The organism is Photobacterium ganghwense (assembly GCF_017329545.1).
Taxonomy (GTDB): domain Bacteria; phylum Pseudomonadota; class Gammaproteobacteria; order Enterobacterales; family Vibrionaceae; genus Photobacterium; species Photobacterium ganghwense.
In genome coordinates, this window is sequence record NZ_CP071325.1 from 2072544 (window position 1) to 2303229 (window position 230686).

Consider the following 230686-nt stretch of genomic DNA (forward strand, 5'->3'; position numbering starts at 1 on the left):
ATAATCATCAGGATTTTGAGCCTGAGAGGATCACTCATCACTTTAAACAGCTCGACCGGTCCCATCGCGGACGTCGATTCCGTGCCGTTTAACATCAAAAACAAGGAAATCCGGGCGATGAGCGCATCCAGCGTGTCACGAAACGGCTTGAGCCCAGGCAGCGGTTTAGGATCTTTAAAGTCCCAGTGTAACAGCGCATCAGAATCAGCAAACAACGCACACTCATCGCTGGCTTTGTCACACAAGGTGATAACGGTATCAAAGTGCTGATCCGCCAGATCCTGAACCGACAAGCTTTCAAGGCCGGAACTGTCGATCCCTTGCTCTGCGAGTGCTTCATAAACCCGTGGGTCAACCCCTTCAGGCCGCATGCCAGCGCTACACACCTCCACGCCATTGCCCGCCAAATGACGCATTGCCGCTTCAGCCAACTGTGAACGGGCGGAGTTACCGGTACAGAGAAAAAGGATTCGTTTCATGCTACTGGCCTGAAGGTTATTATTCTGCCGCTATTATATGCACAGGCTCAGATATATGAAAGATCATATATGCTGCGCTGTGACTTTCAGTCGAGGAGATTAAAACCGTTCTAAACAGATATACACGCCGTCGGGCATCAGCCACTAGGAGTACAAAATGCTGACAGTGGACAAAGAAAAAAGGGAAGGAAAGCCGGCAGAGAAACTGATAAAGGGAAATGAAAACAAGTTAACCGTTCTAAAAAGAAGAAAAAGCCACCCCATGACGACGTGACTCTTTTTGTGATGGTGTTCTGTAGTGAACGCGCTGATAAGTACCGAGACCGTTCAGCAGGGTATCTCGAAAACTAGCGGGAAATATCCATCCGGTCGCCCGTTACCCCATTGGTTCGGAACCAACCAGCAATGCTAAACCGTTCACGCTGTACCGGTAACACTTCATGAGGAAAATTTTCCGACAAAAAGACCACCAGCCGGCCGGCTTTTGGCTCAAGCGTTTTCAGCAAGTTATCTTCCATGTCATACATTTTAAGCTGGCCGCCATCATCTTCATGCCATTGCTCGTTGAGATAAAACACTGTGGTCAGCTTACGGTTGCTCTGGCCTTTGAAAGCGTCCAGGTGTTTCTCATAAAAATCACCGTGCTCGTATTTGGCAAAATGTGATTCATACTCAAACAAACCGAGAAACAGGTGACGATTGACCATCTGACGGATCGTTTCCATTTCGGCCAGATAAGCCTGAACCGGCTGCCCCATGTTGCCGTCCAGCCACTGTATTTTGTCGCGGCGTCGCGATTTTGCCTGCATGTAGTCCTGATTCCGCCCGATTCCGGCTTGCGTCCATTCCTCCGGAATACAGCTGGCTAATGCCCTTACTTTCTCTGTCGAGAGAAAATCGTCCCAAACATACCAACCACAGGTATGCAGTGCATCAATCAGAGAATCGTGATTCATTGTTTATAAGCGCAATACAGTAAAAAGACGCTTATATTTCATTCTGATGACCGCCACAAATCATCTATTTCATCCTGAGCATCAAAAATAATTATCGAGCTTTCACTGTCATATTATGCGCTTCGTCGATGCTGGGTAACACAGAACCAGCGCCTTAGGCAACACACTGTTTTTTAGCGAAAATACCGATTAAGACAAAATCTTAACTTAGCGCCTGACGGAGCAAGTGCCTAAGTTGCATTAATAAATGCTGACAAGATTTCTTACAACGTCATGTCTTACTAGGTCATTCCCTACAAAGTGTGGGTAAGTACCCATTGGCGAATTTGAGCCATCACTGTCGGGTGGCATATCAGGTCAATATGGTGAATGCCGGCCCCAACCCACTTTCCATGGTCAGCATAATTCAGCGCCGGCATCCCCTGTTCGCTCTCACCGAGAGCACTCGGTACAGGCACAAGGCCGTCGCCCAAACGGCGATTTTTTTCATCATGAAGGTTTTTCCCCAGGCAACTTGCCACCGCAAAGCAATGTACTTGGTCAGGTAAACGCGGACGGGTCTGCATCGCATCATGACTTGGTGACTTGTCAGTGTGCAGCCAGTCTTCATGCACAATCAGGCCTCGGCTTAAATCTTTCGTCCCACTACTGCGTATTTCACCCAGTTTCTGCAAAAAACTCAGACTTGGCGTAGTCGCGGCCTGCTCATCAATCCAGGAAGCCAGACGCGCCAGCGGTGCCCCATTGTGTGGTGTACCCAAAGTGACAAATGTTTGCAGTCGGTGCACCCACTGATAGTTGCAATGCTCAGCATAGTAACAAGCACTGCGGGTCACCAGCCCGCCCATGCTGTGGCCGACAATCACAAGCTCAGTCACCTCACATGGCCAGGCTCGGATCAGCGCTTCCAGTGCGGTCGCCAACTCTTCGCCATTCTGGGAAATATGGTGGCCGGTGTTGTAACGAAGAAAAACAGCAGTATATCCCGCAGCAGCCAGCAACTGATCAGGCTTATGCCCTTTACGCTGCCAGCCGGTATCAGCCATACACCAGCCATGTACATAAAGAACAATCCTTGATGAAGCGCCGGGGAGCTGGGATGCCAATAATGCCGGATGAGTACTCAGGATCTGGCGTTGATCAGTAAACACCATCGATAGCGCTAACGGGCTTTGTTTGTGATACAGCTGATCCCCTACCATGCCATTGACTTTGGCGAGAAACGCCAGTTTCTGATCCGGTGGCAATCCTTCTTCGATAAACTGCAAAGCACGCTGTTTAGCAGCAGCAGACTGTTCCACAAAGCGGCTGGAAAAGTCCTGCTTCAGGAGATGGAGCTTATCTCTGAGATTATCGTTTATCGTCATTGGTCAACCTCAGTAATATTTTTTCACTGTTCGATAATAGAATAATCCCCTCCGGCTTAACAGCCTATTTTTCAATACACGAAAAATAATCAGTGCTAACTAATTTAAAATAAAAACCAATAACTCAAATTTTAAACAAAAAATAAAATTGGTAGATTATAGAAAATTAAATTAGAAAAAACATACCAATTTTAAAAATATGGCTATCGATAAAATATCTATAAAAAATGGCGAAGGTAACAATAAGTCACAACTTCGCCATGAAGATGATAAATCACGCTACCTGATGCGTTGAAATAATAGGTGCAGGTGCAACGTCAGATAAATCGTTTAAAATCATATCAGCGGCTTTTTCTGCAATCATGATGGTCGGTGCATTGGTATTCCCCCCAATGAGCGTTGGCATTATCGACGCGTCAATCACACGCAACCCCGACATCCCCCGAACCCGTAATCGCTCATCAACCACTGCCATGCTGTCCTGCCCCATTTTGCAGGTACCGACCGGGTGATAGATCGATTCCGCTTTACGCCGAATAAAAGCGAGCAACGCTTCATCATCTTGTGCGTCACATCCCGGATACACTTCTTTCCCGCGATAACGGTCAAATGCCTGCTGGCTGAGAATTTCACGGGACAATTTCAAGCCCTGCAGCATTACCCGAATATCTTCAGGATGACTGAGATAATTCGGTGTGATTTTGGGAGGATGTGCAGGATCGTGGTTCACCAGCGTCAAACTGCCGCGGCTTTTGGGCCTCAGGTTGCAAGCATGCAACGAGTAGCCGTGACGGACGGTTTGCCACAAATTAAGCCCATGATTATCAAGGAAACAAGGCGAAAAATGGAACTGAATATCCGGCTTATCCAGAGTCGGGTCGGATTTTACAAACCCGCCAGCTTCCGCAATGTTCGTCGTGAAATTGCCTTTCCTGAACAATAGGTAATCGACGATTCCCTTCACAGAACGCAACAGCGCGACGGGGGAAAATCCAACGGAATAAAACGTTCGTTCACGCGTCACAGCCAGTACATCCAGATGATCCTGCAGGTTTTTACCTACCCCAGGTAAATGGAGAACAGGCTCAATGCCCACCGACGAGAGTTCGCTCTGCTCCCCAATCCCCGACAGCATTAAAAGTTGCGGACTATTGATGGCCCCTCCGCTTAGCAGCACCTCTTTGCTGGCCAGCAGTGTCTCCGTTTTGCCTTTTTTCTGATAACTGATCCCAATAGCCTTACCCTGTTCTGTCAGCACTCGGGTAACGAGCGCATCAGTAATCACCGTGAGATTTGTTCGTTGTTCAGCTGGGCGCAGGTAAGCGACGGCACTGCTACAACGCTGCCCGTTACGCTGGGTTACCTGATAAAAACCGATCCCTTCCTGACTGGCACCATTGAAATCGTGATTGATTGGGTGGCCCGCCTGCTGCGCAGCTTGCAGAAAGGCTTCAGATAGCGGGTTTCGGATACGCAGATCCGACACGTTCAGCGGACCATCTGCACCATGGTAGTCGTCTTCGCCCCGCTGCTGGTTCTCCGAGCGCTTAAAATACGGCAGCACATCTGCGAACCCCCAGCCCGCATTACCTTGCGCCGCCCACTCGTCATAGTCATCGGCATGACCGCGTATATAACACATCGCGTTAGATGACGAGCTACCTCCTAAGGTTTTTCCTCGCGGCCAGAACAGTTGGCGAGACTGTAACGTGGGCTCCTGCTCCGTATAATAGCGCCAGTTCATTTTTTTCGAATGCATCATACCGATGAGCCCCAGCGGTACATGCACTATCGGGCTGTCATCTTTTGGTCCGGCTTCTATCAGGCAGACATGGATAGCCGGGTCGGCACTGAGTCGGTTAGCAAGTACACATCCCGCAGAACCCGCACCGACTATGATAAAGTCATACATAGCATCCCCTTTGATAAATATTGTCCATGCCAGCCAAATGTATAACCCAGTCTATTTTCAGTTTTTTAATTTCTATTAATAATAGAAGATGATTGTGGCATTGTAATAATGCTTACACTCATTATTTCTATAAATTAAAAATAAAAAGTGATCGCTTTAAAATTTATTAAATTTCAACATAGATAACTTGTCAGACCAGTGTAAATATAGAATTGAACGTTAAATGGATGCACAGCCGTATCATTTCTATTTGGGTAAGACGCTGGATCATCGTCCATTCATTACTGACACCCGAATGAATTTTATAACCTGATGAGGGATCGACACATGGCAGATTTACATTCACAATTTGAACAGGCTCAGGCCAACATTAAAACGCTGACACAACGCCCAACCAATGATGAGCTGCTGGCTCTATACGCCCTGTTCAAACAAGCGACCGAAGGGGACGTTTCAGGCAAAAGACCCGGGATGTTTGATTTTAAAGGTGCGGCTAAGTACGACGCCTGGGAGCAACTGAAAGGGACAAACGCTGAAAATGCGATGCAGCAGTACATCGACAAGGTAGCAGAGTTGGCCACACAATACGCATAACCGCTTCACACCCACTCCACCCCATCACTCCTTTCGCAAGAAGTGTAATAAAAACAAGAAGTCGATAAGAAAAGGCCGCTGATGCGGCCTTTGTTATTGGTGACAGATACCAGTCTGCTGCGTCGCTACTTTGCTGCGTTGCGGCTTAGCTTCATAGCCACTTAGCGATTCAGCAATACAGCCAGTCAAACATCAGTATCGATTCCAGGTTTCGTGGTAGCTGGTATAGCTGTGATGACGGCTACGATAGATCAACCCATGATTATCATAGGTGTCTCTTTCAACGGTTATCTCAATCAGAGGTTCACCGTAGTAATCCAGCACCGGCTGGCCATCTTTCTGATAGAAACTGACCTCCCGGCGGCGGTTGACTTCACAGGCCGGTATGCTGTCCGTTTCCGAGACTTTGTCCCACTCAAGCACACGACCGGTAAACACTGTGCTGGTCACTTGCTCGAAGCGATGGCGCTCAGGATGATCACCTAGTAGCAACCCTCGAACATAAGACACTTCCGGCAGGAAGTAAGCGCCAGCCACGGCTGACCACGGTGTCATTTTTTCAACATACTGACCCCACACCACGGTATCTCCAGCATTTTTTGTGCCTTCAAAGCCGACCATCTCACCCGCGGCGTTTTTGTAATACACCTCGTTAAAACTGTAAGTCCCGCTGTCAAAATGCCCTCGAACAACGGATTGACTCAGCCCCTCATGTCCACGCCAGCTGGTATTTTCACCGGCCTGAGGAATCATGGTGTACACCCCTAGGCGCCGACTCAAATCGTGCAAATCAAAACGATCAACTAAGTATGATATTTCCTCATCAGGGCTTACTGTATAGCCACTATCCGGCAACCCGGCTAAACATTGCGCCAGGCTGACCGGCTGATCCAGTGGCGAACCCCTTTCTGTGACAGGGTCACGACCAAACGCATTGTTATCGATAATGGCTCCAACCAGATCTTTGGTGTAATCCGTGTATCCCCATGAGATGCTGCCTTCCGCAGCAGGATCATACTCCAGATAACTCACTTCAACTCGCTGTGCCAGATTATCAGTGTCCAGATACTGTTTACGTTGCTCCACCACTTTAGCCACAGGATGATGATTTTCAGCCTGGGAATCCTGATTGTTCATCAACACCATCTCAGAGGATTGCTGAACCACACAGACCTCACGCAGCCCCATGACCGTTTCGATAATATCTTTGCCCAAATACTCGGTTGACAGCTTGTCATGTCGCACAGGCGTCTCGGGAGCGTGCTTATCCAGCCGATCTACCCACCTTGGTGTCACTTTGCCTAACTCTAATTCGACATACGGACTGCTATCTACGTTGATCGACCACCAGTTACGGAAAGTTTCCCGGTTACCCAGGTATTCTCCGGTATGGGCATCGGTATATTCATGCTCGAACGTCGGATGGTAATCATTGTATTCCTCCCCGGGCGTGTACCCTGCGATTTGGGTCACTTTGATTTGCCGATCCGCCAGCTGACCTGTCGGTAGTCCGGTCCAGACATCAACATCGATTTCACTCTGGGTATAGTTCTGAATCTCGCCAGATGTCGCCATTTTTCGCGAAACCTGGTACAGACGGCTGTTTGGTCGGTCGAGGGCACTTTCCCCCTCTCCACCCAGCGCAGGCAGACCGGCAACACAGGCACTCAGAGTCGCAGGTTTATTCAGCGCTTGTAGCGGCGCATTGTCCCGCTCGTCATCGTAGCCATCGTTGTCATCATCGTTATCGGCGTTGTTACCGATGCCATCTTTATCTGTATCCCATTGCTCTGCTTTATCAAGCGGGAAGGCATCTTCCGTGTCTAGGGTGCCATCATTATCATCATCGGTATCACGATTATCGCCAATACCGTCACCGTCAGCATCAGCCGACTCTGTGGCATCCAGTGGGAAAGCATCCAGCTCATCCGGCACCTTGTCATTGTCATCATCAGCATCATACTTATCGCTGAGGCCATCACCATCCGTGTCTACAACATCCTTAGGCATCATTGGATAAGGGTCTGCGGTATCCGGAGAACCATCGTCATCATCATCTTCATCGGCATTATTCCCGATGCCATCGCCATCGGTGTCAAACCATTCAGCATCATCGTGTGGGAAGGCATCCAGATCATCCAACACTCCGTCTTTATCGCTGTCCAGTGTGCTGAGGGTCAACAGATTACCGGTTGCATCCAACAGGACAATTTCGTCACCTGCTGCACTTTTCAAAGCCGCTGCAATTTTCTCAGCATTACTGAGCAGGATTGACAGTTTAGTGATGAAATCGTCGGCGGTTTCAGCCAGAGCATCAGAATAAACCAAGGAAGCAGCAGCCTGACGAAGCTTCTGTGACCGCCCCTCGTCATCCTTGGTATAACTCGCCAGTAACGCTGCGCCACTGCCTTCTGCCAGACCTAGGCTTAACGCCACCGTTTCTGCCACGCCTTCAATCGAAAGCTCTTTCCCTTCTTTCTGAGCCTGCAGCAGGTGTAGCTCAATCACACTGGTCAGTGGGTTAAGTTCAACCTGATGTGAGGCAGTATCAGCCGCTGATTTACCGGCTTGTTCGGCTACCAGTGAAGCAACCAGCGGGGCGGACATCAGGTAGTTGCCGTGTACAGTATTGCGCCCCTGATGGGACGCTTTTCCGGCAACCACTTCGGCCATCAGTACATAGTTATCCAGATCTTTCACCGGCACGCTGTCAAACGTAACGCTGCCATCCTGACCGGTGACAGCACGCAGTTCATCCGCATCCGGCTGGTTATTGCGTTGAGTTTTCTTTTCCAGCCACACTGTTGCATTTTGCAATGCGGCAGTGTCACTTACCGCCACTTGCAGATTTACCTTTGAAACAGCCGTCGGTGTTGTGACATCCGGAGCGGGCTTTTCCAGCTCTTTCTTATCTGATCCGCCGCCACCACAGCCGGACAGAATGAGTACTGTCGATATCGCCAAAGCAACCTTGCTTTTGTTCATAACCTTTTCCTATGAGTTATTAGTATGGACTTACTTTGCGCAGAAAATTTTACCGATTACTCAAGTCAGAAGGATGGGCATCATATTCAACCTTCGGCGCACTTCAAAAAACTGCTCCTACCAGTTGAACTATCTGTGAAGTCAGACACACCTCTCAGCCAATAAAAAAAGGCTCATTCATACAGCTGATGAATGAGCCTTTGCTGGGTATGGGGGCAGAACGTATTAAGTATTACAAATTGAATCAGTTAGTTATGAGCGTTTTCGTGACGAAATTTCATCCTGATTCTGAGCAGGAAGCGATGGATCAATGTCGATAGTTTTATTCAGCATGTCGGTAAGCTGGGCCAGTTGCGCTTCCAGTGCCTCTACCTTACGTTGCTTTTCAAGATACAGCGCTTTGAAATCTTCATCATCCGGATCCAGACCTCGCTGAGCGGCTTCAACCGCAGTTTCAACAGCCAACACATCCTCATCGTGCCCCTGAAGCTGCTCGGCCACTGCCTCGATTGCCATTTGCATCACATCCTGCTCAATGTCGGCAAATGCCTCGCACATGTAGTCCGCTATGACTTCAAAACCGGGCAACGACTGCTTACAGGCCACCAGCGAGAAATACATCATCCCGGCGTTACTGAAAAACGTGATATTCAGGGTTTGTCCCGGCATCAACAGCGATACCGGATACTGCTCTTTCACTTCAGCACCCATAAAGTACAGGGTGTCATCCGTACCGGGCACATTGGATATCAACAAATTACTGGCAGGCGGAATAAAACTGTTCAGGCCAAATTTACCACTGAACAGGGAAACCCCATTAACCAGCAGCGAGTAGTTCACGTACGCATCCGGTGAGATGTTCAGCGCTTCCCGCTTGAGATCAACAGTGGCGTGCTGAATCGCTTCCAACCGTTCCAACGGCGATAAATCCGGCCTGCCCAACTCAACATGGCCAATGGAGATTTTGTTGCCTTTATCACTGGTATCGCCCTGCGCCCGCAGGTTCATGGGCATCATGGCCACCAGCGGCTTGTTCAGGGGGATAGCCCTGTCGTTGAGGTAACGGTTAAGGGCAATATCGCTGACGGTGAACAAGATATCGTTAACCGACGCGCCAGTGATTCGGCTGATATGTTTTAATTCGGCTATCGAAAAATGCCCGATGCTGACCGAACGGGTTCGTTTCGGACTCAAATTAAACGGTGTTTTAGGAGCCGTAAACGGAAGCTTCAAGTCACATTCAGCCATGTTCACCGCTTTCAATGCCAGCTTGCTGCCTAACCGAAACATGGAGGGTAACAAGGAAATTTGCTTTGTGGCGGCCATTGCCGTTTTCACAACCATGTCGGTTAAGTGAGTCTCTTCCCGGCGCTGACTGGCTGTTTTCCTCAAATCACACTGCCAGAGAGGCTGCGTAAAGGAGTCTTCCCGCGTTGTCGCACAACTTTGGGTAAACAGGGTACTGGCACGAATACCATCTGCCATGGAATGGTGAATTTTCATGATCAGTGCCACGCGGTTATGCTCAAGTCCCCCGACGACCCAGACTTCCCACATCGGGCGACTCCGGTCCAGCACCTGGCTATGTAAACGCCCCACCAGCTGTTGCAGCTGTTGATCGTTACCGGGCGAGGGCAACATCGTAATACGTAAATGGTCTTCAAGATTCACTTCGCTGACCGTCGTCCAGCTCGGCCGACCGGTCAGCGACCAGGTCAGCTTCCAGTTAAATGGCGGTACTGTCTCCGGGTGTTGCAGAAAATGCGAATAGAGCTCCTGCGCATACGTGGTCGCCTGCCCTTCCGGCGGCTCCAGAATGACCAGCCCGGTCACATGCATCGGCGTATTGGCCGTCTCGAAAACAATGAAACTTAAATCCAGTAGAGACAAACTTGGCATAAACCAGTCCTTATGTTGCAAGTTGGCGATATGGCCCGCTGAGAAACAGATTCCTTTTGTCAGACTCAACAGACACCGCAGCCTGGGTGATTTTCAGCAGACGGTTTAACCTTGCCTGCCACCGATACGTTTCCTGATATGCCTGAGGGAGTGAGTGTTACTGAGTTCCGACACGAAAATTCCTCACGACATACAACATCGGCGTGCCTTACTGTCCGCGTTTGTCTGCCAGCTTTTCCACTGCCGCCTGCAAACGATCTACTTTGTCTTCAAATTCGGTCAGTCGACGACGGTCAATGCCGCAGGTACGGTTCAGCACTTGGTTAAACTGTGCCTCAGCCTGATTGCGCACCGCCTGACGTGTATCCTGTACCCGATCACGTAGTTCAGATTCAACCGACTCGCCTTGAGCAACCATCGCACTGAATTGCTGGTTGACCCGTGACTGAACGCCATTCACCTGCTCTAGACCGACCCGGCACACACCCAAACCGGCGTACACCAGTTTACGGGTAAGATCCTCCCCGGCCTGACCTGCCACCCTGACATTAGATACTGCTTTAATATTGGTTACTGCTTTGATAGTTGAAAATAGCTGCATTGGACTCATCTTTTCTCCTCCTCTGACACAGTGGGTACAATCAGAGCCAGAAATACCTTTTGATGCATCCAAAGTAGCAACAATTATTAGATCAATCTTTCTAATTCGACGTGGTATCTGCTAGCCGCCTCACATAACAAAGCGGGCTTCCAGACTCGTAAACTCACCGCCAGCAACAGACCTCAGCGCACAATGAAACTGCGAGCCCTTTCCCGTCACGCCATCGCTAAACATGATGCACTTTTGGGGGAAGGCATTTGCTGTGACTCACTTCACCAATCCATAACAAACTGTGTATCCTGCGCATATTTTCCCAAAAATAGAATGAAAGCTCTAAGTCCTGCCGCAACAATTGATCACATAACAACCATAAGCACAGGGTGAATTGAGCAACGCTATCTTGGTGGCCATAGTGACTGCTATTTACGTATCTAGCACATCAGTCGCTAACATTTTCACGGCTAATCACCTCTGCGACTCACAACCCATGCGAATTACAACGTGAACAAGGAATGCGCCATGTCTGTGATACAACTCTTCGATGCGGAACAGCCCACCCCCGCCCTTGTTGCCTCGGTCGTTCATCCGAAACCGCATGCCCGGGTGATCGATCAGGCTGACACTCTGGTTGATGAAATCATTGCATGCGTAGGGAACAAGATCGTTCTGGGGATCCCCCTTGCCGTGGGTAAGCCTGTAGCCTTTGTGAATGCGCTCTATCAGCGCGCCAAACATGATCCCAGCCTCTCGCTCAGGATCGAAACCGGGATCAGCCTGGAGAAACCCGTTGGTAAAAGTGCACTGGAAAAACACTTCCTTGAACCGTTCGTCGCACGAGAATTCGCCAATGTTCCGGATCTCGATTACATGTTGGATCTCCGTCGCGGCTGCGTCCCTGATAACATAGTGATCAGTGAGTTTTTCTTCAAAGCAGGCAGCTTTCTGAATTCCCCCCAACAACGCAATTACACCAGCACCAACTATACCCACGCCGTCAGGGATTTGCTCGACAAAGGGGTGAATGTGATTGCACAGATTGTTGGCAAACGGACTTGCGGCCAAAACCACGAGCAAGTCACGACCTACAGCCTGGGCAGTAATTCGGATCTGGCGTTGGATCTGATTCCTGAAATGGACAAACTCAAAGCAACCGGACATCGCGTGGCTGTTGTCGGGGAAGTGAATACCAACATGCCGTTTATGCGCAACCATGCTGAGGTAGCCGACAGCGAGTTTGATTTTATCCTGGATCTGAATACACAGCCTGACCATCAGGACTATGCCCTTTTTGCCGCGCCCGCCGCCAGCATTTCGCCGGAAGATCATCTGATCGGTCTGTATGCCAGTACCCTGCTCAAGGACGGGGGGACACTGCAAGTCGGGATCGGGTCACTCAGCAGCGCCCTGACCTACAGCACCTTGCTTCGCCATGAAAATAACCGGGTGTACAATAAAGTACTGTCCGATTTGAATGTCTTTAATAAATTCCCCATCAGCCGCGATATCGGCGAACACGGGGCCTTTGAAGAAGGACTGTATGGCTGCAGCGAGCTGATGGTTGATGGTTTTGTCCATTTGTACAAGGCAGGCGTTCTGAAGCGGGAAGTATTTGAAGACCTCACCATTCAGCACTTACTGAATCAGAAAAAGATAAGTAAAACCGTGACTCTGGCTACTCTCAACACCCTGCTGGAATACGGCGCAATCAACAGTACACTGACTCAGGCGGATATCAGTTACCTGAAACGGTACGGGGTTTTCCGGCCGGAAGTCAGTCTGGTACACGGAAAGTTAGTCACGCCCAATGCGACAGCAGGCACCGACATTAGCCAACCGGACATTCAACACTGGATTGAAACCCATGCACTCGGTCCATCGCTAAAAGGCGGTGTGGTAATGCACGGGGCCTTTTTCATCGGTCCGAGAGCCTTCTACGATGACCTGAATCAGTTCAGCGATGATGAACATCAGCAGTTCTGCATGACCAGCGTAAACTACGTCAACGATTTGTACGACCATATGCTCGGCAATCAGCAGCTGAAACAGGCTCAGCGCAAACACGCCCGCTTCATCAACTCCGGCATGATGGTGACGCTGGATGGCTCTGTTGTCTCTGACGCACTGGAAAACGGCCAGGTTGTCAGTGGTGTGGGTGGTCAGTATAACTTTGTTGCCCAGTCTCACCAGCTACGCGATGCGCGCTCTGTCATCAAGATCCGCAGTTGTGCGTACCGCAAAGGCAAACTGACCTCCAACATTCTGTTTAACTATGGCCACAACACGATTCCCCGCCAGCTGCGCGACATTGTGATCACGGAATACGGCATCGCCGATCTTCGTGGTAAACCGGATGAAGTGGTGTACAGCGAGCTCATCAAAATTGCCGACTCCCGGTTTCAGCAACAGCTACTGGCGCAGGCAAAAGCGGCCGGTAAAATCGCCCCCGACTACCAGTTGCCTCCGGAATACGCCAACAATACGCCCGATATGATCAATGCCTTCTACCGTAAGTATCAGGCTCAAGGACTCTTTGCCCCCTTCCCGTTTGGCTGCAGTTTTACGGCACAGGAGCTGAAGCTGGGTAAAGCGCTGAAAGCCCTCAAGTCCAAAACATCAACTCGCACCGGAAAATTGCTCGCAATACTTGGCTCGCTGCATACCCAGAAACCCGATCATGACACCGAGCAACTGATCAAACGTATGAAACTGGAAGCTCCTTCCTCGTTGGAAGAGCGGATAACGCGCCGATTACTGGTCGCCGAGTTACAGAAACAAAGTTAGACACTCAGCAAGCCCCTCGAAAGGGGGGCCGTACAAATAGCAGCAGTGATGACAAGAATAACTTTCGCAATATCAATGCTAACGCAGGGCATTGTTCATCGGCAAAACCAACCGGTCGCCCTGCCCAATAAGGAGGTATTCAATGGCTCCCAAGACCAAAACCAGAAAGAAAGTACTGGCGTTGTGCCCCTACGCAGCGCTGCTCAGTTGCCGTCAGTGTCCGGTCAAACGCATCTGCCCGGGTAAAACCACCATTGGCGATCAGCCGTTAAAACCCGACAATCGCAAGCAATCGTAAAACTACACACGCGGCACGAACTTCCCGTCCGAATTTAACGGCATCAATTGCTGTCGGTTTGGTGTTGTCGGTTTGGTATTGTCGATTTAGTGCTGTAGGCAGTGCAATACTTCTAGCAACAAGATGCAGCCTGGTTGCACTGCCTGCTTCCTCAATGTTCACCCCGCTTTGACCTCACGCACAGGGCGCTCAAACGCCCACCAGTTTACCTGCCCTGCCTTAGTGCGTGTCTTACTTCCTGTAAACAACTAATAAGACGAATTTTTCTACTGGTGCACCACGAGTGATCATGACTATGCTTTAAATAAAACCATAAAAAGTAGTGCGGTGTTCCTGAGTCGTATGGGGGATAAAATGATGGAAGTCATGAAAGCCGTGTTATTTGGATTGATCCTGTCACTAACGGTCGGTCCGATTGCTATTCTGGTGCTGGGAAACGGTATACACCATGGTTATGTCACCGCAATGCGAAGCGCTATCGGTGCAGCGCTGGCGGATTATTGTTACGCCCTGATCAGCTTCATCACCGGGACACTGCTTATCAGCCAGCTCGATGCCTACCATTACCAGATTATCCTGCTGTCTTCGTGGGTTCTGATTTTCATGGGTTTCTACATGATGTACTCCGCGCTGAAAAATACCCGGCTACTGGCTAACGTTCATCACCCGGGAAAAAAGCTGGGATTTCGCTCAACGTTCTTTCTGACGCTGGCCAATCCGGTCGCACTGATTGCGCTGTCTGCCTTTATTGGTCACTCAATTGATCAACTCAACTTGTTGTTCGCGATGCAACTGGCGGGGGCGGTTTTTGTGGGGAGTTTGATTATCCAGTGTATCCTGGCGATATCCGGGGCGGTATCAAGGTCAACACTGATGGACGATGATGAGGTCATTACCTTCCCCTTCTACCTGCAAGTCTTAGGCGGACTGATCATCTGCTTGTTTGGGGTCAGTAATTTTGTCGATCTGGCGGGCTGAAGACGCTAAACGAAAAAAGCCTGACTAACCAGTCAGGCTTTTAAAATATGGAGGCGCGTCCCGGAGTCGAACCGAGGTACACGGATTTGCAATCCGCTGCATAGCCACTCTGCCAACGCGCCATCAATGTTGTTTGCCAGTATTCTGGCTCCACCTGCTCTGCTGCCGGAACTTTCGATATCAGTGAGAGGATGGAGGCGCGTCCCGGAGTCGAACCGAGGTACACGGATTTGCAATCCGCTGCATAGCCACTCTGCCAACGCGCCATCAATATTGTTTGCCAGTACTCTGGCCTCACCTGCTCTGCTGCCGGATCTTTCAGTATCCGAGAGAAGATGGAGGCGCGTCCCGGAGTCGAACCGAGGTACACGGATTTGCAATCCGCTGCATAGCCACTCTGCCAACGCGCCATACCCTGTTGCTTTGGTACACGACTCTTTTCAGAAGTGACCGCTGCGGTACGGGTGGCTAATTTACTGATTTTAGAAAGTGAGTCAACCAGAAATCCAAAGATTCTTACCGACTGACTACTTTCCGACACATCCAATCAAAAAGCAGCCCTTTATTGGTCAGTAGACCACCAGTACAGGCCTGCTGTTTTAGCCCGGCATTGTGCAATGTCGCGAATCCTCTCACCGCTTACATCACCGTTCACCACCCTGAATTTATTTCAGTGACTCAATTTCCTCGTTCAGTCGGTAACTTTTATCCGTCACGATTTTCTCCAGCACTTCGACCCGGGCAGTCAGGGCGCTGACTGACTGGCGTAACTGATCGTTATCTTGCTCTAATTGGGTATGGTTGAGATGCTGCAATTCCAGCTCACGCATCTCTTTGCGGTGGCTGAGCAGGCGTCGTACAACTTCCGCACCAAAAATGATCCCGACAATAATGATGGCAATATCCATATCCGTCCTCATACTCACTGGATTGACTATAAAATCAACTTAATGAAGACTTTATAAATTCGCAACAAGCAAAACACTGCAATGTTCAAATTTGCTGGCGGTGACCTGAAGCCTTGCCAAAAGTGCGACACAGCTAAAATCGGGCGGGAAACAACCAAAAAGAAAGGGAGCTGATTAGCTCCCTTTGACTGGTACTCAAACTGAGAATGTCTGAATAATCAGGATACCGACCACTGTGACAGTGAACGTTTGAAATCGTCGTAGCCAAACTCGTTCAGCTTCTCAATGTCACCGTTAGTGCGCTCACAGTACACTGATGGCATTTTCAAACCGTTGAACCAGTTCAGTTTCACCATGGTGTAACCAGCGCTGTCAATAATGTGCAGCTTCTGGCCAATTTCCAGCGGCTTATCAAAGTTCGCCACACAGAACTGGTCGCCCGCCAGGCACGAGCAAGAGCCAATCACGTACTGATGCTCACCGTTTTCAGAGGCTTCCAGTACCGACGCTGGTTCATTGTAGATCAGTGTATCCAGACGGTGTGCTTCTGTCGCAGAATCAACGATCGCTGTTTTCATGACGTTTTCCACGACATCAACCACAGTCACGACCAGATCAGTGGTCTTCGTGATGATCGCTTCACCCGGCTCCAGGTACATCTGCACGCCGTGTTTTTCTGAGAAGGCTTTCAGCGCCAGACCCAGTTTCTCAACATCGTAGCCAGGCCATGTGAAGAACACACCGCCACCCATGCTAACCCAGTCCAGCTTGTTCAGGTACTCACCGAACTGCTCTGAGATCGCATCCAGTAAGTTAATGAAAGCGTCCACATCTTTGTTCTCACAGTTCATGTGGAACATCACGCCGTTGATGCTATCGAACACTTCCGGATTGAGGTGATCGACTTGTACCCCAAGGCGAGAGAACTTACGTGCCGGGTTAGCCAGATCCTGCCCCGCATAGCTGACGCCTGGGTTCAGACGCAGACCCAGTGAGGCTTTGCCTTCCACCAGGTGACGGTAAGCTGCCAGCTGGCTCTGTGAGTTGAAGATCATCTTGTCGCAGATGTCAGCCACTTCACGCACGTCATCTTCGCTGTAACCCACGCTGTATGCGTGCGTCTCGCCGCCAAACTTCTCGTAGCCCAGTTTCACTTCGAACGGACCTGAGCTGGTTGTGCCGTCAAGGTACGGCTTGATAATGTCAAACACGCCCCAGGTCGAGAAACACTTAAGGGCAAGAACCAGCTTCACCCCAGAAATTTCTTTCAGCTGCTTCGCGATTTCCAGATTACGGATCAACTTTGCTTCATCGATCATGAAGTAAGGTGTTTTTAATTGGTCTTTATTCATTTCTCAATCACTTAAACTAAATAAAGCCGGCGCGATGCACCGGCTCAATTTCATTACTGACGGATAATGTCAATCAATTGCCTGTTACTTCAGGATCTGAATGTCTGGCTGACGTGGTTCCATTTCAACCACACCCCAGTCCAGGCCAAGTTGTGGCATAGTTTCCAGGAATGGATCCGGATTCAGCTGTTCCATGTTGAACACGCCGGCATCCGCCCATTCGCCACGGAAGTACTGCAACGCCGCAGTAATAGCAGGAACACCTGTGGTGTACGCAATCGCCTGGTGTTCTACATCTTTATATGCCACTTCGTGGTCGGCATTGTTGTAGATAAACACGCTGCGTGGTTCACCGCTTTTCTTACCTTGTACCCAGGTACCGATACAGGTTTTACCTGTGTAACCCGGCGCCAGAGACGTTGGGTCAGGCAGCATTGCTTTCAGGACATGCAACGGTTGCACAACAGTGCCGTCATGCAGGGTCAGCGGCTCAGGGCTCAGCAGACCGATGTCGCGCATGCAGTTGAAGTAGTTCAGGTAACGATCGCCGAAGCCCATCCAGAACTCAATACGTTTGGCAGGAATGAACTCTTTCATAGAGCGAACTTCGTCGTGCGCCATAGAGTAAACTTTGTGTTTACCTACCAGCGGGAAGTCGAACTCAAGCATCCGAGAGTGACATGGTACTTGTTTCCATTCACCTTCTTCCCAGTAGAAAGAATCACCCTGGATTTCCAGCATGTTAGTTTCAGGATCGAAGTTTGTCGCAAACTTCTTACCATGGTCACCGGCGTTCACGTCCATCACGTCGATGGTGTCGATTTCATCGAACAGGTGCTTAACAGCGTAAGCAGCAAATACGCTTACTACGCCCGGATCGAAGCCCGCACCCAGGATACCGGTAATGCCAGCTTCTTTGAATTTCTCGCGGTAGCCCCACTGCCAGTCGTAGGCTTGTGGTACTTGCTGACCTTCAGAACACAGGTCAACCGCAACTGATGTGTCGAGGTAAGACACTTTCGCCTGATAGCAGGCTTCCATGATTGGCATATTTACCCATGGTGGTCCAGCGTTGATCACCAGATCAGGCTGCACTTCTTTGATTAGGGCTACCAGTGCTTCAACGTCATCAGCGTTCACTGCACGGGATTCCAGTTTCTTGGAAGGGTCTTTCAGATTATTTTTACCGTTGATTGACTCGATAATCTTGTCACATTTATCAACGGTGCGCGATGCGATGGTGATATCACCCAGCACATCGTTATTCTGAGCCGCTTTATGCGCGACTACCCAACCAACACCACCAGCACCAATCTGTAGAATTGCCATTTCGTCTTTATTCCATCATTTAATGAGTAAGTGTCCAGGCACAGCCAGCCCGACGACCGACTGTGCCCTACGAGTTGTTAGCTTGCAGTCAGCTCAACCTGAGCTGCTACCTGGCTAATCTCTTTAAGTAACGCTTCAAAATGCGACAGCGTCAGACAAGGGTTCAGAATGGTGAACTTCAAGGCCACGTTACCGTTAACCATGGTTTCACCCAGTACTGCTTTACCTTGTACCAGCGCATCCATACGAAGCTGTTTGTTCAGGCTGTCCAGTACTGCGGCGTCAGTGTGGTTGCCGACATAGCGGAACAACACAGTGGACAGAGCAGGATCAGCCAGTAGTTCAAATTCAGAAGACTGATTCACCATGTCCGCAACCAATTGAGTCTGGTTCAGCAGGTGATCATACATTGCGCCCAGCGCCTTCGGTCCAACGCTTTGCATGGTCATCCATACTTTCAGGGCGTCAAAACGTTTGGTTGTCGCAATAGACTTGTCCACCAGGTTTGGCAGCAGGTCATCTTCACGGTTCAGGTAGTCTGCGTGATGAAGCAGATACTTGAAGTTTTCTTTGTCTTTAACCAGTACCGCACCACAGCTGATTGTTTGATAGAACAGCTTGTGGAAGTCAACGCTCACAGAGTCCGCTTTCTCGATACCATGCAGGCGTGTCTTGTGACGGCTCAGAATCAGCGCACCGCCGTAAGCACCGTCTACGTGCAGCCACAGGTTGTGTTGCTGCGCGATATCAGCCAGACCAGCCAGATCGTCGATCGCACCGTTATCGGTTGTACCTGCCGTACCGACCAGAGCAAATGGCAGCAGATCTTCATTTTTCAGCGCTTCAATCGTTTTCACCAGTGAAGCCAGCTGAATTGTACCGTCCGGGTTAGTATCAACAGTCACTACAGCGTTTTCACCCAGCCCCATCAGAGAAGCTGTTTTCTGTACTGTAAAGTGAGACTTCTTCGAACACAGAATACGCATCTTGCCAGCATACTCAGGCAGACCCTGCTTCTGAATGTTGTGGCCGGAAATCGTATCTGCTGCCCAGTCACGCGCCAGTAGCAGACCCATCTGGTTTGACTGCGTACCACCACTGGTGAAGATACCGTCAGCCTGAGTGCCCAGCTCGTACACTTCGCACAGCCAGTCTACCACTTTCTGCTCAACGAAAGTCGCCGAACTTGCCTGATCCCAGGAGTCCATAGACTGGTTAAGCGCCGCGATAAATGCTTCACCGGCAATAGCAGGCAGCAATGGTGGCGTATGCAGGTGCGCAATGCAATGCGGGTGCTGAACCATGATCGAGTTTTTCGCGATCAGATCACCCGTTTCTTCAATTACGCGCTCCAGAGGCAGCTGCTGATTGCTCAGATCAACGTTGTTGATCAGCGTTTTCAGGATCTGCGGGTCCATACCGGAGTAAGGCGTGGACGTTTCTTCAAACACTTGCTTCAGAACTTGCGTAGTCTGATTCAGAACCGCTTCAAATCGGTCCGCGCCGCCTTTACCGGTGTGGATAAAGTGCTGGCTCCAGTCGTCATTCGACGCAGTGTTGTCTTCAACTTTCTCTTTTGCCGGACCCGCTGTTGCCAGAATCGCCTGACGCAGAGTTTCCAGAGCAAAATCAAGTTGCTCGTAGCTGATGATCAGTGGTGGCAGGAAGCGCAGAACAGAGCCCTGGCGGCCGCCTTTTTCAATGATCAGACCACGTTCCAGCGCAGCACGCTGAATAGCGATAGTCAGCGCTGAATCTGCTTCCGGCTCACCGAATTTGTTCTTCGAACCGTCAGGCTTACAGATTTCAACACCCAGCATCAAACCTTTACCGCGAACTTCAGCAATACAGTCAGTTTCACGGGCCAGACGCTCCAGACCTTCACGCAGGTACTGGCCAGCCAGACGAGCGTGCTCGGTCAGGTTGTCACGACGGATGATTTCCAGTGCTTTCGCACCCGTTGCCATTGCCAGCTGGTTACCACGGAACGTACCGGTGTGTTCACCCGGGCGCCAGGTATCGATAGACTTATCGAACACCAGGATAGACATTGGCAGGCCGCCGCCTACAGCTTTAGACAGACACAGAATATCAGGCGTGATGCCAGATTCTTCAAAGGCGAAGTTGCTGCCTGTTTTACCGATACCACACTGGATTTCATCAAAAATCAGCAGGATACCGTGATCTTTAGTAATACGGCGCAGTTCACGCAGCCAGAATGCAGGAGCTGGAATCACACCGCCTTCGCCCTGTACAGGCTCAACGATGATCGCTGCAGGTTTCTGTACGCCGCTTTCGTCGTCGTTCAACATACGCTCAATGTAGCGCAGGGTTTGCTTCGCACCTTCATCACCGTGCATGCCAAACGGGCAGCGCAGGCTGTATGGGAATGGCAGGAAGTGAACATCAGACATCAATCCCTGACGACGGGCCTTCGTATTCAGGTTACCCATCATCGCCATTGTGCCGTTCGTCATACCATGGTACGCGCCGTGGAAGGCCGCCATGGTGTTACGTCCTGTTGTTTGCTTCGCAAGTTTGATCGCAGCTTCCACTGCGTCTGCACCGGAAGGACCACAGAACTGAATACGGGCATTTTTGGCAAACTCATCCGGCAGGAAGTTCATGACTTCCTTGATGAATTTATCTTTCGCTGGTGTTGTCAGATCCAGCGTCTGGTATGGCAAACCAGCTTGCAGATGTTCAATGATTGCCTGGTTGATCTCAGGGTGGTTATAGCCCAGTGCCAGAGTACCGGCACCAGCCAAGCAATCTAGAAACAGTTGGCCACGGCTGTCTTCGACCAGAGCGCCTGAAGCCTTGACGATAGCAAGCGGTAAACGTCGAGGGTAAGAACGCACCTCTGACTCATAATGCTCCTGACTGAGCAGCAACTCATCCGGTGTCAGATCATAGACCCCATGTACCACAGGTACATTTGAAGCAAGTTTTAGCTCATTAAGGTCAAACACATTACTCATGTAGTTTTCCATCTCATCACATAGTACCAATACACATGAAATTTCATTTCTTCAGACTCATCCCTCACCTCGCAGCCGTTATAAACAGGGCGTTGAGATGATAGAGCACTAAGAGCAAGGAAATTGTCACGGTACGGTACAGAATGCATCGTGTTTAGATGCATAGACTTATAATTTGCCGAAAACGATTAAACGTTCGACGTGACCAATTAAATTTCTGACTTGCCAGAAAAAATTATCCTTTGCAAAACAAAGGCTAGGCAATACATTCATCAGAATATTAACAACCAGTGACTGTGATCAGAGAGATCAAGGCTCAGTAATAATACTGCAGTTGGGTAAGACAAAGCTGATAAGGATTGATAAATAAAATAATTTCACAGTTGGGTTCCCTCAATATGCCGCTGCGGGTTCTTTGGCCGGCAGTCAGCGCTATTAATGCCCTTCTATTGGCCACTAGCATGACCAATACCTACAATCGCATAAAAAATGCAATCAGCCCGAATACATTTTTATGCCGTGTGTCTCAGTAAAATGTCCCCCTGAGATTGCGCGGAAAAGTAACATATCAAAGATGCCGAGCCAAGCATTATTTGAACGAAATAACTCGCGCATAACATTTCAATGGTTACCACTACCTTAACACCCCCTCAAAGCATGCATTACATATGCAACAAGCATAAAACAGATAAAAAAACCATAAAAATATCATTTGAAAGTCATAAATAAATAATCATTTTATACGGTTTATCTATAAGATCATGAAAACCCAGAATTATTGAGCAACCAAATAATAAACGTTCATTTTTCACTCAAACCTTTACTCTGAGCAGTGATGGCTGAGTATCAATAAAAATGGTTGAAAACCGTAAGTGACAAGCGAGGAAAGAGAAAAAACAGGGAAAGTCCAAATGCAAAAAGCCCTGACATTACTGTCAGGGCTTCGAATCTGGAGCGACACACGAGGTTCGAACTCGTGACCTCAACCTTGGCAAGGTTGCGCTCTACCAACTGAGCTAGTGTCGCAATATGGAGGCGCGTCCCGGAGTCGAACCGAGGTCCACGGATTTGCAATCCGCTGCATAGCCACTCTGCCAACGCGCCTTTTTGGAGCGACACACGAGGTTCGAACTCGTGACCTCAACCTTGGCAAGGTTGCGCTCTACCAACTGAGCTAGTGTCGCTTCATCTCATCATTCGGGCACAACCCGTGAGAACGAGTTGTACTTTAACGGATTACGCCACAAGGTCAACAATAAATTTCTTCCCTTATCATCAAACGGTCAAAAAGCCGCCTTTGCGGTTTATTTTTTATCCGTGACGCGTAAGTTTCCTGCCAGCCACTGTATGCCCCAAGAATAAATGGACCAAGAGTAAGCACTCTTAAGACTGCGCATCCAACATATCCAGCCAGTCTCTATATAGGGCCTCACAATCTCAGTACCTGTCGGTTTCCCCTCTTTTCTTCATTGTGTTGCCTAAACTAAAATTTTCAGGCCCGAGACGCGGAGGAAGAATGAAGGTTTATCTCGGTAACCTCTGGGAATACTTACGTACCAGTTTCTGGTTTGTACCAACGTTTATGATGTTGCTTTCCACGCTGCTGGCTGTCGGCACCATCTGGTTTGATCTCAGTTTCCATTTTTCTCGTCGCCAACTGCCTTTCTGGTTAATCTCCGCTAATGCCGAAAACGCAGAAGTACTGATATCCACCATTGCCAGTTCAATGATCACCGTCGCTGGTGTGGTCTTTTCCATGACCATGGTGGTACTGTCGCTGGCCTCCAGTCAGCTTGGCCCCCGGCTGCTGCGTAACTTTATCCGTGACCCCGTGACACAGGTTGGCCTGGGGATTTTCACCTCCACCTTCCTGTATTGTCTGCTGGTACTGGCCTGGCTGCTGGCACTGGCGGATACCGGTGTCCATTTGCGACTGTCGCTGACGATGGCCATTCTGCTTGCGTTTGCCAGCCTGCTGATGCTCATTCGCTACATCCACCATGTGTCTGTTTTTATCCAGGCGGACACCCTGATACAAGCCGTGTCAGATGAACTCTGCTCAGCCATCGATCGCCTCTATCCGGATACTTACGATCAAGAGACATCGGCCCCTATTGCTCCACATGACAACGAGCACCCCGGCCAAAGTCTGAAGATACCAGCCCTGACCAGCGGCTATGTTCAGGCCATCGATTTAGAAGGGTTGTTTCATTTTGCCGATGAGCAGGATGCCAGCCTTCAGTTGTACTGCCAGCCAGGCCAGTTTGTGATTGAAAAAGCCCAACTGGCAACGTACTGGCATCAAAAACCGCCTGAAGAGGAGATAGACACTCAGCTCAACCGCTATTTCATCATCGGAGACAAAGCGACCCCGGAGCAGGATATTGTGTTCAGTATTCGCCAGCTTGAAGAAGTTGCCTTGCGGGCACTGTCGCCCGGCATTAATGACCCCGGCACCGCGATTGCCTGTGTCGATCGACTGACGATTGCCCTGGGAATTTTGCTCCACCGCCACTTTACGTCTTCACACCGCTTTAATGATGATGGGCTATTAAGGCTGACCTCCAAGCCGATCTCATTTGAAAACATAGCAGATGCCGCTTTAAACCAGATTCGGCAGCACAGCCAGGCCAACGTGGCCGTCACCGCGTGTATTTTGCGAAATCTTGCCATGCTGGCCAGACAAGCCGTTCGTTCGACAGACAAACAAGCTATCGAGAAGCATGCCATTCTGGCCGCCAATGGGTGCCTCGAGCACATTAATGAACCGGTCGACAGAGAGCGCATTGACCAGTCTCTCAGCGAAGTGAAGTCGGCCTTGCACCAGAGCCACTGGCAGGATTTGCATTCGGGCTGAATACCGGTTTGCTAACGGCAAGTCGCTGATACCTGGGTTGCAGATTCTCGGGGGCGATGTGCGCCGCCCGTAATGACAGGCACTAAAACGAGAGGCAACAAATCGGGGGCTATCCGATACTTATCACAGCGTTCAACGTTTACTGATGACGCCATAACTACAGTAGCCACAGCACGACTGCCCTGTGCTCTGAGACATAGACGCTACACATCTAAGAAAAGAATTCGACTTACCTATCGAATAAGGAGCCAACAATGGATCGCAAAGCACTCATCGATAAACTGCATGCCAGACTGATTGACTGGAACAATGAAATTACCCGACTTGAAGCCAAAGCAGAGCAGGCCTCAGGGGAAGCCAAACGTGACTTGCTTGAAACCATCGAACAGATGAAACAGCGCAAAGAAGAAGCCAGAACCAAAATTGCCGAGTTGCAGCATGCGAGTGACAGTGCCTGGGAAGACATCAAAAAAGGAGCAGATGAGGCCCTCGATGCCATCAAGCGCTCATTTGAATCTGCCAAATCCAAATTCTGACCGCTTATCTGGCTGACAGCATCATACATACCAGCCTTAAGCCGGTATTAACATTCTCTGCCGTTTGTGGCTGGCTGTTGTTTCAGCCACAAATAGCCCAGCGTGCCCGCCAGAAAAGAGGCGAGCAGCACCGCTGTTTTCGCCACCAGTAACGCGTCAGGATCTTCTGAAAACCCCAGGCTGCTAATGAATATCGACATTGTGAACCCGACGCCCCCCAGCATGCCGATGCCGACAACGTGGCGTAATGACAATCCGTCCGGCAGCACACCCAGTTTCAACTGCATCGTCAGCCAGCAAAATAGAGGGATGCCGACAGCTTTTCCTATCACCAGGCCGAAAATCACTCCCGCGCCAAGCGGATGCAACCACACACTGGTCAGCGATTCGGTATCAATGGCAACACCGGCATTGGTCAGCGCAAACAAAGGCAGAATAAACAACGCAACCGGAGTTTCCAGCACCTTTTCCCAACGTCGCAATGGCGTAGAGGTTTTCTCTGCTGCTTTCTGCAGGTACTCGACCACTTCGTGCTGTTCCTGATCTTCCAGGATCTGATTGATCTCTTTATTCTGCCGGTGCAGTCGCTCAAACCGGAATAATAGTTTCCTGCCCTTTTCAACCAGCCATTTGGGATCCCGTTTACCGCGAGCAGGGACGGCAGCCGCCACAATAATACCGGCCAACGTGGAATGCAGCCCGGAACCATGCAAGGCCACCCACAGCACAATGCCGGCCAGCAGATAAGCGCTTGGACGCCGGATTCCTGCCAGATTCATCGCGGTCAGCACCAGCGTCATCGCCGCTGCAACGGCCAGGTACGGCAGGCTGATATCGTCAGAGTAAAACAGCGCAATGACCAAAATGGCGCCCAGATCATCAATAATGGCCAAAGCAGTTAAAAACACGAATGCCGCAGAGGGAATCCCTTTGCCCAACAAAGCCAGAATCCCGACCGCCAGCGCAGTGTCTGTGGCAACCGGGATTCCCCAGCCATGGCCGTATCCTGACGAGAGATTAAGCGCGTAATAAATGGATGCGGGAAAAAGAATTCCACCTAAAGCCGCAAAGGCGATTGGGGCTAAACGCTGCAGCGTTCTGATTTCCCCGACCAGCAGTTCCCGCTTCACTTCCAAGCCCAGCAGGAAGAAAAAGTAGGTCATGAAAGCTTCATTGACCCAAAGCTGCAGGCTCATTTCAAACTTGGCCTCGCCCCAGGAAAGGCCAATAGGGATGGCTTTGAAGGCTTCGTAGTGGTCAGCATAAGGTGAATTGGCCACAACCAGTGCCAGAATCACACAGAAAATCAGCAACACGCTGAGAGTGATTTGATTGCTGATAAATGACTGGAAAGGCTGATACAGCTTTTCAAATCCGTATTCAATTTTTTGGGGAGTCAACGGCATGGTTCCATTTCCCTCCAGTCACACACACTGGTTTATCTCAGAGTGTAAAGCGTGGAAGGGAAATAAAAACGGGTCAAGTTTATGCTGGCGCTGAGCGGCAAAAAGCCAGTGCGGCAAAAGCCAAGACAGTAAAAAGCCGGATAAACCGGCTTTTTACTGATTCCGCTAGCTTTACAGGTTCAGCTAGCAGCACACTTAGCACTGATTACCATCTTAATCTCATATCTGTCTGCCGACTTATGCACATTTAAGCGCAACCTGAAACCCGTTAACGGCACGGCATTTCAGGCTGATCGCTGACCAGCTCGCTCACCGTATCGGCGACGTTCTGCGCGCCCAGACTAATTTCAGCAATCAGTGCCTGAGTCGCCTGAAGCTTTGCGTTACAGTCGTGCACCATGTTCTGAATGTTCGCCATGGTCTGCTCAGCACTGGCCGTCAAAGAAGCATTGTGCTGTACGATGGCCTCAATTTCCCCGGTTGCTCGCATCGTGTTAGAAGCCAGGTTTCTCACTTCATCTGCGACCACGGCAAAACCCCGCCCATACTCACCGGCTCGGGCCGCTTCGATTGCTGCATTCAGGGCCAGCAGGTTGGTCTGATCGGCAATCTTGGAAATGGTCGTGACGATCTGAGTGATATTCTGTGACTGCACGGAAAGCTCGGTCATCAGTTGGTTAGCCTGAGAAACCGACGCAGTGATACTGGCAGCAATTTCAGTGGCGGAATTCAGCGTCGCTGCCCCCTGACCAGCAATCCCCACCGTTTCATCCGATGTTTGCATGGCGACTTCAGACGCTGAGCGAATGGCCTCGGCACGTCGAATTCGCGCCGTCACATCACTGGCAAATTTCACCACCCTGACGACATTCCCCTGCTCATCAAAGACTGGGTTATACGTCGCCTCAAGCCAAATCACGTCCCCGTTTTTCGTTTGTCGTTCAAACAACCCTGACTGATATTGCCCACGGGCCAGCGACTTCCAGAATTCGGAGATATCGGATAAAAAAGCTGGCGTACAGAATATCCGGTGATGCTGTCCAACAATCTCTCGTAGTGAATACCCGACACACCGACAAAAATTGTCATTGGCATGCAACACCGTTCCTTCTGGTGAAAACTCAATGGTTGCTAATGATTTTTGCAACGCCGCAAAAACAGCCCCCTGCGCATCAAGTTGCTGCTTTTGCTGAGTCACATCGGCAGCAATTTTGATGACTTTGACAACACGACCATTGCCGTCGAGCACCGGAATATAGTTAGCTTCAATCCAGACACTGTTACCATCCCTGCCAACCCGCTCAAACGTGCCATGTTGACTGCGCCCCTGCCCTAGCTGGTGCCAGAACTGGCGGTATTCGTGCTGGGCAACCTGTTGTGGCGGACAAAACTGCCGATGATGCTGCCCCACCACGTCTTCCGGCAAGTATCCAAGTGTTTGCGTAAACAAAGCGTTCGCCGTGATGACTGTGCCATCAGGTGTAAATTCTATGTATGGGACACTACGCTGCACCGCCTGCATAAGCTGAGACTGTTCTTTCAACCTCGCAATGACCTGCTCGTTATCCTGCCGTGATGTTGAGCGTCCCAGAAAAAACATAGTAGTTTCCTTATGATTATTATTCGTTATACGTAATGGCAAACTTGTTGTGGCCGATTATGTCTCCATCGCCCAATAGCAATACAGCACTTCCCTCAAATTAACCATTTTCTCAAATGGAAAAAGGTTTCAGCGCCTGCCCATGAGCAAAAGAGCGCGAAGTGTAGTACATCTGATAACGCGATTTAACAACAATTGGGTCAATAAAAGCTCAAACATTATAAAAACGGATAAAAGAAAGCATAACCATCTGATAAAATTATTTATCTTTCATAATGTTACAAAAAGTAACCAAACTATCAGCTGTTATCCCACCCACAGCCCTTCCGTCTACCAGCAGATGGAAAATCAAACCGTTCAAACACTTTGATGAGTGAAACGTTGCTTGAACAATTTACACTGGCGAACAATCTACTCTGGCGAACACTGGATTCTAGTGAACAATGGATTCAGGTGAACCTAGACTCCGGTGAGCATTAGATCCGGATTAGACGTCTCAAAAAGGAGTGTGGACGTTGAAGAAACTTACGCGATGAGGTGGCACGAAAAGAATGAAAATAGAACACGGTTATCAGCTATATCTGAAGACGCACTGAATAACAGAAAATCGATGACAGGTAAAATGCTTAGTGGGAAATGTAGCTGATGTGAAAGTGCTGATGGGATGAATACACAGAAAAATGGAGGCGCGTCCCGGAGTCGAACCGAGGTCCACGGATTTGCAATCCGCTGCATAGCCACTCTGCCAACGCGCCTTTGAATACTCTCTTTATGAATGCCGATGATGAAACCGACCCTACTCGTGGCATGAGTAAGTAACGAGAGTAAAGATGGTGCCCCGGGCCGGACTTGAACCGGCACGCCGCGAACGGCGAGGGATTTTAAATCCCTTGTGTCTACCAATTTCACCACCAGGGCAACGCTTAAAAGCGATACTGCTAACTGAAGAAAGTTAAACACCATCTGTTCTGAGAGTTTCCCCGTAAGAACGAGGTGTACTTTACTGGATTGAAAAAATCCGTCAATAAGAAGTTTTATCTTTTTATTCATATGGTTAAAAAGCATTCCACTTGGGATGCCCAACGCGCAATTAGCGTAAATAATTGACACTGCTTCTCAATGCCCGCCTTGTATGGCTACAAAAAATAGTCTTTGTATAAAAAACCTGTAATCGCAATGTGCGCCACCACGGGAAAAGCAATCAACATAAGCCGTAGCGTGTGAACCAGCGGCCACTTTGCCTTCTCAAACGTTAATGGATAGTCAAAATACACCAGTAAATAAAGCATTTGCTGAATGGGGAAAAAGCCTGCTTTTAACAGAATATTTCTTCCTGATGCAGTGATGATAAACAAAGCATGGGGAATATAAGACGTTCTGACATCACGAGTAGTTGGCCAATAAGACACGACAATGTTTTGAATTTCGGTCCTCGCGACGGTGAGACACTGCGGACCTTGAGGCTCGGGTTCTCTCGGCTCAGGATGTCGGGGCTGGTGCTCCATAGACTCAGAAACATCCACGATATGGCATGCGGGAAGCTCCACTTTCCCATGGCTGATAAGGCATGACAGGCCTGAGGAGACGTGGTAACAACGTTTAATACATAACTTTCGCAGGAGTAAATAACAAGGCACAGTGGCCCCATAGATAATGAGCGCAGGGACAGGCGGCCAAATCTTTGCGTAGATAAACGGCAATATTGCCAGACTAACCAACGAGATAAAAAATAAGCCCTCTAATAAAAAGGGTAATGGATACAGTATTGATACCACTTTCAAGCGAATTGCACTGGTTGGTGAAAGCGTCTTTTTCCCTTTAAAATCTGTGGCACCAAACCAAGTGGAGTCATTTATGGTGATCTTACCCATCTTTTCCATAACAGTATTGTGACCTTTCATTCCTTGAAAATGAGTCTGTAATGGCATCAGAAAGTGCCTCCCTAATACACCTTCAGTGCCCGGTTTCAGATCTGCGCGGCACAATATAAAACATGGCACATAATGAGAAAATGTGAATTTTTCGTATTTCCACCGTGCGATATTTCGCTGCCAGTGACCGTTAACCACCTGAAATAACCTTATTTATTGTCCCCTTGTTTTCAATACATTTTCAGGTCAGCATAGCGTTACTGTCTTGCCACCAGTCAGGAGATACCCGTTGACAGTAAAAAACAAATTGATTCGTTACCTGAGTATCGAGGCTGAAGATCTTTTCGAAAAAGAAGCCGAGCTGCTGCAAATGGTCCAGTCCAATGCCCTTTCTCAGGCACTGCTGCTGTGGCAAGCAAAAAGCCCGACTCTGGTTCTGCCCGCCGGAAAAAAATGGCCTGTCTCTCCGACTCTGATTGCTGAGCTTGACGCATCCGGCTGGAAATTAGTCTCAAGAAAAACCGGCGGCGCTCCTGTACCGCAGCTGCCAGGTGTCATAAACCTCTCCCATATCTATCATTGGCCGGAGGGGCTGCCATACGATATCAAGACGGCGTATTTGCATCTGTGCCAGATTCTCACCCATTTCTTTGACGATCTGGGTGTCTCCGTAAACATCCATGCAACGCCCGGTTCCTATTGTGATGGTGATTACAACCTCAATATCGACAACCGAAAAGTGGTAGGAACGGCTCAGCGAGTATTGCTGAAAAAAGGCGGCGGTCAGGTTGTGCTTTCACAGGCCTGTATCTTGCTCACAGGCAACATGGATGACATTGTAAAGCCTGTACAGCTGTGTAATCGGATCTGTAATAATCCGGTACAAATCCGTGCCGATGTTCATACACCGCTTTTTGAGCACATAGATCATCAGCCGTCGGTGGATACACTGTTTCAGAAATTGACCAGTGCTTTCCTCCGCTCCGGCCCTATCAGCTCAACAGGGTAATCTGTAGGGCAACTGTCAGGCGCACTGTCAGTCATGCCCTCTATACCGTTCCTTGGCTTGGCTTGGCGGTATTCAAAACGTGACAGTTTAAGCAAGCGGTATGTGAATGAACGCCGAATGCATGAGATACATATCATTAAGGCGTGTTGAATCCCTATTGAAGCGAGCCTGATTACATCCCAGTACATCTGCTAGCCATTCACATCCAGAGAGATATGAGACATACTGCAAACCATAACAACTATATTCTGCTGATTGTATAAGACAATCCATCTTTTCCACCTACACACTGGCTATCTGATCACCATGCAAACCGACATTCAACCCAACCTGACGTCAGGTACAAACCTGCACGAGTTCTCGAAAAAAGAAGTCTGGAACGGCTTTACCCAACTGGTACCACTGTCCTTTTTTGTCGTCGTATTTGGCGCGGCTTTTGGCCTGGCGGCCTCACAAACCGGCCTGGATAACACCTCGTCACTCCTGATGAGTACACTGGTGTTCGCCGGCGCATCTCAGTTTGCCGCCCTGGACTTGTGGGGCACAGAAGTGCCTGTTATTCCACTGATGGTCACGGTGTTTGCTATCAATGCCCGTCACCTGTTGATGGGAGCAACGCTGTATCCCTGGTTGCGTCACCTGCCTCCTGCAAAACGGTATGGCGTCATGCTCCTGGCATCAGATGCAAACTGGGCATTGTCACTCAATGCACTCAGTCGTGGCGAACGCGGGATAGGCTTGCTGCTGGGCGGTGGTCTGGCGCTCTGGTCGTTCTGGATTGTCGGCACCTGGCTGGGACTGACCTTTGGTAACGCTATTCACGACCCGGTTTCGCTGGGGCTGGACATGGTGATGGGCTGCTTCCTGCTTTCGATGGTAGCTATCGGACCGAAAAACATTCGTATTCTGGTGATCTGGGCCGTTGCGGCGGGTTCATCATTACTGGCTTACTGGTACTTACCTGAAAACAGCCATGTCGTAGTGGGCGCACTGTCGGGTGGTTTGCTGGGCGCATTCTGGACGGAGAAAAAACATGACCATTGAGACCAGTTTCAACGGTACCCTGCTAATTATTCTTGTGATGGCGCTGGTAACCCTCATCACCCGCTGGGGTGGAGTTTTTGTAATGTCTTTTATTCCAATCAGCCATCGAGTCCAACAGTTTATCAGTGCGATGTCTGGTTCCGTGCTGGTTGCGCTGCTCGCCCCGCTGGCAGTGGAAGGGGATAACGGTGCACGGTTGGCATTACTGGCGACAGCCATTGTGATGGTGATTTGGAAAAAGCCTTTACCGGCAATTGCTGCAGGTATTCTGGCTGCGGCCCTGTTCCGGCACTTAGCATAAAAGAAAAGCCAGAAAGTGATTTCTGGCTTACTTGGCTTACTTGGCTTACTTGGCTTACTGGCTCAGCTTACAGCGGGAAAGTATTGGTCATCACTTTATAAAGCTCAGTCCCCTGATTGACACTGGCAGATGCAAAATGGAGAACCGGGATAGCATCACAATGCAAAGTCAGATCCCGGCGTTCACAAGTCTCACTTGCCAGCGCGTTAAAGTGCCATAAGGTAACCAACGGCGCGCCAGCCGCCAGCGGTTGATTCACCGTGGCATGGTATTCAACTTGCCCGCCGGCCGGGCTGAAAAACGCTTTGTAATCTTTCAGATAACACGCATGCTGTGTCACTGGCTCACACTCAACAACCTGCGTTGCTGACCACAAGCCCTGATGCTGCAGATACTGACAAATGCCAAGCGCATCTTCTCGTGCAGCCTGCACGTTCAGCTTCTCCTGCGAGCCCAGTTCTATCGTGAAAGCATCCACCATCACAGGTAACGGACGCCCAAACTTGGCAAACGCCTCACTCAGTTGCCACCAGGGGCTGAAACTCGCTTCATCCATCGCACCACTGAAATCACTCGGAATCAGAATATTCAGCGGGATATTGAAATAACGCGCACGCTCTCTGGCATATTCCGGCACATACAAATGATGCGCAGAAATCGGCCCGGTATGCAGATCCAGCACAATATCAGCCTCCACTGCCATCAGTTGTAAATTGATGGCAAGATGCTGGCCGCAGGTCAGTCCCCATGGGGAATTCAGCCTCTCATGCAAATGCTGTCTCAACTGACCGCGAAACGCCTCACGAATCACGGTTTCCTCAGCATGGCGGTATTCCTCACAGAACGGAGCAATCAGACTGGCATCAAAATGATACTGACGGTTCCAGTTTACCCCCGTTACAGGGTCAAAACGGCCAAGGGTGAATTCACCACTTTTCTGATTAATGCCCATCGGATTGGCAAGCGGCACCAGCACCACATCCCCTTCTGGCGGATGTTGCCGAAAGAACTCAAGCAGCTGATAAATCACCGCGTTACCCTGAACTTCGGCACCGTGCACATTCGCCTGAATATACACCCGAGGGCCATTGCCGCTGCCCTGAATACGGATAACGGAAATTTCCATCGGATTACCCGTTGGCTGCTCACCCACTTTCATTTTTTCTGTTGCAATCATGTGCCATTCCGAAGATTTCGCTTCGGCTCTCCGTGATCGGGCGCAGGCCTGTCTCAACAAGCCTGCACAATGAGGTTATCGCGTTGCTGATGTTGTTAGCGTATAAAATTGCCGTAGAACGCTGCCGTATTGGGCTCTGTTTTTAGGTGCGAGATTCGTAAATGGCGCCGGCGCGTACATTGGTACCGGCGTAAATCGGTGCTGATACATCACTGTACTGCCCGAGATAAGTAAGAAACCAGTAATCAGGCAACCAGGAGCGGATCGTCAGCCGATACTGCTGGTTTAGCGCTGGCTTGCAGCCACTGATGCACAGCATCGTTGGCTTGCAGCACCGTGGTCAGTTCATTCAGCTCTTCCAGATATAGCGGTGGACGCAATCCGGCATGAGGAATTCGGCCCTGATGCTGCATCAGCGCTTTCACCGGAATCGGGTTTGCCGCACAGAACAGGCTGTCACCTGCTTGTTGCCATAACGCTTTAAAATCCGGAGCTGTCTCTGTCAGGCTGCGCTGGACATAGCGTGCGGTTGCTTCCGGCCAGGCATTGGCAGCCACGGAGACCAGCCCACACGCGCCAACAGCCACGAAATCCACCAGCAATCCGTCATCCCCACAGAAAAACTGCAGTGATGGCGCTGCATCATAATAACGGGTAAAGGCTTCCACACTGCCGCTGGCTTCTTTGACTGACCAGGCATTCGGGTGGACGGCCAGTGATGTCAGGGTATCAGCATTCAGTGACACGCCTGTTCGCGAAGGCACGTTATAGATCATGCACGGCCACTGGCTGGCATCCAGCACACTGAGGAACCACTTAAGCTGACTAACCGGGCCCGGCTTGGCATACAGCGGTACCGGCACCAGCAAGGCGTCAATCGGGTAATCTTTAAGGAAACTCAGCCATTGCAGTTGCTGCTGCAGCTGGAAACCACCCACCCCGACCATCAGCGGGACTGTCAGATCCAGCGCACAGACATGCTGAACCACGGCCTGTTGCTCTTCCTGGGTCATCGCCAGTGCTTCACCGGTACTCCCGAGCACCAGCACACCATTTCCGGCGGCTTCCTGTTCTTTACACAGTCGAGTCAGGGTTGCAAAGTCGATGGATTCGTCGGCATGAAAAGGCGTAATCAATGCCGTCCACAGAGTTGTTTGTTGTAGTTGTTGTTGAACCGCTGTCGCGGTGGAAGAAGTTTGATTTGGCATCTCTAATCCGAATTTTCCATTATCAGTATTAGAGAGCTTGGTTTTGCGAAAAAGCCAATGACAGACAGCCATTTGAAGGCAAAAAAGCACAAATACCAGAAGCTCTCCACCAAAGGTGACAGCCCTGAGGATTCAGCCCCAGTGACCGACAAGTATTGCATCCAAACGCAAACTCATCTCGGCGTTAAGCCCCCTCACCTGCCTTCCCGGGTATTTGGATACCTCAGACAGACTACCTGGTTAACGCACCTCTTCTGCTCCCATACACTGATGGGATGCCTCGATTCAATCATCAATAGCGAAGGTCTGTCAATCATTAGGTGGATTTTTATGTGCTTTAGAAGGAAATTTTTTCATTGATGATATATCGACGTGAAGATAACCCTATTATCTCCTTACTTTAATCATGGTCAAATGTATCTATGCATTAGCGTGATTAAAGATAAAAAAATGCCGGACTTTTGTCCGGCATTGATATCGTTTATGAAAAAATCAGAAATTTTCTGCTGTTTCTTGGTCGTTTATTGCTTGCTCACAACCAGTTTATCCCAGTCGATACTGAAGCGGACTTCCGCTTCGTTGTAATGGTTTTTAGTACCGTAATCAGACCAAGTACACGCACTGCGGGAGAATCCCTCCTGAACCTGCTTCATCCCGGCACGCACGATCATTTCGGTTGTCGTTACCTCGTTGGTATCCGCGTCGGGGGTAAACACATACTGGAACTTCGGTTTAAAGCCGTAAATCAGGCGTGGGAAATTCTCTTCCGGCAGCAGGTTCTCGTTGTAGCAGTCGGTGTAATGGTAAACACCTGCCCATTTGCCGTAGTACTGATAGTCATTGGTATACAACTGATTCAGTGATGTCGTCCATTTCACGCCTGTTCCGCGATAATTCCCGACCTGTGGTTTTACTGCGGTAACATAGTCTTTACTGGAATACCGAGAAGTATAGGCCACACCCAACTGAGTGTTCAGCGATGCCGAAAAACCAGGCATTTCACCCGGTTTGCCGCTCACAGACAAGCCAATAGACGGCGCAACGGTGGTAGTTGAAACCGACACGTCGCTGGCTTCGTTCTGCGGCGAATAGTCTTCACTGAAGATGGGGGTACCGCCAGCCTGATAAATGCTGTAATCGAACTGAACCGGATAATTCTGAGTGAAACGGGCAAGCAGCGGCGCATCATAGATTTGTTTTACGCCTGAGCCACCCGGCACATAACCGTTGCCCAGCGTCACAACCCGCGCGGCTTTCTTGCCGTTGTGGCTATTGTGGAACAGCTCCACCAGCAGCTTCATCTGCACTCGGCTGCCACGAAATTCGCTCGGTGACAATTGCGCTTCACTCTCAAGAATGACTTCATAACTTTTTTTCTGATAGCCATCGAGTGTCACATCATCAATCAGTACACTTTCCACGACCTCATTGGCAAGCACTGACGTCCCATTCAGTGCAGTGAAAACCAGCGCCGCAATCCATCTCTTTTTCATAGGTATTATCTCTCTGGGAACCTTCCCAACGAAAATACCAATTAGTTCTATTATCAACAACGCATTGAAAGCAAATTTATGAAGGCAAGATCAAATTTGTGATCTGTTAAGAAAAGTAGACAGGCTGCACCAGCAAGAATCGAACATACCTGACACAGAATTGAAACATCAGAACGCAGTGAGTAATCGCTGCTTGTAACCCTCTGAACAGCAAGTAAACACCGCCTGCAGCATATCGCACTCTTATTGCATCCATATCACAGCCTGTCGGTGAATGTTTTTTCACCAATAAGATTAATTAGACATACACTTTATGTGGATAAGCGAAGCAGTAAACATAACGCATAACAACGCAGGGATACACTGCAAGCACGTGAGCGAGGTTACTATGAAAATAAAACTGCTGACTCCAGCCAGATGGTCGCAGCATTTATTCGTCCTTCTTACCGCAATACTTCTTTTTTTACCCGCGACATCCTTTGCTGAACCCAAAGCATTGGTCATGAAACCCTTCAAGCAACTCAGTCAGGAAAGTAAGGAGTGTGCTGCCTGCCACAAGGAGAAAAACCCGTCTATCTACGCACAATGGGGTCGCTCAAAACACTACGGCGCCAATGTGGGCTGCTATGAATGTCATCAGGCATCACCGGATGATCCGGATGCAATAAAACATGAAGGCTTCAATATTGCTGTCATTGTGTCACCGAAAGACTGCAGTGCGTGCCACAGTCAGGAAGTGGCCGAATTTTCCGCGAGTCACCATGCCAAAGCCGGTCAAATTCTTGGTTCTTTAGACAACTTTTTAGCCGAAGTGGTGGAAGGCGCCCTCACCTTCCACGGTAAATCCTCTGCGGCGGTAAACGGTTGCTGGCAGTGTCACGGCTCTGAAGTCAAAGTGCTGGAAAATGGCGACCTTGACCCAACCACCTGGCCCAATACCGGGATCGGACGGATCAATCCGGACGGCTCGGTGGGTGCTTGTACCGCCTGCCACCAGCGCCATGAGTTTTCCATGGTGCAGGCTCGCCGCCCTGAAGCCTGCGGCAAGTGCCACTTAGGCCCAGACCATCCGCAGAAAGAGGTTTATGAAGAGTCCAAGCACGGTATCAACTTCTTTGCCCACGTCGATAAAATGAATATGGATTCGGCCAAATGGGTAGTCGGTGAAGACTATGATGCCGCGCCAACCTGTGCAACCTGCCATATGTCAGCAACCCGCGAACTGCCTGTCACCCATGATGTGGGTAACCGGATCTCCTGGACCTTGCGCCCGGCCATTTCGGAGAAAATTGACGCCAAAGACAAGGCATCCGGTAAAGAAACCAAGTCCTGGCAGGACAGACGGACAGACATGAAAAATGTGTGTCAGTCATGCCATACCAAATCCATGATCGACAATTTCTACCAGCAGTTTGACTCACTGGTTGAACTCTACAACGACAAGTTTGCCCGCCCCGGCAAAGCCATGATGGAAGTCCTGCAAAAAGAAAAACTGCTGACTGACACCGAGTTCGACGAAGAAATTGAATGGACCTGGTTCTATCTCTGGCATCACGAAGGCCGCAGAGCGCGCCATGGTGCGGCTATGCAGGCACCGGATTATGTCCAGTGGCACGGCATGTATGAAGTGGCTGAACGGTTTTATATCGAAATGGTTCCGCAGTTTATGGAGATCCTCGAAAAAGCGGAGCACGACGGAAAAACCGACAGCGCCACCCGGGCTCGCGCAGTACTGGATGAAATCCTCAACCGACCTGAGCATGCCTGGTTCACGGGTAATGAACCGGAAAATGTCAAAAAGGCACGAAAAGAAGCACAGGATGCCTTTAAAGACCGCTACCTCAACGACAGCAAATAGTCCGGGATGCCGGGCATGACAACCTCATGCTCGGCAATACCCTAAGGAGGCATTATGGGAGAACCACGTTCCCGGACAAAAAAGTTTTGGCGCTGGCTGAAAAAGCCACTGCTGCTTGGTATCCCGATTGGCATCGTCCTTGTCGTCATCGGGCTGGTCGGTTTCCAGGGTGTCATGGTGGCTTCAAACATGAACGCATTCTGTTTCAGCTGCCACCTGAAAATGGACACCATCGTGCAAGAGTACAAGGCATCGCCCCATTATGTCAGTGACGATAAAGTTCTGGCCACTTGTGCAGACTGTCATGTACCCCACGAGTTTATCGATAAGATGAAAGTGAAAATCGCGGCGACGGCAGATATCTACCACATGATGAAAGGCACGATCACCAAAGAGAACTTTGAGGAGCACAGGCCAAGGCTGGCCCGGATAGTCTGGGAGGATATGAAAGCCAGTGATTCAGGCACCTGCCGCCATTGTCATTCCGGTGAGAACTTTGATCTGTCCAAACAGCCGCAGCGCGCCCGGCTGAACCATGAAATGATTGAACAAAGGGGGGAAACCTGTATCGACTGCCACGCCGGTATTGCCCACAAGCGCATTACCATCGAGTAACCACCAGAAAGCACAAAGCCGCCAGTCAGGCGGCTTTTGTCATTCAGGCGTTCAGCATCCGGTTGCTGCTTTCAAGATTGATGCTTTCAACATTGGTACTTTTAACATTGGCGCTTTCAACGATACTTTCAACATTAATGTCTTCAAGATTGATGCACCCAAAATGTGTGCCAGCCAGGGTTACATATGCTCGGCATTAAACAGGTCGTCTTTAGCAGCACGCAGATAAATGTACATCGACCAGTAAGTCAAAATCATTGCGACATATAAAGCGACATACCCTACCCAGACTATCCACTCGACCGGATGCCACAGCAGCAGCAACAGGGCCAGCATCTGAGAGGCGGTTTTCACCTTACCGACCCAGGAAACAGCCACGCTGGAGCGTTTACCCAACTCGGCCATCCATTCACGCAAAGCCGAAATAATGATTTCACGACCAATCATAGTGATCGCCGGGATGGTCACCCAAATAGAATGATAGTGTTCGACCACCAACACCATCGCGGTTGCAACCATCACCTTATCCGCCACCGGATCAATAAAGGCGCCAAAGCGGGTAGTCTGATTCAGTTTACGGGCGAGGTAGCCATCAAACCAGTCTGTCACACCGGCGACAAAGAAAATCAACGCGGTTGCAAAAGGAGCCCACTGATACGGCAGGTAAAAAGCAATCACGAAAAAAGGGATAAGCGATAGCCGTATGAAGCTTAAAATATTTGGAATCGTTAAACGCATAATCAATTAGTTCTTATTGTGAATTTTTGTATCGCCACACCGCTAGTGTTGCAGTGCGTCATAGATTTTTTCTGCCAGTGCCCTGCTAATCCCTGGAACCTTGGCGATTTCCTCTCTGCTTGCTTTTTTGAGTTCCTGTAAACCACCCATGTATTTGAGCAACGCCTGACGACGCTTCGGACCTATGCCTTCCACATCCTCCAGCACACTGCGTTTTCTTACCTTCGCCCGCTGTGCACGGTGACCACTGATCGCATGATTGTGGCTTTCATCCCTGATGTGCTGAATAAGGTGCAACGCCGGAGAGTCTGAAGGCATGGTAAATTCTTCGCCTGTTGTGAGCAACAGGGTTTCCAGGCCGGGTTTTCGGGTCGTGCCTTTCGCCACGCCCACCAGAATCGGACGGGTCGGCCATTCGGCCATCAAAGGTGCTACTACATCATACGCTCTTGAGAGCTGACCTCTACCCCCATCGATAAAAATAATATCGGGAATTCTGTCAGGATCGATCTGCGAACCATAACGACGTTCCAGTGCCTGAGCCATCGCGGCGTAATCGTCGCCACCGGTGATACCGGAAATATTGTAACGGCGATATTCCTGTTTCAGCGGCCCTTCTTTGTTGAAGACCACGCAGGACGCAACGGTTTTTTCACCCATGGTGTGGCTGATATCGAAACACTCCATACGCTCAAGCGTATTCAGCCCCAATGCTTCACGCAGCGCCACAAAACGCTGGTGAATGGTCAGCTTGTGGTTCAGCTTGCTGATCAGCGCCGTACGGGCATTGGTCTGAGCCAGTTTCTGAAATTTGGCTTTATGCCCGCGCGTATGGGTCTTAATCGTGATTTTTCGCCCGGCCAGATCCGACAGCGTTTCCGCAATCACCGATTGCTCATCGCCTAACGACTCACCCAGCAAAATTTCAGATGGGATGACCCTGCCTTCTGCCTGATTCAGATAAAACTGACAGACAAAGCTGGACAGCACCTCGGTAATGTCAGCTTCTGCCGGCATTTTCGGGAAATAACTGCGGCTGCCCAGAATCTTGCCCTGACGGATATACAGCGCATGAATACAGGCCATGCCATTTTCGTGCGCAATGCCTACGACATCCAGATCGTCATCACTGTCCTGGCTGACAAACTGCTGCTCCTGTACCCGGCGCAGCGCCTGAATTTGATCCCGGTACATCGCGGCTTTCTCGAACGCCAGCTGCTGGCTCGCCTGCTCCATCTTTTCGACCAGGGATGCAATCACCTGACGGTCTTTCCCTTTAAGGAACAAACGGACAAAATTCACCTGCTCCTGATAATCCTCGTCGCTGACCAGCCCTTTCACACAGGGCCCGAGACAACGGCCAATCTGGTACATCAGGCAGGGACGGCTTCGGTTTGCATACACCGAGTCTTCACACTGACGGATAGGGAACACCTTTTGCAACAGGTGCAGGCTTTCGCGTACTGCGCCGCCATCCGGATACGGACCAAAGTATTCCCCTTTGCGCTTTTTCGCGCCGCGGTGAATAGTCAGACGGGGGTGCTGGTTAGCACTCAGGTAGATGTAAGGGTAGGATTTATCGTCGCGGAGCAGGACATTGTATTTGGGCAAATACAACTTGATGTAGTTGTGTTCCAGAATTAACGCTTCGGTTTCGGTATGCGTTACCGTGACATCAACTTTGGCAATGTTTTTGACCAAAGCCCGGGTCTTTTCACCACTGACATTGGTGCGAAAGTAGCTGGACAGGCGTTTCTTTAAATCCTTCGCCTTACCGACATAAATAACCTCACCAGCCTCGTCATACATTCGGTAGACGCCTGGCTGGTGAGTAACGGTTTTTAGAAAACTTTTTGCGTCAAACTGTTCTGACACTACAACGTCTCTGTGTCTAACATTCCGTGGCGAATCGCAAGGTGGGTGAGTTCGACATCACCATTAATGTCCAGCTTACTGAACAGGCGATAGCGGTAACTGTTAACCGTTTTAGGACTCAGATTCAGTTGCTCCGAAATTTCGGTCACTTTCTGCCCTTTCGTAATCATCATCATGATCTGCAGTTCGCGTTCAGAGAGATCTTTGAATGGGTTTTCTGAGCTTGGCGCAAACTGGCTCAGTGCCATTTGTTGCGCTATTTCCGGTGAAATATAACGTTGTCCGCTATTCACTGCGCGAATCGCATTCACCATTTCATCAGGCCCTGCCCCTTTGGTTAAATAACCTGCGGCACCTGCCTGCATCACTTTCGTCGGGAACGGGTTTTCAGTGTGGATGGTCAGAACGATGATTTTGATATCAGGGCTGAAGCGCAAAATTTTACGCGTGGCTTCCAGACCGCCGATACCCGGCATGTTCATATCCATAAGAATAATGTCCGAATGATTATTTCGGCACCATTTTACGGCTTCTTCACCACTGTCGGCTTCCCCTACCACTTTAATACCACGGACATCTTCAAGAAGACGTCGGATCCCTGTGCGAACCAGTTCGTGATCATCTACAAGGAATACATTAATCAAGCTGTATCTCCAATATGATTTGGCTCTGCACCCTGCCGGAATGGCGGGATAGCTGTTACTGATAGTAACCGATTCTACCTCAACTTCCTAACTGAGCCCATGCGGATTCTGTGTATCAGCGCATGTTTTCGAAGCAAGTTAAAGCTTGACAAGAATCGGAATGTTCAAATTTCACGCGCTTTACATTAAAGCGATATGAAACAGCAGTATTTACTAACTAAGTGAAAAAATAAAGTGGAAAATTCATTATTTCCAGCCGTTTAGATAGTTCTCAGCAATATCGGCGGAAAAGCATAACTTTCGTTATCAGCCTGTGTTCTCGCTATTATTGTGAGCAGAACAGAGAAAACAGTGCGCTTTAGCACTAACTGGGACATCCTTGCTAAAACGATAACTTATCATCCTAGAAACAGCCATTTAACGTGTGGCTAAAACCCAATATCAACACCGTTCAAGCTGCCTTGATTAACTTACAGTATTGCCGATGATTGCATACTTTTAAAGGCAACCTGCGTACTTCTTCTCTCTGTACTTCTAAGTTTAGTCGTCGTCAATGCCCGCCGAATAGGAAGAGTAAAAACGAAATCACTGTGTTTTTTCAGGTTACAAGGTATACGCTGATGACAACAAATCGGGCAAGGAATAGACGTCCGGAAGTAAAGATTTCATTTATTTAGCGGCTTCATGTATCATGCGCCGCTTGTGTCTGCCGACCACCCTGCTCTTGCGAAAAAATGGATTTACCTCTCTTCCCGGATATGACATCTGTCTGGCTATGCCAGCGCCCGCCACTTGCAAAGCAGCGTTTTCAAGGCCGGCAAATCAACAGACTCGCCTACGGGCAACGTCCAGTGAATTAGAAAGGTATGTCATGAATTTATCTGCCAAGACAGTTGTACTTATTGCTATTGGTGCAGCGTTATACGGCATAGGCGGTTTGCCTATGTTCGGTATTCCTGTCTTTGCCAACACCACCCTCAAACCGGCCATGGCTGTACTGGCTTTGTTCGGCGTCCTGTTTGGCCCACTGGTTGGCTTTCTGGTCGGCTTCATTGGACACTGGGTCACCGACTTATTTGCCGGCTGGGGCGTTTGGATTACCTGGGTGCTGGGCTCCGGCATCGTCGGCTTACTGATTGGCCTGTATCCGAAACTCACTCGCGAACGCCTTGAGAAAGGCCATTTCTCCAAGCTCGATTTCTGCCTGTTTGTACTGCTGGCCTTTATTGGCAATGTTGTAGGTTATGGCAGTTCCGCCATGCTTGACGCCATCCTCTACGCCGAACCTTTTACCAAGGTAATGGCACAGCTGACCATCATTGCCGCGGGCAACACGATACTGATTGCGGTGGTCGGCCACTTCATCCTGACCGCAGTCGCAAAACGTAAAAAACTCAGTTACAACCTGAAAGAGGCGTACTAACGCATGTCCATCCAGTTTTCAGATTTTTCTTTTAAATATTGGGCGTTAGAGCAGCCAACCCTGAAGAACATCAACCTGACGATTGAAAAAGGCGAAAAGGTCGTGATCGTCGGACCAAGCGGCAGCGGTAAATCCACCCTTGGCCAGTGCCTGAACGGGTTAATTCCTTTTGCCATCAAAGGTGATATCTCCGGCGCACTGACCATTAATGGTCAGAGCACCCAGCACATGGATTTACACCAACTGACCTGCCAGGTCGGAACGGTGCTGCAGGATACCGACGGCCAGTTTGTCGGCCTGAGCATCGGCGAGGATATTGCCTTTGCACTTGAAAACCAGATGGTTGCACCGGGTGCGATGCACCGTGTGGTCGAAGAGACAGCCAAGATGCTGGAGCTGGATGACATGCTGCATCTGTCGCCGTTTGATCTGAGCGGCGGCCAGAAGCAACGTGTATCACTGGCCGGAGTTATGGTAGATGACGTAGATATCCTGCTATTTGACGAACCACTGGCCAGTCTGGATCCCAAAACCGGCAAGGCGACCATTGAGATCATTGACCAGTTGCACCGTGACACCGGCAAAACTGTCGTGATCATTGAGCACCGGCTGGAAGATGTCCTCTACTGCCCGGTTGACCGGATTGTGATGATGGAACGTGGCCAGATTGTTGCCAACATGACACCGGATGAGCTGCTGGCCAGTCCGCTATTGGGTGAACACGGTATCCGAGAGCCATTGTACCTGTCTGCCCTGAAAGCAGCGGGCTGTACTGTCCGTGCATCTGATCAGCCAGCCTCATTACAGACGATGCAGCTGGATGCGTTTAAATCTGACGTCCTTAACTGGCTAACCTTACAGACTCCCCAATCGCAAACCAATGAAGCCACACCTCTTCTGGAAGTCAGTCATCTGGGTTACTCTTACGACGGCCAGAGACAGACACTGGACGACATCAGCTTTACCCTTCACCAAGGCGAATTTGTCTCGGTGCTGGGTAAGAACGGTTCCGGGAAATCGACCCTGACCCGGCTGATTATGGGCGTCATCGACCCGGATCAGGGCACAATGCACTTTGAAGGCAAAGACCTGACCCAGCGTTCTATTTCGGAGCGCAGTCAAGATATCGGGGTTGTTCTGCAAAACCCAAATCACATGATTTCCCATCATATGATCTTTGACGAGGTCGCATCTGGTCTGCGCCACCGCGGTCTGCCGGAATCTGAGGTTGAGCAGAAGGTATTGGCTACCCTGGAACTGTGTGGGCTGGGTCGCTACCGTCACTGGCCAGTAGATGCCCTGAGCTATGGTCAGAAAAAGCGGGTGACCATCGCAACAATGCTGGTACTGGAACCCAAACTGCTGATTCTGGACGAACCTACTGCCGGACAGGATTACCGTCACTATACCGCGATGATGGCGTTTATCCGCGAGCTGAACCAGAAACTGGGACTGACTATCCTGATCATCTCACATGATATGCATCTGGTGCTGGAATACACCGACCGGGCGATTGTGATTGCCGACAGCAAGCTGCTGGCAGATGCACCGGTTAACACCATTTTCAGTCAGCCTTCGTTGCTGGAACAGGCCAACCTGACGGTGACCAGTTTGTACACGCTGGCTCAGAAACTTGGCATTGAACGAATCGATCACTTTATTCGTTGCTTCATTCACCATGAGGCAAGCGCACACGTATGAAAACCAATAAAATCAAATTCGGTATCAGTTACATCAATACCGGCTCACCGCTGCACAAACTGAATGGTATTACCAAGTTTGTCCTGTTCATGGCCTGGGTGACCATGGTGCTGATCACGTTTGATATCCGCATTATCATGGCCATGATCGCCTTAGGTTTTGCTCTGCTGAAGCTGTCGGGCGTGCCGTTCTCCAACTACAAAACGCTGATGACAGGCACCGTAACCGTCCTGCTGCTCAACGCGCTGTTTATGTACCTGATTGCGCCGCAACAGGGAACAGAATACATGGGTAGCGAGACGGTACTGCTGGCCCTGACCAGCCACTATACCCTGACTCAGGAAACCCTGTTTTATCTGCTGACGGTCACCCTGAAATATTTCAGCATGTTCCCTATCGCGCTGGTATTTGTTTTCACCACGCACCCGACTGAGTTTTCGGCCAGTCTGAACCGGCTGGGCGTACCATACCGGATCGCCTATGCCGTCAGCCTGACCCTGCGGTATCTCCCGGAAGTGACCAAAGACTTTATCAATATCATGCATGCCCAGCAGGCTCGTGGCGTTGATATCTCGAAAAATGCCCCTGTTTTCACTCGCCTGAAAAATGTGGCCAAAATACTCGGCCCGTTGATTTTTTCCAGTCTGGACCGGGCCGATGTGATTTCCAACGCCATGACGCTGCGTGGTTTCGGCCGCCACAACAAACGGACATGGTACAGCCTGAAACCAATGCAGGCTGTGGATTATATGGTGTTGACAACCATTGCACTGGTTCTCGCTGGCGGTTTCTGGCTGAGACACCAGTCCGCCCAGTTATTCTGGTATCCGTTCTGATCGTGCTGGTAGCAGGCCAGTAATTGAAAAGCCCGCTTCTGTATCGAAACGAATACTGTAGCGGGCTTTTTAGTTCCAAGGTTCGCTGTGCTCTTGGCGACCGCTAGCGGGAAGAGACGCCATACTGGGTGGCCTGAGCCGGTCGGATGTTTGGCCGACGAATCACCAGGTATACCGCTACCGCCGCCAGGGCAAACCCCATCGCACCATATTTATCAAACGTTTCACCAAATACCAGCCAGGCCTGAAACGCCGTCATTGGTGGTGCCAGATAAAAAGTTGAGGCAACCTTTGACGATTCACCGTGCTTAATCATGTACAGCAGCAACAGAATTGACACCACCGAGAGCACCAGTACCAGCCAGCTCAGCGCAAAGATAAACATTGGCGTCCAATTCACAGCCATGGTTTCCGTCATCAGTGCTACCGGCAAAAACAGAGTGGCAGCCGCCGCATATTGCCAAACCGCTCCGCCAATCATATCGACATTCTGGCAAAACCGTTTCTGATACAAGGTGCCGAAGGTAATCCCCAGCAACGCCAGAATCGTAAACGCATACGCTGCCGTTCGGTTACCATCCTGATGCCAGGACATGTTCCCCTGAAGTACCAGGGCGATCCCGATAAAGCCAAGCACTAATCCAGCCCACTGTGTGGGTCTCATACGTTCACCTGCAGCGGCAAACATCACCAGTGCCGTGACAATCGGCTGCAACCCTACCAGCAGTGAACACAGCCCGGCAGACATGCCAAGGCTAATGCCAATATAGGTTCCCCCCAAGTAGAAGCCATGGATCAGTAACCCGGCGACCAGGCAATGCCCCAGCGCTTTACCTGTCGGCAGACGGGCACGCAAGATCACAACCAGCAACAGAAACACACCGATGTTCGCTAACATGCGCAATAACAGGAAGGTCATCGGCTCGGCATAAGGCAACCCAAGCCGGGCGCCAATGAAACCGGAGCTCCAAAGAACAACAAAAATGAACGGGATAAAGCGTGCCAGCATGACTCTCTCACTTTGCATTTTTTCACAGAGTCTTTACTTTATAGGGGTACAGAAATGTTAACAGGCACAGATAACAGTGATTTTTAGGGTACAGAAGGATGAAAGCAACACCATCACCGGGCATCACCAAATATCAACAGGTACTCAACTGGCTCAATGACCAGATTGATAAACACAGTTATCTTCCGGGTGACAAACTGCCGTCCATTCGTCAGCTAAGTCGCGAACTAAACCTGAGCAAGAACACCGTCATCCGTGCCTACCAACAGTTAGAAGCCGGCGGCAAAATAACGGCTTGTCCCCGCTCAGGTTATCGGGTCGCTGCCGGATTACATAGTGTCCCGACAGTCCCGGTGCCTGAACCGGAGTTTGTGGATCTGATGACCCTCAGCAAAACCATCATGCGGTTACCGGCATCGAGAGAGGTGCTGCCGATGGGCTCAGCGCACCCGGACACGAATTTTCCCGCTATTCGTTCTCTGTATGCTGAAATCGGTCGCCACAGTCGTTATCAAAGCCATATTCCCAGCCATTACCAGTTACCCCCCGGTGATGAAAACCTGCTGAAACAACTGGTGGGAATCAACCGCGGGCTGGGCATCACGACCTCAGCCAGTGAACTGTTGATCACACATGGAGCCCAGCAAGCCATCAGCCTGAGTTTGCAAGCGATCACCCGGCCAGGCGATATTGTGCTGCTTGAATCAGCCAGTTACTTTGGCAACCTGTTGTTGCTTGAATCTCTCGGCCTGCAGGCTATCGAAATTCCGTTTGATGCTCAGTACGGCTGGCATTTCGGTGCGCTGGAAGCCGCCCTTCAAAACTGGCCAGTCAAAGCTATCCTGATCAACCCCAGCTTCAACAACCCGACTGGCCATGTGATGACAATGCAGGAGCGACAGGAATTCCTCTCACTGACTGGCGGCATCCCCATTATTGAAGATGATGTGTTTGGCGGACTGGCTTACCACCAGCGGCCGCTGCCGCTCAAAACACTGGATACCGAAAACCGGGTGATTTACTGTAATTCCCTCTCCAAAACCCTCGATTCCCGATTACGTATTGGCTGGGTGATTGCTGGACAATATCAGCCCGTGATCGAAAAACGCCTGATGACCGACAATATGGGCAGCCCCAATCTGCTGCACTCTGCCGTCGGCGAATTCCTGACGACCGGTAAATACCGCGATCACCTCGGCAAAATACGTCGCAGCTACAGCAAAAAACAAAAACTGTTTTTCCAGGCTCTATCCTGGGCACTGGATCGTTATCCGCATCTGAAAGAACGCTATCACCTGACTCAACCTGAAGGCGGATATTTATGCTGGCTGATCTTACCGGAGCCAGCCGACAGCAATCGTATTTATCAAGAAGCTCTAGCCAGAGGCATCAGCCTGCTGCCAGGTAATATGTTCAGCGCTAAAGATCAGCACAGGCACTGCATACGGTTCAGTTTTGCCAACTACGAGGACACACCGAAGTGGCAGCAGGGACTGGCTACCCTGGCTGGCATTATTGCCCGGCATCTGGTCGAAACCTGATCTTGCACTGTTGCCTACTCACTCTGTTACAAAATTAGCTTGGCGCTAAATCAGTCCTTTGCCTGATCAGACTGCCGTATGCCAAGTGGCGATTCAGGCAAACCCAGGCAATGATGGTTACACTTGTCATCATCGGATACATGAAAAACAGAAAAGGATTGTCTGTATGTTTCAGCAATTAATGAAAGGCATATTGACCGGGGGAATGCTACTAGGATTACCCGGATTGACACTGACTAATGGTGTCTCGGTCGCTCTCTCCTCCGCAAAGAGAATTTCAGCGGCAATCGGCTTTGTGATAACGGTCTCCTCAGCGTTTGCCTCTTCCGTATTTGTCTCTTACGTGTTTTCTTACTCGTTTGTTTCTTACGCCTATGCTTCCGCCGCAACGGATTCAGAAACGCGTAGTACTATCCTCTTCACGGGGAGCAGTCAGGGCATGCCCTACCAGGTCGAGCGCATCGCACAACAACAGGGTACGCCTTGGGGCATGGCTTTTGTTGATGTTCAACATCTCCTGGTTACGTTCCGTGAAGGCAAAGCCATGTTACTGAATCTCGATTCCGGTGACTGGCAACAGCTCAGCGGGGTGCCTCACGTTGCAGTGTATGGTCAGGGAGGTTTATTGGATGTGGCGAAAGAGCCGAAGCCATCCGGCAAGCCCTGGTACTATTTCACCTACAGCCAGTCTGTGACAGGCAAAAGCGGACAGGCTGCCACTGCCCTTGCCCGAGCCAAACTGGAAGGTAACCGCCTGATCCAATGGCAGGAACTGCTCGTCACTCAATCTGCCAGCGACACCTCCCGCCATTTCGGCAGCCGGATCGCCTTTGATCAAAGTGATCACCTGTTTTTTTCTGTGGGTGACCGCGGCCATCGGCCTAACGGTCAGGATATGACGACCCACGCCGGCAAGATACTTCGGCTTAACCTCGATGGCTCTGTGCCTGAGGATAATCCGTTTGTCCGCACACCAAATGCGCTGCACGAAATCTGGAGTCTGGGCCACCGCAATCCACAGGGCATGGCTTATGACTCAACAACTGGTCACCTGTGGTCTATCGAGCACGGCCCGCGTGGCGGCGATGAAATCAACCTGATCCGCAAAGGGGTCAATTACGGCTGGCCTGTCACGTCACACGGCAAAGAGTATTGGGGACCCGTCGATGTCGGGGAAGCAACCGAAAAGGCGGGGATTGAGTCACCGAAAAAAGTCTACATCCCGTCCATCGCCCCCGGCAGTCTGATACTTTACACAGGAAGCAGCTTTCCTGCCTGGCGGGGAAGCCTGTTCAGCGGGGCACTCAAACTGCGCCACCTCAACCGGGTTGAACCTCAGGCTGATGGCAGTATTCGCCATGAAGAACGGTTGCTGGAATCGCTCGATGAGCGGATCCGGGCTCTGGCGCAGAGCCCGGAAGGCTGGATCTATTTCTCAACTGACAGTGGCGGCATCTATCGAATTCGACCGTCGGATCAGTAGTGCTTCCCTTATCTGTTAAGTGAAGCGCTCAGGCCTTGCACGGCACATCAGGCCTGAGCGCTAACCTGACAAATCAGTTCTTCGCAGCAGTCTTGCGTATCACACTTTAAACTGCCCCATCAGGGAATCCAGTTCTGTACTCTGCGCAGCCAGTGCATCACACACTTTTTGTGCACTCTCAATGTGGCTGAGCGTGTCATTACATCCCATCACAATGGCATGAATATTTTCAGTCAAACTTCCCGTCACGGCCGTTTGCTGTTCGGCCGCAGCGGCAACCTGCGTATTCATGTCACTGATCATCACAATAGACTGATTCATCACATCCAGCGCAACATTGGTTTCCTGAGAACGAGCCACCGTGTCTGCACCCGCTTTGGCGTTGCTGCGCATGACCTGTACTGATCGCTCGGCTGTCCCTTTGAGGGTTTCGATCATGCCGTGGATTTCATTGGTACAGTTTTGCGTTTTACTGGCCAGTGCGCGCACTTCATCAGCAACCACAGCAAACCCTCTTCCCTGATCGCCCGCGCGGGCCGCTTCGATGGCAGCATTCAGGGCCAGCAGATTAGTTTGATCAGCAATCCCCCGAATAACCTCCAGAATCGATGATATATCCACTACGTTCTTTTCCAGCTCCTGCATCATCAGGCTGGATTCATTGATTTCCGCCGAAAGCTGTTCCATTGCAGCCACTGAATCAGCCAGAGTAAGTTGCATGGTACCGGATTGCTGATTAAAAGCCTGTGTGGCATTGGCTGCCTCAGCAGCATGATCACTGACGGCATGGCTGGTTGCGCTTAATTCACTGACCGCAGATTCAACCGCCAGACACTCATGTTGCTGCACATGGCAGGACGAAACAATGTTTGCTGTCAGTGAGCTCAAATAGGCCGCCTCACGCTGCAGCAGATCTGAAGAGGCAACCACCTTCGCCAGGGTAGCCTGAATTTTTCCGACAAAGGTATTATAAGCCGTCGCCAGTTGCCCGGTTTCATCCTGACCCATCACCGGTACCCGCGCGGTCAGATCACCATCGCCATCAGAAATAGCTTTCAACGAATCTGTCAGTTGATGCAAGGGATTGACCACCAAACGGGTCATCACAAAGGCAATGGCTAACGACACCACTATCGTTATCCCGGAGCCCGTCAGCAGAATCGTTTGGGCAGCTTCGCTATGCTCCGCCACCTCCTGAATTAATTTTTCACGGGCATCAATAATTTCCCCTCGGATCACTTTAATTAACCCGCGAATTTCTTCGAAGTCTTTTTCTGCTATGTCTTCATGATCCCGATAATAATCCAGAGCCTGCTCAGGATGAGTCACAATAAACTCATATCTTTTCTGCCAGACATCATATTTATCCTCTAGCTGAATAATTTGATTTCTACTGGCTTCTGGCAAAAAACCAATATCAACCAACTGGTGAGGAGATGCGATTCTTGGTGCAGCTTTAGGGGCATTGTCATAGAAATTGAATTTATGAAACTCAATCATTTCTTTGTCATCAGGCAGGGTTAATGCCATCCCCATTCCTGCAGTCATAACCTGATAAATGTCCCGGTACGCATCTTCCATCTCATCCAGCACAGGCTGCACCTGTTCGTTGAGTACCTTGTTCACCTTATGCTGTTCACTGAAAACCACAGACACCTGAAAAATCAGAAATGTAAATGACAGGATAATAACGGTAATAGGAATGGTAAGTTTGTATTTGAAACTGACATTATTCAACCAACGCATAAAGCCTCTTAATACCAAAAGAACTGATAGCCAGTATAAATTTAAAAAATGAGAAAACAGAGGTTATATCAAACAGGATGATATCACTCCAACGGTTAATATCTACATTAAACTTATAAAAACAAAATCATTTATTTACTTTGAGTCAGAACTGGCTGAATTTAATTGTTATTAAAGTGAGAATAAAACGCTTTATTTATATTTGTACTCTATATGAATAACCGAGTACTAAATGATTTAACCAATATATTAATTTTAATGTTCTATGAAGACCAAAAATTACCAGTCTCAGACATCCGACACTATACAGTCAAATAAACGCCTAATTACCCGGTTTCACTCAGACTTTAAGATAAAAAAACCAGCAGAGTCACTCTGCTGGTTTTGTAGATTACAGCGCGCCATTCTTAGGCGCTCACTTAGGCACTCACTTAGGCGCTCAGACGGCCACCAATGTAGACACCCGATATGAGCAGAGACATGGACACCGATATGAACGTAGCTGGGCAGTCGCTAAGAGGTTGTTCTGTTCTCAATCCATAACGATTGCCCATATTGCCGATTACAGGTGTTCACCACGACGAAGCGCGTCAATACGCTTATCCAGTGGTGGGTGCGTCATAAACAGCTCAGACAGAGTCTTTTTACCGTTGATGCCGAATGCCATCATAGAACCTTCCAGCTGGGATTCCTGGCTCATTTTCAGGCGTTCCAGTGCCGCGATCATCTTCTGCTTGCCAACCAGATGGGCTGAACCAGCATCCGCTTTAAATTCACGGTGACGGCTGTACCACATAGTCAGGATGCTCGCCAGGATGCCGAACAGCACTTCCATAATCGACGAAACAATAAAGTAAGTCAGGTAGCTGCCACCTTCACCTTCTTCATCGTTATTGTTCACGCCGCTGATTGCACCGGCAACCAGACGGGATACGAAAATAACAAAGGTGTTCACCACACCCTGCATCAGGGTCATAGTAACCATATCACCATTCGCGATATGGCTGACTTCGTGCGCCAGTACGGCTTCAGCTTCATCACGCGTCATGCTGTGCAGCAGGCCGGTTGAAACCGCAACCAGCGAATCGTCACGCTTGGCACCGGTTGCAAATGCGTTAATGTCCGCAGAATCGTAAATAGCCACTGTTGGCATGCCGATACCAGACTGCTGTGCCTGACGCGCGACAGTTTCCATCAGCCAGTGCTCAGTCTCGTTACGCGGGTGCTCAATCACCATACCGCCAACCGAGCGTAACGCCATTGATTTCGACATGAACAGTGAAATCAACGAGCCACCAAAACCAAACAGTGCTGCCATTACCAGCAAACCAGACAGGCTGCCAGGTTGCATACCGGTTACGGCATAAATAATGTTCAAGACAACACTGAATACCAGCAGTACAGCCAGGTTGGTTGCCAAAAACAATGCAATACGCTTCATGTTATATGTTCTCTCCTGAAAGGATGGTTCCTTCTCACAGCGCGCAGGCATAAATAACAAGAGCCCTGTGAATCAATTTATGTTGGTCTTTATAGTATGGTCGTCGAAACGAAAAACAAGTGAAAGTGATAAATTGTTACCTTTCGTTAGTGTTTTTCTACTCATGGATAACTCTATTTAACTCAATACGTTACTCTGTTTCATTTCGTACCACACTATTTTAGTCCGGCATCCTGTTCTTAACCTGTATCCGGTAAGGGTTAACGACTATACAGCGTACAAAATACGACCTTAGACTTTAGTCTTATTGTATCTGGAGGTCGGTTTGACTATTGTCATCGACAACAAGATTTCATTTTCTTACGTCGTCGAATTATCAAGGAGGACCGATGGCTGATCACGCAAATTACCAGGTCGCAATCGACATTCTGCGTTGTCACCTTGGCATGTCTGTTGAAGAAGCCCATAAAGAACTGGGGCTGGATAACAGCAAAACAGGTCTGAATGACACTCAGGAAGCCCTGCTCGGTTTGACGGGCGAAAACTGATCTTCCCACCTCATTATGATAAAACCTCCTTCGGGAGGTTTTATTTTGCACAAACAAAGCAAAGAAATGTGATCCAGATTCACAATTCAGTCTCTATTCAGTAAAGTGGCCTATAGTGTGTCCGATTTGACATACATATTACAATTGAACACGATACACACACTTTAGGTATTATTAATGCAGTCTATCAACTCTGTAGTTGCTGATGCAGACAAGTCTACGGTTAAAGCTTCCGCAATTTTCTGGCCATTTTGCCTCTCATTTTTATTTGCCAGTTTGCTTGCACTATCAGCCTTCGCTATCCACCTTGATGTACGAATTTTTCAAAACGACATGGGTGAAGCGTCTATTATCGAAGTCGGGCAGGAAGCCTATTTGCTGATTGCCGTGATTCTGTTTGGCCTGGTAGCCATCAAAGACGAATCTCAACGCGGGTTCGCGGTGCTGGTCACCGGCTTCTTTGCGACCATTTTTATTCGTGAAATGGACGGTATCCTGGACGCCATCCGACACGGTATCTGGAAATACCCAGCCTGGCTGGTGTCCGTTTCTGCCATTGGTTACAGTATTTTCCACCTTAAAACAACCACTCAGCCACTGGTACGATTCACTTCGACTCCGGCTTTTGGAATGATAGTTGGTGGTGTTTTTACCCTGCTGGTTTTCTCACGCATTTATGGCATGAACATTCTATGGCAGGCGGCGATGGGGGAACATCTGGACCCTGCTATCAAAGCCTACATTAAAACCATGGCTGAAGAAGGCGTGGAGTTACTGGCATACAGCCTGATTTTATTTGCATCAGCGTGGTACACCCTGCCTTGTCTGTTCAAACGTCGTTGAGATCTTGCCTTCCCATTGAAGAACGGGATATCACCAGAAAGAAAAAAAACCTGCCTCGGCAGGTTTTTTCTTTTCATTATGTTCGGAGGGAATGTCAGACAGAGTGTTATCCGCAACAACCCAAGCCGATTTGTCAGTTCGCGATCAAACCTAAAGGGGCCAAATCGATGTACTGAGAAAGGTCCCGTTTTTTCACTCCCGGCATATACGGTATTTCACCCAGTCGAGGGCAATGCAGGTTCTCATCCAGCATTCGGATAATCTCCGCGTAGTTTTCCGTTCCCGGATTTACACGGTTTGCGACCCATCCCACCAGCTCCAGTCCATCTTGACGAATGGCTTCGGCCGTCAGAATTGCATGGCTCAAACAGCCTAACTTCACCCCGACCACCAGAATGACCGGTAGTTTTTCCTGCTTCACCCACGTGGACAGAAAATCATTGCGCGACACGGGCACACGCCAACCGCCTGCACCTTCAACCAATACCACGTCAGATTTCTGCTTCAGGTGCGCTAGCCCTTGTGACAGAACATCAAACTCAATGACCCGATTTTCCATTTCAGCCGCCAGATGAGGCGAAACGGCCGCTTCAAACGCATAAGGGTTCACTTCGTCGTAGGTCAGTTCAACCACAGAGGCATCCTGCAGATACAGTGCGTCAGAATTCCGCATGCCGTCCTTGGTCGGAGCACTGCCGGAGGCTACCGGCTTATAACCCGCCATCTTGATATTGGCACTCCCCGCCGCATGAAGAATGGCGCGTGAAGCAACAGTTTTACCTACTTCGGTATCTGTTCCCGTGACAAAGAAAGCGTTAGTCATTCAAAATTACTCCAAAACAAACCTGATATGTCGCTGGCAACTGCCCCGTCGGGGTGCGGAACGCTTCATAAGCGCCCTCCAGTGCCTTCAGTCTGGCGCGTCCGGCTAAACCGGCCTGACGGCCTTGCTGTAAATGTGTTGCCCCAATCCCTTTCAGATCTTTCATCAGATCCATCGCGGACGGGTAATACATGGTGACAGGTGAAAATTCTAGGTCAGCCTGTGGCAGCCCCGCTTGCGCCAGCGCAAGTTTTATCTCGTTCGGAGAGAGAAACTGGTTGACGTGTTGATATTGATCAACCTGTTGCCATGCTGCTTTCAGCTCTGCCAGTGACCCATCAGCCAGGGTGGAGAACAAAATCCGTCCTCCGGGCTTCACCACCCGTTTGAGCTCTCGCAGCGGCACTGATAAATCGCGGCACCACTGCAACGCCAGGCTTGAGAAGGCCATATCAAACTGATTCACCTCAAGCGGCAGCTGTTCTGCATCGGCCTGTAGATACTGAACCCGATTGCCGCAGCGGCGCTGAGCCTGTTCGAGCATGCTTACCGACAAATCTGCCGCACAAACCCTGAGCCCTCGCTGCGTCAACTGGTCACTGAAATACCCGGTACCACATCCGAGATCCAGTATCTGACTGCCGGCTACTGAGGCCGCTGGGAGCTGACACAGCAGACGATGACCGACCAGACGCTGAAATTCTGCGGCCTTATCATAATGCTTGGCCGCGCGGCCAAAGGCCGCAGCAATCGCCTGCTTTTCTCCGGCATTCGGGAGAGCCGCATCATCCGACATCATCATTTTCACGTCACTGCGCATGAAAAACCTCGTTGATGGCATTGGCCAGTTGTCTGATATCCGACGGCTCATGATTAGCCGTCAACGTGATTCGCAGGCGGGAGGAATTCACCGGCACCGTCGGTGGACGTATAGCGCTGACCCAAATGCCCCGGTCCCGCAGTTGCTCTGACATTGCAACCGCGCGCTGGCTGTCGCCAACCAGTACCGGCTTAATGGGAGTATCAGTTGCCACCAGCTCTACTGCCGGGTCGAGTGCTTCCGCCAGGATGTGCCCAAGCTCCTGCAATTTTTCACGGCGCCAGTGCTGCTGCTGAATCATACTGCACGCCTGACTGAGTGCATGAGCCTGTGCCGGTGGAATCGCTGTCGAATAGATATAATGCCGTGCAAACTGCACCAGATATTCAGCCAGATCCTCGTTGCAAAGAATCGCAGCCCCCTGCAAACCAAAAGCTTTACCGAACGTCACCACTAAAATATCCGGGCGGATACCAGCCTGATCGCAACTTCCCCGGCCTTCATCGCCAAGCACACCGCAGCCATGAGCATCGTCCACGGCCAGTAAACTCTGATGCGCATGACACAATGTTTGCATGGCAGCCAAAGGCGCACAGTCACCGTCCATACTGAACACCCCTTCGGTCACCACCATTTTCACAGTTTCAGCCGAAGTGACATTTGTCTGCTTAGCCAGTAACTGCGCCAGTGCATCGGTGTCGTTATGCGCAAAACGCCGCATGGTTGCCTCGCTCAGCATGCCCGCCTCCATCAGCGAAGCATGGTTGAGTTTGTCCTGAATCAGCAGATCACCTTTTTGCAACAGTGTAAACAGCAGCGCCTGGTTGGCACCAAAACCGCTACTGAACAGCAGTGCGCGATCATAGCCCAGCCAGTCTGCAAGCTGTTTCTCTAATCGATGATGTGCTGGCTGATACCCCGTTACCAGCGGGGATGCGCCGCTGCCAGCACCATAGCGCGTCAGCCCTTGTTGCCATGCCTCGACCAAGGCCGGAGATTGCGCCAGACCCAAATAGTCATTGCTGGAAAAGTTCAGGCACCGTTTAGCATGGTGGGGAGATGAGGCTTGAGAAAGTGAACCGGTATCCAGCACCTGACAGTCCTGACGCTCAAGGCAGGTGCGTGAGCGATACAACCCTTGCGACTGGCGCGCGGCAAGGGCTGACTGGATGCGTTGATTAAAGGGATGCATCGTAGAACAGATCGTCTTTCCCCGGACGGGCAGCCATCCGCTCTGCCACTTGGTTCAGCAACTCCTGCTCCTGGATTTCATCCGGCTTGGCACTTTGCTCGTCCCGGTTGATACCCAGCTTGGCAAACAACTGCATGTCTTTGTCTTCACCCGGATTTGGGGTAGTCAGCAGTTTACAGCCATAGAAAATGGAATTGGCACCAGCCATGAAACACAGCGCCTGCATCTGCTCGTTCATCTTTTCACGTCCGGCAGACAGTCGTACCGCAGATTGCGGCATAATAATACGGGCAACCGCGATGATACGGATAAAATCAAACGGGTCGGTATCATCCACCGTTTCCAGTGGCGTGCCTTTCACCTTAACCAGCATGTTAATCGGCACACTTTCCGGATGCACCGGCAGATTCGCCAGTTCTACCAGCAGACCCGCACGGTCACGGGCACTTTCTCCCATGCCGATAATGCCGCCTGAACAAATCTTCATACCCGCATCACGCACATGGCTCAGCGTATCCAAGCGATCCTGGTAGGTTCTGGTGGTAATAATATTGCCGTAGAACTCCGGCGAGGTATCCAGGTTGTGGTTGTAATAATCTAGCCCAGCATCCGCCAGCTGATTGGCCTGATCGCCAGTGATCATGCCCAGGGTCATACACGTTTCCAGCCCCATGGCTTTTACGCCGCGTACCATTTCCAGCAGGTAAGGCATGTCACGTTCTTTCGGGTTTTTCCAGGCGGCTCCCATACAAAAACGCGTAGAGCCTGACGCCTTGGCTTTACCTGCCGCATCCAGTACCCGCTCGACTTCCATCAAACGCTCCCGGTCAACGTCGGTGCGATAATGCGCGCTTTGCGGGCAGTATTTACAATCTTCCGGACAGGCACCGGTCTTGATCGACAGCAGCGTACTGACCTGCACTTTGTTCGGTTCATGGTGCTGGCGATGTACTCGCTGTGCTTCGAACAGCAAATCCATAAACGGCTTATTGAAAAGCGCCTGAACTTCCTCGACTGTCCAGTCGTGACGTACTTCCACGTGTAAAACCTCGTTTTTATTGTTCTTGGCATGCCGTTGTTGCCACACCAAAAATTATTGTTATGTGCTTCCTAATACTTGGCTAGTCTACTTCGAGCCAGTAGACTGTCAACCATAAAGAAATAGAAAGGTTTACATCTGTGCAAAATAACAACAAACCGGTGGATTTAGATTTTGACCAGAAACATGTCTGGCATCCCTACACGTCTACCCAGGCTCCTCTTCCCTGCTATCCCGTCACCCATGCTGAAGGCGTTTATCTGACTCTGGAAGACGGTCGGCAGTTGGTTGATGGCATGTCTTCCTGGTGGTCGACCATTCATGGCTACAACCACCCTATGCTGAATGAAGCAGCAAAGTCGCAAATTGATAAGATGGCACACGTTATGTTTGGCGGTATTACCCACCAGCCGGCAGTGGAATTGTGCCGCAAGCTGGTCGCCATCAGTCCGGAGCCATTGCAACATGTTTTTCTGGCCGATTCAGGCTCGGTGGCGGTGGAAGTCTCCCTGAAAATGGCATTGCAGTACTGGCACGCCCGAGGTGAGCAACGCCCTAAGTTTCTGACTGTCCGGCACGGCTATCACGGCGACACCTTTGCCGCCATGTCAGTCACCGACCCGGACAACTCCATGCACAGCCTGTACAAAGGGTTTCTGCCTGAACACATTTTTGCCGACTCCCCGCAGTGCGGTTTTTTTGATGAGTGGGATGAATCAGATGTCGATGATTTTCGCACCAAACTTATCGCCCATCATACCGAGCTGGCCGCAGTGATCCTGGAACCCATCGTACAGGGCGCCGGAGGCATGCGAATTTACCATCCGAACTTCCTGAAACGGGTTCGTGAACTGTGTGATGAATACGGGGTATTGCTGATTGCCGATGAAATTGCCACCGGATTTGGCCGAACCGGAAAATTATTTGCCTGTGAACACGCCGGTATCAGTCCTGATATTATGTGTGTCGGAAAAGCGTTAACCGGCGGTTATATGACCCTTTCGGCGACACTGACGACCACGCATGTCGCAAATACGGTATGTGGTGGCGAGGCGGGCTGCTTCATGCACGGCCCTACCTTTATGGGCAATCCGCTGGCCTGCGCGGTGGCGAATGCCAGCCTGGATCTGCTTGCCAACGGACACTGGCAAAAGCAGGTAAAACAGATTGAAAATCAATTGGCTGAACAGCTTCCGGCGATCGGTCAGCTTCCCGCGGTTAAAGCCGTTCGCTGGCTGGGTGCGATAGGAGTGGTCGAGCTGTATCAACCGGTCGATATGGCCAAGATTCAGAAGACTTTTGTAGACATGGGTGTCTGGATTCGCCCTTTTGGCACACTTGTCTACATAATGCCCCCTTTTATCATTAGTCAACAAGAACTTAGACAACTGACCTCTGCGATAAAAGCCGCTGTTAGCTAGTATCGAAAAGCAGACAGCATCCAAAAGTTGTCTGCTTATACTTTTCCTGAACGTTATAGCAAACCCAACTTTCTGTTGGACCGTACTTAATAAAGAATAACGTCAGTAAAGGCTAGAACTATGCAGTTACCACTATTCCCGTTACAGCTGTATCTGCTCCCTGGTGGGATCAGTAAGTTGAGGATTTTCGAACCCCGCTACACTCGCCTGGTTAAACTGGCTATGGCCTCAGGCGAAGGGTTCGGACTCTGTATGAAAGACGGCGAGACATTGTGTCATTTCGGTACCCGGGCAATCATTACAGATTTTGAGCAACTCCCCGATGGTTTACTGGGTATCACGGTTAAAGGGGTAGAAAAGTATGTGATCAACAAACACTGGCAAGAGGAGGATGCCCTTCGCTTTGGCGATGTCACTCCACTGTCCAACTGGTCACCGACTGAAATAAAATTTGTTGACCGGGATATTTCAAGCAGCCTCAAGGCTCTGTTTGAAGAATACCCTGAGCATGCAGCTAACTACCCCATGCCCGACTATAACGATATGACCTGGGTCTGTCAGCGCTGGTTAGAACTCCTGCCACTGGAAACCAATCAAAAACAGTGGTTTATGAGTCGCAGCGATCATCGTGCGGCACTGTCTTTTCTGCACAGTGTCATCGACGATCAGTTGAAAAAAAACCAGTGAGTGCCACCTATATTGCCATGTCTGTGGATGTGTCATTTAACAAAGACATGAGTTGCTTTTTATAACAAAAATAAAAAATTGGCCTGTCATATTGCCAGTTACAGTCCCCTATGATTTATGCGCGACGATTTATTCATACTGACACCGTATTCTTTCAGGCTTGCGGGTTTGTTATGTTCCGAGCAGCCCATCTGCCACACTCCCAAAAAACATTCTTATCATTAAGCCAACGTGCGCAAATGTGGTGTTCTACAGTAAACACATAAACAGGAGCAGTAACGAATCAGGGAGATGAGACATACACAATTTGGGGATTCGGCATGAACAAGCTTTTACTGATACTGACACTCAACTGTCTGCCATTTGTCTTTATCGCATTTTCTATCTACGCCAGCAGTAACGAACCGGAAGATTCCCGCAAGACCCTTCAGCAATGGCTGCCACTCGATGCCATTTGTGAGTCGATTCAGTCTCCGCCCTCTCCATGACATCAGCTAACCACCGGTAGACATTTTGCCACAAAGCACGGTCACGGATTTCACCGCCAGAGGCAAATTCGTCTAGTCTCATAATAAGAAACTTCCACAAAAAAGGACTCAGCATTGGAATTTCTTTTGGGACCCGTGGGCTACTTTGTTGCCGCAACCGGTTTTGCGGCACTTTTGCTGTTGCTGCTGACAACATACCGGCAGGTGAACCTGCAAAAGAGCCTGCTTCAGCTGGTGTGTGTGTCCGGGGCTGTCTGGGCAGGCACCACCGGCTTGCAGCTAATTTACGGATATCCGTTGCTGTTTTCGCTGGTGACGGAAAGCCTTTTTAACGGCATTCTCAGTTTGCTGTTACTTGGCACAATTATCAGTGCCGAGCGCCTGTCCGAGGTGATCAAGCATAAACTGATGATACTGTGTGGCGTGATCTTTCTGGTCGCTACGCTGGAAATCTGTCGATTGCTGGTGCCTTTCCTGCACCAGAAAGTATTCTTCTTTGCGCATCTCTGCCAGGCCATCATTGGCCTCTGGTTCATCGAAAACCTGTACCGCCGCAGCCATCGTCAGGAATTGCAGGCCATCAAGCCTATCTGCCTCGGGCTCGGGATGATCTATGGTTACAATTTTGCCCTTTACGCCGATGCCTTCCTGACCAATGTCATTGCCCCCTCATTCTGGGATGGTCGGGGATGGATCATCGCAACAGCCATTCCGCTCATTGTCCTGACAACCCGACGCCTGAATCGCTGGGCCAGCCGGGTGTATGTCTCTAGGGATGTCATTTATCACAGCACCTTGATCCTGGTTGCCGGTATCTACCTGCTGGCCATGTCAATCGTCAGCTTTTTTATCAAAGCGGCCGGCGTTTCCTGGGCAGACACCGCGCAGACCATTTTCTTTGCCCTTAGCAGTTTAGTACTGGCCAGTCTGTTTCTGTCCTCTCCGCTGCGCAGGCGGCTCAAGGTTTTTATCGCCAAGCACTTTTTCGCCAATAAGTATGAATATCGCCAGGAATGGATCACTTTCTGCGCCAGTCTGGAACACCACGAACGTTCACCTTATGACAATGCGTTGGCTGCCATGCGGGGACCATTCGGCTGCACCGCAGGACTGCTGGCCAGCATGAAGAATGGCCGGTTACAGGCAGTCTCTCATGACGGCTGTGCGGCGGCGTCACCCGAGGCAACCTATCTGCTGGAACACTTGGGTCTGCCGGCTATCGAACACGACTGGATCATTGATTTCGAGAAACTCAAAGCCGGTTACGAAGTACCGCCGTTTTCTGTTGAACATGACCGGCTTCCCGCCCCTGCACCATTTTCTGTGCTGGTACCGGTGCATTCTGACGGTGGTTTCCAGGGTGTGTTCCTGCTCTCCCGCCCGACGTCAACCGATACCGTCGACTGGGAAGACAGGGATCTGATGCATGCCATCGGCAGTCAACTCGCCGTTTATCTGACGATGTATGAAGCCAACCAGAAGCTGGCTGAAAGCCAGCAGTTCGACACCTTTAACCGCATGTCTTCTTTTCTGGTGCACGACCTGAAAAACGTCGTGGCTCAGCTACAGCTGCTCAGCCGCAATGCTGCCCGTCACAAGCACAATCCGGAATTTATTGATGATGCTTTCGACACCGTCGAGTCTGCGGTCAACAGACTGAATAATGTGCTGAGCCAGCTACGCAGCAAACGTATTGATGCCGACAGCACGCAGCACATCGAAATCGCGCCGGTGATCGCCCAGGTTTGCCAGACCCGCTCCGTGCAGGAGCCGTGCCCTGTTTTTCGTGACCTTACCCACGAGCCAATCCGCCTCGATGCCAATAAAGAGCGCTTTGAAAACATCCTCAACCATCTGATCCAAAACGCACAGGATGCAACCGATGCACAGGGGCAGGTCGACATCACCCTGCAGGTAACCGGTAACCACTGCCAGATTGATATCACCGATAATGGTCATGGGATGAGTCAGGATTTCATTCAGCACCGTTTGTTCAAACCGTTTGATACCACCAAAGGCAACGCCGGAATGGGAATCGGGGCTTACGATGCCAAGAACATGATTGAACAACTCGGCGGGCATGTCACGGTACAGTCCGCCCCTGAACAAGGCACGCGCTTTGTGCTGGCGGTCCCCCTCAGCACCCGTTCACCACAAAAAAATCCAACTATACTCAAAGAATAACCACAAGAGAGGCAACGTATGGAAACACTGCTTGTTATCGAAGATGATCCGGGAATTCAGAAGCAGCTGAAGTGGTGTCTGGCCGATTATGACGTCGTATTTGCGGCCAACCGACAGGAAGCCATCACCGCCCTGCGCCGCTATGAACCCAAAGTGGTTACTCTGGATTTGGGTCTACCGCCAGATCCGACAAACGCCTCTGAAGGGCTGCAGACTCTCAAGGAAATCCTTGACCTGTGTCCGAATACTAAAGTGATAGTGATCACTGGCAATGATGATAAAGATAACGCACTCAAAGCCATTGAATTGGGGGCCCATGACTTTTATCAGAAGCCGATTGATGATGAGATTCTGTCTGTGATCATTGCCCGCGCCTTTGTCATTACGAATCTGGAAAGCGAGAATATCCGCCTGCGCCAGTCCTCGCTCGACAGCCACGGGTTTATCGGTAACAGCCCACAGATTCAGCATGTCTGCCGGATGGTGGATCGTATTGCGGCCTGTGAAATTTCCACCCTGATCCTTGGTGAAAGCGGAACCGGTAAAGAAGTGCTGGCACGGGCGATTCACGATCGCAGCCCGCGTCATGACAAACCTTTTGTGGCCATTAACTGTGCGTCGATTCCAGAGCATCTGCTGGAAAGCGAGCTGTTCGGGTTTGAAAAAGGGGCCTTTACCGGCGCACATAAAACCACAATCGGGAAAATCGAACACGCCAATGGCGGCACCCTGTTTCTGGATGAAATTGGCGACATGCCTTATCCGTTACAGGCAAAAATTCTGCGCTTTTTGCAGGAGAAAGTCATCGAGCGTGTCGGCGGACGCCAGGAAATCCCGGTTGATGTCAAAATCATCTGTGCGACCCACCAGAACCTGCAACAGATGATGACCGAAAAAACCTTTCGCGAAGATTTATTCTTCCGCATCAGTGAAATTACTATCGACAACCCACCCTTACGCGAGCGCGGAGAAGACATCGTACTACTCGCCCGTTTCTTCCTCCATCTTGCCAACCAGCAGACTCAGCACAAAATCAATGGCTTTACCGACGAGGCCATCGCAGCGCTGTGTCAGTATCACTGGCCGGGGAATATTCGTGAGCTGCAGAATAAGATTAAATCAGCCGCCATTATGGCGGACGGCAAGGTCATTTCTGAATTTGATTTGGCTCTGACATCAGTGGACGCCTCAGCACAGGAAAAAATGCCACTTAATCTGCGCCAGATTCGAGATGCAGCGGAAAAGCAAGCAATCAGCAAAGCGTTGACCATGACCGATGGCAATATCTCACGCGCCGCCAATCTGCTGGGCGTTACCCGCCCGACCCTCTACACGCTGATTGAAAAATTCAGCCTGAACGCCGATGCGCCTTCCTCCACGACGCAGTAATAAATGCGCTGAATAAGCGACATGCGTACAGATAAATCGGCCTTCTTATATCGGCCTGTTAAACCCGCCCCACGACAAGTTCGTTGGGGCAAACACTGAAGAAACCACCGGGTCTTAGCAGTAAAACGGCGAGAACCGTAAGCAACAAAAAAACAAGGCAGGTCGTTGACCTGCCTTGTTTTTTGTTTTCGTCCAATTTCATTATTCTTGATGGGCTTTCATCAGGGCCTGAACCCAACGTTTGCTCTCGAGTTTAAGATTATCAGCATCTTCGATTTGAGTGTTCCCATCCATGTCATTGTTGCCCTCACGGGGTTGAGATGACGTGATCTCCCCGCTGTACGACGAGGGAGCCGGAAAGGCATCTTCCCCGAGAACATTTTCTGCGGCATCTGTCTCAGCCCCCTCATTGCCATTGGATACCGCAGAGGAGCCGCCAAGCTGATCGGATAATCGACGCTTTTTCAGGATGAGATTGTCTAGGTAACGAATTGTGGCAACTTTGCGTTCAATGACCTTGTCCAGTACCTCTTTCACTGAATCCAGCGTAGACAGGATTTTATCCATTTCATGATCACTCAGTGCAGAGCGACCTTGTGACAAACTATTCTCCGGATGAAAACCCGCACCCGCCGCGGAATGCAGGGAATCGGAGAGAGGAGCCATGGCGTGCTGAGTACTGATAGAGCCAGAGAATTCTTCGCCCATTTCATCAATCACCTGCTGAACGGCGTCCTCATCGATAATGCGCAATTCTTCAAGGTAAGCATAAAGAAACAAGCGATCCATCAGGATGTTAATCTTGCGGGGAATACCGGCCGTTTGCTCAGCGACTTTGGCAAAAATCGCCTCGTCCAGTTCCGGGTTTCCCTCCCAGCCAACCTGATGTAAGCGGTGCAAAATGTAATCGCGGGTTTGCTCGGTATCAAACGGCTGAAGATGGCAGGATGCAATGACCCGCTGGCGGAACTGCTCCATTTCCGGCAGAGCAATAATGGCTTTGAGCTCCTCCTGCCCCAGCAAAAAGCTCTGAATCAGCGGACGGTCATCAAGCTGGAAATTCGATAACATTCGCAGCTCTTCCACTGTCTCGGCCGGAAGGTTTTGCGCTTCATCCACCAGCAAGAGCGCATGCTTACCCTGCTGATGCAATTTCAGCAAAGCCTGCTCCATGCGTTTCAGAATTGCGGCTTTATCCAGGCCTTCTACCGGTATCCCAAATTTGGCCGCTACCAACCGTACCAACTCTTCTGGCGTGAGCCGGGTTGTGGCGATCTGAATTGCTTCGATGGAATCATCCAGAGAAGCCAGCAGGTTTCGGGCAATCGTAGTTTTTCCGGTACCTATCGGCCCGGTGACCACGATAAACCCCTCGCCCTGTGACAAGCCATATTCAAGGTACGACGCCGCCTTTTCGTGGAACGGGCTGGCATAAAAGAATCTGGGATCCGGGCTGAGTTTGAAGGGTTTGTCCGTCAGCCCAAAATGTGCTTCGTACATAATTAAAATTCCACCCTGACTTCTAGGTAAACGCGGTTCTCGTCATATTCGTTGTCCGTAATTGACGAGGAACGCTGGTTGAACTCATACCCTACTGAGCCAAACATGTTCTTACTCAGCTCATAGTTTGTATCGAACGCCACAGTCCAGTACTCATCCTTTTGCTCGGGTTCCGCCTGGTTCCGAAAACGGTAATCTTCATAAGACAACCCAATACGGGCACTAAGCCGCCGCGACAGTTCATGGGTGATATCCATGCTGATACCGTATCCGTCTTCATCCTTTTCCTCAGAATTGTCATTGAGCGGACGCTGCTGGTTATAGAACAACGTCAGCACATAATCGGTGCGACGGGCTTCCAGCGTTGTTGTCCATTCCAGTTTTCTGCTGAGAATAAACTCCGCGATGTCAGAGCCTGAGGTAAAGGTGTCACGGTCAAAACTGGTGGCTTCTTCGGTATAGCTAATCGCATTGGTCAGGCGACGGGTTTGATGCGAGAAAAACACCTCGTACGCATCCCCGAAGAAACGCTTGTCATAAGAAACAAAAAATTCAGTTCTCGGCGACGGATTCAGGTGTATCGAACCAGCCCAGAAGTCTGAGATCCCGTCGGTTTCGGAGAAGTTATAGCTCAGTTCAAGGTATGACGTTTTTGTCCAGTAATACCGGAGCCCCGGCCCCCAACTCAGCGCGTCCGTACTGTCCGCTTCGGAAACACCGTTGTAATCTTCATAGTTCAGGCGAATAAGCGGCGACCAGTGATGAATAGTCTGCAACCCTATCACTTCGCGTAAAATTTTCAGCTCGGTGTTTGGCGCGCCTTTGTGGCCGTTTTTATAGTCATAACTGCCCTCGATATCCCAGAAGAGATCCCGGACACGCTGACCGTTTTCGAAGTTAAATTCACCGCCGTACCGATCGTAATTACCGATGTCATCTTCATAGTTCGCGACAGCGGTGAAAACCCGTCCATAGAAGTTAATGCTGCTCAGCGGATTAGACTGATAGCTCAAACCGACTTCGGCCGATTTACTCTCTATGGTATCCCCACTGAAAATGTCAGCATTGGCGTTCTCATCGATAGCACGCGCCAGATTGGAAATGGATGCATCAGCATCGACTCGAAAGCCACTGTCCCATAATCCTTTATCCGCATTAAAGGTGAGTTCCTGATAGGCCGAGTTTTCGCTGGAATCATGGCTGTAGAAGAGCTGACTAAGCTCATAATTAAACAGCAGGTTGCCGTCATTACCTGTGATATCAGCACTCAGGCCGGCGTCAATGGTTGAAATCAGGCTGTTACGACGATCTGAAGACGCCTGATCGACGTTATCAGTAAAGACCAGGCTGGTTCCGACAAAAGGGATAAATTCCACCTCTGCCGCGCCGCCGGTTTGTGGTAGCAGCAGTAGCTGTGCCAGAAATGCACTAATCGCTGTTCGTTTGAAGACCATATCCATAGCCATATCCATATCGACTATTTATTCCACGGGTCGCTTTGTTGAGAATAAACCCAATCACCATTTCCCTGTTCAGCTCCGAAATAGCCTGTTCAATATCAGACATCCGGGTTTTTGACTGCTCCACCACAATCATCGCCTGTCCCATAAATTTTGCGATCGTAGTGGTTTCTACCGCGTACAGCAGCGGCGGACAATCGAAGAGCAGAATGCGATCCACATAGCGGGCTGACAACTCTCTGGTCAGCTTCTCCATTTTGTCACTGGCCAGCAACTCATTGCTCAGGTGGTGCGGTCTGCCAGCCGGCAGCAAACGTAAATTCGGAATATTGGTGGTATAAATCACCTCTGAAATATCACTGACTTCACCCAGCAGGTACTCAATCAGGCCCGGCTTTTCATCCAGACCAAGGGTTTTGCTCACGCTGGGTTTCAGCACATCCGCATCGATCAGCAGAATAGTTTTGTCCTTTTCCGAAGAGATACTCAGCGCCAGGTTGACGGAGGTGAAGGTTTTCCCTTCCATCGGATTCGGGCTGCTCACCATCACCATGTTCGGGGACTTGAGGGTCTCAGAAGCGGGACCAAACGCGTTATAGAGCAATTTGTGTTTGATAGAACGAAATTCATTGGTAATTTGCGAGTTCGCCTGCTCATCCGTATGGGAAACCATCCCCATTTTTTTCAGCCGCTCAGTATCTATGTACAGTTCTGCTTCACCGGTAAACGCAAGCACCGATTCCTGCCCTACCGCAGACTGGGAATAACCGGTATGGCTATCCATATCTGCCATAGACCTCTCAGCCATAGACGTGTTTGGTAAGCGACTGCCCGATGCAAGCAGATTCGATGAGGGGCTCTGTTCCCGCTCTTTGGACTTATCCATCGCGCGGGCAATCATCCCCTGCTTACCCGGCTTTTTACCGCCCCCTTTTTTCAGTGCTTTTTGAATAATGCTCATAACATCTCCTTACCCTGCATTATCAATTGATGCACTGAAGGCATGCTATTGATGACCACAAAACAGACGAAAAACACCAGCAGCAAGACACTGACGAACGAGAAACGCAACATTCGCCACCGCTCAATTTTTTTCAGGCCAGAGAGCTCTGTTGCCGACACGACCCCAAATACCGGTAACTGCAATTGCTTATAAATTTGCGTAGGTGAGAATGCCACTGACCAGATTTGGCTGGCAATAAACGCCAGTGCAAACCCTACGCCTACCGCCAGAATCAGCACAACAGTCAGGAATAGCGGACGCATCGGACCAGACGGTTCCCGTGGCAGCAAAGGTGGATCGATAATCCGGAACGAAATCTGATCGGACTTGGCATCCAGGCTTTGCGACAACAAGGCCGACTCCCGACGAGAAAGCAATTCGTCATACTGCCCCTTCGTCACCTCATAGTTACGCATCATGCTGGTCAGTTCTGCTTCGATTTTTGGCAGATACTCCAACTTTTCGTCATTAATCCGAATCTTTTCAATCAGGCTCTCTTCCCTGGCTTTCAGAGAAGCTACCTGATTTTCCATTTGTCCGACCGTCAACTTCATTTCCTGCAATACTGGATTTAATGCCAGTTGCGCGGCATTGCTACCGCTGCTGCTTTGCTGTGTCTTCAGCTCTTCAATCTGACGGCGGGTTTCACGAACATCCGGATGCCTTTCCGTAAAGCGGAACAGCAAACTGTCCAATCGGGTCTGCAGGGCTTCAAGCCGCAGGTCATACTCCGTTTTAAACCCAGAACTCTGTTTAGACGCCAGATTGGTTTCCTGATCCAACTGGCGCCGGGCAGAGATCAGACTGGACTGGGCTTCACGCAACTGCAGCCGCGTTTCCTCCAGTTCGCTTTTCATTTGTTCTGATTTAGCGACAAAGCCTCGCTCAGACCCCGGCAAGTAACCGGCATTCTTTCGCTTAAAATCAGCCAGTTTGGCTTCAGAATCCAGCAATCGAGCTTCATATTCCGCCAGCTGGGTTGATATGAATTCATTGGCACGCCGGGTGTCCATCTTCTTCTGCCCGACGGCATTTTCAACAAACACATCCAGTGATGCCTGAACCACATCCTGCGCATACTGCGCATCTTTACCGGTGAAACTGATAGTAAAGAGGTTTTCTTTACCGGCACTTTGAATGCTGATATCTGATTTCAGGGTATCCAGCAGATCTTCATATTCTTCTGTGGTGCGGGTTTTCACATCAGCATCAGTGTAACGGGCAATGGTTTCCAGGTTGCGCCGACTCAGCAGCGTTTTCACCATCAGGCGAAGTTCCTGTGACGGATCGGCATTGATCGCCAGACCTTGCATCAGGGGTTTTAGGATCGTCTGCGTGTCAGCATAAACCCGCGCTTCAGACGTGTATTGATTTGGCATCAGGGTGACGGCAATCCAACCCAGCGGACAAATAACCCATGCCGTCATCCAGATCCACCGACGATTCAACCAAATACCGTTAAGGTATTGAATCAGGAGATCCAGCTGTTCCTTCATACAGACGCCCCCTTAAAACCAGGACTCAGGAATAATGACAATGTCACCCGGTAAAATATCGATGTTGGCCGTGATGTCACCGTCACGGATCAGATCCCCCATACGCAGCCCATATTGTTGCTGGCGTCCGTTAACAACCCGGATAAGGCGGGCATCATTGCCGTCTGCGTAATCAGTTAAGCCACCGACCTGAACCATAACGTCAAGCAAGGTCATGTTCTCACGGTAGTTAATCGCCTGAGGCTGAGAGGCTTCGCCAATCACCCGCACCTGCTCGCTGTAAGGGCCAATAAAACCGGACACCATAACGGTCACTATGGGGTCGCGAATATACTCGGCCAGTCGTGCCTCAAGGCTGCGGGCCAGGTCTGTCGGGGTACGACCAGAAGCGGGGACATCTTCAACCAACGAAGTAGAAATCATGCCGTCAGGCCGCACGGTGTAACTGCCTGAGATTTCAGGGTTCCCCCAGATAAAAATGCTCAGGCTGTCACCGGGACCGATCAGATATTTGTAATCCCTGACATTTTTGGTAAGTGAAGGCTGGGTGGTGGCGGTTGGTAGTTGCGGAAGGTTACCACTAGAGCATCCTGCTATCGATCCCGACAACATCAAGACTGCGATCCCTGCCTGCTTAGCGCTAAATACTCTTCTTTTCATATCCTTATCCATCCTGGTCTTTCCACATTTCAGCGCAATTGATGCCTGTATTTCCAATGTGTTGCAGCGTGCTAAAAAGAGTTTTGTATAAAACTAACTATATATGATTTTTTTATTGTGTAAGTTTTTTCTACACTACAATTATCCATACCAGCATAACGTTCATATTTAGCTATAAGTCAGGGAAAGCTATGGCAAATACACGTTTTCATGATTTAAATCTGAGTAATACCACACTCATCGTGACTGACATATTTTTGTTAGTCAGTCTTTTTTATTTAAGTTTCCATTACCTTCCGGTTTATTATCCGGAGTACTTTCATGGGTTAAAAAGCCTGCCGCTGATTCTCCATCTGTTCTTTTTTACACTGCCGATTCAGCTCACACTGTTAGCCGTCGGTCTGTACAACGAAAAGTTACGGGAATCTTTCAGCGGTATTACCGTTCGGATTGCTGTGGCTATTGTACTCGCCTATATTTTGACGTTTACACTTTCCATTGTCATTCCCCCGCTGAGTCTGCCTGCCACCAGTAAGCTGGTTCTGTATGCTTCAGCCTTTGCCGTGCTTGTGATTGCCCGCTATATCGCCATCAGTAAACAATACGAACACATTGGCCGACGCCGGGTGCTCTTACTGGGTTGCGGGGAACGCGCCACGCTGATCAATACCTGCATGCGCCGTAAAAAAGACAGGGTCCATTTTGAATTGGTCGGTTATGTCCCTTTTAAAGGCGATAAAGAAACTCAAGATCCGAACATGAATAAAATCGAATTAACCGTTCCTTTAGAACAATATGTGTTTGAAAACGGTATCGATGAAATCGTGATTGCGTTGGATGAACGCCGGAATAATCTTCCGACTGAAAGCCTGTTCCATTGCAAAATGCAAAACATTTTAATTACGGATATTCTTGATTTTGTAGAACGGGAAACCGGTCAAATTGCGGTTAACCATATTTACCCTTCGTTTGTTATTTACAACAACCACAATAAGGAAAATATCTTTTCACGTATTTTCAACTGGTTGTTTAATAGCGCATTAGCGTTAATTATTCTTGCCGTATGCTGGCCGTTAATCCTTCTGACCATCATCGCCATCAAATTGGAAGACGGTCTGAAATCCCCGGTACTGTACTCTCAGCAACGGGTCGGTCTACGGGGGAAAGTCTTCTCCATCTACAAGTTTCGCAGTATGCGTACCGATGCAGAAAAAAACGGGGCACAAATGGCCACCAAAGGTGACAGCCGTGTCACCCGGGTGGGTCGTATCATCCGAAAATACCGCGTCGATGAGCTTCCACAGTTATTTAATGTCTTTCGGGGAGACATGTGTTTTGTCGGCCCAAGACCGGAACGTCCGCAATTTTCTGAGGAATTTGAACACCATATCCCCTATTACTCGCATCGACACCGGGTCAAGCCCGGGCTGACCGGGTGGGCCCAGCTGAAATATCCTTACGGAGATGGCATGGATGATGCAGTAGAGAAATTGAAGTTTGACCTCTATTACATCAAGCACCGCAGCCTGATGCTGGATATTTTAATTCTGATCAGAACCTCTGAAATTGTTCTGTTCGGAAGAGGAAGGTAGCTATGCAAACATTCGATGCCCGTGATATTTCGACCCGAAAAGACGCCACTCCCGCTCAGCCTCGCTGTCATGCCATGACTGTCGATGTGGAAGACTATTTCCAGGTTGCGGCTCTTTCACCTGTGGTAAAACGCCACGAATGGGGAACCACATACCCGCTTCGGGTCGAAGCCAACACGCATCGAATTTTGGAACTGTTCGACCGGTACAACGTAAAAGCCACTTTTTTTATTCTCGGCTGGGTCGCTGATGCCTGTCCGCAGCTGGTGAAAGCCATTCATCGGCAGGGACATGAAGTTGCCAGTCACGGCTTTGCCCACCAGCACGCAAACCGCCAATCGCCGGATGTATTCTGGGACGATGTGGCGCGCAGCAAGCATCTATTGGAAGACCTGACCGGCCAGGCCGTTAATGGCTATCGCGCCCCGAGCTTTTCCATAGACCAGTCAAACCAGTGGGCCTTTGACGTACTGCAAGAGCTGGGCTTTCAGTTTACCAGCAGTACTTACCCGATTAAGCACGATCTGTATGGCGTCCCCGACTGGCCCAGGTTCAAACATGTCCGACAAGAAGGGATTGTTGAAATCCCAATTCCGACCCTCACCCGTTGGGGTCGAAATGTCCCCATCGGCGGCGGCGGATATTTCCGATTTTACCCTTATCGGCTCAGCCGATACCTGATTCAAGCTTACATCAAGGAAACCGGCCAGCCATACAGTTTTTACTTTCACCCCTGGGAGATAGATCCGGCTCAGCCTCGTCCCTCAGGGCTGTCAGCCAAATCGCGCTTTCGTCACTACATCAACTTACATCGAATGGAACGCAAGCTGTCGCGACTGGTTCAGGATTTTGAATGGAACACGATCAGCAATGTTTATCAATTAGACGGGCAGGACGATCATGGAAACGCTATCAATACGGAAGTTAACGCCTACCGAGCACAATGCCTGGGATAAGTACGTCGACACCCATCCGCAAGGCAGCTTTTTTCACCTCTCCGGCTGGCTTGATGTGATTCAGTCTGTGTTTGGCCATCGCCATCACTACATGCTGGCAGAGCAGGATAAACAGGTGGTGGGGGTATTACCCCTTTTTGAGCAGAAAAGCTGGCTGTTTGGGCATTCACTGGTGTCGACCCCTTTCTGCGTCTACGGCGGCGCGCTGGCTGACAGTGATTCCGTGCGTGAGAAGCTGGAAGAAGCGGCCTATGAGCTGGGCTGCAACCTGAATGTAGACTATGTCGAGCTGCGCGATCGCAATCCGGTCGAAAGCAAAGGTCCCTGGGTGACCCATAGCCATCACACCTCCTTCGGATGCACATTACCGGACGATCCGGAGCAAATTCTGACCGCTATCAAGCGCAAGCAGCGTGCAGTGATTCGCCACGCGCAGAAAAATGCGCTGAGCTGGGACAATAGCGATAACCCGGCAGAATGTTTCGACCTGTACTCAGAAAGCGTACGCAATCTCGGCACACCGGTTTTTTCAGACAAATTGTTCACCAGCCTGAAACAGCAATTCGGGGAGCAATGTGAAACACTGATTATCCGGGATCACGCGCAGACACCGGTGTCCGGCGTGCTGAGCTTTTACTACAAAGGCGAAGTGCTGCCCTACTATGGCGGTGGCACTCTTGATGCCCGGGATCTGAAAAGTAACGACTTCATGTATTTCCAGCTGATGCAGCTTGCCCATCAGAAAGGAATTCGTCAGTTTGATTTCGGACGCAGTAAAAATGATTCGGGATCCTACAAATACAAAAAGCACTGGGGCATGGAAGAAACACCACTGAACTATCGGGTGGCCCTGGTCAAAGCTCAGGCTCTGCCGAATCTGTCACCGAACAACCCGAAATACCGTTACTTTATTCAGCTCTGGCAGAAGCTGCCACTGAGCCTGAGCCGTCGCCTTGGCCCGTTGCTGTCAAAATACTTGGGGTAGTTGTTATGAAAGAGCCGTTACTGTATCTCTGTCACCGCATCCCTTTTCCGCCAAACAAAGGGGATAAAATTACCACTTACAATATCCTGAAATTTCTCAGCCGGTATTTTGACATTCATTTAGGCTGTTTTGTGGATGACGCGTTTGACAAACAGTACCAGCAAGATGTGGCGCAGTTTTGCGCCAGCTGTCATATCATGCCGCTGTCGCGCCGATACAGCCAGATAAAGGGGCTCACAGCCCTGCTGACCGGACAACCCATCACGGTTCCCTTTTACGCGCGCGCTCACATGCAGACCTGGGTTGACCAAACCATTGCAAAATACGCTATCCGCAAGGCATTTCTCTACTCAGGGTGCATGGCACAGTATGTGATGAAACATCAGGAAAACCTGCACACCGTGATGCACTTTGCCGATATTGATTCGGATAAGTGGCGCCAGTATGCCGACAAGACTCAGGGGATCATGCAGGCCGTTTATCAGCGGGAGCACCGCACTCTGGCAGCTTACGAACAGGCGGTTGCCGCAGCCTTTCAGGTCAGTTGCTTTGTCACCCAGACCGAAACCGACACATTCAAAGCCATGCTGCCCACAGCGGTACGGAGCAAAATTCATCCACTGGAAAATGGGCTCGACAGTGCCTTTTTTTCGCCCGAGGCGGATTGCCATTTGGGCGAGATCTATTCGCTTGAGAGTGATAACTACATCGTTTTTACCGGTGCAATGGACTACTGGGCCAACGAAGACGCCGTGATTTGGTTTTGCCGTGAGGTCTGGCCCAAAGTCAGAGCCGCCGATCCGAACGCCAAGGTCTATCTGGTTGGCAGTTCGCCGGGCCCGAAAGTGACCGCACTCAATAACCAACCCGGCGTCGTGGTCACTGGTCGGGTGGAAGATGTGCGCCCCTACCTTAAATATGCCAAAGCAGCGATTGCTCCCATGCAAATTGCACGCGGCGTTCAGAATAAAATGCTGGAAGCCATGGCGATGGCGAAACCGGTTGTTGTTTCTTCTCTGACCATTGAGGGCATGGAAGATTACCCGACATCGCAACTGAAGGTTGCTGATTCTCCTGACGTGATTAGCCAATGGCTGCTCAACAAACTCAACCAGCCCCATATTGTGGCCAGTGAATCACGCAACTGGATAGAGCAGCACTTCAGCTGGGAAGCCAAGCTGCGCCCGCTGCTGGATTACCTGGACTCGCCCTCTCTGGCGACCCAGTCTGATCCCGCCACACAGCGCCATGAAGGTTTGAGGGGAGATGATACGAATACCAATCCGCCCGGCTGTGCGGTCAAAGAAGCACAGGAACTGTAGCCAAGGTATTAAGAAGAGGTGACCATGGAACAGAACAAACCCTTGTTAGTGTTACTCCCCATCTTTTGCTGGGGACTGGTGTTCTATGCGCCGCTGATGGACATGGCTACCGTATGGGGGCAATCCAAAACCTATGAGCATGGTTATCTGATTGCGCCCATCAGCCTTTGGGTTGCTTGGCAACATCGCCAGCAAATCAGTCAACTGCCTCGTGATGTCGCCTGGTTACCCATTCTCCTGATGCCGATTCCCGGTATGCTCTGGCTGGTCGGTAAAGCCGGCGGAGTCGCGCTGTTTGAGCACGCAGCCGCCATTTTCAGCCTGCAGCTTCTGCTGTGGGCAATGATCGGCACGCCCCGAGCAAAAGTAATGTGGTTTCCGATTGCTTACCTGACATTTTGCATTCCGTTCGGCGAAGAGCTGATTCCTTCACTGCAAACCGTGACCGCCGATTTAAGCATTGTCTTTCTGCAACTATCGGGGATTCCGGTATACCGGGACGGCTGGTATCTGACCATTCCCAACGGCCAGTTCTTTGTGGCCGAAGCCTGCTCCGGTATTCGTTTTCTGATTTCCAGCGTGGCTCTGGGTACTTTATTTGCCTATCTCCAGTTCACAAAACCCTGGAAGCGGATTTTGTTTGTCGGGTTTTCCTTTATTTTCCCGATCATTGCCAACGGTATCCGTGCCTACGGCATTATTCTCATCGGCTACCTGTCTGACATGAAACACGCTACCGGTGCCGATCATTTGGTGTACGGCTGGGTCTTTTTCAGTCTGGTCATTCTGTGCATTTATTTGACTGCCAGCCTGTTTGCGGACAAACAGCGTGAGCAAGAGACCTTTTCGCCGCAGCCTCACTCCAGCGGCACCTCGCCAATTAAAGCAATCGGGTTGTTATCCGCATTACTATTATGCTTTGCACTTTGGGGGCGCAGCATGACAGCCGTGCCGGATCCGGTGACAGACACGTCACCGTTGCTGGCCGGCAGTGTCGTGACACAATCTGTCAGTCATCTCCCCTCACCTCCGGACACAAAGCCAGCGACATCCCTTGAGATGGAAAAGTTGTGGGGCATTCAATTTCCGCATGCGTCTATAGCCAAACTGGCTGTCAGCACTGACGGCAACGCGCTGCTGTATACCGCCCGTTACGCTCTGTGGCAACCTGAAGGCGAACTTATCAGCAGTGATAATCAATTGTTTGATAAAGAGAAATGGGCGATACAACGTAGCGGACAACTATCACTACAGACTGACACCTCGGCCGCAACCCTGTCACTGACCAATCAGCGGGGTGACACAATGCAGGTGGTTTACTGGTACTGCATCAGTGAGTTCTGCAGCAGCGATCCGCTCACCATCAAATTGTACAAAGCTGGCCAATTGATCCGCGGCGGCAGCGGATATGCCGATGTTTTTGCCATTGCCAGTTCCGATGATCAGCAGGCGGCTCACTTTGCCCGACTCTGGTCGGCGGCAACCAACGCCGAAGCAGACGTTATGGCAAAAAACTTGCAGTAATCCCATGCAGTAACCCCTTGTCGTAACTGCTTGTAGCAAGTTCTGGCAATAAGCTTTTGCAAAAAACCGGCATAAAGCCAACAAGGAAACAGCTCAGCTACCCGTTAATGTCAAAAGGAGAGGACGATATGTGTGGGATTTCAGGGATTTTTAACCTGCGCCAGCCGTTTCCGATCGATGAAGAGTTAGTGAAACGGATCAATCGTCTGCAAAGCCACCGAGGCCCAGATGATGAAGGCTATTTCTTCGACAGCAACACCGCACTGGCCCATCGCCGCTTGTCCATCATCGACCTTTCTGGAGGCCACCAACCGCTGTTTAACGAAGATCACAGCGTGGTGGTGGTTTTTAACGGCGAGATTTATAACTTTCAGTCACTGGCAGACACGCTGATGACCCTAGGCCACCAATTTCGGACTCTCAGTGACACCGAAGTGATTGTGCATGCCTGGGAAGAATGGGGGGAACAATGTGTAGAACGCTTTCGGGGGATGTTCGCCTTCGCCCTATGGGACACTAATCGCCAAACCCTGTTCATGGCAAGAGACCGATTGGGTAAGAAACCGCTGTTTTATACCGTGACCCGTAACGGCCAGTTTCTGTTTGCCTCCGAGTTAAAAGTGCTGCTCGGGCATCCGGACATTGACACAACACTGCGTCCGGAAATGGCCGAAGAGTTTTTCATGTTCGGGTATATTCCTGAACCATTCAGTGCATATCAGCACATTTTTAAACTCAACCCCGGACACACCCTGACGCTGACTCCCGGCAGCCACATTCACCCCCGCCAATACTGGGATTTAGCGGCACCGTCAAACATACTGTCATGGGAACAAACCCAGGAAGCGCTGCTGGAAAAACTGGAAGAAGCCGTGGCCGTTCGTATGATCGCCGATGTGCCTCTCGGCGCTTTCCTGTCCGGCGGCGTCGACTCCAGTGCCATAGTGGCTTTAATGGCACAGCTACAACATGCCCCCGTCAACACCTGCGCCATCGGCTTTGATGAGAAAGCGTATGATGAAAGCGACTATGCCCGTCAAATAGCAGACCGTTACCGCACCCGCCACCATCAACACATCATCAGCCCAAACGATATCAGCCTGGTTGAGCAGATGACGGCGATTTATGACGAGCCGTACGCAGACAGTTCTGCCCTACCCACATACAAGGTGTGCCAGCTTGCCAGCCAGCATGTCAAAGTCGCATTATCCGGGGACGGTGGAGATGAAATTTTTGGTGGTTACAGACGACACCGAATGCACCTTGCGGAGCAGAAACTGCGGGATGCCATCCCTGGTCCGATTCGTAAACCACTGTTTGGCTCTCTCGGACACCTTTACCCCAAGGCAGATTGGGCTCCTCGCCCTCTGCGGGCCAAAACCACGTTTCAGTCACTGGCCATGAGCATGGTGGAAGGCTATGCAAACTCGATTTCCAAACTGCGCGCTGATGAGCGGCGACAACTGTTCAGCGCCTCTTACCGCCAGAAACTCAACGGCTATACCGGACTGGATTTGCTGCAGTCCTACACCCGGCACCTGCCGACCGATGATCCGCTGAAACAGATACAGTATCTGGATATCAAGACATGGCTGGTCGGGGACATTCTGACCAAAGTGGATCGGGCGAGTATGGCCAATGGCCTGGAAGTACGTGCGCCTTTGCTGGATCACGAATTTATTGAATGGGCCTACCAAATAGACAGCCGGGACAATATCCGTGGTACAGAAGGAAAATATGCCTTCAAAAAAGCACTCGAAAACCATGTCAGTCACGACATTCTCTACCGGCCGAAAATGGGATTCAGTATTCCGCTTGCCGAATGGTTCCGAACCAGCCTGAAGCCTATGCTGATTCAGAACGTGTTGTCTGAACAGATGTGCGACAGCGGCTTTTTCAATGTCGATGTTCTGAAGAAAATGATTGCGGATCATCAGTCAGGGTATCGCGATCACGGTGCCTCTCTCTGGTGCCTGCTGATGTTCGCACAGTTTATGGTGAGGCAGCGCTGATGAAACTATTGACCATTACCACTCTTTACCCGAACGCCGAAGATCCTAAGCACGGTGTCTTTATTGAAAACCGGTTACGCCAACTGCGGCTGAGATACCCGGATGTCGAGGCCACCGTCATCGCTCCGGTGCCCTGGTTTCCGTTTCGTCATGCCCGATTCGGTGCATACGGCCGGTATGCCGCGGTACCCGACATGGAAACCCGCTACGGTATTAAGGTGTACCATCCGAGATACCTGGTAATTCCCAAAATCGGCATGAATCTGACCCCCTACACGCTGGCGCACAGCCTGAAAAATCAGGTTGGCCGTTTACAGGCTCAGGGCGAGCAGTTCGATCTCATTGATGGGCACTATTTTTTCCCGGACGGGGTCGCTATTCATGCTCTGGCACAATCGTTACGCCTGCCGTTTACCGTGACGGCTCGGGGAACCGATATCAACCTGATACCCAGCTATCCTCGCCCATTACAGCAAATTCAGCATGTTTTAAAACACTCTCAGCATAACCTGGCCGTGTGTGAAGCACTCCGCCAGGCCATGATAGGTTATGGCGCTGACCCGACGCGAACAACAACAGCACGCAACGGTGTCGACTTAAATGTGTTCCGATGCGTCGACGAAATAGCGCAACCGGCGTTACGTCAGTCGTTACAACTGCCTACAGATCGGCCTGTCATCATTTCCGTGGGATTGCTTGTAGAACGAAAAGGTCATCATCTTGTGATAGAAGCCCTCTCACAGATACCCGATGCGCTGTTGTTAATTGCCGGAACCGGCCCGGATGAACGCAAATTACGCCAGTTGGCAACACAACTGGGCGTGGCTGAACGGGTCACCTTCCTCGGTGGACTTTCCCAAAGCGTACTGGCGGACTATTTTGCAGCCAGCGATATTTCTGTTCTGGCATCCAGCCGGGAAGGCTGGGCCAACGTTCTGCTGGAATCAATGGCGTGTGGCACGCCGGTCGTCGCCACCAACATCTGGGGCACACCGGAAGTGGTAAGCGCGCCGGAAGCTGGCGTCTTGGTAGAACGTGACAGTTCCAGTATCGCCCAAGGTCTGTGCCAACTTCTGGCACACCGTCCGTCCCGTCGGCAAACCCGACAATATGCAGAACAATTTTCCTGGGATGATACGTCTGATTTGCTCTACCACTTATTCACGCAGATTATCTCCGGCCGTAACCCCCCGTTACCGGCGCCTTCAATTCGGCACACCCGATCTGAGACAGAACACGACAAGGAAGCCAGCTTATGAAAATTTTGTACCACCACCGGGTAGCTTCCCGAGACGGACAGTTTGTTCATATTGACGCCATCATCCAGGTCTTAAAGCAGCAAGGGCACGAGATTATTCTGGTTGCCCCGGAAATCAGCGAAAAGACCGATTTTGGAGACAACGGGGGATGGGTCTCCAGACTCAGAAGCACCTTACCGGGGTTCATGGCTGAACTGCTGGAATTTGGCTACAGCTTTCTCGATTTTTACAAACTCCGAAAAGCAATTAAAACCCACCGACCCGATGTGATTTACGAGCGTTATAACCTGTTCTTGCCATCCGGTATTTGGGCCAAAAAACTGTACGGCCTGCCATTGTTGTTGGAGGTCAATTCTCCCCTCTATCAGGAACGCAATGACTATACCGGTATCGCTTTGCCAATGCTGGCGCGCTGGTCAGAATACTATGCCTGGCGCAATGCTGACCACGTCCTGCCTGTCAGCCATGTGCTGGCCGGATACCTAGATGAAGCTGGCGTACGCCAAGAATCTATCACCGTCATACCCAATGGCATTGACGCCGGGCTGTTCGCCGCCGAAAGCCAACCCGCCCGAATGGCCGATTTTGAGGGAAAAACCGTAATAGGCTTTGTCGGCTTCTGCCGTGAGTGGCACCGACTGGATGCCGTGATGGATAAAATTGCCGAACTGAATAACCCCGATTTGCATTTGCTGGTCGTAGGAGACGGGCCGGTCTTGCCTGCACTGCGAGAAAAAGCCAAGGCACTTAACCTGAACCACCAGATTCACCTGCCGGGATTAGTCCCGCGTGACGACATGCCACGCTGGCTGGCGCAGATAGATATTGCGCTTCAGCCTGCGGTGACCCCCTGGTGCTCACCACTCAAACTGATTGAGTATCTGGCCTGCGGCAAGGCCATTGTGGCCCCGGATGCCGACAATATTAAAGAGCTGCTGGTGCATTGTCACAACGCCTTATTGTTTCAGGACGGAAACATGGATGCCATGATCAATGCCATCGAATTTCTGATTCAGCACCCGGAGCAGCAAGCTAGGTTGCGTCTGGCCGCTCGTCAGACAATCAATGACAAACAACTGACCTGGACCGCAAATGGCGAGAAGATTGTGCGTCTATTTGAACAGTACCTGTCCAGCACCGAGCCCACGCTGCTCAGCAGCCAGACTGGCGGATAACGACTAAAAGGCTATAAATATCCCCCAACCCACGATCACAGGCACAGGCACAGGCACAGGCACAGGCAAGGAGCTAAACGATGGTCAGGAAAGTGGTTCACATTGTGTATGGTTTCCACATTGGCGGGCTGGAAAAGCTGATCGTCAACTGCATCAACCAGATGGGCGAAGCTTATCAACACACCATCATCAGTCTGACCACCGTGGGCGATATTGTGGAGCAGCTTGAGCAGGACGTCACCACGATGGCATTAAACAAATCGCCGGGAAACAGCTTAAAACTGTATGGTGAAATGTACCGGTTGCTTACCGACCTGAAGCCGGATGTGGTGCATACCTATAATCTAGCGACAATCGAGTTCCAGCTTGTTGCCGCATTGGCTCGGGTACCGGTGCGTATTCATGCCGAACATGGGCGGGATACGTATGACCCATATGGCAAGGTCAAAAAATATCAGTACCTGCGCAAACTCTGTGCTCTCGGTATCCATCGTCTGGTTGCCGTCTCTGATGATCTGTATCGCTGGCTGAAAAACGATGTAGGCATACGCCCCCGCCAGCTCCAGCTCATCCGTAACGGGATCAACACCCGCTATTTTTCACCAACAGCCTGCCACTTTTCACCAACAGCCAACCACGAGCCGCGGCAGCGGTTCACCTTTGGTCACGTCGCCCGACTGGAGTCGGTGAAAAACCAGCCCCTGTTGATCAAAGCCTATCAGCAGGCCTGCATTGAAAGCCCGGACTTTGCCCAACAAACGCAACTCATCATTGTCGGCGATGGCGACCAGCGCGCTCATCTTGAAGCCATGGTCGCGGAAGGCCCGCTCAATGCTCAGATTGAGTTTGCCGGACGTCAGACTGACATGCGCAGCCAGTATGCCCGCTTTGATGCCTTCGTGCTGACATCCATCGCCGAAGGGATTCCCCTTACACTGCTTGAGTCCATGTCGATGGCTCTGCCACACATTGTGACCACAGTGGGAGGAATTTCTGAGGTCATTTTGCCCGGTGAAACCGGCTGTGGTATTGCGTCAAACGATCAGCCGGCTCTAACCCGCGAGCTCCTGCACTTTTATCACCAGCAACCGGCAGCAATCGCTATGGGCCAGCGGGCCCGTGACCATATAGAGCAACACTTCAGCGAGAAAGCCATGGTGAGTGCCTATGAAGCCATTTATAACGCAGGTTCATAATTAAGGGATTATACAGAACACAGAGTACACATGCCTGCACTTCACTATGCCCACCAGCATCTACTACGGTGTCCATCATCCCCTGCATGTAGTAATAAACGCCAAGCGGCTATCTTCCTCTCAGAAGATAGCCGCGGGTCTGGTGGCATAGTTTGGGGAATGTAAGTGGGTACATGCTATGACACAGAGTTATCCCATGACGCAGAGCTATCCCATGACTCAGCATAACCCCATGACACAGTGTTAACTGAAATGCATCTGGTCATGCTGACTAAAGTACGCGTTCGCGAGCTTATAATCGTCGAAAATGCCGATATCGATAAAATAACTGTCCGAGATTTGGCTCGCCAGGCAGATATGGCGATCTGCTGCCTGCTCCAGATAGGTCTGTTCAAAAGAAAATTTACCTTCCGGTGCCCGACTGAAAATTGATGCTCTGAGCAGGTAAATTCCGGCATTGATATATCCGGAGAAACTCTGTTTTTTCTCCTGAAACCCGGTGACATAACCCCGGTTATCCAACTGAGTCGTGCCGTAACGGCTGGTGTCATAGAGGTATTTTGTCACCATGACAATATCTGCGTCTGTCAGTTGCTTGTACATGCCATTGAGGTCGAACTCACAGTAACTGTCCCCGTTCACAACCAGCAGGGTTTTATTTTCCAGCCCCAGCGAACAGATAGCATGAGCAATCGCGCCCCCCGTTCCCAAGGGCTTATCTTCCACACTGTAGTCAATCGGCACATTGCGATAAGTATCACCAAAATGCGCCTGAATAATTTCCCTCAGGTAGGAGACTGCCAGCACGATCCGACTGACATTTTGTTCCACCAGATTGTCGAGCACCCGCTCGATAAACGGACGCCCGGCGACATCCATCATGGGCTTAGGGGTTTCCTGAGTCAGAGTCCCTAATCGGGTGCCTAAACCGCCGCAAAGCACGACGGCAACCACGTCTCTTTCATCGTCATGGTCGGTCATAGAAATACTCCTTCTCAACGTACCCGCAAATCATGTGACCAATCAAAATGTGGCATTCCTGTATTCTCGGCGTATCACCGGATGGCACACTGATACAGTAATCGCAGCTTTCCTGAATAGCTCCGCCCTGCCCGGCCAAACCCACTGAAATGATGTCATGCTCACGGGCATATTCCATCGCGCGTAAAATATTGGCAGAGTTACCCGATGTAGAAATCCCGATGAACACATCACCCGGCTGACCGTTTGCCTGGAGTTGACGTTCGAACAGCTTTTCGAAACCGTAATCATTGCCGATAGCCGTCAGAATCGAGGTGTCGGTCGTCAGTGCCAGTGATGGCAGACCCGGGCGATCAAAATTAAACCGGCTGACAAATTCGGCAGCAATATGCTGCGCGTCAGCCGCACTCCCGCCGTTACCGGCCAGAATGATTTTGTTTCCCCGGCGATAAGCCGCCAGACACAGTTCGGCCACATCCGCAAGGGTACTCATCACTGCCGGGGATTCCAGCAAGCGCTGTTTAACGGCCATTGAATCAGCAATGCTGTGCGTAAAATAGCTTAAACCTTCCATGACTGTGTTCCTTCCTGGGTAAACTTAAACGGATGAATTGACCCTTCAAGATCGGCCAGCGCTGATTCAACGGCGAGGCGTTTGAGTGGATCGACAAACAGCATCATGAATCCGCCACCACCGGCACCGGAGATTTTGAGAGATTTCGCGCCGGCACTCATGGCTCGGTCTTCGATTTGTTCAATTAATGGCGTGGAAATAGAATTCGACGTCGCTTTCTTTGCCAGCCAGGACGAACGGAACAAATCTGACATACCTGAAATGTCTGAATGCAACAGGCGCTCTTTCATCTCAAATGCCAGTTTTTTCACATCATGCATCGCCTGAAGTGGCTTTTCTGCGTTACTGTTGGTCGTTCTGACCTGATCATCAATAATCTTGGCAGAGGAACGAGACACCCCGGTAAAGTACAGCATCAGCTGTGACTCCAGCTCATTGAGGATAGAACGCCGAATGCGCAGCGGATTGACCAGGACCCGATTATTGTCGTAGAACTCCATAAAGTTAAACCCGCCAAACGTGGTGGCATACTGATCCTGGCGCCCACCGGACAGCTGGCAGTCAATACGTTCAACATCATACGCAAGCTGTGCAATGTCGTATTCACCCAAAGGCAGGTTCAGTAATTTCTGGTAGGCGCTGATCATAGTTACAACCAGTGTGGACGACGAGCCGAGCCCGCTGCCCGGAGGCGCATCGCAATGGGTGTAAACCTTAACAGGAAGCGGTTGTCCCTGATTAAACTGGGTCACCACCCGGTTATACACGGCTTTGTGGAGCATGAGGTCACCCTCAAGCGGTATCGCACCGGTCAGATCAACATCCACCTGTCGGTTAAGATCCTGAGCGATAAATGACGCATAGCTGAATGCCTCATCCATCTCGATGGTACAGTGGGCATACATATCAATTGTTGCATTCAGTACACAGCCGCCATATCGGTCGCAATATGGTGAAAGGTCTGTGCCTCCCCCGGCAAGCCCGAGACGAAGCGGTGAGCGCGATCTGACTATCATGGAACAGGCCTCCTGTCGTCAAATAAGCAGTCGTCCAATAAAGAGCCATTAATAGGGGCCATCGCCAGTTAGCATCAGCCAGCCCGTTACAGACAAACCAGTGATAACAACCACAAATAAATACAACAAAGAAGTACAACAATTTAAGCGTGGTTGAGTACCAGGCTTAACGCAAGAAAAATACCAGTTTTACCGCCTCTAGTTTGCCCGGTTTTCAGGGCAATAGCAGACCAAATTGAAACGCCACAGCAAATATGCATCGTAAATTGCAAACCGCCGCCAGGCGGGCTGCTTCACTTCATATACTGTCTGCCTGCGTTACCCGACATCGCTGGGGCAGGTATGGCTTCCTGGTCAGGTTTCTGGGCTTTTTTCCGTTGCGTTTCGGCTGCAACCGATGCCAGGGCCGAGTTTTTCAGAGCGATAGTCATCGCAATGAACACCCAGATGACCTCGAAATATGGCAGTGATAATGCCGCGCCCCCGACACAGAATGCGATAATGGACAGCTGCATCATCTTTGCTAATTCCGCTTGCCACCTGGCACCTTCAATGTCTTGAACCTTCTTCATGATATTGCGGAGCGAAAAAATCGCCGATGCAATCACGCACAGGAACAGAAACAGCCCCAGAAAACCATGGTCACCCAGCACCTGAAAATAAATACTGTGGGCGGCCCAGCCTTTTTCTCCGGGTTCAGGGGATTTAATAAAGGACAGTTTAGAAAAATTCGGCGCAACTGACCGCCAGACATGACCGTGCTGCATTGCCCTGAATCCGCCTCCGACTAACGGCCGTTCCATGGCCATCAAGGTGTACATCTTCCAGGCTTTCACCCGGATCATGAAAGAGCCATCCTGATCCGCATTCTCAATCGTATTCATCCGATTGAACCATTTATCCGTCAGAAATTGTGATGCCACCGCAGCCACAATTAAAAACCCGACAATGGTAAGCAGCTTACGTTTGCTGCGCATCCAGAAGAAAAAGCTGATGCAGCTCAGGCCGATAAATCCTCCCCGTGACTGTGTGCCCAGAATTGACATCACACAGAGCACCAGCACGCCAATCATCGTCAGGCGAATATATTTTTCCTTGTACTGCGACAGCAGATAAATAGTGATGGGAATAATCATACACAGCACAAGGGCGAAGTGATTGTTATCGGAAAGAATGTGGTTGTCCGGGCCTTTAATGTGATGGGAACCTGCCGAGGAAAAGAATTTCAGCCCTTCAATCACCCCCATTACCCCCAACGAAAACACAAAAACCGTACACAGGTACTTGAAATGATTCCGGTCACGAATAATCAGAATAATAAAGACCATTAACAGGACAATTTTGAAAAACTTGACCCACTCGCTCCAGACAAAATCTGGCAAGGCAACGGTGGTGATACTGGTAATGGTAACGTGCAAACAAAAGAGGAAGGTAATAACAAACGTGGTGGTTATTTTTACCGGATCCTTTCGGGGATAAACGATATAAACCAGAATGGTCAGCAGTGCGAACAGGGAATTAAAACTGAGGCCTTTGGCAAAACCGTAAAGCCAGTAAGCGGGTACAAAAATCCCCGTCCAAAGCCAGAGCGATACGGCGATGTATGGACGCCGAACGGCAAACAGCAACAATGCACAGACTACAGAGAAAAAAATGATGTCTCTCATTCGCCATCGCCTTTTTGATCATCCTGAAAAGAAAGGTAGGTAATCCAGACAAACAGCACCAGGAAAAACAAAAACAACAGGGATTCCATTCACCCTCCTTTCACCGCCATTGCCGGTCGGTTTCTGCGGATCAGTCGAAGCACGAACTCACAACATTCCCAGTAATACGGAAACCAGCGACGAAAACTGTAAGCCAGCAACAGCATACAAGGGATATAGACAACCATGCCGGTTAACACTCCCACACAGAGCTGCCACATCTCTGACGGAAACATCGCCATGGTCTGGACCACCATCAGGTACATGACAAGACCAGAAACCGCCGGCGTCAGATACAGGAACAGTAAATCATGCGCTTTAATGCCAATAACAAACCGTTGCAGCATCAACAGCCAGAGAAAGAAACCTGCACCAATGGCAAACCTGAGCTGAGCCAGTTGCTCAATCCCGGCATCATGGTATGTCGTGAACACAACAAAAATGGACACAATGATAATGGCGTCTGAAGCAATGATGACTTTCAGCTGCTTTTTGACCGTGAGAATGGAACACATCAAGCCATGCGAAGACATGACAATCACTAACCCCGCCATACATTGCAATAGCGGCGCGGCATCCCGCCATTCTTCGCCGAGCACAATACCGGAGAACGGTTCAGCAATGGCGATAAGTCCAATCCCGCACGGCACTAAAATGAGCATATTCAGACTCATCTGTTTCACTATGCGGTAATAAAAATCAGCCACCTCGTTCTGTACCCGGGACACCACTGCAAAAAAACCATGATTCATCGGCCCCACCAGCTGCATAAAAGGCAGCCAGGCAAATTCCGTGGCGATGTTGTATAACCCTATACTGCGGCTGTCGACGATGTTCCCCAATATCAGCACATCAATGCGCGATCGCATGTATCCAAAAATGGCGGATAAATAGAGCCATTTCGAGAATGTCCATTGCGTTGACCAGTGCGAGGCGGTCAGCCGTGGCCGGTAAGGAAACAGGATATAACCCGTGACGGTTTCAGACAGCGCAATCACTATTACCCCGATAATCAGCGCCCAGTAGGACTCCAGGTAAATAGCCAGCATGATAGACACAACAGTACCTATTGTTTTACCAATCATGTTTGCTGCCAGAATACGCTTAAAGTGGTAATTTTTTTCGGCCACATCCAGTGCGACATTTCTGAGCCCGGAAATGAGCGGCAAAATTGCCACAACATGGATAACCGCCTCCATTTCGGGTTTATTGACATAGTCAGCAATGAACCCGGCGGAGAAAAAAAGCAATATGGCTGAAACACATTTGACGGCCAAACCCAGCGACCAGATGCTGTCGAGTTCCTGTTTAGACATAGAGTCTGAACTGATGACAAAGTGACCGATACCGACATGGGAAAAAGCGGCAAATAACGAAACAAAGAATGTGGACAGCGCGGCGATGCCGAAATCTTCGGGTTTAAGCAGTTTTAGAAGGATAATGGTATTGACCAGGCCGATACTGCGGGCATACCAGTTGGCTATCAGTGCCCACTTTGCTCCCTGCATTAAGCCATCGCGTTCTGAAAAAGCCATCCCTGACTCCTTGCTCACCAGTAAATGGTGTAATGCCTTGCATTTACCAGGCCGGAAAATACTTTTTTGTGCTGGCCACGACCATACCATTGAATAAATTTGTTAAATATTTCAGCTCGCTCTTCTTTCATAATGCCTCCGTTCGAAAGAAACAAATTGCTGAATTCATGGTGAATGTCGGTCAAGCCGTTTCAAATAAGCATGGCACAGAACAAAAGAACCCCCAATTTAATTTCTAGTCACTAATATTTTTTTGTGCCCTGTCCATATCTCAGCCCATACTTATGCAAGAGCTGACAGCATGCGTATCAGGGATTTGATATATGAAAGCATTCTTTAAAAAATACCTGCTGGTTTGCGGGATTCTTGCCAATGCCACCTTTCTGTATGTCGGGTATAAAGCAGTAACCACGGTATTTTTGGAAAGCCCCAGTTTTCCTCAAGCAATACATTCGCTGTCTGCCCGGCTACAACCCCACATTCCCCTGGCCTCTTCGCTGCTGAGCGGGCTCGTCAGTAATGTCAGCGCTGCAGATTATTTTCCGGCAACGTTCATTCCCGAAATAACCCCTGAGCGCTGGCCGACTGTAGGCCCGGCGACAACCTTTTCCACAGACGAATTCCAGCCACGCGAAACGGTACGCGTGAGTGACGCCAATGCATTGCTGCTAGCGATAAAACAGGCTCAGCCCGGGCAAGCTATCGTGATTTCAGATGGCGAATACCGACTAAGCGGCAAACGCTTTGCCATTAGCCAGAGCCGCCCGACAGCCTCCAATCCGATCTATTTACGTTCTGAAACACCGGGAGGGGTAACGCTCAAACTCAATTCACTTGAAGGCTTTATGATTGATCAGCCTCACTGGTACATTGAAGGCATCAACTTTCAGGGTATCTGTGCGCAACATTCCCGCTGCGACCACGCCTTGCATATTGTCGGGGCAGCCAGCCACACCATAATTCGTAACAACCAGTTTTATGATTTCAATGCTGCGATTAAGGTCAATCAGCTGAAAGGACAGTTCCCGGATTATGGCATTATTGAAAGAAACCGCTTCGGCATGCATCAGCCACGAAAGACCAATGCCTCGGTAACCCCGATTAATCTCGACCATGGCAGCGGCTGGAAAGTCAGACAAAACCTCATTCATGATTTCATCAAGACCGGTGGCAATAAAGTGAGCTACGGGGCTTATATGAAAGGAGGCTCACTGTACGGCGTGTTTGAACAGAATCTGATCATTTGTAACACCAGTCAGACCCAGTATCCCGGAAGTCGGGTTGGCCTTTCTTTCGGCGGTGGCGGTATGCATCAGAAACAGCGCCGGGATCAGGCTGAATTTGAAGTCAGTCAGGCGGTAATGCGCAACAATATTATTCTGCATTGCAATGATGTCGGGATATACAGCCAAACGGCTAAAGATGTCACGATAAACAATAATATTCTGTATCACACCGCGGGCATCGATGTGCGTTTTCCTCAGTCAAAGGCCGAGGTGTACAACAATGTCATGAACGGAAAAATCCGGGAAAGGGACGGCGCACTCAGCCATCAGACCAACAACTTCATCGCCCCGCTGTCCTACTGGACAGGCAAGAATTCCCTGAAGGCGGTGTATGCCGCGCCAGAGTCCGGTGATTTTACTCTGGTGAACCCGGAACCCCTGTTGGATCATTCCGTGAATGCCCGTCGGAGCGCAGGTAACTTTTCCGATTACTGTGGCAACCCCATAAAAAATGGCACCGCCTACTTGGGTGCCATTTACGACAGTGCCCGTTGTTTTCAGCCGTCACGCCTTCCATGAATGCTGGATGAGCTTTTCACGGCAGAGATGATAGGCATCCTGACAGCTCATCAACAACTCATTGTCCAAGTCGAGAACAGAGGTATCCGGTGATTTTTTCACAATGACGCCTGCATGGATGTTTTCTGAGGAGTCACCGGCAAACCGATGGCCGGTTTTTTCAAACTTACGATACGTGGCTTCAAATGCACGATCGATTCCCAAAAACTCTTTCATCTCGCCAAGCACGCGTTTGGGATGTTGGATAATATCGTCCGCATCGTAGTAATAATAGTTTTGGTCATTACCAAGGCTGAGAATTAGATCAGTAATATAACGCACCCGGTCCAGGTAATATTGCGCGGCCCCTTTTGGCGTTGCACAAGGATGTTCCGGATTTTTCGCACTGTACAGCTTCACAATACTTTTGATTGTCGCCTTCGGTTCCCGCAGCGCTACCAGCAGCTTCACGTTATCCCGACACAAGACGTCGCGGCTTGTAAAATGTTCATTATGAAGCACTTTATCAAAATAAAAATCGGTTACTGGCTCGGTCCTGTTCTGCTCATGAAACAAAAACTTTTGATTAATCAGGCTTTTCCAGCTGTAGTACCCAATATGCATTTCGTAATAGCCGGAAATGTCTTCATGGCTGCCAATCAGGTGCCCGACCAGACTGGTATTGGCACGCATATGGCTGATTAACAGCACATGCTGTTTAGGGGCGAGAAGCCGCACTTTTTGTATCGCGTCTTTTATTGCTTCCATGATCAAACTCCTTTTTCGCTCAATACCCATTTGTCCTTGCGCTGAAATAGTTTCCGGCATGAGAGGTACACAGAAAAAAGCAGCCACTTCGCCGTGAATCTGGCTGCCAGTCCCTGCCACGCATAATATGCCGCGCGGTGAGCATCGCGTTGTTGATGCAGCGTTTCCGCAATGACTTTTAACTGAACACTCTTGCCATACTGGCAATGCTCCACCATCGCATCGTGTTTACTGTTGATAATGCCCTTGTCATAAATTCGCAGCTGAAAGAGCTTCTTCTCCAGCGTAGAAACCAATGTCGACACGTTATCCGCTTTCGATTTGTCCGGAATGTTGTGGTAGGCCATAAAACGGGGGTCAAAGTAGATTTTCCTGGCGGCGTCAATCGCACGAATATATAAATCACGATCACTTTCGTACCGCAGGTTTTCATCAAACCCGTTAATCTGATGAAAAAACGCCTTTTTATAAACAGAACAATTGAGGTGCGCAAAACCATCGCTGGTAATCAACTGCTCCAGCGTGACAGGATAAGCGATCCCGTCTGGTTTCTCTGCCAGCTCCAGTGAATCCCGGAGATCCTCGATCCAGACAGTGCCTGTTTTCTGCTCTCCATTGGAGAAAAACGCTTTCTGATTCGAAAAATATAAGTCTGCCTGCGGATCGTGTGTCAGGTTTTTATACACTCGGCTCAGATAGCCGTCGTCCGTCCAGTAATCATCATCGTCCAGAAAACAGATATATTCACCACTGGCAATAGCAACACCATGGTTACGTGAATAGCTTGAGCCATGCCCCTGCGGACGCTGTACCAGCGAGCAAAAACGCACACGCGCATCAGCCTGAGCCACAATCGCGTCATAGTGCGGCAAATACTGTTGATCGCTTCCGTCATTGACGATAACAACCTCAAGCGCGGTAAAGTCCTGCTGTAAGACGGATTTCAATGCCACAGCCATCAGGTCCGGTCTGTTTCGCGTGGGAATGATGACAGAAAAAAACGGAGATAGTGTGTTAGGCATAACATCCTCCATGATGCGCAAGGCTGGCTGGTAAAAACATTTCGCTGTCGGGCAACCGGTTAAACCACTCGATAAAGTCCAGTGTCGTAGCGCGGAATGTCTGGTATTCATCCGCCGACGAGACATAAGGCGTCATCCCCGGCTTTACGGTTGGCGAATGAAACGACAACACCAACTGGTGGTGACCAAGCTTTAACTGGTGTCTGGCAGCCGCTATTAAATCTTTCAACGGCACCCCTTCCGGTGACAAGCGGTATGTTCTTACCCCAAGCATTTTACGTACCACTCTGGTCGTGAAGTCCTGCCCCGTCAGTAACGTGGGATGATCATTCAACGTTTTACTTGCCCAGGGAAACGCTGACATGCGGCTGCAGGTATGCGGCAGATACGTTATCTGATCTTGTTGGAACATACGGTTGTTGAACGTACTGAAGTCCGGCCCTTGTTGATGGGTAAAATTACTGAACGCACTGATGCTCAAATCCACACGGTAGCCCAGCCGTTGCAAAATACGCCGCGTATTCGGACCAATGCCATACCGGCCAGCCAGATAAGTAACCGGAGATAAACCGGTTTCCCGTTTTATGGCATGAGACAACACCTGAATTTTTTCAAATTCCAGTTCAGCCGATAAGTTTCCGGGATAGGATTCCAGCTCACTGGCCACCCCATCTTCCCCGGTCTCCAGATAGGGCGGATTCACCCAGGGATGAAGATGGGCAGCAAACTCAATCGCCTCGCCAGCCTGATCACGGAAGGTATTTATAACCTGCTGACCACCGGCACTGGTGACAAACGGGTAATCCATCGCAAGCGTGACTTTTGCGCCGATTTGCAGCATTTCCCGAATTAAAACGATCAGTTCCTGATGGTGAGTCACGCTGTCATTGAAGCGACAGAATCCTCCGTTCCAGTCAAACTCTTCTTCAGCATGAATCACGACAGCCAATTTAGCGCTCATAAGCCCCTCCCTTGCTGATGATGTCCTTCGATAAGCGTGAAATACACTGCTCAATCTGACGGTAACAGTTTCTCACGCCCTCCAGTCCCAGCCCGTACGGGTCGGCGACTTCACCGGCGGTCCGGTTCCAGAACGGCTGTAAATCACTCAGATAAAAAGCATTGGGTACGTGATAGCTGGCAGTGATGACGGCATGGTTCTTTTCATCAAAAATAAACACCACGTCGCTGTCTTCCAGATCACACTGCCTCAGGCATTTGGAACGATGATCTTCAAGGTTGTAGTTGAGTTGTAGCGCGGCCTGTCGTGCCTCCGCCGGACTTTGCCTATCTTCAGGGGTGTGAAACCCGAATGATTCAACACCACTGCCGGTATTCAGCTGTTCGACCGCCTGGCGGCAGACCTGTTCAGCAAAGGGGCTGCGCATGATGTTGCCGTAGCAAACAAACAGAATACGGCGGTGCGGATTGCTCCGAAATAGCTTCTTCAGCCGGTAACGCGTTATCAGACAACGTCCTTTCAGCAACACCGGGAACCGTCGGGTAACCGCCGCGGCCAACTCAGCACCAATTTTCACGCCTTCCCGGACAAAAGGGAGTGGATCTGTCAGCGAGAAGCTGTCAATTTTCTCTTTACCCAGCAGAAGCCGGTGGCCATCTGCCAGTCGGGAGAACAGCTTTTTCAGCAAACGGGTTTTGCCGTGGCAACTGGCCATTTCCCGACGCAACTCGTACAAATCTGCCGTCAGTGCACGGGCATAGTAGCCACTCCGATAATGTGTTTGATCATCAGACGGCAAAGTGCCCATCATCAGGTAATTGGCATACCATGCCGGGAAGTCCATCCCGCAAAAAACAGCCAGAGGAAGTGAGCCCCAAAAACGGGCATTCACTTCAACCAGGATCCATGCCGATGGCTGCTCCTGCTTTTCCGGTAATCCGCGGCGAAATTCGAACATCGCCACCCCGGTAAACTGCGTGGCCTGACACATGGCCTCGACGGCGGCCAGTTGTTCGGGATCAGTGGCAATACTCACCCGGTAAGAGCTGCCGCCTCCTCGTTCAGGCTCTGCCGCACGGCGATGGGAAAAAGCCGAATGCACCTTGCCGTTAACCGACAAGACGGAAACACCTTCGCCAAAACCGGCAAAAAACGCCTCCACCATGACTGGCTCAGAGCCCGCAGCCAACTGTCCAAATTCTTTACAGTTGCTGACGATAGCTACATTCTGACGACGACTTAATGCCTGCTCTTTAAATGACTGGAGCGGTTTAATCACAAAGCGCTCACCAAATTCTTCCGCCAGTGCCTGATAAGACGAGTCTGCCAGATTCACCAGCTTTCCTTTTGCAACCGGTACCCCGCACTCCAACGCTGCCTGCTTGGTTTTCCACTTATCAAACAGCACCTCCATCGCCTGCTCGTTAGCAACGGCAAGGCGTGTGTGTGCCGGCAGCTTTTCTCTGTTCTGCCATAAGGGGTACATAGCCCGCTCGTCGCACGGCAGCACAATGTCGAACTGGTAGCGCTCAATCAGGCGAAATACGGCGTCCTGCCATTCCTGTTGTGAGTAAGCCTGGTAGTTGTAAAACTTCGCAGTCGTAATGTATTTGCTCGCCAGTGCCGGACTGGTTCGATCAAAGCAAACCACATGAACATCATACCCGGCCTTACCCAAAGACCGCACAACAGACAGGAAGCTGCGAGTGTCATCACCAAGTACTAACGCTCTGAATGGATGTCGTTCTGCCCGGTTCATACCTCACCTCTTACAAATCCCTGTTAATCCGGATGCGATGCGCTGGATTGCTCGTCTGTCACAAACTGCTGCTTGATGGCACGCAGGGTATGTTCCAGTCGGACACGCAGTCGGTTCTGACGGATGTGGTAAATTGCCAGCTCGGTTTCGTGGTTGGCGAACGTTTTCTTATATCTTGAAAAGCCACCCATGAAATCGTATCCGTCAAAACCCTGTTCAAACGCATCGTTAATCAATAAGTAATGAGAAACTAAGCCCGGTTTGCTGTGGCAGCCTTCTATCTCATAGTTCAAGGCACAGAGATAAAAATACACCTGATTCTGCCAGTGAAAATTGTACATAACCGATATCAGCGTCTGGCCTGCCATCACCTTGTAAATAGCGACAGAGCCGTCTTCAATGCCCCGAGAGATCAGGGTCTGATGAAATTGCCTGAAGCCGTCATTCACAAATCCGCTCTGACCGGGCTGGCTTCCCCATCGTTTTATATGCAATGGACGCGCCAACTCAAAAAAGCACAGCGCGTCTTTAACCGTAAGGGCTTGGGTGACCGTCAGCGGGCCAAGGGATTCATACTCACGCAGGCTGCGACGAATCTGATACCGGGCGCTGCGGGAAAGCGCCTGCGAAGGGGTCAGGCCTTTGGCCCGGTATGCCGTAAAATCCACAGAGTACGCGCTTGTTGCCCAAATCTGATGACGATCCAGATCGGGTGTAGCACATGTGAACGTGTCCCGGTAGCAGGCGCCAACAGATAACACCCCGTCACCGACCACTTCTGCCATCAAGGTGGCCAGCATTTTTTCCCGAACTGCATCTGCGACTGCTGGTTCCAGCAGAAAGTCGTTATATTCGATCCAGATTTGATCCAGCGAATCATCGCCGGTTCGGTGCAAATAATATTGCTTTGCAAAATGAAATCTGGACGGACGTCCCTGAGGACTGACAATGACCCCCAGCCCGACCGTCCTGCCCTCGATACGGGCTTCAATGACGTAAAAGTGGCGTACGAAGCAGTCAAGCCAGCAACCGATCCAATGCCATGATAAAAAAAAGACGGGATGGCACCGCTCTTCAAGGCTCTGCCACGCGTGTTGCAGCCAGGTACGATCCGGCGACAAAAACACCTCACAGGATATGGTACTTTTTTGTGGCTTATTCTTAACGCACGTACTCACCGGCCTGTCCATTGGCACCTCTGTTTTACGAACTCGAAAACGGGCACTGCTTATCCAGCAGTTTCCTCATCAAGCATAGCAACTGGGCTGCAAGAGTGATCATTGATTCTCCGGCCATTTCTCCGCTCACGGTGAAATCTGAGTCTATGATTGTTGATGAGGTGTTTTTTTGTCATGGACGGGATATCAATGAGCAAATTCATCACAAACCGAAGTTTATCGACTATCGCCGGCTGCCTGATGGCAGTTTCAGTAGCGGGTTGTAACGACATTGACCCGGATACCCATATTGCAAATGCCAAACAATTCATTACCAAGCAGGAATACAGTGCTGCCATCATCGAATTGAAAAATGCGATTCAGCAGTCTCCGCAATTGGGTGAGCCACGGTATTTGCTGGGTGATTTGTATTTACAACGCGGAGATTTCTCGGGCGCTGAAAAAGAACTGCGGCGGGCCCTGAAATACGGTGAAAATCCCGATTTGATTGAGCCCCTTCTGGCTCGCGCCCTGCTGGGACAAAGTGACTTGCTCTCCCTGAATGAACTAAGTACCCAGGCAAAAACCCAATTGAGTTCAGCCTTGGCCGACATTCATGCCATCCATGCCATGGTGCTGTTGCAACATGGCGAGAAAGAAAAAGCCAAAGCGGCGCTTAATCTGGCAATGGAAGATGATGCCAATGATGGCAGCCTTTACACCACGCTGGCTTATGCCGGACTGCTGGCCGAGCAATCACGGTTAAACGATGCGCTGGAAATCTTGTTGCAACTGACTCAGCATTTTCCCAAAAACAGCGATGTATGGCTGACAACTGGCCACATTCAGATGGCCAGCAACCGATTCAGCCGTGCCGCAGAAAGCTATTTGCAGGCTGTGACGCTATCGCCCCAGGCGAAACACTATATGCTGTTTCTGGCTCAGGCTCTGGTCAGAGACGAGCAGTACACCAAGGCAAACACTTATGTTGATGAAATTCTGACGGTATCCCCTACCCACCCTCTGGCCAACGAGCTGAAAGCCAGTATCGATTATGCCAACGGCAATTATCAGGATGCGCAAAACCATGCTGAGCTGGCGATACAAAATGGCTCACAAAGTATCGGGGTGTTTGTCATTGCCGGGGTAACCGCATACTCACGTAATCAGTTTGAACAGGCCAACGAATATTTCGCCCGAGTCATTCCCTTTGTCGGAAAAGATCACCTGATCAACCGCCTGTACGCCTCAACCCAGTTCAAACTAGGCAACATGGACGGGGCACTGGAGACGCTGAATAACTTTGACTTATCACTCAAAGAAAACAATGAATTTGTGAATCAGATGAGTCTGGAGTTTGCCAAAATCGGCCGTCGCACAGACGCACTCAGCCTCGCATCCAAAGCCAGCACCGACACACAAAATCAGTCCCTCACGTTAAGCCTGATGCAGTTGGCAAATAAAGAAGCTCAGGGTGTCACTCATCTTCAGAATATCCTGAAAGTCCAACCGGATTTACCCGAGGCGAATCTGGGTCTGGCGTATTACTACCTTGAGCAAGGTGACATCGTTCAGGCGGAGACTATCGTCAATGACTGGCTGAGCACAGAACCTAATCAAGTCAGTGCCATCATCATGAAAGGCTACATCGCCACCAAGAAAAAAGATTACCCCCTCGCCGCCAAACAGTTTGAGCGAGCTATCGGACTCGAACCGAAAAACCTGACGGCATTGCTTTCCCTTTACAAGCTGGAAATGCTGACCGGAAAACCTGAAGATGCCTATCGCCATACACTGGCTCTGGCTGAGCAGTCTCCGGAAAACTTCGTGATCGCCAGGAACCTGTTCCAGTTTGCGACAGAAGCCAAACTGCTGCCGGAAGCGCTGGCTTTTTATGAACAAAAAATCAAACAGTCGCCCAATGACGTGCCGCTGAAAATGATTCTGGCGCGTGGTTATGCCAGCCAGAATGACTACTCAAAAGGTCTGCAGGTTCTAGAGAGTCTGACTCCGGTACAACAAAGTGCCGAAAGTTTCAGTCTAGCTACCCTGCTACACTTCAAATCCGGCGATTACCGAAAAGCGCAACTCGCAGCAACTGAATGGCTAAAACGCGACCGGCTTAATCCGGATGCGTATATCAGAACCATTCAGCTGAGTGAGATGAACAAAGAGTATGACACAGGGATCAAAACAGCCTCACAAGCCGAAAAACTGTTCGTAGACCAACCCGGCTTTAGCCTGATGAAAGTCGGTTTGCTGCTGAAAGACACTCAGTATCAAGCTGCTCAGGCCATTCTGGATAAACAAAATGATGCCGTAAAAACCACTGCCTATTATCTACGTCTGCAAGGCGAGCTTTATGCCCGTAACGGGCAAACGGCTCAGGCCGTGGATGTACAAAAGCAGCGTTTCGAGCGTTACCCTAGCATCACGACCGTCAAAGACCTCGCTCTGGCTTACGATGCAAACAAACAAACTCATGATGCCGTCAGGGTACTAAAGCAATACATCACCCAACAAGGCGAAGCCGCTCAGCCTCTGGTGCTGGTACTGGCGCAGCTACAAGTCAAAGCCGAACCTGACGCCGCCATTGCCAATTACAGGGCCATTCTGGAGAAAGAGCCTAAAAATGTTATTGCGCTCAATAACCTGGCCTGGCTGTATATGAATCAGAACGATTTTGCCAAAGCCTGTGAACCGGCGAGCCAGGCCTTTGAGCTGGCGGGCGAGTTTGCAGAAGTACAGGATACTTATGGTTACTGCCTGCTGAAGTCCGGACAGACTCAGTCTTCACTGGAGCCCCTGAAAGCAGCGTACCAGAGCAAACGGGCCAGTGTTGAAATCGGGCTTCACTATGCTGAGAGCCTGATTGCCAATCATCTGCCGGAGAAAGCCAAAGATATACTGAATACCGTAGAGGCAACCTCGCCGGAACATGTTCAGCAGAAAAATCAGCTGATGGCACAAATGCAATAATCGAACGGTTTCAGGCACACCCGACGCTCAGTGCTGCCACTAAAACCGACAGTGGCAGCCTCAAAAACCTTGGCGGGTATGCCTGCAATCATGGCCGGGGGCTCTCCTTACCGAAAGGTCAATGCCATTAACAGATTTCTAACCAACACGAGCCACAGCTGATGCTGTGGCTCGTCATATGGAGGATTCATGTCAGGACGATTCTTATTGTGTCTTCTCTGTTGCTTCTCGGCGTCAGTTTTCGCCGACCTGCCGGATACCATTGCACGTATAAAACCGTCCATCGTGGGTGTCGGTTTTTACGATAAAGCCGCCAGCCCCCGAGGTCAGTTGTTTGGTACCGGCTTCGTGATCGCCCCGCAATTGGTTGCCACCAATGCGCATGTCGTCAACCCTTCCCTGTTGACCGGTAAGCGGCAGTTTGTTGTCTTTATCGGTACCGGCCGCAGCCCGGAGGTACGCACCGCAACTGTCATTAAACGGGATACCCGGCACGATCTGGCTATTCTGAAAATTGCTGGCTCCCCCTTACCCGCGTTACGTCTTTCTACTCGCCTGGTTCGGGAAGGTGAGCGCTATAGTTTCACCGGCTTTCCGATTGGTGCCATTCTGGGCCTGTACCCGGCAACGCATCAGGGCATTGTTGCCAGTATTACCCCCATTGCGACGCCCGCCAATCATGCCCGGGAGCTGACCGTGCAGCAGCTAAGGCAACTTAAAAAGCCTTATGACGTCTATCAGTTTGATGCAACAGCCTATCCAGGAAACAGCGGCAGCCCGGTTTATCACCCGGAAACCGGTGAAGTCATTGCCATTATCAATAAGGTCTTCGTCAAAACCAGCAAAGAGTCTATGCTCACTGACCCCAGTGCAATCACTTATGCGATTCCAATTCAGCACTTAATTACCCTGAAGCAAAGCCTTTGAGTGAGTAACCTGAGATGATGACATTCACCCCCTTCCAGCGAAACAATCTTGCCTGGTTCGGTGCCGTAGCCAGCACACTCTTTATTGCCTACATTTCGCTGGTGCCCGCTCAAAATGAGCCCGAGTTCGCCGATTTGCAGCAATACGGCATTCTCTTTCTGGATAAAATTTTACATCTGATCGCCTATGGCGGCCTGACGTTTCTGTTTCTGTGTACGTCACAACTACGCCGTTACCCCAGAGCAACCTGTCTGGCACTGATTCTGTATGGGTCACTGCTTGAGCTCACCCAGGGTCTGTTACCTCTGGGGCGCGAATTTTCGCTGTTTGATGCCCTCGCTAACGTGCTGGGCGTACTGATCATCGGCAGCGCATTTCTCTACCGGCAGAAAAAACAAAAAGCCAGACGTCTGCTTTCGTCTGGCTAATCAGGTGGTACTCGCGGGTCATCCGGTTTGTCGTTGACTGCCAGGGTTGACCTCAGACAACTCCACAACAGGCAGGCAAGAAAGCCCCAACCGTCTGAATTACTGTTTTCTGCGTTTCATCCCCGCGAAGCCCAGCAAACCCGCACCAAACAGGAACATAGAAGCGGGTTCTGGTACTGATACCATGCCGTATGAAACGTCGTAGGCTTTACTTTCTCCATCAGGATTGAAAATAAATTCCAGGGCAGAAATGTCCGTAAAATCGGTGCCACCAAAAATAGGATCACTGAAATCGATATAAACGACCCCAGGAGCTGACGATGTTGTCACCAGATTCGCTGAGTTTGTTGAGGCACCGCCACCCCACCAAGTGTTGATGCGGATGCCTAAATCAAGGTCCTGAGACAGCACTTCAAACAGGAAACCGCTGCCGTTTAACGCAAAGTTTCTGGAACCTAAACCCGCTGCGTTGATATTTGGTGAGTTATCTGTGCCGTCATACTGAACAGACACAGTCGCGGATGTCAGAGTGTCAACACTCACAGAAAGAAAACCACTGCCGACAAAAGCACTGGCCCCTAAGTTGTTGTTGGCCACAGAGGTAACATCAACGAGAATATCCCGCTCTTCACCCATCAAAACACTATCTGGCCCTGTTACAGAAGTGGATAGGCTACCGACACCGTTTACCTCAATCTTTGCTTGATCAACGCTGAAGTCATCAATAATCAGTTCTGCATTGGCAGCGCCAGCCAGGAACAGTGTGGACAGTGAACATGCTAAAAGAGTTTGCTTAATCATGAGTGTTTCCCCCGATATAGAATCACTCACTACTAAGCGAATTGTGTGCCAGTTATTATATTACTGTTTTTACTGGGTTTTATATTCGTACGGTTTATCAGGTGTAAAAGATACCAACACTTTGCAAACCATACTGTCAGGAAAATCATGCAACGAAGGTTTAATGAACAGGCGACATTATCCCTCAATCAACTTCATCAGCAGGTGGCCGTCATACATGGCTTGCTTCACCAGCGCCGCACCGGGCATCGTTGCCTGAGTGTAAAAGCAGCTTTCTTCAATCATCAGATCACGATTATAAACCGGCAGTGACTGCGTTCGGACACAATCCATGATGGCCGGGTACAGCACTTCTTTTGCGCGGTTAAACTCTCCGCCGATCAGAACTTTATCGGGGTTAAACAGGTTGACCATAATTGCAATGGCCTGTCCCAGGTGATGACCAAGCTCAACGATAACCTGGCGAGCCAGACTGTCACCGGCAACCGCGGCGTCACAGATACCCTCGATTGTCAGCACTTTGCCGTGAAGCGTGGACGGATGCCCTTCGCGAAGACGCTGCTCCACTTGCTCAAGCACCGCTTTCAGGCTGGCCACAGTTTCCAGGCAGCCATGGTTTCCGCAGAAGCAGCGTTTACCATAGGGCTTTATCTGAATGTGGCCAAGCTCACCCACATTCCCGATACGGCCCGATAACACCACATTGTCCAACACAATACCGGCACCCACACCATGGTGGATAGAAATCAGTATCGAGTTCGCCACATCGCGCGAATTCCCAAACAGTTTTTCAGCCAGCGCCCATGAGCGGGTGTCATTGCCAACAAACACCGGCAATCCAGTAGCTTCATGGATAGCGGGACCTAACGCCAGATTATGCACATTGTAGTGCGGCATTTGCAGTACGGTTCCGGCTTCCGCATTCACCAACCCCGGCAATGAAACCGCGATCGCTGTAATACGATCCAGCTCATTCACATGATTGGCAAAAAAGGTATGAATTTCGGAAATCAGCTTTTTCAGGACTTCATCCTGCTCCAGCACATCCACTTCCTGACGTTCTTCAATCAGGATATCGCCCCCCAACTCATGCAGTGCGATGGTCAGATAGCCACGCCCCAGTCGGATAGACATAAACTGCCACCCTTCATTGGCCGGCATCAGACCAATCGCCGGTCGCCCCCGGCTGGCCGCTTCCTGAATAGCGGTTTCTTTTATCAGATGAGCATCAATAAGCTCACGGGTAATTTTCGTGATACTGGCCGGTGCCAGCTGGCTGCGCTTTGACAGTTCAATCCGTGAGATAGGGCCAAGCTGATCAATGAGCTTGTAGACGCTGCCGGCATTGTTTCTCTTGATATGATCGATATGACCAGGCTGAGCGACATACATGCCTTAACTCCTGAAAAAATGTAGATATAAAGATGAACAATTGAATTTTTTTACTTTGCGAAGTAATTGTGAAGCCGAAGTTTCATGGGACGTGACAAGAGTCACAGGGAAATCGAAATCAATCAGTGAAAACTGTATGCCGCTTCATATTTCCCTCAAAATGGTCGCGGTTAATTCACCACCAAAATTTATCTACTGGAAGACAGCTCACAGCTTTTTTGCCATAATGCCGCGGTTCAACTCTTGTTCAACTCACCACGAGGTTTGCGGTGTACAAAATTAACGAAGTCTTTGAAACCATCCAGGGCGAAGGTGTCTTTACCGGCGTACCGGCCATTTTTGTCAGACTCCAGATCTGTCCGGTGGGTTGTGCCTGGTGCGATACCAAACAGACCTGGTCGGCAGAGCCGCAGGATCATGTTTCAATTGCTGAGATCATGGCGAAAAAAGGCGACTCTCCGACCTGGACTGAGCTGGATGCTCAGGGCATCGTGAATCTGCTCCATGATCAGAAATACACCGCGAAGCATGTTGTTATCACCGGTGGTGAGCCATGCCTGTACGATCTGGTGCCTTTGACCGAAGCACTGGAGCAGGCCGGTTTCCGTTGTCAGATTGAAACCAGCGGAACATCAGAAGTGAAGGCCACAGCCAACACCTGGGTAACCGTGTCGCCAAAAATCAACATGAAGGCCAAGCTTCCTGTGCTGCCAAGCGCACTGGAGCGGGCTGACGAAATTAAGCATCCGGTTGGAACAACCAAGGACATCGAGCAACTCGATGATTTGCTGGCTGGCAAAAATCTGAAAACAAACGTCAGCATTGCGCTTCAGCCAATCAGCCAGAAGCCGCGTGCGACCGAGCTGTGCATTGAAACCTGCATTGCCCGCAACTGGCGTCTGTCCATTCAGACCCACAAATATCTGGCGATTGCCTAAGCCTCTGATCTGCACCACCCCATCACCTTCAAGCGGTCGTCTCACTTTTCAGACGGCCGCTTATTCTTTGAGACACCTTCCCCCTCTTAACAATGGCTAATTTTGTCCTATCTATACTCAGCAAAAAACCAATAGTCATAATCATTTGTGGGGAAATATTATGCGTAGCTATCTGGGATACTGCTTCCTGACGGCTTTCGCCCTGCTTCTGACCGCCTGTGGCGGAGGTGGAGGTGAGACACCCAATCCTGTTGCGGCTCCGGCCACACCGGTAACGACCGACTTCAGAGTCTCTGTCGATCTGCCTGACCAAATGACTCTGGCTCAGCAACATTCACTGTCACTGCTTCCTCAGGCTTACGCCAACGCAGTGAAAGATCTGACAGAACAAAATTTTGCCGCAGTCTGGCTGGACGATAAAGGTAAGGTGCTGGAATCCATCGAGCTGACCGACTGGCAGACAAACGGTGAAGGGATTTATACGTTTACCGGCGATACCAAACCCAGAGTCAACGCGGTACTGCTGATTGATCCGGCGGGGATCCCCGAATTCACCTTGGGTGAAGCACTGCCTGAGGGTCTTTATATGACTCCATTGGCCAGCGAACGCCTGACGGTCACGCTGGAAACATCGATGACTTACTACGCCCTGACCAAACGCATCGTCAAAGACGGCAACTGGGGGGTATTTACTGAGGTGTTTACCGATGCGCCACAGGGTAAAGTGCTGTTTGCGCTACAGGACATCAACAACATGGCCCTGGATATTCGCGATACCCTGTTCCCCCAAATCGGCCTGGAAGGCATGACACTGAAAGATCTGATGCAGCTTTCTATTGTCAAATCCATGACCGACGGTCGTATTGAGCGCTTTTATACCGAGCAGGATGCTGCGCTGGCTGATATTAAAGCCATTCTGAACGACGGTTACTGGCAGGTTGCCGCTGGCAGCAGTAACAATGGTACTGTCCTGATGTCGGACCGCACCTCGTATAACGGTTCACAGACCGAAGTGGCAGAATTCCGCTGGAAAAAAAGTGGTAACGAAGACATTAATCTGAGTGAATTTTTTACTTATCTCAGCGGCTCAACCGCATTCGGGACAGAAGATGTCACACATCAGGTGCTTACCTCTCAAGGCTGGACCGGGCTGTTCAGCTACCTGAAAGTCATCCTGGCGACTCAGAGAACCGCGATGCTGACCGATGCCGGTCTGACGAAAGATGATAAGTCGGGAATTTCCTTGGAGGCGAATGTCTATTCGTTGTCAGGAAAACGGATCCACGATTTTCTATCGAGCCGGGAAAATCATTTCATGACCCGCTATATCAAAAATACTGCGACGTTTGATGAAAATGCCTCAGGCTTCTATTTCACCTGGCGGCCGGAAAAAGAAACGTACCTGCTGTGTGACACCACCAACGACAAAGACACCTGCCGCGTTTACTCCACACAGCTGCCGGATACCGCCTTCACCAGTCTGGATGAGCTGATCACTGCTCAGGCCAATGCCGGGCCAGAGTTTGAATCCGTGAACGGCTTTAAACTCAGCGATAACGTGGTCGTAGAAATAATTGATGACGGCCTGTTTACCGTCCGTTACTGGAGCAACATTGCGGTCGATGAATGGGTGGTTCAGGAGCAAGGTGTCTGGTCTCCGGTAACGGTTGCCGGCAAACAGATGATCCGTTTCGATGTCCCCGATGTCATCAAACAACTGTCTGATAACTACCGTTTCAACAGCCTGGCACTGTTCCTGGTGGTTGACCGCGGATTCGTCAACATCGGCGAAACCCTGCTGGATGGCGAACAGTTCCACTACTCCGGTTTTGATAATGATGCGAAAGATCAGATCTTTGCCGCTGCGACCCGGGACAACCTGCCCGCCTTTGATAACTGTATCTTTGGAAATACCGCACTGGCAAATGAAGACCTCTTCCTCAACGCGGTAACAGAGTGTGGGGGTGACGAGCACTTCACCACTCAGGGCGTCAGTGATCTGGTCGACAAAACCCTGGTACAGATTGCCGAAGATGGTGAGATCACAGCTCAGATCCTGCGCAGTGATAATACCTGGGAGTTTTACCGCCACACCGAACCTGTCAGCGGCAGTAACCGCAGTTGGACACTACTGGATAACAGCTACCTGAAAGTGCTGGAAAATGCCGATACACCGGATTCCTTTGAGTACTGGGCGAAGACCAACTACGACTATGCCCTGCGGGTTATGGCGATTAAGCAGTACATCCATCCGGATAACGGTCAGCCTGAGGAAACGGTCATTACAAACTTCATGGCCCGTGAGTATCAGGCCGATCAACTGGCCGCCTGTACGACCAATGATTCCGGCTGGGATCAGACCACCACCACACCAATGGTGAAGAAAACTCAGGAGGAGTACCAGACTCAGGCCGCATCCTGTAAACAAGCCTGGTATGGCCGGGTGCCGCGGTTTACGGAAGCCTTGCTGGTTGGCCAGACCGGTAACCTGAGTGACGACAAAGCTCTGACGTTCGCCAGCGATTCGTCACGGTACCTCAAGCTGACCGATAACTTTTCCGGTGACTACTTCCTCGGCAGCTATGTGGACTCAGACGGTTGTGGCTTTAACTTCGACATCCGCTGGAAACTGGAAGATGACGGTACCCTGTACTATGAAGCCATTGATGGCTCAATGAAGGAACGGATTCAACTGTCAGATACTGACGGCCTGAAACTGGCCATCAAAGCCTTCAACCACCAAACCCGTTGGGAGACCGATGACACGTTGCTGTACGGGGACAATGAAGGGGAAATCTGGAGTGATATCGTCACGCTGATCGATGCCAGTGAAGTACCGGACGTGGTGCCCATTGAAGCACCGGAGACCCCGCCACCAGCGGAAGGCGAGCCTCCTGCTGAGCCGACCGGGCCACCAGCCGGGACCATTTTAAATGACGGCCAGACCTGTGCCTTTACCGAGCAGCCAGCAGCCTGATAAAAATACCCTATGGGAATAACACCTTTCTTATTCCCACAGCCTCGCTACCGAGCCCGCGTCACCTCGCGGGCTTTTTACTGCCAGTTGCATGACGATTATTCAGGCCATCTTCCACACTGGGTTCCCAGCCATAACGAACATAAAACAGAATGAATAACAAGCAATTACCTGTAGATAAAACGTTATCGTGGCTTACATCACAGTCATAGCAGGAAAACTATTTATTAACATGGCAAGCAATTACACTATATCCACAACAAGAATATGTGTAAGAGATTAAGGAAGATGCGTCTTACCATTGCTCATAAACTCCTCCTCACCCTATTAATGGTTTTTCTGGTCGTGCTGGTCGCCTCTCTCGCCTATGAGGCTCGTCAGCAAAAAACCATGCTGGAATCGGTCATCAGCGAGCAAACGCTGGACAAGGCCGGTAACTACTTCGACAGCCTCAATATGATGATGCTGACCGGCACCATGTCACAAAAAGAGACACTGCGTGAAAAAGTCCTGTCTCACAACGGCATTGAGAATGTCCGAGTGATTCGCGGACCCGGCGTGGTCAATATGTTTGGCCCCGGTCTGGACTACCAGAAGCCGGTGGATGACTTCGACCGACGAGCCCTTGCCGGCGAGCAAATCAGCGAAACCATCAGTACCCCGAACGGAAAAACCCTGCTGGTTGCCCTGCCAATGAAAGCCAGCAGCAACTACCGGGGCACCAATTGCCTGCAGTGCCATATCGTGCCGGAGAACGAAGTGCTGGGCGTCGTCCGCCTGGAATACAATCTTGGTCCGCTCTATGAGCGGGTTGACAGCCAATTACTTAACGCTGGGGCTATCATGTCGGCTATCGCCGCTGCCGGGTTCCTGTTCGCGCTGATGATGATCCGTAACATTATTGTTCATCCCCTGCGCCGCCTGTCCGGTTATATGAAAACCGCCAGCCAGAATAAAGATCTCAGCCAGCGTCTGAACTCATCCCGCACCGACGAGATTGGCGAACTGTGTCACAGCTACGATCATATGCTGGACAATTTCTCTGCCAGCCTGCGTCAGGTGCAACAAACATCGGAGTCCCTGACTCAACAGGCCAGCCAGTTAACCCAGGTTTCCGGCAGCACCAATCAGGCTGCGGACAGTCAGCGCTACGAAACCGGCCTGATGTTTACCGCTATCGACAACATGCAGCATCAACAGCATGACGTTGAGCAACACACCACCGAAACCGCCGCGCTCAGTCGTCAGGCCTCACAGGCGGCTCAGTCAGGTACGCAACTGGCGCAGGAAGCCGGTGAGAGCATTCAGCAGCTGGTCCATGACATTGAACACGTCAAAGCACGTATCGATCACCTCCATACGCAGAGTCAGCAGGTCGGCAGCATCTTAGATGTGATCCGCGGTATTGCCGAGCAGACCAATCTGCTGGCGCTTAACGCCGCCATTGAAGCAGCCCGCGCTGGAGAGCAGGGTCGCGGCTTTGCGGTAGTCGCCGACGAAGTCCGGAATCTGGCCACTCGCACCCATCAGGCCACCGGTGATATCCATACCATTATCGACAATCTGCATCAGGACTGCGAAGCCTCAGCTGATGCCATTGAAACCACCTGCCAGACTGCGTACGGAAAAGTCGAAACGATTCGTGAGCTTTCCGCCGCGTTGGCTGCTATCGATAATCATATCCAGACCGTCAACCAGCATACGGTCGACATTCAGCAGCAGTCATCAAGTCAGGCAGCCCTTGCCGATGACATTCGCTCAAAAGTTGAAATTATCACCGAGCATGCCGACGATACAGCACGTCATGCACAGTCGTCGAAAGAGATTAGCGTAAATCTTGAGCACTTAGCCGAGCAATTAGAGCGATTACTTCATCAATTTACCCTATCAGGCCATCACAAGGCTTGATGCCTGACGCCAGACAGGTAATATTGAACCCTTGGACAGTGTCTGGGGCTTTATGCCCGATGGCACAACAATAAAAGTGCCTTAACGGAGAATAATTTACACATGACTTACGCGCCTGTAACAGACGTACTGAGCGGTAAGCTAGCTGTCGACAGTGAAGTGACTGTACGTGGCTGGGTTCGCTCGCGTCGCGATTCCAAAGCTGGAATCTCTTTCCTTGCCATTTATGACGGCTCTTGTTTCGACCCGATTCAGGCCGTGGTCCCAAATGAGTTAAATAATTACCAGGAAGAAGTGCTGAAGCTGACTACTGGTTGCTCTGTTGAGGTCACCGGTAAAATCGTTGAGTCTCCGGCCAGCGGCCAGGATTTTGAACTGGCAGCAACCGAAGTGAAAGTTGTTGGCTGGGTTGAAGATGCAGATACTTACCCAATGGCAAAAACACGCCACTCTATTGAGTACCTGCGTGAAGTGGCTCACCTGCGTCCACGTACAAACGTAATCGGTGCGGTTGCCCGTGTTCGTAACTGCCTGTCGCAAGCGATTCACCGCTTCTACCACGAGCAAGGTTTCTTCTGGATGTCTGCGCCGCTGATTACGGCTGCTGACTGTGAAGGTGCCGGTGAAATGTTCCGTGTTTCTACACTGGACATGAACAACCTGCCTCGTACAGACAAAGGCGATGTGGATTTCAACGAAGATTTCTTCGGCAAAGAAACATTCCTGACCGTATCAGGCCAGCTGAACGCTGAAGCTTACGCGTGTGCCCTGAGCAAGGTTTACACCTTCGGCCCAACGTTCCGTGCTGAAAACTCCAACACCAGCCGTCACCTGGCGGAATTCTGGATGGTTGAGCCAGAAGTGGCTTTCGCCGATCTGGACGACGTTGCGAAGCTGGCTGAAGACATGCTGAAGTACGTGTTCAAAGCTGTACTGGAAGAGCGTCGGGATGACCTGGAGTTCTTCGCACAACGTATCAACAAAGACGCCATCACGCGTCTTGAGCAGTTTGTTGACTCAGACTTCGCTCAGGTTGATTACACCGATGCAATCCAGATCCTGAAAGACTCTGGCCGTGACTTCGAGTTCGACGTTGAGTGGGGTATCGACATGTCTTCTGAGCATGAGCGTTACCTGGCTGAAGAACACTTCAAAGCCCCGGTTATCGTGAAAAACTACCCGAAAGATATCAAAGCGTTCTACATGCGTATGAACGAAGACGGTAAGACAGTCGCAGCGATGGACGTACTGGCACCGGGTATCGGCGAAATCATCGGTGGTTCTCAGCGTGAAGAGCGTCTGGACGTACTGGACGAGCGTATGCGTGCGATGAACATCGACCCAGAGCACATGAACTGGTACCGCGATCTGCGCCGTTACGGCACAGTACCGCACGCGGGCTTCGGTCTGGGCTTTGAGCGTCTGGTTTCTTACGTAACAGGTATGGGTAACGTACGCGACGTGATCCCATTCCCACGTACACCACGCTCTGCGAACTTCTAAGTTCAGTAATAAAATTGCTGACAAAAAAGGCTACCTTCGGGTAGCCTTTCTGTTTTCGACGCAGCTTACCACTTTACCCACTCACTCTGACTCCTAAAGAGACACCATTATGACAAACCAACCGAATAACCCGCTACACGGCATCACTCTGAAAAGACTGCTGGAAGAGCTGGTTGATCATTACGGCTGGGAAGCCCTGGGACGCGAAATCAACATCCGTTGCTTCAACAGCAACCCGAGTATCAAATCGAGCCTGACGTTTTTACGCCGAACCGAATGGGCAAGAAAAGAAGTGGAACAGCTGTATCTCGAGACATTTTTTATCTGACCGAAACAACATTTCGCAGTGATGCAAAAGCACTTCGCGGGCCGGAAGAAAACGTCAACACGTTGGATGTCACAACGGCTGACGTTACTTCCTTCCTCACCTCAGTCGGCATGCATCAGCTTACGCAGCTTTTGACACGCATCGCTTGGCGATGTCGCATGACAAATTGCCGACACTAAGGCGACCCCAGCCGCACCGGCATCCATGGCTGATTTAATGTTGCTTTCATTCAACCCACCAATAGCCACCAACGGCAATCGACTTTCACCCGCCGCTTTCTCTAACCCGTCCAGCCCCCAGGCATACACAGTATTGGTTTTGGTTGGTGTCGGGTAAATCGCGCTTAGCCCCAGGTAGTCCACCGGCAGGTGTTGCGCATCCGCCAGTTGCTGCTCATTTTCCACCGAAAGCCCCAGAATTTTGTCATCGCCAATCAACTGGCGGGCGATTGCGACAGGCATGTCAGACTGGCCCAGATGCACACCATCGGCATCGACCGCCAACGCCACATCCACCCGATCATTTATGATCAACGGGATCCCGGTTTCCATCAGCAGCGCTTTAACAACCATGGCACGCTGAATGAACTCACGAACATCGCCGTGTTTTTCACGCAACTGAACCATAGTCACGCCACCGGCAACGGCTTCTTTGATCACGAACTTCAGTTGTTCAAGATCCAGATTCTCGTCCGTGACCAGATACAGGCTGTAATCAGGCATTGGCCGTGCCTCCAAGCAGCTTGGCGTTCAGACGGGCCGCCAGCGCAGGCTCACCCAGCAGATATAGCGAATCAAGCAGATTCAGTTGTAAGCTCCCCGGCCCGGCTGATTTTTCTGCGGCCAGCTCACCAGCCACTCCCAATACGGCCGTTGCGGCCAGCGCGGCTTCCCAGGTATCCTCGCACACCGCGGCAAAAGCCCCGGTCAGCGCAGTATGGCTGCACCCCATGCCGGTCACTCTTGGCATCATGGCATGGCCATTGTCCAGCGCACAGACCTTGTCGGTGGACACCACGTAATCGGTCGCACCTGAGATCACCACAGTACACTGGTGCTGGTGTGCCAGTTGTTTGGCCGCATTCAGGGCCTGCTCACTGCTGTCCAGTGCATCGACCCCTTTTGATTGCGCCGCTTCCCCGGCAAGTGCAATGATTTCAGATGCATTCCCGCGAATGATCAAGGTTTCTGCCAACGCAGCCAGCTTACGGGAAACCTCTGTCCGTAGCGCGCTGGCTCCGCAGCCCACCGGGTCCAGTACCACCACTTTGTTATTAGCGTTTGCTTTCTCCACCGCGTAGTACATCCGTGGTATCCAGTGGCTGTCGAGCGTCCCGATATTAATGACCAGTGCACCGGCAAACCCCATCATTTCCGCCATTTCTTCCCGGCTGTGCGCCATGATTGGCGAAGCACCAACAGCCAGCAATGCATTGGCTGTATTGTTCATCACAACATAGTTGGTCAGATTCACCACCAGCGGCTTTGTTGTCCGAACAGCCTGCAACATTGCGCAGCACATTTGCTCTATAGGCGTAGATTCTGTCTTCAAGGGGCGCTCCTTCTTGATATATTCTCGACAGGCATTATACCCAACCAGCCAGAATTCACAGCGTCATCCAGTCATCGGGCCATCGTTGGAATAACATTCTTTGAATGAGAGTGTTTAGAAGTGAGAATTTGAGTGAGGCCGCTTAATCAGCGTATCTTTGAAAAGTTAAACAACTGTTTCAAAGGTAGCATCACAGATATCTTTCTCGATCTGCGCTTAAATGACAACGCTCGACACCTAAAATAGTCAATCAGAACGCACTGAAGTTAAAGCGGAACAACAGGACGACACAGAGCAGCCCTCTCAGGGAGAAACTCTCGGCCGACAACAGGAAGAAAAATATGGATATTCTTGTCAATCAGGAAGATGCGATCCTTGATATTCAGATTCATCGCCAGGACGCACGAAACGCTCTCAATCAGCAGATGTATCAACAGTTAGCGGAAGCCTTTGAGCAGGCGTCCGCGACCCCAGCGATTCGGGCGGTGGTCCTTCGTGGATTACCGGATGTCTTTTGCGGCGGCAATGACATGCAGGATTTTCTCGCTATTTCAAAAGGGATGTCTGGCTTTGCCGTCGAAAGGTTCATGAAAGCGCTCATCTTGTGTAATAAGCCCCTCATTGCAGCCGTTTCCGGACCCGCGATCGGGATTGGCACCACTATGCTGCAGTTCTTCGACATCGTGTATGCTTCCGCCAGTGCGCTTTTCAAAACGCCGTTTGTTCCATTAGGACTATGCCCGGAAATGGCGTCCAGCACAGAATTGGCAAAAATCATTGGTATCCGCAAAGCCAAAGCCATGCTGCTGTTTGGTGAGGCGATGGCAGCTGATGAAGCGCTGTCACTTGGTTTTATCAATGCAATTGAAGCGTATCCGGATCAACGGGCACTGAAGGAGGCCAAGCGCATTTGTCTGTTACCACCACAAGCCATGAAGATTTCAAAGGCCATGCTGCTGGACCATGACAGGGATCGCCTGCTGGCAACCATTGAGCAGGAAAACCGTCAGTTAGTGGAGTGTATTCGCAGTGATGAAGCCCGCGAGGCGGTGTCAGCATTTCTGGAAAAGCGGACGCCAACATTTCAGTGAGGTTGTTTGCGAGAACCCTATACAGGGCTTGCGACCCAAACAACTCCCCCCCACCAGAAGCAGGAAGCAGGAAGCAGGAAGCAGGAAACAATAAAGCAAAAAATAAACAGGCCAGTGAACGAACTGGCCTGTTTCCACAGAAGCGATTCAGCCTATCGACTAACGGCTAACTAGATTGCAGCAGAAAGCACGGCGGCAGACTTTTGCTCAGAGTTGCGTACCCGGTTCGGCTCATCTTCATCTTTCACGCGAATCACCATCAGCCCGGCGACAATCATGGAGATCCCACCCAATACGATAGCCATCATGGTGTTTCCACCGAATGCCCAACGGGTGAAGAAGCCGAGAATACCGGCCGCCAAAATTTGCGGCAGAACGATAAAGAAGTTAAAGACCCCCATATAGAATCCCATCTTCCGGGACGGTAACGCCCCTGCCAGAATGGCGTAAGGCATGCACAAAATGCTGGCCCAAGCGAGACCGATACCAACCATGTTAAGCATCAGCATTGCAGGATCATTAATCAGCGCCATAGCCGCTAAACTGACTCCGCCAATAACCAGGCTGAGGCTGTGAACAAACTTGCGGCTGGTTTTCTGTGCCAACCACGGCAGCATAAAGGCCGCCAAAGCTGAAATACCGTTGTAGGCTGCAAAGCACAATCCAACCCAGTCCGCCCCTTCGTTGTACAATGCGGAGCTGGTATCAGACGTACCGAAAATATGGGTGGTTACCGCAGATGTGGTATAAATCCACATCGCAAACAAAGCAAACCAAGAGAAAAACTGCACCAGGGCCAGTTGTACCATGGTCTTTGGCATCGCTTTTATATCGCAAAGAAAGGTTTGCCAGCACGCTTTGGGTTCCTGTTCACACAGCGGCTCGCCATCAAACAGCGCCAATTGCTGTGGCGAATACTCTTTGGTCCGACATACTGTCCAGAGGATCGATCCCAGAAAAACCAACGCCCCGCACAAGAAAGAAATTTTCACTGACGGCGGTACTTCTCCGGCCGGTGCGGTATTGGCGATATCAAACACATTACTCAGCAGATAAGGCATGGCAGAGGCCACCACAGATCCGATACCAATAAAGAAGGTCTGAACCGCAAAACCCTGCGTGCGTTGTGATGACGGCAGGTTATCCGCGACCAGTGCCCGGAATGGCTCCATCGAAATATTGATAGAGGCATCCAGCATCCAGAGCATACCCGCAGCCACCCAGAGGTGTGGTGAATACGGCATTACGATCAGTGCCAATGATGAGGCAATGGCCCCCAGCAGAAAATACGGGCGGCGGCGACCCAGTACGGTCCAGGTGCGATCACTGAAGTGACCGATGATCGGCTGTACCAGTAACCCGGTCAGCGGTGCGGCAATCCAGAGTATCGGTATTTGCTCAATACTGGCTCCCAGCGTTTCAAATATCCGGCTGACATTCGCATTCTGAAGCCCGAAGCCGAATTGAATGCCCATAAAGCCGAAGCTCATATTCCAAATTTGCCAAAACGACAGGCGCGGTTTTTCCATTGAAACATCCCCGAATTTGCCGGTCGGCATCCTTTCGATCCTTCAACCGGCATACAACATTCAGACAAACATGACATACGCAAAACCGGGAAGATTTAGCATCTTCGTCGCGCCAGCTGTACAAACACGAATTTTCTCCACATTTCGTGCCAGTAACAGGCTGAATTCATCATGTTTGACCTTATTCCATCGGGTGCAATGCTATGACATCGTATGCCCTACCATCCGTGATCGCATTCACGTAGACAAACAACAAAACCCATTTCATTAATAAAATTACGTAGTTACCTATTTTTTATACAGTTTTTGAGTGACATATATCACACTGATCGTTTATTACTCGGGAATTTGTAGTAAGTTTCCATAGCTTACCAAAATGTGACCCACACCAAAATTAACCACTTATTAACAAAAGACCCCGTAAACGTCTGCCAGCTATTAATATTTGATGTAATTGTTGCAATTTGTTGTCAATCACGTCCGTTAAAAGGTATAAAGAGGGGGTTGACCGTTATTATTCACATCAGCATGGATGATCATAATGTTTGAGAAAATTTCTGCCGCACCTGCCGATCCGATTCTTGGCCTGACTGAAGAGTTCAAGAATGATCCTCGCTCTGAAAAAATTAACCTGGGCGTAGGCATCTACAAAAATGAATCTGGCAATACTCCTGTTCTGGCTACAGTAAAAAAAGCAGAAGCCATTCTGCTGGAAAAAGAGACAACCAAGTCTTACTTGAGTATTCCGGGTACTGCAGAATATGGTCTGGCTGTTCAACAATTGCTGTTTGGTGCTGACTCCTCAATTATCAGCGACAAACGAGCGAAAACGGCTCAGGCACCAGGTGGTACAGGTGCATTGCGTGTGGCGGCTGAATTTATAAAACGCCAACTGGGTGATGTGAAAGTGTGGATCAGTAACCCGACTTGGGCGAACCACAATGGCGTTTTTGCGGCTGCCGGTCTGGAAATTGCCCAGTACAGCTACTACAACGCAGAAACAAAAAATATGGATTTCGACGCTGCGGTTACCGACCTGTCTACAGCGGCACCAGGTGATGTAGTACTGCTTCACGGTTGCTGCCATAACCCTACTGGTATCGATCCAACCGCAGAACAATGGCTGCAACTGGCTAAACTGTGTGTTGAAAAACAACTGCTGCCAATGTTTGACTTCGCTTACCAGGGTTTTGCCAAAGGTGTTGAAGACGATGCTGAAGGCCTGCGTATCTTTGCCCAGTATTGTGAAGAACTGCTGATTGCCAGCTCATTCTCGAAGAACTTCGGTCTGTACAACGAACGTGTAGGTGCGTTTACGCTGGTCGCGAAGAATGCTGAACAAGCCGAAACCGCTTTCAGCCAAGTGAAGTCTATTGCTCGCGTCATCTACTCCAACCCACCGGCTCACGGCGCGGCTATCGTGACTGAAATCCTGAACGACGCTGCTCTGCGTGCAGAATGGGAACAAGAAGTCGCTGACATGCGTGACCGTATTCAGGAAATGCGTACGCTGTTTGTACAAACCCTGAAAGATCTGGGTGTGGATGCAGACTTCAGCTTCATCGAGCGCCAGAACGGTATGTTCTCGTTCTCTGGCCTGTCGAAAGATCAGGTTGCTCGCCTGAAAGAAGAATTCGCAATCTACATCGTAGGTTCAGGCCGCATCAGCGTTGCCGGCATGACCAAATCAAATATGCTGCCGCTGTGTAAAGGCATTGCTGCTGTACTGTAAGCCAGCATTCTGTCTGACATCACGACATATTGAAACGGGAGCCATTGGCTCCCGTTTTATTATTTGTGCCCTACGTTATGTATACGCGTCTCGGTGGATGCTTTATCTGCGCTTCAGCCTAAATGACCTTTCTTGTCAGCCACTGTCTTTAAGAAAACGGCCTCTAACTCGAAAGCTTGGCTGACAGCTCATAGGTTCAACCTGACTTATCCAACGGCAACACATTACAGAAGAGCTCACGCTCATACTGACGTTCCAACTGCTCTCGCCAGGGTTTGTTTGAAACCGGCACCAGATAAAAAATCTCTCTTGATGTATCAGTGACAAATGCCATTCCGTGCTGCATCAGTTCGTAATGGATGTCATGAACAAAACCCAGTGAAAAACTCTGACGACCGGTCAACTGATTAATATCATCACGGGTCAGGCATACACCCTGGTCTTCATGAGCAAAGCGATTGCGCAGCCAGTCAGAAAACTCTCTAGCACTTATCATTGTCATAAACTCGCCTCCGCGTAGCTACATCCCTGATAAACCAGAATACATTTCTTAGTGAAGGTTCTTTATTAATAAGTTATAGCAGAGATGAGACATTCCGACAGGCGAATGGCGGATGAGTATTAATTTGTCTTTGCCTGATGCAATTTTGAGACAAAGAGGTGCAGTGCCCGTTTTTTGCAATTTCGGAGGTTCACACGATGCGAAAAAAGAGGAAAAACGTCAGCGGAAAAACGGCGGGAAAAAGAAAAAATGAGGGGGAGATAATACCCGCCCCTGTCGTTGTCACAGGAACGGGTCTGGCAAGTCAGCGCCTGACAACAATGAGAGCCTGAGCCTCACTTGTCAAATTGCAAAGTGCACAAAAATGCGAAATTACAGAGCTTTGTACAGCACCTTGTTACCTGCCAGCTGGATGCGTTCAACCAGACCGTCTTCGGCCAGTTTCTTCAGCGCACCGGTTGCCCAAGAAGCGGCTTTTGTATCTTCCTGACCTGCTTCAAGACCAATCCCTTTCGGGTTGATGCCTTCCGCATTTTTCATCACGATATCCAGCACTTGCTGCTGTTTAGGTGTTAATGACACAGTCGCAGCCATGGCTGGCTTCTGTGTTTCCACCACAGGTTTTGCCGCTGGAGCAGCTTTTACTGTTTCTGCAGTTGGTGCTTTCTTCGTAACAGCTTTAACTGCTGCTGGTTTTGCTTCAACTACCAGCCCTTTCAGGCGCTTTTGCAGCTTCAGCTGAACTTTACGTTTGTGAGAGATTCTCATTAAATTTCCTACTCCGTTGCACTACTTTCAGTCACCACCATCTAACGAGGCAACTGGATAGTTGTCCCGATAGTTCCAGCGGGAAAAAGTAAGCGCGTGTTATACCAAGGATGTCAGAGAAATGCCAGCAAACGGTTATTTAAGCCGCAATAAAAGATGATTTAACTCAAAAATAGGCGACAACCTCTCATTTCCAGCAAAAGATTTCCCCACAAAACGCGCTGAAAAATAAAGAAATATCCAAACTCAGCGGGGAAAATTCAGCATTCACCCCAAATAACTGGACAAATACACATATGCACATTCTTTTTATTTATTCTTGATTTTTGAACCAGCTTGCATAACCAAGGTGATCTGCTTACCAGTCTCAGCCATACTAACAGTAACAAAACTGACAACGTCTTGTGATGAAGAGTGATCTGAAGACCCAACATATCCATCCTCCGATTACCCCATTTGGTACCAATATGTATCTGGGCGGGTTAATAGGCGTTCTTGTGGCTGGCGCACTCGGTTTTCTCTATCCCGACGCTTCACCGCCAGCCATTGCCATCATCCTGATTGGTTCAGCGCTGATGGTCTTGCTGGGTTACAAGTACCAGCAAGGCCCTGAGCTTTCATTCACACTGACGTTTATGCATATCCAGTTTCACAGCCATTACGGTGGCTGGCTGGCAAAGTGGAAGAACATCGAACAAATCGGTCAGGCCAGTATTTCTGTGGATGGCTGGTATGAGCCGGTTCCCTGGGTGGGAATCAAACTCAAAGATTATGAAGAGTTTGTTCGTTCAATTTGTCCGAGGGTTGCCACTAAGCTGTTGCTGGATCAGAGGGTATTATTGGTCATGGCACATAAGCGGATGAGTGACCCACCCTATGAGCTGGAAGACATCTTGTTCGATGACAGCCACTATCACACGACGTCGGGTTACGTCTTTAAAGGGCTGCAGGCCATGTTGGCTAACCGGATGCGCTACAACCGGGAATTTCTGGGGTACGATTTTTTTATTTCAGAGGACTTTCTGGATCGACCGGCAGCCGATTTCGCCGGGCTGGCAAGACGCTATCTGGCAGCATCCTGATTTGTTGAAGTAAGTAGTTGGATTATTTCCTGACCTGTTCCTTTTGGGGTCTGTAAATTTTCTTCTCTAATTTATCTCGCTTTTCTACTTCTTCTAGTTTTTCTACTTCTCTAGCTTTTCAACGCTTAAAACAGCAAGAGCCGGAAACATCCGGCTCTTTTTTGTCTGGCAGCATCTCTGACAATTTCTGCGTTCAGGCTAGAGCTGTAACGATGCAATACCTAGCTTATTAGTACAACGGCATTTCGTCGGCGACAAACGGATTAGAGGCACGTTCGTGACCAAAGGTCGACATTGGGCCATGACCCGGTACGAAGGCAACATCATTGCCGAGCGGCCACAGCTTGCCCTTGATGGAGTTAATCAGGGTCTGGTAATCCCCTTTCGGGAAATCAGTACGACCGATGCCGCCCTTGAACAGCACATCGCCAACGAACGCTACTTTTGCCTCATCATTAAACAGAATGACGTGACCAGGCGTATGACCGGGGGTGTGGTAAACAGACAGAGTCTGGTTGCCAACTGAAATGGTATCGCCATCGTTAAGCCACTGATCCGGGTCAAACGCTTCTGTCAACGGGAACCCGAACATCTGGCTCTGGCTTGGCAACCCCTGTAACCAGAAAGCATCTTCTTTGTGCGGGCCAATAACAGGTACAGCCCACTCTTTTGCCAGCGGCTCTGTACCACCAACATGATCGAGGTGGCCATGAGTCAGAATCAGCTTGGTGACCGTCAGGCCCAATTGCTGCACCTTGTCTTTCAGCAGCTGAATATCACCGCCCGGATCCACCAGCGCTGCTTGCTTGGTTTCATCACACCAGATGATAGAGCAGTTTTGCTGAAACGGAGTCACAGGCACAATTTCAAATTGAAAACTCATCACTTTTCCTAACGATTACTATGCTGGCAGCAGGATAACAGTCCACTATCTAAATGCCAAATGCCGCGACCTAAATGCCAGATACAGCAAAGCCGACAGCTACCAAGAGAGGGAGATAGTGTCGGCTTTGTAATTATTCTTTTCCTGCAGGGCTGAAAAAACCAGATACGCGGTTCTCAGGCCTTGGCATAGCTGTTCTGTGTCCTGCTCGTCGGTGTACGGCTCGGCGTACAACAAAAATGTTTAGCTGTTACCATCAACGAGTCGTCAGCCGTTCCAGCGGCGAACCGGGCCCGTGTCAAGATGGATAAATCCGCTTCGTGGATAGTATCCTACTCCACCTAACCGAAGATCCAGTGCAGCATCACGGATTCGTGACAGCGGTACACCTTCCAGATGAAAGTCGATCGCCTGGCCTTTCATATGGTAGCTCTTTTTCGCTACACCGCCGGTTTTCTGCAGCGCCTGATTGGTCTGCGGCGAACGGTAGCCGGAGATAATCCGCACCTGCCCTTTATGCCCGAGTCCGGACTGGATTTCAGTAATGGCATCAAACAAACGGCGATCCATTTTTGCCACTTCATTACGTCTGAAATCACGGCAGATGTAGTTTATCTTCCTCAACTCGTCTTTCAGGTACTGCTCACCATCAAAGTAACGGGTTTCCAAATCTTCGTTAGTGTGAATGTTACACAGTGAGATAGAACGTTCATTCTTTGCTTTATAAGGGCTTGCTATCGCCAACCCCGGCAGCAAAGATGCCCCTAACGTAAGACCGCCAGCCACTAACAGCTGACGGCGCTTGTAATCAATATCAGACATAACTTTACAACAACTGCTTGTTAATTCTTGCTGATATTCCTCCCCGCACTGCGCATGGAATATCAAAAACGAGAATCAAGATAACGTTCAGTTATTGTGCAGTCAAACCATCAATTATCAAAAAATCGTCTAAAAAGCGGACGAAAACTGCCTACTTATTGACGTATAAGCAATTTAGCTAATGGTAAAGGGATGTAAATAATTGCTGGTTTTGAGACTCAGCTACAAATTTGTCATATTCGTAGACATCATCCCGGTAGTTCACTAGCCCATCCTGATCCACCCAGGCAGTCTGATAGATCACTTCGACCTTCACCTTGTTCTGCAAGCCCACTGTCTTAGTTTTCGTACGCGACTTCAGCTCAAACACTCGCTGCTCCGGCACGCCTGAATATGTCAGCAGGATTGTCGCCAGATCATCGGCCTGCTCTACCCGAATACAACCGGAACTGAACGCGCGCGTTTCCTTGGCAAACAGCCGTTTCGACGGTGTGTCGTGAAGATAAATGGCATTGTCGTTAGGCATGTTGAACTTGAACCGTCCCAGTGCATTGTTTTTACCCGGGTTTTGCCGCAAGCGATAAGGGAAGGATTTGGCATTCATCAGCCGCCAGTCAATGGTATGAATCGGGATTTGCTCAGAGCTGTTCCAGCTTCTGATCACCGCAAAATTGTTGCGGTACAGATACCCGCGGTCATACCGGGCTTTTGGCAGAATATCCTTACGCATGATCGACATCGGCACATTCCAGTACGGATTGAACACCACTGAGGATACATTGGAAGTCATTACCGGGGTGCGACGGCTTGGCCTGCCGACAATCACTTTGCTTTCAAGTACCTGCCGGTTATCCAGCCACAAACTCATTTCAAAACGGGGAATATTTACCACCAGCATTGAAGGCCGGTTCATCGGCCAGATTCGGGTTCGCTGCGCATTGAGCGCCAGCACCCGGACCCGTGACTGAGGTGACAGGGCAAGCCACTGCTTGGTTTTGGGGCCAATTGCGCCATCCGGTATCAGACCATGGCGTTTCTGGAAGTTTTTCACCGCATTGGCGAGATCAATGTTGTAATTTCGCACTCTGGCTGAACGCAGCTGATCAGCCTCGAAATTCTGTAAATCGCCAAGCCGTTCCAGCATCGAAATCAGCCCTTCCGGATCTTTCAGGCGAGTGCCCAACCGGATAATGCCGGGCTGATAAAACCCCGGCCAGGGTGATCCCGCCGCTCTTTCCATCGACTCGATCGCCAGCAACAACTGGGTGTAGTTGTCGTCTGCCGGTTTCAGGCTATTCACAAACGAGCGCAGCTGTTCAAACTCGATGGCCCGATACAGCCGAGCCAGCTCCATCTCAGAAGGTAGCGGCAAACGCGGTTCAACGCCCGCACCGAACAGCCATTCCCGACCGTATGTCGGGATACCTTCCACATAGCTCATGTAAGCAAACAGGGTATCGGTCGCCAACAGATCATACTGACGCCAATCATTACTCTGCTTGTACTGTTTGAGTAACTGATAACGCTGGGTGAAATCACTGCTGATATTCGACAGCGCTACTATACGCAGCTGCTGCTCAAATTCATTAGCCGTGAAACTGTCCTGCCACAGGGGCACGAAACCGATGTTGTGGTAAAGATCCGCGAGCTGATCCACATAGCGAATCGTCGCAATATCATTGGCGACTTCGTGGATCCATTGACGCGCTTTTTTCTGCTGCAACAATTCTTCTGAAAATTGCTGCTCCAGCTCAGCACGGGTTGAAAGCGGCTGCACAGGCTGGATTTCTTGCGCTTCTGACAGCACAGAAACCGCCTGAGCAAGGGCAGCGACCAGAACCAGGCCGGTACTTCTTAACTTAGCCATTGCCAACTGACTCCTCATTGCCATTGTTATTATTATGGCAAACGCACTCTATGACGGACTAACTTTAGCCGTAAGCGCCAGCTGGCATTGTTTCAATTCTTAAAAAGTGGTCATATCCGGTTGATTCTGCGGTTCTGCCCTTTGCCCTGATTAGATGATGTTCCAGTGGTTATCCCACATAACCGGGCTTTGTACGGTCTTCGCGGTAAAAGTCGTATCCATGGCAACGATACGTCCCGAACCTGAGCCAACCAGCCATTGGCCGTCTTTAATGCCAACGCCGGACGCGTCGACCAACGGACGCTGCTCCACCAGCTTTCCGCTGGTTTCATCCCAGATACCGTAGCAATTTCCACGCGGCGAGGTGGCGAGCAGATAACCATCGAGGCTGGCAATGCTGGCAATATAGTGATTGAAGCGCAGCCACTCTGCTTCCTCAGCCACCAAATGCTGCAATGCCTGCCCGCGGCGATGTAACGCAACCAGCGGCACAGCATCTTCTGGCTTACCACGATATTGCTGGCCGCAGGCAATCGAACCGGTATCGGTCACACTCAGGTGACGAATACTGAGATGCTTATCCGGTAACTCCGCTTTATCCACCATCTCACCGGTATGGCGGTTCAGGTAGACCAGAGCAGGCTGCATAGTATCGAGATTGAGTGGTTCACGACCATGGGTGTGCACCCCACCGACGCCGATAGCCAGAGTCTCTGAATCGGCCAGCACCACTTCATGCGGACCAATCCCAAAGCCGCTGAACTCAGCGACTTTCGTTAGCCGACCTCCCTGCTCCGCAGGCTGAACCTCATACACCCCAATCACCCCCTGACTGGTTTGCGATTCACCTTCAGTGGCATAGATCAGCTTGCCATCCGGTGAAAACACCCCGTGACCGTAAAAATGCCGCCCGGCATCTGCCATATAAATCGGCCAGCGCGTTCCATTTTTGTAATCAAAGACCTGCAGGTATGTGCCGGGACGTCGTCCAAAAGCTGCCGCCAGCGACCCGCCCGGTTGCACGGCGACACCATGGCCCCGTGCAGGCAACGGCACCTGGTACAGAGGCTGCCCGTCCAGCGCGGCCGCAACAACACCGAATTGTCCCTCACCCTGACGGGAGCAACCGATAATGTGAGCAATCTTTGCATCGGCCATGGGCTCTGACGCAGATGTTAATCCCAGCGATTTACCCGCACGGGATTCATCGCTGCATCCGCCCAGCCCGGCGAAAGGCATCACAGCCAGCCCACTCAGCGCGGCACGCAGCAGCTTACGGCGGGTGTGATCAATCACCATCGGTTGCATTGAACCCCACAACAACACCCAGCTCCGGCGCGACTTCGTCGTGCAGCGCAATTTGAATGTATTCCAGTCCGTTATAGATATTGATCAGTTCGCGGTAGCCATCACGAGAGGTCAGCAGCGGAACCATAGCTTCACTGGCTGGCCAGCCGGACAGCAGATACTCAAACCGCTGACTGATACGTGTTGCCGTGTCCGCAAAGCCGCGCTCACGAAGCATCGCATCGATCCCCTTGCCATCAGCCAGGTACAGTGCCTGCATCGCCGCGACACTGGCTTTCAGGCTGGCCAGGGAATATTGGGCACGCCACGCTTCAGCCTGATAAGGCTTCGGCGAGCCGGGTTTGCCCATCGGCCGGGTCAGTTTCTTGATGGTGTAATCCATCTGGTTATTCAGCGCCCCAAGGTATTCCCCCAGCGCCATCTGCGGGGTCATTTCCTGCCACGGGTCTGCTTGCCAGGCCGATTGCAATTGACTTGCACTGTCTGCCAGACGCAGGCTGACCGCATGTGCCAGCTGGCAACCCTCGGCCTGTTGCAGCGCATCAGACTGATCAAACAGGAACCACTCCATCGCCCCGAAACCCTGTACAGCGACACTTTGTTCAGCCATCGCCTCTGGCGTCCAGGTCGTATCCTGCTTCAGCAACTGAGTCAGTTTACGTCCTGTGGTGTTTTTCTTGTCCGGCCAGAACTGGATCTGCCAGCTCAAGGCCAGCGCCGCTTCGCTGCCTTTTTCACGGCCCTGCAGCGGCATCCAGTTAAGAAAAGCCTGCTGCCAGTTGTGCTGCGCCTGCGCCAGACGCTCTTCTGACGGTGCCTGACAGATTTGTGCAATAGATTCCGATAATGCCCGGGTCGAGGTGGCCAGATCCGCGGTTGCCGTCTGATACTGACTCAGAACGGCTGTACGGGTAGTGACGTCTTCCTGGCAGCCACTGAGCAATGCAACAGCACCTACAGCCAGACTAACGGCAACACCAGCAGTAACAGTCTTAGTGGTTTGATTACGCATGGTACGTCTTTATCCTTACAGCGAATCCAAGAAAGCCAACAGCGCTTTACGCTCTGCCGTTGACAGGTGAACAACACGATCGCGGCTTGCTTGCGCTTCACCGCCATGCCAGAGGATCGCTTCCAGAGTATTGCGTGCCCGGCCATCATGCAGATACTGGGTGTGACCATTCACTTCCTGGGTATAACCCAATCCCCACAGCGGCGCTGTTCGCCACTCGCGACCATCGGCCAGGTACTCACCGCGATGATCCGCCAGACCTTCCCCCATATCGTGCAGTAACAGGTCGGTGTACGGATGAATGGTTTGCTCAGACAAAGCAGGCAGCTCGGTGTTTGGTGCCGTTTTCAGCGAGGTCTGGTGACAGCTCTGACAGCCGATATCGGCAAACAGCTTTTCGCCCTGAACCACCAGAGGATCAGACACATTACGGCGAGCCGGTACTGCTAGGTGACGTGAATAGAACTCAACAAAGGTCAGCACTTTATGGCTGACTTCCGGCGCACCACCGTTGGGTAAATCGGTACAAGCCGTTTGTGATGAGGTGCAGTTTTCAACCGGGAACAACTCACTGGTCAGGCCCAGGTCCCCATTAAAAGCCGCTGCATTTTGCTGCATCAGCGTCGGCTGACCAGCTTTCCAGCCAAATCGGCCGGTCACCAGCTCTTGCTTTGCCACATCCCAAACTCGGTTGATTTTGCCAGAAACTCCCTGACCATCCTGCTGTTGCTGTTTAGCCAACGCTTCCAGCGTGGCATCCGGAATTTGTTCCAGCAAACCTAAGCCGATCATTGGCGGTGCAACCCGTGCAGACATCATGATATCTGCATGCATCGGACCATAGTTCAGATCAGTGATCGTCAGCGTCGGCTTACGCAGGGTTACCACTTCACCGTCAGCCAGTTTCACCGGTACATCCTGATAAGCGATATGGATCTGACCTTCAGGTTTCGCACCTTCCAACGAGAAGTCCTGCAATTGCCCACCATAGACGGGATCAGGAATCACGCCGTCGTTGATAATGGCTCGTTTTTGCTCGTCCGTTACCGCAGGGATACTCAGGCGCACCAGCATGGAAACGGCGTTGCTGTCCCCTTCTGCCGGTGGGTGGCCACGGCCATCCTTTATGTGGCAGTTCTGGCAACCGTTCGTGTTAAACAACGGGCCCAATCCATCACGGGCATCGGTGGTCGCCGGTGCCTGTACCCAGGGGTTACGGAAAAAGCTGTTGCCGACACTGAAATCCAGCCGCTTGGTCAGCGGCAGATTGGTAGCCGGCAGAGAAAATGCATTCGCCCCTGATTTCCGCACGGTGGTTTCACCGCCGGATTTCATTGCAGCGATCTCGGCCGGCGTCAATGATTCAGAAGAAGCAGACTGCGAGGTTTTAGCCTGCAGCGCCGGGCTGCTTAGCGCGACCGCCAGAGAAGCGGACAGCATTGCAAAAGAAAATAACGACTTCATTGCTTATTGCTCACGTAAAACGGCAAAAGGGCTCATCATGAGCCCTTTGATTATCAACGAAAAAATCAGAACTGATGGTCTGCAGTGTCCGGATTCAGGTTGTTCACCCCAATCAGACCCGCAGCCTGCTCAATGCTGGCAGTTTGCTGAACCAGTGCTGAAATAGCGTCATTCACCAGCGCATTGCCCTCTTTGTTGCCAGCAGCGATCAGCTGATCAAAGGCCTGCTGTTTTTTCTCCGCGGAGTCCACCAGGGTATGTACCTGGTCACGAGTCCGGTCAAACTGTGCCTTGATGTCTTTGGCTGCGGCGGCGTCTTTCTCCGCAACCAGGTCGTGAATGCTCGGGCCTGAAACCAGCTGGCCGTTTACACGCAGGTAAGTACCGGTGTAGACGTTGTAGATGCCCTGCTCGTTGTAGTAGTGAGAGTTGTGGGTATTGTCTGAGAAACAGTCGTGCTCATCTTCGGTAGAATTCGCTTCCAGCGCCACTTTCATACGCTCACCAGCCAACTCACCCAGCGACAGCGAACCCATGCCGAACATCATTTTCCGCAGGCCATTTTCAGCTGAGTCTGACAGCAACTCGGCACGGTAGTTACCTTTCACGTCAGCGGACCACTGCTGCTCCATCCAGTTCAGATCGTTTTGCAGCAACTCAGAAGCGGCTTTCAGGTATTCACGACGACGTTCACAGTTACCCTGCGTACAACCGGCACCCACCACAAAATCCGTGTAGGCACGCTCACCGGCACCAGCCGCCGTTCCGTGCAGATCCTGACCCCACAGCAAAAACTCAATGGCATGGTAACCGGTCGCCACGTTCGCTTCCGAACCGCCGATTTCGTTCAGTTCAGCCAGCAGTTCCGGGGTGATTTTGGTAACGTCCACTTTCTGGTTACCGACCTGAATCGTGCGGTTAGCTACGATGTTGGCATTCGCCCCTTCATTACCCATTTCGTGCTGGTAGTCTTGCGCAACATAGTCGATCAGCCCTTCATCCAGCGGCCAGGCGTTGAGCTGCCCTTCCCAGTCGTCCACCACGGCATTGCCGAAACGGAAAACTTCAGACTGCTGATACGGCACACGTGCTTTTTTCCAGGCTTCGCGTGCCTGAGTCAAAGTTGCCTGCGACGGTGAAGCCAGCAGAGCATCAATCGCTTTATCCAGCGATTGTGCGGTAGTCAGAGAGTCGCTGTATACGCTGTGCGCAATATCAGCATAGTGTTTTACCACTGCTTCCTGTGTCACAGCAGCATTGGCGAAAACTGGCGCCACGCACAGTGATGCCATAATTAGGTTGAGTGAAAGCTGTTTTTTCATTGGCGGTTCATCCATGTATAAAGCGTCAATTTGCATTTAACCCAAGAGCCGTTTGAATCGCGTGTCACGAATCAAAAGCCACATAAGTCGGATAATCACTTAATTGCAATGCAAGTGAGAATTATTTTTATTACATAAATAATAACTAAGTTTGTAAGTAAATGTAAATAATGTTTTTCAAGAGTTGTCGGTTTAACCATAAAAAGCGGGTTTTCAGCACATATTATTCACAGCCTGAATCAAACTCGTCGTTTTCCGATTAAACTTGGAGACAAGCCACGTAGAACAACAGCCTGCAATTTATCCATTTCGAAAAATAACAGGCTCTGACTCTTCCAACTTGTTGCTGTTTGAGGTAATTTCGCCGGACACTTATTAGGAGAGTAAAATGGATAAGCACGAAGAAGTCTTGATTGCCTTGCGGCAAATCATTCGAGCCATCGACCTGCATTCACGCAAGCTCAATAAACTTGCAGGTTTAACCGGTCCTCAGCTGGTTTTGATGCGTGCTATCCGTGATTCTGGTGAAGTGACTATCCGCCAGCTTTCCAATAACACCAACATGAGTCAGGCGACCGCGACAACCATTTTGGATCGTTTGGAAAAACGTGGGCTGGTGGTGCGTGAGCGCAGCAAACTGGACAAGCGTAAAGTGCATGCTTACCTGACTGAAGCCGGTAAAGATCTGCTGTCCAAAGCACCACTTCCACTCCAGGAAGACTTTGTTACCCGCTTTCAGCAACTGGCAGAGTGGGAACAAACCCTGCTGCTCAGCTCCGTACAACGCATTTCGTCGATGATGAATGCTGAACACCTAGACGTAGCCGCCGTACTGGAAGTTGGCAGCATTACCGGTCAGGACAACTAACCCGTTCCGTTAAGCCCGCCCAGAGATACCCGTCGCAGAGACGGCGGGTCCCGCAGCACGAAGGACTGTTCACTGTGCTACTCGAAGGAATTGAAACCCTGCTAGTACTTGCCCGTGAAGGCACAATGAGCAAAGCCGGCAGTCGTCTGTATCTCAGCCAGAGCGCCGTCAGCAAACGCATCGCCAAGCTGGAAAAACGCATGGGCAAAAAGCTGATCGAACCTGACGGGCGGCGGATCAAACTGACCCCTGATGCCCGGCAGCTAATCGCAGCCGTTGGCCCCGGTTTCCACGAATTAAAAGGGCTGATTGCCGATCAGCTGGAAGTGGATGACCATTCCCTGATTCGACTTGCCTGCTCTGAAACTCTGGTGGCCGGTTATCTGGCACCGCTGTTGGGTGAATACGTCCGCCAGGATCCATACCTGTCACTCTCCACCCACCATACACCGGTTATTGTTGAAAAAGTGCAGTCCGGGGAGGCAACGCTGGGGATTTGTGCCGGTTATCTGCCGGCCCAACACGGTATTCAGGCCATTCACCTGTTTGACGAACCCTTCAAGATTGTCAGCCAGACGCCACTGACTCAGCCACCGACCGCTCTGCTGACCAATGATCTGGTCAACACCGCCAATACCTACCAGGCCGGATTACTGCAAAATGCCGGTATTGTCCCGCTGATGCAGATGGACTCCTACACCGCCGCCGCGCAACTGGCGCTGAATGGGGTGGCTGCCGCGCTGGTACCCATGTCGACCATTCGTACCCTCAACATCCCGGACAGCCACTGCTTTCATTTTGAGTTTCTCGACACCCTGACCCGCCCGGTTAATATCTGCTACCGGCAAAAAAGCTATCAGGTGCCACGAATCAGAAAACTGATTGAAACCATTGCGGATTTTGTTCAAGCAACAGTTTAATGGCCATGGTCATCGACACGATGACCACCATCGGTCGAATAAACTTACGCCCTTTTGTTACCACAACTTTGGCTCCCATGCGGGCACCGATAAATCCTCCGACCGCCATGGTAAGGCCAATTTCCCAGATTGGCAGCCCGGCCAGGATGAAGAACAACAGCGCAGCCAGGTTTGAGGTGAAATTCAGCACTTTCGTACGCGCTGTGGCTTCAATAATACCCAGTTGCGCCAGCACGACAAAACAGATCGTGAACAGCGAACCGGTACCCGGCCCGAAGAAGCCGTCATAGAACCCGATGCCGGTGCCAACGGTAAAAGCAAACGCCGCTTCCGATATTTTCGGCTCTCCCCCGCCTTTTCCGGCTTCCGGGGCAAACAGAAAATACAGCGAAATGGCCACCAGCATTACCGGTATCAGGTTTGTCAGCAATCCGGCATCCATCACCTGTACCAGCAAAGCGCCAATCGCCGACCCCGCAAAAGTACAGCCTATCGCCAGCCGCATGGATTTCAGGTTGACCAGTCCGTTGCGAACAAAATACAAACTGGCCGAGAAACTGCCGAACGAGCTTTGCAGCTTATTCGTTGCCAACGTCTGAGCCGGTGGTACACCGGCAGCCAGCAATGCCGGTACAGTCAGCATCCCGCCCCCTCCGGCGATAGCATCAATGAAACCGGCTAATCCCGCCACCAGAAACAAAATCCCAATAATATCCCAAGACAAATCCATATCATTTCCAAATCATCAAGAAACCCGGGTCACAAAAACCGAGGTTAACACCTTTGGCTGAATAGGTTACGGATAGGCCGTAAAAAGAAAAACGAAAACTCGGACAGTAACCCATTCCCGTATGGAATCATTTAAGTCTGTTTGAAAACCTCTTGCAGGGATGATTATCAGACTCTCCAATGGCCAAGCGCTCACATGACAAAAACGACATGCCCAAGTGCCAAGTGCCAAACGTTAAACGCCAAGCGCCAAGCGCCAAGCGCCAAAGAGGCATGTCGCAAAATGAGAGGCTATTTACAATTCCCGGCCTTGTTCATCACTGGCTGTACGATCGCCCGCATCCCGCTTTATTGCTTTCATTGAATGGCTTGTCGACTCAATCAGACATTTGTCAGTCAGCAGCGCCTGATAGCCCTGACAATATTCTCTCTGCAGGCATGAAAACTGGAACTGCCAATAAAAATCGTCTGATGGGAGCGTATTGGCATAAAGATTGATTCTCAGAAGCTGAACGTCATTCTGAATGAAAAGACGCTTTCTCAGTGCTGCCAGTGCCAGCAGCAACAGTTACAGAAGAAACAACATGACAATCTCACGGGCAGCGAAATGAGAAAGACCATCCACTGCCCTTTTTGAATCACGCCTTCAGCACGAAGTCGTACACAAGCAGCAGGCTAAAGGCTATTTCATTCGCCTGCCCGCTTGCACACTGAAGGGAGACTAACCATGACAAAATGGCCTGCTCTGCTCGCAGGGGTGGTAATCACCAGCAGCCCGGCTTTTGCAGAAACGATCGAAATTACTTTCGGCAATTTTACCGGTGAATGGCTCAATGCCGTCACTTCAGACGGCGGGGATTCAACGTCGACATCCGGAACGGAGACCGACCCGGTGCTCAGCTGGGGTCGGCCTGCAACGTCAGAAGGACAAAGCAGCTATACCTTCGAATCCGAAGCCGCGTTTACGACCCTGTTTGATTCCAGTGCGGAAACCAGTGACATTTTCAATCTCGGTACTTTCACTCACTCAAATAACCCGATCTACAGCCCGACGCTGGTCAGTGTCGATTTGAAGCTGACCACAACGGTTCAGGTCGGGGATTTGGAAGCTGCGCCGGTGGAATTCCTGTTCAGTTTCAGCCATGACGAAACACCAAACAGTGCTTCCCCCTGTAAGTACGATGATTCGACGCAGCCCGGAGTAAATGACAACGGCTGTGCTGACAGCATTACGCTGACCTCGTCGTTATTTACACAGACCTTTACTATTGGCAACACGGATTACACCATTGCTATCGAAGGATTCAAGGTTGGTGAAACCACGGTGGACAGCTTTCTCACCAAAGAAAAAGCCGATAACGAAGCGATTATTATTGCGAAAGTCACCTCGTACGAGGCCATTATCACTGGCGGAGGGGAAAGTGGTACACCAACCGATGTACCGGAGCCCGAGCATACCGCTATCGCAGGGTTATTATTCTCGCTGTATGGCGGACGACGATGGTCAGCACGAAAACGACGAATGCCACGTTAACGCTATACCTTTCTGGCGCTATACCGTTCTGGCACCATACCGAACGACAGTTTGGCATTACGACCGCTGACCAAAGGCTTATCACAAGCACACAGTGACAAGGACAGAGATAACAGTGATTACCTTTTCCGTCATTGACCATCTTCCGAGGTCGCCGGTCACTGAAGGTCGTCGGTAACTGAAGAAAGCAGTGGCAAACCGCTTTACCGGTTACCGGTTACCGGCGACACCACTATCGTTTGTCGCTTAACTCAACCTCACTGCCGTCCAAAACGAAACAACAGTGCAGATCAACTGCGTAGAACAACCTGTGCCGACCAACGGAACAGAACAACGAAACTGGCGGCTGAGCATGGGACACAAAGCCACCAAAGCGAAGAAGTTTCAGTCGACAAAACTGAAATTAAATTTCACCAAATAACAACCAAAACTCTATTTTGTAGTAATTTTACAAGTTAATGACTTTTTTGACGGAATTTATCACCTTGTTAATAGACTTGATCGGTATGAAATCAGTGAATATCACTCTCATGATTAGTGCAGGTATATAAAATCATTGTTTCCAAAACTCCACAAATAGAAACATTCCCGCACCACTTATTATAAACAAGCTATTGTTTTATATAAAAATAGCTATTGAGCACTTCATAAACAAAGGTGCATCTATCACAAATTGTTGTTTTCCGTTACTCAATCCAATCTAAAAAAACATAGCATCAGGGGGAATGATACTTACAATAATCTCCCCACGACGTCCTCTATTCAAAAATTTAAACAAAATTACAACGTATAAATGCGATTCGCCCGTCGTGCGGTTCGTTCTCTGTCACAGAATTATACGATGGAGTGGAAGTACCCATGTTGAACCTGATTATTTCAGTAGTCCCTATTCTGCTGCTGATTTGGATGATGACTAAGCGAAATGCCCTGCCTTCGCACATTGCGTTGCCGGTAACCGCCACCATCATCGGTGCCCTACAGCTATTTTATTTCGGTTCAGACCTGACTGAACTCAGCGCCAACATCATGGCCGGTATTCTGTCTGCTATTACCCCTATTTCGATCATCGCAGGCGCAATTTTGCTGAACCGCACCATTGCACTGTCAGGCGCAGAAGCCGTGATTCGTCGCTGGCTTGAAAACATCAGCCGTAACCAAGTCGCGCAGTTGATGATCATCGGCTGGGCCTTTGCCTTTATGATTGAAGGCGCATCCGGCTTTGGTACGCCAGCCGCCATTGCTGCTCCTATTCTGGTCGGCCTGGGTTTTAACCCGCTGCAGGTCGCAATGCTGGCGCTGGTGATGAATACCGTACCGGTTTCCTTCGGGGCTGTCGGTACACCAACCTGGTTTGGTTTTGCCAACCTTGGCCTGACCGAAGCAGAACTGCTGGAAACCGGCCGTAATTCCGCCCTGATGCACTCCATCGCCGCATTTATTATTCCGCTTCTAGCTCTACGATTTGTGGTGAGCTGGCAACAAATTCGTCGCAACCTGCTGTTTATCCAGCTGAGTGTACTGTCCTGTACGATCCCTTACTTCCTGCTGGCACAGTGGAACTACGAGTTCCCGGCCCTGGTAGGTGGTGCAGTGGGTATGTCGCTGTCGGTACTGCTGGCGAAAATGCGTGTCGGTCTGGAAACGTCTGAAGACGACCACAACCGTGCCGCGCAGGAAGCCATCCCGTTTGGCCAGGTACTGAAAGCCATGAGCCCGACCCTGATGCTGATCGGTATTCTGATCGTGACCCGTATACAGCAATTGGGCATCAAAGCCATGCTGAACGATGCGACCCCGATGCTGAACATCGACTTGGGCTTTCTGGGTCAGTTCTCTGTCAGCCAGGCGCTAATCATCCAATGGTCTGAGATTTTCGGCACCAGCACCGCATGGTCTTACAAAACCCTGTATGTCCCGGCGCTGATTCCGTTCTTCCTGGTCGTACTGATCTCCATTCCGGTGCTCGGCCTGAGTAAGAAGGTGGTAACGCAAGTGTTCACGGAAACGGCAAGCCGGATTCGGATGCCGTTTATCGCTCTGGTCGGCGCGCTCATCATGGTCAAATTCATGATGATGGGTGGCGCTAACTCGCCAATAATGACAACCGGTCGCGCGTTCTCTGAGCTAATGGGCACTAACTGGCAATACTTTGCTTCGTACCTGGGTGCACTGGGGGCGTTCTTCTCCGGCTCAGCAACGGTTTCCAACCTGACGTTCGGCGGTATCCAGCAAACTATCGCCCACACAGTCGACCTGCCACAAACCACGATTCTGGCCCTACAGTCGGTGGGTGGCTCCATGGGTAACATGGTGTGTATCAACAACATTATCGCGGTATCGACCATTCTGGGGATCGCGAACAAAGAAGGCTACATTATTAAACGTACCGTGGTGCCTATGGTGCTGTACGGCATCATCGTGGCGATTGCCAGTACGTTTATCTGAGCCCGCCTGCCAGAGCAGGAACACGAATAAACGGCGGAAATTAGGAACAGCCGCCATTGCTCCCGGCAGACACTGTCGGGAGCAAAATAATAAGCGTAATACGCACAAAGCAACGGATGTTGCGAGTACGACACTTAAAGGCGGCATGAACCGTCAACTGGAGCAATTATGAAGGTAAACTTTTTCGTCACCTGCCTTTGCGATACGGTGAAGGCCAACGTGGCAAAAAAAACGGTCTTATTACTTGAGCAACTTGGCTGTGAAGTCATTTTCCCTGAAGAACAGGGATGCTGTGGCCAGCCTTCGCTAAACAGCGGGTATATCGAAGGCAGCAAGCCGGCGATGAAAAACCTGATTCGTGCTTTCGAGTGCAATGATCTGCCAATCGTCACTCCTGCGGGTTCTTGTGCCGCGTCAGTCAAACGCTACCCGGAATACCTGGCCAGCGAGCCTGAGTGGGCAGAGCGTGCGCAGAAAGTCGCTGACCGCCTGTTCGAACTGACCCAGTTCATCGTTAATCACCTGGGAACCGTGAACGTGGGTGCACGCCTTGAAGGCCGCGCCGTTTACCACCCTTCCTGCAGCCTTATCCGTAAGCTGAATATACGTGAAGAGCCGCTGAAACTGCTGGCCAATGTTGAAGGTCTGGAAATGCTGCCGATTGCCAACCAGGAAACCTGCTGTGGTTTCGGTGGTACGTTCTCGGTCAAGATGTCAGAGATCTCCGGCGAGATGGTGAAAGAAAAAGTTCACCACATTTCGGATGTGGAACCCGACTACCTGATTGGTGCCGATATCAGCTGCCTGATGAATATCGGCGGCCGTATCAGCCGTGAAGGTAAGCCAATTAAAGTCATGCACATTGTTGATGTGCTGATGAGCCGCTAAGGGGAAAGACCATGTCAATGAAAACCAGTGATCAGAACTTCAAGCAACGTATTGATGTTCAGATGCAAGATTCGTTCATGCGTGAGTCTGTCGCCAACGCGCAAACCCGCATGTTCACCAACCGTCAAATCGCTGCTGACAAACTGGGCAACTGGGAGCAGTGGCGTGAAATGGGCATGGATATCCGTAACCATGTTCTGGAAAACCTGGATTACTACCTGCACCAACTGAGCGAAAAAGTACAAGAGAACGGCGGTCACGTTTTCTTTGCGGCCACCGCGCAGGAAGCCACTGACTACATCGAAGGCATTGTAAAAGCCAAAAATGCCAAAAAGATTGTGAAGTCCAAGTCGATGGTGACCGAAGAAATCAGCCTGAACAAGGTGCTGGAAGCCAACGGCTGTCAGGTGGTTGAAACCGACCTGGGCGAATACATTCTGCAGGTAGATGACTATGATGCCCCGTCACACATCGTGGTACCGGCCCTGCATAAAAACCGTTTCCAGATCCGCGATGTGTTCCGCGACAAAATCGGTTACGAAGGAACAGAAGATCCGGAAGAGCTGACCCGCTACGTGCGTAATTATATCCGCCACGATTTCCTGGAAGCTGACATCGGTATTACCGGCTGTAACTTTGCCGTTGCAGAATCCGGCACCGTGGCACTGGTAACCAACGAAGGTAACGCCCGTCTGGCCACTACCCTGCCGAAAACGCACATCGCCGTAATGGGGATGGAGCGTATGGTACCGACTTTCGAAGAGCTGGATATCGTGATCAGCCTGCTGTGCCGCAGCGCCGTCGGCCTGCCGCTGACCGGTTACGTCACTGCGCTGACCGGGCCGCGTGAAGCAGAGCACCTGGACGGACCGGAAGAATTCCATCTGGTGATCGTCGATAACGGCCGCTCTGACATTCTGGGTTCTGAGTTCCGCGACATTCTGCGCTGCGTGCGCTGCGCTGCCTGTGTGAACACCTGCCCGGCTTACCGTCACATCGGTGGTCAGTCTTACGGTTCTATCTACTCAGGGCCTATCGGTGCGGTGCTGTCGCCGCTGCTGGGTGATTACGACGACTTTAAAGAACTGCCTTATGCCTGCAGCCTGTGTAAAGCCTGCCATGATGTGTGTCCGGTGAAGATCCCACTGTCGGATCTGTTGCTGAAGCACCGTGAGAAAATGGCTGAGCAAAAGCTCACCCCGCTGTCTGAGCGTGCATCTGTGGCTGCCTTTAACCTGATCAATGCCCGCCCGCTACTGTGGAGCAACACCGTAAAAGTAGGTGCCACCATGGCCAGTGGCCTGATTAAAAACGGGAAACTGCCGGTTCAGCTGGGTGCGATTGGCAAATGGACCGAAGCACGTGATCTGCCGGAGCCGGATGGCGAGTCCTTCCGCAGCTGGTTTAAGAATCGTAACTAATTCAGGAGAGGCAACATGAGCCAAATTCACAATCGCGACAGCTTTCTTGACAACATCGCCCAGAAGCTGGGCCGTGCCCGTCGCACTGAGCCGGTCGCCAAACCTGAGCTGAAGCACACCTGCCACCATGATGTGATGGCTGGTTTTACCCCGGACGAGTTGAAAAACGTGCTGTGCGAGTACGCCCGCACCTCACTGGGTTCTCAGGCAATTGAAACCACCAAAGACAAACTGACGGAAACCCTGAAAGCCGTTTGCGAAGGCTACTGCCAGCCGGAAGGGGAAGACGCAGCGACCGATCCGAAAGAGACCATTATCTCTGCCGACCCGCGCCTGCTGTCCCTGATTGACATCAATGCCCTGGAAACCCCGGAGCATTGCATTCATATCTGGAATACCCAGCTGGGTTACGAGCCAAATATCGACGTTGCTGAGCGTGCCAAAGTAGGCATCGTGTTCGCGGAGCAGGCGCTGGCGGAGTCCGGCACTATGGTGCTGTACTCTCAGCCGGCACAAGGCCGGGCTATCAGCCTGTTGCCGGAAGCGTCGGTGTTTGTGGTGCCGAAAAGTGCCCTGGTAGCCCGTCTGACTCAGGCTACCCGCATTTTGCACGAGAAAGCCAGAAACGGTGAACGCATTCCTTCCTGCGTGAACTTCATTTCCGGCCCAAGCTCAACCGCCGACATCGAACTGATTAAGGTTGTGGGTGTACACGGCCCAGTGTATGCCACTTACATCATTATTGATGACATGTAATCCGTTTTCAGCCAATCTTCCAGGCTGATTCCATGGCCATACCTGCTTGGGTATGGCCATCTTTTTTGGCAAGTCTGCAGTTTCATGGTCAAATAGCGGTATCGCCGACACAATGCCGCTATCTGGCCGCTCACGACCTCGCTAACTGTCTGAGCCTTCCCGGCTGAAACCTTTCTTATCGCTAACAGGATCACTATGCCGCAAATTGATGATCTGGTACTTTTCACCCAAGTAATCGAACACGGCTCATTCAGCAAAGTGGCCGAGCTGAACAAAATGACCAAATCTGTGGTCAGTAAACGGATCAGCAAACTGGAACACGAGCTGGGCGTACAGCTGATCTACCGGACCACGCGTAAGCTGACACTGACCGAACCGGGATCTATGCTGTTTCACCGGGCAAAAGACATACACTATGTCGCGCAGTCTGCGTTTGATGCGGTTACCGGTTACAATGAAGCCCTGTCCGGCAATATTCGGGTGTCAGTGCCGACGATCTCCGGCGAACTGTTGCTGGCTGAGGCCTTATCCGATTTTTGCCAGAAGCACCCGGGGCTGAACATTGAAATGTCCATGGACAACCATTTCGTCGATCTGGTGGCAGACAATTTTGATTTGGTGATCCGTACCGGCTACCTTGAAGATTCCAGCCTGATCGCTCGTCATATCTTCAACTCGCGCTGGGTGATTTGTGCATCACCGGATTATGTCACTGAACACGGCGAGCCGGATTCCCCCAAAAGCCTGCTACGTCATAACTGCCTTGGTTACACGCACCAGAGCACTGGCCCCTTTGACTGGATTTTCCTGCGTAATACCAATGAAACCTACACCCTGAAAGTGTCTGGCAACTTTGCATCCGACAACGCTGTCGCACTGCGTAAAGCCGCGCTGGCGGGAAATGGCATCGCCTATCTGCCAACCTGCCTGATCTACGATGATTTGCAGGCAGGGCATCTGGTTGAACTGCTGCCGGAGCATTCCGGCAAGGTGGTCGGCATTTACGCGGTCTACCCTTATACCAAAAAACCGTCTAAACGCATTCAGGTGTTGATTGAACACATTCGTGAACGCTATATGGAAATGAAAGAACGCTTCTGAGTTGCCGTAAGACGATACATACAGTAAGAGAAACTACGCCGACCGTTCATTTAGCTGATGGAACATTTACGCTTACTCTTTCTGAATCAAACAATCAGACGTCTCCGGAAGCCCTTTCCGGGAACCACTTTCTGAGAAAAAACAAAAGGCTGCACATGCACACGCATGGCAGCCTTAATCTCGAAAATGGCAGGTGTGTCTAATTGACCGCTTTTCGTTAACTGCGGCTTCGGCACATTTCCGCCGGAAAAGAAAGCTGTACCATGATGTGGCGTTTGAGCAACTCATGGTAATTCTGATCATCCAGTGCTTTTTGCATACACAGCAACCAGGCTTCTTTCTCAGCGATACCAATACCAAGGTGACGATGGGCACCGGGTAAGTTCATCATGCCATACTGTTCGGTGTACCGATCAGGCCCCCCCATCCAACCCGTCAGAAATGCGGTCAGCTTCGCTTTGGACTCGGTTAAGTCTTCTGCATGCATTGCCCGTATAGTTCTGGCTTCCGGCAAGGTATCCATGTGACTGTAAAAATTGTCGACAAGTTGTCTGATACCCTCTTCACCGCCCACGGCGATAAAAGTATTGTCCCCCACCGAATAGTCCGGTGTTGATTTACGTTGAACAGAAGAAGAATCAGGTCGGTAGATGAGTGGCATAACTAGCAATTGTGTGTGACTGAAAATACTAGTTTATCCACTCTCTACCTGATTAGTAAAACCAGAGTGCCAGATCTGTTACTTAGACTGTGCCTTCTTGCGGCGACGCGCCAGCCAAGTACTTCCCGCCAACCCTAGTCCCAGGAAGGCGACGGAAGAAGGCTCTGGAACCTGAGGAGGGCTACATTGCCCCTCGCAGACATCACCAAATGTCTGATAAGCCTTGTCACTGTTGCCACCCAGCACCGATTGGCCACGAATACCGGCCGATTCAAAATCACTCAGGGTCAGGCCAAGATTAGCAATATCAAAGGTCACATCATAATACCAGTTACTGTTACCGGCTCCATTCGAACCCACCCGGACAATCACATCAAATGGATTAATGCCGCCAGGTACACCATTAAAGTTACAGCCACTCCCGCAGTTTGCATCGTTAAAGAAAAGTCCGGTCGGTGCTGTTGACGTACCACCATCTCGATTCAGCGCGACAAAATTCTGCACGTCAATATTGCCTGCATTATAAGGACCACCGTCTATGTTAAACGCGATCCCCAGAATGTCCGCATCAGCCTGCGGGACGCTGACATGAAATGTGAAACGCCCAGCTGTATTATCATCTACGGTGTAGGTGTAGCCTGCTGTTGGCGCATCTGTGTCCAACCAGCTGGTGATCGTCAACATATCAGCTGATGCTGAATTTACAAAAAACAAGCCGAGTGCTGCTGCTAGTGCTTTAACTTTCATTTTCCGTCTCCAACCAATCACGAGATTACGCATAGTTAAAAGCACAAACCAGGCCAATTATTTAACCACATGAAATAGAAGAAATTTTATTGAAACATCTATAACAGCCTATCCCCCGCTGTAAGAAATCCTGACAACTTGCCCTGCCGATTCCGGCATAACAGCCACAACGACCTGCCAGAACTACTCAATTCACCTTAAACAATGCCGCTCCAATTTCGTCAGGCAAGGCATTGAGCCAAACAGGCATGAGGCATCTGACTTCATGCTTTCCGCTTTACTTCTTACTCTCAACTCTTGCAAGACCGCCGATACAGTATGTTAAGTGGCCGAGGTAAGGCGTTCTGAGTGATGGGCCTTAAGCCGGAAGCCCTGGGTTAGAAGATCTGATTAAGCGCTTTAAGTTAGAGGCTCTAAGGTAAGCGCTCTAATTTAAAAAGCTTCAAGGCAAGGACTCTTCGTTAACCGCTGGAGGGATTAAGGTGCATCGAACGCTCTGGCCTGACTTTTGCAGTTTTTCTGGCTTCCTTTCCGACAACGAAAAAGGACGGTGACACAATGAGAGTCTCTTATTCAGCCCTGCTGTTATCCAGCCTGCTATATTCTGGCTTGGCAGCATCCGGGCCTATTGATCTGCTCAATGAGTATAACCTGATAGTTTTCAACGATCTGGATTCACAAAGCGCTGTTGAAGGCCATACCCTGGTAATGGGAAACCTGAATGGCACTGCGTCTAACTACGGCACCGGATCCGCCCCGGCTGGAGGCAGTCATCCGGCTTTAGTCATTGGCGGCGACCTGAATGCAACCGTTCAAATCGAGAACGGACACAACGCCGTATTGGGAGGTGTAAACAATGGCGCCATAAACTTCAATGGCAGTGGCGGCAGCCTGACAACTGACACCAGCGGTTATAATTTCCCACAAATTCAAACAGATCTAACAGCCTACTCCGCCTATCTGGCGTCACTGAGTAGCAATTCTCTGCTGAGCACACCTTCATCATGCTGCGGAAACGCACTTTTCAATGTCAATAATACAGTCGGTAGCAGTGAATCTGTTTTTGCGATATCCGCCTCGACTCTGTTTGAAAATCCGTATGTCCAAGCTTATGACATAGATTTTCAGGGTCAGAATCCCTATGCCGTGATCATTAATGTAGCGGGTAGTCATATTGATGATGCTGCCTTCACAGCAAACCCAATTGGCAATTTTACAAACAGCGCGATACTGGATGTGATCATCTGGAACTTTTACGAAGCCGAAACCATCAACCTCACCAGACAGTTAGGAGGTCATTTGCTGGCTCCCCTCGCGACACTCACAAATGCCAGTAACCTGAAAGGAGCAGTCGTGGTCAATCACCTGATTCAACGCGCGCTGATTCAGCAGCCCTATGATGACAGTTTTCCTCCTGTGTCCGGCAGCTACCCCGTTCCGGCTCCGGCGACCCTGCCGCTTCTGCTGATAGGGATTGGCGGGACGCTCTGGTGCCAACGTCGGCCACGCAGGCCATCGCCGGCACACGCGATTGCAGCCTGACATAACAAAGCCCTCGGATGAGGGCTTTCTCTTGGTGTCTCAGCCACTCAGTATTTTTAAGAGCATTTTCTACTAAAAAAAGCATCCACCAGCTTGCTCCGAAAGATATCTTAATGACCGAGACCTTTTCGCGATGGAGTCTTTACAATTTTTGCAAAGAGAAAGGCAAACCGTTCTCGCTAAACGACGAACAAAAAGCAATTGTGGAATAAGCGTCCAAAGTCGGTCAGGCGATTACCGTCAGCCCGGAACATAGACAATAAAAAAGGCGCCTTTTCAGGCGCCTCAGGGGATGAGCTTTTTCAGCTCGTTTTATTAGACTCGTTATTATTCAGGCTTGGGTACTGACTCTGTCAGTGTGCTTCTAAATCAAACACTGTATATCAACGGGTTATCACAAGGTGTTATAACGCAGTACTGTAAATAGTCTGGTTATTTTCGTACAGCTTCAGACGCTGCTGGAAGTTGGCGTAACGCTTTTCGTCTTGCTCGTCATCTTCCAGTTTACCCAGCGCCATTTTCTGCGCTTCAATAGCACGCTGGAATTCGCCACATGCCGCGTAAGCCGCCGCCAGGTTATCGTAGTCAGCTGCATCGCCGGTATCCGCACGGTTCAGTACCTGCTTCGCCAGTTTCAGAGCACGCTGACCATCACGCATACGCTCGTCGTCGCATGTTGCATACAACCAAACCAGATTACGTTTTGATTCCAGTGAACCGCCATTCGCCGCTTCATTGAACCATTTGATGGCTTCGCCACATTCAACCGATCCATTTACACCTGACGCATAGTAAATGCCCAGCTCTACCATCGCAGGTACATCGCCCGCTTTGGCTGCGGCGGTGTACCAGTACACAGCCTGGTGATTATCACGAGGAACAAGCTGACCAGCTTTAAACAAATCGCCGATCATCGTTTTCACTTCCGGCATATCAACAGCGGCTTTTTCCAGCCAGTACATGCCTTTCAGTGGATCGGCCTGAAGACCGTTTGTCCCTTCCAGATACGCGCGCCCCAAAAAGAGCTGCATATTTTTATCGCCCTGCTCAGCTTCCAGTTCAACATAATCCAGTGTTGCAAGAAGGTGATGCTCAGGTGACGTGGTCACAGACGCATTTGCAAATGTCGCACCCATCGCAGCAAGGCCAAGCATTGCAGTAATTACAACTTTTTTGAGGTTAGTAACAGCTGACATATCCGGGTCTCTTTCCTGTAGCAGTGAAGTCTGGAAAGAGAATTTAATGAAGTGCTGACTAAAAAACAACCAATAAAAAGTAGGCACGATCGCCAAAAAAGCCGACATATTGGGAAGTTTATTAATAGCGTCAGGCGGTTAACCCTTAAAAGAAAAGGGAATAAAAAATAAGAAATGAGAGATGGATCAGACTATTCACCGTATAACCTACACATATATGTTGAACATCCCCTGAATATACAGCCGATTATGCTGCCGAGCTTTGTTGAGCAAAACCAAAGCACAACCATAAACGCAACCATAAGCACCTATCACGACCGCTATACGTGACTGGTTACTGGCTACTGGCTACTGGCTACTGGCTACTGGCTACTGGCTACTGGCTACTGGCTACTGGCTACTGGCTACTGGCTACTGGCAGTAGGATGATCAGAAAAAGAATCCACCAACAGAACAGAACAGAACAGAACAGAACAGAACAGAACAGAACAGAACAGAACAGAACATGGTACGCAAAAGACAGGTGCAAACAGACAGGCGCAAAAAGAGTGCACAAAAAAACGGCCGGGTCACCCCTGGCCGTTTTCACGGTATGCATCATTATTTCACTGCGCACCACACACTGTTTTCACTGGCTAACGACATGGCTACAGACTTTGTCATCTGTGCTGACTTGGCCGCTTATACCGTTATGAAACAGCAAGTGTTACAGGTTACGGTAGTGGTCATCACCGGCAACAATGTGCTGGTCTTCATATTTAGAGGAACCATCCAGGTCGATATCAAGGTCAATCTGGTTTGGAGCATCCAGCAGGGCGTCACACACCAATACGATGTCGTAGTCCCCTTCCGGTACGTACTTCATACTGTAGCTGTTATCATCATTCACTTTTGCAGTCTGTACCGGTGCATAGTCTGAACCTAAATCACCATGCTGATCCATACCTGCCGGATAGAGATACACATACGCCCCAAGCACGGAGTTCGCACAGGAGGTATCGTCTACGTCGCCGTGAATGGTCGCGGCCAACGCATTATCAACAATGCGGAAACCTTCATTTTTCAGCTTGTACGCATTCTCAATCATCTGGATCATGCTGCGCAAATCAAACGACATGGTGAACGTTTTCGGTACATCGATATTGATATTCAGGCCGTCAAACTTGAGATCTTCAACAATATCCATTTTCATCTTATCGACCGGATTACCGACATATGAATAAGGTGTATTGAGGAAATCACCGTAACTGCCCTGCAGCACTGACAGCGCCATCGACGTATATTGACCCACCGGAACCAACTGCTCGGAAATCAGTTTCACCAGATCAACACCGGTGATGTCATACAAGTCGATAACGATGAACTTCGGATAGCCGTCGTTATCGACCGGAATCTCGGAGTCCGCCGGGATACACTGTTTGGAATTTATCGCATATGGATCCGCCATACTCTTGGTGGTCCACTCAATGATGGTACCGGCGAGGTCCATAAGCCGTACGGCATCAATCGCCACACAAGCCTGCAGATCATCGGCCCCATCCGGTACTTCTTTCGGTGGTTTCGACACATCCACATCAATTGGCACTTCGGTTTTGCTGGTGTTGTCATCTGCTGCCGGTGTTGTTGCCCCTGCAGAGTTCGCAGCCCCATCAGAATCACTGCACCCGGCCACGATCAACATGGCGAGCAATGGTAGTATTATTTTTTTCATCTCTTCACCCCTACGACAATGTAATCACTGGCCTTTACCAAACCAATCTGCTGGCCGCCGAAAGTTTGGTTATGTTGTTTTGGGTCCTGTCCGGATGCAATTACGTAATCCCGTCACAACACGCAACCGTCATTCAGAAAGGAAAATGGCCGAATCTGACAGTTAAAATTTTAGGAGTTAATGAAAGGGCAAAAAATTTATCCGCGGGATAATTAAGTAATGAGAAAAAGTTCTTACTTACAAGACGAAAAAAGCCGGTCATCTGACCGGCTTAGTATCGAAGGGAAAATCAGAGGCTCAGCGTTACGCCGGATCCAGCTCCAGAAGCTCCTGAATATTAGAGGTTTTCGGCTCCTGGCCAAAACCACGCAGACCCACGACATGTACGTGTTCACGGTCTTTGAAGATCTTACGTACCAGCTTGTAAGTGGTACCCTTCTCCGGACTAATATTTTCCGGTGCCGCAATCAGCAGCTGCATATCCAGACGCTCACACAGCTCAAACAGTGTAGCGATTGACTTGGCATCCAGACGGGCGGCCTCATCAAGGAACAGCAGACGACACGGAATAATATCTTTGCCACGCAGACGACGAGATTCTTCTTCCCAGCTCTGTACCACCATCAGCAGAATGGCCTGACCGGTACCGATCGCCTCACCGGTTGACAGCGCGCCGGATTCGGCCTGCAGCCAGCCGTCGCTGCCACGGTTAACCTCGATGCTCAGCTCCAGGTAGTTACGGTAGTCCAGTAGCTCTTCACCCAGTACCTGCGCGGAACGCTGCCCGGTATCGATATGCGGGTTCAGACGCTGGAACAGTTTCGCCATCGCTTCCGAGAACGACAGACGGTTATTACCAAACAGATCCTGATGCTGATCCTGCTGCTCTGCCAGTCCGGTCAGCAGCTGCTCGTGAGTTTCGCGAACCTTCACGTTCAGACGCACACCGTTCACCTGACCAAAGCTGATGTTCTGCAGTCCCTGATTCAGCATGCGGATACGGTTCTGCTCACGCTGAATGGTCTTGCGGATGATGTTCGCCACAGAGTCCGAGCTGATTGCCAGACGCTGTTCGCGCGCAGTCAGTTCTTCACTCAGGCGTGCCAGCTCCACTTCCATTTCTTCAATCGCTTCAACCGGATCATCGGTGCGAATGATGTCATGGCGGATACGCTCACGCAGATGCTGGTAAACCGCGATATAGAACAAGACTTTGCGTTCTGGGCGAGACGCATCTTCCGAGGCGCGCAGCGCATCGCGCAGGTTCTCATTATCGGCCACCGCCTGGCGCAGTGCACCCAGCGATTTATCGGACAGCGAACGCAGGTCGTCGGCTGACATGTACGCCATTTCACGACGGTGCAGACGGCGTTCGACGTCGCTTTCACGCGCCAGACGCAGCACCGCACACCAGCCGGCTTTCGCCATCACGACCAGTTTACGCAAATCCTGATAGTCTTTACCCACTTTACGCAGGCGCTTCACTAGCGATTTCATCTCCAGCTCAATGGAGGTGATGGCTTTTTCCAGCTGGCTACGACGACTACGAGAAGCGTGCAGACGTTCATTCAGCTCATCACGGCGCAGACGGGCGCGCTCTTCGGCTTCGATATCAGCACGAACCCCCAGCTCCTGCAGCTCACGCTCAAATTCCTGGATGGTCTCCAGTTTGGCCTGATGAGAACTCTTCAGCGATGCCATCAGCTGGTTGTACTGGTTAGCCTGAGCGCGAGCCTGTTTCAGGCTTTCGCGGCAACGGGTACGCTCACGTTCAGCCGCCGCCAGTTTCGCTTTCAGCTGTTCATTCAGTTCAGAACTCTTGTTGAGCAGATCAACCGAGTCGGCGTAACTAAAGTGGTGACGACGCTCAACCAGATCGGCCACGGCGAAAATCTTGGTTTTCAGGGCTTGTAGCTTGGCATCAGCCTGTTCATATTGCGCATTCAGGGCATCAAACTGTTCCGGGTCAGCGTCCAGCGCTGTCACCAGTTGTTCCAGTTCAGCAATGGCTTTGCCATGGCGATCCAGATAGTGACGGGCTTCATCCAGCTGCGCCAGTTGTTGCTCGACGTCCTCAAAACGGGCCTGAAGTGTTTCGTCTTCCAGCAGGTTTACCAGCGGGCTGATTTTACCCAACAGGGTCAGACCTTCACGGGCCCCATTCAGCTGGCTGCGCTGCTGTTGTTCACGCGCCTCGGAATCAGCCAGTTCACGGCTGATTTGGTTACGTTTGTCGCGAGCGATTTTCAGTGCCGCTTCCGGATCGTCGTGGAAAGCAACGGCCATGTGCGTAGCCACAAAGCTGTTGAAGCTCTGGTACAGACGCTGCAGTTTCTGTGAATCGAACGACGCTTTGGCGTGATCTTCAATCAGCTGATCGCGCTCTTCGCGCAACCCTTCCAGGCGCTGTTCACGGGCCGCACGACCAAACAGCGGCACTTTCGGGAAACGCGAGTAACGCAGCTGACGATCATTGAGATGTACGCAAACCGCATCTTCCAGTTCGTCCACATCGAACCCGCTATCATCAAACGAGTCCGCATCCCCTTCGATGATGTACAGATCGTCCGGACAGTCATCCAGACCGACCAGCTTCTCTTTGATGCCTTTCAGATCCGGTACCACAATTGCGTGACGAGCCGGACCGTACATGGCACTGAAGTACGGAGCATCAGCCAGAGTGATATCGTCATAAATTTCAGACAACAGGCAGCCACCCAGCGTATCCGCCAGTGCGCGCAGGCGAGAATCATCGCTGCCGCCCGGCTGTGCCAGACGCTCAATTTCCTGCTCCAGCTGCTGCTTACGTGTCGCCAGGGCATCACGCTTGGCCGATACCGCACGTTCCTGATCCAGCGTGTGCTGCATTGCTGCCATCACCGCCTGACCATCCTGCAGTGCAGACTCAGACTGATCAGACAGCTTGAGCAATGCATCGTTGGCTGCAATCCAGGCCGGGGCTGTGGCTTCCAGGGCCTTAATGTCCACGGCCAGTTGCTGCTCCTGGCGTCGCAGTTCATTGCGCTGCTCTACCAGCGTTTCCTGATCCTGCTCAAGAGCTTCCAGCGTTGCTTCGTGGCGTGCCTGCTCTTCCGCCATTGCCAGCTCACCGTCGATAGTGACGGCAAAGCGTTTGGCATAGGTTTCAGCCAGCTCCAGTGCCTGACGCTGGTTACGCATGGCGCGTTCCATGTCGCGGTACTGGGCTTTCAGCTGCTCACTGCGCTCCGTAATGCCAGCCAGCTGGCGGGCATGGGCAATCAGCTCACGGGCTTTGCTGCCCGCATCGACACGTTCAACAGCGCCAGCGATCGTGGTCACAATCGCCAGCCCTTTTTCAAACTGCTGGGCAGCCGCAGACGACATGTCCAGTTTGTGTTTTAGCGCCAGCAGTGCTGTGGTCTGGGTATCCTGCTCCTGCTTCAGCTGCGCCAGATACGGCACGGCTTTATCCGCCAGCAGCTGGTAGTCCCCTGACAGTTCACGGGCTTTTTCCAGCGCCTGTACCGCTTGCTGGTATTGCAGGGCACGGGTCTGCTGCATGTCGAGTGCTTGCTGGTAATCGGCCAGCTGGGTTTTCAGACTGTCGACTTCTTCTTCAGTCAGCAGCGCCTGCTCTTCCGCCATTGCCAGCTGCTCAGCCGCTTCTTCAACGACCATCACCTGCTCTTCGAGACGCTCAGTCAGCTCTTCCAGATCTTCACGGTAGCGCTCGATTTTCTCCTGCTGGCGGACAGCCGTCTGCACCAGTTGCAGGTGATCCGACGCAGCCTGATGATCCTGCTCCAGCGCGCCTTCGCGCTCGGTCAGTTCATCCAGCTCAGCGGTCATGTTCATCAGCGACTTTTGCTGATCGTCGAGCGTCATACGTGACCCCATCAACTCACCGCGCAGGCTGAGCACTTGCTCCAGCTTGTTGCGGCGATCGTTAGCATGACGCATGTAGTCGGCGGCCACGTAGTTGGTCGCTTCCGTGATCAGGTGTTTGAACAGATCACGGTCGCTTTGAGTCAGCTTGATTGCTTCCAGCGTCATGCGGTTTTCACGCAGGGCCGCTTCCATGTCCTGGAAGGCTTTTTTCACCCCGCTGTTGTGCGGTAACAGGTAGTCACGCAGCGAGCGGGTAATGGCGCTGGAAATCCCCCCGTACAGGGATGCTTCAATCAGGCGGTAGAACTTAGAACGGTCAGTGCTGTTACGCAGTTTCTTCGGCAGTACGCCAAATTCAAACATTTGCGCATGATAGTCGGTCACAGAGTTGAAGGACTTGAAAATCACGCCTTCAAAATCGGCCGTCACAATGTCTTTAACTTCACTGAGCTGACGAACGCGCGCCTGGTTGTCAGACAGGGTTTCAACCAGCACTTCCGTGGGTTTCACGTGTGAAGGCAGCCCCTGAATGATAAATGGCTTGATGTCGACTTTCTTATCACGCCCTGCGACCTGCTGCAGTTTGACTACAAACAAGAGGCGCTGGTTGTTCGAGTTCACGACATCCAATGCGGCGTAACAGGCACCCGGTTTCAGCTTACCGTGCAGACCTTTATCGCGAGAGGCGCTGGAGCTGCCCGCTTCCGTGGTATTTCGGAAGTGCAGCAGGCTCTGATCCGGGATCAGGGTGGTAATGAAGGCCGCCATGGTGGTTGATTTACCGGCACCGTTACCGCCCGACAGCGTGGTGACCAAGTTATCGATGTCAAAGGTACGGGCAAAGAAGCCGTTCCAGTTCACCATGGTTAACGATTGATACTTACCGCGTTCCATTAGGCTTCACCCTCCTGACCGGCGTGTTCGAGTTCTTGTTCTAATTCTTCATCGTCCAGCAGGCTGGATTGGCTAGGCGCCTGTTGATGCACGACAACGGCTTCACCATCACGGATCAGACGCATCTGCGCTTCGCGGATATCATCTCCGGCACGTACGTCCGCCCCGAAGCGGAACACGGCTTCGCTGATGCGGAACTTGCCGCTTTCGCCAATAGGAATAATCATGCCCAGGCGGCGCAGACGGCGTAGCGATGTCTTCACTTTGTCGTACAGCTTTTCGCGGTCAACGTCAGAACCACTGGCACGGTGAGTCACCAGCTTCATCAGCTTTTTCTCATCCGCCAGCGCCATCAGTTCTTCAAACAGTTCCTGATTGGTAAAAATACCTTCGTGCGCCAGACGCTCCGGGCTCAGGTACAGGAAACACAAGACCTTACCCACCAGCATATCCAGCTCGGCCAGTACAGAGCGGCTGATCAATGACGTAGAACGCGGGCGTAAATAAAAGAAGCCTTCCGGTGCACGCACCAGTTCAGCGTTATAACGCTTATAAAACAGCGCGAGTTCCAGTTCGAACTCGATCAACATCGCGTGGTTGTCCAAATCTTCGCTGGAGATATGACGACCAGAACGAAGGGCATTATCCAGTGCCGGGAAAAGCGGGTTGGCAATCGCCTTGGCCAGCTTCTCAGGCATGTATTCTTCAATATTTGTCAATGACATTCGCTTGTACCTTGGCTCCGTAATTATTGATCGCTTCCCAATCCGGCTGAATGGCGTTGAAATCCGCTTCGGAATATCCCATCCGAACGGCCTGGTCGACGACCAGACGCGCCATGTCGAAGTGCTTCGCCTGTGGGTGCTGAGCCAAATAATCTTTCAGGAGTACACTCAAGTTAATTGCTGCACCGGTTTCTTTATGGGCCTGCAACATCAGGGCAATTTGTTCTGCCAGCTGGTCATGCACCAGATCCAGCTCTTCAAATTCCACTTCTTCCGGCACAATCCCGGTCACTTCGTCATCACGCAGTACCAGTGCTTCGTCACGCATATCGAGCAGACGCTCGGCATCGGCGTAAGTCAGCATCCAAGGTGCGTCGAAGTAATCCTGTACCGACTGTCGCAGACGCTGGCTGAATGCCCGGTTCTTATCCATATCGATCGCGGTACGGATAAATTTGTGAACGTGGCGGTCATAGCCAATCCACAGGTCAATCGCCTGCTGACCCCAGTTAATAATGCGGTCCAGTTTAGACTGAAGGTTGAATACCATCGCACTGACAAAATCCAGCTCAGGGTTGCCCTGAATTTCTTCCTGGATAATCAGCAGTTGCGTCTGCAACTGGTCACCGGCTGCCTGCAGGGTATCCTGCAGTTCACGCAGGGTGCTGGATGTTTCGTTCAGCAGGGTTTCACAGCTGGTAATGGCCGCACGCCAGTCCTGATTCAGCAGTTCCGCAATGTCCTGCTTCACCTGCTGTTGCTGCTCATCCATCGCCCTCTGGTTAAGATCGATGCGGTCAAAAATCTCCGCCACCGAGTACTTGAGCACTGCATGTACGTTCTTGCGCCAGTGTTTCTCATCACCGCCCTGCTGGGCGGCACTGGCTGCTTTATTAATTTCATCGGCAACCATCGCCAGCTGAATCGACAACTTCAGGGTCGAGTATTCGCGGTGACGGGCGTAGTAATCGGTAATCCCCAATGCCAGCGGACTTAAACGGTAAATACTGGCACCGTCAGTCAATTCACTGGTAAAGCGGGAAATAAGGCGTTGGCGAACCAACTCATTTATGGCGTTGTTGGCGCGAAAGGCGACAGTTTCCGGCGTTTGCTGAAACAGTTCGCTGACAATGCGAAATGCATCAATCAGTTCACCTTCCCCTAATTCTTCGTCAATACGATCGCCGCTTAAGACAGCAATCGCCAACAGGAACGCCAGCCGTTCAGTTGGCAGGTTAAGCTCGAATTCATTCTGCTTAACCCAGTTAACCAACTCAGGAACGGTCTGGGTGACTTCACTCATCCGTTGTCCTTATTGCTGTTATTTTCTTTCATCTCAGGGCTGTGCGCGTCGTTTTGCACGTCAGGTTTTTGTGCATACACATGGATGTAACGACCTAGAGACAAATATGGTTCCTGGCGACACAGCTTACGCTCCATCTCCAGAACCTGTTCAAAGGTGTAATCGCCGACCCGGACTGTTTGCATGTAGTCATGGAAAGTGCGTACACCCGTTTTGCCTAAAATCTCAAAACCGGCAGCATTGAGCCAGTGGTAAACATCTTCCGGCTTAATCCCTTGCTGCGGCTGTAATTTAAACCGCTTGCGGTGTGGCATGCCCTCTTCAATGTGCGTCAGGTTGCCGCAAATCAGGTTCTTGAACAACAGACCATTGTAGTTGTAAAACATGACGGAAATGATGCCGCCCGGTTTCACCTGTTTCATCAGGCCTTCCAGGGCCGACTTCGGATCAGACAGCCACTCCATCACGGCATGGAACAGAATCAGGTCCACCGGTTCATCCAGGTGCTGACCTATCTCCTGTACCGAGCTATGAACCAGGCGATATTGCTCAAGCAGACCCTGCTTGGCAATTTCCTGCTCGGCTAATTTGAGCATTTCACCAGAAAGATCACATAACGTAACGTGATGTCCGAGTGCTGCAATTTTCTGCGAGAGCTGACCAATCCCACCGCCGGCATCGAGTACCTGCAGGGGCTGTTGTTTGTTTAACAGGCCCAGAATTTGCTCTAAATCTTCCCAAACAACGGTTTGCCGAATCAGGCCTTTACCGGTGCCGTAAATATTTTTTGCAAATTTTTGGGCTAAATCGTCAAAATTTCGATCTTTGATCACGTCGGCTTTACGTTATGATAGCGGTTTCAAAAATGTGGCTTATTTTCTCACAAGCGATAGAGGAATAAAGGCTTGTGGTGCTTTTTCAAGCTCAACTGCTGATTTTTCGGACTACATTCCATGTTTGAACTCAAAAAAATCGTGTCGGCATTTTTAATGCCCTTACCAGCCATGCTGCTGATCGGGCTCGCCGGACTGCTGCTGCTCTGGTTTTCCCGCCGTAAAGGACTAGGAACAGGGCTGGTCAGTATTGCTTTCCTTGGGATCTTCCTCTTCTCCTTCCAGCCGGTGTCGACTAGCTTACTCCGTCCGGTGGAAAAAGCGTACCCTCCTTATGTGCCTTCCGGCAAACCGGTCGAATTTGTGATGGTACTGGGCAGCGGACATATTATCGACAATGCCATGCCAATCACTTCGCAACTCTCCCGTACGGCTCTGATGCGGTTGTCTGAAGGTATTCGTATTCATCGCATGTTTCCCGGCTCTAAACTGATTCTGTCAGGCTTTAGTGGGGGGACCGAAGTGAGCCAGGCAAGGATGATGGCTCAGGTAGCCCTTGCACTGGGAGTCAACAAACACGATATCCTGCTGCTTGAAACAGCACGGGATACCAAAGAAGAGGCCTCACAAGCCGCCACTGTGGTCGGCGATCACAAACTGGTGCTGGTCACCTCCGCCAGCCACATGTCACGGGCATTGAACGAGTTCCATTCGGAAGGTCTCACGCCAATACCCGCACCGACCAATTTCCTTGCCAGCAACAAGATTGAACAGCCGTGGGAACGTTATAAACCACAGGCCTTATATCTCGAACAGACCGAGCGTTACTGGCATGAACAACTGGGTCGCTGGTGGCAAACGCTGCGCAGCCTCCTGAATCAGCAAAACGAGACGGCTGAAGAGAGCCATAACGACGCTATGAATGCAGGATAGCCGCGGCATACTGGGCTAACCTACCTTTCCCAACTCAACCAGCATTCAACTGACTGCTTCAGGCCAACAAAGTTCCAGCCGCCGGTTACCGGCGGCTTTTGTAATGACGATACTCCTTACTATCTATCCGGTCTTTTCTCTGCTGTTTATGTTTCTTTTTCGCCAACTCACGCCAGCACTGGTGACTTTTTCACCCTTATTCAAAATAGTTTTAACTAGTTCTATTTTTTTATATGGATAGTAATAAAAATTAATTCCTGTTTTGCGATACAAATCATAAGATCGCTTCCAGCTTACTATTCTTTTACCTGCTCGCTGAGGCAGGTCAGACCGTTTAGGATTCCACATATGTTTGTAATCATTAACCTGGCGATCTTTGCCCTGCTGATCGCCTTGCTGTTTATGCAGCAAAGGGCAGAAAACACCTTGTCAAAACGTGTATTTACCAGTCTGGGACTGGGTGTTGTCTTCGGTGCTGCGATGCAGTTTGTTTACGGCGGCGGCAGTGACGTCATCAGCGGTACGCTGGAATACGTGAATATTGTCGGTTCGGGTTATGTCAGCCTGCTGAAAATGATCATCATGCCGTTAATCACTGTGTCGATCATCGGTGCGATCATCAAAGTGAAAGACTCCAGCTCGCTGGGTAAAATCTCCGGTCTGACTATCGGTATCCTGCTGGCAACTACTGCGGTTTCAGCATTGATCGGTATTCTGGTCAGCAACATGTTCGGCCTGTCGGCAGAAGGCATTGTGCAAGGCGCGCGTGAAATCGCCCGTGGTGAAGCACTGGAAACTCGCCTGACATCTGTTGCCGGTCTGTCATTTGCTGACATGATTATCTCGTTCTTCCCGGCCAACCCGTTTGCGGATCTGGCAGGCAGCCGTCCGACGTCAACGATCGCGGTTGTTATTTTCTCTGCTTTCATTGGTGTGGCCGGTCTGACCGTGATCCGCACTCAACCAGAGCTGGGTGCCTCGTTCGAGAAATTCATGCAGGTTGCACAAGAAGTCGTACGAACTCTGGTACGTATGGTGCTGAGCCTGACGCCTTACGGTATTCTGGCTCTGATGACCAAAGTGGTGGCCGGTTCTAACGTAAACGACATTCTAAGCCTGCTGAACTTTATGGTGGCGTCTTACGTGGGTCTGGGACTAATTCTGGTGATGCACCTGGTACTAGTGGCCTTCGTCGGAGTAAACCCGATTCGCTTCCTGAAGAAAATTCTGCCAGTACTGACTTTTGCGTTCACTTCTCGCTCCAGTGCAGGTGCGATTCCAATGAACATCGAAACGCAGGTGAAAAAACTGGGTAACGGTGAAACGATTTCTAACTTCTCTGCCTCATTCGGTGCCACTATGGGCCAGAACGGTTGTGCGGGTCTGTACCCGGCGATGCTGGCAGTGATGATTGCGCCAACGATTGGTATCAATCCTCTGGATCCGGGTTTCATGCTAACGCTGATTGCCATTGTCACTATCAGTTCATTCGGTATCGCCGGTGTGGGTGGTGGTGCAACGTTCGCCGCGCTAATCGTACTGTCGGCACTGGACATGCCTATCGCGCTGGCAGGCCTGCTGATTTCTATCGAGCCTCTGATTGACATGGGCCGTACCGCAGTGAACGTCAGCGGTTCGATTACAGCCGGTACCATTACGGCTCGCCTGATGGGTCAAGCGGATAACCAGATTTTCGAGTCTGACAACGAAGTCGACGTACAAACTGCAAAAGCGTAAGCTTCCGACCTCGTCAACACATTCAGATTTCGTAAGGCCATCAGGGAAACCTGGTGGCCTTTTTCTTGGTTTACATTAAGGTCAGGATGCCTCTGCCTGCCTTCCGCCTGTTTTTCTTAACCATTGCTGCCTTATCCATTGCAGCCATTGATTCTGCGTGCATGCGATTCGCTTTTTTCTGTGTAACCTCTTCATTATCTTTCCCTCATTTCTGAGCGTTAAGTCTTCACAACTGGCTTTTGCACATTGCGTGATAGGCTACGGGCTGTGCAGTGAAATCCCTATGAATGAATGATGAACAGGCGCCTCACGCTGGGTTCAGTCCAATTGGGCTTTAATAGCTCCAACAAACAGAAAACAGAAAACCCAGCCAATTCCATCCCATAACAGATGAAAAGGGGGGAGCTGGGTGCAAAATCTGAAACGGAGGCCTGATTATGATGAAACCACGCATTGCCCTGATTCGCCTGATCCAAAACAAACGACTGCTTAGTAAATGGTTCTTAAACCAACAGTTCTTAAAAAAACGGTTCTTAAAAAAACGTTTTTTGAAAAAAATGATGTCCAGCGTAATGACTAAGCGCGCAATGACTAAAAGTGCGGTACTGGCCATCGCGACCACACTGACACTGGGACCAGCAATCGCATTGGCTACCCCGACTAAAATGACCTACACCGGGCCTGTCGACGTTACACCTATCAAAGACGTGATGCACAACAGCGGCATGCTGAAAGACCATGCTGTGGTACTCGAGGGATTCCTGGTGAAACAGATCAGCGCTGATACCTACATGCTCAGCGACGGTGTGGATGAGGTAAAAGTAGAACTGGATGATGACATCCGTTTCAACAAAGCCATCACGCCAGAGACCCGCCTGCGCCTTTACGGCGAAGTGGAAGGCGGGCTGACAGCAGAAGTGGAAATCGACAAAGTTGAGTTCCTGTAAGTCCCTACCCGTAGCTTGCATCGCGGTAGCTTCTGCCGCCAAGTCGCAGCGAAGACTTGATCACTAATGCAAGACATAAAACAGCGCAGACACGAACCCCGCCCCGTCGGGTCAGCACCAACAAAAAGGGCTGAAGGATAACCTTCAGCCCTTGTGTTTCAGGTCGGTTCAGCCACCGACCAGAGCGCGGACTTTGTCCAGGTCTTCCGGCGTGTCAACACCCGCCGGCGGCACATCAATGGCCACATCGACATGGATCTTTTCGCCGTACCAAAGCACACGAAGCTGCTCCAGCGCCTCAATTTTTTCCAGCGCGCTCGGCTCCCATTCGATGTAGGTTTTGATAAAACCGGCACGGTATGCATAAATCCCGATATGACGCATCAGGTTATGGTGGATTTCCTGCGGGCGCTTAGCGAAATTGTCACGATCCCATGGAATAGAGGCCCGGCTGAAATACAGCGCATAACCGTCTTTGTCCGTCACGACTTTCACCGCATTCGGGTTAAAAACCTCGTCCGCATGATCAATTTCCACCGCCAGCGTTGCCATTGGAGCCTTGCTCTGCTCCAGGTTGACCGCGACCTGACGAATAATGGTTTCCGGGATCAGTGGCTCATCACCCTGTACGTTCACCACAATGTGATCATCCGCCAGGCCATATTGCTCAACCACTTCTGCCAGACGCTCGGTGCCCGATTCATGGTCCGGACGAGTCATACAGACCTCGCCGCCAAACCCGCGCACCGCCTCTGCAATGCGATCGTCGTCTGTCGCGACAATCACCTGATCCGCACCGGCTTTACTGGCCTGCTCATAAACCCATTGAATCATAGGCTTACCAGCAATATCTGCCAGCGGTTTGCCCGGCAGGCGCGAGGACTGGTAGCGGGCAGGAATAATTACCGTAAAGGCCATTATTTCACCTCGTCAGAACTCAGCGTACGAGCTTCCGGTTCAAGAAGTACCGGAATACCGTCTTTAATCGAATAAGCCAAGCGATCAAACTTACAGATCAGCTCATTTTTGTCTTTATCGTAATTCAGCTTCCCTTTGCATACCGGGCAAGCAACGATTTCAAGCAGACGATGATCCATATTCTTCCTTTACCTTCATAATCCGGTTAATTAAACCCTCAGCCTGTTCTTCAGGAAGTACCGCATCCACAGGCAAGTACCACCAATCAGACTGAGCGAAAGAGTGGCATTTCACCGCATCTTTCTCTGTCATCACTAAATGCTGCCCTTGTTGGGCGAGCTGTTGTAATTCTTGTTCACTGAATGCCTGATGGTCGGCAAACGGCTGACAGTGAACCGGGAACACGCCCAGTTCCTGTAACGTATTAAAAAAGCGCGGCGGATGACCAATACCGGCCATTGCGACCAGATCGCCTTGCAGGCTGGTTACCTCGCACCGTTCACCACTCACCAGATTCACCAGTGATGCCGGTGCCAGTTGCATCGGAATTTCTCCAGGCTGCGGCTTTCCGCCATTGCAGATCAGAAAATCCACTTCTCTGAGCCGGTCACAACTTTCGCGCAACGGCCCCAGCGGGATCAGCTGTTTATTGCCAAATCGTCGCTGACCATCAATCACCACAATCTCAATATCACGCGCCAGGGCGTAATGTTGCAGGCCATCATCCGTAATGATGACGTCTACTTCCGGCTCCAGTAATGTCACGGCTTCGGCCCGTTTCGGCGAAACCGCAACCGGAACACCGGTACGACGATAGATCAGCACCGGTTCATCCCCGGCTTCGGCCGTTGTACTGTCAGGCGTTACCCGATACGGGTAATACGGTGCTTTCGCCCCATAACCCCGGGACACCACGCCGGGGTTTAGCCCGGCGGCTTTCAGTTGTTCTACCAGCCAGACGACTACCGGTGTCTTACCGTTTCCGCCGGCGGTGATATTACCCACCACAACCACCGGAACCGATGCACGGTACACAGCCTTCTTGCCAGACTGATACGCCTGACGGCGGGACTGGCTAATTCGTCCGAACAGCTTGCTAAGCGGCCACAACAGCGGTTTTAACAGGCAACCGGCCGGATGTGACTCGAACCAGATTTTTTCAATCAACGAGGCCATCAGTCACCAAACTGGATACGATGCAACTGAGCGTAAGCACCGTCCTGCGCCAGCAGCTCCTGGTGAACGCCACGCTCGATAATATCGCCTTCATCAACCACCAGGATCTGATCGGCATTTTCAATTGTCGACAGACGGTGGGCAATCACCACCACGGTACGGTCTTTCTGCAGCTCATCCAAGGCAGACTGGATCGCGCGCTCTGATTCGGTATCCAGAGCCGATGTGGCTTCATCCAGAATCAGAACCGGCGCATCGCGCAGCAAGGCACGGGCAATCGCGATTCGCTGACGCTGGCCACCAGACAGGCTGACCCCGTTTTCGCCAATCACGGTATCCAGGCCATGTTCCATGTTGTTGATAAAGTCCATCGCATGGGCCAGCTCTGCCGCTTTTTCAATATCAGCGCGGCTGTATTGCTCACCGCTGGCGTACGCAATGTTGTTGGCGATGGTGTCGTTGAACAGGTGCACATTCTGCGACACAACCGCCACCTGCTCACGCAGGTTAGCCAGCTTGTAATCACAAATATTGCGGCCATCCAGAGTAATCTCACCGGAGTCAATGTCGTAGAAGCGGGTCAGCAGGTTGGCAATGGTACTTTTCCCTGAACCCGAACGCCCGACCAGCGCCAGTGTTTTACCGGCCGGCAGGTCAAAGCTGATATTACGCAGTGCCGGGGTATCTTTGGTCGGATAAGTAAAGGTGACATTCTTCACCTGGATATCGCCTTTGACACGCTTCGTTTCAAAAGTCCCTGTGTCTTTTTCCGCTTCCAGCTCCATCAGGCCAAACAGTGTCTGACACGCTGCCATACCACGCTGGAACTGTGAGGTGACGTTCGTCAGGGCTTTAAGTGGGCGCATCAGACCAAACATCGAACCGAAAATCAGGGCGAAGGTACCTGGTGTCAGCGACTCACGCAGACTCTCGGTATTAGCAAGAATCAGAACCACGACCAGTGCCAGAGAAGCAATCACCTGAATCACCGGGTTAGCAATCGCCTGTGCCGACACCAGTTTCATGGTCTGCTGGCGCATGCGGTTGCTGACTTTTTCAAAGCGCTCCTGCTCTACCTGCTGACCACCGTAACTCAGCACCACTTTGTGGCCCTTGAGCATCTGCTCGGCAGACGAGGTAACAGACCCCATCGCATCCTGCATATTCTTCGAAATACGACGGAAACGCTTGGAAACGACGCGAATACTGAACGCAACGACCGGCGCAATAATGAGCAGGATCGATGACAACTGCCAGCTGTTGTAAAACATGATAGCCATCAGCGCGATAATGGTCGCGCCTTCACGTACCAGACTGACTAGCGCACCACTGGTGGCTGAAGCGACCTGCTCTGAGTCATAGGTAATTCGCGACAGCAGCTTACCGGCCGATTCTTTGTCAAAAAAGCTGACCGGCATTTTCATGAAGTGGTTAAACATCTGACGGCGCATAGCCATGACGACATTGCCGGAAACCCATGCCAGGCAGTACGTCGATACAAAACCGCTGACGCCGCGCAAAATCATCAGGCCCAACAAGTAAATCGGCATCATGGCCAGGAAATTAGATTCAAGGCTGCCCAGCCCACCGAAACTTTCGTCCATCAGCGGCTTAATCATGGAAAGCATCAGCGCGTCGCTGGCTGCATTGAGGATCAGGGCGACAACGGCAACGGCCAGTCCGGTTTTATACAGACTGATAGAGGGCCACAGTTGCTTAAACGTTTCCCAAGTGGATTGGTCTTTGGGTTGAATCATGGAAACCATATTTTTTTGAAGTCAATTCCCGACATTCTACTCGCTTACTGCGCGTGGACCAAATAAGTTAACAATTCTCATCACGAAACCGGTTGTTTTTCAAACAAAGCGGTTTATACCGCCAGTGAATTACAGGAAACCATCATGTCAGCGCTAAACGCTTTTCTTAGTTCTCTACGCTGCTGTCTACCGGGCTGACTATCGGGTTCTCAGGACGAAACCAGGCCGCTTTGCGATCCTGTCGGTACCGTTCAACTTTGATACCATCAGCGGACATGGTCAATGTCACTTGTCCGGTCTCTGCCGTCGACAACCAGGGAATCCCCTGCGCCAGATATCGCTGCCGGATACTTGCGGAGGGTAACTGCCAGGGATTGAATCGTGCAACAGACACCAAAGCATACTCCGGCGACATGGCTGACAACCAGGTGGCTGTCGAAGACGTTTGGCTGCCGTGATGCGGCACCAGCAAGATATCCGGCTGGAGATCAGGCTCCAGACGCGTCAGTAACAACTCTGATATCGCATCAATGTCACCGGTCAGCAACACCGTCACTGGAGCTCGATCACCGTTGACCCCTGTAGGGTCAGTGATTGCAACCACGCAAGAGTGCGGATTGGCCGCGCGTGCGACCTGTTTAGGTGGCCACACAGCACGAAATATTAGTCCCTGCCACTGCCATTGCTGCCCCCGTACACACGGCATAAACCCCGGGCGAACATCACTGCTGCGCCGCCACACCGGCTTAAACCGTTCAATCACATAGTCGGTGCCCCCGGCGTGATCACTGTCGGCATGGCTGAGAATAAGCCCGTCCAGCTGAAATATCCCGCGCCGATGCAGCACAGGTTCAATCACTGAACTGGCAATACTCCCCTGTGGCCAACGGTTGCCTGTGTCATAAAGCACCGCGCGACCATTACGCTCTATCACAACCGCCAGGCCGTGTCCGACATCCAGCAGGTCCACGGTCCAAGGCATGGACATGGGCATGGACGTTGACTGCTGTTGTCGTTCAATTGACATCGGCTGTTCCACCAACAGCCCTGCCGACTGTTGAACCTCAAACGGAGTGAATAACTCAGGTACGAATGGCAAGCGCGCCGCATTCCCCCACAGCAAGACAAGCAACACCCCAGATAGCAGCAACGCTGGGAAGCGCTTCCACGGCAACAACCAGAATGCGATGGCCAGCGCAGTAACGCCGATAATCACCGGTCCGCCGTTCAGACTGACAGGCCACCAGGTTCCCTGACTGAAACGGGCAATAAACAGTGCCGGTTCCAAACTCCGGTCAGCCAGCACCCACAGCCATGCTGCTCCCGCTGGCCAGAACGACAGTAATAATGCCAGCAAAACCAGTGGCACTGTCACCATGCTTACCCAAGGCACCACCAGAAAGTTGACTAATGGCGCCAGTGGAGCAAAGCCGCCAAACCCGACCCACTGAACCGGCAACATCAGACACAACAACGCCGCCTGCATCAGTGCAAGGCTGACGAGTTTTTCACGCCATTGCTGCCACCCGGTTTGTCCGGCGCGTTGCTGGGGCCGGATTCCGCTGGCGGCGGCCAGTAAAATCACCAGCACCGCGATAAATGATAACCAAAAGCCCATGGCATAACTGGCCAACGGATTGATTGCCAGACTAACCGCAAACACCACCAGCAGAATATGCCAGCCAGACCATACAATAGCCTGGCGCAACAATAGCAAAACCATACTACTCATCAGCAATGCGCGAACCGTGGGATGGCTGAATCCGGCCAGCCACGCATATAACAGCCCGGCGAGCAGACCCAGCCAGATTGGTAACCACTGCCAGACAGCATGGTCCGGCAACACGCCGCGCAGCCGTCGTCCAATGCCCCAGCCGCACAGCACCGCCAGACCAATATGCAAACCAGAGATCGCCATCAGGTGCGCCAGCCCGCTATCTCTCAGCAGTGCCCACTCCGAATCCCCGAGCAAATCCCGATAACCAAAACTCAATGCCAGCAAATAGGGCTGATGCTCCAGCACTTGAGTGCGCTTCAACGCCTGCTCAAAGGCCAATTGCCGCCACCGAGACAGGGTATCTGTATTATCTTTAAGGCGATGGCCGCCAACGACGATGCCGGTTCCGTGAAGACCCTGACCAACAAAGTGGCGTTCTTTGTCATAACCCGCACTGTTTACCCGCCCGGCAGGTGGCCGAAGACGAACTTCCAGTTGCCACAGTTCACCAGGCCGCAATTCGGGAAGTGGTTCAGCCGATGTTACTGCAACCGGCCAGCGTAGTTGCAGGCGCAGCGTCTTAGGCTGATACACTGCACTATCATGCACAGGCCGTGTTGGTGACGGCTCAGCGACGGATGCCGTGCTCGCTGGATTCAGCGTAAAATCAGGGTTACGACGCCATGTTTCAGACGAAACAAATTCGAACACTGTATTGTTTTTACGAACATTTAAAAGGCTGCGAACTTCACCAACTATGATAATATTCCCAGCCTCTACAGCGGAAAATTGAACTTTCTTGAGGTAGCTGGTGGCGGAAACATTCGCCAAAAGTGCACCGAATGCGACATAGATCAAAAGATTCAGTCGAAAATAGGCACACACTAGCCCGCCTATCAGACACAGTGTCATAGTTGCATGGTAACTTGGCAATGCTGGCCAGAAATGCAACGAAAGAAGTCCGATTGCCATAGCGGCTGCGCCTTGCAACATATCAAGTCAGCCTTGGAAAAAAAGAACGACAATGCCCAGACAAGTAATCAAACGAATGATGCCGAGCCATGAGGTGATTAAGCGGCAAAAAGCGCTGAAAATCTTTGGCAACGTGCTCTATAACCCTAACCTGTGGTGTCTGAACCGCCGCTCGGCCTCTGGGGCCTTTGCTGTCGGTTTGTTTATGGCATTTGTTCCTCTTCCCAGTCAGATGATTATGGCTGCAGGCCTGGCTATCCTTTTTAGCGTTAACCTCCCTTTGTCGGTCTGTCTTGTATGGGTGAGTAACCCGATAACCATGCCGGTTCTGTTCTACGGCGCTTACAAAATTGGCGCCTGGCTGCTGAATACCCCCCATCAGTCGTTCCATTTTGAACTGTCGTGGGATTTCCTGATGAGTCAGATGAACCAGATTGGACCTCCTTTCCTGCTCGGCTGCATGATTTGCGGCGTAGGATGTGCGTTGGTTGGTTACTTCGGCATTCGTGGCTTGTGGCGTTACTCGGTAGTGCGCAGCTGGCAGAAACGTAAATTCCGGGTATTACGTTAAAAGCGCCCGATTAAAACTGTACAAGCGATATGTGCAAATAAAAAAACCTCGCCGATGCGAGGTTTTTTTATGCTGCGCGCCATGATCAAATCAATGCTTTCCCGACCAGCTGATTCATCACCGGAATCCACACTACGAAAAACCGGTCAGCCGCACTGGCATTCACGAAATTTTGCATGGCGGCTCTCACTTTCTTTGATGCTCTCAGTACTCTCCACAGATAACTGATTTCAGCCTACGCGTCTGGTTACGGTTCACGCTGATGATTTTAATGAGTAGCCCTAGTCTGTACAGACTGAGAATACAAAACAACAAGGCCGGACTGCTACCAGTCCGGCCTTGGTTAATCGAGCCCATTGAGTGAGAAAGAAATCAGCTCATGCCTTTTAGAGGCAATGTCAGCAGAATCACTTCCAGTGCCATCAATAACAGATAGCCACTCCAGGTTTTCGCTTACTTCGCACTCAGTACTGTGGCCGGGTGCAGGCGGCTTGCCCGTCGCGCGGGATACCAGGTAGCCATAAAACTCAGTGCTACCGCCGTTAGGGTTACCAGCATGACATCAGAGAACGCCAGCTGAGTTGGCAGAAAGTCGACGAAATAGATATCGCCTGACAGGAACTGGTGGCCAATTATCCCTTCCAGCTGCCTGACCATCGCTGTGAGATTAACTGCCACCAGCGATCCCAACACCGAACCAGCGAGACTGCCGACCACTCCGGACAGAATACCGTGCCAGACAAAGATCGAGCGCACCAGACGATCATTCGCCCCCATGGTGCGTAAAATCGCAATATCTGCCGCCCGGTCTTTTACCGCCATCATCAGTGTCGACACTATGTTAAAACACGCCACTCCGATCACCAGTACCATCACCAGATACATAATGGTGCGTACCATCTGAATATCGCGGTACAAATAGCCGTATTTCTGATTCCAGCTTTTCAGGTACACATACACCGGCAGGGTGTAGCCCACCTCCCGCACAATGTGCTGAGCATCCAACACCTCATCGACATTCAGCTCAATCCCGGTGATCCCGGTGCCCATTGACAGGTACTCCTGCGCATCAGCCAGTGGTACCAGCGCAAAGTTATGGTCAATCTGACCCGCCAGAGCAAGCAGTCCCGAAACCTGCAGACGAATCCGGTGTGGTGCCTTCAGGCGAGCTTCCGGATCAGGATTAGGGATCATCGCCGTGATCCAGTCACCGACTTCAATCCCCAGTTTGTCTGCAACCCCCTGCCCCAGAATCACCTGCTGCTTGCCGGATTCCAGGCGTTCCCAGGCACCGTCTTTCACATAGGACGGCAAGGCACTGACCTTCGGTTGCATCGTCGGATCCACACCGCGCACTTCCACGGCTTTCAGGCTGCTGCCTTTCTCAAGCAGCGCCGTAAACTGGATATAGGGCGCAGCAGCCGTCACCCGAGGGTGTTCTTCAACCTTGGCCAGAATCGGCTGCCAGTCAACAAACGGGGGTTTCACGGCTTCCAGCTCGCCGTGAGGGATCACAGACAGCACCCGGTTTTGCAGCTCACGCTCAAAACCGTTCATGGCCGACAGACCAATAATGATCACCGCCACGCCGACCGCAATGCCCAGCGTCGATGAAATGGAGATAAACGACACCATCCGGTTACGCTGACGAGCGCGACTGAAACGGCTGCCAATAAATAACGAAAGCGGGTTGAACATCAGGCTACCTCAACATCCACCAGTTCACCGTCCTGCATGTGCATGCAACGATCCAGCTTACCAGCTAACTCATTGTCGTGAGTCACCACCAGAAACGCTGTCCCTGATTCTTTGTTCAGACGACGCATCAAATCGTAAATTTCCAGTGCCGTTTTGTGGTCCAGATTGCCGGTTGGCTCATCCGCCAAAACCAGCGACGGCTTGTTAACCAGTGCTCGGGCAATGGCAACACGCTGGCGTTCGCCCCCGCTCAACTCGGAAGGTCGGTGTTCCAGACGGTGAGACAATCCCACCAGCTCCAGAATCTGATTAGCCTGCTCTCTGGCACTGGCTGGTGATACCCCACCAATCAACAGCGGCATGGCCACGTTTTCCACCGCGCTGAAATCTGCCAGCAAGTGATGGAACTGGTACACAAAGCCGATTTCCTGATTTCGCAGCTTGGCTTGCTTGTTGGCGCTCAGCGTATTGAGCTGCTGCCCTTTAAAATACACATCGCCCGCACTGGGTTCATCCAGCGCGCCCAACAGATGAAGCAGCGTACTTTTACCGGAACCCGACGCACCGACAATGCCGACAAGCTCCCCGGCTTTCAGAGTAAATCCGACGCCTTTCAGTACTTCGGTTTCCAGCTGGGCTTCACGGTAGACCTTACGAAGATCCTGACAAACTAATAACGGATTACTCATAACGAAGTGCCTCAGCAGGACGTACCAATGCCGCCCGGTAAGAAGGAAAAACAGTTGCCAGCAGACTCAGCAGAATAGCACCGACAATCACAACAAGAATTTGTAAAGGTTCGATCACCACTGGCAGATGGCCGCCGGTAGTGATGAAGTTGACCCCGAAGAAGGACATCAGGGTATTGAGGTTAGATGCCAGCAGTGTGCCCAGAATACCGCCAAACAGCGCGCCAATGACACCGCTGCTGGCGCCCTGAACCATAAAGACCATCAGAACCTGATTGCTGGTCATGCCCTGGGTTTTCAGAATGGCCACTTCGGCCTGTTTCTCCATGACCACCATAATCAGCGCAGAGATGATGTTAAACGCCGCGACCCCGATGATCAGCCCCAGCATTAGTCCCATCATGTTCTTTTCCATTTTAACGGCCTGAAACAGCTCACCGCGTTGCTCGCGCCAGTCAGACCACTGCAGGTCATCCGGCAGCGCACGGGTCGCCAGTTCAGACACCACAAACGGGTCATCAACAAACAAACGCCAGCCGCTAATCTCGCCTGGCTTCAGCCGTAACAAACGTCCAGCATCATCAATGTGCGTCAGCACCATCTGGTTATCGACGTCGGAGCCGGTATTGTAAACCCCGGCGACCTCGAAATTACGTTGGCTCGGAATACGGCCCAGTGGCGTATACTGGCTGGCACTGGTCACCATCAGGCGCACTTTGTCACCGACATCAACGCCGAGCTGCATGGCAAGCCCCTGCCCCAGAATCACCTTGTAGCTGCCGGATTCCAGCTCAGCCAGATCACCCCGAACCACGTAATAACTAATCGGCTCGAAGCCTTTCGGATCGACACCCAGCACCATACCTGCAGCCAGCGAACGGGCACTTTGCAGCACCGCTTCACTGCGGGTCAGAGGCGTAACCACACCGACATGCGGTATCGTCGTCAGGGCTTCGGGAGGCTGTGCGGTCCGGGTCAGGTGGCCAGCCGGTGACGATATCACCGCCTGCGGCATCACACCCAGAATGCGCTCTTTGAGCTGCTGCTCAAAACCATTCATCACTGAAAGCACGGTCACCAATGACAGGACACCTATCGTGATGCCTGCGGTAGACATATAGGATACAAACCGACTGAAACGATCGCCTGAGCGACCCCGGAGATAGCGCAATCCTATAAAAAACGAAACGGGATGAAACATATGAGTAAAGAAGAAACCATCCGGAATAATACTGCCAGCAAGCATACCTGTTGCAGCGCATGATTACCAACGAAGCGGGTAAAACTAATGTAAAAACAGGAGCTAAAAACGTCACTCTCTCAGAAGCTGACTTGCCCCAGACCGGCAGCTAAGTGATAATCGAAGAATAGTTAATGAAATGCGAGTGCGACATGAACCAGGACGAATATTTTTCAGTCCATGCAGGGTTAACCATTAATGTAGAGCCCCTGTCCCCCAATGAGGCGGTACCGGACGAAACACACTTTTCGCAGGAAATCCCGCCACTGTTTCGTGTCGCCAGTGAATGCAGCGGATTAGACGATAACCTTGATCGCACGCTGTCGCAGTTTAATAAAGAGCAGTATCAGGCACTGACCCAGTACCTGGCCGCCCAAAACAGCAAAATCAACCTGCTCCTGTCGTACGTACTGTCGCAGCAGAATGACCCGGTATTTCGCTACACCACCACGACCTTCGGGGCCAGCCGTCTATCTTATTCCTCCGCCCAGCCTTTAACGCCGGGTCAGGCTGTTCGCCTTAAACTCTTTTTGGAACAACCGGCAGCGGCCGTCTATGCCTATGCTGAAGTCTGTGAATGCCAAGCTCTGGATCAGCAGTATGATATCTCGCTGCGCTATACGCGCCTTCAGGAAGAAGACCGCGATCTGCTGATACGGGCAGCCCTGTATTTCCAACAAAAAATTCTGCGCCAGCGCGCGCAACAGCGCTCAGATAATTCGTAATCATGATGAAATCACAATCCATACTGTCATTACCTTTACCCGCTCAGCCCGGCGATAACCGTTACATCGGCAATGTTTCCGGCGCCGCGCTGGCTCTGTCAGTCGCAGAGCTGACTCAGGATCACCGTGGTGCTATTCTGGCCGTAGTACCAGATACCCAGACTGCCTTGCGGCTTCAGCCGGAAATCAGCCAGTTTACCCACGCGGAGGTCAGCGTATTCCCGGACTGGGAGACCCTGCCATACGATAACTTCTCGCCGCATCAGGACATTATTTCCGACCGGCTGTCACGCCTGTATGCCCTGCCCACCCAGAAATCAGGGGTGGTATGCCAATCAGCACCCTGCTGCAGCGTCTGACACCTCAGTCTTTCATACGTCAGCATGCACTGATGGTATCGAAAGGCGATCGGTTATCACTCGAAAAACTGCGTCTGCAACTGGAAACGTCCGGTTACCGCCATGTGGATCAGGTGATGGAACACGGCGAATACGCCAGCCGTGGTTCCTTGCTGGATCTGTTCCCTATGGGCAGTGACCAGCCTTACCGGATTGATTTTTTCGATGATGAAGTGGACTCGATCCGTCAGTTCGAACCGGAAACCCAGCGTTCAACCGGTGAAATTGAGCAGATTCGTCTGTTACCTGCACACGAATTCCCGACTGACGAGTTGGCAATCGAAAACTTCCGGATGCGCTGGCGCGAACGATTTGAAGCTCGCCGTGAGCCCGAATCGATCTACCAGCAAGTCAGCAAACGTACCTGGCCGGCCGGTATCGAGTACTGGCAACCCCTGTTTTTTGACCAGACCGAAACCTTGTTTGACTACCTGCCGGACAACAGCCTGCTGATCACCATCGGTGAACTGGAGCCTGCAGTTGACCAGTTTCTCAAAGATGCCGAGTACCGCTACGATCAGCGCCGGGTCGACCCACTGCGCCCGCTTCTGCCGCCGAGTGAACTGTGGCTGGCAAAAGACGAGCTGTTTGCCAAGTTTAAAACGCTACCGCAAATCCGCTTCCGCCGTGACGCGGAGCCGGAAAAAGCCGGTCGGTTTAACCCGGCACTGCGCCCGGTTCCAGCCCTGACAATCAACCACCAGTTGAAAGAGCCACTGGCAGAGTTACGCCGATTTATTGAAAGCTTTACCGGCAAAATTATTTTCTCCGTGGCCTCAGAAGGTCGACGCGAGGCCCTGCTGGATCTGCTGGCACGCATCAAACTCCGGCCAATGGTGTGCTCATCTCTGAGCGAAGCTATTGAGGCTCCCGGCCAGTTCAGCCTGATCATTGGCGCTGCCGAACAAGGCTTTATCCTGGATGAGCCGTCTGTGGCGTTAATCTGCGAAAGCGATCTGCTGGGCGAACGTGTCGTACAGAAACGCCGCCGGGAAGATAAAAAGATCGTCAACACTGACACCATTATCCGTAACCTGGCTGAGCTGCAAATCGGCCAGCCGGTGGTACATATCGATCACGGCATCGGCCGTTATCAGGGCCTGCAAACCCTGGAAGCCGGAGGGATCACCACTGAATACGTCACCCTTGAATACCAGGGCGGGGCAAAACTGTATGTACCCGTAGCATCACTGCACTTGATCAGCCGCTACTCCGGTGGGGCCGAAGAAAGTGCGCCGATTCACAAACTGGGGGGTGAAGCCTGGGCCAAAGCGCGTAAGAAAGCCGCTGAAAAAGTCCGAGATGTGGCGGCAGAGCTACTGGATGTTTACGCCAAGCGCGAGCTCAAACCCGGCTTTAAATTCAAACTGGATCGGGAAGCATACGCAGACTTCTGCACCGGATTCCCGTTCGAAGAAACCCATGATCAGGCGCTGGCCATTAACGCGGTTTTGTCTGATATGTGCCAGGCCAAAGCCATGGATCGTCTGGTGTGTGGTGATGTGGGCTTTGGTAAAACCGAAGTGGCCATGCGTGCGGCTTTTGTGGCTGTTGATAACAGCAAGCAGGTCACGGTTCTGGTTCCGACCACCTTGCTGGCACAGCAGCACTTTGAAAACTTCCGCGATCGCTTCGCGAATACCCCGGTTCGGGTCGAAGTCTTGTCACGGTTTAAAACCGCGAAAGAACAGAAGCAGATCCTGGCTGACGTGGCCGAAGGCAAAATTGATATCCTGATTGGTACCCATAAGCTACTTAATGCCGAAGTGCGTTACCACGATCTCGGCCTGTTGATCGTCGATGAAGAGCACCGTTTCGGGGTTCGCCAGAAAGAGAAACTGAAAGCGCTGCGGGCCGATGTCGACATTCTGACCCTTACGGCTACGCCAATTCCGCGTACCCTGAATATGGCCATGAGCGGCATGCGGGATCTGTCAATCATCGCCACTCCGCCCGCCCGTCGTCTGGCAATTAAGACCTTTGTTCGTGAAAAAGACGAAACGCTGGTTCGTGAAGCAGTGTTGCGTGAGGTAATGCGCGGTGGTCAGGTTTACTTCCTGCATAACGACGTTGATTCTATTGAAAAAACAACCGAAGAGCTGAGCCAGCTGATCCCCGAAGCGCGCATCACTTTCGCTCATGGCCAGATGCGCGAGCGTGAGCTGGAAAAAATCATGAGTGATTTTTACCACCAGCGCTATAACCTGCTGGTGTGTACCACCATTATTGAAACCGGTATCGACGTTCCGACAGCCAACACTATTATCATAAACCGGGCAGATCACCTGGGTCTGGCACAGCTCCACCAGCTGCGCGGACGTGTCGGCCGTTCTCACCATCAGGCCTATGCTTACCTGTTAACACCGCATCCGAAGCGAATGACCAAAGATGCCGTCAAACGCCTTGATGCCATCGCTTCGCTGGAAGATCTGGGCGCGGGCTTCACGCTGGCGACCCACGATCTGGAGATTCGTGGTGCCGGCGAACTGCTGGGCGACGAACAAAGCGGTCAGATCCAGTCGGTCGGCTTTACCTTGTTTATGGAGATGCTGGAGCAAGCTGTCGAAGCCCTGAAAGAGGGTAAAGAGCCATCGCTTGATGACTTGCTGCGCCAGCAAACGGAAATCGAGCTGCGCCTGCCCGCCTTGCTGCCGGATGACTTTATCCCGGATATCAATACGCGTCTGTCGTTGTACAAGCGTATTGCCAGCGCCGACAGTATCGAGCAGCTCGATGAATTGAAAGTTGAACTGATTGACCGCTTCGGCCTGCTGCCTGAGCCGACCAAGAACCTGCTGACCCTCAATAAACTCAAGCTCAAAGCAGCAAGTGTCGGGGTTCGCCGAATCGAGGCCGGCGAAAAAGGCGGATTTATCGAGTTCAACCCGAATGCCACGATTGATCCAGGCTTCCTGGTCAGTCTGCTGCAATCGCAGCCACAGCACTTCAGAATGGAAGGGCCGACCAAGCTAAAAGTAACGGCACCAATGAGCGACAGAAAAGACCGCATGGAGTACGTCGACGGTCTGATAACAAAACTCGCCGAAAACACAATGTAAATTTAGGCACAATTGTGCGGAGTAATCACTTGAAAAACTTGTTCTTTTTTTTGTTGGTTGTGCTGAGCGGGTCGAGCCTGGCACAACAATTTGATGTGGAAGTTATTGTCTTTAAACGCAATATTGCGCCGGAAAAAGTCGGGGAATCGTGGCCGAATCAGCTACCTCCCCTCAACCTGGATGATGCTATCCGTGTGACGACGGCCAGCGCCAACGAGGACATCGGCAGCGAAAATACCACGGCACAGCTTCAGGCCAGAGGGATAAACCTGATGCCTGCCGAACAATTTCAGCTAAACACACAGTACGAAGCCCTGAAAAACCACGCTGGTTTCACGCCTCTGGCGCATATCGGCTGGCGCCAGAATAGCCTGGATCGGGATGTGTCCCCTCAGATCCGTATTACCGGCGGACAGGATTATACCGGCCGCTTTTTGAAAAACGGTGCCCCGGTACAACAGTCCGGTATGGACGTGACAACGGATAACCCTGACGCTACGACTGCTCCTAAAGATGCTCTCTTCGAGCTGGACGGGATGATTCGCCTGTATGTCCAAACGACCCCATTGGTGGATACTACGTTCGACCTGCGCGAACCACACCGCCGGGAAAGGGTCATTGGGACGGACATTGCGGATGATGAGCATGAGACAGCCATCGAAGAGGATAACCACCAAGATTCCGGACAGGAAGAAAGCACGGTGCAATTTGGCCATCTTCAGGAAGTGAAAAAACAGGTACAGGTGGATGAATTTTTGAAGGCTTACCGTCTGGAGCAGACTCGCAAGCTGAGCAATAACGAGGTGCACTACATCGACCACCCGCTCATGGGGCTGCTGATTCAGGTACGAAGTCTTTAGGGATACGGGCTTTTGCTAATGAAATTAGCATCACCTCTATACACTATTTGAGGCTGCCCATTGGCAGCCTTTTTCTTTCCAGCCACGTTATTTTATCCACCCGCCAGCGCTCCTTTTCAACGCTTTCTTTTGGCACGTGATCGCCTCCCCCTTTGGCCGGAAAATTCCCCTAAGCACTTAGCAAAAAAAGAAAAACTCGCTGAGTACATCAACTTGAGGTAACTTTGCTATAAGTGATCACAACGGACGACAGGAGAACAGATGAAATCAGATTTTGCGCTTACTACGCCTCGCCTGTACCTGCGTCCCTATAAAAATGCGGATCTGCTGGATTTGGTCGATGCGGTTCGCGAGTCTACCGCCAGCCTTAGCCCCTGGCTGACTTGGTGCACGCCGGATTACAACCAGCACGATGCTCACAGCTGGATTCATGCCAGCGCCCAAAACTGGCTCTATGATGTCAGCTATGAGTTTGCGGTTTTTTCCCGGCACAACGACGCCTTTTGCGGCAGCGTTTCTCTCAATAACCTGTCCAGCCTGGTAAATTCTGCTGAGCTGGGTTACTGGATACGCAGTCAGACTCAACGTCAGGGCATCGCCACTGAAGCCTGCCTGGTCGTCTCCCGTTTTGCTTTTGAACAACTGGGACTCACCCGGCTGGAAATCGTGACCCATACCGGTAACCTGGCCAGTCAGCGGACGGCACTAGCCTGCCATGCCAAATTCGAATGTACGGCCAGAAACAGAATTATGATGCATACTCAACCCATCGACGGAATTTTATTTTCGCTGATCCCATCTGATTTAGCGTCGGCCAAGATTCCTTCGGCACTAAAAGTTTCGCAGCCATAAACCGTGCAGTAACCACACCGGTAAGCCAACTATCTCGTTTGTACTGCTCTGTCTGACATCGTGAGGCCTCTGCCTGCCTCAAAGAAGGACTTGGGCAGATTCACACGCTTTAATATCAGGCTTTTCCGGGTTACAACGCTTTGTTACTATGCCTTTTTATGGCTTTTTCAGACACAACGCCTGCACTTTCAGGCAGCGATTGAGGACGTAACGTGTTTAAAATTATCATTACTATTGCCATTATCGGCCTGGTCATTTTCTTTATGCAGCGCACCTACAGCAACAAACAAGCCGCAGCAGAGAACGTCACGATCGGGGAAGCCTTCCTGGCCGAAAACCAAACCAAAGAAGGGGTGAAAACCACAGATTCCGGGTTGCAGTACCTGGTACTTAAAGAAGGCACAGGCACTGTTCACCCGAAAGCCACCGATAAAGTGACTGTGCACTACCACGGTACGCTGATTGACGGCACTGTATTCGACAGCTCGGTAGAGCGCGGCGAAACCATTCAGTTCGGTCTGAACCAAGTGATTAAAGGCTGGACAGAAGGCCTGCAACTGATGGTTGAAGGAGAGAAAGCCCGCTTCTTTATTCCGGCGGATCTGGCTTACGGCAACCGTGCCATTGGTAAAATTCCGGCAGGCTCTGTGCTTATTTTTGATGTCGAGCTGTTCAAAATTAACTGATATCTGAACCAGTCAAGGAACGCTATTTGCCTCTTTTTGCCAACCTGCGCGCTAATCCAGCAGGTTTCTGCTGACTTTAGGCTATTCTGCTTCCGACATAAAAAAACCGCCGTTCTGTACCAGACGGCGGTTTTTATTTTGGCTTAGTCGTTTTTGCAAAGCTTGTCGGGGTGCCACGTGTCGCGAGTTCAGCATTGTCGCTAACCGGCTACTCCACCACTGAAAATGCTAAGATCAGTACGTATCGCTCAATACCTTACGCTCTGCACAGTTTCGATCAGTGCAGTTTCAGGTTCGGACGCAGCACACGGTTGATGCGGCCAACCAGCATCATCAGACCCGTTTTAATCACGCCATGCAGCGCGATTTGGTGCATGCGGTACAGCGAAATATACACGACACGAGCGATACGCCCCTCGACCATCATCGAACCTTTGGTCAGGTTACCCATCAGGCTACCAACCGTCGAGAAACGACTCAGTGAGACCAGCGAGCCATGATCGCTATACACATAAGGCTTCTGATCGCGGTTAGTAATTTTCGCCACGATGTTCGAGAAACAACGGCTTGCCATCTGGTGAGCAGCCTGAGCACGCGGCGGTACAAAGCTGCCGTCTTCCTGCGCACAAGAAGCCAGGTCACCGATCACGTAAATATCTTCATCACGGGTAGTTTGCAATGTTGGTTTCACTACCAGCTGATTAATGCGGTTTGTTTCCAGACCGGCAATATCTTTCATGAAATCCGGCGCCTTAATACCGGCAGCCCATACCATGATTTGAGCAGGAATGTGCTCGCCGTTCTTGGTGGTCAGGCCGGTACTGTCTGCTTTCGTCACCATAGTGGCAGTACGTACATTCACACCCAACTTAGTCAGTTCACTGTGCGCCGCTGCAGAAATGCGAGGTGGCAGTGCAGGCAGAATACGCTCACCCGCTTCGACCAGGTTAACGTTCAGACGAGAGCTGTCCAGATCCCCAAAGCCGTAGTTACGCAGCTCTTTCACTGCATTGTGCAGCTCTGCAGACAGCTCAACACCGGTTGCACCCGCCCCGACAATAGCAATATCAACAGATTTCTGGTCTTTATTGGCATGCAGTTTCAGGAACTGGTTGTTCATTTCCGTACGGAAACGATGTGCCTGCTCCGGGCTGTCCAGGAAGATACAGTGTTCACGCACACCTGGGGTATTGAAGTCATTGGACGTCGAGCCAATCGCCAGCACCAGAATGTCGTATTCCAGCTCACGTTCCGGCATCAGCAGTTCATCGTGCTCATCATATAGTGCTTCCAGCTTGACCACTTTACGCTCGCGATCGATATCCTGCAGGCTGCCCATCTGGAAATCAAAGCTGTGGTTTTTAGCATGAGCACGGTAGCTCAGGGCATCGACCCCGGCGTCCATCGAGCCAGTCGCCACTTCGTGCAACAAAGGTTTCCACAGGTGGCTGGCTTTACGGTCGACTAAGGTGACCTGCGCACGGCCCTTACGTCCGAGCGTACGGCCTAGCTTGGTTGCTAACTCCAGGCCACCGGCACCACCGCCAACTACGATAATTCGCGTCACAATAACTTCCTCTTAACTTGTAAAAATTATGGTTCAGCGCCTTAACATCACATTTCATCCTTAAAGAGAGATGCTAATGCGCTGGCTAGCTGATAAATATCAATAGAACACGGCCTTGCCGGACAGTACTTTCACCACCAAGAAGAAAAACGCCATTATTCAACAAGGTGCAACACAAGACGTTGTGCTATTGATATTTGCAGACGGACCACGCCGCCTGCATGAAGGTAGGAGGTTAATGCGTATCTTTGAATGTTTTTATTGTTTGTAGATGTTGGGAGATTTTCTTGAACTTATGGGTTTCCTGATCATCCCAGATGATTTCGTAGTAATCACCTAACACATCTTTTGTGTGGCGATTATCTAATACTTCATCTTGAGTTGAAAGTATGCAGAGACAATTCCCGGCATTTTTTTTCCGAAAATCTGTAACACATTTTGTCGCAATATCAGCATATTCTTCAGGGCGGTTAATTCTTCCCTCCATTGTTCGTTCTGGATACAAATTCGGGTTAAAAATCACCTGCTTAATACCGCAAAGAAAACCGATACGTTCTGACCAGTAACCGCCGAGACCCACGCCGCAGATCAACGGGTACTCATCATCTGACTGCTCTTTGAGCTTCTGGACTTCTTTAATCAGATGCTGCATATCATGCTTGGGATGCTGGGTGCTGTAACTCACGAAACGGACATCAGGGTCAATGAATTGAAGCTGTAAAACCTTTTCATGATTTCCGGGGCTGGTGGAATCATAACCGTGCAGATAGATGATCATCGCTTCTCCCTGTCGTATTACATGCTCGACGTTATGGTTTTGAATTTAATCTAACAGGTTTTCCCGGCATTAAAAGGGGAAAAATATGACTCACTTTGCAATTTTCCGGCTACTGATGAATAAGCACCGCAATATCTTTTCGTAAGTCGACCAACTTATCATTCAGAAACGCATTTTGTTTCCCAGATAGCGTGTGCTGCAAACGCCGCAGCAATTCAAACCGCCGCTTGAGGTACAAATCCATCTCGCCACGATAGGTAGTGGTATTGAGCGCGGTGGCATCTCGCAGATACCCGGCCAGCTTTCGGTTGAAGCCAGCCTGTTTGCGCTCTGTCATCAACTGCTGCCAGCGCTTGAAGTAGTCATCACGCATAGCAATAAAAACCGGTTCCATCTCGATTTGATAACCTGCCAACTCTGCGAGCAAGGTTTTCTGACTCGAAGACACAGAGCCAATCCAGTTATCCGTAAAGTCCGCCAATCGTTCCGTGCGCTTGGCAATTTTTTGCGCTCGGCTCTTGCCTTCCCGCTCCCGATCCGCCTGCTGGAATTTTTTCCTGAGATTGATTTCTATCTGGGCGATTTGGCTTTCATCAAGCTGAGAGAGCATTGCAGCCAGCGGCGTGGCCAGCACTTGTGCCGAGTCCTGACTCAATCCGGTAAACAGTGTGTAGTAGTGCTGCATCTGAGCAAAGGTCACGGGGGATTTGAGATCAGCCTGCAAGGCATCAATGGCACGGTGAATTTTGGGGAGTTCCTGACGACGGTGGCGTTCGAGGGCACGTTCCAGATCGGTATCCAGCTGGAGCTGCTGCTGGCGGGTAAGCGTGACATAGTCAGATACCCGATTAACCAGCCACCAGTCAAGGTTGTTATACGCAAGCCGGGTGGTACATCCAGCCAGGATAATCACCAACAGCAACAGTAATATGCTAAACCGGCTGTTATTGTGTCGTTGTCTCGCCATGCCCGCCCCTGCTTGTCATCTATGACCACATAACTTATGACCACTTCACTCTATGACCATTACGTGTCATTCACTGCGATCGATCGCGTCACATCGCCGTGTTCCTGGCCGCTTGCTGTCATCATTGAATGAGCACGCTATGCGCACGGTTTGATCATCAAAGCAAGTTCGCTAAGCCGTAATTGGCGATGCCTGTTAATCCGGGTGACGAGAGACAACAGGCGTCAGCACTGCCATCAGCTTGTCTGCTTCCTTGCCGTATTCAGGCTCCTGCCAGAGTGCTTCTGCCACCCGGAACCAGAGTAATGCCAGATACTGGCACCACGGCAACCAGGCGTGTACCGCCTGAAGCCAGCGTGTTTCTTCAGTCCGGCTCAGTGCCCGGGCCTGACAATAGGCATGGACGGCACTTTGCAGCTCAAGTCCGTTGGCGCTAATCGTCAGCGCCAGATCCAGAGACGGATCACCCGCAGCCGCATATTCCCAGTCAATCACACGCGCGTCGGCTAAGCCGCCCGTTTCGCTGGTACCTGAAATTATAATATTATACCAACCCAAATCATGGTGGCAGCAAACGTCCGCAAACCACTGAATCGGAGGGTGGGTCTGGAAATGATGGTGAATCGCACGCAGTGCAGGTGATTTGGCTTCAGACGGGATATGGTGCCAGTAGTGCCTGGCCCGCTCCGGGCAATCCAGTCGCCAGTCTGGTACTTGTAATTGATGGATGTGCGCCTGTATTGCGGCCAGAGCCGCCAGCGGCAAGTTCTCAGCGGCCAGTTGCCCTTCCACCCACTCCACCAGCAGCCCCTCGGGCAACAAGGCAAATGCGGCGGGCGCAATCGCCTTTCCTGACAACACATCGCGCGAATCTGACGACAATGCCTGCCCGGTTTTCAGATTTTCCGAACGCCCTAAAGCATGGAGAAGACGGTACTCGTGCTCTCGCGACAGACCAAAGGCATTTGTCGCGGCAGACGTTGGCCGCCAGACCAGCGGCGTGAGGTAGTGGGACTGACGGTGCCTGAGGGTGACTTTCCAGCAACGATTGCTCAATCCACCGGTCAGCGGCGTTGCACTGACCAGTTGATAGTCGGGTAATTGCTGGTTAAGCAGATGGGCAATCTGCTCAATGGTCATGGCACCGTCCAAGGCTGATTTTACCAGCCAAACAGACTCTTCGACTGTTGCTTGCGGATCTCGCTCTCATCAGCCCATTCAATCAAGCCGCTTTGCAGATCCATGAGACGCATTGTCATCTTGTAATACACGTCTTTGTCGCTGCCAGCATTTTTCACGATGCTCGACAGGTTACCGTACAGCATGTATTGCGCGCCGACCATCTTGCCGAACTGAATCGCAGTGCTCTGGTTTACCAGTTCATCATTGTTCTGGAAGTTAAGCTGTTTGCGAGCCGCTTCTACACGGGCCATGTCCACAAAACGGAACTTGCCCGAGTTCAGCAAACGCGTGCTGACTGAGTCAGTGATAGATTCGGTATCAATGTGCTCGCTGGTCTTGTTCTTGATGCTTTCAACCATGATGATCGGGCGCTGACCATTGCCGGTGATATAACCCACAGAGCCGGACGACAGCATGCTGTCAGTCATCTGCTCGGCAATTTTCTGCAGATCCGTCGAGCCAAATTCGACTGTAGTAGTTTCAACCGACTGAGCATCCCCGTAGTTAACTTTCTGGGCACAGCCTCCCATCAGAGCTGCCACACCCATTAGAGCGATTACGCTTTTTTTCATTGTCTTACCTTTCAAATTGTCCGGCTCAGGCCTCAATGGCCGCCATTCCCAAATCAGTGAAAAATGTTAATCCGCTTGTCGGATATAAATACGGTACTGAGTGATTTGTGCGCTTCTGGCAACCGCTTGCAATGTCATCGAATCACGGCCATGCAAAATGACATGCCGCCACGGGCTGTCACTGCCGTTCACTTCCAGACCCTGCGCGTCATACCAGTAGAAACGGTACTGCAGGCTCAAATCAGAATCGACATTACTGACAATCGGTACTCCGGCTTTTAGCAGGCCGTTGACCTTTCCTACCTGTGCCTGCTCGATAGTCAGCCGACGCGCCAGATCCGTGTTACCGATCACCACATTCTGATTGCTGCTTTCTATGCTGATCCCTGACGTTGTTGAGGAACAAGCCGTCAGCCCCAGTACAAGGCCCAATATCATGAGTAAACGCATTAGCTCTCTCCTAGTAAGACTGACCAGCCTGTCAGTGTATTCCCTTGCCGTGATACCCAAACCATGGTTGTCCTTCCCGGTTTCACTCCAACATCAATCTGCTGCCCGTTCCAGGCCAGCGTATAATCGCCTGCCGGTAAATCCTGCTGAGCAACCGACACACTGGCAGGCAGGCTTTGCCAGCTCCGGGTGTCCGGCTGTTCTGTCAGGGTATTGAAAATATTGGCTAACAAGTTACCGACATCATCACCTGATTGCGCCGATACCTTACGCACTTCATTTTTGGCAACAACACGCAATGCCTGACGCACCACCATGACCGGGAGCTGCTCCTGCAGGTTGTATTTCGCCATCCGGTTGACGTCCGTCAGCGTACTGCCTGAGACCGGCCGATTGTTGAGCATCAGTGGCGACAGCACCGGTGAGGCATTACTGCGGTAGTACGGCAGTGCGAGGTTATAAATGGCACTCTGCCCCCGGCTATCACGCAACCAGAGTGGCAGACGCCATCCGTCACGTGCCGCAACCACACCCTGCTCGTCAAATACCACCACCCTGCCGCTGCCTTTGGCGGAAGGCTGGTAACGGCCATAACGAGCTTCCAGGCTGCGGCGGTCATCAATCATGGAAAGCCGGGTGGCAAGACGCAGCACAGTGTGTGCGACATAGCGATTGTCCGGGACCACCGCCAGTGCCCGCTTGTAATCGATGTAGGCGTTGTTGAGATCGCCCTCCGCCTCATACAGCACACCAGACAGGTAGAACAGGTATCCATTCTGCACATTACCGATCGCATCACCCACGTCCGGATAACGTGCCAGAACCGCACCGAGGTTTTGCTTGTCCAGCCCCTCTTTACGGGCGGCCGATGCTGCGCTTTCCAGCTCTGCTTCACGCTGTTTGCGGGCAGATTCCTGAACCATATTGGCACGGCGCACTTCGACCAGCGCACCATTGAGATCGCGCTGCTGGATATAACTCAAAGCCAGGTAAAGATGAAGAAAACCCAGCTCATAATCGGCGGGTTTGTAGGTGATCATGTTGTCATTGGTCAACAGGGCACCGGCCTGATTCAGCCCTTCCGACACCTGAATCACCGCTTGCTGCTGTTGCGCTTCCACGGCTTGATCTGCCACTTTAAGTGCCGAGAAGCTCTGGGGATAGCTGCCAGCCAGAAAGCCAATCCGGCCGCGCTCCATCCCATCAAGGATTTCACCCGCAGGGGCTTCCGGTAGTTTCTCCAGTGCCTGCTGATAACGCCCCGCCTGTACAGCCTGGCGCGCGTCACTGTTGGCAGCACTGTAGTGACTGAATAAATTATGTGTCGATAAATTTGCACAGGCCGTCAAGCCTATAGACAGCACTGCTGCGACGGCATGTTTTATCATTACGCCTTACCCTAAGAAAAAGTCTGAGTTCCATCACTACCCAATCGGTAGCCTCTGCCACTCAGACTTTACAATATCTCTTTCGTTCACCCTGTCAGTCAGGACAAGCGTTCATTAGCCTGCTAGCATCGGGCCCATCGGACGGCCACCCAGCAGGTGCATATGCACATGGTAAACTTCCTGGCCACCGTGCGGGTTGCAGTTCACAATCAGACGGTAACCGTCTTCTGCAATACCTTCTTGCTCAGCAAGTTTACGCGCAACAGTAAACAGACGTCCCATCATCAGCTCATCTTCAGCTTCCACATCATTCACGGTCGGCAGCAGCTTGTTTGGAATAATCAGGATGTGACTTGGCGCTCGTGGGTTAATATCACGAAACGCCGTAACCAGATCGTCCTGGTACACTACATCTGCCGGAATTTCTTTGCGAATAATCTTACTGAAAATGGTTTCTTCAGCCATGCCATACTCCATTTCTGATTTTGTGACAGTACATTGCAGTATGCTCGACAAAAGACAGCAGGGCAATATTGAACACTGTTTAAAACTCTTTTTCCAGTAATTCTTTTGCGAAATAAGTGTTTTTTTGAAGTATCGGTCAAAGAATGCACCCCCTGAAATCCGCTACTATTTATCCCTAAGCCTGAATAAAATAGACAAAAAACAGGATGTTCCGGCTTACTTTTGGCCAAATTTTTGACACTTATTTTTTCGGTTAAAATTTGACTATGGCGATGCACAAAATAATCACAACAGCATCGTCCTGACTGGATATGGCAAGACAAAGGTTACCTTGCCGGTTTGTATTTAGGGACAATATGAAAACAATGAAACAAACCTCCGTGATACGACGTATGTACACCGGTTTTGCCATCATGGTATTGCTGTTCGTCGCGACCATGATGATGTTACTCAACGGCACCAGCCGCATTCACCAGCAACTGCAGACAGTCACCACCGACGCGCTCCCGCTGGTCTCCCTATCCAACCAGACCAGTGTCCGCCTGCTGGCTGCTGATAAAGTTTTCAAAGACTTTCTCACCAGCCAGGAGCCTGAACGTCTGGCGCACTACGACAGCCAGTTCAGTCAATCACATGAGCAGTTCCTGACTGCACTGAATCAACTGGTAGAACAGAGTCGTAACACCCCGGCCTTAAATGATCAGCTTTCCGCACTACTGGCTCTGGAAGAGCGGTATTTTCAGGAAGCCCAGACGGCAATGACCAATTACCGAGCCCAACTGCTGGCGCAATCGGAGCGGCAGCAAGCGAGCCGGAACTTCCAGCAGCTCCATGCCCGCTTAAACAGCAAAATGAAAGACTATGTCGATGATCAGGACAGTATTTCAGTCAAGATGATCGCCAAGAACTACTTCATGAAGTTACAGCAGACCGAAACCATTACCTCAGATGCGCTGGCTTCAGAAGACATTGCGGTGATTGAGCAAGCCATCAAAAGTAACAAGCGAAACGTCAATCACCTCAGTAATGCTTACCGTTCCCTCACCGCGCTGATGCCAGATCTGAAATCGGCTTTCGATGAGTCGATCGCCCGGTATGAGCGGGATATCGGCCAGAGTGGCGGGGTGCTGGATGCCCACGCCCAGTACATTCAGGCGCGTAACCGGCTGTACAATAATATTGCGGTACTGGCTCAGGAGATTGACTCAGCGACGACCCTGCTCGACGGATTCCGCCAACAGGCAACCCGCCAAATGGACGCGGCGATCACTGAAGCAGGTAACACCTACCGCCAGGGTTTCAACCACGCCCTGCTGCTCGGCATTGGCACCACCCTGTTTGCCGCATTTATTGGCTGGTATCTGGCCCAAAGCGTACGCCACCCTTTGAAGTCAACCCTAGAAACCCTGGAAGCACTGGCCAATGGCGACATGACGCAGCGCAGTAGCGTCAATCAGTTCGTGGAGTTCAGCCGGTTGGCCACATATATCAATACGCTCGCTGACAACCTGCAGGAAATTCTCGGCCAGCTCAGTCAGGCGGCCAGCGAACTGACTGTCGTAGCACAAGAAAATCAGACCACCACGCGCGATGCCAAAAACCGCCTTCATGCACAACGGGAGCAAACGGCGTCAGTGGCTACTGCGATGACAGAAATGGAGCACTCTGTGAATGATGTCTCGCACAGTGCGCAAAACACCATGGAACGGGTTAACGATGTTGAGCGCGCCTCAGGCACCGGGCGTGAGGTCATGAGCCGCAACATCAGCACCGCCCACCAGCTTTCCCGCCGGCTGGATGAATCCGTACAGGCCGTCACCAATCTGCAAGTGATGAGTGGCAATATCGGCAAGATTCTGGATGTGATCCGCAACATCGCGGATCAGACCAATCTGCTGGCACTCAATGCCGCCATTGAAGCCGCACGCGCCGGAGAGCAAGGTCGGGGCTTTGCGGTCGTTGCCGATGAAGTACGGGTACTCGCGCGCCGCACGACCGATTCAACCGCAGAAATTGAGCAAATGATAAAAGAGCTGCAATCACGCTCTGGGCAGGCCGTCACCATGATGCAGAGTTGTGTAGGAGAAATGGAGAACAGCATTCATCAGGCATCAGAGGCCAACAGCGCAATGGAAGACATTCAGGCGCTGATTCTGGAAATCAGCCAGATGAGCACTCAAATTGCCGAAGCCTCGGCAGAGCAAAGCAGCACCACAGCCTCAATTGCCCGCAGCCTGGAGGAAATCAGCCATATTTCAGATTCCAACTTTGGTGCCATGGAAGAAGTGGCAGAAGCCAGTGCTAAGCTCGACAGCCTAGCGCATCAGCAGCACCATCTGGTTCAGCGCTTTACGCTCTGACCCCTTTGAAGATCTGATTCGTGTATTACGTTCTTTCGGGCGCTTTACACACGGCTTACCCAATCAACAATAACCCCGGCACGGCGATAACGGTCGCCTTGCCGGATTTCACCCATATTGCCCCGCCTTAACCCAACTTTCTACAAACTTTCAGCCAAAGTCAGGTATATCGTGCCACGTAATCGATTGCTCTTTTTCGCTTCAGTCAGACAGCGTATCATGGTGAGAGCCTTTACAAGCCTCTACGTAGGCTTTAGAATCGGTCGATTTTTTTTGGAGGGAAGCAAAATGACGACAATGACGATCACCCGCCCGGATGACTGGCACACGCATTTACGTGATGGTGATGTTCTGAAAGACACAGTCCGGGACATCAGTCGATATATGGGTCGCGCCATTATCATGCCAAACCTGATCCCACCGGTCACCGATACTGAAGCCGCTCTGGCCTACCGCGATCGTATCCTTGCTGAAAAACCGCAAGCCCATTTCTCTCCTTTAATGACACTTTATCTCACCGACAACACCACCCCTGACGAAATTCGCAAAGCAAAAGCCACCGGCCATATCCCCGCCGCCAAACTTTACCCTGCCGGTGCAACGACCAACTCAGATTCCGGTGTTACCTCGTTCGAGAAAATTCAGCCGACGCTGGAAGCCATGCAGGAAGTCGGCATGCTGCTGCTGATTCACGGTGAGGTGACAACCCATGACGTTGACATCTTTGACCGCGAAAAGACGTTCCTTGAAACGGTGCTGGCCCCTATCGTTGAAAACATGCCGAATCTGAAAATTGTGGTTGAACACATCACAACAAAAGATGCGGTTGACTTTGTGAATCAGGCTGGTCCGAACGTGGCAGCGACGATCACCGCGCACCACCTGATGTTTAACCGTAACCACATGCTGGTAGGTGGTATCCGTCCACACTTCTACTGCTTGCCAATCCTGAAGCGCAATACCCATCAACAGGCACTGATTGAAGCCGCCACCAGCGGTAGCAAGAAGTTCTTCCTGGGGACAGATTCCGCGCCGCACGCACAGGGCCGCAAAGAGTCAGCCTGTGGCTGTGCCGGTTCGTACACGGCTCACGCAGCCATCGAACTGTACGCGGAAGTGTTTGAGCAAGCCGGAGCGCTGGATAAGCTGGAAGCCTTTGCAAGCTTCAACGGCCCGGATTTTTATGGTCTGCCGCGCAATACCGACACCATTACGCTGGTGAAAGAGAACTGGGCAGTGCCTGAAACGCTGGCATTTGGTAACGATGTGGTTGTGCCAATCCGCGCCGGCGAGTCCCTGAACTGGAAAGTGATCTAATCACCTTCCTGACTCAGGTCGCATACGCTAAAAACAGTTATTTGCCATACGTAGAACTACCCGCAAATAACTGCGCAACAGCCATAAAAAAGGGGACTCTCATTGAGTCCCCTTGTTGTATCTGCTCCGGCGAGTCTCAGTGCCACAGCACCGCCCCGCCCGGAACGTCACATTTTTAACGTTGTTTCATCAGTGGGCTGTCGCCGTCTGGTCATGCGCCGTACCATGGCTGCCCGGCAGCGCAACATGGTGGAACAGGCGGTACAGTACCGGCACAACAATCAGTGTCAGCACGGTTGCAAAGCCCAGACCAAACATAATGGTGACGGCCATTGGCTTAAAGAAGACATCCGGCAACAGCGGGAGCATCCCGAGGATTGTCGTAATGGCCGCCATGCACACCGGACGCACACGACTCACTGCCGCATCCACCACCGCTTCATATTTGTCTTTACCACTGGCGATCTCAATTTCGATTTGATCCAGCAACACGATACCATTTTTCACCAGCATCCCTGACAGGCTCAGGAAGCCCAGCAATGCCATAAAGCCAAACGGGGTATTGAGTAGCAGCAGACCAAGAGTTACCCCGATCACCGCCAGCGGTACGGTAGCCCATACAATCAGCGCTTCCTTAACCTTGTTGAACAGGAAGATGGTGATCAGGAACATAACCAGATAGCCCATCGGCATGGTCTGGAACAGCGATGCTTTAGCGTCTGCGGAAGACTCATACTCCCCGCCCCACTCCAGCGAGTAACCAGGTGGGAAGTGCAGCGCCTCAATGGCCGGCTGAATACGGGTCTGAACCGTTGCTGCGGTTTCGTCACCCAGCGGGTTCGGGTCAGCCATCACCGTCATCATGCGCTTACGGTTCTTACGGGCAATCAGCGGATCTTCCCAACGAACATTTACGCCGTTAATCACCTGCTGCAGTGGAATGTACCCCTGCGTGACCGGGCTCCAGATCTTCATGCCTTCAATGGTGCTGACATCAACCCGCTCATTTTCCGGCAGGCGAGCCACAATCGGCATCAGATTCGTACCGTCACGGTAAATCCCGACTGTCAGACCAGAGAATGACATCTGCAGCAGATCATCCACGTCTTTCTTGGTGATACCGTAGCGGCGAGCCTGACTTTCATTGAACACAGGCTCAATCACCTTATTACGCTCACGCCAGTCGTGGCGAATGTTCGAAGTACCAGGGTCAGCATGCATGATGTCGACGACTTGTTTCGCCAGCCCACGCAGCACTGTTGGATCCGGACCAACCAGACGAGCTTCAATTTTCGCCCCGGATGATGGGCCAAGCATGATTTGCTTGAGCTTGTATTCCAGCTCCGGATGGTTCTCATCCAGCACTTTGCTCAGATCTGACAGCACAGGCACAACGTCTTCGAAACTCTTCACCCGCACGATAAGCTCGCCATACGACGAATAGCTTTTCTCCGGCGAGTAAGTCAGCATGAAACGCTGTGAGCCTTTACCGGCACTGGAGCTGACGTACTCCACTTTATCGCTTTTACCGATGATGCCTTCCAGCTCTTCCAGCTTGGCATTGGTGGCGCGAATGTCAGTACCTTCAGGCATCCAGACATCCACCATAAACATCGGCGTGGTCGATGCCGGGAAGAAAGACTGTTTCAACAGGGTAAAGCCGTACAGGCTGGCACCCAACATCAGGATCAGGGCGATAACCGTCATCCAGGCGCGGCGCATACAGAATTCAAGAAACGCCTTGTACCAGACGAAAAGCTTACCGGCGTATGGATCAACGTCTTCATCGCCGGTTCCCGTCTTCGCACTTTTGAAGAACAGATCACCAAAGAACGGAGTCAGCGAAATGGCGGTAAACCAGCTCAGCATCAGTGATACCAGCAGTACCGTAAACAGTGTCCGGCAGTATTCACCGGTGGAGTCCTGCGACAGGCCGATTGGCGCAAACGCCATCACGGCAATCACCGTTGCCCCCAGCAACGGCCACTTGGTCTGGGTAACGATGTCGGATGCAGCCTGCATGCGGGTTCGCCCTTTCTGCATGCCGATCAGTATCCCCTCCACGACCACAATGGCGTTATCCACCAGCATCCCGAGTGCGATAACCAGTGCCCCGAGCGAAATCCGCTGCAGGTCAATGGCCATCCACTTCATGAAGACAAAGGTGCCCAGCACGGTCAGCAGCAGAATCAGACCAATCAGAATCCCTGAGCGTAGCCCCATGAAGAACAGCAGGACGATAATAACGATCGCGACGGCCTGTCCCAGGCTGACCACGAAACCGCTGACGGATTTATCCACTTCGGTCGGTTGGCTGTAAACCTCACCGATATTGATGCCGATTGGCTGCTGCTCTCTCAGTTCCTGCAAGCGACGCTGCACCCGAGAGCCGACTTCCACCACGTTGACACCGTCAACAAAGGAGATCCCGACGTTCAGTGCCTGCTGACCGTTATAGGCCAACAGGTTATCCGGTACTTCCTTGAACTCACGCTTGATTTCCGCCACATCACGCAGATAAATCAGCCCTTTAGAGCCACCATCGGTGATGATCAGATCCCCCAGCTCTTCCACACTCTGGAATTCACCGGTTGGATGAACACGGATATACTCGCTGCCGATTCGTACTGCACCGGCACTGGTCACCAAGTTCTGGGTTTCCAGTGTGCCGTAAATGGTTTTCGGTGAAATGCCCAGCGCGCTCAAACGCTGCATAGAGATTTCAATGAATACCTGCTCTTGCTGAATCCCGCTGACTGAAACTTTGCCAACACCGTCTACCAGTTCGATTTCACGACGCAGGTAGTCAACGTAGTCATTCAGCTCTTTGTAGCTGTAACCGTCGCCGGTAATCGCCAGCAGGATGCCGTACACATCCCCGAAGTCATCAATCACTTGCGGTTCATGTACGCCCGGCGGCAGAGATGGTTTTAAGTCATTCACCTTACGGCGCAACTCATCCCAAATCTGCGGCAGATCGTTCGGACCGTATTTATTTTTCATGGTCACGGTGATCTGAGACAGTCCGCGGCTGGATACCGAGTTCACCTCATCCACGTAGGAAAGCTGCTGAATCGCTTTTTCCAACGGATAGGTGACTTCTTCTTCCACCTGCAGCGGTGTCGCGCCCGGATAGGCCGTGATCACCATGGCATCTTTGATGGTAAACGCCGGGTCTTCCAGACGCCCCAAACCAAAGAATGCCAGCGTACCGCCAATCAGGAAGATCAGCGTCATCATCCAACTGATGACTTTATTGCGAATAAAATAGGCTGCAATATCCTGCTTCATAATCAGCTCGCCTCCCCGTTCACAATCCGGACTTCCTGCCCTTCGCGCAATTGATTAACGCCATCTACCACAATGACTTCACCTTCTTCTAAGCCGCTGAGCAAACGTACCCCTTGAGGCACCACTTTATCCGTTGTCACTTGTCGTTTCGTCACCGTGTTATCGCTGTTTACTACCCACACAAATTTGTTGGCTTTATCCAGATCATCGCCGTCTTCATTAAAAATGGCTTCCATCGGGATCACAGGTTCACCCTGGCGATAGATTTTCAGCTTCTGGGCATCGGCTTTCACTTCGACCGGCATCCCGTCAAGAATGAAGCGATCAGAAGGCATCGGCATGGTCAGTGTCACCAGAAATGAGCCCAGCGTCGGGTCCGGCTCTGTGGTAAATTCCTTCAGCTTAGCCCGGTACAACGTGCCGTCCTGCAACACCACTTCCACGCCCGGCGCCGTCTCGCGTACCTCTACTGCAGTACTCTGGGAATAAATCATATCCGGAGCCTGAATAATGATGTCGACCGCGTCAGCCAGATGCAGATTCATGATCATCTGCCCCGCCTGCACGTTTTCAAACTGCTCGACCGGGACCCGGGAAATCACACCGTCAAACGGGGCTTTCATCTCAGTAAACGTCAGGCGCAGTCGCGCCAGATCCAGACGCGCTTTGGCAATATCGCGCTGAGCTTTGAGTTCATCGAACTGAGATTGCGGCAGATAGCCTTGCTTCACCAGCTTGGCCGAACGCCGGTACTGGCTGTCAGCCACATTGAATTTAGCCCGGGCATCATCAACTTCCAGCTGATAATCCGTCGGGTCCAGGCGCGCCAGTAACTGGCCTTTTTTCACTCTGTCACCAGCACGAACCAGAATCCGGCTCACTTCGCCGTTGACGCGAAAAGACAGGCTGGACTTGTCAGCCGCCGCGGCCACAGCAGGAAAGGTCATTTTAGAGGTCACATCGGCAATCTGCACTTTGGTCACATTGACCGGCGCCACGATGGTGCGAGGTTCAATTTCCGGCTTGTCACAGCCAGCCAGAGTCAGTGCTGCCAGCATCGCTAATGGCAATTTTTTCATCATCACAGCCCCCGCTCCTTGACCCATGCCCGAACTTTGTCACCGTCTTTCAGTTCAGCCACCCCGGAGGTCGCGATCTGATCACCGTCATTAAGACCACCGATCACCCGATTGTGATCATCCAGCTGCACGGCCACTTTGCTGACGACACCGTCAGCGTCGACTTTCCAGACAAAATTCTGATCGCCTTCTTTCACGATAGCGCGTACCGGGATGGCACCGGCTGCCCCGCGCGGCAGTGCAATCCGGACATGCCCCGCCATACCCGGCAGCAGGTTATAACCTTCCGGACGCTCCATATAGAGGGTGACTTTGTAACTCGAGGTGTTATCGTCTGCCTCTGTGTCAATCTCTTTAAAATGCGCGCTGAATTGTTTATCAGAAATGGTATCGAAGTTGACCGTCGGCTTGGGATCGAAATCCCCCTGAGATTTAAAACGGGTCAGCAGCTGATCCGGCAACTGGAACGTGACATTGATTAGACCGGCGCTCTGAATGTGCATAACAGGTTGCTTCGCCGCAACATACTCGTAGTTTTCCACCAGCGAGAGCGACAGCGTGCCATCATATGGCGCAGACAGTGTGGCGTATTTGAGGTTAGTTCTGGCTTTGTCCAGCTCGGCTTTGGCCTGATTCAGGTTCGCCTGTGAGCGGTCATAGTCCAGCTCAGAAACGGCATTGGTTTTCAGCAGCTCACGGTCACGGCGAAACTGCACCAGCGCCAGCTGATAATTGGCTTGTGCCTGAGCAACCAGGAGCTCAAGTTCGTCAGTTTTAAGATGCGCCAGCGCCTGACCCCGCCTGACCACCTCACCCGGATTCACATTCACTCTGTCCAACTGACCCGATACACGGAAGGTCAACACGGCTTTATCACCGGCTTCAACCACTGCCGGGAATGTCCGATAGGTTTCGGCCTCCCCCACGGCAACAGATTGAAGCTTCACCGGCCGGGAATCCGGCTCCGGCACGGCTTCATCTTTATCACTGCACCCTTGTACCGCTAGCGCGAGAAGTGCTGTGGCGAAAAGAACACGTCCCATAATTTCCTCAGTGTTGTTTTTGTTGTTATGAATAGCCCGCAACAAACCTGGAATGGACTATATGCCACTACCTGCGGCTCGTTATTACTATAGTCCACCCACTGCTTCATTTTTTTAACGGGGCACTAAAAACTGACAAAAAACAATTCATTAAACGAACCAGAAAGCATATCAAACCCCTGAGGCCGGCTCGATAAACGAAGGGACGATTTCAAAAAAAATCAACAAATTAAAAATATCAAAAGAGCTCAAAAAACAAAAAGGAGCCGAGAAGGCTCCTTTCCACTCATTGCACTTAAGCAATTGATTCACATCTGATTTGACTAACGCTTAGGCGTTTTCCATCTCTGCGATTTTCACTTTCCAGGTATCCGGGCCCACTTGGTGCGCATTCACACCCTGCGAGTCGACCGCAACCGTGACCGGCATATCTTCGACTTCAAATTCGTAGATCGCTTCCATACCCAAGTCTTCAAATGCCACCACTCGCGCTTTCTTGATTGCTTTAGAAACCAGGTACGCTGCGCCACCAACAGCCATCAGATAAACCGCTTTGTGGTTTTTGATCGATTCAACCGTTGCAGGACCACGCTCCGCTTTACCAATCATGCCCATGATGCCGGTTTTATCGAGCATCATGTCGGTAAATTTGTCCATACGCGTTGACGTTGTTGGGCCTGCAGGACCTACCGCTTCATCACCCACAGCATCAACCGGGCCGACGTAGTAAATGAACTTACCTTTGAAGTCCACGCCTTCTGGCAGGCCTTCACCATTGTCCAGCATGGTTTGAATGCGTTTGTGCGCCGCGTCACGGCCAGTCAGAATTTTACCTGACAGCAGCAGCGTTTCACCGGTTTTCCACTCCTGCGCTTCTTCTGCTGTCACGGTATCCAGGTTTACGCGGCGAGTGTTTGCGCCCGCTTCCCAGGTGATTTGTGGCCAGTCTTCCAGTTTAGGTGGCTGAAGATCCGCAGGGCCACTGCCGTCCAGCGTAAAGTGAACGTGGCGGGTTGCCGCACAGTTCGGGATCAGACACACCGGCTTAGAAGCCGCGTGCGTAGGTGCCGTTTTAATCTTCACGTCAACCACAGTCGTCAGACCGCCCAGACCTTGCGCACCGATGCCCAGTTTGTTGACACGGTTGAAGATATCCAGACGCAATTCTTCTTCGGCGTTTTGCGGACCGCGCTCGATCAGTTCCTGAATATCGATGTGTTCCATCAGAGATTCTTTTGCCAGTACGGCCGCTTTTTCCGCCGTACCACCGATGCCAATACCCAGCATGCCCGGTGGACACCAGCCTGCGCCCATTGTTGGCAACGTTTTTTCTACCCATTCGGCGATATCGTCAGATGGGTTCAGCATCACCATTTTGGTTTTGTTTTCACTACCGCCGCCCTTGGCCGCGATCTGAATTTCCACTTTGTCGCCCGGTACCATATTGATGTGTACCACGGCTGGGGTATTGTCTTTGGTGTTGATACGTTTACCAGCCGGGTCCATCAGTACCGATGCACGCAGCGGGTTGTCCGGGTTGGTGTAAGCCTGGCGAACACCTTCGTCAACCATTTGCTGAACCGTCATATCGGTTGAATCCCACTGGACTCCCATACCGATATTCACGAAACAGGTCACAATGCCCGTATCCTGACAGATAGGACGGTGGCCTTCTGCAGACATGCGGGAGTTAATCAGAATCTGGGCAATCGCATCTTTCGCGGCCTGACTTTCTTCACGGTGGTAGGCTTGTTCTAGGGCTTGGACAAAATCCAGAGGATGATAGTAAGAGATGTATTGCAGCGCATCAGCCACACTGCTGATCACATCTTGTTTGCGAATGACGGTCATAATTGCCTCGTTGATTATTATCGTTCCATGGCGCCCGGTTTAATGCTTCCAATGTAGGGAGTGATACACATTATCCGCGCCTGCCCGTAGGGTATGTGGCAGACGAATACGGTGATCACGCGGCCATGTTCCACATGGCTGAAGTTCTGTTCACATTGCCGTTTCCGTTCCGGAAAAAATAATGCTACTGGGATCGTCCTTGGGCGTCGTAATAAATTCTGCGTTTATGATACTCTTGCGGACAATTTCGCGCTATGCGCCAATCGTACACCTGTCACAAAAAAGAAAATGATTTGTAAATCACACCCAGAACTGAGCATTGAACTGCTCGACTACCACAAGGACGCGACATTAGCGTGGTTTGAACCGTTTGCGGGACAGCCGTGGGCTATGATATTACGCTCTGCGGCCTCAGATCATCCGGATAATCGTTTTGACATTTTAGTTGCTGATCCTTTAGCCACTTTAGAGACCCGAGGCGATGAAACCCGAATCATTTACCGCAACGGCGACGAGGGAATCAGCCCTGATGATCCGTTTGCGCTGATTGAGCGCACCCAGTCAGCCCTACTGCCAGCTATTACCCCGATAAAAGATGTGCCTTTTTCAGGCGGCGCTGTCGGTTTTTTTGCCTACGATCTGGGCCGCCGGGTTGAACGCATTCCTGCGCTGGCAAAGCAAGATCTGGCTACTGCCGACATGGCAGTCGGCATCTATGACTGGGCACTGATTGCGGATCACCAGACCCGCCGTTTATACCTGATCAGCCCGGAGGGCAGCGACCGCCGGAACTGGTTAACACAGCAGCGCAGTGCTACGCCCCAAACGGTAGTTGATACAGTTGAAGCACAAAAAAACCAACAAACCACCACCTTCCGCTTAACATCTGACTGGCAGGCGAACATGACGGTGGAAGAATATTGTAACAAATTCCACCAGGTGCAGGATTACCTGCGTGCCGGCGACTGCTATCAGATTAATCTGGCACAGCGTTTCAGTGCGCAATACACCGGCAGCGAATGGCAGGCATACCAACAGTTGGAAACCTGCAACGGGGCACCGTTTTCTGGCTTTATCCGAACCGGTGACAGCGCCATTTTGTCGGTTTCGCCGGAGCGTTTCCTACAGCACCGTGACGGAGTGATCGAGACTAAGCCAATCAAAGGCACCCGACCGCGATCCACGGATGCGAAGCAAGATGCGGCGCTGGCCGAGGACTTACGCACGACCGAGAAAGATCGCTCTGAAAACCTGATGATTGTCGATTTGCTGCGCAATGATATCGGGCGGGTGGCAAAACCGGGCACTGTGCGAGTGCCAAAACTGTTTGATGTCGAGAGCTTCCCGGCGGTCCATCACCTGGTGAGTACTGTTGTGGGTGAACTGTCGAGCGACTATTCGCCGACAGATTTGCTCCGAGCGTGCTTCCCCGGCGGTTCCATTACCGGCGCACCAAAAATCCGGGCGATGGCAATCATTGAGGAACTGGAACCGCATCGTCGCAGTGTTTATTGCGGCAGTATCGGCTACATCAGCCGCTGCGGCCAGATGGATACCAGCATCACCATTCGTACGCTGATTGCCCATGAGGGTCAGATTCACGCCTGGGCCGGCGGCGGTCTGGTAGCTGACAGCCAGGCAGAGAGCGAGTATCAGGAGACACTGGATAAACTGAGTCGTATCCTGCCGATTCTTCAGAATCCGGAACGTTAACGCTCCGTTCTGCGGATGACTTGAGGTTTTTGATAAACGCCGGAGCTTGTCTCCGGCGTTATTTTTATCCGGTCAATTATCCCGTCTGCATTGACCCATTTTCATTGACCCGTTTACCCACGGATTCAATTCCTTTAGCCTAATCGCCGCCCCCACAGGCGTTCCGTCTCGCTGACCACCCACCGATACCGACACCAATACCAATACCAAACTCCAACCGTTGCTAACGTGCCGAGTTTGGTTATACTGGCGATCAGCAAGTCTCCTGCAAGGAATGCAGGGCACTGGCCTGATATGGCCCATAAATGTCATTTCAGATGTTTTATCAACATCTATAGTTAATATCAGGCACACAACCACGGACGGCCTATGAACAACCCGAGTCACATCGTTACCCGCTTTATGCTGGCCCCACCTGCACACTATGATTCCACTCATAGCGTCCGTGTACGTTCACATCTCAAGCCATCCCTGCGACTTAAACAGGCTGCGGTTCTAATTCCGCTGGTTCCTCGCCCTGAAGGCTTCAACGTGGTTTTCACCAGCCGTGCAAAACACCTGAAACATCATCCGGGTCAGGTATCTTTTCCTGGTGGGCGAAAAGAGCCTCAAGATGTTGATTTGATTGATACTGCCATCAGAGAAACCTACGAAGAGACTGGAATTTTATGCACCCGTGATAATATTATCGGGCATTTGCCGGCCTTACCGACAATCAGCGGCTACATGGTTACGCCCTATCTCGGACTGGTTTCGCCTCACTACAGGCCAGAACTGGATTTCAACGAGGTTGAAGAATTGTTCGAAGCGCCGCTGGACTATGTATTAAACCCAATGAATATGCGCACTCAGAAAGTCTCTATTCAGGGTAAAGGCCATAATATTTATTCAGTCCCTTACCAAAAATATGCAATTTGGGGTGCGACCGCCCAAATGCTCAAAGTCCTCTCTAAACAGCTCTGGTATTAGCATAAATTATCCGTCGGATAACTACTGATTATATCACCCTCTCTCCTTGCGTGATCAAGATCACCATTAATTGTATTGCAATTGCGGTCCGTTACATAACGAGATCTCGATCAATGTTTTCCTGCAATAAATAGCGAAAATGCGCGCCGTTCCTAATTTCCGTTCCGTAATTAACTTGGATAGATAATCATGCAAACATCTACTAGCACAGCAGTAAATAGCACTGCAAAAGCAGGATGGACGTATAAAGACCTAACCTGGGCCCTTTCGTTATTTGGTACTGCTGTTGGTGCCGGCGTTCTGTTCCTTCCGATTAAAGCCGGTGCTGGCGGTTTCTGGCCACTGGTTATTCTGGCTCTGCTGGCGCTGCCAATGACCTGGTTCGCGCACAAGAGTCTGGCTCGTTTCGTTCTTTCTGCTAAAAACCCTGAAGCAGATATTACCGATACTGTTGAAGAACACTTTGGTAAAGCTGGCGCTAACATCATCACTTTCGCTTACTTTTTCGCTATTTACCCTATCGTTCTGATTTACGGCGTCGGTATTACCAACACTGTTGACTCTTTCATGGTTAACCAGATGGGCATGGAATCTGTGCCACGCTGGCTGCTGTCTGGCGGTTTGATCATGGCGATGACTGCAGGTGTGGTATTTGGTAAAGAGCTGATGCTGAAAGCAACATCAGCCATGGTTTACCCTCTGGTACTGATCCTGCTGGCACTGTCTGTGTTCCTGATTCCTGAGTGGAACGCTTCAATGATGTCAGTAAGCCCTGACTGGAGCGCAATGCCTTCTGTTGTATGGCTGGCAATCCCAATCATCGTTTTCTCATTCAACCACAGCCCAATCATCAGCCAGTTCTCTAAAGAACAACGTCGTGTGTACGGTGACAACGCAGTACAAAAAACTGACATGATCACTGGCGGCGCAGCTATGATGCTGATGGGCTTTGTAATGTTCTTCGTGTTCTCTGTTGTACTGTCTCTGTCTCCAGAGCAGCTGGCAGAAGCGAAATCACAGAACATCAGCGTGCTGTCTTACCTGGCAAACATCCACGAATCTCCAATGATCTCTCTGATGGGCCCACTGGTAGCGTTCGCGGCGATTACTTCAAGCTACTTCGGTCACTTCCTGGGTGCACATGAAGGTCTGGTTGGTCTGGTGAAATCTCGCTCTGAAATGCCTGTAAGCAAGATTGAAAAACTGTCTCTGGTCTTCATCGTTGTTACTACCTGGATCGTAGCGGTTGTTAACCCAAGTATCCTGGGCATGATTGAAACCATGGGCGCGCCAATGATTGCTGCCATCCTGTTCCTGATGCCAGTATTCGCAATGCATAAAGTACCTGCAATGGCGAACCTTAAGACAACTAAGGCTGCACAGATTTTTACAGCTCTATGTGGTATTGCCGCAATTACTTCGGTAATCTACGGAGCACTATAAGGCAACCTTCACAGATACTGTGATAATCAGCCACGTGAGAATGATTTTGTAAGATAATAAAATGTGCTACAACGCATAGTCTTATTTAATAAATCACGTAATATAGAAACGCATAAGAGCAGGAAGCACTCGCCCCCTGCTCTTTTGTTTTAATTATCTCGCCAAGGAAGGGGCGGGAATGATAAAAACTATACAGTCCAACAGGAGGCAAGATGGCTTCCAGGGGCTGAGGTATTAGCAATGATCAGTGTTTTTGATATTTTCAAAATTGGTGTGGGTCCTTCCAGTTCGCACACTGTAGGTCCAATGAAAGCAGGTAAAGAGTTCATTGATAACCTGCGCTCTATGGGCAAGCTTCGTGACGTCACTAAAATTACCGTTGATGTTTACGGTTCGCTTTCTCTTACCGGTAAGGGTCACCACACTGATATCGCGATTATTATGGGTCTTGCGGGCAACAGCCCTGAGCACGTTGATATCGACAGCATCCCAAGCTTTATTGCTCGTGTTGAAGAAACTGAGCGCCTGCCAGTAGGCATGCATTGCCACACCGTTGATTTCCCTCGTGAAGGTGGTATGAACTTCCATACTACCAACCTTCCACTTCACGAAAACGGTATGACTATCCATGCTTGGGTCGGCGACGAAGACATCTACACGAAGACTTACTACTCTATCGGCGGTGGTTTCATCGTTGATGAAGAGAGCTTCGGTAAAGAGGCTGAATCAAGCGTAGTGGTTCCTTACCCATTCACAATGGCTGAAGAGCTGGTGAACCAGTGTAAAGAGAACGGTCTGTCAATCAGCTCTCTGGTTATGGCTAACCAGCGCGCGATGAACTCAGAAGACGAAATCACGACATACTTCTCGAACATCTGGAAGACCATGCGTGAGTGTATGGAACGTGGTATGACCGAAGAAGGCATCCTGCCTGGTCCACTACGTGTACCTCGTCGTGCCGCTGCACTGCGTCAGCAACTGATGACGTCTGAAAAACTGACCAATGACCCGATGACGGTTGTTGACTGGGTAAACATGTACGCATTTGCTGTGAATGAAGAAAACGCAGCGGGTGGTCGTGTGGTTACTGCACCAACTAACGGTGCGTGTGGTATCATCCCGGCAGTTCTGGCTTACTACGACAAGTTCATTCAGCCTGTTGGCCCGAAAGAGTACACTCGTTACTTTGCGGCTTCTGGCGCAATCGGTGGTCTGTACAAGCGTAACGCTTCTATCTCTGGTGCTGAAGTAGGCTGTCAGGGTGAAGTAGGTGTTGCCTGTTCTATGGCGGCGGCTGGCCTGGCTGAGCTGATGGGTGCAAGCCCTGAGCAAGTATGTATGGCGGCTGAAATCGCGATGGAACACAACCTGGGTCTGACTTGTGACCCTGTTGCCGGTCAGGTGCAGGTACCATGTATCGAGCGTAACGGTATTGCTGCTGTTAAAGCCATCAACGCCTCACGTATGGCACTGCGTCGTTCATCTGATCCACGCGTATCTCTGGATAAAGTTATCGAGACTATGCTGGAAACCGGTAAAGACATGAATGCCAAGTACCGTGAAACCTCTCAGGGCGGTCTGGCAATCAAAGTTATTTGCTAAAACAGCAAAGCGAACTGTCAAGCTGAAGCCAATGGCTGACGCTGCTCCGGCAGAATCCTGATTAAAACTAAAGCCACCCAGTCGGGTGGCTTTATTGTTTCTGGAGCTTTGTTGTTTCTGAGGCTTTCACTTTAGCAACCTGCCACTTTAGAACCTGCATGAGATCCGGCTGCTTCGGGTAATCCAGGCTAAAAAGCACCGCCCGAATTATGTAGCAACTGTTCGATATCTTCGGCCATCGCCTCTCCCATTTGGAGGGTCATCAGCCAGGAAATCGGAATACCGGCTTCATCACCAAAACCGTAACAGGCTCCGGCCAGTGCCCCGACGATCATCCCCCGTCCACAGCTATCTCCTCCCACGGCGACATTTTTCAGTATTGCTTCGGTATAGCTGTTGGTGGTTTGCAAAATCCAGGCGGCCATTGGCAAGCTGTCCTGCAAGTGGCACGCCGGGCTCGCGACTGTCATCGCCTGCTCCAGCGTTTCCATCGCCCTGACAGCCTCAATACGCATTTGAACTAACCCGCGGCATTTCACCTTGAGCACATTGAGCACCGGCTCTATCCGACGTGAGCGCAGGCCTTCATTCAATGCGGCAGCAAAGGCTTTTGCGCAGACCAAGGCCGTCTCATTCTGATGGGTAATGCCAAGAATACGCTCAATCTCCTGTTCCAGCAGATCCGACGGCATTTTCATGGCTATCAACGCAGGAACGGCGCACAGGGCGGTATTCTGATCATCATCAATGCCGGAATCATCCGGCCAATCTTCGGGCGGTAACGAAAACAGGGTCAGCAGCAGTGCTTTTGTCGGTGTATCAATGTAGCCGACAAATTCTCCACCAGGCCCAAAGAAGTCCAGTATCGCCTGCTGAATACTCAGAGTCTCGATGCCGGGTTGACTCAGCAACCGGATATACAGAGCCAGCCACTCGCCGTAAATCGTCAATTCGCCAGCCGTCAGCTTGTCATGGGCATAGAAACCCTCAACCCCTTGGTAGTGAGCGGGATCGGGTTCAATGAAAGGGAAATGCGCTAACTCCGTCAGGCTGGCAATTCGCTCAGGCGAGTAAATCAGATGCGTTCCCATCGCAGCGGCATCCGCCACCAGTGCCCCCATCAATGCTGCGTAGCGTTGTGCCATACCCTGCCCCCTCGTTCACTGCCGGACACAATGCAATAAGCTTATACCAATTTACCGGAGCTGGTTGCGAACATAAAAAAACCCGCCATTGGCGGGTTTTCAGGGTTTGTCAGTCGTTAATCTCAGGATTACGCTGCAGCTTTCAGCACTTGCTCAGTGTCTTTTTTCTTCAGTTCACCGATTGGCAGAATAGTACGGCCATATTCGTTGTTCAGAACCTGAGCCATTGCGAAGTAGATCGCACTTGCACCACAGATGATACCTTCGAAACCAGCAATCGTGCCGATCAGCGCACTGCCAGTAAAATCACGAGCAGCCAGCAGGAAGAACAGTACAGTCAGTGAACCAAACACAAACTGCTTAGCACGTGGGTAGCACAGAGAGCCAATGAACATAAAGCCAGTGAAGATACCCCACAGCAGCAGGTACCAGCCCATGAAAGAAGCCGGGCTAGCAGGCAGACCCATGTAAGGCATCACGATCAGACCAACCAGAGTCAGCCAGAACAGACCGTAAGACGTAAAAGCGGTCGTACCGAAAGTATCACCACGTTTAAAGCACATCATGCCAACGAAAACTTGGCTCAGGCCACCGTAGAAAATACCCATCGCCAGGATCATCGAATCAATTGGGAAGAAGCCCGCATTGTGGATGTTCAGTAGGATGGTAGTCATACCAAAGCCCATTAGGCCCAGAGGTGCCGGGTTTGCTAGTTTCGTAGACATTGAATTCCTCAATAGGAGTAAATCAAAAAAAGTAATAAATATTAAAATTTGAGTGCATGGCAAATGCGCCGCGAATTCTAATGGAGGCTGACAGGCAAATCAAGACAAACACTGCTTATTTTTCGCCCAAAATGCAAAAATAGCTTCAACAACATCAAATTTGTAAAGAATTATTGGCTTTCAAAGACCGTAAAACTGTTAACAAATATTTCATCTATCGAAGTAATCACCCTATAAACGCCTGCTATCACCCTTTAAAATCAGAAAGATAAGTGCCAACCCTCCATTAACAACAGTTACAAATTTCCACTAAACATAAAAAAAGCAGCCACAGGGCTGCTTTTTTGACTCTAGACCGAAATTTTATACTCAACATGACACGTATTGAGTCACGTTAATCCTTTGTAAGTGGTGTTTTTAAGCCGATAACTTTTTTGTTTGCAAGTTTAACTCTTGACGTTCTACTGCTGTGACGTGCTTTCCGGACTACTGGTCAGCTGACTAAGTTGCTGCTGCAATTCCGAAATCTGAGCGTGCTGTTGTTTCAACATCAAGTGCAGGTTCTCCAGTCTGTCATGAGAAGCAGGCAGCGGTTCTGGCGCCCCTGGCAAACGGCGAAGCTTCACCACCCCTTGCTGAATATGTTCAGCCTGGGAAGCCAGCGGCATATCGCGTAAGTCTTCATCGCTTAGTGATTGGGAAATTGTCAGCAAGCGATCTTCAATACCTAAAATATACTCTTCATACTCATCCCGACTTAAATCACGTAATGATTTCACTTCACCGGCGATATGCCTGGCATGCGCCAGTTCAAACTGAATCGCGGATACAGCCTGATTAATGGCATCAAACGCACGTGGTGAGAGGTCGATCAGGGATTTTCCGGCCGCGATTTCAGCTTCCACGCGCGCATAACTTGCCGGCGCGTAAAACCGGACATCATTATTTTTCAGCTCCCGCAGAGCCTCTTCTTCCGGGGCAATATAGATGCGCTTGATCACCCTCACTTCCAGGCTGTGCGCACGCTCAAGAAACTCTTTCTGCTCGTCCTGGGCATCATTAAGATCCCCGGCCTGAACCAATGCAAACAGCCGGTCATAAAACCGATTCAGCCGGACAAACTCACTGCGGTAGTAAGCATTGGCGTCAATACTGTTGAGATAGGCGACCTGCACCATGGCGGGTTCCAGTACGTCATCAGCCACTTTCTTCAGTGCTTTCAGCTGCTTGTAGTGCTGCTCTACCAGCCTGATATCGGCGTAGAACCGCTCCAAATTCGTCTCTGATGAGAACAAGGAATAACTTTGTTGTGCCGACTCAGGCGACAGCTGCATGGCTTTGAGTAAAGCATCGGCGCGCTGCCAGCTCGCCATCATGGCGCTGTATTTATCCGGGGAGTAGCGTTGCAGCGCTTCGGCACTGACCACTTTGTTACGCCACTGCTGATCGGCTGACTGTGCGGATTCGAGAGCCGTTTGCGTGGTCACCTCACCAGCCGCTCCGGATGACGAGCCAGGTGAACTGCTGCACCCAGCGAGTAAAGACGCAGCCAGCACAGCCGCTGCGACTTTCCCAAAATACTTCATGTGATCTTCCAATTTTTGGCGGGTGTACATATCGCCCGCTTCTTATCATTGTTGAATGATGTTTCAGGGATACCTGCTTCTACGCTCTGCGAGGTTCAGTCGTTAAACTCAGCAAACGACCGTTGAATGGCCATACTTTCATCCTTATTTGGTCGCTATTGCATGCAGAGCGTAAGGATTCAGACCAAGCGCCTGGAAAAAAGTTCGTTGGCAACAGTGTCACGCCCGTCCTTGGGGTCGTGACACATAGAAAGGTGAAACGGTCGGCCACCACAGTAATACTGACATTGATACCGGCAGCAATACCAATAACTACCCGTTACTTTACGCTGAAGCCCTGACGGTGAAGAAAATCTTTCATGAACGGACGTGCTTCCTTGTCCATGGTTGCCGTGATTTGTTCACTCCAGGAGGTCTCTTTTGTCCCGCCGGTGCGGCTTTGATAGTACTCGCGAACATGCTGGTCATAGCTGGCCAGTAAGGCATGGTCGAGCGGCTGATAGGTATTTTCGTGCACCACCAGCGCACGCGGCAGGCGCGGTTTCATTTCCGGAGCCTGATCCGGGTACCCCAGACACAGCCCAAACAGCGGAATAACGTGCTTAGGCAGAGCCAGAAGTTCAGTCACTTTATCCGGATTATTGCGCAGGCCGCCAATGTAGACGCCACCCAGCCCCAAGGACTCTGCCGCGACCAGGGCGTTTTGTGCCATTAGTCCTGCATCAACTGCGCCAATCAGGGTTTGCTCTGTAAACCCGACCTGAGCCGTTGGGTGAATTTGCAGGTGGCGATTGAAGTCCGCGCAAAACACCAGAAACTCAGCGGCAGATGCCACATAAGGTTGTCCTCCGGCATATTCCGCCAATTTGTCCCGCATGGTTTGATCGGTCACCCGAACAATACTGACACACTGTAAAAAGCTTGAAGAAGAAGCCGAACGAGCACAGTCCAGAATAATCTCGAGCTGAGACTGAGGAATTGGTGCATCCGTAAATTTACGAATAGAGCGGTGGCCGAGCATGGTTTCAATCGTGTGGTTCATAAATATCCGTATCCTAACCCTTCATTTCAGACACCACACTGTACCACAGCCCTCACCCCGCCGCACTCTGGCGCCGGGAGGATCCTCATGATCAGGCCACCTTGAAAAGAAAGTTGTGAGGCTACTCCAGTCCCATTCCAAGCGAGTCAGGCGCAGTGTCAGAACACTGGCACATTTGAGTCAGAATACTGAGCAACCGCACTTTATTTAGCGGCAGCGGGTTCCCCTTGATCGCATTGGAACGCAGGGCATCTTCGGCCACCTCATCAAACATCGTGCGGCACAACCCGTACTCTGATACCTGCGGCAGATTCAGTCGCTTCAGAGTGCGTTTGGTCCATAAGATACCGTCGATGATTTCTGCGTTCATCCGCCCAGTCAGCAGACAAGCCAGTTGTCGGTAGCGGTTCAGCACATCGGCCCGGCCGGCTTCCCGCGCAGCCAGCACATTCTCCTGCATCACATATGGAGCCAGCTGTGCCGTGATCAGGCCATGTGGGGCTTTCAGACGTCCACCCAGTGACGAGGCCAACCCGTGAGCCGCACCCAGCTTGGCGTTGGCCAGAGCCATGCCACCCAGCATAGCGGCAAACGACATATCTGAGCGTGCCCGGGGATCATCGTCTTCACAGGCCGGCAAAATCGCTCCGGCCAGTCTACGCAGTCCCTCTTCGCACACCATATCTGTCAGCGGATTCGGCGCCCCGCACACATACGACTCCATCAGATGGGTAAACGCATCCATCCCACAGCAGGCCGAGGTAAGCTGATCCATGCCATAGGTCAGCGTCGGGTCCACAATCGCCAAATCGGCCAGCATATCCGGACTGCGCAGGCTGACTTTGACATTTTCCTGTGCCGAACGCAGCACGGCATTCTTGCTGACTTCCGACCCGGTTCCGGCCGTGGTTGGGACTGCGATAAACGGCAGCGGCTTGGCCTGAAACGGCACGCAACGGCCAACAACCTCCACATAGTCATAGACACTGCCCTGATTGGGAATTAAAGCTGCCAGTGCTTTGCCCGTGTCCAGTACACTGCCTCCGCCAATCGCCAGCACCATATCAGGGCGAAATTTCCGCCCCATGGCAGCCATTTCCTCAACCATGGCAATCAGCGGTTCATCATGAATCGCCACCTGCTGGTAACGCATGCCCTGTTGCTTCAGATAATGAATCACCGGCTCAGCACGCTGGCTGCTTTTCCCGGTTACCAGTAATACGCTGTAACCAAACTGGTTGAGGGCTGACAATGAGTTGACCAACGCCCCTTCCCCAAAAACGATTCGCGTTGAGGTCATAAACTGAAACATAGGCACTCCGTTCGCACTTAGTTAGCTTTAGTTTATCGAGTGTGCGCCATTTCAGATTCCTGATTTTGATTCTGGACAAGTTTTTGTGGCCCCCACACCAAACGCGCGCAAAGAATTCGTTCGGTATCACAGTTCGTTCGTAATCACAGAACGTTGAATTTAGTGCGCAAACCATGCATTTATCTGCTTTACTGACTAATAGCAAACAAACACCACAAAAAGGTTAAATTTCGCTCAAGCCCTCACTCCCTCTACATGACAAAAGTGACTGATTTATTTCGATTTAAAGAAGAGTTTTCGAAGATTTAAATTTTGTCCCAGCAGGTCATAAAAGTGACATGACACATCCATATATTTGTCATTTCAACCTTCTAATCTTGCCCCCGTTACGAAAACTAGCAATGAAGCCTAAAAATATTTCCAGGGGACAAAAATGAAAAAAATGACAGTGGCATCGGCCGTTCTTGCATCTCTGCTGGCGAGCGGTGTTAACGCTGCAACGGTTTATCAAAATGACGAAACGACTCTGAGCGTTGGTGGCCGCGCAGAAGCTCGTTTCAATATCTCAGATGAAAACAAAACAACTGAAAATGATTCTTTCAAAGATAAAAGCCGTGCCCGTGTAAACCTGAAGGGTAAAACCCAACTGGCGGAAGGGTTTGGTGCCTTTGGTACTTATGAGCTGGAAGTCGAATCAGGCAAAGATCAACAAATTGATACCCGTTACCTGTTTGCCGGTATCGACACCCAATTTGGTGCGTTCTCTTACGGTCAGCAAGACTCCGCACAGGTCATTCTGACCGATTTTACCGATATTCTGGCAACCTTTGGTGGTGATGCCGCTGACCTGGTTGACGGTAACAAAGACAAGCGCGAAAACAACTTTCTATACGCAGGTTCTTTTGACGCGCTGACTATCACGGCTAACTACATTGCCAATGACAAGCGTGATTCTGACAACTACGGTCTGTCTGCGGTTTACTCTTTCCCGTTCGGTCTGGACGTGGGTGCAGGTTACGTTGACGGTAAAGAAGGTGATGTCGACGCAGATCAGTACAACCTGACGGCGGCTTACACCTTCAATGATTTCTACATTGCCGGTCTGTATGCTGACGGTTCAAAAGGCGATGCCGATTTGAAAGCCTACGAAATTGCAGCGGCTTACAAGTTCAACAAACTGACTATCCAGGGCGTGTACAACTTCCAGGAAGAAAAAGCCAATGGTATCAGCACAGATACCGTTGACTACTTTGCGCTCGAAGGTGTGTACAAGTTCAACGGTAACTTCCGTGCTTATGCCGGTTACCTGTTCGAGCAAATTGACGGCCAGGACGACCAACTACAGGCCGGTCTGCGCTACGACTTCTGATACCAAGGTATCGGCTGAAACCCTCCTAATTGGTTTCTTTTGGCCAGGTGGAAACACCTGGCTTTTTTACGTGCTCACGAAAAATGGTTAAGAGACTCATCCTTTCATGATCAATCGGTTTTCTCTATCACAGTAAAAGATAAAACCCGCTTTCTCATTATCAGCAGTCACGATATAGTAAGTTCATCGAATTTGAGGAGAGAAATTATGTTCGTAGTTATTTTTGGTCGCCCTGGCTGCCCTTACTGTGTTCGCGCTAAAGATCTGGCTGAGAAGCTGACAGAAGAACGTGATGACTTCAACTACCGTTACGTTGACATCCACGCGGAAGGTATCACTAAGGCTGACCTGGAAAAAACGGTTGGTAAACCGGTTGAAACCGTGCCACAGATTTTCATCGATCAGGAACACATCGGTGGTTGCACTGATTTTGAAGCTTATGCGAAAGAAAACCTGGGTCTGTTCCAGTAATTTTCATAGCAAACTGATAACAAATTCTTAAAAAGGCTGAGACATCAGCCTTTTTTATTATCTTCCGTCCTGGAAACCCCGAAATTACAGCATCTTTTTCTGGGGAATCCGCCATTTTGCTGTATGACGACCTCATAAAATCAGCTAGAATTTCACCATTTTGTTGCCTTTCTCACTGCTGCGGATAAATTTGTTGTGAATATCGATGTTGCCGCCCTTTTACATCAGAATGATATTCTGTTGCTCTTTGTTGTACTTGCGGTTGGCCTGTCGGCCGGAAAACTCCGATTTGCGAATATGCAGCTCGGAAACTCCATCGGCGTTTTAATTACGGCTCTGCTTTTTGGTAATGCCGGTTTTACCTTCGATGCGGAAGCCCTCAATATCGGTTTCATGCTGTTTATCTTTTGTGTCGGTATCGAAGCGGGGCCGAATTTCTTCGGCATATTCTTCCGTGACGGTAAACACTATCTGCTGCTGGCGTTAGTGGTGGTTATATCCGCCATTGTCATTACGGTGGTGATGGGAGAATACCTGGGGCTAAACCTGGGTCTGGCAACAGGGTTGATGGCCGGTTCCCTGACCGCGACTCCGGTTCTGGTGGGCGCCAAAGATGCCCTGCTCAGTGGCCTGACGGATGTCACTGATCCGGCGGATATTCAGATGCTGACCGACAGCCTGAGCGTTGGCTATGCCATGTCGTACCTGATTGGTCTGGTGAGCGTCATCATGCTGGCCAAACTGATGCCGAAACTGCAAAAGCACAATCTAGCCGAATCTTCTCAGCAAATTGCCCGTGAACGTGGTATCGGGGAAAGCGCCCAACGTAAGGTGTATTTGCCTATTATCCGTGCTTACCGGGTCGGACCGGAGCTGATCAACTGGATTGACGGTCGTAACCTGCGTGAGCTGGGTATCTACCGCCAGACCGGCTGCTACATCGAACGCATTCGCCGAAACGGGATTCTGGCCAACCCGGATGGTGACGCCATCCTGCAGGAAGGCGATGAAATCGCCCTGGTGGGTTATCCGGACAGCCATGCGCGTCTGGATCCGAGCTTCCGCAACGGTAAAGAGGTGTTTGACCGCGATCTGCTTGATCTGCGTATCGTAGAAGAAGAAATTGTGGTCAAGAATGACAGCATCGTCGGTAAGCGCCTGTCGGAGCTGAATCTGGCGGAATATGGTTGTTTCCTGAACCGCGTGGTTCGCGCCCAGATTGAAATGCCCATGGATCACAATATCCTGCTGACTAAAGGGGATGTCCTGCAGGTCAGCGGGGAAAAGAGCCGGGTGCTGGGTCTGGCAGAGCGAATCGGATTTATTTCGGTCCACAGCCAGATTGCCGACCTACTGGCGTTTTGCTGCTTCTTTATCGTCGGCCTGCTGATTGGTGCCATTACCATGACCTTCGGCCACATTGCCTTTGGTCTGGGAAGTGCGGCTGGTCTGCTGGTCGCCGGTATTACACTTGGCTATCTGCGGGCCAACCACCCGACATTCGGTTATGTGCCGCAAGGCGCGCTGAATATGACCAAAGATCTCGGGTTGATGGTATTTATGGTCGGGATTGGTCTGAGTGCCGGTTCTAACCTGTTTGAAAGCCTGACCCAGGTCGGCCTGGCAGTGTTTACCGCCAGCCTGATGGTGAGCGTGGTGCCGGTGGTGCTGGCTTACCTGTTCGGTGCTTATGTCCTGAAAATGAACCGCGCCCTGCTGTTTGGTGCCATTATCGGTGCCCGTACCTGTGCCCCGGCAATGGACATGATTAACGAGCACGCGCGCAGTACCATTCCCGCGCTGGGGTATGCAGGCACTTACGCGATTGCCAACGTACTGCTGACCATCGCCGGGACACTGTTCGTGATCCTGAGCTGATTCGGGTCCCCCATCCGCTCTCATCTGATAACGCCTCCTTCTCAGGAGGCGTTTTTTTGCTTTTGATTCGCTCTGAGTCAGCCCGGATTCAGACCCCATCGATTACTCTGTCTGCCATAATGCGAAGTATGGGCAGAAGCACATTTCACCGCTATTTATTCGCACCTCAAACGACTATTCAGTATATTGAGTAGCAAAGAAATATATTGGTAATCAAAACTATGCGTATCCTAATTGTTGAAGATGACCCGATCCTGAGCCATCACCTGAAATCTCAACTGAGTGAGCTGGGCCATCAGGTTCAGTGTGCCGGCACCGCTGAAGAAGGCCTGTTTTTCGCGCAGGACTATCCGAATGATGTGGCGATTGTAGACATCGGCCTGCCTGATCGGGACGGCATTAGTCTGATTAAAGACATTCGTAACAAAGGGTTACGTTTACCGATTCTGATTCTGACCGCCCGCTCTAACTGGCAGGATAAAGTCACCGGTCTGGAAGCCGGGGCTGATGACTATCTGGTTAAGCCATTTCAGAAAGAAGAGATGGTGGCCCGCCTGAGCGCACTGGTGCGCCGCAGTGCCGGTTTTGTCAAACCGGAAATGAGTGCCGGCGACATTCGTGTCGACTTGCTGGCCAAGCAGGTTTTCATCAATGACACCCAGTTGGAACTGACCGCTTTTGAGTACGACCTGCTGGAATACCTGATGCGCCACAGCCGCCAGGTGGTCTCCAAGCAACGTCTGCTGGATGTGCTGTATGAAGATCAGGAAGGCGATCCAAATACCATCGAAGTGATGATCAGCCGCCTGCGCAAGAAGTTTGCCAATCATGGTCAGGATAACCCAATCTCAACCATTCGTGGCCAGGGCTATATTTTCGAGCTGCAAGCCCAGTAATGAAACATATTCTGCAACCCCGTCTGCGCCGCCGGGTTCTCGTAACCTCGGTCGCCATTATCGTATTGATCACCTCAGCCCTTGCCGGGGTGATTAACCAACTCTACAGCCAGAGCTACATGGCCGCCTACTCATCTGAGCTGGTTGCCCAGATGCCGATGGTCGTCGCGCAGCTGAACCGTGACGGCCTGATTAAAGACGTTGATAAGTGGATTGATTCCATTGACCCGTCCGACACCGATTATATGTCCGTGGTTTGTGATAAAACCGACAACACAATCTGGCTATCAGAGGAAGCCAAAGTCGCCAACATCAACAACATCTGTAGTGAATTGCCTGACAGCATTCCGGTGCCGACCCTGATTTCAACGCACAACAATGAAAGTTTCATTGCGTACAACGTAAGTCAGGAGCGTGAAGGCGGAAGCATATACCAGCTGGTAGTCCTGCGTTCCGGAGATGCCTATGTGTCTTCCCTGCATCAGCTGCACAAACGCACCACCTTTTACCTTGGTCTGTTTGTACTGATCGCCATTGCCTTTTTGATCGCCGCCTTTCACTGGAGCTTCCAGCCTTTGCGGAAACTGGCTGAACAGCTCGATGAAATCGGTGAAGCTAACCGGGACAAGCTGGACAATGACTTTCCGATGGAGCTGCAGGAAGTCACCGTGGCACTCAACCGTCTGATCGAAATTGGCCGGGCGCAGAAAGGCCGTTATCGCCATGCGATGGATGATCTGGCCCACAGCCTGAAAACCCGTCTGGCGGCAACCAACGCCCTGCTGGATGATCGCGACATTCCCCGTTATGAGCTAAACCAGCGCATCATGGAGCAGATCAGCCAGATGGATGAACTAGTCCAGTATCAACTGAAACGCGCCATGATGGGTCAACAAGGGCTACGCAAAGACTGCACCGCCCTCAAACCGTTAATCGACAGCTTCGAGCGGCTGCTGAGCAAGGTCTACACCGAGAAAAACGTCAAGCTGGGCTACTATTTTGATTCGTCACTGACCCTGCCGGTCAACCGCAGTGACTTAATGGAGTTGCTCGGCAACCTGCTGGAAAATGCCTACCGCTTCTGTATCAGCGAGGTGAGGATCTACGCTAAACAGACGCCAGAGGGCACCGAAATCAGGATTGAGGATGATGGCCCCGGCGTGCCTGAAAACATGCGTGAAGCCATCTTCCAGCGCGGTGTGCGGGCAGACCAGCTCAATCCCGGTCAGGGGATCGGACTCTCCGTTTGTCATGAGATAGTCATGAGCTACAAAGGCTCAATTTACATTGAGCCAGCCAGTATTGAAGGGGCTGCCTTTGTGATAAAGCTGCCGCACTGATCGTGAGAGACTCACATATTGACCCGAGAGCCCCGGCTCTCGGGTCTTATCTTTCGCGTTTTTACAATTATCCTAGTGTCGAATTCCCCGACTTTCTCTTTCTACCCGTCGTTCCATCGTTCAGCCGATCTCTGCTTTTCATCAGCCTTTAGTTTGTTTCCCGCTAACCCTAATCCCACTTTTTCCTTCTTCCCCACAATTTCCCCACTGGCGCTCTTAGCTCTAGACTTAGATCAAGATCGAGCCTGATTGCTGGCCAGGCATGTCGCCAGATTCTACACGTTCAGCGCTTCATTCCCTGCTTCACTTCAGCTACAGATTCCAACACGTTTGCAGCTACAGACTGAACGCCATTTAAACCGGAGGAGCCCATGGAATCCCCAACACAATACATCGACGGATTTGTTGCCGCGGTACCGACGGCCAATAAGGCGGCCTACACGGCCTATGCCCGGCAAGCCGTGGCCTTGTTCAAAAAACACGGTGCAATACGGTTGGTCGAATGCTGGGGTGACGATGTGCCCCCTGGTGAGATCACGTCTTTTCCGATGGCGGTACAGTGTCAGGACGATGAAACTGTCGTGTTTTCATGGATTGTCTGGCCATCGAAAGCCGTGCGGGATGCAGGAATGGCAAAGGTCATGGCCGATCCGGATATTCAAGCTATGGACCCGATGCCTTTTGACGGCAAGCGACTGATTTACGGTGGGTTTGAAATCATTGTAGATGAGTAATCACATTACGCAGAGCCATTCTAACTAAAATACAACCAATAAAAACACCGCCCGATACAGGGCGGTTTTTCGCACATCGTCAGCTTGATAATAAGCTGACTGTCAGTGCCGAACGCTATTGCAGCTTAGCGGCTAAGTTTCGACACTCAGAAGAATCAGATGTCTTCAACATCAAACTCAACAACTGGGTTCACGTCTGCATCGTAGTCCACAGACGCAATGCCGAAACCAAACAGTTTCAGGAACTCGTCTTTGTACTGAACGTAATCAGTCACTTCAGCCAGGTTTTCATTGGTCACGCTTGGCCACAGGTCACGGCAGTGCTGCTGGATATCTTCACGCAGTTCCCAGTCGTCCAGGCGCAGGCGGTTCTCTTCATCCACTTCTGGCGCAGTACCGTCAGCTTTGTACAGACGCTGGCTGAACATGCGGTAGATCTGCTCCATACAGCCTTCGTGTACACCTTCTTCACGCATCTTCTTGAAGACCATCGCGATGTACAGCGGCATTACCGGAATCGCAGAACTTGCCTGAGTTACCACACTCTTCAGTACTGCAACGTTCGCAGAACCACCGGTAGCAGACAGCTTGTCATTCAGCCCTTTCGCTGCACGGTCCAGGTCCATTTTGGCCTTGCCCAGTGCGCCGTGCCAGTAGATTGGCCAGGTGATTTCTGTACCAATGTAGCTGTATGCAACCGTTTTACATTCGTCAGACAGCACGCCCGCTTCAGACAGTGCGTTGATCCACAGTTCCCAGTCCTGGCCACCCATTACAGTGACTGTGTCCTGAATTTCCTGCTCGGTCGCTGGCTCTACGCTAGCTTCAAACAGCGCATCCTTGTTGGTGTCTACCGCTGTCGCTTTATAAGTTTCACCAATAGGCTTCAGGGATGAGCGCACCATTTCACCGGTTTCAGGCATCTTACGTACCGGAGAGGCCAGTGAGTAAACCACCAGGTCAACCTGACCAAGATCTTTCTTGATCAGCTCAATGGCTTTTTGCTTCGCTTCATGAGAGAAAGCATCGCCGTTCAGGCTCTTGGAATACAGGCCTTCTTCTTTAGCGAATTTGTCAAACGCCGCTGAGTTATACCAGCCTGCAGTACCCGGCTTCTTCTCAGTGCCAGGTTTTTCAAAAAATACGCCGATAGTTGCCGCGCCGCCACCAAAGGCCGCAGCAATGCGAGAAGACAGACCGTAGCCACTTGATGAACCAATCACCAGCACGCGCTTTGGTGCATTAGCAATTGGCCCCTGGGCTTTCGTGTAAGCAATTTGCTCTTTTACGTTCTCTTCACAACCCACAGGATGAGTTGTCGTACAGATAAATCCGCGAATCTTAGGTTTGATGATCATTTTCAACTTCCCTTACACAGTTGCATGTAGGATAAAAGGTTAATGACAAAATCGCATTAAATTTATGAGTGAAAACGCTAAAAATGCCAGTGGTTGGAGGTGTTAGTCCCGTAAACGTCGGCAATTTTGCTGGTTTTGTCACCAATAATCCGCTTTCTGGTTGGTCTCCGATCGCCTGTGTATCAGTCGTCAGTGCCCTACTTTTGTTCATTCGAACACCAGTATGAGTATAAAAAGAAAGCCAGAAGTAGACACAGTCAACAGCCTCTCGTTCTGAGGCTAAGCTTACTTCCAGAAACCTTACGCACCTTAACATTTAAAGAACATCGGCCACTTTGAGGCGACCGGGTCAATTCTGATGTGATAAACAAAAAAAGTGCCACGCAGTTGCGTGGCACTCAGAGTTATCAGCACAGTAATTCCGTTGTGTTACGCCGCTTTACCCGGCTGTAAACTGCTTTTTTTGAAATCCGCAGGGGCAAAGTGGTCCACCTGAATCGCACGCTGGCGCAGCTGCTCAGCATGTTGCAGTTTTTCCAGTTCAGCCGCCGTGATAATGCCTTTTTCCAGCGCCTGTTCCAGTTTTTCAGCCAGAGAGGCTTTACGAGGAATGTCACCGGCTTTTGCCGCTTTCGCCAGTTTACGCTCAATATCTTTAACGCCATACATAGCTTCAAACGCGCGATCCATCAGGCCAACCGGATCATCCTCACTGTCACCAACATAGCACAGGTGAGTAAGACGCTCGCGGTGCACTCCCGGAGTCATCAGCAGTTCGGCAATCTTCACCGACAGCGTATCGCTTGGCGCCGCATAGCGGATACCGAACGGGAACAGCATTACACGTAGCAGACGACCAACGGCTTTCTGCGGGAAGTTAGCCAGTACTTCGTCAAAAGCAACGCCACACTTATGCAGGCAGTATTGCAGTGAGTAGTGCACCATTGGCAGATCCTGCTGCTGGCGACCTTCGTCTTCGTAGCGTTTCAGTACCGCCGACGCCAGATACAGGTGGCTGAGGATGTCACCCAAACGAGCGGAGATCATCTCACGACGTTTCAGTTCGCCACCCAATGTCAGCATGGCAAAATCAGCCGCTACCGCCAGCGCACGGCTGACACGAGAAAGCTGTTTGTAGTAGACCGCAGTTTCACCCGTAACTGGCGCACGATTCAGACGAGAGCCAGTAAACGCATTCAGCATTGATTTGGCCACGTTACCAACAGCAAAGCTGATATGCTTCGCCAGCAGCTTGTCAAAATCTTCCGCACCGTGCTTACTGTCCGGGTTCGCCGCCGCTTCCATTTCACTCAGCACATACGGGTGACAACGTGTCGCACCCTGGCCAAAGATCATCAGGTTACGGGTCAGGATATTGGCCCCTTCCACGGTAATCGCAACTGGCATCCCGAAGTAATGGTGGCCGATATAGTTCATTGGACCAAGCTGGATGGCACGGCCAGCATGAATATCCATCGAGTCATTGAGGATGGTACGGGCCATTTCGGTCATGTGGTATTTGGCAATCGCAGTCACGATCCCCGGCTTCTCATGCATGTCCAGCGAAGTGGTTGTCAGGGTACGAGCCGCTTCCAGCATATAGGTGAAACCACCGATACGCCCCATCGCCTGCGCGACCCCTTCAAAGTTACCGATAGAAGTGCCGAACTGCTTACGCACGTACGCATAAGCACCAGTCGTACGAGAAGTCAGGTGACCAACCGCCGTGCCCAGTGCAGGCAGTGAGATACCACGCCCTGCTGACAGACACTCCACCAGCATACGCCAGCCACGACCCACGTAATCCTGGCCACCAATAACCCAGTCCATCGGAATGAACACATCTTCACCGCGCGTCGGGCCATTCATGAATGCCAGATTCAACGGGTCATGACGCTCACCAATTTCAACCCCAGGGTGATCTGCCGGGATCAGCGCACACGTGATGCCAAGATCTTTCTTGCCACCAATCAGGCCTTCAGGATCGTGCAGTTTAAATGCCAGACCCAATACCGTCGCAACCGGTGCCAGCGTGATGTAACGCTTGTTCCAGCTCAGACGAATACCCAGCACTTCCTCGCCCTGATAATCGCCGTAACACACGACCCCTTTATCTGGGATACCGCCTGCATCAGAGCCGGCTTCCGGCCCGGTCAGGGCAAAACACGGAATATCTTTACCGCTCGCCAGTCGAGGCAGCCAGTAGTCTTTCTGATCCTGCGTACCATAGTGCGTCAACAGCTCACCCGGCCCTAATGAGTTCGGCACCATTATGGTGACAGCTGTACTCAGACTTTTCGTTGCAATACGGCTAACAATGGTGGAGTTGGCATGGGCCGAGAAATTCAGACCGCCGTACTCTTTACCAATAATCAGAGAGAAGAATTTTTCTTTACGAATGTACTCCCAAACCTCAGGCGGTAGATCCTTTTCCTCCTGAACAATTTGGTAGTCGTCCAGCATATCCAGCAGCGTTTGAAGCTGGTTATCAATAAATGACTGCTCTTCCGCACTCAGTTTCGGCTGCGGGTAAGTCAGGAGGGTATTCCAGTTAGGATTACCACTAAACAGTTCACCATCCCACCAGACACTGCCTGCCTCCATGGCTTCGCGTTCAGTATCAGATAGCGGTGGTAGCACTTTCTTAAACATCTCGAAAGCGGGATCACTGATATAGCGTTTTCTCAGGTTGGTTAACGTACTCATGTTTCAGATCCTTTTGTCTCATGTCGTTATTAGTGTTTTTGCATTACTACTACATCTATTGTGTTCCTGTCGGCTCTTCACGCAGTAGTGAGAGCGGTTGTTCTATTGGGGCTGCAACACCTGCTGCCAGATACGGCACCAGACGTTCAACTAAATCCTGGGTACTGATTTGTCGTGAAAAGTCATTTTCCGCGATTTCACACAACGCGGTAGACGATGCCATTGTGAACACCGTCGCCCCCAGCGTGAAGTGCAGTCGCCAGAACAAGGTTTCCGGATCCAGCGATGGGTTTGCCCGGCAAACCGCCGTGGTAAACAGTTTCAGTACCTTGTCGTATCGCGTCACAATGAACCAGCGTAAGTGGCCCTGAACATCGGTATAGCCTCGCCCCAGCAAGGACATAAAGATGGTGGCGCCATTGATGCGAAAATCGTTTAATGACAGCAGCGGTGATTTCACACAGCAGAAGACATCGAACATTGAAAAGTCATCACGTGTAAGAAGCACTTCCAGTTCCGCCTGCAAAGCCGGCATAAAAGCTTCCAGGTATCGACTTAATACAGCCCTGACCAGCGTCTTCTTGTCACCATAGTGGTAATTCACTGATGCCAGATTCACTCCGGCTTTGCTGGTAATGGTGCGCAGTGAGGTATCTTTGAAACCGTGCTCGGCAAACAACAATTCAGCAGCGTCCAGAATGCGTGCCTTGGTTTCTCCCTTTCCAGCCATACTCAGTCACCCGTATTAAACACATGTTTAAACTTTACATCTCGTAAACATTTTTAACAAGCGTTAAATGAGTCTCCCACCTCTGTGATACGTTTTTCGCCAACTTCAGTGTGAAAGGTGTGAAGGTGATCATTCTTCACTTCACTGTCTCACGAGACAGATCCCATCTCAGCCAGTGACCTGTTGTCACCTGCGAATGACGTAAGAATGCGGAATTCAAGAAAAAATGAGAAATTTTGAAAAAAGTTGGAACAAAGCGCAGAAAAGCGGGTCATAACTAGTGCCACTGCTTTTTCTTAGAAGACATTCTTCGAAGCCCGTCTCCCCCATGGAGATGGGTTTTTTTATGGCTGCGATTCAGGCCCGAAGAAGCAGATTTCAGAAGGAAAGAATGATAGTTCGGGCTGCCAGCAAAAAGCTTCCTTAAGCCACTTTCATAAAATCAACAAGTTAAAAAATATTTCGAATTTTTTCATTTCGACGCGGAACAAACGGGTTTTCCCCGAGTCATATATAGTGACATTAAGATTAAAGGTTTTCTTTGTTAGCTGGCCGCCAAACATGCCTTCTTCATCTTTAATCTGACAATGCCACTGCTGCTAAACTCCTAATTGTGTATAAAGCTTTGCCCACTGAATTTCAGTGGGCTTTTTTTTGCCGGTTTGACTCGTTCTGGTTATTCCGTCTTCAACTGAAATATCAGCTTCCTTAAACCTTCTCTTGCCTTCGCCCAAAAGCATGAGACACACGCTAAAAGACAGACTTCAGCCGCATTTGCTACCTGTCGCGCTTTGATACCTGTCGCGCATCTCGCGGGTTCCATCATTGGCTTTTTCTTCATCGCTGAAAAATTTTTTAAAATTTTTGGAACCTTTCGAATTAGCGCCAGTCTTAACTAGTGACATTCATAATTAAAGAGGCGATTCAGCCATTGTGTTGGGCTTCTTTAATTCGATGCCACTGCTGCTAACTCCTAATTGTGTAAAGTGTTCATCCCGCTAGCTTGTTTTAGCGGGATTTTTTTTGCCTGTGCATACCGAATCACTCCAGCTTCACTTCACCCTTTGCCATGATAGTTTTTGCTACTGCAACTTTTGCAACAGTAATTTTTGCGCCAAGCTGGCCAAGCGGGCCAAGCGGGCCAAGCGGGCCAAGCAAGGTTCTGGCATCAAAGCTCGGGCGTCATCGCCATAAGGTCCGCATGCTGTATCGTTAAACCCAGCTTGGCGCAGGTTGCCGAAGCATCAATCCACTTCGCCTGACGATCTTCCCAAGGTTGAAAATGGGGTACCGGCAAGCCAGCCCGCTCAGCCATCTGGCAGTAATACGCTTCCCGGGTTGGGTGCTGCGGTGCTGCGAGGTGTAATACTTCGCCACCCGGCCACGTTTTAATAATCAAACAAATCGCTTCGATAACATCATCCAGGTGAATCAGGTTAACCGGATCCCCCCCGTTCACGATAGCCTCGCGCCCAGCCAGAAACTTGATTGGATGCCGATTGGGTCCAATCAAACCGGCTGGTCGTAACACAACGGCCCGACTTCCCCATTCAGTAAACAGTTTTTCTTCCAATTGCACATGCGCATGTCCTGATGCCGTATCGGGCTGCACAGGCGTCGATTCAGTCACCTGCCCTGAAACATTTCCATAGACCCCGGTCGTACTGATAAACAACACACGCTGACAACCTGACTGTTGCGCCTGCTGCAATAACGCAGAGATATTATTTACAAACGCCGGTACCGCTCCTTCCTGGCGCCCCGGCGGTACGTTAATAACCAATACGTCGGTATTAAGAAAATCCGATAAGGAAGCAGGCTCCCCCGGCAACGATAACCTGACCGGTGTAATTCCTTTACGACTCAGTTCAGCGCAGCCATCTTCTGTCCGGCGGCTTCCCCACACATTCATCCCGTCCCGTTTTAATCGCTCGGCTAAGGGAGTCCCCAACCAACCACAACCACATACACTGATTTTCATTTTATTGATCTTCTCCCTACTTCCCTACTGATGTTAGGTGCCGATTTTCCATCACGGATGGTTCGTCGGCATCCCCACCTACAGCGGCAACAAACTCGGTTTAGTCATAACTTTTTCTATTGGCAAACACTATACAACCAGCCTCATACCTATGCTCAGCTGATTTTTTTCATCCTGTAAATTAATTCCTGACACATGAAAATAAACAACAAAAAACCACCGAAAGCGTGTTCAAAACGGTAATTTCCCCTAAAAAACTTTTCAGTTCTGAAAGGGAAACTTCGATCCCTGTCAAACTATAATAAAAAGAAGCAGCAATATTCATGGATTTGCTAGGAGTGGATCCATGAAAAGTAGTATAGTTTCAACAAAATGGCTTAATCTGATTCAGTAAGCCAGTAACGAAATTCAGTAACGAGCGGTAACCGCCATGAATACCCTAGAAAAAATCCAGAAAAACCTTGATAACTTCAGCAAGTCTGAGCGTAAAGTCGCTGAGGTTATCCTTGCCTCGCCACAAACCGCTATCCACTCGAGCATTGCCACTCTGGCCAAAATGGCGGATGTCAGTGAGCCGACCGTAAACCGTTTCTGCCGTCGGCTGGACACGAAAGGCTTTCCTGATTTTAAACTGCACTTGGCACAGAGCCTGGCCAACGGCACGCCATATGTTAACCGCAATGTCGAAGAAGACGATGGCCCGGATGCCTATACCTCAAAGATTTTTGAATCTACGATGGCATGCCTGGATGTGGCAAAAAATAGTCTGGATCCGATGCAAATCAATCGTGCGGTTGATCTGCTGACACAAGCGAAGAAAATTTCTTTCTTCGGACTGGGGGCATCGGCGTCTGTCGCACATGATGCGCAGAATAAGTTCTTCCGCTTCAATATTCCGATTGTGTGCTTTGATGACATCGTCATGCAGCGCATGAGCGTGATCAACTGTACCGACGGTGATGTCGTCGTAATGATTTCTCACACCGGCCGCACGAAGAGCCTGGTAGAAGTCGCGCGTATGGCCCGTGAGAACGGCGCTACAGTGATCGGCATTACTGCAAAAGACTCTCCGTTGGATCGCGAATGTTCGCTTTCTATCTGCCTGGATGTGCCGGAAGACACTGACATTTATATGCCAATGGCAAGCCGTGTCGTACAGATGACAGTCATTGATGTACTGGCGACCGGGTTTACCCTACGCCGTGGTGCCGGGTTCCGAGAAAACCTCAAGCGCGTGAAAGAGTCTCTGAAAGATTCTCGCTTTACCAAAGAAGGCATGATGTAAGCCATCTCGCACAAAAAGCACGGCACTGACCGTGCTTTTTTCTGCCCGGATTTCGACCGCGACACCACTGCAATAATCGCTACAAAACACTCTGTAACAAACGCCGTAAAATGCGCTGCCGCAAAACGTATCAGCTACGTACACGCTCTCCGCATGCGGCTGTCATCAGTATGACAATGGCTTCGACTAAACTGATTACAAGTGAAAAGCCATAAGCTGAGCAACCTGCTTCCCAGCCTGTTTGTGACAGCGAATAATTATGACTCAACTTTCACAAAGCGTGGAATTACTCGCAAAAATGTGAAATTTCATTCAATTACATGACAATATTCTGTTCTTTTCTTTCATTTTGTTGATGGAGAGCAGCTTATCTCCAGCCCAAGTGTAGTAAAGTTTCAATCACCTCAATGAGGCAGACAATCCGAACGGATATGCTTCATTGGCTTGCAACGATACAGATGGAGTTTCAAATGTCTGAAAGGCTAAGACGTACTAAAATCGTAACGACCCTGGGTCCTGCTACCGACCGCGATAATAACCTGGAAAAAATTATTGCCGCCGGCGCAAATGTCGTCCGCATGAACTTCTCTCATGGCAGTCCGGAAGATCATATCCAACGCACCAAAACCGTACGTGAAATTGCCGCCAAACTTGGAAAGCACGTCGCTATTCTGGGTGACCTGCAAGGCCCGAAAATCCGCGTATCCACATTCAAAGACGGTAAAATCCAACTGGCCATCGGCGACCTGTTCACACTCGACAGTGACTTGCCAAAAGGCGAAGGTAACCAGCAGGCTGTTGGCCTGGACTATAAAGAGCTGCCGAAAGATGTTGAGCCAGGCGATATCCTGCTGCTTGACGACGGCCGCGTACAGTTGAAAGTTCTCTCTGTTGAAGGCAACAAGGTACACACGGAAGTCACCGTTGGTGGCCCACTGTCCAACAACAAAGGGATCAACAAAAAAGGCGGTGGCCTTTCTGCCGCCGCGCTGACTGATAAAGACAAAGCCGATATCCTGACCGCAGCCAAAATGGGTGTGGACTACCTGGCAGTATCTTTCCCGCGTAACGGCGAAGACATGAAATATGCCCGCCGTCTGGCCATGGATGCGGGTCTGGAAGCCAAGCTGGTCGCCAAAGTAGAGCGAGCTGAAGCGGTTGCAACCGATGAAGCAATGGATGACATCATTATGGCATCTGATGCCGTCATGGTTGCCCGTGGTGACCTCGGGGTCGAAATTGGTGACCCTGAGCTGGTTGGCGTTCAGAAGAAACTGATTCGTCGCGCCCGTAGCCTGAACCGCACCGTGATCACTGCAACCCAAATGATGGAATCCATGATCACCAGCCCGATGCCAACCCGTGCCGAAGTCATGGACGTGGCGAATGCCGTGCTTGATGGAACCGATGCCGTGATGCTTTCTGCCGAAACCGCAGCCGGTGACTTCCCGGTTGAAACGGTAACCGCAATGGCTAACGTGTGTCTGGGTGCGGAAAAAGAGCCAAGCATCAACATCTCTAACCACCGAATGACTCGTACTTTCGACTGCGCAGAAGAAACCATTGCGATGTCGACCATGTACGCGGCAAACCACATGCAAGGCGTCAAAGCCATGATTGCGATGACAGAGTCAGGCCGTACGCCGCTGATGATGTCACGTATTTCTTCCGGTCTGCCGATTTTCGCGATGTCACGTAATGAAAGCACTCTGAATCGTGCGGCTCTGTACCGTGGCGTAACACCGGTTTACTTCGATCGCGACAGCGATGCCGGTCTGGAAGCCGCCAAGCATGCGGTTGCGGTTCTGAAAGAGAACGGTTTCCTGAGCTGCGGCGATCTGGTCATCATCACCCAGGGTGATGTGATGGATACCATTGGTTCAACCAACAACATGCGTATCCTGACCGTCGACTAACAGTCGTCAACCAGACACAATCAGGGCGGCCCAAAAGCCGCCCTTTTTTATTGCTGGCACTAAATAATTGATAGTGCGATGCAGGTATAAATTGATGTATGGGAGCGATAATCAATACTCGCGATTACCCAAGCCCCTCTCAGGGATAGGTTTTATCCACCCGAACCCCATTGTCGAAATACAGGATTCGTACTCCATCCCCACGCTGAAACAACATGTCGGTATCCACATCCTGAATCACATCCACCAATTTACCCTCTTCTGTTTTAATCAGCAGTTCGACCAGTCGGTACTCCACAACATGGCGCTCAGGCTGGCGGTAATGCGCGATGCCCGCCCCGGTAACAGCCCCTATCGCAGTAGCGACTTCACGACCGGTTCCACCGCCAAACTGGTTGCCGATCAGGCCGCCAATTACGCCCCCCAGCAAGGTTTCCCAGCCATTGCGGTGGGACTCCAGGACTTCCTGCTGAGTTATGTACCGCACATTATCTACGTCTCCGAACACCACTTTATTCACGGCCCGCGCTTCATTACGCTGATATGGGCCCGCTTGGGCGAACAGGGGTAGAATTAGTAATAACATGAACCACTTTCTCAATTTATAATCCCCTGATAAAAAGGCGATAACCGCCAAAGATTGAAGTGCATATGATTTTAACCCGTCCAGCTGCCGGTCGTATATCTGATACCAGTCAACGCCCGCCAGGTGAGCTATTTTTAGTGTAATTATGGCAATTTATCTCCCGGAGCTTGATCCGGTCAATACTGATTTTCCGTCACCTGAGACTGCGCTGGCCGATCCTAACGGCTTGCTGGCCTTTGGCGGTGACCTGCGTCCTGAACGTTTACTGGCGGCATACCGACAAGGGATCTTCCCGTGGTTTTCCGAAGGTGAACCTCTGCTCTGGTGGAGCCCGTCGCCACGAGCCGTGTTTCTGCCACAGTATTTTCGCCCGAGCAAAAGCCTGCGGAAATTTTTCCGAAAGTCCGGTTATCAGGTCACCCTGAATCAGGCCTGCCACGATGTGATTCGCCTGTGTGCTGAATCACGCGGGGCTGATGAAACCTGGATCACGCCGGAGATGATCTGTGCCTACCAGGCAATGCATGACCTCGGATACTGCCACTCGGTCGAGGTCTGGCGTGAAAACGGCGAACTCGTCGGCGGATTCTACGGAATTGGCATAGGTGGCATCTTTTGCGGAGAATCGATGTTTTCTCTGGCTGACAACGCATCCAAAATCGCGCTCTGGTTTTTCTGCCAGCACTTTGACCTGCATGGCGGACAGCTTATTGACTGTCAGATGATGAACAACCACCTTGCATCATTAGGCGCCGTCGAGATGGAGCGTCCTCTGTTCATGCAGTTTCTCAGTCAACAAAGGGATGCCATACTGAAGTATGGTTGTTACGAGCCACAAACCTTAGCAGTACCCGAATCATGACCAGTTATCAATCGATGTCATTACGTATCGGGGTAACACCGGAGTCCCCCTGTAACTACCTACCGGAAGAGACAGAACAGCTGGGCGTGGTGATGGACCATCACTGGCTAACACCGGAAGGCTACGCTCTGTTACTGGCGTCGGGTTATCGCCGCAGCGGCACGGCTGTGTATAAGCCCATGTGTCAGCACTGTACGGCCTGTACCCCATTGCGAGTGGACTGCCAGCGGTTTACCCCGTCTCGCAGCCAGAAGCGTCAGCAGAATCAAATGAGAAAGCTGCGCTGGGAATTTAAACCCAACCTCGATCCGGGTTGGTTCGAACTGTATGCGCGCTACATTAACCAGCGCCATGCTGACGGCAGCATGTTTCCGCCGAACAAGAAACAGTTTTTTGAGTTCTGTACTGCCCCTTGGATGAATACCCTGTTTCTGCATGGGTATGACGGTGATAGGCTGATTGCAGTAGCAATTACGGATGTGCTGGACGATGCACTGAGTGCGGTATACAGCTTTTTTGATCCGGCATCGCCACTGTCACTGGGCACGCTCTGCGTCCTTTATCAGATTCACTACTGCCAGCTGACGGAGCGTTCCTGGCTGTATCCCGGCTATCAGATTGATGCCTGTAAAGCGATGAATTACAAAATACGGTTTCAGCCTTACGAACTGCTGAAAAACAACCGCTGGCAGTCAGGCGAGTAAAAAAGCGGCTGTTTTATTCACCAGTACCGGCATTGACCTGCGATTAATTCGTTTAAATGCATCTCAGTAGCTGACAAAGGTTTACTGCGCAGGTAAAATTGCGGCCTAAACTTTACACTTAACCAGTTTCAAGGCAACATCCGGCCCGATCAGAAGAATGGCTGGTAGCCTAAGAGGATTCAATGGCAAAAGAAGACGTAATTGAAATGCAAGGCACTGTACTGGATACACTGCCTAACACTATGTTCCGCGTAGAGCTGGAAAACGGTCACGTTGTGACTGCACACATCTCTGGCAAAATGCGTAAAAACTACATCCGTATTCTTACTGGTGATAAGGTAACTGTGGAACTGACTCCATACGACCTGACCAAAGGCCGCATCGTCTTCCGCGCCCGTTAATCTTGCCAATCCAAGATAACAGAATACAAATAAAACCCGGCCTTAGGCCGGGTTTTATTTTTTCAGTCCCACCAAATCGCAGACACGGCGCGCTCAGCCCTTCAAGCACGGCTTCTTATCAGTTCGATAAAACAATTTGCTCAAGTTCTGAAAATCATTTTATTTGCCTCAGGGGCAGAACGGTTGTCTAATCGCGCTGCACCCAACCGCGTACGACCGAGGTGTAAACGGGGACCCTCCCTTTTTATCTGTCATACCGTGAAATCTGTCAGCAGCACGGCCGTTTAGGAATGACAATGAAACCTCTCGCAATCAATGATTATCAGGCCGAGTTACACCTGATTACACTTTGCGATATCGCAGCTCATATTCGCCCTCAGAACAAATCGCTGGAGTCGACGCTTACGTCAAGCCGTCGCAAAAGAAAAATGGCCCTGAGACGACCAGCTAAAACTCCGATGACGACACCAAGCGTCTAACCACGATTTCTCCGGCGTCTTACACGCTGGGTCTATTTATTTCCGGTGCTTGCCTTTTCTGAATATTGGCGGGCGGCTTTGTTACGCCCGTTCGCTGCGGCATGCCCCGTATAAACACTGAGGATTTACTATGAGTGATTGGTCAATCGACAATGCTCGCGACATTTACAACACGCCTTACTGGGGTCAGGGCTACTTTGATATTAATGCTGAAGGTGACGTTACCGTCAGCCCAGATGTCTCCAACCCTAATAACAGGATTGCCCTTTCCGCACTGGCTGACGATCTGATCGCTCAGGGCGCCTCGCTGCCGGTTCTGGTTCGTTTTCCGGAAATCCTGCACCACCGGGTAGACAGCCTGTGTGCGACATTCAATAACGCCATCGCAGACTATGGCTACGATGGCCAGTACCTTGCTGTTTACCCAATTAAAGTGAACCAGCAAGAAGCCGTAGTCAGTGAAATTCTGGCCAGCCAGTATGCCAAACAACAGCGTCAGCTGGGTTTGGAAGCCGGCAGCAAGCCAGAACTGATGGCTGTACTGGCGATGGCGCATCAGGCCAGTTCGGTGATTGTGTGCAACGGCTACAAAGACCGCGAATACATCCGTCTGGCGCTGATTGGCGAAAAGCTGGGGCACGAAGTGTATATCGTGCTGGAAAAACTGTCTGAGCTGGAGACCGTGATTCAACAAGCGGCAGAGCTGGGTGTTCGCCCTCGCCTGGGCCTGCGCGCACGTCTGACGGCTCAGAGCAAAGGCAAATGGGAAGCCAGTGGTGGCGAAAAATCCAAATTCGGTCTGTCTGCCTCTCAGGTACTGACCGTGATGAATAAGCTGCGCGAAAGCAACATGCTGGATTGCCTGCAACTGCTGCATTTTCACTTAGGGTCTCAGATTGCCAATATCCGCGACGTTCGTAACGGCGTCAGTGAAGCCGGTCGTGTATATGCCGAGCTGTACCGTCTGGGTGCTGGCATCACCACGGTGGATGTCGGCGGTGGCCTGGCCGTCGATTACGAAGGCACACGTAGCCAGAACAGTTGTTCCATGAACTACAGCCTGCGTGAATATGCGAACAACGTGGTCTACACCATTGGCGATATCTGTAAAGAATATGGCATTGCCATGCCGCGCATTATTTCGGAGTCAGGCCGAAACCTGACAGCGCATCATGCGGTACTGATCAGTGACGTTATTGGTGTTGAAAGTTATAAACCGGAAGCGGCCATTGCCCCGCCGGAATCTGCCCCTCAGCTGCTGCTGAACATGTGGCGATCCTGGCTGGAACTGAGCACCCTGACGGATCACCGTTCACTGATTGAGATTTATCATGACAATCAGAACGATTTGGCGGAAGCGCATACTCAGTTTTCAATGGGCATGCTCACCTTCGAAGAACGTGCATGGGCTGAACAAATCAGCCTGCGCCTGAGCTTTGAGCTGCAAAAGCGCCTGTCGCCGAAAAACCGTGCCCATCGTCCGTTGCTGGACGAACTGCAGGAGCGCTTTGCCGATAAGTTCTTTGTGAACTTTTCGCTGTTCCAGTCTCTGCCAGATGCCTGGGGTATCGAGCAAATTTTTCCGGTGCTGCCACTCAGCCACCTGGACAAAGAGCCTGAGCAGCGTGCTGTGATTATGGACATCACCTGTGATTCTGACGGCGCGATTGACCAGTATGTCGAAGGACAGGGTATCGAAAGTACTCTGGCGGTCCCAAGCTGGAGCGATGAAACGCCATACCGGATGGGTTTCTTCCTGGTTGGCGCTTACCAAGAAATTCTGGGCGATATGCACAACCTGTTCGGCGATACCGATACCGCCGTAGTGCGCTGCCAGCCTGAGGGCGGGTATCATATCGAGCACATTGACCGCGGCGACAGCGTGGGTGATGTACTGCGATACGTTCACCTCGATGCGGCAACTTTCCTGCGTCAGTACGAGGAAATGGTCGCGAAGTATCTGCCACCGTCAGAGCACAGTGGTATTCTGGCTGAGCTGGCAGAAGGCCTGCAGGGCTACACTTACCTTGAAGATATTCGAGGCTGCCGATAAATCACGGTTCGCCGCCCGCCAGAAGTCTGATGACAATGGCGGGCGGCGAATCCATCAATTTTGAACGCCTTTCCTCACGCGACGCTGACGAATTGATAGTGACATATCAATACCGACGCACAGTGGAGGACAACAACTTGAAAAAAGACACTGATTCTCAGGAGAGCACTGCATTGTCAAATAACGCGCTAGCGACCCTTGCTAACTACCCGGATTATTCACTGTACGCCAATGCCTTCGGCTTTTTGCGTCAACCGCTGAATTTCACCCCACATACGTCTGACGCTGATGTAGTCATCACCGGTGTTCCGTTTGATATGGCGACAACCGGTCGCTCTGGCAGCCGCATGGGGCCAGGTGCAATTCGTCAGGTTTCCACCAATCTGGCATGGGAAGGCAAACGCTGGCCGTGGACTTTTTCTCTGACCGACAAAATCCGCATTGCCGATTGTGGCGATTTGGTGTTCGACAGCGGTGACGCCGCACAAATGTGTGAGCGCCTGGAAAAACATGCCACCAGCCTGATAGAACACGGTAAAACCCTGCTGACGTTTGGTGGCGATCATTTCGTGACGCTGCCGCTGCTACGGGCACACGCCAAAAAGTACGGCAAAATGGCACTGATCCACTTTGATGCTCATACCGACACTTATCATTTGGGCAGCCAGTATGATCACGGCACCATGTTCTACCATGCGCCGAAAGAGGGCCTCATTGACCCGCATCACTCCATCCAGATTGGTATCCGTACCGAGTACAGCAACAAGCTGGGCTTCAATGTTCTGGATGCGGCAAGTGCAAATGATCAGTCCGTTGAACAGATTGTCGAGAACATCAAACAGACCGTGGGTGACTTACCGGTTTACCTGACTTTTGACATTGACTGCCTGGATCCGGCATTTGCACCGGGCACCGGCACTCCGGTATGTGGCGGTCTGACTTCAGACAAAGCGCTGAAAATCATCCGTGGCCTGCAAGGGATCAACCTGATTGGGATGGATGTCGTGGAAGTGGCACCAGCCTACGACCATGCGGAAATCACAGCGTTAGCAGCCGCAACACTTGCTGTTGACCTGCTGCACCTGTGGGCATCCGAGCGTTAATCAATACCAAGTGATCACGCTCAAACAGCATGATAGCGATAAAAAATAACCGCCTAAAGGCGGTTATTTTATTTCTACAGTTAACTGAACAAGACGTGCCCTTGGTTCAGTCTATCAGTGCGCCGGTTCGACCTGACTGCTGAACAGGAATTCCAGCTGGTCATTGACCAGATCAACCCGTACAGAGCCACCGTTAATCAACTCACCAAACAACAGCTCATTGGCCATTGGTTTTTTCAGGTTGTCCTGAATCACACGCGCCATCGGACGCGCACCCATCGCCTTGTCATAACCTTTGTTTGCCAGCCATTCACGGGCTGCCGACGAAACTTCCATCGACACACCACGAGCATCCAGCTGCGCCTGAAGTTCAACAATGAACTTGTCGACCACCTGAGAGATAACCTCTTTTTCAAGATGGTTAAACCAGATAATGCTATCCAGACGGTTACGGAATTCCGGCGTAAAGACACGCTTGATTTCCGACATCGCGTCGTGGCTGTGATCCTGTTGGATCAAACCGATCGACTTACGCACAGTTTCAGTCACACCGGCGTTGGTGGTCATTACCAGAATCACATTGCGGAAATCCGCCTTACGGCCGTTGTTATCCGTCAGCGTACCGTTGTCCATCACCTGCAACAGCAGGTTAAATACGTCAGGGTGTGCTTTTTCAATCTCATCCAGCAGTACAACTGAGTGAGGATGTTTAATCACGGCATCGGTCAGCAAACCACCCTGGTCATAACCCACGTAACCCGGAGGCGCACCAATCAGACGGCTGACAGTGTGACGTTCCATGTACTCTGACATATCGAAACGCAGCAACTCAATACCCAGAGTACGTGCCAGCTGCACGGTTACTTCGGTTTTACCTACCCCGGTCGGGCCGGCAAACAGGAACGACCCCACAGGCTTGTTCTCGGCACCCAAACCAGCGCGGCTCAGCTTGATGGCTTCTGTCAGCGCATCAATCGCCGGATCCTGACCAAACACCAACATCTTCAGTTTCTTATCCAGCTTTTGCAGTACATCGCGGTCGCTGGAAGAGACTGATTTCTCAGGGATGCGAGCCATTTTGGCAATCATGGCTTCAATGTCACTGACATTAACGGTTTTCTTGCGCTTGCTCGCCGGAGCAAGACGACAACGCGCACCCGCTTCATCAATTACGTCAATTGCCTTGTCAGGCAGATGGCGTTCGTTGATGTATTTGGCCGACAGTTCAACAGCAGCACGGATGGCTTTGTTAGTAAATCGCACTTCATGGTGCGCTTCGTACTTCGGCTTCAGCCCCATCAGGATCTTCGTGGTGTCATCCAGCGATGGCTCAACAATATCAATCTTCTGGAAGCGGCGTGACAATGCGCGCTCTTTCTCAAAGATATTGCTGTATTCCTGGTAGGTGGTTGAACCCATACAACGAATCTTACCGCTGCTCAGCAGAGGTTTGATCAGGTTCGCCGCATCAACCTGTCCGCCAGACGCTGCCCCGGCACCGATAATGGTGTGGATTTCGTCGATGAACAGAATGGCATGATCTTCTTTTTCCAGTTGCTTCAGGATAGCTTTGAATCGCTTCTCAAAGTCACCGCGGTACTTAGTCCCGGCCAGCAGTGAGCCGATATCCAGAGAGTAAATCACACAGTCTTTGATAACCTCTGGCACCTGGCCTTCTACGATGCGCCAGGCCAGCCCTTCCGCAATGGCGGTTTTACCGACACCAGCTTCGCCTACCAGCAGAGGGTTGTTTTTACGGCGACGGCACAAGACCTGAACGGTACGTTCCAGTTCATTGTCACGACCAATCAGCGGGTCGACCCCACCGGCACGAGCCAGTTGGTTCAGGTTAGTGGCAAAGTTTTCCAGCTTATCTTCTGAGCTTTGTTCGCTGCGAGGGTCATCCCCGCCCACATCCGAACCATGAAGATCGTCGTTTCCACTGTCTTTCACAGTGCCATGAGAAATGAAGTTCACGACGTCAAGACGGCTGATGTCGCTTTTCTTCAGGAGGTATGCAGCGTGAGATTCCTGTTCGCTGAAAATCGCGACCAGAACATTCGCGCCAGTGACTTCACTGCGTCCGGAAGACTGAACGTGGAACACAGCACGTTGCAACACACGTTGGAAACTGAGTGTAGGCTGGGTTTCCCTGCTCTCGTCGTCCACCGGAATCAGTGGCGTAGTTTGCTCAATGAAGGAGTCCAGTTCTTTGCGCAGCGTATCCAGATCAGCACGGCAAGCCAGCAGTGCTTCCTGAGCAGATGCATTCTCCAACAACGCCAACAGCAGGTGCTCTACTGTCATAAATTCATGGCGCTTTTCCCTGGCGCGTGCAAATGCAGCGTTCAAGCTCGCTTCAAGTTCTTTATTTAGCATAAGGCACCTCCCCTAAATACCACTCAATTATGGCGTGCCGAAAAAAGCCTAAGCTTTTTCCATCGTACACAGTAGCGGATGTTCATGCTCCCTTGCATACATCATTACCTGAGCAACCTTGGTCTCGGCGACTTCGGCTGTGAAGGTGCCGCATACGGCCTTCCCTTCATAATGCACAGTTAGCATCAACTGTGTGGATTTCTCCAAATCCATGGAGAAGAACTTCTGTAACACTTCTATCACAAAATCCATCGGTGTGTAATCATCATTATTTAAAATTACTTTGTACATCGATGGGGGCTTAACCCGGGTTTCCTCGTCTTCCAGAATATCGGATTCCGGAACGATCCACTCGTATAACTTACTCATAACCTTAACTTACCAGTACGATAGGAATAGTCCACCAATAAACAACAACTTAAGCTAGGACTAAGTGTATGTGGCGATTTCGACCGCAGTTTTCCTATCACTATATTCAGACTAATGCACTCATTGTATTCCAGCAACTAAGAGATGACTACGATAATGCCGAAAAACCGCCAATAAGACGGTGACCTGACGCGGGAAAACCGCCTTAAAGGAGGGATATTTTACGACAGAAAATAGCGTACAGACTAATGACTGAGTTTTACTTCCTTTTCAGAGCTTTCAACTGCATTCATCGTCTTTTTTTTCACCAACTGGTATTTTATGAGATTGTTACAATATGCACTTGACTGTCTATATTTTTTTACTAGAGTGTAACTTGTAGTAGATACTCACTGCATCAAATTAGCATTAGTATGCAATGCATGATAAAAAGGATCGGCAAACTAATGCAAAATGGAACTTGAATGCACAGAAGGATGTATAGCATGGCAACAGGTACAGTTAAATGGTTCAACAACGCGAAAGGGTTTGGTTTCATCTGTCCGGAAACCGGTGAGGGTGACATCTTTGCGCACTATTCAACTATCCAAATGGACGGCTACCGGACACTCAAAGCGGGCCAGCAGGTCAACTACACTGTAGAGACGGGTCCAAAAGGTTTCCATGCAAAGGAAATAGTTCCGGTCCAACTCGACGCCGCGAAGTGACCTCGCAATTACAGTTCTCTATTCGGTACATGAAAGACAGGCCAAAGCCTGTCTTTTTTATTGTTCGGGTTTTCAGTGCTGGCGCCATCCGGACCCGGAGTTTTTTGCTATCTCATTCATCAGCACTGAAACTGACAAATGAATAATTATTAAATAACGGTGATCCTAATCCAATTATTTAAATTTAACATTATTTAAACAAAAAGCCCTATTTATACAGCTTTGCTGTTTATCTTTCCATTCATATGTCGCGCACTTTTCACACAGCCATTTACGCCAACTATTCACTCAAAGACTTATCACTCAAAAAAGAATCGCCGGCAAAATGCATAGACTGCGTTTCAGCAACGCCAATAAAAAAGCCCGGCATCAATGCCGGGCTTATTATGCTTATTACAAGATGTTCAGCTTACATTTGCTCAATCATGTCGTTGGCAAATTCAGAACACTTACGCAAAGTAGCACCTTCCATCAGACGCTCGAAGTCATAAGTCACAGTCTTGTTACGGATGGCAGCTTCCATTGACTCGATGATCAGGTCAGCAGCTTCTGTCCAACCCAGGTGACGCAGCATCATTTCAGCAGACAGGATCAGTGAACCTGGGTTTACTTTATCCTGACCCGCATACTTAGGTGCAGTACCGTGAGTCGCTTCGAACAGTGCAACGCCATCACCAATGTTTGCACCCGGTGCAATACCGATACCACCTACCTGCGCAGCCAGTGCATCAGAGATGTAGTCACCGTTCAGGTTCATGGTTGCAATCACATCGTACTCAGCCGGACGCAGCAGGATTTGCTGCAGGAATGCGTCAGCGATGCTGTCTTTGATGATGATTTCTTTGCCGGTCTTTGGATTTTTCAGAGTCATCCATGGACCACCGTCCAGCAGCTCTGCACCGAACTCTGCCGCCACTTCGTAACCCCAATCTTTGAAGGCACCTTCGGTGAACTTCATGATGTTACCTTTGTGAACGATAGTCAGTGAGTCACGATCGTTGTCGATAGTGTACTGAAGTGCTGCACGAATAAGGCGCTTAGTGCCTTCTTCAGAAATTGGTTTGATACCGATACCACACTGCTGAGGGAAACGGATCTTTGTTGCGCCCATTTCTTCTTTCAGGAATTTGATAACTTTATCAGCTTCTTCTGTACCCGCTTTGAATTCAACACCAGCGTAGATATCTTCTGAGTTTTCACGGTAGATAACCATGTCAGTCAGTTCTGGTTGTTTCAGAGGGCTTGGAACACCGTCGAAGTAACGTACAGGACGGGCACAGATGTACAGGTCCAGCTCCTGGCGCAGTGCAACGTTCAGAGAACGGATACCACCGCCAACTGGCGTAGTCAGAGGACCTTTAATAGCAACTTTGTATTCACGAATAAAATCTAGCGTCTCTTGCGGAAGCCAGGCATCTTCACCGTATACATGCGTTGATTTTTCACCAGTGTAGATTTCCATCCAGGAAATTTTACGATCACCGGCGTAAGCTTTAGCAACTGCGGCATCAACCACTTTAATCATGGCTGGGGTGACATCAACACCGATACCATCACCTTCAATGAATGGGATGATAGGGGTGTTAGGGACGACCAGTCTACCTTCAGAATCCAGGGTAATCTTCTGACCTTCAGCTGGTACAACTACTTTACTATCCATTTAAATCTCCTAGCGTCCATTTGTTATCTTTTTGTAAGATGCGCGCAAATAATACTTGAAAAAATATCGAAACGCCACTCAGCAATTTTTCGCGGTATAATAGGCAGGTCGATTATTTTACCCTTTTACAGCTCGCTAGTTATGAAGCCAAACACCTCAATGCGTCAACCTAAACGTTCCAATTTTGCGCGTCGACCATCAAGAAATGTTAATCGCCCTCGCCGTCCGCAAGGGCCACAGAAAATCATATTATTTAACAAACCTTATAACGTTTTAACTCAATTTACCGGTGAACCCGGCGATCAAACGCTGGCAGATTTTATCCCGGTGCGTGACGTTTACCCGGCAGGTCGGCTGGATAAAGACAGTGAAGGTTTGCTGGTTCTGACCAATGACGGCATTTTGCAGGCACGTCTGACCCAACCGTCCTCGAAGCAGCCAAAAACCTACTGGGTACAGGTAGAAGGAGAGCCGAGCGAAGATGCCCTGAACGAACTTCGCCACGGCGTCACATTGAAAGACGGTCCTACCCTGCCTGCGCAAATCGAGCGCATGACTGAACCGGGAATCTGGCCACGTAACCCGCCTATCCGGGAGCGGAAGAACATTCCGACAACTTGGTTAGCCATCACCCTAAAGGAAGGCCGTAATCGCCAGGTTCGTCGAATGACGGCTCATATCGGCCATCCGACCCTGCGCCTGATTCGCTATCGCATGGCTGACTGGACCGTCGATGATCTGGCTCCAGGCGAGTGGCGCGAAGTGTCACTTTAACAAAGTGTCTCGCTAATCTGCTGGCCGGGCTTTCATACGCCCGGTCATTTGCTTGAATTAGACAAAGAGCCAGCGTGACAAAAAAGGCCAATCACACGAGGATTTTGTGATTGGCTTTGCTGCCACACAACATTTCTTAGTTTTTTCCGCTATAAGGACGAAAAAAACTACACATTTCAAATTCACTCAACTATCATTGCCGCAACAAAAGCAAACGTTTGCGTCAGTGGGTTCTG

182 protein-coding genes, 8 tRNA genes, 2 pseudogenes and 1 riboswitch (1 of these 193 running past the window's edge) are annotated in these 230686 nt (G+C 50.9%); of the genes and pseudogenes, 86 read left to right on the forward strand and 106 right to left on the reverse strand.

Annotated elements, in window-relative coordinates; genetic code table 11:
- The 4 genes from FH974_RS09470 to FH974_RS09485 all read right to left on the reverse strand — a co-directional run.
- A protein-coding gene (locus FH974_RS09470) for a metalloregulator ArsR/SmtB family transcription factor (protein ID WP_047885688.1) crosses the window boundary here: on the reverse strand, positions 1 to 479 show its 5' portion. It extends 286 nt beyond the left edge of the window; the window shows 479 of its 765 coding nt (coding positions 1–479); it begins with the start codon at positions 477 to 479; the stop codon falls past the left edge of the window.
- 347 nt (positions 480 to 826) lie between these two features.
- Positions 827 to 1435: a 2OG-Fe(II) oxygenase gene (locus FH974_RS09475; RefSeq protein ID WP_047885689.1), complete on the reverse strand. Its 609-nt coding sequence runs from the start codon at positions 1433 to 1435 to the stop codon at positions 827 to 829.
- Positions 1436 to 1728: 293 nt separating this feature from the next.
- Positions 1729 to 2802 carry a lipase family alpha/beta hydrolase gene (locus FH974_RS09480; protein WP_047885690.1) on the reverse strand — a complete coding sequence of 358 codons (1074 nt, stop codon included), beginning with the start codon at positions 2800 to 2802 and terminating at the stop codon, positions 1729 to 1731.
- A 274-nt stretch (positions 2803 to 3076) separates the two neighbouring features.
- Positions 3077 to 4714, reverse strand: a complete 1638-nt coding sequence (locus FH974_RS09485; protein WP_047885691.1) for a GMC family oxidoreductase — start codon at positions 4712 to 4714, stop codon at positions 3077 to 3079.
- Between the two features lie 327 nt (positions 4715 to 5041).
- Between FH974_RS09485 and FH974_RS09490 the strand changes: the two genes are divergently transcribed.
- Positions 5042 to 5308 carry an acyl-CoA-binding protein gene (locus FH974_RS09490; RefSeq protein WP_047885692.1) on the forward strand — a complete coding sequence of 89 codons (267 nt, stop codon included), beginning with the start codon at positions 5042 to 5044 and terminating at the stop codon, positions 5306 to 5308.
- A 192-nt stretch (positions 5309 to 5500) separates the two neighbouring features.
- Here the strand turns inward: FH974_RS09490 and FH974_RS09495 are convergent, their stop codons facing one another.
- The 3 genes from FH974_RS09495 to FH974_RS09505 all read right to left on the reverse strand — a co-directional run bounded on the left by FH974_RS09495 (position 5501) and on the right by FH974_RS09505 (position 10802).
- Positions 5501 to 8293 (reverse strand): thrombospondin type 3 repeat-containing protein, encoded by a 2793-nt coding sequence (locus FH974_RS09495; protein ID WP_207103228.1) that lies wholly within the window; start codon positions 8291 to 8293, stop codon positions 5501 to 5503.
- A 252-nt stretch (positions 8294 to 8545) separates the two neighbouring features.
- Positions 8546 to 10192, reverse strand: a complete 1647-nt coding sequence (locus FH974_RS09500; RefSeq protein WP_047885694.1) for a wax ester/triacylglycerol synthase family O-acyltransferase — start codon at positions 10190 to 10192, stop codon at positions 8546 to 8548.
- Positions 10193 to 10400: 208 nt separating this feature from the next.
- Positions 10401 to 10802: a phasin-related domain-containing protein gene (locus FH974_RS09505; protein WP_053061852.1), complete on the reverse strand. Its 402-nt coding sequence runs from the start codon at positions 10800 to 10802 to the stop codon at positions 10401 to 10403.
- A gap of 510 nt (positions 10803 to 11312) precedes the next feature.
- Between FH974_RS09505 and FH974_RS09510 the strand changes: the two genes are divergently transcribed.
- The 3 genes from FH974_RS09510 to FH974_RS09520 all read left to right on the forward strand — a co-directional run bounded on the left by FH974_RS09510 (position 11313) and on the right by FH974_RS09520 (position 14850).
- Positions 11313 to 13574 (forward strand): acetyl-CoA hydrolase/transferase C-terminal domain-containing protein, encoded by a 2262-nt coding sequence (locus FH974_RS09510; protein WP_084712579.1) that lies wholly within the window; start codon positions 11313 to 11315, stop codon positions 13572 to 13574.
- Positions 13575 to 13716: 142 nt separating this feature from the next.
- A complete protein-coding gene (locus FH974_RS09515; RefSeq protein WP_169776034.1) occupies positions 13717 to 13872 on the forward strand; it encodes a hypothetical protein in 156 nt (51 codons plus the stop codon).
- A gap of 354 nt (positions 13873 to 14226) precedes the next feature.
- Positions 14227 to 14850: a LysE family translocator gene (locus tag FH974_RS09520; RefSeq protein WP_170108370.1), complete on the forward strand. Its 624-nt coding sequence runs from the start codon at positions 14227 to 14229 to the stop codon at positions 14848 to 14850.
- A gap of 48 nt (positions 14851 to 14898) precedes the next feature.
- Here the strand turns inward: FH974_RS09520 and FH974_RS09525 are convergent.
- The 10 genes from FH974_RS09525 to FH974_RS09570 form a co-directional block, all read right to left on the reverse strand.
- Positions 14899 to 14972 (reverse strand) — tRNA-Cys (locus FH974_RS09525).
- Between the two features lie 70 nt (positions 14973 to 15042).
- Positions 15043 to 15116 (reverse strand) — tRNA-Cys (locus FH974_RS09530).
- 70 nt (positions 15117 to 15186) lie between these two features.
- A tRNA-Cys gene (locus FH974_RS09535) sits at positions 15187 to 15260 on the reverse strand.
- Between the two features lie 255 nt (positions 15261 to 15515).
- The gene (locus tag FH974_RS09540; protein ID WP_053061853.1) at positions 15516 to 15758 is read right to left on the reverse strand and encodes a hypothetical protein; all 243 of its coding nucleotides are present in this window, start codon (positions 15756 to 15758) and stop codon (positions 15516 to 15518) included.
- A gap of 218 nt (positions 15759 to 15976) precedes the next feature.
- Entirely contained in the window at positions 15977 to 17110 is a 1134-nt protein-coding gene (nspC, locus tag FH974_RS09545; protein WP_047885697.1) for a carboxynorspermidine decarboxylase, read from the reverse strand.
- Between the two features lie 84 nt (positions 17111 to 17194).
- Complete coding sequence (locus tag FH974_RS09550) at positions 17195 to 18439, reverse strand: carboxynorspermidine synthase (RefSeq protein WP_047885698.1); 1245 nt, start codon at positions 18437 to 18439, stop codon at positions 17195 to 17197.
- Between the two features lie 77 nt (positions 18440 to 18516).
- Complete coding sequence (locus FH974_RS09555; RefSeq protein ID WP_047885699.1) at positions 18517 to 21420, reverse strand: pyridoxal phosphate-dependent class III aminotransferase; 2904 nt, start codon at positions 21418 to 21420, stop codon at positions 18517 to 18519.
- Positions 21421 to 22370: 950 nt separating this feature from the next.
- A tRNA-Gly gene (locus tag FH974_RS09560) sits at positions 22371 to 22446 on the reverse strand.
- Between the two features lie 4 nt (positions 22447 to 22450).
- Positions 22451 to 22524 (reverse strand) — tRNA-Cys (locus tag FH974_RS09565).
- A gap of 4 nt (positions 22525 to 22528) precedes the next feature.
- A tRNA-Gly gene (locus tag FH974_RS09570) sits at positions 22529 to 22604 on the reverse strand.
- 332 nt (positions 22605 to 22936) lie between these two features.
- Here FH974_RS09570 and FH974_RS09575 point away from each other — a divergent pair.
- Together FH974_RS09575 and FH974_RS09580 are read left to right on the forward strand one after the other, a co-directional pair.
- Positions 22937 to 24277, forward strand: a complete 1341-nt coding sequence (locus FH974_RS09575; protein ID WP_207103229.1) for a DUF2254 domain-containing protein — start codon at positions 22937 to 22939, stop codon at positions 24275 to 24277.
- Between the two features lie 254 nt (positions 24278 to 24531).
- On the forward strand, positions 24532 to 24813 hold the full coding sequence (locus FH974_RS09580; RefSeq protein WP_207103230.1) for a sll1863 family stress response protein: 282 nt from the start codon (positions 24532 to 24534) through the stop codon (positions 24811 to 24813).
- Positions 24814 to 24860: 47 nt separating this feature from the next.
- Here FH974_RS09580 and nhaA read toward each other — a convergent pair whose 3' ends face one another.
- From nhaA to FH974_RS09605, 5 genes are all read right to left on the reverse strand, one after another.
- Positions 24861 to 26219 (reverse strand): Na+/H+ antiporter NhaA, encoded by a 1359-nt coding sequence (gene nhaA, locus FH974_RS09585; protein ID WP_207103231.1) that lies wholly within the window; start codon positions 26217 to 26219, stop codon positions 24861 to 24863.
- 268 nt (positions 26220 to 26487) lie between these two features.
- Positions 26488 to 27819 carry a methyl-accepting chemotaxis protein gene (locus FH974_RS09590; protein ID WP_207103232.1) on the reverse strand — a complete coding sequence of 444 codons (1332 nt, stop codon included), beginning with the start codon at positions 27817 to 27819 and terminating at the stop codon, positions 26488 to 26490.
- Between the two features lie 681 nt (positions 27820 to 28500).
- Positions 28501 to 28574 (reverse strand) — tRNA-Cys (locus FH974_RS09595).
- Positions 28575 to 28650: 76 nt separating this feature from the next.
- Positions 28651 to 28737, reverse strand: a tRNA-Leu gene (locus tag FH974_RS09600).
- Between the two features lie 218 nt (positions 28738 to 28955).
- On the reverse strand, positions 28956 to 29747 hold the full coding sequence (locus tag FH974_RS09605) for a hypothetical protein (RefSeq protein WP_207103233.1): 792 nt from the start codon (positions 29745 to 29747) through the stop codon (positions 28956 to 28958).
- A 232-nt stretch (positions 29748 to 29979) separates the two neighbouring features.
- Between FH974_RS09605 and FH974_RS09610 the strand changes: the two genes are divergently transcribed.
- From FH974_RS09610 to FH974_RS09620, 3 genes are all read left to right on the forward strand, one after another.
- Positions 29980 to 30699 carry a lipoate--protein ligase family protein gene (locus FH974_RS09610; RefSeq protein ID WP_207103234.1) on the forward strand — a complete coding sequence of 240 codons (720 nt, stop codon included), beginning with the start codon at positions 29980 to 29982 and terminating at the stop codon, positions 30697 to 30699.
- A gap of 306 nt (positions 30700 to 31005) precedes the next feature.
- On the forward strand, positions 31006 to 31743 hold the full coding sequence (locus tag FH974_RS09615; RefSeq protein WP_207103235.1) for an AzlC family ABC transporter permease: 738 nt from the start codon (positions 31006 to 31008) through the stop codon (positions 31741 to 31743).
- A complete protein-coding gene (locus FH974_RS09620; RefSeq protein WP_207103236.1) occupies positions 31733 to 32044 on the forward strand; it encodes an AzlD family protein in 312 nt (103 codons plus the stop codon). The genes FH974_RS09615 and FH974_RS09620 overlap by 11 nt, the downstream gene beginning before the upstream one ends.
- 67 nt (positions 32045 to 32111) lie before the next feature.
- Here the strand turns inward: FH974_RS09620 and FH974_RS09625 are convergent, their stop codons facing one another.
- From FH974_RS09625 to FH974_RS09635, 3 genes are all read right to left on the reverse strand, one after another.
- Positions 32112 to 33221: a succinylglutamate desuccinylase/aspartoacylase family protein gene (locus FH974_RS09625; protein ID WP_207103237.1), complete on the reverse strand. Its 1110-nt coding sequence runs from the start codon at positions 33219 to 33221 to the stop codon at positions 32112 to 32114.
- Between the two features lie 245 nt (positions 33222 to 33466).
- A complete protein-coding gene (dapA, locus tag FH974_RS09630) occupies positions 33467 to 34429 on the reverse strand; it encodes a 4-hydroxy-tetrahydrodipicolinate synthase (protein ID WP_084712484.1) in 963 nt (320 codons plus the stop codon).
- Positions 34430 to 34520: 91 nt separating this feature from the next.
- A riboswitch (Lysine riboswitch) is annotated at positions 34521 to 34691 on the reverse strand.
- A gap of 259 nt (positions 34692 to 34950) precedes the next feature.
- Positions 34951 to 35922, reverse strand: coding sequence for a leukocidin family pore-forming toxin (locus FH974_RS09635; RefSeq protein WP_047884199.1), 972 nt, complete (start codon positions 35920 to 35922; stop codon positions 34951 to 34953).
- A gap of 502 nt (positions 35923 to 36424) precedes the next feature.
- Here FH974_RS09635 and FH974_RS09640 point away from each other — a divergent pair.
- Together FH974_RS09640 and FH974_RS09645 are read left to right on the forward strand one after the other, a co-directional pair.
- The gene (locus tag FH974_RS09640; protein ID WP_107193798.1) at positions 36425 to 37780 is read left to right on the forward strand and encodes a multiheme c-type cytochrome; all 1356 of its coding nucleotides are present in this window, start codon (positions 36425 to 36427) and stop codon (positions 37778 to 37780) included.
- A 54-nt stretch (positions 37781 to 37834) separates the two neighbouring features.
- Entirely contained in the window at positions 37835 to 38395 is a 561-nt protein-coding gene (locus FH974_RS09645; protein ID WP_047884197.1) for a NapC/NirT family cytochrome c, read from the forward strand.
- Positions 38396 to 38575: 180 nt separating this feature from the next.
- Here the strand turns inward: FH974_RS09645 and pgsA are convergent, their stop codons facing one another.
- From pgsA to uvrY, 3 genes are read right to left on the reverse strand one after another with little or no spacing between them, the layout of a single operon-like run.
- Positions 38576 to 39133 carry a CDP-diacylglycerol--glycerol-3-phosphate 3-phosphatidyltransferase gene (gene pgsA / locus FH974_RS09650; protein ID WP_047884196.1) on the reverse strand — a complete coding sequence of 186 codons (558 nt, stop codon included), beginning with the start codon at positions 39131 to 39133 and terminating at the stop codon, positions 38576 to 38578.
- A gap of 42 nt (positions 39134 to 39175) precedes the next feature.
- Positions 39176 to 41008, reverse strand: a complete 1833-nt coding sequence (gene uvrC / locus FH974_RS09655; RefSeq protein WP_084712483.1) for an excinuclease ABC subunit UvrC — start codon at positions 41006 to 41008, stop codon at positions 39176 to 39178.
- Positions 41008 to 41652: a UvrY/SirA/GacA family response regulator transcription factor gene (gene uvrY, locus FH974_RS09660; protein WP_047884195.1), complete on the reverse strand. Its 645-nt coding sequence runs from the start codon at positions 41650 to 41652 to the stop codon at positions 41008 to 41010. The genes uvrC and uvrY overlap by 1 nt, the downstream gene beginning before the upstream one ends.
- 871 nt (positions 41653 to 42523) lie before the next feature.
- On the opposite strand from uvrY, the gene FH974_RS09665 reads away from it, so the two are divergent.
- The 3 genes and pseudogenes from FH974_RS09665 to FH974_RS09675 form a co-directional block, all read left to right on the forward strand.
- Positions 42524 to 43075 carry an ECF-type riboflavin transporter substrate-binding protein gene (locus tag FH974_RS09665; protein ID WP_047884194.1) on the forward strand — a complete coding sequence of 184 codons (552 nt, stop codon included), beginning with the start codon at positions 42524 to 42526 and terminating at the stop codon, positions 43073 to 43075.
- Positions 43076 to 43078: 3 nt separating this feature from the next.
- Positions 43079 to 44776, forward strand: coding sequence for an ABC transporter ATP-binding protein (locus FH974_RS09670; RefSeq protein ID WP_207103238.1), 1698 nt, complete (start codon positions 43079 to 43081; stop codon positions 44774 to 44776).
- A pseudogene (locus FH974_RS09675) lies at positions 44773 to 45514 on the forward strand (energy-coupling factor transporter transmembrane component T family protein); the annotation flags it as partial. The gene FH974_RS09670 and the pseudogene FH974_RS09675, both read left to right, overlap by 4 nt.
- 201 nt (positions 45515 to 45715) lie before the next feature.
- Here the strand turns inward: FH974_RS09675 and FH974_RS09680 are convergent.
- Entirely contained in the window at positions 45716 to 46621 is a 906-nt protein-coding gene (locus FH974_RS09680) for a DMT family transporter (RefSeq protein ID WP_207103709.1), read from the reverse strand.
- A 98-nt stretch (positions 46622 to 46719) separates the two neighbouring features.
- Here FH974_RS09680 and FH974_RS09685 point away from each other — a divergent pair, with 98 nt between their 5' ends.
- Positions 46720 to 48162 carry an aminotransferase-like domain-containing protein gene (locus tag FH974_RS09685; protein ID WP_207103240.1) on the forward strand — a complete coding sequence of 481 codons (1443 nt, stop codon included), beginning with the start codon at positions 46720 to 46722 and terminating at the stop codon, positions 48160 to 48162.
- 166 nt (positions 48163 to 48328) lie between these two features.
- Entirely contained in the window at positions 48329 to 49645 is a 1317-nt protein-coding gene (locus FH974_RS09690) for a PQQ-dependent sugar dehydrogenase (protein WP_242551819.1), read from the forward strand.
- Positions 49646 to 49744: 99 nt separating this feature from the next.
- On the opposite strand, the gene FH974_RS09695 is transcribed toward FH974_RS09690, so the two are convergent.
- Complete coding sequence (locus tag FH974_RS09695) at positions 49745 to 51391, reverse strand: methyl-accepting chemotaxis protein (protein WP_047884189.1); 1647 nt, start codon at positions 51389 to 51391, stop codon at positions 49745 to 49747.
- A gap of 562 nt (positions 51392 to 51953) precedes the next feature.
- A complete protein-coding gene (gene htpX / locus FH974_RS09700; protein ID WP_047884188.1) occupies positions 51954 to 52832 on the reverse strand; it encodes a protease HtpX in 879 nt (292 codons plus the stop codon).
- Positions 52833 to 53221: 389 nt separating this feature from the next.
- Here htpX and FH974_RS09705 point away from each other — a divergent pair, with 389 nt between their 5' ends.
- Positions 53222 to 53380 (forward strand): hypothetical protein, encoded by a 159-nt coding sequence (locus tag FH974_RS09705; RefSeq protein WP_047884187.1) that lies wholly within the window; start codon positions 53222 to 53224, stop codon positions 53378 to 53380.
- Positions 53381 to 53557: 177 nt separating this feature from the next.
- Positions 53558 to 54223 (forward strand): hypothetical protein, encoded by a 666-nt coding sequence (locus tag FH974_RS09710; RefSeq protein ID WP_053061741.1) that lies wholly within the window; start codon positions 53558 to 53560, stop codon positions 54221 to 54223.
- 133 nt (positions 54224 to 54356) lie between these two features.
- Here FH974_RS09710 and bioD read toward each other — a convergent pair whose 3' ends face one another.
- The 4 genes from bioD to bioB are packed head-to-tail and all read right to left on the reverse strand — an operon-like array spanning position 54357 to position 58097.
- Complete coding sequence (bioD, locus tag FH974_RS09715) at positions 54357 to 55046, reverse strand: dethiobiotin synthase (RefSeq protein WP_047884186.1); 690 nt, start codon at positions 55044 to 55046, stop codon at positions 54357 to 54359.
- A complete protein-coding gene (bioC, locus tag FH974_RS09720) occupies positions 55039 to 55842 on the reverse strand; it encodes a malonyl-ACP O-methyltransferase BioC (protein ID WP_107193820.1) in 804 nt (267 codons plus the stop codon). The genes bioD and bioC overlap by 8 nt, the downstream gene beginning before the upstream one ends.
- A 13-nt stretch (positions 55843 to 55855) precedes the next feature.
- The gene (gene bioF / locus FH974_RS09725; protein WP_047884184.1) at positions 55856 to 57058 is read right to left on the reverse strand and encodes an 8-amino-7-oxononanoate synthase; all 1203 of its coding nucleotides are present in this window, start codon (positions 57056 to 57058) and stop codon (positions 55856 to 55858) included.
- Complete coding sequence (gene bioB / locus FH974_RS09730) at positions 57045 to 58097, reverse strand: biotin synthase BioB (RefSeq protein WP_047884239.1); 1053 nt, start codon at positions 58095 to 58097, stop codon at positions 57045 to 57047. The genes bioF and bioB overlap by 14 nt, the downstream gene beginning before the upstream one ends.
- Positions 58098 to 58258: 161 nt before the next feature.
- Between bioB and bioA the strand changes: the two genes are divergently transcribed.
- From bioA to prsR, 5 genes are all read left to right on the forward strand, one after another.
- Positions 58259 to 59518: an adenosylmethionine--8-amino-7-oxononanoate transaminase gene (bioA, locus tag FH974_RS09735; RefSeq protein WP_047884238.1), complete on the forward strand. Its 1260-nt coding sequence runs from the start codon at positions 58259 to 58261 to the stop codon at positions 59516 to 59518.
- Between the two features lie 120 nt (positions 59519 to 59638).
- Positions 59639 to 60205: an LON peptidase substrate-binding domain-containing protein gene (locus tag FH974_RS09740; protein ID WP_047884183.1), complete on the forward strand. Its 567-nt coding sequence runs from the start codon at positions 59639 to 59641 to the stop codon at positions 60203 to 60205.
- 320 nt (positions 60206 to 60525) lie between these two features.
- A complete protein-coding gene (locus FH974_RS09745; protein WP_157038307.1) occupies positions 60526 to 60693 on the forward strand; it encodes a hypothetical protein in 168 nt (55 codons plus the stop codon).
- Positions 60694 to 60807: 114 nt separating this feature from the next.
- Positions 60808 to 62877, forward strand: a complete 2070-nt coding sequence (gene prsK, locus FH974_RS09750; protein WP_084712481.1) for an XrtA/PEP-CTERM system histidine kinase PrsK — start codon at positions 60808 to 60810, stop codon at positions 62875 to 62877.
- A gap of 18 nt (positions 62878 to 62895) precedes the next feature.
- Positions 62896 to 64266, forward strand: coding sequence for a PEP-CTERM-box response regulator transcription factor (gene prsR, locus FH974_RS09755; RefSeq protein ID WP_047884181.1), 1371 nt, complete (start codon positions 62896 to 62898; stop codon positions 64264 to 64266).
- Positions 64267 to 64467: 201 nt separating this feature from the next.
- On the opposite strand, the gene FH974_RS09760 is transcribed toward prsR, so the two are convergent.
- Genes FH974_RS09760 through FH974_RS09780 form a run of 5 tightly spaced genes read right to left on the reverse strand, consistent with a single transcriptional unit; the run spans position 64468 to position 70385 of the window.
- Complete coding sequence (locus FH974_RS09760; protein ID WP_084712480.1) at positions 64468 to 65766, reverse strand: XrtA/PEP-CTERM system-associated ATPase; 1299 nt, start codon at positions 65764 to 65766, stop codon at positions 64468 to 64470.
- Between the two features lie 2 nt (positions 65767 to 65768).
- Positions 65769 to 67226: a TIGR03016 family PEP-CTERM system-associated outer membrane protein gene (locus FH974_RS09765; RefSeq protein WP_047884180.1), complete on the reverse strand. Its 1458-nt coding sequence runs from the start codon at positions 67224 to 67226 to the stop codon at positions 65769 to 65771.
- On the reverse strand, positions 67195 to 68187 hold the full coding sequence (locus FH974_RS09770) for an XrtA-associated tyrosine autokinase (RefSeq protein WP_107193800.1): 993 nt from the start codon (positions 68185 to 68187) through the stop codon (positions 67195 to 67197). Before FH974_RS09770 ends, FH974_RS09765 begins: the two co-directional genes overlap by 32 nt.
- On the reverse strand, positions 68184 to 69725 hold the full coding sequence (locus FH974_RS09775) for an XrtA system polysaccharide chain length determinant (protein WP_047884179.1): 1542 nt from the start codon (positions 69723 to 69725) through the stop codon (positions 68184 to 68186). The genes FH974_RS09770 and FH974_RS09775 overlap by 4 nt, the downstream gene beginning before the upstream one ends.
- Before the next feature lie 12 nt (positions 69726 to 69737).
- Positions 69738 to 70385: an XrtA/PEP-CTERM system exopolysaccharide export protein gene (locus FH974_RS09780; RefSeq protein WP_047884178.1), complete on the reverse strand. Its 648-nt coding sequence runs from the start codon at positions 70383 to 70385 to the stop codon at positions 69738 to 69740.
- A 191-nt stretch (positions 70386 to 70576) separates the two neighbouring features.
- Here FH974_RS09780 and FH974_RS09785 point away from each other — a divergent pair, with 191 nt between their 5' ends.
- The 9 genes from FH974_RS09785 to FH974_RS09825 all read left to right on the forward strand — a co-directional run bounded on the left by FH974_RS09785 (position 70577) and on the right by FH974_RS09825 (position 82406).
- Positions 70577 to 71977, forward strand: a complete 1401-nt coding sequence (locus tag FH974_RS09785; protein ID WP_047884177.1) for a TIGR03013 family XrtA/PEP-CTERM system glycosyltransferase — start codon at positions 70577 to 70579, stop codon at positions 71975 to 71977.
- Positions 71978 to 71979: 2 nt separating this feature from the next.
- Positions 71980 to 72933: an XrtA system polysaccharide deacetylase gene (locus tag FH974_RS09790; RefSeq protein WP_084712478.1), complete on the forward strand. Its 954-nt coding sequence runs from the start codon at positions 71980 to 71982 to the stop codon at positions 72931 to 72933.
- Positions 72878 to 73918 carry a FemAB family XrtA/PEP-CTERM system-associated protein gene (locus tag FH974_RS09795; protein WP_047884176.1) on the forward strand — a complete coding sequence of 347 codons (1041 nt, stop codon included), beginning with the start codon at positions 72878 to 72880 and terminating at the stop codon, positions 73916 to 73918. Before FH974_RS09790 ends, FH974_RS09795 begins: the two co-directional genes overlap by 56 nt.
- A gap of 5 nt (positions 73919 to 73923) precedes the next feature.
- Positions 73924 to 75240: a TIGR03087 family PEP-CTERM/XrtA system glycosyltransferase gene (locus tag FH974_RS09800; protein ID WP_053061740.1), complete on the forward strand. Its 1317-nt coding sequence runs from the start codon at positions 73924 to 73926 to the stop codon at positions 75238 to 75240.
- A gap of 24 nt (positions 75241 to 75264) precedes the next feature.
- On the forward strand, positions 75265 to 76764 hold the full coding sequence (xrtA, locus tag FH974_RS09805; RefSeq protein WP_207103241.1) for an exosortase A: 1500 nt from the start codon (positions 75265 to 75267) through the stop codon (positions 76762 to 76764).
- 128 nt (positions 76765 to 76892) lie between these two features.
- Positions 76893 to 78776, forward strand: a complete 1884-nt coding sequence (locus FH974_RS09810; RefSeq protein ID WP_047884175.1) for an XrtA/PEP-CTERM system amidotransferase — start codon at positions 76893 to 76895, stop codon at positions 78774 to 78776.
- Positions 78776 to 80035, forward strand: coding sequence for a glycosyltransferase family 4 protein (locus FH974_RS09815; RefSeq protein ID WP_084712477.1), 1260 nt, complete (start codon positions 78776 to 78778; stop codon positions 80033 to 80035). The genes FH974_RS09810 and FH974_RS09815 overlap by 1 nt, the downstream gene beginning before the upstream one ends.
- Positions 80032 to 81210: a glycosyltransferase family 4 protein gene (locus FH974_RS09820; protein WP_047884174.1), complete on the forward strand. Its 1179-nt coding sequence runs from the start codon at positions 80032 to 80034 to the stop codon at positions 81208 to 81210. The genes FH974_RS09815 and FH974_RS09820 overlap by 4 nt, the downstream gene beginning before the upstream one ends.
- Before the next feature lie 80 nt (positions 81211 to 81290).
- Entirely contained in the window at positions 81291 to 82406 is a 1116-nt protein-coding gene (locus tag FH974_RS09825; RefSeq protein ID WP_047884173.1) for a glycosyltransferase, read from the forward strand.
- A gap of 243 nt (positions 82407 to 82649) precedes the next feature.
- Here the strand turns inward: FH974_RS09825 and FH974_RS09830 are convergent, their stop codons facing one another.
- From FH974_RS09830 to FH974_RS09850, 5 genes are all read right to left on the reverse strand, one after another.
- Positions 82650 to 83387, reverse strand: a complete 738-nt coding sequence (locus FH974_RS09830) for a nucleotidyltransferase family protein (RefSeq protein WP_053061738.1) — start codon at positions 83385 to 83387, stop codon at positions 82650 to 82652.
- Entirely contained in the window at positions 83374 to 83961 is a 588-nt protein-coding gene (locus FH974_RS09835) for a D-sedoheptulose 7-phosphate isomerase (protein WP_047884172.1), read from the reverse strand. Before FH974_RS09835 ends, FH974_RS09830 begins: the two co-directional genes overlap by 14 nt.
- A complete protein-coding gene (locus tag FH974_RS09840; RefSeq protein WP_207103242.1) occupies positions 83949 to 84977 on the reverse strand; it encodes a GHMP family kinase ATP-binding protein in 1029 nt (342 codons plus the stop codon). Before FH974_RS09840 ends, FH974_RS09835 begins: the two co-directional genes overlap by 13 nt.
- Before the next feature lie 293 nt (positions 84978 to 85270).
- A complete protein-coding gene (locus tag FH974_RS09845) occupies positions 85271 to 86644 on the reverse strand; it encodes a putative O-glycosylation ligase, exosortase A system-associated (protein ID WP_207103243.1) in 1374 nt (457 codons plus the stop codon).
- A gap of 89 nt (positions 86645 to 86733) precedes the next feature.
- On the reverse strand, positions 86734 to 88218 hold the full coding sequence (locus FH974_RS09850; protein ID WP_047884169.1) for an oligosaccharide flippase family protein: 1485 nt from the start codon (positions 88216 to 88218) through the stop codon (positions 86734 to 86736).
- A 323-nt stretch (positions 88219 to 88541) separates the two neighbouring features.
- Here FH974_RS09850 and FH974_RS09855 point away from each other — a divergent pair, with 323 nt between their 5' ends.
- Positions 88542 to 90023: a polysaccharide lyase domain-containing protein gene (locus tag FH974_RS09855; protein WP_053061737.1), complete on the forward strand. Its 1482-nt coding sequence runs from the start codon at positions 88542 to 88544 to the stop codon at positions 90021 to 90023.
- Here the strand turns inward: FH974_RS09855 and FH974_RS09860 are convergent.
- From FH974_RS09860 to FH974_RS09880, 5 genes are read right to left on the reverse strand one after another with little or no spacing between them, the layout of a single operon-like run.
- Positions 90009 to 90770: a sulfotransferase family protein gene (locus tag FH974_RS09860; RefSeq protein WP_047884168.1), complete on the reverse strand. Its 762-nt coding sequence runs from the start codon at positions 90768 to 90770 to the stop codon at positions 90009 to 90011. The two genes, FH974_RS09855 and FH974_RS09860, sit on opposite strands and share 15 nt — an antisense overlap.
- A 2-nt stretch (positions 90771 to 90772) precedes the next feature.
- Positions 90773 to 91792 (reverse strand): glycosyltransferase family 2 protein, encoded by a 1020-nt coding sequence (locus FH974_RS09865; protein ID WP_053061736.1) that lies wholly within the window; start codon positions 91790 to 91792, stop codon positions 90773 to 90775.
- Positions 91785 to 92753, reverse strand: a complete 969-nt coding sequence (locus FH974_RS09870) for a polysaccharide deacetylase family protein (protein ID WP_053061735.1) — start codon at positions 92751 to 92753, stop codon at positions 91785 to 91787. Before FH974_RS09870 ends, FH974_RS09865 begins: the two co-directional genes overlap by 8 nt.
- Positions 92743 to 94512: an arsenate reductase/protein-tyrosine-phosphatase family protein gene (locus FH974_RS09875; protein WP_047884167.1), complete on the reverse strand. Its 1770-nt coding sequence runs from the start codon at positions 94510 to 94512 to the stop codon at positions 92743 to 92745. Before FH974_RS09875 ends, FH974_RS09870 begins: the two co-directional genes overlap by 11 nt.
- A 23-nt stretch (positions 94513 to 94535) precedes the next feature.
- Positions 94536 to 95633, reverse strand: a complete 1098-nt coding sequence (locus tag FH974_RS09880) for a GNAT family N-acetyltransferase (RefSeq protein ID WP_169776010.1) — start codon at positions 95631 to 95633, stop codon at positions 94536 to 94538.
- A 246-nt stretch (positions 95634 to 95879) separates the two neighbouring features.
- Here FH974_RS09880 and prsT point away from each other — a divergent pair, with 246 nt between their 5' ends.
- The 3 genes from prsT (at position 95880) to FH974_RS09895 (ending at position 100003) form a co-directional block, all read left to right on the forward strand.
- Complete coding sequence (gene prsT / locus FH974_RS09885) at positions 95880 to 98648, forward strand: XrtA/PEP-CTERM system TPR-repeat protein PrsT (RefSeq protein WP_047884165.1); 2769 nt, start codon at positions 95880 to 95882, stop codon at positions 98646 to 98648.
- A 189-nt stretch (positions 98649 to 98837) separates the two neighbouring features.
- Positions 98838 to 99575, forward strand: a complete 738-nt coding sequence (locus FH974_RS09890; RefSeq protein ID WP_047884164.1) for a S1 family peptidase — start codon at positions 98838 to 98840, stop codon at positions 99573 to 99575.
- Positions 99576 to 99589: 14 nt separating this feature from the next.
- Positions 99590 to 100003 (forward strand): VanZ family protein, encoded by a 414-nt coding sequence (locus FH974_RS09895; RefSeq protein WP_047884163.1) that lies wholly within the window; start codon positions 99590 to 99592, stop codon positions 100001 to 100003.
- A gap of 99 nt (positions 100004 to 100102) precedes the next feature.
- On the opposite strand, the gene FH974_RS09900 is transcribed toward FH974_RS09895, so the two are convergent.
- Both FH974_RS09900 and mlc read right to left on the reverse strand, forming a co-directional pair.
- A complete protein-coding gene (locus FH974_RS09900; protein ID WP_047884162.1) occupies positions 100103 to 100804 on the reverse strand; it encodes a PEP-CTERM sorting domain-containing protein in 702 nt (233 codons plus the stop codon).
- A 177-nt stretch (positions 100805 to 100981) separates the two neighbouring features.
- The gene (gene mlc / locus FH974_RS09905) at positions 100982 to 102196 is read right to left on the reverse strand and encodes a sugar metabolism global transcriptional regulator Mlc (protein WP_047884161.1); all 1215 of its coding nucleotides are present in this window, start codon (positions 102194 to 102196) and stop codon (positions 100982 to 100984) included.
- A gap of 269 nt (positions 102197 to 102465) precedes the next feature.
- Between mlc and queE the strand changes: the two genes are divergently transcribed.
- The 5 genes from queE (at position 102466) to FH974_RS09930 (ending at position 109850) form a co-directional block, all read left to right on the forward strand.
- Positions 102466 to 103134: a 7-carboxy-7-deazaguanine synthase QueE gene (gene queE, locus FH974_RS09910; protein WP_047884160.1), complete on the forward strand. Its 669-nt coding sequence runs from the start codon at positions 102466 to 102468 to the stop codon at positions 103132 to 103134.
- Between the two features lie 160 nt (positions 103135 to 103294).
- The gene (locus tag FH974_RS09915; RefSeq protein WP_047884159.1) at positions 103295 to 106111 is read left to right on the forward strand and encodes a hypothetical protein; all 2817 of its coding nucleotides are present in this window, start codon (positions 103295 to 103297) and stop codon (positions 106109 to 106111) included.
- Between the two features lie 288 nt (positions 106112 to 106399).
- Positions 106400 to 108019 carry a methyl-accepting chemotaxis protein gene (locus tag FH974_RS09920; RefSeq protein ID WP_047884158.1) on the forward strand — a complete coding sequence of 540 codons (1620 nt, stop codon included), beginning with the start codon at positions 106400 to 106402 and terminating at the stop codon, positions 108017 to 108019.
- A gap of 102 nt (positions 108020 to 108121) precedes the next feature.
- A complete protein-coding gene (gene asnS, locus FH974_RS09925) occupies positions 108122 to 109522 on the forward strand; it encodes an asparagine--tRNA ligase (RefSeq protein WP_047884157.1) in 1401 nt (466 codons plus the stop codon).
- Positions 109523 to 109628: 106 nt separating this feature from the next.
- Entirely contained in the window at positions 109629 to 109850 is a 222-nt protein-coding gene (locus tag FH974_RS09930) for a VF530 family protein (RefSeq protein ID WP_047884156.1), read from the forward strand.
- Positions 109851 to 109951: 101 nt separating this feature from the next.
- On the opposite strand, the gene thiE is transcribed toward FH974_RS09930, so the two are convergent.
- Together thiE and thiM are read right to left on the reverse strand one after the other, a co-directional pair.
- Positions 109952 to 110572, reverse strand: coding sequence for a thiamine phosphate synthase (thiE, locus tag FH974_RS09935; protein ID WP_047884155.1), 621 nt, complete (start codon positions 110570 to 110572; stop codon positions 109952 to 109954).
- The gene (thiM, locus tag FH974_RS09940) at positions 110565 to 111371 is read right to left on the reverse strand and encodes a hydroxyethylthiazole kinase (RefSeq protein ID WP_047884154.1); all 807 of its coding nucleotides are present in this window, start codon (positions 111369 to 111371) and stop codon (positions 110565 to 110567) included. The genes thiE and thiM overlap by 8 nt, the downstream gene beginning before the upstream one ends.
- Before the next feature lie 371 nt (positions 111372 to 111742).
- Here thiM and FH974_RS09945 point away from each other — a divergent pair, with 371 nt between their 5' ends.
- Complete coding sequence (locus tag FH974_RS09945; protein WP_047884153.1) at positions 111743 to 112492, forward strand: enoyl-CoA hydratase-related protein; 750 nt, start codon at positions 111743 to 111745, stop codon at positions 112490 to 112492.
- Between the two features lie 170 nt (positions 112493 to 112662).
- On the opposite strand, the gene FH974_RS09950 is transcribed toward FH974_RS09945, so the two are convergent.
- Positions 112663 to 114021, reverse strand: coding sequence for an MFS transporter (locus tag FH974_RS09950; protein ID WP_047884228.1), 1359 nt, complete (start codon positions 114019 to 114021; stop codon positions 112663 to 112665).
- 541 nt (positions 114022 to 114562) lie between these two features.
- Here FH974_RS09950 and FH974_RS09955 point away from each other — a divergent pair.
- Positions 114563 to 115753 carry an amino acid aminotransferase gene (locus FH974_RS09955; RefSeq protein WP_047884152.1) on the forward strand — a complete coding sequence of 397 codons (1191 nt, stop codon included), beginning with the start codon at positions 114563 to 114565 and terminating at the stop codon, positions 115751 to 115753.
- A gap of 196 nt (positions 115754 to 115949) precedes the next feature.
- Here FH974_RS09955 and FH974_RS09960 read toward each other — a convergent pair whose 3' ends face one another.
- Positions 115950 to 116255 (reverse strand): hypothetical protein, encoded by a 306-nt coding sequence (locus tag FH974_RS09960; protein ID WP_047884151.1) that lies wholly within the window; start codon positions 116253 to 116255, stop codon positions 115950 to 115952.
- 112 nt (positions 116256 to 116367) lie between these two features.
- On the opposite strand from FH974_RS09960, the gene FH974_RS09965 reads away from it, so the two are divergent.
- Positions 116368 to 116508: a hypothetical protein gene (locus FH974_RS09965; protein ID WP_157038306.1), complete on the forward strand. Its 141-nt coding sequence runs from the start codon at positions 116368 to 116370 to the stop codon at positions 116506 to 116508.
- A gap of 119 nt (positions 116509 to 116627) precedes the next feature.
- Here FH974_RS09965 and FH974_RS09970 read toward each other — a convergent pair whose 3' ends face one another.
- On the reverse strand, positions 116628 to 117023 hold the full coding sequence (locus FH974_RS09970; RefSeq protein ID WP_047884150.1) for a hypothetical protein: 396 nt from the start codon (positions 117021 to 117023) through the stop codon (positions 116628 to 116630).
- 407 nt (positions 117024 to 117430) lie between these two features.
- Here FH974_RS09970 and FH974_RS09975 point away from each other — a divergent pair, with 407 nt between their 5' ends.
- On the forward strand, positions 117431 to 118105 hold the full coding sequence (locus FH974_RS09975) for a DUF2982 domain-containing protein (RefSeq protein WP_047884149.1): 675 nt from the start codon (positions 117431 to 117433) through the stop codon (positions 118103 to 118105).
- 229 nt (positions 118106 to 118334) lie between these two features.
- Here FH974_RS09975 and FH974_RS09980 read toward each other — a convergent pair whose 3' ends face one another.
- The 7 genes from FH974_RS09980 to FH974_RS10010 form a co-directional block, all read right to left on the reverse strand.
- Positions 118335 to 118988: an MBL fold metallo-hydrolase gene (locus FH974_RS09980; RefSeq protein ID WP_047884148.1), complete on the reverse strand. Its 654-nt coding sequence runs from the start codon at positions 118986 to 118988 to the stop codon at positions 118335 to 118337.
- A gap of 267 nt (positions 118989 to 119255) precedes the next feature.
- Entirely contained in the window at positions 119256 to 119810 is a 555-nt protein-coding gene (mepK, locus tag FH974_RS09985; protein WP_047884147.1) for a peptidoglycan L,D-endopeptidase MepK, read from the reverse strand.
- A 178-nt stretch (positions 119811 to 119988) separates the two neighbouring features.
- A complete protein-coding gene (locus FH974_RS09990; RefSeq protein WP_207103244.1) occupies positions 119989 to 121677 on the reverse strand; it encodes a L,D-transpeptidase family protein in 1689 nt (562 codons plus the stop codon).
- 150 nt (positions 121678 to 121827) lie between these two features.
- The gene (locus tag FH974_RS09995; RefSeq protein WP_047884146.1) at positions 121828 to 122985 is read right to left on the reverse strand and encodes a DUF1513 domain-containing protein; all 1158 of its coding nucleotides are present in this window, start codon (positions 122983 to 122985) and stop codon (positions 121828 to 121830) included.
- Entirely contained in the window at positions 122966 to 123997 is a 1032-nt protein-coding gene (locus FH974_RS10000) for an imelysin family protein (RefSeq protein ID WP_047884145.1), read from the reverse strand. The genes FH974_RS09995 and FH974_RS10000 overlap by 20 nt, the downstream gene beginning before the upstream one ends.
- Before the next feature lie 15 nt (positions 123998 to 124012).
- Complete coding sequence (locus tag FH974_RS10005; protein ID WP_084712472.1) at positions 124013 to 125461, reverse strand: di-heme oxidoreductase family protein; 1449 nt, start codon at positions 125459 to 125461, stop codon at positions 124013 to 124015.
- Between the two features lie 65 nt (positions 125462 to 125526).
- Complete coding sequence (locus FH974_RS10010; protein WP_047884226.1) at positions 125527 to 126783, reverse strand: imelysin family protein; 1257 nt, start codon at positions 126781 to 126783, stop codon at positions 125527 to 125529.
- 388 nt (positions 126784 to 127171) lie between these two features.
- Here FH974_RS10010 and FH974_RS10015 point away from each other — a divergent pair, with 388 nt between their 5' ends.
- Both FH974_RS10015 and FH974_RS10020 read left to right on the forward strand, forming a co-directional pair.
- Positions 127172 to 127651: a MarR family winged helix-turn-helix transcriptional regulator gene (locus FH974_RS10015; RefSeq protein WP_047884143.1), complete on the forward strand. Its 480-nt coding sequence runs from the start codon at positions 127172 to 127174 to the stop codon at positions 127649 to 127651.
- A 74-nt stretch (positions 127652 to 127725) separates the two neighbouring features.
- Entirely contained in the window at positions 127726 to 128571 is an 846-nt protein-coding gene (locus FH974_RS10020; RefSeq protein ID WP_047884142.1) for a LysR family transcriptional regulator, read from the forward strand.
- Here FH974_RS10020 and FH974_RS10025 read toward each other — a convergent pair.
- The gene (locus tag FH974_RS10025) at positions 128522 to 129301 is read right to left on the reverse strand and encodes a TSUP family transporter (RefSeq protein WP_047884141.1); all 780 of its coding nucleotides are present in this window, start codon (positions 129299 to 129301) and stop codon (positions 128522 to 128524) included. The two genes, FH974_RS10020 and FH974_RS10025, sit on opposite strands and share 50 nt — an antisense overlap.
- Before the next feature lie 179 nt (positions 129302 to 129480).
- Between FH974_RS10025 and FH974_RS10030 the strand changes: the two genes are divergently transcribed.
- The 7 genes from FH974_RS10030 to FH974_RS10060 all read left to right on the forward strand — a co-directional run bounded on the left by FH974_RS10030 (position 129481) and on the right by FH974_RS10060 (position 137445).
- Positions 129481 to 129798, forward strand: a complete 318-nt coding sequence (locus FH974_RS10030; RefSeq protein WP_207103245.1) for a hypothetical protein — start codon at positions 129481 to 129483, stop codon at positions 129796 to 129798.
- Positions 129799 to 130027: 229 nt separating this feature from the next.
- Positions 130028 to 130834, forward strand: a complete 807-nt coding sequence (locus FH974_RS10035; protein WP_047884139.1) for a THxN family PEP-CTERM protein — start codon at positions 130028 to 130030, stop codon at positions 130832 to 130834.
- An 858-nt stretch (positions 130835 to 131692) separates the two neighbouring features.
- A complete protein-coding gene (locus FH974_RS10040) occupies positions 131693 to 133279 on the forward strand; it encodes an L-lactate permease (protein ID WP_047884138.1) in 1587 nt (528 codons plus the stop codon).
- A 168-nt stretch (positions 133280 to 133447) separates the two neighbouring features.
- A complete protein-coding gene (locus FH974_RS10045; RefSeq protein WP_207103246.1) occupies positions 133448 to 134167 on the forward strand; it encodes a (Fe-S)-binding protein in 720 nt (239 codons plus the stop codon).
- 11 nt (positions 134168 to 134178) lie between these two features.
- A complete protein-coding gene (locus FH974_RS10050; RefSeq protein ID WP_047884136.1) occupies positions 134179 to 135588 on the forward strand; it encodes a LutB/LldF family L-lactate oxidation iron-sulfur protein in 1410 nt (469 codons plus the stop codon).
- Positions 135589 to 135603: 15 nt separating this feature from the next.
- The gene (locus FH974_RS10055) at positions 135604 to 136344 is read left to right on the forward strand and encodes a LutC/YkgG family protein (protein WP_207103247.1); all 741 of its coding nucleotides are present in this window, start codon (positions 135604 to 135606) and stop codon (positions 136342 to 136344) included.
- Between the two features lie 195 nt (positions 136345 to 136539).
- Entirely contained in the window at positions 136540 to 137445 is a 906-nt protein-coding gene (locus FH974_RS10060) for a LysR family transcriptional regulator (RefSeq protein ID WP_207103248.1), read from the forward strand.
- 217 nt (positions 137446 to 137662) lie between these two features.
- Here FH974_RS10060 and FH974_RS10065 read toward each other — a convergent pair whose 3' ends face one another.
- Together FH974_RS10065 and FH974_RS10070 are read right to left on the reverse strand one after the other, a co-directional pair.
- Positions 137663 to 138043, reverse strand: a complete 381-nt coding sequence (locus FH974_RS10065; protein WP_242551821.1) for a group II truncated hemoglobin — start codon at positions 138041 to 138043, stop codon at positions 137663 to 137665.
- 141 nt (positions 138044 to 138184) lie between these two features.
- Positions 138185 to 138853: a PEP-CTERM sorting domain-containing protein gene (locus FH974_RS10070; RefSeq protein ID WP_047884132.1), complete on the reverse strand. Its 669-nt coding sequence runs from the start codon at positions 138851 to 138853 to the stop codon at positions 138185 to 138187.
- A gap of 558 nt (positions 138854 to 139411) precedes the next feature.
- Here FH974_RS10070 and FH974_RS10075 point away from each other — a divergent pair.
- Positions 139412 to 140395, forward strand: a complete 984-nt coding sequence (locus FH974_RS10075; RefSeq protein ID WP_207103711.1) for a collagen-binding domain-containing protein — start codon at positions 139412 to 139414, stop codon at positions 140393 to 140395.
- Between the two features lie 404 nt (positions 140396 to 140799).
- Here the strand turns inward: FH974_RS10075 and FH974_RS10080 are convergent, their stop codons facing one another.
- From FH974_RS10080 to cmoM, 6 genes are all read right to left on the reverse strand, one after another.
- Complete coding sequence (locus tag FH974_RS10080; protein WP_047884130.1) at positions 140800 to 141591, reverse strand: tetratricopeptide repeat protein; 792 nt, start codon at positions 141589 to 141591, stop codon at positions 140800 to 140802.
- 706 nt (positions 141592 to 142297) lie between these two features.
- Positions 142298 to 143302, reverse strand: coding sequence for a DUF4382 domain-containing protein (locus FH974_RS10085; RefSeq protein WP_207103249.1), 1005 nt, complete (start codon positions 143300 to 143302; stop codon positions 142298 to 142300).
- A 303-nt stretch (positions 143303 to 143605) separates the two neighbouring features.
- Positions 143606 to 148066, reverse strand: a complete 4461-nt coding sequence (gene mukB, locus FH974_RS10090; RefSeq protein WP_207103250.1) for a chromosome partition protein MukB — start codon at positions 148064 to 148066, stop codon at positions 143606 to 143608.
- Positions 148066 to 148791, reverse strand: a complete 726-nt coding sequence (gene mukE, locus FH974_RS10095) for a chromosome partition protein MukE (protein ID WP_047884127.1) — start codon at positions 148789 to 148791, stop codon at positions 148066 to 148068. Before mukE ends, mukB begins: the two co-directional genes overlap by 1 nt.
- Positions 148772 to 150094: a chromosome partition protein MukF gene (gene mukF, locus FH974_RS10100; protein WP_047884126.1), complete on the reverse strand. Its 1323-nt coding sequence runs from the start codon at positions 150092 to 150094 to the stop codon at positions 148772 to 148774. Before mukF ends, mukE begins: the two co-directional genes overlap by 20 nt.
- Positions 150091 to 150927 (reverse strand): tRNA uridine 5-oxyacetic acid(34) methyltransferase CmoM, encoded by an 837-nt coding sequence (gene cmoM, locus FH974_RS10105; RefSeq protein ID WP_207103251.1) that lies wholly within the window; start codon positions 150925 to 150927, stop codon positions 150091 to 150093. Before cmoM ends, mukF begins: the two co-directional genes overlap by 4 nt.
- Before the next feature lie 120 nt (positions 150928 to 151047).
- On the opposite strand from cmoM, the gene elyC reads away from it, so the two are divergent.
- The 3 genes from elyC to FH974_RS10120 all read left to right on the forward strand — a co-directional run bounded on the left by elyC (position 151048) and on the right by FH974_RS10120 (position 154544).
- Positions 151048 to 151860, forward strand: coding sequence for an envelope biogenesis factor ElyC (gene elyC / locus FH974_RS10110; RefSeq protein ID WP_207103252.1), 813 nt, complete (start codon positions 151048 to 151050; stop codon positions 151858 to 151860).
- 348 nt (positions 151861 to 152208) lie between these two features.
- Positions 152209 to 153597 carry an L-cystine transporter gene (locus FH974_RS10115; protein WP_047884122.1) on the forward strand — a complete coding sequence of 463 codons (1389 nt, stop codon included), beginning with the start codon at positions 152209 to 152211 and terminating at the stop codon, positions 153595 to 153597.
- A 572-nt stretch (positions 153598 to 154169) separates the two neighbouring features.
- Positions 154170 to 154544 carry a YgiW/YdeI family stress tolerance OB fold protein gene (locus FH974_RS10120; RefSeq protein ID WP_207103253.1) on the forward strand — a complete coding sequence of 125 codons (375 nt, stop codon included), beginning with the start codon at positions 154170 to 154172 and terminating at the stop codon, positions 154542 to 154544.
- A gap of 168 nt (positions 154545 to 154712) precedes the next feature.
- Here the strand turns inward: FH974_RS10120 and kdsB are convergent, their stop codons facing one another.
- The 5 genes from kdsB to FH974_RS10145 all read right to left on the reverse strand — a co-directional run bounded on the left by kdsB (position 154713) and on the right by FH974_RS10145 (position 161105).
- Entirely contained in the window at positions 154713 to 155462 is a 750-nt protein-coding gene (gene kdsB / locus FH974_RS10125; protein WP_047884121.1) for a 3-deoxy-manno-octulosonate cytidylyltransferase, read from the reverse strand.
- Complete coding sequence (locus FH974_RS10130) at positions 155462 to 155641, reverse strand: Trm112 family protein (RefSeq protein ID WP_047884120.1); 180 nt, start codon at positions 155639 to 155641, stop codon at positions 155462 to 155464. The genes kdsB and FH974_RS10130 overlap by 1 nt, the downstream gene beginning before the upstream one ends.
- Entirely contained in the window at positions 155622 to 156638 is a 1017-nt protein-coding gene (lpxK, locus tag FH974_RS10135) for a tetraacyldisaccharide 4'-kinase (RefSeq protein WP_207103254.1), read from the reverse strand. Before lpxK ends, FH974_RS10130 begins: the two co-directional genes overlap by 20 nt.
- Positions 156638 to 158395, reverse strand: a complete 1758-nt coding sequence (gene msbA / locus FH974_RS10140) for a lipid A ABC transporter ATP-binding protein/permease MsbA (RefSeq protein WP_047884224.1) — start codon at positions 158393 to 158395, stop codon at positions 156638 to 156640. The genes lpxK and msbA overlap by 1 nt, the downstream gene beginning before the upstream one ends.
- Before the next feature lie 166 nt (positions 158396 to 158561).
- Positions 158562 to 161105, reverse strand: coding sequence for a DNA internalization-related competence protein ComEC/Rec2 (locus FH974_RS10145; RefSeq protein ID WP_340643628.1), 2544 nt, complete (start codon positions 161103 to 161105; stop codon positions 158562 to 158564).
- 31 nt (positions 161106 to 161136) lie between these two features.
- On the opposite strand from FH974_RS10145, the gene FH974_RS10150 reads away from it, so the two are divergent.
- Positions 161137 to 161655, forward strand: coding sequence for a DUF2062 domain-containing protein (locus FH974_RS10150; RefSeq protein ID WP_047884117.1), 519 nt, complete (start codon positions 161137 to 161139; stop codon positions 161653 to 161655).
- Between the two features lie 453 nt (positions 161656 to 162108).
- Here the strand turns inward: FH974_RS10150 and lolE are convergent, their stop codons facing one another.
- Genes lolE through lolC form a run of 3 tightly spaced genes read right to left on the reverse strand, consistent with a single transcriptional unit; the run spans position 162109 to position 165243 of the window.
- Complete coding sequence (gene lolE / locus FH974_RS10155; protein ID WP_047884116.1) at positions 162109 to 163353, reverse strand: lipoprotein-releasing ABC transporter permease subunit LolE; 1245 nt, start codon at positions 163351 to 163353, stop codon at positions 162109 to 162111.
- Positions 163353 to 164042 (reverse strand): lipoprotein-releasing ABC transporter ATP-binding protein LolD, encoded by a 690-nt coding sequence (gene lolD / locus FH974_RS10160; protein ID WP_047884115.1) that lies wholly within the window; start codon positions 164040 to 164042, stop codon positions 163353 to 163355. The genes lolE and lolD overlap by 1 nt, the downstream gene beginning before the upstream one ends.
- Positions 164035 to 165243, reverse strand: a complete 1209-nt coding sequence (gene lolC, locus FH974_RS10165) for a lipoprotein-releasing ABC transporter permease subunit LolC (RefSeq protein ID WP_207103712.1) — start codon at positions 165241 to 165243, stop codon at positions 164035 to 164037. The genes lolD and lolC overlap by 8 nt, the downstream gene beginning before the upstream one ends.
- Positions 165244 to 165434: 191 nt before the next feature.
- Here lolC and FH974_RS10170 point away from each other — a divergent pair, with 191 nt between their 5' ends.
- From FH974_RS10170 to bamJ, 5 genes and pseudogenes are all read left to right on the forward strand, one after another.
- Positions 165435 to 166007, forward strand: coding sequence for a PilZ domain-containing protein (locus tag FH974_RS10170; RefSeq protein WP_207103256.1), 573 nt, complete (start codon positions 165435 to 165437; stop codon positions 166005 to 166007).
- A 5-nt stretch (positions 166008 to 166012) separates the two neighbouring features.
- Positions 166013 to 169464, forward strand: a pseudogene (gene mfd / locus FH974_RS10175) (transcription-repair coupling factor).
- Positions 169465 to 169493: 29 nt separating this feature from the next.
- Positions 169494 to 170324, forward strand: coding sequence for a peptidoglycan binding protein CsiV (locus FH974_RS10180; protein WP_207103257.1), 831 nt, complete (start codon positions 169494 to 169496; stop codon positions 170322 to 170324).
- 261 nt (positions 170325 to 170585) lie between these two features.
- Positions 170586 to 171176: a GNAT family N-acetyltransferase gene (locus tag FH974_RS10185; protein ID WP_047884112.1), complete on the forward strand. Its 591-nt coding sequence runs from the start codon at positions 170586 to 170588 to the stop codon at positions 171174 to 171176.
- Positions 171177 to 171388: 212 nt separating this feature from the next.
- A complete protein-coding gene (gene bamJ, locus FH974_RS10190) occupies positions 171389 to 171862 on the forward strand; it encodes a BamJ family beta-barrel-assembly machinery protein (RefSeq protein WP_047884111.1) in 474 nt (157 codons plus the stop codon).
- 277 nt (positions 171863 to 172139) lie between these two features.
- Here bamJ and FH974_RS10195 read toward each other — a convergent pair whose 3' ends face one another.
- The 8 genes from FH974_RS10195 to hinT form a co-directional block, all read right to left on the reverse strand.
- Entirely contained in the window at positions 172140 to 173429 is a 1290-nt protein-coding gene (locus FH974_RS10195; RefSeq protein ID WP_047884110.1) for an NAD(P)/FAD-dependent oxidoreductase, read from the reverse strand.
- Positions 173430 to 173664: 235 nt separating this feature from the next.
- Positions 173665 to 174207, reverse strand: a complete 543-nt coding sequence (gene ycfP / locus FH974_RS10200) for an alpha/beta hydrolase YcfP (protein WP_047884109.1) — start codon at positions 174205 to 174207, stop codon at positions 173665 to 173667.
- 109 nt (positions 174208 to 174316) lie between these two features.
- Positions 174317 to 175174 (reverse strand): DUF6279 family lipoprotein, encoded by an 858-nt coding sequence (locus FH974_RS10205; protein ID WP_047884108.1) that lies wholly within the window; start codon positions 175172 to 175174, stop codon positions 174317 to 174319.
- A 195-nt stretch (positions 175175 to 175369) separates the two neighbouring features.
- Complete coding sequence (locus tag FH974_RS10210; RefSeq protein ID WP_047884107.1) at positions 175370 to 176314, reverse strand: phosphotransferase; 945 nt, start codon at positions 176312 to 176314, stop codon at positions 175370 to 175372.
- A 20-nt stretch (positions 176315 to 176334) separates the two neighbouring features.
- Positions 176335 to 176928 carry a penicillin-binding protein activator LpoB gene (lpoB, locus tag FH974_RS10215; protein WP_047884106.1) on the reverse strand — a complete coding sequence of 198 codons (594 nt, stop codon included), beginning with the start codon at positions 176926 to 176928 and terminating at the stop codon, positions 176335 to 176337.
- Between the two features lie 66 nt (positions 176929 to 176994).
- Positions 176995 to 177378 carry a YcfL family putative periplasmic lipoprotein gene (locus FH974_RS10220; protein WP_047884105.1) on the reverse strand — a complete coding sequence of 128 codons (384 nt, stop codon included), beginning with the start codon at positions 177376 to 177378 and terminating at the stop codon, positions 176995 to 176997.
- Complete coding sequence (locus FH974_RS10225) at positions 177378 to 178766, reverse strand: COG3014 family protein (protein ID WP_207103258.1); 1389 nt, start codon at positions 178764 to 178766, stop codon at positions 177378 to 177380. The genes FH974_RS10220 and FH974_RS10225 overlap by 1 nt, the downstream gene beginning before the upstream one ends.
- 114 nt (positions 178767 to 178880) lie before the next feature.
- Complete coding sequence (gene hinT / locus FH974_RS10230; RefSeq protein ID WP_047884103.1) at positions 178881 to 179231, reverse strand: purine nucleoside phosphoramidase; 351 nt, start codon at positions 179229 to 179231, stop codon at positions 178881 to 178883.
- Positions 179232 to 179587: 356 nt separating this feature from the next.
- Here hinT and FH974_RS10235 point away from each other — a divergent pair, with 356 nt between their 5' ends.
- Both FH974_RS10235 and pyrC read left to right on the forward strand, forming a co-directional pair.
- On the forward strand, positions 179588 to 181591 hold the full coding sequence (locus tag FH974_RS10235; protein WP_047884102.1) for a methyl-accepting chemotaxis protein: 2004 nt from the start codon (positions 179588 to 179590) through the stop codon (positions 181589 to 181591).
- A 288-nt stretch (positions 181592 to 181879) separates the two neighbouring features.
- Positions 181880 to 182908, forward strand: coding sequence for a dihydroorotase (gene pyrC, locus FH974_RS10240; protein ID WP_207103259.1), 1029 nt, complete (start codon positions 181880 to 181882; stop codon positions 182906 to 182908).
- Between the two features lie 189 nt (positions 182909 to 183097).
- Here the strand turns inward: pyrC and FH974_RS10245 are convergent, their stop codons facing one another.
- The 4 genes from FH974_RS10245 to FH974_RS10260 all read right to left on the reverse strand — a co-directional run bounded on the left by FH974_RS10245 (position 183098) and on the right by FH974_RS10260 (position 190172).
- The gene (locus tag FH974_RS10245) at positions 183098 to 186199 is read right to left on the reverse strand and encodes an efflux RND transporter permease subunit (RefSeq protein ID WP_047884100.1); all 3102 of its coding nucleotides are present in this window, start codon (positions 186197 to 186199) and stop codon (positions 183098 to 183100) included.
- 2 nt (positions 186200 to 186201) lie between these two features.
- Entirely contained in the window at positions 186202 to 187278 is a 1077-nt protein-coding gene (locus tag FH974_RS10250; protein WP_047884221.1) for an efflux RND transporter periplasmic adaptor subunit, read from the reverse strand.
- A gap of 2 nt (positions 187279 to 187280) precedes the next feature.
- Positions 187281 to 188321, reverse strand: a complete 1041-nt coding sequence (locus tag FH974_RS10255; protein ID WP_047884099.1) for an efflux RND transporter periplasmic adaptor subunit — start codon at positions 188319 to 188321, stop codon at positions 187281 to 187283.
- 330 nt (positions 188322 to 188651) lie between these two features.
- On the reverse strand, positions 188652 to 190172 hold the full coding sequence (locus FH974_RS10260) for a fumarate hydratase (RefSeq protein ID WP_047884098.1): 1521 nt from the start codon (positions 190170 to 190172) through the stop codon (positions 188652 to 188654).
- A 288-nt stretch (positions 190173 to 190460) separates the two neighbouring features.
- Between FH974_RS10260 and pabB the strand changes: the two genes are divergently transcribed.
- From pabB to FH974_RS10280, 4 genes are all read left to right on the forward strand, one after another.
- Complete coding sequence (gene pabB, locus FH974_RS10265; protein WP_207103260.1) at positions 190461 to 191885, forward strand: aminodeoxychorismate synthase component I; 1425 nt, start codon at positions 190461 to 190463, stop codon at positions 191883 to 191885.
- Between the two features lie 369 nt (positions 191886 to 192254).
- Positions 192255 to 192854 (forward strand): CoA pyrophosphatase, encoded by a 600-nt coding sequence (locus FH974_RS10270; RefSeq protein WP_053061731.1) that lies wholly within the window; start codon positions 192255 to 192257, stop codon positions 192852 to 192854.
- Positions 192855 to 193043: 189 nt separating this feature from the next.
- The gene (locus FH974_RS10275) at positions 193044 to 194297 is read left to right on the forward strand and encodes an aromatic amino acid transport family protein (protein ID WP_047884096.1); all 1254 of its coding nucleotides are present in this window, start codon (positions 193044 to 193046) and stop codon (positions 194295 to 194297) included.
- Between the two features lie 240 nt (positions 194298 to 194537).
- A complete protein-coding gene (locus FH974_RS10280) occupies positions 194538 to 195899 on the forward strand; it encodes an L-serine ammonia-lyase (RefSeq protein ID WP_047884095.1) in 1362 nt (453 codons plus the stop codon).
- 188 nt (positions 195900 to 196087) lie between these two features.
- On the opposite strand, the gene FH974_RS10285 is transcribed toward FH974_RS10280, so the two are convergent.
- The 5 genes from FH974_RS10285 to FH974_RS10305 form a co-directional block, all read right to left on the reverse strand.
- Complete coding sequence (locus FH974_RS10285; protein WP_207103261.1) at positions 196088 to 197044, reverse strand: ADP-ribosylglycohydrolase family protein; 957 nt, start codon at positions 197042 to 197044, stop codon at positions 196088 to 196090.
- A gap of 128 nt (positions 197045 to 197172) precedes the next feature.
- Positions 197173 to 197769 carry an acetate uptake transporter gene (locus tag FH974_RS10290; RefSeq protein ID WP_207103262.1) on the reverse strand — a complete coding sequence of 199 codons (597 nt, stop codon included), beginning with the start codon at positions 197767 to 197769 and terminating at the stop codon, positions 197173 to 197175.
- Positions 197770 to 198230: 461 nt separating this feature from the next.
- On the reverse strand, positions 198231 to 199355 hold the full coding sequence (locus FH974_RS10295) for a hypothetical protein (protein ID WP_146149657.1): 1125 nt from the start codon (positions 199353 to 199355) through the stop codon (positions 198231 to 198233).
- A gap of 319 nt (positions 199356 to 199674) precedes the next feature.
- Entirely contained in the window at positions 199675 to 200397 is a 723-nt protein-coding gene (nfsA, locus tag FH974_RS10300; RefSeq protein WP_047884092.1) for an oxygen-insensitive NADPH nitroreductase, read from the reverse strand.
- 121 nt (positions 200398 to 200518) lie between these two features.
- Positions 200519 to 201709: an iron-containing alcohol dehydrogenase gene (locus tag FH974_RS10305; protein ID WP_047884091.1), complete on the reverse strand. Its 1191-nt coding sequence runs from the start codon at positions 201707 to 201709 to the stop codon at positions 200519 to 200521.
- 433 nt (positions 201710 to 202142) lie between these two features.
- Between FH974_RS10305 and FH974_RS10310 the strand changes: the two genes are divergently transcribed.
- From FH974_RS10310 to FH974_RS10335, 6 genes are all read left to right on the forward strand, one after another.
- Positions 202143 to 203078: a porin gene (locus FH974_RS10310; RefSeq protein ID WP_047884090.1), complete on the forward strand. Its 936-nt coding sequence runs from the start codon at positions 202143 to 202145 to the stop codon at positions 203076 to 203078.
- A gap of 207 nt (positions 203079 to 203285) precedes the next feature.
- Positions 203286 to 203549: a GrxA family glutaredoxin gene (locus FH974_RS10315; protein ID WP_047884089.1), complete on the forward strand. Its 264-nt coding sequence runs from the start codon at positions 203286 to 203288 to the stop codon at positions 203547 to 203549.
- Between the two features lie 195 nt (positions 203550 to 203744).
- Positions 203745 to 205427 (forward strand): aspartate:alanine antiporter, encoded by a 1683-nt coding sequence (locus FH974_RS10320; protein ID WP_047884088.1) that lies wholly within the window; start codon positions 203745 to 203747, stop codon positions 205425 to 205427.
- Between the two features lie 221 nt (positions 205428 to 205648).
- Positions 205649 to 206323 (forward strand): response regulator, encoded by a 675-nt coding sequence (locus FH974_RS10325; RefSeq protein ID WP_047884087.1) that lies wholly within the window; start codon positions 205649 to 205651, stop codon positions 206321 to 206323.
- Positions 206323 to 207663, forward strand: coding sequence for an ATP-binding protein (locus FH974_RS10330; protein ID WP_047884086.1), 1341 nt, complete (start codon positions 206323 to 206325; stop codon positions 207661 to 207663). Before FH974_RS10325 ends, FH974_RS10330 begins: the two co-directional genes overlap by 1 nt.
- A gap of 371 nt (positions 207664 to 208034) precedes the next feature.
- Positions 208035 to 208397, forward strand: a complete 363-nt coding sequence (locus FH974_RS10335; RefSeq protein ID WP_047884085.1) for a DUF1428 domain-containing protein — start codon at positions 208035 to 208037, stop codon at positions 208395 to 208397.
- A gap of 155 nt (positions 208398 to 208552) precedes the next feature.
- Here FH974_RS10335 and fabV read toward each other — a convergent pair whose 3' ends face one another.
- From fabV to FH974_RS10355, 4 genes are all read right to left on the reverse strand, one after another.
- A complete protein-coding gene (gene fabV / locus FH974_RS10340; RefSeq protein WP_047884084.1) occupies positions 208553 to 209755 on the reverse strand; it encodes an enoyl-ACP reductase FabV in 1203 nt (400 codons plus the stop codon).
- Positions 209756 to 210184: 429 nt separating this feature from the next.
- Entirely contained in the window at positions 210185 to 212461 is a 2277-nt protein-coding gene (locus tag FH974_RS10345; RefSeq protein ID WP_047884083.1) for an acyl-CoA dehydrogenase, read from the reverse strand.
- A gap of 55 nt (positions 212462 to 212516) precedes the next feature.
- Complete coding sequence (psrA, locus tag FH974_RS10350; RefSeq protein WP_047884082.1) at positions 212517 to 213191, reverse strand: TetR family transcriptional repressor PsrA; 675 nt, start codon at positions 213189 to 213191, stop codon at positions 212517 to 212519.
- Positions 213192 to 214359: 1168 nt separating this feature from the next.
- Positions 214360 to 215172: an SDR family oxidoreductase gene (locus FH974_RS10355; RefSeq protein ID WP_047884081.1), complete on the reverse strand. Its 813-nt coding sequence runs from the start codon at positions 215170 to 215172 to the stop codon at positions 214360 to 214362.
- Between the two features lie 430 nt (positions 215173 to 215602).
- Here FH974_RS10355 and FH974_RS10360 point away from each other — a divergent pair, with 430 nt between their 5' ends.
- Both FH974_RS10360 and pyk read left to right on the forward strand, forming a co-directional pair.
- The gene (locus tag FH974_RS10360) at positions 215603 to 216457 is read left to right on the forward strand and encodes a MurR/RpiR family transcriptional regulator (RefSeq protein ID WP_047884080.1); all 855 of its coding nucleotides are present in this window, start codon (positions 215603 to 215605) and stop codon (positions 216455 to 216457) included.
- Positions 216458 to 216927: 470 nt separating this feature from the next.
- Positions 216928 to 218373 carry a pyruvate kinase gene (gene pyk / locus FH974_RS10365; RefSeq protein ID WP_047884079.1) on the forward strand — a complete coding sequence of 482 codons (1446 nt, stop codon included), beginning with the start codon at positions 216928 to 216930 and terminating at the stop codon, positions 218371 to 218373.
- A gap of 139 nt (positions 218374 to 218512) precedes the next feature.
- Here pyk and FH974_RS10370 read toward each other — a convergent pair whose 3' ends face one another.
- Positions 218513 to 218959: an outer membrane lipoprotein gene (locus tag FH974_RS10370; RefSeq protein WP_373689511.1), complete on the reverse strand. Its 447-nt coding sequence runs from the start codon at positions 218957 to 218959 to the stop codon at positions 218513 to 218515.
- Positions 218960 to 219104: 145 nt separating this feature from the next.
- Between FH974_RS10370 and aat the strand changes: the two genes are divergently transcribed.
- The 6 genes from aat (at position 219105) to speB (ending at position 224561) form a co-directional block, all read left to right on the forward strand.
- Positions 219105 to 219821: a leucyl/phenylalanyl-tRNA--protein transferase gene (aat, locus tag FH974_RS10375; RefSeq protein ID WP_047884077.1), complete on the forward strand. Its 717-nt coding sequence runs from the start codon at positions 219105 to 219107 to the stop codon at positions 219819 to 219821.
- Positions 219818 to 220525 carry an arginyltransferase gene (locus FH974_RS10380; protein ID WP_047884076.1) on the forward strand — a complete coding sequence of 236 codons (708 nt, stop codon included), beginning with the start codon at positions 219818 to 219820 and terminating at the stop codon, positions 220523 to 220525. The genes aat and FH974_RS10380 overlap by 4 nt, the downstream gene beginning before the upstream one ends.
- A gap of 182 nt (positions 220526 to 220707) precedes the next feature.
- On the forward strand, positions 220708 to 220926 hold the full coding sequence (gene infA / locus FH974_RS10385; RefSeq protein ID WP_005298441.1) for a translation initiation factor IF-1: 219 nt from the start codon (positions 220708 to 220710) through the stop codon (positions 220924 to 220926).
- Positions 220927 to 221222: 296 nt separating this feature from the next.
- Positions 221223 to 221405 (forward strand): hypothetical protein, encoded by a 183-nt coding sequence (locus FH974_RS10390; RefSeq protein ID WP_146149658.1) that lies wholly within the window; start codon positions 221223 to 221225, stop codon positions 221403 to 221405.
- Positions 221406 to 221535: 130 nt separating this feature from the next.
- Positions 221536 to 223458 (forward strand): biosynthetic arginine decarboxylase, encoded by a 1923-nt coding sequence (speA, locus tag FH974_RS10395; protein ID WP_047884075.1) that lies wholly within the window; start codon positions 221536 to 221538, stop codon positions 223456 to 223458.
- 173 nt (positions 223459 to 223631) lie between these two features.
- On the forward strand, positions 223632 to 224561 hold the full coding sequence (gene speB, locus FH974_RS10400; protein ID WP_047884218.1) for an agmatinase: 930 nt from the start codon (positions 223632 to 223634) through the stop codon (positions 224559 to 224561).
- A 114-nt stretch (positions 224562 to 224675) separates the two neighbouring features.
- Here speB and clpA read toward each other — a convergent pair whose 3' ends face one another.
- Both clpA and clpS read right to left on the reverse strand, forming a co-directional pair.
- Positions 224676 to 226940: an ATP-dependent Clp protease ATP-binding subunit ClpA gene (gene clpA, locus FH974_RS10405; RefSeq protein WP_047884074.1), complete on the reverse strand. Its 2265-nt coding sequence runs from the start codon at positions 226938 to 226940 to the stop codon at positions 224676 to 224678.
- 48 nt (positions 226941 to 226988) lie between these two features.
- On the reverse strand, positions 226989 to 227309 hold the full coding sequence (gene clpS / locus FH974_RS10410) for an ATP-dependent Clp protease adapter ClpS (RefSeq protein ID WP_047884073.1): 321 nt from the start codon (positions 227307 to 227309) through the stop codon (positions 226989 to 226991).
- A 485-nt stretch (positions 227310 to 227794) separates the two neighbouring features.
- Between clpS and cspD the strand changes: the two genes are divergently transcribed.
- Positions 227795 to 228016, forward strand: a complete 222-nt coding sequence (gene cspD, locus FH974_RS10415; RefSeq protein ID WP_047884072.1) for a cold shock domain-containing protein CspD — start codon at positions 227795 to 227797, stop codon at positions 228014 to 228016.
- A 409-nt stretch (positions 228017 to 228425) separates the two neighbouring features.
- Here cspD and icd read toward each other — a convergent pair whose 3' ends face one another.
- Positions 228426 to 229676: an NADP-dependent isocitrate dehydrogenase gene (icd, locus tag FH974_RS10420; protein WP_047884071.1), complete on the reverse strand. Its 1251-nt coding sequence runs from the start codon at positions 229674 to 229676 to the stop codon at positions 228426 to 228428.
- Between the two features lie 141 nt (positions 229677 to 229817).
- On the opposite strand from icd, the gene rluE reads away from it, so the two are divergent.
- Positions 229818 to 230450, forward strand: a complete 633-nt coding sequence (gene rluE, locus FH974_RS10425) for a 23S rRNA pseudouridine(2457) synthase RluE (protein ID WP_047884070.1) — start codon at positions 229818 to 229820, stop codon at positions 230448 to 230450.
- The last annotated feature ends 236 nt before the right edge of the window (positions 230451 to 230686 follow it).

Coding starts and splice junctions, on each gene's coding strand:
- msbA (WP_047884224.1), bottom strand. CDS start 158,395: ATGATTCAACCCAAAGACCAATCCACTTGGGAAACGTTTAAGCAACTG.
- FH974_RS09510 (WP_084712579.1), top strand. CDS start 11,313: ATGTCTGTGATACAACTCTTCGATGCGGAACAGCCCACCCCCGCCCTT.
- FH974_RS09605 (WP_207103233.1), bottom strand. CDS start 29,747: ATGCCATTACAGACTCATTTTCAAGGAATGAAAGGTCACAATACTGTT.
- prsT (WP_047884165.1), top strand. CDS start 95,880: ATGAGCAAATTCATCACAAACCGAAGTTTATCGACTATCGCCGGCTGC.
- speA (WP_047884075.1), top strand. CDS start 221,536: ATGAGTGATTGGTCAATCGACAATGCTCGCGACATTTACAACACGCCT.
- FH974_RS10210 (WP_047884107.1), bottom strand. CDS start 176,314: ATGACCATTGAGCAGATTGCCCATCTGCTTAACCAGCAATTACCCGAC.
- FH974_RS09775 (WP_047884179.1), bottom strand. CDS start 69,725: ATGAAGGAACAGCTGGATCTCCTGATTCAATACCTTAACGGTATTTGG.
- FH974_RS10235 (WP_047884102.1), top strand. CDS start 179,588: ATGAAAACAATGAAACAAACCTCCGTGATACGACGTATGTACACCGGT.
- FH974_RS10080 (WP_047884130.1), bottom strand. CDS start 141,591: ATGTCAGCTGTTACTAACCTCAAAAAAGTTGTAATTACTGCAATGCTT.
- FH974_RS09770 (WP_107193800.1), bottom strand. CDS start 68,187: ATGAGCATTATTCAAAAAGCACTGAAAAAAGGGGGCGGTAAAAAGCCG.
- FH974_RS09665 (WP_047884194.1), top strand. CDS start 42,524: ATGAATTTATCTGCCAAGACAGTTGTACTTATTGCTATTGGTGCAGCG.
- FH974_RS10045 (WP_207103246.1), top strand. CDS start 133,448: ATGAAGGTAAACTTTTTCGTCACCTGCCTTTGCGATACGGTGAAGGCC.
- FH974_RS10015 (WP_047884143.1), top strand. CDS start 127,172: ATGGATAAGCACGAAGAAGTCTTGATTGCCTTGCGGCAAATCATTCGA.
- FH974_RS09635 (WP_047884199.1), bottom strand. CDS start 35,922: ATGAAAAAGAGATGGATTGCGGCGCTGGTTTTCACTGCACTGAATGGG.
- FH974_RS09625 (WP_207103237.1), bottom strand. CDS start 33,221: ATGATTGCAACAGAAAAAATGAAAGTGGGTGAGCAGCCAACGGGTAAT.
- thiE (WP_047884155.1), bottom strand. CDS start 110,572: ATGCCTGATTACAGCCTGTATCTGGTCACGGACGAGAATCTGGATCTT.
- FH974_RS09975 (WP_047884149.1), top strand. CDS start 117,431: ATGAAGAGTGATCTGAAGACCCAACATATCCATCCTCCGATTACCCCA.
- infA (WP_005298441.1), top strand. CDS start 220,708: ATGGCAAAAGAAGACGTAATTGAAATGCAAGGCACTGTACTGGATACA.
- FH974_RS10130 (WP_047884120.1), bottom strand. CDS start 155,641: ATGGATCATCGTCTGCTTGAAATCGTTGCTTGCCCGGTATGCAAAGGG.
- pgsA (WP_047884196.1), bottom strand. CDS start 39,133: ATGCGTTTAACGATTCCAAATATTTTAAGCTTCATACGGCTATCGCTT.
- FH974_RS09540 (WP_053061853.1), bottom strand. CDS start 15,758: ATGGATATTGCCATCATTATTGTCGGGATCATTTTTGGTGCGGAAGTT.
- ycfP (WP_047884109.1), bottom strand. CDS start 174,207: ATGATCATCTATCTGCACGGTTATGATTCCACCAGCCCCGGAAATCAT.
- FH974_RS09965 (WP_157038306.1), top strand. CDS start 116,368: ATGAGTATTAATTTGTCTTTGCCTGATGCAATTTTGAGACAAAGAGGT.
- psrA (WP_047884082.1), bottom strand. CDS start 213,191: ATGGCTGGAAAGGGAGAAACCAAGGCACGCATTCTGGACGCTGCTGAA.
- FH974_RS09505 (WP_053061852.1), bottom strand. CDS start 10,802: ATGAGTCCAATGCAGCTATTTTCAACTATCAAAGCAGTAACCAATATT.
- FH974_RS10150 (WP_047884117.1), top strand. CDS start 161,137: ATGCCCAGACAAGTAATCAAACGAATGATGCCGAGCCATGAGGTGATT.
- FH974_RS09835 (WP_047884172.1), bottom strand. CDS start 83,961: ATGGAAGGTTTAAGCTATTTTACGCACAGCATTGCTGATTCAATGGCC.
- hinT (WP_047884103.1), bottom strand. CDS start 179,231: ATGGCTGAAGAAACCATTTTCAGTAAGATTATTCGCAAAGAAATTCCG.
- FH974_RS09855 (WP_053061737.1), top strand. CDS start 88,542: ATGAAAGCATTCTTTAAAAAATACCTGCTGGTTTGCGGGATTCTTGCC.
- xrtA (WP_207103241.1), top strand. CDS start 75,265: ATGGAACAGAACAAACCCTTGTTAGTGTTACTCCCCATCTTTTGCTGG.
- FH974_RS10285 (WP_207103261.1), bottom strand. CDS start 197,044: ATGGCACAACGCTACGCAGCATTGATGGGGGCACTGGTGGCGGATGCC.
- FH974_RS10335 (WP_047884085.1), top strand. CDS start 208,035: ATGGAATCCCCAACACAATACATCGACGGATTTGTTGCCGCGGTACCG.
- FH974_RS09480 (WP_047885690.1), bottom strand. CDS start 2,802: ATGACGATAAACGATAATCTCAGAGATAAGCTCCATCTCCTGAAGCAG.
- FH974_RS10275 (WP_047884096.1), top strand. CDS start 193,044: ATGCAAACATCTACTAGCACAGCAGTAAATAGCACTGCAAAAGCAGGA.
- FH974_RS09970 (WP_047884150.1), bottom strand. CDS start 117,023: ATGAGAATCTCTCACAAACGTAAAGTTCAGCTGAAGCTGCAAAAGCGC.
- FH974_RS09785 (WP_047884177.1), top strand. CDS start 70,577: ATGGCAAATACACGTTTTCATGATTTAAATCTGAGTAATACCACACTC.
- FH974_RS10085 (WP_207103249.1), bottom strand. CDS start 143,302: ATGAAAAAAATAATACTACCATTGCTCGCCATGTTGATCGTGGCCGGG.
- cspD (WP_047884072.1), top strand. CDS start 227,795: ATGGCAACAGGTACAGTTAAATGGTTCAACAACGCGAAAGGGTTTGGT.
- FH974_RS10290 (WP_207103262.1), bottom strand. CDS start 197,769: ATGTCTACGAAACTAGCAAACCCGGCACCTCTGGGCCTAATGGGCTTT.
- FH974_RS09670 (WP_207103238.1), top strand. CDS start 43,079: ATGTCCATCCAGTTTTCAGATTTTTCTTTTAAATATTGGGCGTTAGAG.
- FH974_RS10120 (WP_207103253.1), top strand. CDS start 154,170: ATGACTAAGCGCGCAATGACTAAAAGTGCGGTACTGGCCATCGCGACC.
- FH974_RS09840 (WP_207103242.1), bottom strand. CDS start 84,977: ATGATAGTCAGATCGCGCTCACCGCTTCGTCTCGGGCTTGCCGGGGGA.
- lolC (WP_207103712.1), bottom strand. CDS start 165,243: ATGTTTCATCCCGTTTCGTTTTTTATAGGATTGCGCTATCTCCGGGGT.
- FH974_RS09875 (WP_047884167.1), bottom strand. CDS start 94,512: ATGAACCGGGCAGAACGACATCCATTCAGAGCGTTAGTACTTGGTGAT.
- FH974_RS10205 (WP_047884108.1), bottom strand. CDS start 175,174: ATGGCGAGACAACGACACAATAACAGCCGGTTTAGCATATTACTGTTG.
- FH974_RS09825 (WP_047884173.1), top strand. CDS start 81,291: ATGGTCAGGAAAGTGGTTCACATTGTGTATGGTTTCCACATTGGCGGG.
- lolE (WP_047884116.1), bottom strand. CDS start 163,353: ATGTTCAACCCGCTTTCGTTATTTATTGGCAGCCGTTTCAGTCGCGCT.
- elyC (WP_207103252.1), top strand. CDS start 151,048: ATGTTTGAACTCAAAAAAATCGTGTCGGCATTTTTAATGCCCTTACCA.
- FH974_RS09515 (WP_169776034.1), top strand. CDS start 13,717: ATGGCTCCCAAGACCAAAACCAGAAAGAAAGTACTGGCGTTGTGCCCC.
- FH974_RS09765 (WP_047884180.1), bottom strand. CDS start 67,226: ATGGATATGGTCTTCAAACGAACAGCGATTAGTGCATTTCTGGCACAG.
- FH974_RS09695 (WP_047884189.1), bottom strand. CDS start 51,391: ATGCGTTGGTTGAATAATGTCAGTTTCAAATACAAACTTACCATTCCT.
- FH974_RS10185 (WP_047884112.1), top strand. CDS start 170,586: ATGAAATCAGATTTTGCGCTTACTACGCCTCGCCTGTACCTGCGTCCC.
- FH974_RS09900 (WP_047884162.1), bottom strand. CDS start 100,804: ATGATTAAGCAAACTCTTTTAGCATGTTCACTGTCCACACTGTTCCTG.
- FH974_RS09615 (WP_207103235.1), top strand. CDS start 31,006: ATGCAAACCGACATTCAACCCAACCTGACGTCAGGTACAAACCTGCAC.
- bioD (WP_047884186.1), bottom strand. CDS start 55,046: ATGACTAACGCTTTCTTTGTCACGGGAACAGATACCGAAGTAGGTAAA.
- nhaA (WP_207103231.1), bottom strand. CDS start 26,219: ATGCCGTTGACTCCCCAAAAAATTGAATACGGATTTGAAAAGCTGTAT.
- FH974_RS09955 (WP_047884152.1), top strand. CDS start 114,563: ATGTTTGAGAAAATTTCTGCCGCACCTGCCGATCCGATTCTTGGCCTG.
- htpX (WP_047884188.1), bottom strand. CDS start 52,832: ATGAAGCGTATTGCATTGTTTTTGGCAACCAACCTGGCTGTACTGCTG.
- FH974_RS09980 (WP_047884148.1), bottom strand. CDS start 118,988: ATGAGTTTTCAATTTGAAATTGTGCCTGTGACTCCGTTTCAGCAAAAC.
- FH974_RS09500 (WP_047885694.1), bottom strand. CDS start 10,192: ATGCCAAGTTTGTCTCTACTGGATTTAAGTTTCATTGTTTTCGAGACG.
- FH974_RS09960 (WP_047884151.1), bottom strand. CDS start 116,255: ATGACAATGATAAGTGCTAGAGAGTTTTCTGACTGGCTGCGCAATCGC.
- FH974_RS09810 (WP_047884175.1), top strand. CDS start 76,893: ATGTGTGGGATTTCAGGGATTTTTAACCTGCGCCAGCCGTTTCCGATC.
- rluE (WP_047884070.1), top strand. CDS start 229,818: ATGAAGCCAAACACCTCAATGCGTCAACCTAAACGTTCCAATTTTGCG.
- FH974_RS09580 (WP_207103230.1), top strand. CDS start 24,532: ATGGATCGCAAAGCACTCATCGATAAACTGCATGCCAGACTGATTGAC.
- FH974_RS10035 (WP_047884139.1), top strand. CDS start 130,028: ATGACAAAATGGCCTGCTCTGCTCGCAGGGGTGGTAATCACCAGCAGC.
- FH974_RS09590 (WP_207103232.1), bottom strand. CDS start 27,819: ATGTTTTTTCTGGGACGCTCAACATCACGGCAGGATAACGAGCAGGTC.
- FH974_RS10295 (WP_146149657.1), bottom strand. CDS start 199,355: ATGAAGTATTTTGGGAAAGTCGCAGCGGCTGTGCTGGCTGCGTCTTTA.
- icd (WP_047884071.1), bottom strand. CDS start 229,676: ATGGATAGTAAAGTAGTTGTACCAGCTGAAGGTCAGAAGATTACCCTG.
- FH974_RS09795 (WP_047884176.1), top strand. CDS start 72,878: ATGGAAACGCTATCAATACGGAAGTTAACGCCTACCGAGCACAATGCC.
- FH974_RS09780 (WP_047884178.1), bottom strand. CDS start 70,385: ATGAAAAGAAGAGTATTTAGCGCTAAGCAGGCAGGGATCGCAGTCTTG.
- FH974_RS10280 (WP_047884095.1), top strand. CDS start 194,538: ATGATCAGTGTTTTTGATATTTTCAAAATTGGTGTGGGTCCTTCCAGT.
- FH974_RS10075 (WP_207103711.1), top strand. CDS start 139,412: ATGAGAGTCTCTTATTCAGCCCTGCTGTTATCCAGCCTGCTATATTCT.
- FH974_RS09745 (WP_157038307.1), top strand. CDS start 60,526: ATGAACAAGCTTTTACTGATACTGACACTCAACTGTCTGCCATTTGTC.
- FH974_RS10225 (WP_207103258.1), bottom strand. CDS start 178,766: ATGATAAAACATGCCGTCGCAGCAGTGCTGTCTATAGGCTTGACGGCC.
- mukE (WP_047884127.1), bottom strand. CDS start 148,791: ATGTCATTGACAAATATTGAAGAATACATGCCTGAGAAGCTGGCCAAG.
- bioC (WP_107193820.1), bottom strand. CDS start 55,842: ATGTCGGATGATGCGGCTCTCCCGAATGCCGGAGAAAAGCAGGCGATT.
- FH974_RS09995 (WP_047884146.1), bottom strand. CDS start 122,985: ATGCAACCGATGGTGATTGATCACACCCGCCGTAAGCTGCTGCGTGCC.
- FH974_RS09870 (WP_053061735.1), bottom strand. CDS start 92,753: ATGAGCGCTAAATTGGCTGTCGTGATTCATGCTGAAGAAGAGTTTGAC.
- FH974_RS09820 (WP_047884174.1), top strand. CDS start 80,032: ATGAAAATTTTGTACCACCACCGGGTAGCTTCCCGAGACGGACAGTTT.
- FH974_RS10040 (WP_047884138.1), top strand. CDS start 131,693: ATGTTGAACCTGATTATTTCAGTAGTCCCTATTCTGCTGCTGATTTGG.
- FH974_RS09550 (WP_047885698.1), bottom strand. CDS start 18,439: ATGGCAATTCTACAGATTGGTGCTGGTGGTGTTGGTTGGGTAGTCGCG.
- kdsB (WP_047884121.1), bottom strand. CDS start 155,462: ATGGCCTTTACGGTAATTATTCCTGCCCGCTACCAGTCCTCGCGCCTG.
- FH974_RS09690 (WP_242551819.1), top strand. CDS start 48,329: ATGTTTCAGCAATTAATGAAAGGCATATTGACCGGGGGAATGCTACTA.
- aat (WP_047884077.1), top strand. CDS start 219,105: ATGGCAATTTATCTCCCGGAGCTTGATCCGGTCAATACTGATTTTCCG.
- FH974_RS10025 (WP_047884141.1), bottom strand. CDS start 129,301: ATGGATTTGTCTTGGGATATTATTGGGATTTTGTTTCTGGTGGCGGGA.
- pyrC (WP_207103259.1), top strand. CDS start 181,880: ATGACGACAATGACGATCACCCGCCCGGATGACTGGCACACGCATTTA.
- FH974_RS09990 (WP_207103244.1), bottom strand. CDS start 121,677: ATGGCTAAGTTAAGAAGTACCGGCCTGGTTCTGGTCGCTGCCCTTGCT.
- FH974_RS09555 (WP_047885699.1), bottom strand. CDS start 21,420: ATGAGTAATGTGTTTGACCTTAATGAGCTAAAACTTGCTTCAAATGTA.
- FH974_RS09740 (WP_047884183.1), top strand. CDS start 59,639: ATGCAGTTACCACTATTCCCGTTACAGCTGTATCTGCTCCCTGGTGGG.
- FH974_RS10245 (WP_047884100.1), bottom strand. CDS start 186,199: ATGAAGCAGGATATTGCAGCCTATTTTATTCGCAATAAAGTCATCAGT.
- FH974_RS10390 (WP_146149658.1), top strand. CDS start 221,223: ATGAAACCTCTCGCAATCAATGATTATCAGGCCGAGTTACACCTGATT.
- FH974_RS09850 (WP_047884169.1), bottom strand. CDS start 88,218: ATGGCTTTTTCAGAACGCGATGGCTTAATGCAGGGAGCAAAGTGGGCA.
- FH974_RS09800 (WP_053061740.1), top strand. CDS start 73,924: ATGAAAGAGCCGTTACTGTATCTCTGTCACCGCATCCCTTTTCCGCCA.
- FH974_RS10060 (WP_207103248.1), top strand. CDS start 136,540: ATGCCGCAAATTGATGATCTGGTACTTTTCACCCAAGTAATCGAACAC.
- FH974_RS09865 (WP_053061736.1), bottom strand. CDS start 91,792: ATGCCTAACACACTATCTCCGTTTTTTTCTGTCATCATTCCCACGCGA.
- FH974_RS09845 (WP_207103243.1), bottom strand. CDS start 86,644: ATGAGAGACATCATTTTTTTCTCTGTAGTCTGTGCATTGTTGCTGTTT.
- bioF (WP_047884184.1), bottom strand. CDS start 57,058: ATGCATCCCTTTAATCAACGCATCCAGTCAGCCCTTGCCGCGCGCCAG.
- pyk (WP_047884079.1), top strand. CDS start 216,928: ATGTCTGAAAGGCTAAGACGTACTAAAATCGTAACGACCCTGGGTCCT.
- FH974_RS10220 (WP_047884105.1), bottom strand. CDS start 177,378: ATGCGTTTACTCATGATATTGGGCCTTGTACTGGGGCTGACGGCTTGT.
- FH974_RS09920 (WP_047884158.1), top strand. CDS start 106,400: ATGCGTCTTACCATTGCTCATAAACTCCTCCTCACCCTATTAATGGTT.
- FH974_RS09495 (WP_207103228.1), bottom strand. CDS start 8,293: ATGAACAAAAGCAAGGTTGCTTTGGCGATATCGACAGTACTCATTCTG.
- FH974_RS10355 (WP_047884081.1), bottom strand. CDS start 215,172: ATGAAAATCAGTGTATGTGGTTGTGGTTGGTTGGGGACTCCCTTAGCC.
- dapA (WP_084712484.1), bottom strand. CDS start 34,429: ATGCCAAATCAAACTTCTTCCACCGCGACAGCGGTTCAACAACAACTA.
- FH974_RS09945 (WP_047884153.1), top strand. CDS start 111,743: ATGGATATTCTTGTCAATCAGGAAGATGCGATCCTTGATATTCAGATT.
- FH974_RS10005 (WP_084712472.1), bottom strand. CDS start 125,461: ATGAAGTCGTTATTTTCTTTTGCAATGCTGTCCGCTTCTCTGGCGGTC.
- FH974_RS09475 (WP_047885689.1), bottom strand. CDS start 1,435: ATGAATCACGATTCTCTGATTGATGCACTGCATACCTGTGGTTGGTAT.
- FH974_RS09710 (WP_053061741.1), top strand. CDS start 53,558: ATGCAGTCTATCAACTCTGTAGTTGCTGATGCAGACAAGTCTACGGTT.
- nfsA (WP_047884092.1), bottom strand. CDS start 200,397: ATGAACCACACGATTGAAACCATGCTCGGCCACCGCTCTATTCGTAAA.
- FH974_RS09895 (WP_047884163.1), top strand. CDS start 99,590: ATGATGACATTCACCCCCTTCCAGCGAAACAATCTTGCCTGGTTCGGT.
- FH974_RS09685 (WP_207103240.1), top strand. CDS start 46,720: ATGAAAGCAACACCATCACCGGGCATCACCAAATATCAACAGGTACTC.
- mukB (WP_207103250.1), bottom strand. CDS start 148,066: ATGGAACGCGGTAAGTATCAATCGTTAACCATGGTGAACTGGAACGGC.
- FH974_RS09575 (WP_207103229.1), top strand. CDS start 22,937: ATGAAGGTTTATCTCGGTAACCTCTGGGAATACTTACGTACCAGTTTC.
- pabB (WP_207103260.1), top strand. CDS start 190,461: ATGATTTGTAAATCACACCCAGAACTGAGCATTGAACTGCTCGACTAC.
- mukF (WP_047884126.1), bottom strand. CDS start 150,094: ATGAGTGAAGTCACCCAGACCGTTCCTGAGTTGGTTAACTGGGTTAAG.
- FH974_RS09815 (WP_084712477.1), top strand. CDS start 78,776: ATGAAACTATTGACCATTACCACTCTTTACCCGAACGCCGAAGATCCT.
- mepK (WP_047884147.1), bottom strand. CDS start 119,810: ATGTCTGATATTGATTACAAGCGCCGTCAGCTGTTAGTGGCTGGCGGT.
- mlc (WP_047884161.1), bottom strand. CDS start 102,196: ATGTATGTCGCTCAGCCTGGTCATATCGATCATATCAAGAGAAACAAT.
- FH974_RS10030 (WP_207103245.1), top strand. CDS start 129,481: ATGGCCAAGCGCTCACATGACAAAAACGACATGCCCAAGTGCCAAGTG.
- clpS (WP_047884073.1), bottom strand. CDS start 227,309: ATGAGTAAGTTATACGAGTGGATCGTTCCGGAATCCGATATTCTGGAA.
- FH974_RS10325 (WP_047884087.1), top strand. CDS start 205,649: ATGCGTATCCTAATTGTTGAAGATGACCCGATCCTGAGCCATCACCTG.
- FH974_RS09520 (WP_170108370.1), top strand. CDS start 14,227: ATGATGGAAGTCATGAAAGCCGTGTTATTTGGATTGATCCTGTCACTA.
- FH974_RS10360 (WP_047884080.1), top strand. CDS start 215,603: ATGAATACCCTAGAAAAAATCCAGAAAAACCTTGATAACTTCAGCAAG.
- FH974_RS10370 (WP_373689511.1), bottom strand. CDS start 218,959: ATGTTATTACTAATTCTACCCCTGTTCGCCCAAGCGGGCCCATATCAG.
- FH974_RS09760 (WP_084712480.1), bottom strand. CDS start 65,766: ATGTACGAAGCACATTTTGGGCTGACGGACAAACCCTTCAAACTCAGC.
- FH974_RS09790 (WP_084712478.1), top strand. CDS start 71,980: ATGCAAACATTCGATGCCCGTGATATTTCGACCCGAAAAGACGCCACT.
- lolD (WP_047884115.1), bottom strand. CDS start 164,042: ATGAGTAATCCGTTATTAGTTTGTCAGGATCTTCGTAAGGTCTACCGT.
- FH974_RS09705 (WP_047884187.1), top strand. CDS start 53,222: ATGGCTGATCACGCAAATTACCAGGTCGCAATCGACATTCTGCGTTGT.
- asnS (WP_047884157.1), top strand. CDS start 108,122: ATGACTTACGCGCCTGTAACAGACGTACTGAGCGGTAAGCTAGCTGTC.
- FH974_RS10380 (WP_047884076.1), top strand. CDS start 219,818: ATGACCAGTTATCAATCGATGTCATTACGTATCGGGGTAACACCGGAG.
- FH974_RS09915 (WP_047884159.1), top strand. CDS start 103,295: ATGCGTAGCTATCTGGGATACTGCTTCCTGACGGCTTTCGCCCTGCTT.
- FH974_RS09490 (WP_047885692.1), top strand. CDS start 5,042: ATGGCAGATTTACATTCACAATTTGAACAGGCTCAGGCCAACATTAAA.
- FH974_RS09860 (WP_047884168.1), bottom strand. CDS start 90,770: ATGGAAGCAATAAAAGACGCGATACAAAAAGTGCGGCTTCTCGCCCCT.
- FH974_RS10270 (WP_053061731.1), top strand. CDS start 192,255: ATGAACAACCCGAGTCACATCGTTACCCGCTTTATGCTGGCCCCACCT.
- FH974_RS10305 (WP_047884091.1), bottom strand. CDS start 201,709: ATGTTTCAGTTTATGACCTCAACGCGAATCGTTTTTGGGGAAGGGGCG.
- FH974_RS09830 (WP_053061738.1), bottom strand. CDS start 83,387: ATGACCGACCATGACGATGAAAGAGACGTGGTTGCCGTCGTGCTTTGC.
- nspC (WP_047885697.1), bottom strand. CDS start 17,110: ATGAATAAAGACCAATTAAAAACACCTTACTTCATGATCGATGAAGCA.
- FH974_RS09640 (WP_107193798.1), top strand. CDS start 36,425: ATGAAACCCTTCAAGCAACTCAGTCAGGAAAGTAAGGAGTGTGCTGCC.
- FH974_RS09485 (WP_047885691.1), bottom strand. CDS start 4,714: ATGTATGACTTTATCATAGTCGGTGCGGGTTCTGCGGGATGTGTACTT.
- FH974_RS09620 (WP_207103236.1), top strand. CDS start 31,733: ATGACCATTGAGACCAGTTTCAACGGTACCCTGCTAATTATTCTTGTG.
- FH974_RS09645 (WP_047884197.1), top strand. CDS start 37,835: ATGGGAGAACCACGTTCCCGGACAAAAAAGTTTTGGCGCTGGCTGAAA.
- thiM (WP_047884154.1), bottom strand. CDS start 111,371: ATGTGCTGCGCAATGTTGCAGGCTGTTCGGACAACAAAGCCGCTGGTG.
- FH974_RS10145 (WP_340643628.1), bottom strand. CDS start 161,105: ATGTTGCAAGGCGCAGCCGCTATGGCAATCGGACTTCTTTCGTTGCAT.
- FH974_RS10050 (WP_047884136.1), top strand. CDS start 134,179: ATGTCAATGAAAACCAGTGATCAGAACTTCAAGCAACGTATTGATGTT.
- FH974_RS10000 (WP_047884145.1), bottom strand. CDS start 123,997: ATGCGTAATCAAACCACTAAGACTGTTACTGCTGGTGTTGCCGTTAGT.
- FH974_RS10170 (WP_207103256.1), top strand. CDS start 165,435: ATGAACCAGGACGAATATTTTTCAGTCCATGCAGGGTTAACCATTAAT.
- FH974_RS10010 (WP_047884226.1), bottom strand. CDS start 126,783: ATGAAAAAACAGCTTTCACTCAACCTAATTATGGCATCACTGTGCGTG.
- FH974_RS10115 (WP_047884122.1), top strand. CDS start 152,209: ATGTTTGTAATCATTAACCTGGCGATCTTTGCCCTGCTGATCGCCTTG.
- FH974_RS10070 (WP_047884132.1), bottom strand. CDS start 138,853: ATGAAAGTTAAAGCACTAGCAGCAGCACTCGGCTTGTTTTTTGTAAAT.
- FH974_RS10260 (WP_047884098.1), bottom strand. CDS start 190,172: ATGACCGTCATTCGCAAACAAGATGTGATCAGCAGTGTGGCTGATGCG.
- lpoB (WP_047884106.1), bottom strand. CDS start 176,928: ATGAAAAAAAGCGTAATCGCTCTAATGGGTGTGGCAGCTCTGATGGGA.
- lpxK (WP_207103254.1), bottom strand. CDS start 156,638: ATGGCCTCGTTGATTGAAAAAATCTGGTTCGAGTCACATCCGGCCGGT.
- FH974_RS09950 (WP_047884228.1), bottom strand. CDS start 114,021: ATGGAAAAACCGCGCCTGTCGTTTTGGCAAATTTGGAATATGAGCTTC.
- FH974_RS09680 (WP_207103709.1), bottom strand. CDS start 46,621: ATGCTGGCACGCTTTATCCCGTTCATTTTTGTTGTTCTTTGGAGCTCC.
- FH974_RS09890 (WP_047884164.1), top strand. CDS start 98,838: ATGTCAGGACGATTCTTATTGTGTCTTCTCTGTTGCTTCTCGGCGTCA.
- FH974_RS10250 (WP_047884221.1), bottom strand. CDS start 187,278: ATGAAAAAATTGCCATTAGCGATGCTGGCAGCACTGACTCTGGCTGGC.
- prsR (WP_047884181.1), top strand. CDS start 62,896: ATGGAAACACTGCTTGTTATCGAAGATGATCCGGGAATTCAGAAGCAG.
- FH974_RS10310 (WP_047884090.1), top strand. CDS start 202,143: ATGAAAAAAATGACAGTGGCATCGGCCGTTCTTGCATCTCTGCTGGCG.
- FH974_RS10345 (WP_047884083.1), bottom strand. CDS start 212,461: ATGAGTACGTTAACCAACCTGAGAAAACGCTATATCAGTGATCCCGCT.
- FH974_RS10055 (WP_207103247.1), top strand. CDS start 135,604: ATGAGCCAAATTCACAATCGCGACAGCTTTCTTGACAACATCGCCCAG.
- FH974_RS10330 (WP_047884086.1), top strand. CDS start 206,323: ATGAAACATATTCTGCAACCCCGTCTGCGCCGCCGGGTTCTCGTAACC.
- fabV (WP_047884084.1), bottom strand. CDS start 209,755: ATGATCATCAAACCTAAGATTCGCGGATTTATCTGTACGACAACTCAT.
- clpA (WP_047884074.1), bottom strand. CDS start 226,940: ATGCTAAATAAAGAACTTGAAGCGAGCTTGAACGCTGCATTTGCACGC.
- FH974_RS10255 (WP_047884099.1), bottom strand. CDS start 188,321: ATGGGACGTGTTCTTTTCGCCACAGCACTTCTCGCGCTAGCGGTACAA.
- FH974_RS10315 (WP_047884089.1), top strand. CDS start 203,286: ATGTTCGTAGTTATTTTTGGTCGCCCTGGCTGCCCTTACTGTGTTCGC.